Below are 222,669 nucleotides of genomic sequence, written 5' to 3'. Positions count from 1 at the left end.
TCGCCCGGGCCATCCACTCCGGCAGCGCCCGATCGTCCGGGCCGCTGGTTGCCGTCAACTGCGCGGCGCTCAGCGAAACCCTGCTCGAATCGGAGCTTTTCGGCCACGAGAAAGGGGCCTTCACCGGGGCCGAACGCCGCCGCGAAGGCCGGTTCATGGCCGCGGACAAAGGTTCCATCTTCCTTGACGAGATCGGCGAGATCGCCCAGCCCATCCAGGCCAAGCTCCTGCGCGTCATCCAGGAGCGCGAGATCCAGCGTGTGGGCGGCGACAAGCCCATCGGTGTGGACGTGCGCATCCTGGCCGCCACCAACCGCGACCTCAAAAAAGAGGTCGCGGCCGGGCGCTTTCGCGAGGATCTCTATTACCGGCTCAACGTCGTTTCCGTGCCGGTGCCGCCCCTTCGCGAGCGCGCCGAGGACATCCCGCTTCTGGCCCAGTTTTTCCTCGGCCGTTTCGCCGAGAAAAACCGTAAGCGCATCAAGGGGTTCACGCCGGCGGCCATGGACCATCTGGTCCGTTGCGCCTGGCCGGGCAACGTCCGCGAGCTGGAAAACGCCGTGGAACGTGCCGTGATCCTCTCCGTCGGCGAATACGTCACCGAGCGCGAACTGCCCCTGTGCGACCCGCGGCCTGCGACTCCGGCCCTGGCGACCCAGGTGGAAGGGGGCAGCGGGGGGCTGACCGGGCGGCCGCTCGACGACGTCGAGCGCGAGGTCATCCTGGCAACGCTCGATTCCTGCGGCGGCAACAAGAGCGAGGCCGCCCGGGTGCTTGGCATCACACGGGCGACCCTCCATAAAAAGCTCAAGAAGTACGGAGAGGACTGAGGCAGCAACGGCTGTCGCGCCGTGCGTCCCCGGGCGTGGCCGCGTCCGCGTTTTTTTTGCCAGCGGCAAAAAAACGGACTTCGGCTTTTGTTTTTCGGGATACGCTGGTAGATTCTGTCAGACTGGCGGTGTGGCCTTGCGTAGAGCAACCCTTTCTCCCGGATTGTCTCGGGCGGCGACAGAGGACGGACAGCGTCATGGAGCCGATTTCCAAAACCGTGTTTTTAGGACTGGTCAACAACGCCGCCCTGCTCCTCGCTCTGGCGTTTCTCTACGATTCCTTCACGCGGGCGGAAATCGGTCACCCTTCCTGGCGAAAGCGCGTCCTGGCCGGACTGTGCCTCGGCGGCATGGCCATGGCCGTGATGCTCAACCCCTGGGAGCTGCGGGCGGGCCTGTTCTTCGATACCCGATCCATTCTCCTCGGCGTGGCCGGCCTTTTCTTCGGTGTCCTGCCCACGGTCGTGGCCATGGTCATGGCCGCGTCGCTGCGCCTGGTCCAGGGCGGCCTCGGGGTGTACATGGGCCTGGCCACGACGGTCGTTTCCGGTTGTTGCGGCCTGGCCTGGAGGCGTTGGGGCGTCAGGGAGCTGGCCGGGCTTACCCCGTGGAATCTCCTGGCGTTCGGCGTCGTGCTCCACGTCTTCGTGCTGGCCTGCACCTTCCTGTTGCCGTTTCCCGTCGCCCGCGAAACGCTGGAAATGGTGGCCCTGCCGATGCTCGCCCTGTATCCGCCGCTTACGGTCGCGTTGGGACTGTTGCTGGTACGCCGCCTGACGCGCAACCGCCTGCTTTCCCGCCTTGTCGAGAGCGAATCGCGCTATCAGAGCCTTTTCGAGAACAACCATGCCGCCATGCTGTTGATCGATCCCGAAACGGGAGCCATCGCTGACGCCAACCCTTCGGCCTGCGCCTACTACGGCTGGACGCGCGAGGAGATCAGGCAACGGCGCATGGCGGACATCAACACGAGGCCGGCCCATGAGGTCCGCGCGGCCATGGCGGAAGCCCAAAGTGGCCGCAAACGCACCTTCGAGTTCCGGCACAGGCTCGCCGACGGCCGCATGCGCGACGTGAACGTCTATTCCGGCCCGATCCGGCTTGACGACCGCATCCTGCTCTATTCCATCGTCATGGACGTCACCGACCGCCAGGAGGCGCTCCGTCGCTTGGTCGCAAGCGAAAAGCGTTTCCGCCTGTTGGTGGAAAACGCCCCGTTCGGCATCTTCGTGCAGACGCGGGGCGTCTTCGCCTACGTTAATCCCGGGGCGCGAGAACTCTTCGGCGTGCCGGTTCCTGGCGGGTTGCTCGGCACGCCCGTGCTGGAACGGGTCGCGCCGGCGTACCGCGACAAGGTCCTGGCCCGCATCCGTCGTCTCAACGAGGACCGGCTTGCGGTGCCCATGAGCGAGCATACCATGCTGCGCCTGGACGGGGGGCAATTCATCGCCGATGTGGCGGCCGTGCCGGTGGATTGGGACGGAGACGATGGCGCTCTGGTGTTTTTCCGCGACGTCACGGACCGCAGGCGCAAAGAGGAGCAGGTGCGCGCCAGCGAAGCCCGGATGAAGAGCCTTTTCGCGGTGACGCAGATGGAGGCGGCTTCCCTCGATGCCCTGTTCGCCCATGTCGCGGCGCAAGCCGGGCTTTTGACCGAAAGCCGTTACGGCTGCCTGTTCGTGCGCGGCGAGACGGACGGCGGGCTGCAGCTCGCCGCCTCGTGCGGCGAGGCGGCCTGCCGGGGACTTTGGGAAGGCGGGCCCCAGGATCTGGAAGCGCTGGGGCAATGGCTGGAAGCGGTGCGCCTGCGCCGTCCCGTGATCGTGCCGGGAGCAGGTGAGGGCGGAACAGCCGGCCAGGCCTTGTGCGTGCCTGCCGTGGCCGGGGATGCGGTGGCCGCGCTGTTGGTCCTGGTCGGCAAGCCCGAGCCGTACGGCGAATCGGACATTCATTTCGCCGCGCTGCTCATGGACACGGTCTGGCGCATGGTCGCCAGGCGTCGCGACGCGGCCGCGCTGCTTGCGGCCAAGGAGGCGGCGGAAAAGGCCAGCCGGGTGAAAAGCGAGTTTCTGGCCAACATGAGCCACGAACTGCGTACCCCGTTAAACGGCATTCACGGCATGACGCAACTGCTGGTCGCCACGGCGCTGACGGCGGAGCAGCGCCAATACGTGGACGCCTCGCTGGTCTCCTGTCGCCGCCTGACGCATCTTTTAAGCGACATCCTGGACCTGTCGCGGGTGGAGTCGGGCAAACTCGACCTCGAGAACGAGCCGTTTCGGCTCGCCGACCTGCTGGCCGCGGTCACGGCCGCCTTTGAGCCGGCCTGCCTGGAAGCGGGGCTGTCCTGGGATGTCGCCGGCGATGCCGGCGTTCCGGAAATGCTTTGCGGCGACGAGGGCCGTGTGCGGCAGATCCTCTACAATCTCGTCGGCAACGCCGTGAAATTCACGCGCCAGGGCGGGGTGCGCCTTACGGTCTGGGCCGCGCCCACGGACGCCTCGGGCGCGGGGAGCGTGCTGTTCACCGTAGCCGACACCGGGGTCGGCATCCCGGCCGAGGAATTGGAGGCCGTGTTCGAGGCCTTCCACCAGGTGGAGCGCTCCTTTTCACGGCGTTTTCAGGGCGCGGGGCTGGGGCTTGCCATCGTGCGCCGGCTCGTGGGGCTCATGGGCGGGGTCGTGACCATGGAGAGCGAGGTCGGCGCGGGAACGTACTGCATGTGCGCCCTGCCGCTCGTACACGGCAAGAGCCAGCAAGCGAGGCCGGCACAGGTCACGGCGTCCGGGGTGCCCATCGTGGCCGGGCGACGGCTGCTCGTGGCCGAGGACGACGCGATCAGCGCCCTGGCCGTGCGGCGCATCCTGGAAAAAGACGGCCACAGCGTGCTCGTGGCCAAGGATGGCGGGGAGGCCGTGGAGCTGGCCAAGGCCTACCGGCCGGACCTCATCCTGATGGATGTGGGCATGCCGGTGCTCGACGGCGTGGAAGCGGCGCGCACCATCCGCGAGGCCGCGGCCCGGGAGGGACGGCCGCGCATTCCCATCATCGCGCTCACGGCCCATGCCATGGCCGGGGACCGCGAGGCGCTGCTTGCCGCGGGTATGGACGGCTATCTCGCCAAACCCGTGGAACATGAAGCGCTGCTCGCCGCCGTACGGACGCATTTCGCCGGGGCCGTCGCCGCGGAGCAGGCGGCCGCGATGTCCCAGGCGCGCTAGCGTTTTCGCTTGATTGGGATGCGCAGCTCCTGCCCGAGGGACAGGCGGGTCGAGTCCACGCTGGGATTGACCGCGGTCAGGTCGGCCGCGGGCACGCCGAGTTTCCGGGCGATGCCGAGGATGGTGTCGCCTTTTTTTACCGCATAGGTCTTCCGGCTGGGTTTGGCCTTGGAGACGGGCGGTTCCCGGGCCGGTTCCGGCGTTGCCTCGGCCAGGGGGCGCAGGTCCCGGGCGTAAGCGCGCAGTTCGTCCGCGCCGGCGCTCGGGGGCAGTTTCTCGCCGGCGGCCACGGCGGCCAGGGTCACGCCGGCAAGCAACTTCGCGCCGCTTTCGGTCATGTGCACGCCGTCCGGCGTGCGCAACAGCACGGCGTCGCCGGTGGCCGCGTCGCGGCCGTGGCGGGTGAAGCGGCCCGAAGGGTCGGAAAAGGGGGCCTGCGTGTCCACGAAGCGGCAGCCGCCCGTGGCGGCGCACATGCCGGACAGGGCCGCGTTGACCTGTTTGGCCCCGACCGCCAGCGACGCTTCGCCCATGGACGGCACGCCGATCCAGTAGATGCGCACGGCCGGGTTGGCCGCGCGGCAGATCTCCACCAGTTCCCTGGCCTTGGCCGCATACGCCTCGACCCAGGCCGGGTTGTCGAAATAGATGCGTGATCCGTCCGGGCCTTCCACGGGCATGACGTCGTTGGCCCCGAGCATGATGACCACGATGTCCGGGGTTTCCCGGGCCATGTGCTCGCGCAGGCGTGCCGGCCAGTCGAGGAGTTCGGGGCGGGTCAGGCCCGTGGACTTGGTGCCGTCGCGGCTGAAGTCGAGGCCGGGTGTGCCGGTAAGCGCCCGTTCGAGCTGTTCGCCGAGGCTGATGGACAACGAATCGCCGACAACCAGGAGCTTTCGCGCCGTGGCGGTGCGGTGCGGTTTGGGGGCGCGGCGGGAAAAGACGTCTGTGGGCGCGAGGTCGGCGTGCTGCGGGGGGGGCGTTTCGTTGCCGTCGCCGTTGCAGGCGGCCCCGAGCAGGCACAGGCCGCACAGCGCGCAGGCCAGGACGAAACGGCCTGTTCGGGAGCGGGACGGACCGTCCCGGCGGAAGCGGCCGGCAAGCATGGCGCGCCCGTTACGGGGCGCGCAGGGAAGAGGCATGGGACGTATCCGGGGTTTTGGGCCGCAGTTCCATTTCCTTGGCCAGGGTGGCCAGGAAGGACTGGGCCAGGATGTCGCCGCCGGCGACCGTGAAGTGGACCTTGTCGTTGGCGCGGACCTTGATCTTGACGCCCTTGTCGTTGGGCAGAAACGTCGAATAGTTGCCCTGCGCATCGGTCAGCAGCGACCAGGTGTCCAGGAACCGGCTCGTGGCAAACCGCCCGCATTCGGTCTTGACGATGTCGTTCATGACCTCGGCCTGCTTGGCATAGGACGGATCGCCCATGATCGGCAGCCCGATCCAGTAGTTGCGGATGCCGCGTTGCTGCAACGCCTCCAGGAAATCCTCGACGCGCATGGAAAAGACCTCGGGCCAGGTCTTGTTCGTGCTTCCGGGCGGGCGCGGCTTTTCGTTGACGTTGATGTACTTGGCGTCATTGGCGCCCATCATGATGACCACGACGTCGGGCTTGTATTTGTCCAGGAACACGCGCAGGGCCTTGCCCCAGTCGTAGTACTTGGGATTGGCCAGGCCGCTCGAGACCTTGCCTTCCTCGATGAGCTGGACGTTTTCGAATTCGGCCATGCTGCGGCGCAGCGACAGCGACAGGCCGATAGCCAGCGAATCGCCGACAACCAGGAGCTTGCGCGACCCGGTGAGCTTCGCCTGGCCCAGGGCCGGACCGGCCTGGTCAGCGGCGGGAATCGCGGCCGCGTGCGTCTGGTCGGGTGTCGGGAGCACGTCTTCCGCAGCCTGGGACGGCTTGGGCGGGGCCAGGGCGGCGAGCAGGTCGTCGGTGTCCACGGGGATGTCGGGCTTGAGCACCGGCTGGTTGGGGTCCAGGCGGTTTTTGAGCGCCTGGATCTCGGCCTCGGTATTGGGCTCGTCGCGACAGGCCAGGGAGTTCTTGTAGGTTTCGTCGAAATACGGGGCGAGGGCGCAGTCGAGGGACCGCGACGCCGGGCCAAGCCCGGATTCGCGCCAGAGGTTGCGCGCCAGGCGCACCTGCCGGGCCAGTCCCGGAGCCGGGCCGTCGGCCAGATGGTCGTCCACCCACACCGAAACTTTTTCGATGTTGACCATGGCGGCGACGGCCAGGGCGATGACGTATACGAAACAGGCTTTTTTCCAGCTCATGGGCCGTGGCTTTGCTCGCGGGTTGTGGATGCGGATCGGGTCGTGACGGGATCAGCGGGGATCGGCCATGGCCATGACGATGCGGTCCGTCAGCAGGCGGCAGCCGGCGGTCGTGAAATGGACGCCGTCCTTGCCGCGCAGGGAGACGGCCTTGCCGGCCAGGGTTTTCTTGGGACAAAACCGGCCCGAGGCGTCGGCGAACAGGTCCCAGGAATCGATGAAACGGCAGGACCCGGCCGCGCCGCATGCCGTGCGCATGGCCTCGTTGGCGGTCCAGGCGCGCTGGCTGTAAGCCTTTTCGCGCATGGGCGGCAGGCCCACCCAGTAGACCGTCACGCCGTGTCCGGCGGCGATGTCCAGAAACCGTTTGGCCTTGGCCGAGAAGTCCTGGGCCCACTGCGGTGTGCCCCGACCGTTTTTGGCGTCGTTGCCGCCGAGCATGACCAGCAGGACGTCGGGCTTTTCCGCGTCGAGAAACGTCGCCAGTGCCTTTTCCCAGTCGTAGAACTGCGGCGAATTGAGCCCGCTCGAGACCTTGCCGCGGTTGGCCAGGGCGGCCTGGGACTTCTGCCCCAGCGACTGCGGCATGGTCAGGCCCAGGCCCTGGGCGAACGAGTCGCCAACAAGCAGGATCTTGTGCGGCTGCTTGCCCGAGCGCACCAGGAGGTCGGCGGCGGATTCGGCCGGGGCGGCAGCGGAGACCGCCTGCGCGGCCTTGGTCTTCCTGGCTAGGCCGGGCGTGGCCGCGACCAGGACGAAGGCCAGCGCCGCCACGAGGGCGAGGGCGGAAATCGTGCAGGGGAAAGCGCGCCGGAGCGGCAGCGGAACATGTCGCATCCAAGCGACCATAGTCGTGTCAGGCCGGTTTGTCCAGGATGGACGAAGGGGGGAGGTACGTTGCAACCGTCCGGAAATAAAAAAAGAAACCGGACTTGACGTCCGGTTTCCATGGAATTCTTGGTAGCGAGGGAGGGAATTGAACCCCCGACACTGCGGATATGAGCCGCATGCTCTAACCGTCTGAGCTACCTCGCCAGATGTCCCCGTCGGCGGAGAAACGCGTATTTAGACGTTTCTTGGGTTCTTGGCAAGCATTTTTTTGTGCGTCTAGAGTTGCCCCTTGGGCCAGAGCAGGAAAACCGCCGCGGCCAGCGCCAGCCGGTACCAGGCGAAGGGCCGCAAGGACACCCGCTTGACCAGGACGATGAACGTCTTGACCGCGACCAGGGCCGAGAGGAACGAGACCACGAAACCGATGCCGAGGATGCCCATGTCGTCGGCGGAAAAAAGCGCCGCGCTCTTGTAGAAGTCGTAGAGCGTGGCCGCAAACATCAGCGGCACGGCGGCGATGAACGAATATTCGGCGGCCAGGCTCCGCTTGGCCCCGAGCAGCATGCCGCCCATGATCGTCGCGGCCGAGCGCGAAAAACCCGGCCACAGGGCCAGGCACTGGAAGCAGCCGATGCCGAACGCCAGTCCCGGCGTCATTTCGTCGAGGGTGTAGAAACGGTCGCGTTTCTTGCGCGACTCCACCCAGAAGATCATGAGGGCACCGATGGCCAGCGCCAGGGCGACCGTCACCGGGCCGAACAGGTGCGCCTTGATCGTCTTGCGCGCGGCAAAGCCGACCAGCCCCGCCGGCAGCGAGGTGAGAAACAGCAGCCAGATGCCGCGCAATCCCGAAAAGGCGTGCAGCGCCTTGGGCGAGACGAGCCACCAGAAACGTTTCCAATACAGGACGAGCACAGCCAGGATGGCCCCGAGCTGGATGATGACGTCGAAGCTGTCGGCCTTGTCGCCGGTGAACCCGATGAGGTGGCCGACCAGGATGAGGTGGCCGGTGGAGGAAACGGGCAGGAATTCCGTGGCTCCCTCGACGAGGCCGAGGACGGTGGCGGCGATGGATTCGGTCATGACGGGCGCGTTCTCCGGGGACGGTTTGTCCCGGCGGTGCTATCCCACAGGCGGGCAAGTTGCAAGCGGGCGCGGCCTCGTGTATGCTTTGCGCTTGAGCAAGGAGGCCCGATGACCACCATCATGCCCCAGGGCGAGTTGTTGCGCCGCGCTGTCAAATGGATCGACAGCCAGCGCGAGTTGACGGGGGAGTCCGTGCCCGCGCTGATCAACAAGGCGGCCATGAATTTCAACTTGGGCCCCAAGGATGCGGAGTTCCTCGTCGGTTTTTTCAAGGAACGGGAGGAGACTCCCCGGAACTGAAGGCGGCTTCGGCCAGGACCCGGCACAGCGCTTCCCGGCCAAGGCCGGTCTTGCCGGAAAATAGGATCGGCGGGAAGGCGGGTCGCGCCAGCTCCCGCCACTCTTTTTTCCGGGCTTCCCGGTCGCGCTGCTTGCACTTGTCGGCCTTGGTCAACACCAGGATCAGGGGGATGCGCCGGTCGCGCAGCCAGTCGACCAGCTCCAAATCCAGGCGCTGGGGCGGCAGGCGGCAATCGACCAGGGCGGCCACGGCCCGCAACCGGTCGGTCTTGCGCAGGTAGGCCTCGATGAGCTTGGCCCATTTCTCCCGCTCCTCCATGGAACAGCGGGCGTAGCCGTAGCCCGGCAGATCGACCAGGCAATAACCGGTGGTCCGGGACTGGTAGAAGTTGAGGCTGCGGGTCTTGCCGGGCGTGGCGCTGATCTTGGCCAGGCCCTTGCGGCCGGCCAGGCAGTTGACCAGCGTCGATTTGCCGACATTGGAACGGCCGGCCAGGGCGATCTGCGGCGCAGCGGGCGCCGGCAGTTGCTCCGACAGAAAGGCCGTGGTGAGAAGCTCCAGGTCCAGTTCCGTTCTCTGTTGCGCCGTGGTATCCATTGCGGCGTTGTGACCGGCTCCGCGCGCGCCGTCAAGGCCGGCGCTTCCGGGGCCTGACTTCAAGGAAGACAGTATGCGCAAGGTCAGACTGCTTGTGTTAAACGGCCCCAACCTCGGCTTCATCGGCGTGCGCCAGCCCGAGATCTACGGGCGCCGCACCATAGAGGACCTCCCGGACATGGTGGCCGAGATGCTCGGCCCGGACGCCGCGAGCCTCGAACTGCAATTCCACCAGGCCAACAGCGAAGGGCACTGCATCGACCGGCTGGAACAGGCCTGGAAGGACGGCCTCGACGGCGTCGTGCTCAACGCCGGGGCCTACACCCATACGAGCCTGGCCCTGGCCGACTGCCTGGCCTGGATCGGCATCCCCTGCGTCGAGGTCCACATCTCCAATATCTTCGCCCGCACCGACGAGCCGCTTAGGCAAAAAAGCATCATCGGCAGAAACTGCATCGGCTGCATCGCCGGTTTCGGACTCACCGGATACGCCCTGGCCGTCCTGGCCCTGTGGCGGCACATCACCGACAATCCAAACTTCATGTGAAGGAGCGACAATGCTTTCGACCACCGACTTCCGCCGGGGACTGAAAATCGAAATGGACGGCGTGCCCTATGAAATCGTCGATTTCCTGCACGTCAAGCCGGGCAAGGGCGGGGCGTTCATCCGCACCAAGCTCAAGAACATGATCAACGGCCGGGTCGTGGAAAACACGTTCCGGTCCGGCGAAAAGATGGTCAAGCCCGACCTCGAGAGCAAGGAGATGCAGTACCTCTACCGCGAGGGCGAGGAATACGTCTTCATGGACATGGAGAGCTACGAGCAGCTGCATGTGGGCGCGGGGCCGCTCGGCGAGAAAGGCGGCTACCTCAAGGACGGCATGGAGCTCAAGATGCTGCTCTACAAGGGCGCGCCCCTGGACGTGGACCTGCCGGCCTCGGTCGTGCTCGAAATCAAGGACACCGAGCCCGGGGTCAAGGGCGACACGGTCAGCGGCGCGACCAAGCCGGCCGTGGTCGAAACGGGCATCACGGTCCTTGTGCCGCTTTTCATCAACACCGGTGACAAGATCAAGGTGGACACCCGCACGGGCGGCTACATCGGCAGGGAATAGCGTCGCGCCCGCAAGAAACGACCGTGTTTTTTGCCGAGCGCCACGCGAAAGCCTGCTCCCTGAAGCGCAATAATGGGAACTGCCGCACGCACTAATGGCAAGGACGCCGGAAAGGGCGGACAGCCGGGCTTCCGGGTCACCCGGGAGATCGTGGGACTGGCCGCCTTTTTCCTGGCCGTTTTTCTCTGCGTCGCCCTGTACACGTACAATGCGGGCGACCCGGGATTCAACCAATCCGTTTCGGCCCGCCACGGCGTGGCCAACAAGGCCGGGCTGGTCGGGGCCTACCTCGGCGGCCTGCTCGCCGAATCCTTCGGCGTCTGGGCCTACCTCATCCCCTGCTGGATCGTCTGGCGCAGCCTGCGCCTGTTCGCGCCGTGCCTGAAATTGCCGTTCTGGCGCGGGGCCGGGGCCTTTTTCCTGTCCCTGGTCCTGCTCGCCTTTCTCGGATCGTCCTGGGGCCTTTTCGGCCTGGGTCTCGGCAATGTCCGGGGCGGGGGCGGGGTCGGCAGGGCGCTTTTTGAATTCTTCAACCATTACTTGAGCGCTTTCGGGGCCTACTTTTTCCTGGGCTGCGCCATGGTGGCCGCGGTGCAGCTGACCTTCGGCCTGACCTGGAGCAATTTCTGGCAGCCGGTCATGGCCGTCCTCAACGAGCAGTGCTGGCGCTGTCTCGACGCCTGGAGCGCCTGGCGCGAACGCCGCGCCGAGGCCAGGGCGGAGCGGGAAGCGCAGCGTCCGGCCAAGCCCCGCGCCCCCGAGCCGGAACCCGAGCCCGAATTCGAGCTCGACGGTGAGGAGATTGCGCCGGCGGCCAAGCCCAAGGCGCGCCCCGCGCGCGAAAAGGCCAAGGCGGCCAAGGACCCGGAGACGACCGTCGCGCCGGCGGCCAAGCCCGTGCCTGTCGCGGCCCCGGCCAAGGAACCGACCGAGGCCGTGGACCGCTTCCTCGATGCCATCGTGCACCAGGTGCGCACGGACGGGCCCGCGCCAAAGGCCGGCGCGAAACCCGCGCACGAGGACCCCTCGCCCATGCAGAACGTGGCCCCGGCCCCCGCAAAACCGGCCGCGCCGAAACCGGCCAGACCCGCGCCCAGGCCCGCAGCCAAATCCGGCGACATGATACCGACGCTTGACCTGCTCAGCGTGCCGCCCGCGACCGGCAACGCGCCCGTCGATCCCGAGGTCTGCCGCCGGCAGGCCGAGAGCCTCATCACCTGCCTCAATGACTTCGGCATCCAGGGCGAGGTCATGCGCGTGGTGCCCGGGCCGGTCGTCACCATGTTCGAGGTCAAGCCCGCGCCCGGTGTCAAGATCAGCCGCATCGTCGGGCTTTCCGTGGACCTGGCCCTGGCCATGAAGGCTTTGGCCGTGCGCATCGAAGGTCCCATCCCGGGCAAGGACACGGTGGGCGTCGAGATCCCCAACGCCAAGCGCCAGACCGTCTATTTCCGCGAGGTGCTCGACACCGAGGCCTTCCGCGCTTCGCCGTCCAAACTGACGCTCGCCATCGGCAAGGACATCCAGGGCCGGCCGCAGGTGGCGGACCTCGCACGCATGCCGCACCTGCTCGTGGCCGGCGCCACGGGTTCGGGCAAGAGCGTGTGCATCAACGGCATCCTGCTCTCGATCCTCTACAAGGCCACACCCGACGAGGTGAAGCTCCTGCTCGTCGATCCTAAGCGCATCGAGCTTTCCGTCTACAACGACCTGCCCCACCTCGTGCACCCGGTCGTGACCGAGACGGCCATGGCCAAATCCGCCCTGGACTGGGCCGTGGCCGAGATGGACAGGCGCTACGAGGCCATGGCGCTCCTCGGCGTGCGCAACATCGCCGGCTACAACGAAAAGCTCGAGAAAATGGGCGACAAGCGGCCCGACGAACTGGCCGGGCTCGAGCCCTTGCCCTACCTCGTCATCGTCATCGACGAGCTGGCCGACCTCATGATGACCGCGGCCAAGGAAGTGGAAGTCAGCATCGTGCGCCTGGCCCAGCTGGCCCGCGCCGCCGGCATCCACCTGATCCTGGCCACCCAGCGCCCGAGCGTGGACGTGGTCACGGGGCTGATCAAGGCCAACTTCCCCACGCGCATCGCCTTCCAGGTGACGAGCAAGCACGATTCGCGCACCATCCTCGATGCCGTGGGCGCGGAATACCTGCTGGGGCGCGGCGACATGCTCTTTAAACCCAGCGGTGGCAAGACCGTGCGCATGCACGGGGCCTTTGTCTCCGACGAGGAAACCGCCGCTGTGGTCGAACACTGGAAGAGCCACGCCGCGCCGAGCTACCGCCTCGATTTCAGCGAATGGCAGAAGGACGGCAACGGCGGCGGAGGGGAACTCGGCGGCGAAGGCGGCGACGACACCGCTTCCGACGCGGTCTACCCGCAGGCCGTGGAATTCGTCATGGAGCAGGGCAAGGCCTCCATTTCGCTCATCCAGCGGCGCTTCCGCATCGGCTTCAACCGGGCCGCCCGCTTTATCGAACAAATGGAGCGCGACGGCCTCCTCGGCCCCCAGGAAGGCAGCAAGCCCCGGTCGGTTATTCGGAACAAAGAGTAAAGAGTTTAGACCAATGCCTCCGGCGGCCAGGAGGGGCCGAGGGCCCCTCCTGGACCACCCCGAAAGGGGGGAGCGTAACAATAGTGGATAAAGGAACTATGGATAGTTTATCGGAGACGAGACGAGTGATGGAGACTGCATGCCGCGCGCAGGGTGACGCCCCCCGAGAAGGGATTCCAAAGGGCGGAGCCCTTTGGTCGCCGAAGGCATCCCTCCTGCCGCTTTTTATGGCCCTGTGCCTGCTCGCCCTCTGGGCCGCGCCGGCCATGGCCGTGGACGCGACGGAGCTCGCCGGGCGCATCCAGAAGAAGTACGCCACGATCAATGCCTTTTCCGCCAATTTCAGCCAGTCCATCCGCAACGCGGCCAGCGGCGACACGGAAAAGCGTTCCGGCTCCTTTCTATTCAAGAAGCCCGTGCTCGTGCGCTGGGAGACGCTCAAACCCGAAAAGGAACTGCTCATCGTCGGCAAGGATGCCGTCTGGGACTATTTCGAGGAGGACAAGGAGGCCTACCGCTACGCGGTGCAGGAGATCATCGGCTCCAAGACCATGTTGCGCTTCCTCACGGGCAAGGCCAACCTGACCGAGGATTTCCTGGTCGCCGCCGGCAAGCCCGGGGAGGCCGGGCCGGGACAGGCCGTGCTCCAACTCGCCCCGCGCGAACCCGAGCCCGGGCTCGTGCTGGCCAAGGTCTGGGTGGATTTGTCCACGGACATGATCGCCCGCATCTTCATCCAGGATTTCTACGCCAACACCAACGACCTGACCCTCGAAGGCGTGGTGGTCAATCCCAAGCTAGCGGATACGCTCTTCGCCTTCACCCCGCCCAGGGACGCCAAAGTCCACGACAACGTTCCGGTCAAGGGACACGACCTGCCCAAATAGCGCAAGAGACGTCCTGCCTTACCTGCCGCGCCGCACCCGGGACTGGGGTGCGGCGCGGTGTTTTTGTTGCGGCCGCTCCGCAGGGCGCGCGGTGATTTCGCGGACAGTCTGCGGGCGCGTCTCCGACCTTTCTCCATCGAGCCCCACGGCGCGGCGCAGGGCGGTCAATTCGCCGGCCGTGAGTTCCCGGCATTCCCCGGGCGGCAGTTCGCCCAAGGCGAGCGGCCCCTGGGCGACGCGTACGAGCTGCAGCACCGTGAGCTGCAAGTCGCGGCACATGCGCCGGACCTGGCGGTTGACGCCCTGGGAGAGTTCCATTTCCAGCACGAAGCGGTCCGGGCCGAGACGCTTGACGATGCGGGCCGGCACCGGCGCGAGCGCCTCGCCTTCGGCCAGGGTCATGCCCCGCGCCATGGCGTCGAGGGTGTTCTGACCGACCGCGCCGCGCACCGTGACCCGGTAGCGTTTGGCCACGTGCCAGCGCGGATGCGCCAGCCGGAAGGCCAGTTCGCCGTCGGTGGTGAGCAGGAGCAGCCCCTCGGAGAAGTAGTCGAGCCGCCCCACGGAGAAAAGCCGCCGCTTGCGAAAGCGCGCGGGCAGGGCGTCGAACACGGTGGGCCGGCCTTCGGGGTCGCGGGCCGTGGTCACGCAGCCCGGGCGCTTGTGCAGCATGAGCGTCAGGTTTCCGGCGTCGCGGCGCAGAGACACGGACTTGCCGTCCACGGCCAGGGCGTCGCGGCCGGGATCGACCTTGCGGCCCAGTTCCGTGACCACGGTCCCGTTGACCGTCACCCGCCCGGCGGCGATCAACGCGTCGGCCTGTCGCCGCGAGGTCACGCCGGCGTCGGCCAGGGCCTTGTTGAGGCGGATGGAGGCTGCTTCGTCCATGGGAAGGAAGAGGGGCGGCGCTTACGCCGGCAGCGTGATAAAAAAACGGGTGCCGGATTCGGGGGCGCTTTCGAAATCCACGTCGCCGCCCAGGCACTGGCGGGCGAACAGCCGCATGCTGTAGGTGCCGAAGCCCCGGCCCGAGCCCTTGGTGGAATAGCCTTTCTGGAACAGGCGCATTGCCGTTTCCCGGGGCAGCACGGCGTCGTTGTGGACCCACAGGGCCACGCTGCCGTCTCCTTGCCGCTCGCAGCCGAGGGTGACGGCTTCCCCGGGGCGCGAGGCTTCCAGGGCGTTTTTGATCATGTTGACCATCACGCGCTGCAGGATGCGCAGGTCGGTCGAAAAGCGCAGCGCCGGCGACGCAGGGTCGACGCGGATGGTCCGGGAGGCGTCGAAGGTGAATGACTGGCAGTAGGAGGCCAGGTAGGAAAGGACCTCGCGGGTGTCGCAGGAAGAAAAAGCCGGCGTGTATTCCTTCGTTTCGACGGAGAGGAAGTCCTGTTGCGTCTCGATGATGTTCTGGATGTCCTCGATGGCGCGGCGCAGCAGGTCCATGTCGGGCGTGAACCGGTCCGGCAGCTCCGGGGCGATGATTTCGTGGATGCCCTTGATGCCGGAGACGGCGTTCATGACGTCGTGGAAGAAGATGCGTTCAAAGGTGCGCAGGGCTTTTTCGTGGGCGATGTCGAGGATGGAATTGAGTACGAGCCGCTGGTCGCCCCGGTCCATGGGACAGGCCCAGACCTGCAGGTTCAGCGCATCGAGTTCGGTGACGTTTTTGCGGTTGATGGCGCATTCCTGGGTGGCGCGCTGGCCGCCGAGGCTTTTGACGATGGCGTTGGCCGCGCCGCAGTACTGGCAAAAGCGCGTGGTGCCGCACCCGCCTTTGCTCTCGAAGGCATGCAGGCAGCCCAGTGCCTCGCCCGGGCGTTTGCCGAGGACCGCTTCCGGGCTGTCGGCGTTGGCCAATGCCGCGAAGCGGGCGTTGGCGTAAACGATTTGCCGCGTATCATTGACGATGGCTATGGCCAGGGGCACGACGCCGAGGGACCACGCGGCCGGAGACTGCGCAATTTCCCGGGCGATTTCCAGGATGCGTTCCCGGCTGAGCCGTCGGGCCGGCAGATACTCTGTGGTCGGGCTTTCATCCTGCATGCGGCTTTCCACGGCTCCTGCGTCCGGACGTCGCCCGGCAGCGTCCGCGTACCATGAACGGGCGGCGCACAGCGGGCGTCGTGCAAAAGGGAAACGGCCGCCGGGCACCGGCCGTTCGGTTCAAATCTGGATGACCTTGTCCGCGAGAGCGAGGCTGGTGACCACATCGAGCATGTTGGTCGTCTCGCCGACCTCTTTCTTGTCCAGAATGCCGAAAAAGTCCAGACAGGTGCCGCAGACGAGAATGGAGACGCCCGAGGCGGCCAGTTCCTTGAGTTTGGCCAGGACCGGGCTGCCGGTCACGGCCAGCTTCACGCCGCCGTTGACCAGGATGATGCGCCACAGGCCTTCGCCAAGTTCGGGGAGGGTGTTCACGAAGTTGACCATGAGCTTGGCCCCGAGTTCGGGATCGCCCCGGCCCACGGTATCGGCGGTGATGAACACGGCCGTCCTGGGATTTTCCGCTGCCTGGCGCGGCGCGGGGGACGCGGGGGCCGGGACCGGTTGCGGGGCGTCGCCGGAGGCGGTGGCCGTCAGCGTGAAAAGCCCGTCGGCTTCTTGCGCCGCGACGGCGTAGCCGCGCATGCCGAGGAACCGGGTGACGTTTTCCTTGGCCGCCTGGTTGTCCACGGTGACGGTGAGGGTCTTGGGGGCCTCTTTTTCCACGCAATCCTTGCAGCGCAGCACAGGCCCGGGGCAGGCAAGTCCCCGGCAATCCAGCGTCGTGTCCATGGGTACTCCTTTTGCCGGAACATAGTCCCAGGGACGCGGGGGAGGTCAAATCGATTGATTCGATGCGCTCGGGCGCTAACGATAGACAGTGTCGATTGCGGCGTGGCCGTGCGGGCTGCCGGTTGCGGCGCAGGGGCCGCAACCGGCGCAGGGATTAAAACGGGCTCTTGAAGCCGAAGGTCCGGGCCAGCCAGTCCATGTATGACTTGGCCGCGACGCTGGCCTGGCCGCCCTTGAAGGCCACGGCCGCGAGGTCTTCGGCCTCGGCCAGCCGGCCGGCGAGGCACAGCACGAACACGCGCGCCGGGGCGAGGTTGCTTGGGTAGCCCAGGTCCTGGGCGCGCCGGAGCTTGGCTTCGGCCAGCAGGTAATCGCGGTCGGCCAGGGCGCGGATGCCGAGCTGGAACTCCGTCTCCGCCGTGGGGGCCATGCCCGCGGCCAGTGCCTTGGTCACGATAGCCTGCTTCTTGGCGTCGGACTTCATGAGCCAAAGCGGCAACACGCGCAGGTCCGTGCCCGAGAGGACGTAGTTGACCGCCGGCAGGGAAGGCGGCGGCGTGAGCATGTTGTTAAGGTAGGTGTTCATGATCTGCTGCGTCTCGAACCAGGCGTCGGCCTCGGCCCGCACGGCGGGCGGCAGCAGCAGGGCCGCTTCGGCCGACTCGCCGAAACGCGTCTTGGCGGCCATGGCGTCCATGAGCTCGTTGTGTGCGGCCAGAAACTGTTTCTGGACCTCGGGGCTGTCCGGATAGCCGCGCAGGCGCTTGGGATAGTTGTCGGTGAGCGGCTTGGCGTCGCCGAGGTAGCCGGCCAGGGACTTGCCGTCGAGCATAAAAAGCGCGCCGAGTTGGGCCGGTTTCTCCACGGCGATGCGGCGCAGACCCTCCCCGGTGTCCGGCGCATCCCAGGGCTGGGAAAAATCCGCGTCCGGCTTGGGGCCTTTGGGCTTTTTCACCCCGACCATCATCCAGTTGAAATTGTCTCCCATCCACAACGAGGCGTGTTCGAAGGCTTCCGAGAAGGCCTTGAGGATGGCCTTGGCGTCCTGCGAGGAAATCTCGAACACCGGCAGCCAGTAGGTGACCATGCCGCCGTCGGCCAGGCGGTCGCGGATGAGCCGGAAGTATTCCCGGGAATAGAGGTTGGCCACGCCGGCCATCATGGGCGGCGGCGGCTCGGCCGTGATGATGTCGTATTTCTTGCTGGAAGCCAGCAGGAAGAACCGGCCGTCCTCCACGTGCGTGCGGACGCGGGGGTCCTCCAGGGGATTTTTTTCGGGCTTGGGGTAGACAATGGATGCGCCGCTTAAAACGTCCCGGGAGATGTCCACCACGTCGATGGACGTCAGCCGCTTGTCCTCGGTCAGGGCCGTGGCCGTGGAGCCGGTGCCGAAGCAGATGAGCAGGGCGGACTTGGGATTTTGCAGCACGGCCTCGGGGAAATAGGCGAAGAGCTTCATGTAGCGTTTGGCGCTGCGGTCCGTTGAGGACATGGAGTAGCCGTCGGTGACGAGGCGGTAGGCGTAGGGGTGGCCGAGGTAGTCCTGGCGGAGGTATTGCAGGGTGCCGGTAACGCCTTCGATGGTGGCGATGAGCTTTTCGCCGTCCTTGAGGAAGTCGGCGCAGGCGCGCTTGAAATAGCCGTCCATGGAACCGAAGGGGAAGATCGCCAGGCACAGGGTGAAGGCGACGCCGGCGGCCTGGAGCGGGCGGCTTGCGCGCGGCGACGGCCAGGGCGCGGCCTTGCCCAGGCAGAGTATGGTCGGCAGGACGTAGGCGGCGCAGAGCGCGAAAAGGCTCCACTCCATGCCGAAAAGCGGCAGGAGGACGAAACCGGCCGCAAGCGGCCCGAGCATGGCCCCCAGGGTGTTGGCCATGGCCACGAGGCCGGCCGAGCGCGCCCGGTCGCCCACTTCGCGGTGGAAGGCTTCGCCGAGCGTCGTGAAGACCAGGCCCGAAACGAAGGCGGCAGGGAACATCAGGGCCAGGGACAACACGGTCACATAGCGCCAGTCCACACTCTGGTAGACGCCAAGCGACACCCCGGCCGCGGCTTCGAACAGGCGGTAGGAGGCCAGGGCGGCGGCCCCGATGCAAAGGACCAGGGGCGCGGTGACGCGGCGGCCGTCGGCCTCGCGGCGCAGCCACCAGCCCGCGAACGCTCCGCCGAGGCCGATGCCGGCCAGGATCACGGCGAGCATCACGGCGAAGGCCAGGCTCGTGGAGCGCACGAAAAGCTGGAGAAACCGGGTCCAGACGACTTCGAGGCCCAGAAAGGCCGCGCCGGAGAGGAAGCCGGCGGCGAGCAGCCGTCTGGCGCGGGAGGACAGCGGCGGCGGGGCGGCCTTGGTCGCGTCGTCCGCGCGCACGGGCGCCTCGCGGAATTTCGCGGCAACGGCCAGCGCGCCGACGGCGGCCAGCACGTTGAGTCCGGCGGCGAACCAGCCCGTTCCCGAAAGCCCGAGCGGCGCGATGAGCACCGTTTCGCCGAGCAGCGCGCCGAGGCAGGCCCCGAGCGTATTGACGCCGTAAAGCCGGCCGAGAGCGAGGCCGAATTCCCCTGGCCGGCGGGCGAGGGCCTTGACCAGCAGCGGCAAGGTCACGCCCATGGCCGTGGCCGGCAGCAGAAAAAGCAAAAACGAAAACGAAAACCGCAGGGAATTGAGCAGGACAGGCTTGTCCAGGGCCGGGTGCAGCATGGCCCCGAGCCATACCGTGAGCAGGGGAAAGCACAGGACCAGCAACAGGCCCCAGGCCCCGACGAGCAATTCCATGGCGGCGTAGAAACGCACCGGATCGGTCACGTCGCGGCCGAAGCGGGAGATCAGCGCGTTGCCGAGGGCGAGCCCGCCCATGAAGCTCGAAAGGACCAAGGCGCTTGCGTAGACGCCGACGCCGAAGACCAGCCCGGCCAGATGCAGCCACAGGGTTTCAAACAGCAGGGCCGAAGCGCCGGAAAGCAGGAAGACGAAGCCAAGGACCAAGCGGTCGCGTCGGGTGGAAGAAGCGGAGATGGGCACGGCGGTCATGAGACCCTCGGGTGCCGCCGTCTCGGGGGCCGGCAGGGCCGGCCCGGAACGTCACACGGCGGCGCTACGGTTGCAAACCGGAAAACGGGTTGTTGCCTGATGGCGCGCCGCGGCGGCCATGGGCGCGGTCAGAGCCCGCGCCTCGGACAGATGTCGCCGAGCGCGCAGGCGTCGCAACGGGGGGAGCGGGCCTTGCACACGGCCCGGCCGTGCAGGACCAGCAGGTGGTTGATTGCCCCCCAGTCCTTGCGTGCAAAAAGCGGCATCATATCCTTTTCTATGATGATCGGGTTGTCCGAGGACGTCAAGCCCAGGCGGAAGGACAGCCGGCGCACGTGGGTGTCCACGGCGATGCCCTCGTTTTTGCCGAGAGCGTTGGACAGTACGATGTTGGCCGTCTTGCGCGCGACGCCCGGCAGCGCCGTGAGCGCTTCCATGGTGTCGGGTACGGTCCCGCCGTGCAGGGAGACCATGCGCCGGGCCGCGGCCACGAGGTTTTTTGCCTTTTGCCGGAAAAAGCCCGTGGAATGGACGACGTCCTCCACGTCGCCGACGGCGGCATGCGCCAGGGCGGCGGGATCCGGCCAGCGGCGGAAGAATTCGGGTGTGACGGTGTTGACGCGGGCGTCGGTGCACTGGGCGGCCAGGACCGTGGCCACAAGCAACTCATAGGCGCTATGATAGTCGAGCGCCGGCGTAAGGACAGGGTAGAGCGGCCGCAGCCGCTTGACGATTTCCCTGGCCCGGGCGGCCGCGTCCATCAGCCGTGCTCCGGCATGGACGCGGCCGCCGACCCGGGGGCGAAGAGTGCCGCCTGGGACATGGGCTTAGGGAATGAACACCACCGCGGAGATGGTCGTGGTCCACATGCCCGATTCGCCCGTGGTCACGCAGGGCATGGAGGCGGAATCGATGATCTTGCCGCTCATGAGGTAGGTCTGGCGGCGCTCGTCGTAGGCCGTCTCGGGATCGAAATCGATGCCGAGGGTGGTGGCGAGCATGGTGGAAGCGAGGTCCTCGGCGAAGTCGCCGATCTCCTGCTCCTCGGCGCCGAAGGCCGTGTGCTCGGAAATGTAGCCGTAGTTGGACTTGTCGGCCGGGAAGGCCATGCCCACGGCCGAGCCCACGAGGCGGTTCTTTTCGTCGGTGGCGTTTCTGGCCATGACGCAGAAGGTGATCTGGCCGGGGCTCAAGAGGCTCACGCCCTCGGGGATGGTGATCAGCTGGCAATGCGGCGGAAAGATGCTCGACACGTAAACGAGGTTGAGCTTTTCGATGCCGGCTTCGCGCAGGGCCAGCTCGAAGGATTGGAGCTTATTTTTGTGGCGGCCGACACCTTTGGTGAAAAACGCCTTGGTGGGGACGAAAGAGCCTGGGATCATTGGCGGTCCTCTTTATGCATCGATTTTGCCGCGAAAGCGGGCGATCCTTATAAAGGTTTTTTGCCGAGAAGTATAGGGCCTTTTTCGCCTGTCCGCCGCAGCCCGTCGGCGATTTCCGCCTCGGTGCCCTTGAACTGCACCTTGACGCGGAAGACCTTGCGGCTGCCGGCGCTGGCCTCCTGGATGGAGGCGGAGAACCCCTTGCGCGACAGGTTCTTCACCATCGTGTCGGCCTGCTCCTTGGACGGGAACGAGGCGACCTGATAAGTGGCCGCGAACGTGCCGGTCTCCTTCTTTTCAAACGGCGTCTTGGGCTCGACCGCGGCTTTCGCTTTGGGCGCCGGGGCAGCTTGTTTCGCCGGCGCGGGCGCAACGGCGTTCGCCGCCGCGGGCACGGGCGCGGGCCGGGCAGGGATCGCCATGGGGGCCTGGGCGGAGCCCATGGGCGTGGCGCGCGTTTCCGCAGGCTTTTTGCCGTCGGCCGAGGACTTCTGGGTGGAATCGGTCACCACCTCACCGCCCTTGTTGTCGTGCAGGTCCTCCATGAACTGGAGTTCCTCGGGCTTGAGCACGGTGGGCGGCGCGGCCGGGGCCGAGCCCTCGGGCTGCTTGGGCTCGGTGGTCGGCATCATCTGGGCGATCTGCGGCACGGCGGTTTCCGGCTTGTAGCCGCGACCGACCAGGATGCCGAGGATGAAAACCCAGCACATGCCGAGCACGACCACGATGCCGACGGAAATGACGCCGGACATGCTGATTTCAATGGAGAACTTTTTCGGTCCTCCCTTGTCCTGGGATACGTTGAATCGGCTGAGAAGCTTCATGCGGCTCGGTTCCTTGGCCCGAGCATAAGTGCCAAAGGCGCGCGAATGTCAAGCCGCCTACATTTTATCCGGCGCGGAAACGCCAAGCAGGCGCAAGCCGTTTTTGACCACCGCGGCCACGGCGTTCAGCAGGTGCAGCCGCGCCGCGACCAGGGCGTCGTCCCCGGCCGTGAGCACCGGGTTGGCGGTATAATAGCGGTGCAGTTTGCCGGCGAGGTCGCGCAGGTAGAAGCTCACCAGATGGGGCGAGAAGGAGCGCGCGGCCGCGGCGATGGTGTCCGGGTACTGCTCCAGGAGCTTGAGCAGCTCGAGGTCCTCGGAGGTGTCGCAACGCGCAAGCAGTTCCGGCGTGGCCGGAGCCGGGGAAAAGCCGCGTTCGGCGGCCTTGGCGAAAAGCGACTTGACCCGGGCGTGGGCGTACTGGACGTAGTAGACCGGGTTGTCCATGGACTGTTGCTTGACCGCGTCCAGGTCGAAGTCCAGGTGGCTGTCGGACTTGCGCGACAGGAACATGAACCGCGCCGCGTCGGCCCCGACTTCCGCGACCACGTCGGCGAGCGTCTCGAACTTGCCGGCCCGGGTGGACATGGCGATCTGTTCGCCCCCTTTAAGCAAATTGACGAGCTGGACCAGGATGACCTTGAGGCTCGCTTCGGGATCGCGCCCGAGCGCGGCCACGCAGGCCTTCATGCGCGGCACGTAGCCGTGATGGTCCGCGCCCAAGATGTCCACCACGATGTCGAAGCCCCGGCGGAACTTGTCGTCGTGGTAGGCGATGTCGGAAGCGAAATAGGTGAGCTCGCCTCCGGACTTGACCAGCACGCGGTCCTTGTCGTCGCCGAAATTGGTCGTGGCGAACCACAGGGCTCCGTCCTTGTCGTAGGCGAGGTTTTTCGCCTTGAGCTCCGCGAAGGTGCGGTCCACCGCGCCGGCGGCGAAGAGCGTGGATTCCGGGAACCAGACGTCGTGGCGGACCCGGAAATCCTGCAAATCCTTCTTGATGCCGTCGAGGATGCGCTGTTCGCCGTGCAACCGGCACACGTCCGTGGCCTTGCCCTCGGGCAGGTCGAGGAGTGCCATGCCCTCGCGGTCGATGAGCTCCTGGGCCAGTTCCTTGACGTATTCGCCCCGGTAGTAGTCCTCGGGCTCGGTCACGGGCTCCCCGAGCAGCTCGCGGTAGCGGTAGAGGATGGACATGCCGAGGATGCGCATCTGCCGGCCGGCGTCGTTGATATAGTATTCGGTTTCGACGTCGAAACCGGCCGCGCGCAGCACCCGGGCCAGGGTGTCGCCCACGGCCGCGCCGCGACCGTGGCCGATGTGCAGGGGACCGGTCGGGTTGGCCGAGACGAATTCCACCTGGATGCGCGTGCCCGCGCCGATGGAGAGCCTGCCGTAGTCGTCCCCGGCGGCGGCGACCTCGAGCACGGTGCGCTGCCAGAAGGCCGGCGCGAAGGTGACGTTCAAAAAGCCGGGGCCGGCCACGTCCACGGCGGCGATGTCGCCGGCGGCGGCGAGCAGTTCCTCGCGGAGGGCTTCGGCCAGCTGGCGCGGCGGCATCTTGGCCTGTTTGGACGCGACCAGGGCGACGTTGGTGGCCAGGTCGCCGTGGGCCTTGTCGCGGGGCGGTTCGATGGTGGTTTTTTCCGGCCAGGCGAGATCCCGCGCGGCCAGGGCCTTTTCCAGAAGCTCCCGCAAATGGGTCGTTGCGCGCATGCCGCTTACGCCTCCAGGACGGCCGCGCCGGCCGGATCGGCAATGTTTACGGCCGTGCAGTCGTCGCACACGCCCTTGAGGTTGGCCGTGGCGAGCTTGGCCAGCACGCCCTTGGGCCCGAGTTCGACGAAGGTCCGCGCGCCCGCGGCGTGCAGGTTGGCCATGGTGTCGATCCAGCGCACCTGGGAGGTCATCTGGCGGCACATGAAGGCCAGCGCCTTGTCGGCGTCGGGCTCGGCCGCGCCGGTGACGTTGAAAAATACCGGGGCCGCGGCAGGGCTGCGCAGGCCCGCCTTGCGCAGGGCCTTCTCCAGTTCCGCCGCGGGCGCGGCCATGAGCGGGCTGTGGAACGCGCCGCTGACGGCCAGGGGCACGGCACGGCCCTTGCGCTCCTTGGCCAGGACGGCGGCGGCTTCGATGGCCGCCTTGTCGCCGGAAAGCACGAACTGGCCCGGGGAATTGTAGTTGGCGACCACGAGCAGCCGGCCGGCGGCTTCGCCCGCCTCGCGCACGACTTCCTCGATGGCGTCCAGGGAAAGCTTCAGCACGGCGGCCATGGCCCCTTCGCCGCCGGCGGCCTCGGCCATGAGCCGGCCGCGCAGGCTTGTCAGCGCAAGGGTCGCTTCGGCCTCGAGCATGCCGGAAGCGGCCAGGGCGGCGTATTCGCCGAGGCTGTGGCCGGCGAAGCCGACGACGCCGGCGAGCTTTCGGCGCAGGAAGAACCACAGGCCCAGGGTGGCGGCGGTCATGGCCGGTTGCAGGGCGCGGGTGTCGGCCATGGCCGCCTCGTCGCCCTCCCAGTAGATCTCCCGCAGCGGGAGCCCCGAGGCCTTTTCGGCCATGGTCCAGAGTTCGGCCGCCTCGGTCGAAACCTCGGCCAGGGCCCGGCCCATGCCGCGTTCCTGGGAACCCTGGCCCGGAAAGAGCACGGCCTGGTGTTTGGGGGTTGCGCTCACGTTCGCCTCTCCTTAGCTTTGCATGTCTTTTCGGCCGCGATTGGTAGAGCAACGGGCCGAAATGTGCAACGGTCAATTTGATGGAGGAAAATGGCCATGGCCTTACATGCGCCCGCGCCTGACGCCGACGCGGTTTCCGAAAAAGCACTCGCTCTCGGGCGGCGGCTCGCCCCGTCCCAGGCCGCGCTTTTGGCCGGCTATCTCGGGCTGGTGGAGCGGTTTCGCTCCAAGGTCAATCTGGTCGGGCCGGCGGATTGGCCAGGCGTGCTGGAGACGCTGGTCGCCGATTCCTGGCATCTGGCCGATTTCCTGGCCGACGGGCCGGGAGCGTCCGTGCTGCCGCCGGCCGGCGAGCCCATGGTCTGCCTGGACTTCGGGGCCGGGGCGGGACTGCCCGGCGTGCCGCTGCGGGCGTTTTTCGAACGGGGGCCGTATTACCTGCTGGAAGCGCGGCAAAAGCGCTGCGTGTTTCTCGCCGAGGTCGTGGCGCGGCTCGGGCTATCCGGCATGCACGTGGCCGAGGGCGACGTGCGGCGCACCGTGCCGGACATCCTCGCCCGGGAGCGGGGCGCGTTCGTCTTGTGCCTCAGCCGCGCCTTCGCCCCCTGGCGGCAGTTCCTGGCCCTGTGCGGCGAGCTCGCGCCGCCGCCCATGGCCGTGCTGACCATGACGGGCGAGGCCTGCGCGGGGGGCGACGTTGCGGGTTTTGGCTTGAGCGCCGCGGGCTCCTACGCCTGCGGGGGGAAGACGCGCTATTTGTCGCTTTTTTCGCCCGTGACGGCTTCCATATAGGAATCCTTGAAGATGAGCCGCGTGGCCGTGGCATCGGCCAGCTCGGCCAGGTCCATCAGGGATTCCAGGAAGTCGAGGATGTCCCCCTTGGCTTCCTCGGAGGCGTTTTCGAAGTCGAAGGCGAGGTCGCCGGATTCGAAATAGGCGCGCAGCTTGGCGAGATACGCGGCGTCGAGCAGGGGCAGGGGCATACGGACCGCCTTTTGCAACAATTTTAGTGATGATAGGGCGCACCGGCAAGAATGGCCGCTGCGCGGTAAAGCTGTTCGTAGAGTACCACCCGCGCCAGTTCGTGGGGCAGGGTGCCGGGGCAAAGGGACAGGGTCAGGTCCGCGCGATCGAGCACCGCCTGGGAAAGGCCGTACGCGCCGCCGATGACGAAACAGGGGACGCGCCCGGGGTCTTCGATGCACGCGGACACCTTGGCCGCGAGTTCCCGTGACGTGAGCCCCCGGCCATGTTCGTCGAGGACGATGACGGTATCGCGCGGCGAGAGCCGGGCGAGCAGGGCCTTGCCTTCCTCGTCCTTGCGCCGGGCGGCGTCAGCGGCCTTGCCGTCGCGAACCACGATCTCCTCGGCCGGCAGGTGGCGGCGCAATGCCACCAGGTAATGCGCGGCGGCGTCCTTGAAAAACGGCGTCTTGGCCGCGCCGATGACGTAGAGGCGGATGGGTTTCATAAGCGGTGCGTCCGGCGGCGAAGCGCCGTGTCGGGTGTTAGCCGAGGGGCCTTGCGGTTGTCAAAGCGGGCGGCTTGGATTAGGCCCAATACCGCATGATCGGTTTTGCAAACGACAGGAGCGGCATGCTTTTCCCTCTTTCGTTCAAGCGCCGCAGCCTTTGGGCGCTGGCTTTCGCCGCGACTGTGCTTCTTTTGGCGGCGAGGCCGTGTCGTGCCCAGGAGCTGCTGCTCAACAACCTCGTGCTTAATAATTTCGAGGGCAAGATCTGGGTACGCTTCGGGGTCGAACCCACCGGCATCGAACCCATCCGCCAGGCGCTTCTGGCCGGCGAGCAGCTGGCCCTCGTGTGCAAGGCCAGATTATCCCTCAAACGCGATTACGTCTGGAACCACGAAGTGTCCCACGCGCGCTGGGAAAGCCGCTTGCGGCGGCTCAAGGGCGGCGAATACGCCATCGACGTCCCGGGCCAGGGGGCCGTGGCCGACAAGGAACTGCACGCGCTTTTCCGCAAGGCCTGGGGCGAGATCCTCATCGACCTCGGTTCCTGGGACCGTCTGGAGCGGGGGCAGAACTATTCGTTGACCCTGGAACTTGCCCTCACGCGGCCGGACGTTTCACCCTGGCTCAAAAAAAGCTTTTTTTTCTGGCCGTTCGATGCGGCCACGCCTGTTTCCTACCAGCTCGATTTTACCTACTAGCGCGCAGCCCGTTGCCTTTGCCGCCACTTTCCGTATAAGAGTTCCAATATTTCAACGGAGTTTGGCAAGGAGGCGGCCATGAAGGCGGTCATCGCCGGTGGTACGGGATTTATCGGTCGCGCCCTGGTCCGTTCCCTGACGGGCGACGGCCATGAGGTCGTGGTGCTCTCGCGCAGGCCCTCCGGGAATCCTCCCGCGCCCGGCGTGACCTACGCCCCCTTCGACGGCGCGACCGGCGACGGCTGGCTGCGCCATCTCGACGGCGCGGCGGTCCTGGTCAACCTGGTCGGGGAGAACATCGCCGCAGGCTACTGGACTGCGGCCCGCAAGGCGCGACTGCGCCAAAGCCGCCTGGATGCCGGCGCGGCCGTCATGGACGCCCTGAGGCGCGCCGCCGACCCGCCGCCGGTGCTCGTCCAGGGCTCGGCCACGGGGTTTTACGGCGACCGGGGCGAGGCCCTTGTGGACGAAGCCGCGCCCGCGGGCACGGGTTTTCTCGCCGAGCTCGCCCGGAACTGGGAGGCGTCCACCGCCGGGGCCGAAGCCCTGGGCCTGCGCCGGGCCGTGGCGCGCACGGCCGTGGTCCTTGGCGCGGGCGGCGGCGCGCTGCCGCGCATGCTCGCGCCGTACCGTTTTTTCCTCGGCGGGCCGCTCGGCCCGGGCACGCAGTATTTCCCCTGGATTCACCTTGCCGACGAGGTGGCGGCCATCCGCTTGCTCATGGAGCATCCCCAGGCGAGTGGCCCCTTCAACCTGGCCGCGCCGGGCGCGATCACCCAGGACAGCCTCGCCCGCGCCCTCGGCCGGGCTCTTGGCCGGCCGGCGGTCCTGCGCGCGCCGACGTTGCTCCTGCGCCTCGCCCTGGGCGAAATGGCCCAGGAACTCTTCCTCAACGGCGTGCGCGCCGTGCCCGCGAAACTGGCGCAGCTCGGCTTCGTTTTCCGCTTCCCGGACATCGGCACGGCCCTGGCGGACATTCTGCGCGCGGGAGGGCGGTCCCATGGCTGAGGCGTCGCCCCGTCCCCGGGTGCTGGTCGTCGAAGACGAGGCCATCGTCGTCATGGACCTCCGCCGCCGTCTCGAACGGCTGGGCTACGAACTCGCGGCCGTGGCGGACACGGGCGAGGAGGCCGTGCGTCTGGCCGGCGTGGTCGCACCGGACCTCGCGCTCATGGACATCATGCTGGCCGGGCCCATGGACGGCATCGCCGCGGCCGCGCGCATCCGCGAGCGCTTTTCCGTGCCGGTGGTCTTCCTTTCCGCCCACACCGATCCGGAAACCCTGCGCCGGGCCGGCGAGGCCGTGCCGCACGGCTACGTCATTAAGCCGTTCGAGGATCGCGAACTCGGCACGGCCCTGGAAATCGCCCTGTACAGGTCGCGCATGGAGCGTCGGCTGGCCGAAAACGAACGCTGGATGGCCATGACGCTCGCGCATCTCGGCGAGGGCGTCGTGACCACGGGTCCCGACGGCCTGGTCCGCTTCGTCAACCCCATGGCCGAAAAGCTCCTCGCCCGGCCAGGGGACGAGGTGCTCGGCCGGACGCTTGCGGAGGTCTACCAAACGCGCGCCGACGAAGATATGGAGTCGGACGACGGCGACAGCCTGCTGCTGTGCCGCGCCGACGGCGCCTCCCTCCCCGTCGAGCAGCGTTTTTCGGACATCCTCGACGACAGGGGGCAGAGGCTTGGGTCGGTGGTCGTTTTTCGCGACATCAGCCGGCGCCGCGAGGTGGAACAGGCCCTGCGCGAATCCGTCGTCGGCCTGCGGCGCACCCTCAAGGAGACGGTCAATGCCCTGACCGTGACCTCGGAGACGCGCGATCCCTTCACGGCCGGCCATCAGGAGCGGGTTTCCCATTTGGCGTCCGCCCTGGCCGCGCGGCTCGGGTGCGACGCCGACACCTGCGAGGGCATCCGCGTGGCCGGGCTCATCCACGACATCGGCAAGATTCACGTGCCCTCGGAAATTCTGGCCAAGCCGCAGAGCCTCACTCCCCTCGAGATCGGCATCGTGCGCGACCACAGCCGCGTCGGCTACGATATCCTCAAGGACATTCCCTTCCCCTGGCCCGTGGCCCGCATGGTGCTCGAGCACCACGAACGCATGGACGGTTCGGGCTACCCGCACGGACTTTCCGGCGAGGCGCAGCTGCAAGGCTCGCGCATCCTGGCCGTGGCCGACGTGGCCGAGGCCATGACCTCCCACCGTCCCTACCGGGCGGCCTTTCCCTTGGAGGCGATGCTGGACGAACTGCGCGACGGCCGCGGCGTGCGCTACGACGCCGCCGTGGTGGACGCCTGCCTGGAGGTGCTCACCGACGGGACCTTCCAGTTCTAGCAGCCATGGCTAGGCTTCCTTGATCCAGATGAGGCTTGCCTGGCGGGCGGTGGTCCTGTCGCGGCGGTAGGAGAAAAAAAGCGGCAGGCTTTTGGTGCATAGGTCCAGGCTGAAGATGCGGTCGCGGTCAAGGCCGGCCGCGACGAGCTGGTCGCGCGTGAGCCGCCACAGGTCCATGCGGCGGGTCCGGTAGTCGAAATACGGTCGGAACGCCTCGCCGAACTCCGTCTCGAACGCGGTGAATTCCGCTTCCCCCGGTCCGAGGCTCGGGCCGCGCACGGCCAGGAGCTCGCGCGGACCGAAGCCGTAGCGCACGCAAAACGAGCGTACCCCCCGCGCGCAGAAATCCGCCACGTTGCCGCGCCAGCCCACGTGCAGGGCCGCGACGCATTCCCCGGATTCATGGGCGATGAGAATCGGCTGGCAGTCGGCCGTCTTGATGGCCAGCGCATGGCCGGGCCGGCTTTCGGCCATGCCGTCGCCGGCCTCGACGCTCGGGCGCTCGAGCGTATCGAATTCCGGTTCGAAGATCATATGCACGCCGTGCACCTGCTTCAGCGAATGCCAGGTCGAAAAGCCCAAGTCGGCCCGCAGGGCGCGCCGCGTGGCGATGACGGCGGCAGGGTCGGCCGCGCCGGTCAGGGCCATGGTGTCCGGACCGCAGCCGAAGGCGCAGCCGACGCGCGGCAGCCCCGGAAAGGCGAAAGGAATGTAGTTCATGGGTGAGTGAAGAGGGTTTGGTGTTCGGTGACGACCGCATCGACCGGAATGTCCCATGCCTGGGCCGGCAGGCGCGGCAGCACTTGGAAGGCGTAGGCCAGGCCGGCTGTGAAGGCGCCGGCGGCCATGGGCAGGGCAAGCAGCCTGTCGTAATAACCGCCGCCGAAACCCAGCCGGTTTCCCGCCGCGTCGAAGGCCACGGCGGGCACGAGAATGAGGTCCGGGGCGAACGCGTCCGCGCTGCGGCAGGCGTCCTCGCGGGGCTCCAGGATGCCGAAGCGCCCTGCGACCACGTCGCTTAAGCACGTCACACAGCCGATGTCCAGGATGCCCTGCGCGCCCGCGCGGCAGCGCGGCAACAGGAGCCGTATGCCCCGGGCCAGCGCCTCCCGGGCGACGAGCGAGGCGTCGATCTCGTTTTTGACGGGCAGGTAGGCGAGGATTTCCCCGGCCCCTGCCGCCGCCGGCAGTTCCCAGACGCGCGCGGCCACGGCGGCGCTGGCCCGGGCCGCGTCCTGTGGCGACACGGCGGCGCGCCGGGCGAGCATGGCCCGCCTGAGCGTCGGTTTGTCCGTAGCGGAGATGGCATCCGGTTGCATTGTATTCACAATGGCCGCATGGTAGCAGGGCATTACCGTATGGGGAAGCCTCTTCCCGGCGGCGCGACCCAAGGAGGATGCATGAGCGAGGGGCCGTACTGGATCGCCATCGGCGACATCCATGATGATGCGGCGGCTGTGGCGCGCGTGCCCGGCCTCGCTGCTGCGGCGGGCGTCGTCATCACCGGCGATCTGACCGTAAGGGGCGGCGCGGGCGCGGCCAAGGCCGTTGTTGACGCCGTACGGCGGCAAAACGCCGTCATCCTGGCGCAGATCGGCAATATGGATAAAATCGATGTGGACGCCTACCTCACGCGCGAGGGCATCAACATCCACGCCAGCGGCCGGGTGACACCGCAGGGCGTGGGCTTTTTCGGCTGCGGCTATTCCACGCCCACACCCTTCGGCACGCCGAGCGAGGCCGGCGAGGAGCGCATCGCGGCCTGGCTCGATGCCGCGTACGCCACCGTGGCCCATTGCCCGCACCTGGTCATGGTCTGCCATACGCCGCCCTACGGGACGGCGACGGACGTGGTCGGCGGCGGCGCGCATGTGGGGAGCAAGGCGGTACGTGTCTTCATCGAGCGGGTCCGGCCGGCCGTGTGCCTGACCGGGCATATCCACGAGGCCAGGGCCGTGGAGGTTCTCGGCGCGACCACGGTGGTCAATCCCGGCGCGCTTTCCGGCGGGGGCTACGCGCGGGTGTCCTTCACGGACGGCAAGCTGTTGGCCTCTCTGTTGTCCTTCGCGTAAGTCCGGGCGCGGCGCGGGGCCTGCGTCCGGGAGGTGTTGATGTTCGTCGTCAATATCATCGACATCGTCTTCTACCGGGCTTTCCTGTCCAAGGTCTACCTGACGGCCGGGGTGGAGTACGCTTTCGCGTTCCCGGAGGAAGGGCAGGTGGACGTTCCTCTCGGGGAACCCGTGCCGGACGCCGTACTGCTCCAGGACTCGTACATGGGCCTGGAATGCGCGCAGCTTGTCGCGCGCGTTCGCGCCGCGGCCCAGGAGGCGGGACGGACCATTCCCATCCTCTACCTGCTGCCGTTCGAGGAATGCGGCAGCCAGGGCATGGCCGCCGTGCCGGATGGCCGGGACATCCATCCCGTCAACCGCCGCAACCTGGCCGCCGTGTTGCAGGAACTCAAGGAACTGGCGCAGTCCCGCGCCAACCGTCCGGCGGCGCGGGAAATCCTTTTCGTGGACGCGGGCAGGACCCTGCTGCACGTGGTGCGCGCGGCCCTGTCGCCGTCGGGCTTCCGCGTGGTCGCGGCGCGCAATGCCGAGCAGGCCTTGGGCCTGTGCGGCCGCAGGGATTTCGAGCTTGTGCTCACGAGCGTTTTTCTGCCCGGGCTTTCGGGCCTGGACTTGTGCCGGCGGCTCAAGGAGGAAAACCCGGGCCGCTACCTGCCCGTCGTCATCCTCTCGAGCAGCGACGATCCGCTCGACATGGAGACGGCGTTTTCCTGCGGCGCGGACGACTACCTGCTCAAGTCCTTCACCCCGGAGATGCTGGCGTCCAAGGTTTCCGAACACCTGGACCTCGTCGAGCGCAAGCGCCACAACAAGATTCTCGTCGTCGACGACGCCAAGCTCATCCGGGAGCTGTTGCGCCACAGCTTCATCAAAAGCGGCCTGTTCGTGCTCACGGCCCAGAACGGGCGCGAGGCCCTGGAGCTGGCCCGGGAGCACAAGCCCGACGTGGTGGTCACGGACATCGAGATGCCGGAGATGGACGGCTACGCCCTGTGCGAGAAATTGCGCGACGAGCCGGAACTGCGCCACACCCTGGTCGTGATCATGAGCGCGCGGGGGAGGCAAAGCGATATCCTGCGCGGCGAACGCCTGGGCGTGTCGCGCTATTTCGTCAAGCCCTTCGACGTGGAGAAGATGCAGCTCGTGGTGGAGCAGCTCCTTGCCGAAAGCTACCGCCACGTCAAAAAGGAGCACGAGCACGTCCTGGCCAGCATGTCCGCGCTCATTACCGCCCTGGAGGCGCGCGACGAATACACCAAGGGCCATACGGCCCGTGTCTCGCGCATGGTCATGCGCCTGGGCCGGGCCATGGGCCTGGACGACAAGGCGCTGCGCGAGATCGAGATCGGCGCGAACCTGCACGACATCGGCAAGATCGGCGTGCGCGACGCCGTGCTGCTCAAACCCGGCCGGCTCACGCCCGAGGAATACGCCAAGATCCAGGAGCACGCCGTCATCGGCGCGGAGATCCTGCGCCCCATCGTCTCCCTGGTCCCGATCCTGCCCCTGATCCTGCTCCATCACGAACGCTGGGACGGCCGGGGCTATCCCACGGCCATCATGGGCGAGGACATCCCGCTTGGCGCGCGCATGATCGCCATTGCCGACGCCTTCGACGCCATGACCACGGACCGTCCCTACCGGCGGGGCATGCCGCTTGATGCGGCGCTTTCCATCATCGAAGAAGAAGCCGGACGGCAGTTTTGCCCGACCTGCGCCGCGGCCTTTCTGCGCATGCTGCGCGGGGAGACATGCGGCCAGGCGACAGAAGAGGCTGAAAGCATACCATGATTTTGATGAGTTGGAACGTCAACGGCCTGCGGGCCGTGGTGCAGAAAGGCTTCTGGCAGTGGCTTGCCGGCAGCGGCGCGGACGTGGTCGGCGTTCAGGAGTCCAAGATCCAGCCCGGCCACGAAGCCGATTTCGGCCATACGGAGTCCTACAAGACGCTGTGGGCCAGTTCCGTGGTGAAGAAAGGCTATTCCGGCGTGGGCTGCTTCTACCGCATGGAGCCGCGCAGCATCGCCCTGGAACTGCCCGATCCCGCTTACGGCGGCGAAGGGCGGCTCGTCCAGATGGAATTCGACGACTTCTATTTCTTCAACGTCTATTTTCCCAACGGCGGTCGTGGGCCCGAGCGTCTGGCCTACAAGCTCGGCTATTACGACGCCTTCCTCGCCCACGCCGAGGCGCTGCGCCGCGAAAAGCCCATCGTGGTCTGCGGCGACTTCAACACCGCCCACACCGCCCTGGATATCAAAAACGCCAAGGCCAACGAGAAGACCTCCGGTTTCCTGCCCGAGGAGCGGGCCTGGCTCGACAAGTTCGTTGCCGCCGGCTACGTGGACACGTTTCGCCTGTTTACGCAGGAAGGCGGGCATTACACGTGGTGGGACTACCGGTTCAAGGCGCGCGACCGCAACGTGGGCTGGCGTATCGACTATTTCTTCGTGTCCGAGGAACTCAAGTCCAAGGTGCGCCGGGCCTGGATCGATACCGCGGTCATGGGGTCGGACCACTGCCCGGTGGGGCTCGAACTCGACGCTTCGTGACGCATTTCCAACCCTTGCCGACTGCGAATCGGCTTGTGTCGCGGGCTGTAGCCTTGCGGGCATACCCGGTACGCAGAGTGGATAATCGTGGCCTTCCAAGATTTCTTTGACCGCCGCTTCCATTTTATTGTAGGCTCATTGCTCATAACCAGCTGGAGGGAGGAACTGCGATGAAAAGGCTTTTCACGGCAACGACCATGCTGGCGCTGCTTTTGGCATGTTGCGCCCTGGCCCTGGCCTCTTCCGGCGGCCCGGGGCTGACCGCGGACGAGGCCCTGGCCAAGCTCAAGGAAGGCAACATGCGCTACGTGGCCCAGGCCAGCGTCGCGCCGCACCAGGACGCCGCCCGCCGCCATGAAACCGCGACCGACGGGCAGCATCCCTTTGCCACTATTCTGTCCTGTGCCGATTCCCGCGTGCCCCTGGAGATCATCTTCGACCAGGGCGTGGGCGACATCTTCGCCGTGCGCGTGGCCGGCAACGTGGCCGCCGTGGACGAGATCGGCACCATGGAATACGGGGCCGAACACCTGGGCGTGCCGCTCATCGTGGTGCTCGGGCACACCAAATGCGGCGCGGTGACGGCCGTGGTCAAAAACGAGCCCGTGACCGAAAACATCGGCCAGCTGGTCGCGCCCATCGTGCCGGCGGTCAAGTCCGTCAAGTCCCGCTTCGCCTCCGCAAGCCTCGACGAGCTCATCAACAAGTCCATCGAGGCCAACGTCTGGCAGGCCGTCAGCGACATCTATGCCAAGAGCCCGCTCCTCAAGAAGATGGCCGCCGCCGGCAAGGTCAAGGTCGTCGGCGCGCTCTACGACATCGATTCCGGCAAGGTGCAGTGGTTCGGCGAGCATCCGAGCAACGCCAGCCTGCTCGGCAAATAGCGTTTTCGTTTCGCTTGTTCCAAAAAGCGGTCCCCGCGGGGGCCGCTTTTTGTTTTGGCCTTTGCCGGCAAAACTGATAGGCCCGGGGCGTGCGCGCCATCGTCCTGGTAGTCTTCGTGTTCGTGTACGCGGCCATGGCCCTGGGGCGGCTGCCGGGACTGGCCTTGGACCGGGCCGGGGCGGCGCTGCTCGGGGCCATCGTCCTCGTCGCTTCGGGCCTTCTGACCGTGCCTGAGGCTTTGGGCGCGGCCGACGCCCCCACGCTGGCCTTGCTCTTCGGGCTCATGGTCGTTTCGGCGCAGTTGCGCCTGGGCGGGTTCTACACCGCCGTCAGCCGCCGCATCATCGCCGCCACGGCCTCACCCGCGGGACTCTTAGCCCGCGTCATGCTCGCCGCCGCGCTGCTTTCGGCCGTTCTCGCCAACGACATCGTCTGCCTGGCCATGGCCCCGATCCTGGTCGAGGCGACCCTCGCCCGGGGCCTTTCCCCGCTGCCGTACCTCGTCGGGCTGGCGCTCGCCGCCAACATCGGCTCGGCCGCGACCCTGATCGGCAACCCGCAGAACATGCTCATCGGCCAGGTTGCCGGGCTTCCCTTCCTCGGCTACCTCGCGGCAGTCTGGCCCTGTGTGGCCGCGTCCCTGGCGCTGGCCTTCGCGGGCGTGGTCGTGGCCTACCGGGGGCGTTTCGCCGGCCCGCGCCTGACGCTCTCCGTTGCCGCGCCGCCGTTTCACGCCTGGCAGTCGGCCAAGGGGCTGGCGGCTCTTGGCGTGTGCATGGCCTTTTTCTGCTTTGGCGGCGCGCCGCGCGAGAACGTGGCCCTTGGCTGCGCCGGAGCGCTGCTCCTCAGCCGGCGCATGACCTCGCGCGAGACGCTATCGCTTGTGGACTGGCAGTTGTTGCTTCTTTTTCTGGGGCTTTTCGTGGTCAACCGCGAGGTGGCTGCGGCAGGGTTCCTGACCGATCTCCACGACGGCCTGGGCCGCGCCGGCATCGACCTCGCCCGCCCCGGCTGGCTTTTTGCGGCCACGGCCGCCATTTCCAACATCGTCTCCAACGTGCCGGCCGTGATGCTGCTGCTGCCCGGACACGAAAGCCCGCAGCAGGCGACGCTTCTGGCCGTTTCGAGCACCCTGGCCGGCAACCTGCTGCTCCCCGGCAGCCTCGCCAACCTGATCGTGGCCGACCAGGCGGCGGCGCTCGGCGTGCGCCTGGGTTTTCGCGAACACGCCCGGGTCGGCGTGCCCGTGACGCTCGCCACCCTCGTGGTGTCGGGGTTTTGGTTGTTCCGGGGATGACACTGGGCGCTGCCCCGAGGAAGGACGGATCTATGGAACTCGTGCGCAAGGCGCTTGCTGCCGGCATGGTCCGGGAAGACGACACGGCCTTCGTGCTCTACGACCTGGACCTGCTGGAACGCCGGCTCGCGGAGGTGGTCGCGGCTTTCGGGCCGCACGCGCTGGCCGCGGCCGCGGTCAAGGCCAACCCGCTGCCACCGGTCCTGGCCTTTCTCGCCGGGCTCGGCGCCGGGGCCGAGGCCGCGAGCTTGCCGGAAATCCATCTCGCCCTGGAGGCGGGAGTGAAGTCCTCGCACATCGTGTTCGATTCGCCGGCCAAGACCGTGGAGGAGCTGCGCTTGGCGCTTGCGTGCGGCATCCGCGTCAATGCCGACAATTTCGAGGAACTTGCCCGCCTGGGCGATCTGGCGGCTTCGCTCGGCATCGCGCCGCAGGCCGGGCTTCGCGTCAATCCGCAGGTCGGCCTCGGCCGTATCCGGGCCACGAGCGTGGCAGGGGACTATTCCAAATTCGGCGTGCCCCTGGCGCAGCGCGAGGCCATTCTCGCGGCCTTTGCCCGTTTCCCCTGGCTCGACGGGCTGCACGTGCACATAGGGTCCCAGGGCTGCCCGCTGGACCTGCTCGTTGCGGGCGTGGGCGCGGTCTACGACCTGGCCGGGGAAATCGACCGCACGCTGGGAGCGCGGCGGGTGCGCTGCTTCGACTTCGGCGGCGGCCTGCCCGTGGCCTACCGCGACACGGACGCGCCGCCGACTCCCGAAGCCTACGCCGCCGCCCTGGCGGCGCGCTGCCCGGAGCTCTTTTCCGGCCGCTTCCGCCTCGTCACGGAATTCGGGCGTTTTCTCCACGCGCCCAGCGCCGTGGCCGCAAGCCGGGTGGAATACGTCAAGCGCCAGCCCGGACACAGGACGGCCGTGCTGCACCTCGGCGCGGACATGTTCGTGCGCGAGTGCTACAATCCCCGAAACTGGCCCCACCGTACGCGGGCGCTGACCCCGGACGGACGGGACAAGGGCGGCCGCGCGTACCGTTGGCATCTGGCCGGGCCGCTGTGCTTCTCCGGGGATTTTCCGGTCTGGCGGGCGCGGCTGCCGGAACTTGCGCCCGGGGACCTCGTGGTTCTGGAAGACGTGGGTGCCTACACCCTGGCCATGTGGTCGCGCTACAACAGCCGGCAGATGCCCCGGGTGATCGCGGCGCGGGGCGGGCGGTTCACGGTGCTGCGCGAACGGGAGACTCCGGCGGACGTGGTTCGCTTCTGGCGCGGGGCGACCGATACACCGACTGGGAGAGACTGACCCGGCTGGCGGTCACTGGGCGGGCTGGCAGGCGGCATCGGCGAAAGCGTCGCCGCGGCCGAGCAGAAAATCGATTTCCTCGCGGGTCAGGATGCCCACGTGACGTTTGGCCCGGGGCGCGGGCGCGTCGCGCAGCAGGTGGCGAATTTCCTCCTGCAAGGCGGACGCGCGCATGGGCAGCGTGCACACGGCGCTGCACAGGCCCTGCCGCACGGGGAGCGGCAAGGTGTCCCCGCAGGGCTGCCGGAGGAGAGCAACGACCGCGAGGCCGGGGCGCAAGGTCTTCAGATCCTGCACGGTCGCCAGTTCCCCGGCCGCGTCCGCCCCCATTTCGCAGAGCGCCACCCGGCATCCCGGCCTTTCCCGCATCAGGCAGAGCGCTTCTTCCCGGTTCGCGGCCGGCAGCACGGCAAAGGAGCCGCCGAGCGCCCGGGTCAGAAACGCCCGCGCGCTTGCCCGGGGGGAGAGTATGAGCACGCTCTGGGGCAAGGCGACCTCCTTTCCGTCACGCCGCGCGCAAACGGACCGTCGCATGGCGGCAGTGCTTTCGTTGCTGGGCTCGCAATAACGTCAAGCAAATGCCGTGCCGTGTCTGCAATGGCGACGGGTTGGACGCGGTCCGCGTCGAAGGAGGGAAAGTTCTGCCGGCCTACTTGCGGCAATGTCCCTCGGCCTTGAAGCTCTTGTAGAAGTCGCAGTCGCCCAGGTCACACGCCTTTTTGTAGTCGGCGCAAGCCTTGTCCTGGTTACCGAGACGTTCATACGCCAGGCCGCGGTTGGTGTAGGAGGCGGGATCGCCGGCGCGCAGGCCGATGGCCTTGTCGTAGTCGGCCAGGGCTTCGCGGGGCTTGCCCATGTTGCTTAAGATATTGCCCCGGTTGTTGTAGAGGTCGGAATCGTTGGGATCGGCGGCCAGGGCTTCGCCAAGCAGGGTCAGCGCGGTTTTCTCGTCGCCGGCTTTGGCCGCCTTGGCGGCCTGGGCGGACAGGGCGGCGGCGGTGGCCGGATCGCGCTGCGCGGCGGCCGGCGCATTGATCGGCGTTGCAGCGGAAGGAGCCGGGGCGTCGATCGGTGTGCTCTTCGCAACGGCCGGCGCATTGATCGGCGTGCTCTGCGACGCTGTCGGCGCGTTGATCGGGGTTCCGCCCGGGGCAGGCGTCGCGTTGATGGGCGTGCCCTTCGCGGGGCTTGGGGCATTGATCGGTGTTGCGGCGGCGGCAGTCGGGGCGTTGATCGGCGTGCCTTTTGCGGGTGCCGGAACATTGATCGGAATGCCCTGGGGAGCCGACGCCGCGCCGGCGTCGGCGTTCCGGGACGCCGGAAGCTGTGGCTGTGGCGCGGGCGCGGCAACCGGAGCCGGCTGCGGCGCGGTGGGCGTGGCCGCCTGTTTGGCCTGACCTTGGGCAGGCTGTTGCCACAGGCCGCCCTTGGGTTCGGGCGTGGCGGGAGGATGCCGCACCGGATCGGGCATGGTCAGGGGCGCGGTGTCTGGCTTGGGCGCGGGCATGGCCACATCGGCCGCGTTGCGGCGGTTGAGCTCGTCCCGCTCCTGTTCCTCGGTGCGCATGGCGGGCTCGGCCTGCTGCATCTTTTCCAGCCGGCGCTTGAGGATCTCCTCCTGGGTCAGGGCATGGGCCGGCATGGCCGCGCCCGCAAGCAGCACGGCCGCAGCCGCGCAAGCAATCCATCGCATGACGCCTCGTCCTTTCCGTAACCGCATGCCGCGTTGTCGCACCGGGTTAACGCCGGGTTACTGCCGCGCCGGGATGTTGAGCACCTGCCCGTCGCGCAGGGTGTCCGGGTTCATGTTGCCATTGGCCCGGGTGATGTCTTCGACGCTGATGCCGAACTTGTGGGCGATGCGCGAGAGGTGGTCGCCGCGCTGCACCGTGTACTGGGTGGCTTCGCCCTTTTTGGGCGTCTCGGCCTTGCCCTTGGCTTCCTTGGCGTCTTTCTTGCCTTTTTCGGGTTTGCCCTTGGCCGGGGTTTCGCTCCCTGGCGCGGGTATCTCGATGACCTCCTCGCCGCGGTAGGGCACGGCGAGCTGGCCGGGGTCACCCGGCCGGGCCTGGCCCGCAGGCGGCCTCGCGGCCGCCGGGGGAGCTGCCTTGGCCGGCGCGGCGGCTTCGCCTTTGAGAAAGGCCTTGTACTCGGTTTCGGAAAGGCTGCCGTCGCCGTCCGTGTCCATCTGGGCATAGATCTCCGGACGCACGTCCGGAAAGACGAACAGCAGTTCCTCGTAGGAAATCTTGCCGTTTTTATCGTGATCGACATTGCGGAAGGAATCTTTGTCCCCTCCGGAACAGGCGCAAAGCGCGGCAAATAAGCCAAGCGCCGCGCAGACGATGATAGGCCGCATAGGCTCCTCGTTTGGGCATTGGAAGGACGACGCAAACGCCGCATTCGAAGCAGCCGCTTACCATGGGGGTAACGGCCAAGTCACGTGAAAAAAAAGTGTGTTTCGGCCGGACGGCCGTTGCCGGCGGGCTTGCCCCGGGAGGGCGGCGGGGATAGGACGTCGGATGGCCGGACTGCCGGGATGCGGCCCGGGACCGTTCTCACTTTTCGCCACGGGAGGCACGCGATGGATATCAAGGCGCTACGCACGAAGGCCAGGGAGGAACTCAAGGGATTTTGCCGGGTCTGCCCGGTGTGCAACGGCCGGGTCTGCGCCGGCGAGGCCCCGGGCATGGGCGGCATGGGCACGGGCTCTTCCTTCATGGCCAACCTCGCCGCCCTGGACGCCTGGCGGCTCAACATGCGCACCCTGCACGACGTGAAGACCGCGGACACGTCCGTGACGCTTTTCGGGCGCACGCTCTCCATGCCCGTGCTCGCCGCGCCCATGACGGGCGTTCTCTACAACATGGGCGGCAAACTGTCCGAGGACGTCTTCATCCGCATGATCATCGAAGGGGCCGACGCCGCCGGCACCATGGGCATGTGCGGCGACGGGGCCGACCCGGCCATGTACGGCAGCGGCGTGGAGGCCATCAAGGCGCAGGGCGGCTGCGGCATCCCCATCGTCAAGCCCCGCGCCCAGCAAGCGGTCAAGGAAATGCTGGCCAAGGCCGACGCCGCCGGGGCCGCGGCCGTGGGCGTGGACGTGGACGGCGCGGGCCTGCTCGTCATGGCGCTCAAGGGCCAGCCGGTCTCCCCGAAATCGTTTGCCGAACTGGCCGAGCTCGTGGGCGCGACAAGACTGCCCTTTATCGTCAAGGGCGTCATGACCCCGGACGAGGCCGTCATCGCCTTCGACGCCGGCGCGGCGGCCATCGTGGTCTCCAACCACGGCGGCCGGGTACTCGACCACGCTCCGGGCGCGGCCGAGGTGCTGCCCGAGATCGCAAGCGCCGTCCGGGGCCGGGGGGTGATCCTGGCCGACGGCGGGGTGCGCACCGGAGCCGACGTGCTCAAATATCTGGCCCTGGGCGCCGATGCTGTGCTCATCGGCCGTCCCCTGGTGGTCGGGGCCTTCGGCGGCGGGGCCGAGGGCGTGGCGACGCTGCTGCAAAAGCTCAAAAGCGAACTGACGTCCGCCATGCTGTTGACAGGCACGGCCTCGGTGCGCGCGGTTTCCCCGCGCATCCTGCGCCCCGCGCCCGTGCGCTGAACACACACCGGCGCCAATGCAAACGCCCTCCCCGGGTAGCCCGGGGAGGGCGTTTGCATTGGCGGTCGTGCGCGGCAGGTTATTCGCCGGCCGTTTCTTCTTCCTTCCAGGCCAGCTCGATGGAGAGCTTGCGCTTGGACTTGCCGGGTTTGACCTTCTGCTTGAAGCTGATCTCCAACTGGGTCAGAAGCGGCAGGTCGATGCAGACCGGGCCGTCCTCGGTGGTGGCGGCCAGCTTGCGCTGGCGCAGGCCGTCCACGATTTTTTCCAGAACGACGGCGGCGTCGTAGGTCAGCATTTTTTCGTCGCAGTGGAACAGATCGGATTTTTCGCTCATGATGCGCTCCTTTTAGGATGGCATTTGGGTTGCACGGGGAATATTCGACTCTCATAACCATCTTTCCCGCCGTTGTCATGACGACTGCGCGAAAAAACGGCTGCGTCCGGACGACGTGCCTTTCAGGCCGGCAGGAAATCGTAGGCCCCGGGCCCCTGGAGCAAGAGCAGCCGCGCGGGCGTCTCGCCGGCATTGGCCACTTCGTGCACGCGCCCGGGCGGCACGCGCGAGGCGTCCCCGGGCCCAAGGGGCAGGGTTTCCTCGGGATCGTGGAGCGTGACCACGGCCGTGCCGGCGAGGCAGAACGTGTGGTCGGTCACGTGCGTGTGGCGGTGGGGCGGGATGCGCTGGCCGGGCGAGAGCGTCATGATCGTTGCGCGCGCCTCGGGCGTGTCGAGGAGCAGTTCCTTGCCGGCGATGGCGTAGGGGGGCGGGGCTTCCATTCCCATGGCGGTTTCCTGCGGCGCGTCACATCTGGCTGACGATGAGTTTTTTCCAGAGCGAATAGCCATTCTTGGTCAGGTGGATGCCGTCCTCGGTGAAATTGGGGCCGAGCTTGCCGTCGTCGGCGAGAAAGGAGGCGTAGAGGTCGAGGTAGCGGACGAAATGGTTCTGGCGGGCCACCAGTTCCCTGAGGCGGTCGTTGGTGGCGATGACGTCGGCGTTGTCGATGGTATCCGTGCGGGTAGGCAGGATGCTTTGCACGTAGATGAGCGTGTAGGGTGAAAGCTCCTGGATTTTCTTGATGATCTTGTCGTAGTTGTCGATGATGCGCTTTCGCGCGCTGATCTCGTTGATGCCGATCATGAGGAAGAGCTTGTGCGGCTTCTTGCGGGCGATGGGCTCGATGCGCTTTAAGATGTCCGCGCTGGTGCAGGATTCGACGCCATTGATGAACACTTTGCGCGGCTGGTCGAACAGGTTGTAGATTTCCCAACCCTTGGTGATGCTGTCGCCGCAAAAGACGATCTGCATGGCCAGAAGCACGGGCAGGGCGGCATTCACGACCGGCGACCTCCGGGATGGATTCTTGAGGGAAAGCGCCGCACAGTCCGCCGCGCCGCGGGCTGTGCGAATACCTTACGTAATAATGCGCTCCGCTCCGGTCAAGCCGGAAGGCGCTTGACGGCGCAAGGAAAAACGGCCGCGGCGCGCAGGACTGCCTGCAACGCGACGCGGCCGTGAGGGCGTCTCATGTTTTTTCGCCGTGCGGACGCGCAGGCGGCTTCAGCGTTCCAGGGCGACGAGATCCTCGTAGGTCTCGCGGCGGCGGGCCAGGGTGACCTTGTCGCCGTCCACGAGCACCTCGGCCGCGCGCGGCCGTGAGTTGTAGTTCGAGGACATGGTGAAGCCGTAGGCCCCGGCCGAGTACACGGCGAGGAGTTCTCCGGGGGCCATGGCCGGCAGGTCGCGGTCCCGGGCCAGGAAATCGCCGGATTCGCAGATGGGGCCGACCACGTCCACGTTGAGCGTTTCGCGCCCGGCCGGGCGGACTTCGCCGAGGGCATGGTAGGAATCGTAGAGCGAGGGCCGGATAAGGTCGTTCATGGCCGCGTCCACGATGACGAAATCCTTGCTCGGGGTCTTCTTGGTGTAGACGACCTCCGTGACCAGGATGCCGGCGTTGCCGACGATGACGCGGCCGGGCTCGAGGATGAGCGTGAGCGGCAGCTTGCCCAGGGCCTGGGTCAGCGCCTGGCCGAATTCGCGCGGATGGGGCGGCTCCTCCTCGTTGTACTGGATGCCGAGTCCGCCGCCGAGGTCGAGGTAATGCGTCTCGATGCCCATGGCGCAAAGCTTCTCGCGGAAAGCCAGTATCTTCTTGAGGGCCTCCAGGAACGGGTCGATGGAGGTGAGCTGGGAGCCGATGTGACAGTCGATGCCGACGGGCGTCACACCCGGCAGTTCCTTGGCCCGGGCGTAGGCGGCAAGCGACGTTTCGATGTCCAGGCCGAACTTGTTTTTCTTGAGTCCCGTGGAAATGTAGGGATGGGTCTTGGGATCGACGTCGGGGTTGATGCGCAGGCTGACGCTCGCGTTTTTGCCCTGGCGCGCGGCGATGGCGCTGATGCGCTCCAGCTCGCCCATGGACTCGACGTTGAACATGAGGATGCCGGCGGAGAGCGCCTGCTCGATCTCGACGGCGCGTTTGCCCACGCCCGAATAGACGATCTTGGCCGGATCGACGCCGGCGGCCAGCGCCCGGTAAAGCTCCCCGCCCGAGACGATGTCCACGCCCGCGCCCTGTGCGGCCAGGGTTTTGAGTACCGACAGGTTGGAATTGGCCTTGACGGAAAAGCAGGTGAGGTGGGGCAGGGCGGCGAAGGCCGAGTCGAAGGCCGTGAAGTGGCGGCGCAAGGTGGCGGCGCTGTAGATGTAAAGCGGGGTGCCGTAGGCGGCGACCAGGGTGGAAACGGGGACGTCCTCGGCGTAGAGTTCGCCGCCGCGGTACTCGAAATGATGCATGCGTCAGTCTCCTTGGGATGCGGGGCCGCCGAAGCGATTTTTCCAGTCGCACAGTTTCGTCAGGGCCTCGAGCGGCGTCATTCGATCTAGTTCGAGGCGGGAGAGTTCGTCAAGAAGCAGGCTTTCCGCGTGCGGCGGCGCGGTTTCCGCCGGTGCTGCAAGGCCGCCGAGGAGGCCGGGCAGGGCGGGCTGGCCCAGTTCGCGTCCGCTGCTTGCCGCCTTGCCCGGTTCGCGGCTGCGCTCGAGTTCGGTCAGTATCTCCCGGGCGCGTTTCACCACGTTTCGCGGCACGCCGGCGAGCTTGGCCACTTCCACGCCGTAGCTGCGGTCGGCGGGGCCGGGCAGCAGGCGGCGCAGGAACACGATGTCGCCCTTCCATTCCTTGACCGCGATGTTGGCGTTGCGAAGGCCCGGCAGCCGGCCTTCCAGGGCCGTCAGCTCGTGGTAGTGCGTGGCGAAAAGCGTGCGCACGCCAAGGCCGTCGTCGCGGCCGCACAGGTCCTCGACCACGGCCCAGGCCAGGGCCAGTCCGTCGAACGTGGCCGTGCCCCGGCCGATCTCGTCGAGGATGATGAGGCTGCGCCGGCCGGCCTGGCGCAGGATGCGCGCGGTCTCCATCATCTCGACCATGAACGTGGACTGCCCCTGGGCCAGGTTGTCCGAAGCGCCGACGCGGCAGAACACGCGGTCGACGAGGCCGATTTCCGCCCGCGCCGCCGGTACGAAGGAGCCGATCTGCGCCAGGATGGCAATGAGCGCCGTCTGGCGCAGCACGGTCGATTTGCCGGCCATGTTGGGGCCGGTGATGAGCAGCAGCTTGGCGGCGTCGCCAAGCGTCACGTCGTTTGGCACGTAGTTGCCCACGCCCTGCACGGCCTCGACCACGGGATGGCGGCCGGCCTTGATGGCGATGGAGATGTCCTGGCGCAGCACGGGCCGGGTCCAGTCGCCCGCGGCCGCGGCCGTGGCCAGCCCTTGCCAGACGTCCAGGCGCGCCACGCGGGCGGCGGTCTCCATGATGCGGTCGCGCACGGCGGCGATGCGGCCGCGCAGTTCGGTGAAGAGGTTGTATTCGAGGCTCTTGCGCTTATCCCCGGCGGCGGTGAGTTTTTCTTCCAGCTCCTTGAGCGCCGGAGTCACGTAGCGCTCGCAGTTGGCCAGCGTCTGGCGGCGCTCGAAATGCTCGGGCGGGTAGCCGCCGGCCCTGGAGAGCTCGAAATAGTAGCCGAACACCCGGTTGTAGCCGAGTTTGAGCTTGGGCAGGCTGCACGCCTCGCGTTCGCTGGCGAAAAGTTCCTGGATGCGGGCCTCGCCGTGCTCGGTGAGCTCCATGAGCTCGTCGAGTTCGGGATGGTAGCCCGGCCGGAACAGCCCGCCTTCGGTGACGAGGACCGGTGGCGCATCCACCAGCGCCCGGTCAAGCAGCTCGCGGATGTCGTCCAGGTCGTCCCAGCCGGAAAAAAGCTCCCGCGCGGCCCCGGGCGCGGCCTCGCCCGCGTCGGCCCGTTCGCGCAGGGCCGGCAGGACGCGCAGCGACTGGCGCAGGGCGGTGAAGTCGCGCGGTGCGGCGCGGTTTAAAAAAATGCGCGTGGTCAGCCGCTCCAGGTCGTGGACGTCGGCCAGCGCCGCGCCGAGGGCCTCGCGGCGGTCCACGTCCTCCACGAGCCAGGCCACGGCCTCCTGGGTCGCGTTTATGGGCGCGAGGTCGAGCCAGGGTTGGCGCAGCGTGGATTCGAGCAACCGGCCGCCCATGGCCGTGACCGTGCGGTCGAGCACGTGCCAGAGCGTGCCTTTGCCCTTGCGTCCGTCCAGGCGGCGGAAAAGTTCCAGGTTGCGCTCGGTCACCTCGTCGAGGAGCATGTGCCGGCCGAGGTTGACGGGCCTAAACGGGCGCAGGTGCCCGAGGTCGCGCATCTGCGTGGCGGTCAGGTAGGTCAAAAGCGCGCCCATGGCCCGCACGAGCTGCGGCTTGTCGCCCACGTCCAGGGCGTCGAGATCGGCCACGGACTGGGCCTTGAGCACCTTGTCCCGGCCGCCGGCGAAATCGAAGTGGGGCTTTACGGGAAAGCGGCTGATGTGCACGCCCTCGTGCGGGATGTCCCGGGGCGGCTCCAGGCCGTCCGGCAGCAACAGCTCGCGCGGGCCGATCTTGACCATCCACTGCCAGAGGCGGGCGGCATCGCGGGAAAAGAGCCCGGACCATTCGCCGGTGGAGAAATCGACCCAGGCCAGGCCGCCAGCGCGTTCGTCGGCGTCGTAGTAGAGCGCGGCCAGGAAGTTGTGCTCCTTGGCGCGCAGGTTGCCTTCCTCGACGGCCGTACCCGGGGTGAGCACGCGGGTGACGGCCCGCTTGACGAGGCCCTTGGCCTGCTTGGGGTCTTCGATCTGGTCGCACACCGCGACCTTGAAGCCCTTGTCCAGCAGTTCGGCCAGATACCCCTCGATGGCGTGGTGGGGCACGCCGCACATGGGGATGGGCGCCTCGGCGTCGGGATTGCGCGAGGTGAGCGTCAGTTGGAGTTCCCGGGCCGCCGTGACGGCGTCCTCGAAGAACATTTCATAGAAGTCCCCCATGCGGTAGAACAGCAACGCGCCGGGATGCTCTCCCTTGAAGCGCAGATACTGCTCCAGCATGGGGGTCATCTTGATTTCCCCCACGGCGGAAAAGCGCGGCGACGGCTAGGCGTCGGCCTTTTTGTCCGTGGCCGGGGCGGCGGCGGGAGCCGGGGTCGCCGGGGCCGCGGCGGCGTAGCTCGGGGCCACGAGGGGCGAGGCGACCGTGGACTTCTTCTGGGCGGCGAGCTGCTTTTCCATGGCGTTGACCTTGTTTTGCAGGCTGCGCACGCTGGTGGCCAGGCGGACCTTCTCGGCCAGGAAGTACAGGGTGCAGAAAAGCCCGCCCGCCACGAAGGCGATCAGGAGCACCACGTAGAAGGGCACGGCCGGGCTTTGCACCATGTAGCCGAACGCGCCGAGCTTGAGCAGCAGGGGCGTTTCCAGAATGGCGGTATTCTGCACGAAAAAGAGCATGCAGACGAAAAAGAACACGAGCAGGAAAAGCACCTTGATCACGCGCATGGAGGCCTCCTTGTCACGACGTAACGGTTGCGTGGTAACCCTTGAAGAACGGTAACAGCCGGTCATACGTGGAGAGCAGAAGCTGCGGCACGACCCGCGTTTCTCCGAATACGGCCATGAACGAGGAGTCGCCGTTCCAGCGCGGCACCATCTGGAAGTGCAGATGGGCGGCGATGCCGGCTCCGGCCGCCTCGCCGAGATTGAGCCCGATGTTGATGCCCTGGGGCCGCATGGCTTCCTGCATCGCCTTGGTGCAATAGGTGAGGCCGCGGGTCATTTCCAGCGCCTCCCCGGGCGTGAGCTCGGTGAGGCAGCTGGCGTGGCGAAAGGGCGTCACCATCAGGTGCCCGGAATTGTAGGGAAACTTGTTCATGATGACGAACGTGTACCGGCCCCGGGCCAGGACCAGCCGCGCCCTGTCGTCATGGGTGTCCTCGGGCAGGCAGAACACGCAGGCGTCGGGCTTGGGCCCGAGGATGTAATCCATGCGCCAGGGCGCCCACAACACTTCAACCATGCGGATAAAACTCCCAACCGTTACGCGCCGTCGAGCAGGGCGGCGACGGTCTGCGCCGCCTCTTCCGGGCTTGCGGCCGCTTCGACCCCGGGCAGGGTCCCGTAGTGGCCAAGGGCAACCACGGGCCGGCCGAGCTTGAGCGCCAGGCCGATTTCCGACAGGGTGCCGGCCCCGCCGGCCACGGCGACGGCCGCGTCGCCGTTTACTACCACCAAAACATTGCGCGCGATACCCATGCCGGTGGCGATGGCCACTTCGACGTGGGGATTGGCCGCCTCCCGGTCGTTTCCGGGCAGGATGCCGATGGTCCGGCCGCCGGCTTCCCGCGCGCCGAGGCACACGGCCTCCATGACGCCGCCTCCGCCGCCGCAGACGACCTCGAAGCCACGCGCGGCGAGCAGCGCACCCAGCCGTCGGGCCTGCGCGGCCGTGGCCGCGTCGCAGGAGCCCGCGCCGATGACCGAAATCCGCCTGGGTCGCGTCGCTGTCATGTCCGCCTGTTCCTACACGCGTCTTTCTCCAAGAGCAAGGGAGCCTTAGCCCGAAGGCGAAAGGTTGTCATGCTTGGGCTTGAGTCCGCGTCGCCGCCGGGCTATCGTGGGGGGCCATGTTCGTCTTCGAAACACAAAATTATCCAACTTCCCCGGGCGTTTATCTCATGAAAGGCCCGCGCGGGAAAATTCTCTACGTCGGCAAGGCGAAGAACCTGCGCGCCCGCCTCGGTTCCTATTTTCGCGGCGACGCCGGCCATACGGTCAAGACCGCCGCCCTGGTCGCCCGGGTGGAGGCCGTGGAGGTGCTGCTCACCGCCTCGGAAAAGGAGGCGCTGCTCCTCGAGTCGAGCCTGATCAAGAAGTACCGGCCGCGCTACAACGTGGTGCTCAAGGACGACAAGAACTATATTCTTTTCAAGCTCGACAAGCGCTCGCCCTTTCCCAGGCTCGCCTTCACCCGGCGTGTGGTGCGCGACGGCGCGGCCTATTTCGGCCCCTTCACCTCGGCCGCCGCCGCCAGGGCCACCTGGAAGGAACTCGGCCGCGTCTTTCCCCTGCGCAAGTGCGGCGACCGGGCCATGGCCAACCGCGTGCGGCCGTGCCTGTACCATTTCATCGGCCAGTGTCTGGCCCCGTGCGTCAAGGCCGTGGACGCCGAGGCATACATGGCGCTCGTGCGCCGGGTGGAGGCGTTCCTGACGGGCCGTTCGGCCGAGGTCATCAAGAACGTGGAAAAGGAGATGGCCGAGGCGGCCGAGGCGCTCGCCTTCGAGAAGGCGGCCGGGCTGCGCGATCTGCTCAAGGCCATGCGCCGCACCGTCGAGGGCCAGGCGACCGTGCTCACGCGCCTGGTCGACATGGACGTGGCCGGGTTCGCCGCCACGGCGCAGGGTGTGGGGCTTTGCATCCTGTTCGTGCGCCAGGGGCGGTTGCTTGACCGCAAGACCTTCTTTTTCCCGGGTCTGGAGGCCGGCGAGGCCGTCTGGGCGGCAGGCAGCGCGCTGACGCAGTTCTACCGGCCCGAGAGCTTCATCCCGCCCCGCGTGGTGGTGCCCGAAGCCCTGGCTCCGGAGGCCGGCGGCGATGCGGCCGGCGCGGACGAAAGTCCCGACGACGGCGGCGGCGAAGGGCAGGGCGACGCCCAGGCCCTGGCCGAGATCCTGGAGGAGCGCCGGGGCGCGGCCGTGCGCTTTGGCGCGCCGCGCGGCCGCGAGGAACGCAAGCTCCTCGCCCTGGCCGAGGTCAACGCCCGCCGGGCCGCCGAGGAGGCGGCCAAGGCTGCCGAGCGCGACGTGCTGCCTTCGCTTGCGGCCAAGTTCGGCCTGCCGCTGCTTTCGCGCATCGAGGCCGTGGACGTCTCCCACCTGGGTGGGCGCGGCGTGCGCGTGGGCCTTGTCGTCTTCGAGGACGGCGCGCCGAAAAAGCGCGATTACCGCGCCTACGCCTTCCCCGAGCTCGAAGGCACATCCGACGACTATCTGGCGCTGGCGTCCTTTGCGGCCAAACGCGCAGCCACCGGCCCTCCCTGGCCGGAGCTGCTCCTTATCGATGGTGGCAAGGGGCAGCTCGAAGCCGTCGCCCGGGCCCTCGACGCGGCCGGCGCGGGCGGGGCTTTCGCCCTGGCCGCCATTGCCAAGGGCGACACGCGCGCCCAGAACGAGATGCACGACGTGGTGCATGTGCCGGGCCGCAAGAACCCCCTGGCGCTGCGCCCGGGGTCGCCGGAGCTCCTTTTCCTGCAACGCGTGCGCGACGCGGTGCACGAATTTTCCATCGGCCGCCAGCGCCGGGCCCGCAACAAGGCCGGGCTGGCCAGCGACGTGCTGGCCAGCCCGGGCGTGGGGCCAAAGACGGCGAAGCTGTTGTGGGAAGCCTTCGGCTCGGTGGCCGCAATGAAAGCGGCCGGAGCCGCGGAGATCGCTGCCCGGACGGGACTGGGACCGAAACGTGCCGTAAGCATTGCAACGGTGTTATCGCAGTTGCCGGATTGATCTTGCGGACGTTCTGGGGCAATCTTATCCATCCCATTCCCGCGGAGTCCAAATGCCCCCGTTGCAGCAGTTTCTGGATCTGGCCGCCGCCATCGCGCCGGAACACCGTTACCGGACCGTGTACGACACGGATCTTCACGTGCTCATGCCCGGCAAGGAGCCCATCGACGCCGACACCCTCGAGGCCTTTTCCCGCATCGCGTTCACCGGGCGCACCGTTGTCGATCTCGGCTGCAATTTCGGCTTTTTCGCCTTCCAGGCCAGCCGGCGCGGCGCGGCGCACGTGCTCGGCGTGGACTGCGAACCCCGGGTGCTCGAGGGCTGCGAACTGCTCAAGCGCCATTTCGGCCTGCCGCACGTCTCCTTCGAACGCCACGATCTCGATGACGCCGCATCCCCTCTGCTGGCGCGGCGCTTCGATATCGCCATGCTCGTGGAATTTATCGGCAAGACGTTCGTCGCCGAAAATCGCGTCGCCTCGGCGTTGGCGTTTCTGGAACGCCTCTCGAACCGTGAGTTGATTCTTTCGGTGCAGAAGATCTACTGGATCAGGAAGGAGCTCGGCACGACGCCGCGGCGGATGCGGGAGAGGTACGCGCCGCGGTACGTGGACGGCGGCGATTTTCTGCTGCTTGACTACGTGCGCGATTTCTTCGCCCCGCGCTGGCGCATGGAGGCGCTTTCGCCCATGGCCGAAGGCTACGAGAAGCCGCGCAAATTCCTGCGCTTCACGCCGGAGCACAGCCATGCCTGACGGTACGGTGCGCGCCGACATCCGCCCTGGGCTGCGTGTGGCCATCGTGCTCAAAAAGGACCAGCGCACGGGCGCGCTCACCCATGGCGTGGTCAAGGACATCCTGACCAAGGCGCCGCGCCATTCGCGCGGCATCAAGGTGCGCCTGGCCGACGGGCAGATCGGCCGGGTCAGGGAAATCGAGGGCGGGGCGTGATCACTCGGCCTTCCACAGGGTCTGCACGGGCGTGAAGTAGGCGTCGAGGGCGGGGCTCACTTCCACGGCCACTTCCTCGTCCCCGCGCCGCACCCGGATGTTGTCTTCCGGGACAAGGCCCGCCTCGACGGCGATGCCGCGCCAGCGTTCCACATCCTCGGCCACGAGTTCCTCGAATGCCGGCTCGGGCCGGCAGGGCCGGCAAAAACTCGAGACTTCCACCCACGTCGCGTCAGCTTCCTCGGGTTGGCCCATGCCTCCCGTCCTCCCTTCCGCACGCCACGCGCCCAGGAGCGCATGGCCGACGGTCTTTTTCGTTGCAGTCGTGCCCGTGCCGCGTCAGCGCGGCTCCTTGTCGCCGGTAAGGCAGGCCTGGACGAAGTCGGTCCAGGCCGCGGTATGGGGCTCCAGTCGGCCGTCGCCCCGGATATGGACCACTTTCGCGCCCCGGGCGAGCAGCGCCGGGGCGATGCGGTTGGCCCGATGGCAGTTGCGCGGGTCTTCCTCGGCGCAAAAAAGCGCCAGCCGCCGGGCCTGCCGCCAGGCGTCCATGATCCGGTCCACGCCCCGGGCGAAGGAAACCGCGTCCTCGATGCCGCGTCCCGGTGTCAGGCCGCCCAGGTCCCGGCCGAGGAAAAGGTAGCCCACGCCCCAGGAACGCAAGGCCCCTGCCAGGGCGTCCTTGGAAAAGTGCGGCTGGTAACGCGAAACAGGGTGGCTGCGTACGTCCACCAGCATGTTGACGCCCTGGCAGGCGAGCAGGCTCAGGAACGCCACGCGCTCGAGACTGCCGTGGCCGATGGTGTAGATCGGCCCGCGCGCCAGGGGTTCGCGGAACACTACCGCGCCCCGGCGAGCTCCCGGAAGCGGAAGCAGCCCTGCAAGTGGTCGTTGACGAGCCCCGCCGCCTGCATGAAGGCGTAGGCGATGGTCGGGCCGACGAAGCCGAAGCCGCGGGATTTCAGGTCGCGGCTGAGCGTCTCGGCCAGGGGCGTGGTCGGCGGCACCTCGCCCAGGGCGGCGAAATTGCCGACAATGGGGGTCCCGTCCACGAAGCGCCAGAGATAGGCGTCGAAGGAGCCGAAGGCTTCCCGCACGGCCAGAAACGCCTTGGCATTGGCCACCGAAGCCGCGATCTTGGCGCGGTTTCGCACGATGCGCGCGTCCGCGGCCAGGGCGGCCAGCTTGTCCGGGCCGTACCCGGCAACGACCTCGGGAACGAAGCCGTCGTAGGCCGCGCGGTAGCCCTCGCGGCGCTTGAGGATGGTGTACCAGGACAGCCCCGCCTGCGCGCCTTCGAGGAGGAGCAGCTCGAAAAGCGCCCGGTCGTCGTGCAGCGGCACGCCCCATTCCGCGTCGTGGTAGTGCACGTACAGCGGATCGCTCCCGCACCAGGGACAGCGCACGGGTTCGGCGGACATGGTTTACAGTCCCAGCTCGCCCCACAGGGCGTCGATGCGGGCCTTGACGTCCGCGGACATGGTCAGGGAGTCGGGCCAGTCGCGCATGTGGCCGTCCTCGGGACCCTTTTTCGTGGCGTCGATGCCCATCTTGCCGCCGTAGCAGGGCAGGGGCGCGGCATGGTCGAGCACGTCGAGGGGGCCGTCCACGATGACCACGTCGCGGCGGGGATCGACGTTGTTGCCGAGCCGCCACAGCACCTCGGCCGTGTTGTGCACGTTGACGTTCGCGTCCACGACCACGATGAACTTGGTGAACATCATCTGCCCGAGGCCCCAGATGGCGTACATGATCTTGCGCGTGTGTCCGGGATAGCGTTTGTCGATGGAGACGAAGCAGAAGTTGTGGAAGACGCCTTCGAGCGGCAGGCTCATGTCCACGACTTCGGGCAGCTGCTTCTTGATCAGCGGCAGGAACAGGCGCTCGGTGGCCTTGCCGATGTAGCTGTCCTCCATGGGCGGCGGCCCGACCAGGGTGGCCGGATAGATGGCGTCGCTGCGGTGGGTCAGCGCGGTCACGTGAAAGACCGGGTAGTCGTCGGCCAGGGAATAGTAGCCCGTGTGGTCGCCGAAGGGGCCTTCCCAGCGCAGTTCGCCGGGCTCCACGTAGCCTTCGAGCACGAACTGGCTGGACGCCGGCACCTCGAGGTCCACGGTCTTGCAGCGCACGAGCTCGACCGGAGCCTGGCGCAGGAAGCCGGCGAAAAGGAATTCGTCGATGTCGTCGGGCAGGGGGGCGGTTGCGGCATAGGTGCAGGCCGGGTCCGGCCCCAGGGCCACGGCCACGGGCAGGCGTTCGCCGGATTTTTTCGACAGCGCATGGTGGTGTGCGCCGCCCTTGTGGCGGTGCCAGTGCATGCCGGTGGTGTTCTTGTCGTAGACCTGCATGCGGTACATGCCCACATTGCGCTTGCCCGTGACCGGGTCCTTGGTGATGACTACGGGCAGGGTGATGAAAGGCCCGGCGTCGCCGGGCCAGGTGGTCAACACGGGCAGGATGGAGAGGTCCACGGCGTCGCCGGTCAGCACCACGTCCTGACAGCGGCCGGTCGATACGGTCTTGGGAAAGATGCCGGCCATCTTGGCGAGCTTGGGCAGCAGTTTGAGCTTGTCGATGAGGCCTTCCGGCTTTTCCATCTCGAGCACGGCGTCAATGCGCCGGCCGAGCGCGTCGAGGTCGTCGCACTCGAGCGCGAGGTGCATGCGCGGGTAGGAGCCGTACATGTTGGTGAGCACGGGAAAGCGTGCGTCCTTGGGCTTTTCGAAGAGAAGCGCCGGCCCCACGGCCTTGGAGACCCGGTCCGTGACTTCGGCGATCTCCAGGTAGGGGGCAAGGGGAGCGGCAATGCGTTTCAGTTCCCCTTTCTTCTCCAGCAGCTTCAAAAAATCCTGCAAGTCCTTGTATGCCATCGAGAATGCTCCAGAGCTGTCGGTCTTGGTCCGGCACAGGCCGATCCGAATCATTATACCCGAAGCCGCAGCCCCGTAAAGGGCCGGGTCGTGGCGGCCAGCAGCCGGGAACGGATCGCGTTGATGAAGGAATGATGAGCCTTCGATATAGTATGTCTCGAAAAAAAACCAGACACCATTGTATTGTTGAAGAAGTGCAATACGATATGACTGTTGGCAAGTACGGCTGCCAATGCTCTGTGGATAAATAGATTAAGGAGTGTGCCGGTATCGATACAGATGCGCGGCAAGACAAGCATGAGCGCATAGCCTATCTCTCTTGTGGACACAAGAGAGTGACACAAAATAGATAACGGTTTGGTAATAACGCAGTGACTTCATAAAAGCGTGTAAGGGCAATAATAAATAAAAAAATACTCTTCAATGGAGACTAGATGCTTGTATCGCTTTGGTCAAAAAAATAAAGTTTTCTGTTTCTTGATGCCTCGTCGAGGTAAATGCGTCTTTTTGGCATAGAATAATATCCCTTATTGTAATAGTTCTCAATAAACATTTCTTTAAACGCTGTTCTGTAAAGCGGGTGTATGTGTTCAAAGAAATTAATAATTGAAGAAAACACCTTTCCTTCTTCGCTTGTCCAGGTTCTAATGCTGTCTACATGATTGAGAAAGAACATTTCATCTTTTAATGAAACTTTTATGATAGAACATGATGCGGTTTCGCAATACTTATTTGCGAGCCATTCGAGGGGGCCTCCGATATAAGAATGATATGTTCCTCTAAATTTTTTTGTGTTGTTTATGTCAAGTATATTGTTTTTAACAACAAGCCCACAATACCAAGGAATCGATTTGAAGCTATCTTTAAAGTATTCAACAGGAGAGGAGTAAAAAACTATTTTGTCATTTTCAGGACCGCATCTTGTTATTACTTTGAATACTTCGTCAATATAATTATACGTAGCAAAGTTGAATTGGATAAAATCAGGCTCGTGCTGATTGATGATTGCTTTGATATTTCTTATGACATTAGTGTCAATACGATCGTCGTCGGCGAGGAGAATAGTGTAATCATTTGGCATTTCAGAAAAAGTTGTTACTACGGATTCAAAGTTATGGTCAAAACTGTGACCTATCGAGTTTCGATGATAGAATATCCTTCTGTTGGATGCGCAAATCGAAGCCATGTAACAAAGCGTGTTGTCCGTTGAACCATTGTCAAATACAAATATTTCAACATCGCTTTCAAGTCGGTCTAGTGAAGAAATCAATTTTGATAAGTAGTTAAATCTATTGTATGTTGTTATTGCTATACGGATTTTATGTGCCAAAATAGCCTCCGCAAATGTGAAATGTTTTTCTCGCCAAGATGTGTAGGCGGTATTGTGTCTCGTATGAAGAGAGAACTCTGCCGACTTATCTTAATTCTCTCTTTCGTAGTGAGAACAGTCTCTGCTGGTGTGTCAGGAAATGCTTCATACTAGAAAAATGATCACGTTATCCGAACCGTTAAACAATAAAGACAAGTCACGTGAGCTCGCTGGATACCCGCAGCCCTCGGCAATCCCCAGTGCCACGGCCCAGCTAAGAGTTTATACCCGAAGCCGCAGCCCCGTAAAGGGCCGGGCCGTGGCGGCCAGCAGCCGGGCCAGGAAGCCCGAGGCGAGCTCCGTGGGCAGCGGCCCCACGCCCTGGCAGGCCGGGGCGAGCGTCGCCCGGCCGAAGCGGACAGCGCCGAGGCCGGGGAGAAGCGCCTCGGCTTGCTCGCGGCGGTCGCACAGCAGCCGGTACAGCACCTGCCCGGGCCGCACGGAATCGATCGCGGCCACGAGCCCCGCTTCCTCCAGCCTGCCGCAGGCCCGCAGCGACCAGCCAGGGCCGCCGTCTTCGGGGCGCAGGCGTACGCATAAAAGCTCGGATTGGGCCAGCCCGGGAAACATCCAGGGGACGTAATGCGCCGTGCCTGCGTTTTGCGGCAGGAAGCCCCGGGCTTGGGCCAGGAGGTGGCGCGCGGCCGCGTAATCCTCCCCGGCCGCGGCATCTGCGGCGAGAAAGGCGGCAAAGGCGCGGCGCGCGGCGGTCAGGTCCAGGGGCGGCGGCGCGGGCGGGGAAAACCGGGCCAAACGGCGCTCGAAGCGGGAACGGGCTTCGGTCAGGGCGGCCAGAAGCAGGGCCGGGTCCGTGCCGGCCGTGGGCGGCGGCGTGATGTCCTTGAGCACGAGGTCCGGCTCCAGGCGCTCGATGCGAAAGACGAGCTCCCGGCCGGCGACGGGCTCGTGGTCGAGGCTGGCGAGCAGCTTGTGGCCGGCGACGACGATCCAGTAAAGCCCGTCCGGCCCCGGCGCAACCAGCCGGCCGCGCACGATCTGGCCGGGCCGCCGGCCGCGCCGGAAGGCCTCGGGATCGGAACGGTCCCTGCCTTCGCCTGGCGTTTGCGCGCCGCCGCCTCCCTGACCGGATATCCGCATGTTGCCTGTCCGCTACGCTCCGGGAAGTTCCGGGAAAAAGTGTCGCGCTCGGGCGTGCGTCAGCCCTTGTTCTGGGCGAGGATGAGCTCCACCTCGTCCAGGGACAGCCCCGTGGCCTTGGCCAGGGCGAGGGGGCTTTGGCCGCGCCGGGAACCGTTGACGATGATCTGGCGCAGGAAATCCGGAGACCGGCTGAATTCCTGGGCTTTCTTGACGAGCTTTTCCAGTTCCGCCCGCCGCTGCTCGAGCTTTTGGTCCAGTTCGGCCAGTTCGGCCTGCCGACGCGTGAAGCTGCCCACGAGCTCCTGCTCGAGCTTGGCGTTGAAGTCGAGTTTGTTAAGCAGCGCGTCCTGATTTTTTTGGAGCTTGGAGAGCAGGTCCTCGGAGCGGCGCAGGCGCGAGAAAAAGAGCACCACAAGCAGCAGGAGCGCGAGTTCGCACACGGTGAGGAAGATGACGAGGAGGGAATAGCCGTTCATGTTGGATGCCCGCAGCATACGCCGTCCGGGCGTGCCAAGGCAAGAGCGGCGATGGTCTTGCCGCTTGCGACGGGAGTTCCAAAAAGCCGACGCGGAAAAGAGAACGATGCGTTGTAGTTTTTTAACGGAGTCCAGAGGGCGCAGCCCTTTGGACTCCGGAAGCGCCCCTCCTCCCCATTTCCCGCCGGGCCCGTTTCAAATCTTGCGATCGATGATGTGTCCGGCAAAGGGCGAAGGGTTGCTGGCCTGCGTTTCCTCGGGTTCGGGGGCCGCGCGGCGACGGCGTTGCTGCCGCTGTTGGCCCGGGGACTGTCGTTCCCGCTGGTCGCCGACGGACTCCATGGCGTCCTGCTGCTCGATGCGCTGAGGCTGCTTGGCCTGGTCGGCCAGGAGCTGGCGGGCCATCTCCTGGGAGGCGGCCAGGGCGGCCTCGGGCTGGACGAGCTCGGCGTGCGCCACGTTTTGCACGTAGGGCATCGTCTGGAAGATGGTGGTCAAATCGATGGACATCTACTTCACCAGGTAGTCCTCGATAAGCAGGTTATCCAACGGTTGTGCCCCGACAAACTGGTTGATCACGGACAGGACGTCTTTTTTCAGCGCCTCGGCATTGTTCTTATCGGTCAGAAAGGCCAGATTCTTATTCTTGAGATAATAATACACGGCGTCGCGCACGACAATGCGGTTGCGCTTGAATTCGAGTTCCACGGCCGGCTCCTGGGTCACGGCCGTGAAGCGGATGGTCAGGAAGCGGGTGCGGCCGCCCGCGTCGGTCAGCTCCACGAGGAACGGCTCCATGGGCATGACGATTTCCCGTTTGGGCGCGGGCGGTTCCGGGGGCGGCGGCGTCGGGGCGACGGGCGGCGGCGGGGCCTCTTCGGCCGGTGCGGGCGACTCCGGGGGCGGCGGGGGGGGGGGTGGTTTTTTCAGGAACAGGAAATAGGCGGCGACGCCGGCGACGAGGACAAGCGCCACGGCGCCGATGAGGATGAACAGTTTTTTGCGGGAGGGCTTGGCCGGGGCTTCGGGTTCATCGAAGGGACTGGCGGCGGATGCATCGGCCGGCGGCGGGGCTTCCTCTTCTGCCTCGTCCTCGAGAAACGGCGCGTCGTCAAGGTCGAGATCGACCTTTTGCAGGGCCTTGGGCAGGTCATCGGACAGCTCGCTGTCGTCAAGCTTGGCCTTGACCTGGGAATCGAGACTGTCGTCGGCGACCATGGAACCCTCGTAACGGACGCCGGGAAAGATCTTGTCCCGGCCGCGCCGCAGGGAGGCGGCGACGCGTTACGGTTGCGTGAAAAAGCGGAGAAACGACGCCGGACGGCGTGGCGGCGGCGTCGTGCCGTCCGGCCGCCCCGACGTCCGGGGTGCGGCCCCGGGCGGCCGGCTATTTGTCGAAAATCTTGTCGATCTTCTGGCCCAGCGTCTCGGCCGTGAACGGCTTGACGATGTAGTTGGACACCTTGGCCTGGACGGCCTCGATAATGTTTTCCTGTTGCGCTTCCGCCGTGACCATGAGGAAGGGGAGCGTGGCGAACTCCTCGCTGGAACGGACTTTGCGCAGCAGTTCGATGCCAGGCATGTTCGGCATGTTCCAGTCGGAGATGATGAAGTCGATCTTGTCCTTGTTGAGCGTTTCCCAGGCGGTGCTGCCGTCGTCGGCCTCGATGATATTGTTGAAGCCCAGTTGCCTGAGGATATTTTTTATGATCCTGCGCATGGTGGAAAAGTCGTCGACGACCAGGATGCGCATTTCCTTGTTGGCGGCCATGGCTCTTCTCCTGTTGTTCCAATGTGCGCGTCAGCCTGCGCGCCTGGGTCGTGCGTTCTGGTGTCCCCGGCGGCCGCGCGCATCAGTGCTGTTCGATATTGAACTGGGCTTTGAATTTCTGCCGCAGCCGGGACAAGGCCTGGGAATGCAGCTGTGATACGCGTCCCTCGGTGATGCCCATGACCTCGGATGTCTCCCGCATGTTCAGTTCCTCACCGTAATAGAGCGACAATACCAGCTTTTCCCGGGGAGTCAAATCGTCGATGAGGGAGGCGAGCTTGTCGACCAGCTCCTTGAATTCGGCCGATTTGTAGGGCTCGTTTTCCAGCTGGTTCTTCTGATAGGAGGAAATGTTTTCGGTGATGGCGTCGAGGCTCAGGCACAGCTGGTTCTGGAGCGCCTCCAGGCCTTGGGACACTTCGCGCTCGGTGAGCCCCGTGGCTTCGGCCAGCTGTTCCAGGGTGGCGGGCTTGCCCGAGTCGCCCTCGATGCGGCGCGAGGCCTCCTCGAGCGTGCGCACCCGATGGCGCTGGCCGCGGGAGAACCAGTCCATGCGTCGCAGGTCGTCGAGCATGGCACCCTTGATGCGCGACTCGGCATAGGTCTCGAACTTGATGCCGAGCTCGGGACGAAAACGCCCCAACGCCTCGAGCAGCCCCATGGCTCCGGCGCTCAGGAGCTCCCCGAGTTCCACGGACTGCGGCAGCTTGGCCTTGAGCCGGCTGGCCACGATTTTGATCTTGGGCGAGTAATGACGCACGATCTCCTGCCGATCGCGCGCGTCGAACTCCTCCCACCGCGAGGCGCCGGACTCGAGCCTAAGCCAGGGGCTGTTCCTGGAAGAGGAGCTTTTTCCAGAAGAATTTGATGTTTCCATCGAGCTTGGCGTCCACGTCCCAGGAGTCGATCGTTTGGGCCAGCTCCATGAGCTTTTTGCTGGCCGGAGCCTCTGGCGAAAGGAAGCAGAAGGGTTTTTGGCGGATGACCGCGTTTTTCACCGCAGGATCGGCCGGCACGACGCCCGTGAAGTCGAGCGAGATGCCCGACAGGAAATGGTCGCAGGCCGTCGCGAGCTTCTCATAGACCGCCTTGGCAGCCTTGAGGCTCGGGGCCATGTTGACCACCACCCGGAAGCGGTGCACGTCGTGCTGCATGTGCATGACCTTGATCAACGCATAGGCGTCGGTCAGGGACGTGGGCTCGGTGGTGAGCACGAGCAGCCGTTCCCGCGCCGCCAGGTTGAAATAAATCACATTGTCGTTGATTCCGGCCCCGGTGTCCACAATCAAATAATTGATGCGCCCTTCCAGGTAGTCCATGGCCTCGAGCAGGTCGAGCTTCTGGCCCGTGGACAGCGCCAGCATGTCGCTGACCCCGGAGGAGGCCGGCAGGATGGAGAAGCCGAAGGGCGTTTCCATGAGCACCTGTTTGAGGTCCACACCTTCGTGGAACAGGTGGAACAGGTTCATCTTGGGGGTGAGCCCGAGCAGGATGTCCACGTTGGCAAGCCCGAGGTCGGCGTCGAGCAGCACCACCTTGCGCCCCAGGCGGGACAGGCAATAGGCCAGGTTGACCGAGAGGTTTGTCTTGCCCACGCCGCCTTTTCCCGAGGTGACGGAGAGCACCTGGGGGATTTCCGTCACGGGGCGGGCGGTTGCGGGCGTATCGGCGAAACGGCTTGTCATGGTCGTCCTTGGGCTCCGGCGTCGGGCGCGCTATTCGCCGGGCAACTGGTGTTTGAAGAGCAGTTTCCAAACAGCCTTGCCCGAGGCCGGCGTCATGCCCTGGGTCAGCTCCGGCCCGTGGGCCAGGGCCGAGACGGGCAGGGACGAGGCGTGCGCCATAGTGACAAGGCTTCCGTAATTACAGGCTTCGTCGAGCTTCGTCCAGATCAGACTGGAAAGCGCGGGACAGCGGTACACCCGCAGGTAATGCTCCATCTGCGCAGGGGCGAAAAGGGGCGAGAGCACGAGGTGGACGCGAAGGCCGGGACCGGCGGCCAGCCCCATGGACGCGCACCAGGCCTCCATGGCCCCTTCGCCGCGAAGGCTCGGCGTGTCCACGAACACCACGCTCCCGGAGGCGGCTTCGTCAAGAATCCGGCGGAAATCCCCGGGCCCGTCGGCCTCGGCGTATTCGAGGCCCGAGAGCGCGGCGTAGTGGCGCAGGAGCATTCTCCCTTTGGCCCGGCCGCCGTCGGCGTTGACGACGATCACGCGCCCTTCCGGCGTGGCGGCGCGCGCCTCGAGGGCCAGGCGCAGCAGGACCGAGGTCTTGCCCACGCCGCTCGGGCCGGCGAACAGATGGACGGTGTGCGGCCAGTCCGCGGATGTCAGGGGTTTGACGCGCACGATGCGCGAGAGCGCCGGAATGACCGTGTCCTCGCCGCGCTCCACGATGGAGCGGTACAGTGCCAGTACCGAGGCCTCGTCCACACCCTCGCGCTCCAGGTATTCGAGCGCCAGGCGCTGGCGCGGGGACAGGGCGGAAAAATCCATGCGCGGGCGCAAAAGCGCCAGCAGGTGCCCCTTGATCTCGCCCCATTCCCGGTTCCAGTCGCCGGGCTGGGGCGCGGCGGGCCGGGCGGACGCCGCGGCCGGCGCGCTGCCGTTGCCGCCGGCCGGGCGCTTCGCCGCGCCGTTCGGCTGCGGCGGCGTGTCGGGCTGCTCCAGGGCGGCCATGACCTCGCACAGCGACCGGCCGTCTTCGCGGACGCTCTGGCTGCCGAGGATCACGGCCTCTTTTCCGAGCTCCTGGCGGATCTGGCCGAGGCAGGCCGCCATGGACTCGCCGCGAAAGGTCTTAACCCGCATTGCTCAGTCCTATGTTGGCGACGGATTGCAGTTTGATCTCGGCCGGGATCTCGGCCTGGGAGATGACCGGCAGATTGGGGATGAACCGGGCCAGGAGCTGGGCCAGGTGCGGCCGCACGAGCGGGGTGGTCAGCAGCACCGGCTGGCCGTCGCTCAAAAGCGCCTTGTCCATGGCCCGCTGGATGGCCTGGATGATGCGCTGGGCCAGGCCCGGCTCCATGGCCAGGTAGGCTCCGTGGTCGGTCTGGCGCACGCTTTCCTGGATCGCCCCTTCGATCTTCGGCGTGAGGTTCAAAATAGGCAGCGCCCCGTCGGCCGTGAGGTAGGGCTTGACGATGGTGCGGCCCATGCGGGAGCGCACGTATTCGGTCAGCTGGTCGGGATCCTTCACCGAGGCCCCGTAGTCGGCCATGGTCTCGGCCACGGTCAGCAGGTCGCGGATGGACACGCCTTCCTTGACGAGGTTTTGCAGGACCTTCTGCACGCCGCCGAGCGTCATCGCGCCGGGCACAAGGTCTTCCACGGCCTTGGGCGCGCGCTTGGCCAGGTTGTCGAGCAGGGCCTGCACTTCCTGGCGGCCCAGGAACTCGTGCAGGTGGCGCTTGAAGACTTCCGTCAGGTGCGTGGCGATGACCGTCGCCGGATCGACCACGGTGTAGCCGGCGAGCATGGCCTCGTCCTTTTGCAGCTCCGGCACCCACAGGGCGGGCAGGTTGAAGGCGGGCTCGCGGGTTTCCACGCCCTTGATGCGGTGCTTGGCGTCGCCGGGGTCCATGGCCAGATAGTGGTCGATGAGGATTTCCGCCGAGGCCACCTCGTTGCCCTTGATGAGCACCACGTACTGGCCCGGGCGCAACTGGAGGTTGTCGCGCAGGTGCAGGGAGGGGATGACCACGCCCATGTCCAGGGCGAACTGGCGGCGGATGGAGCGGATGCGCGAAAGCAGGTTGCCGTTTTGCTCCTCGTCCACGAGCGGGATGAGGCCGTAGCCCACCTCGAGTTCCAGGGCGTCCAGCGGCAGCAGGGTCTGGACCTCTTCCGGCGTTTCCAGCTCCGGCGCGGGCTTTTTGTCCTTGGCCTCGCCTTCGGCCGCGAGCAGTTCCTGCTGTCTGGCCGACAAGCGGCTGACCACGAACAACAGGGCGGCCATGACCAGGAAGGGCAGGGTCGGCAGGCCCGGCACCAGGCCGAACAGGAGCAGCATGCCCGACACCAGGCGCAGCGCCCGGGGGTGGAAGGTCAGCTGGGCCAGGAATTCCTCGCCCATCTTGGCCTCGGCCGCGGCCCGGGACACGATCATGCCCGCGGACGTGGAGATGATGATCGAGGGGATGATGGAAACCAGGCCGTCGCCGATGGTCAGCAGGGTGTAGGTCTGGGCGGCGTCCTTCCAGTCCATGCCCTTTTGCATGACCCCGATCAGGAAGCCGCCGAGGATGTTGATGGCGGTGATGATGATGGTGGCGGTGACGTCGCCGGAAACGAACTTGCCCGCGCCGTCCATGGCGCCGTAGAAGTCGGCTTCCTTGCGGATGGTCTCGCGGCGTTCCGTGGCCTGCTTCTCGTTGATGAGCCCGGCGTTCAAGTCCGCTTCGATGGCCATCTGCTTGCCCGGCATGGCGTCGAGGGTGAAGCGTGCGGCCACTTCGGCGATGCGGGTGGTGCCGGCCACGATGACTTTTTTGTTGATGGCGAAGAGCACGAGGAAGATGACGCAGCCGACGACGTAGTTGCCGCCGACGACGAACTGGCCGAAGGCCTGGATCACGTGGCCGGCGGCCGAGGGGCCTTCGTCGCCGTGCAGCAGGATCAGGCGGGTCGATGCCACGTTCATGGACAGGCGCAGCATGGTGGTGACGAGCAGCAGGGACGGGTAGATGGAGAATTCCAGCGGCGAACTCATGAACATGCTGGTGATGAGCACCACGAGGCTGATGGAAATGGAGAAGGTGAGCATCAGGTCGATGAACGCCGACGGGATGGGCACGAGCATCACGAACAGGATGACGACCACGCCGGCGGCCAGCATGATGTCGCCCTGCTTGGTGAACTGCTCGTAGTTGAATTTGACCGGATCCGCTTGCTTCGCCATGATTTTGACGCCCTTTCCCGGGGGCCGCCCGATCAGCGGGGTCGTCCGGGACGCTTGAACTTGTCGAGTTGGGCCAGGATCGAAGCCACCGCCTGGTAGAGGTCCTCGGGGATGACCTGGCCGATTTCCACCTGCTTATACAAGGCCTGTGCCAGTGGCTTGTTCTCACGGATGGGAATGCGGTTCTCGCGAGCGATTTCCTTGATCTTCTCGGCCAGGTGGTCGGCGCCCTTGGCCAGCAGCATCGGTGCCGGCGTCTCCTTGGGATCGTAGCGCAGGGCGCAGGCGAAGTGGGTCGGGTTGGTGATGACCACGTCGGCCTTGGGCACGTCCTGGAGCATGCGCCGCTGCATGACCTCCATCATCTTTTGCTTCTGCTTGTTCTTGATGACGGGGTCGCCCAAGGCCTGCTTCGTTTCGTCCTTGATCTCATCCTTGCTCATCTTGAGGTTCTCTTCGTAATCCCAGCGCGTATACCACACGTCGATGATCGCGATGAGCAGCATGGGCCCAAGGGTATAAAGAACAAGTGTGAAACCATTTTCCAGAATAAATGCGATGAATGCATCGGTCGGTTGATAAAAAAGAGGGAGGAATTCATTGAACTTATTTTTCAAAATGAGGTATGGGGCAACGGCAATGGCGGCAGCCATCGCCACCTGCTTGCCGAGTTGTAACAGTGTTCTCGGGTTTATCAGGAGTTTTTGCACGGCTCCCATGGGATTGAACAGTTTACTGAAGTCAGGACTGAAGAGTTGGGAATGCCAGATCTTGCCGACCTGCAACCTCTGGGTGATGTAGGCGACGATAGCCATGACGACAAGCAGCGGCAGGAGCATCATGGCGAGTTTTCCGGACAGCATCCACAGCAGCGCGGTCACTCCGTCGGGTGTGGCTTCGAAGCGCAGATTCTGGCCCAGAAAGGTGATGAATACGCTCTTGAGATCGTCGCCGAGGTCGCCGATGAGGATACGCAGGACGAACAGCCCGGTCATGAGCACGGTCAGTTTGGGCAGTTCCTGGCTGCGGGGCACCGACCCCTTTTCGCGCGCCTTGTCGCGGCGTTTCGGGGTGGCTTTTTCTGTTTTACTCGGGTCTCTGGCCATGGCAGCCGTCCCTTTCCGGCGTTATCCCGACGCCTTGAGCACCAGGGTGTACATGGGGACGAGCTCGTCGAGGAAACGGCCGACATACAGGGCCATGGCGGCGAAGACCAGGGTCATGAACAAAAAGCCCACGCCGATTTTGAGCGGAAAGCCCACGAACAGCACGTTCATCTGCGGCGCGGCCCGGGCGACCAGGGCCAAGGCCAGATCGACCATGAAGATCGAGGCCATGATGGGGGCGGCGATCTTGAGCGCCATGACGAAAATCTGGCTGGAGAAAGCGACGAGGTGTTCGCCGAGGACCGGGTTGATGAGCAGCCCTCCCGGCGGGACCAGCCTGAAGCTCTGCGCCAGCGCGCCGATGAGGACGAGGTGGCCGTTGAGGCTTAAAAAAAGCATCGTGGTCACCTGGTTCATCAGGTGTCCGAGCCCGGATTCCGAGGCGCCGGTCATGGGGTCGATGCTGTTCATGAGCGTAAAGCCCATGGAAAAGCCCATGATCGAGCCGGCGCTTTGCACGGCGGCGAAAAGGAACGAGACGAGGATGTTGAGCAATAGCCCCAGGAGCACTTCGCCGAGGAACATCAGGATAAGCATCCAGGGGTTGGCCGGCATGAGGGTTCCGGGGAAGGAGAGCATGGGGTAGATGGCCAGGGCAATGATGAAGCACAAGGCGGCCTTGACCATGTTGGGCAGCAAGGTGCCCCCGAAAAACGGCAGCAGAAACAGCAGGACGCTCACGCGCATGAGGGTGAGGAAGAAACCGAAAATCTGGTTGGGATCGAAGTGGAACAGGTCCATGCCCGTCGTCAGCAAATTCCGGGCCACGGGCCGGGACGGTTATTCCAGGATGTAGCGCATGGGATTGACGGGCACGCCGCCCAGGCGCGCCTCGTAGTGCAGGTGCGGCCCCGAACCCTGCCCCGAATCGCCCACATGGCCGAGGAGCTGCCCCCGGCCCACGGCCTGGCCCTTGGTCACGGCCACGTCGCGCAGGTGGCCGTAGCTGGTGACGAGCCCGGCCTGGTGGTCGAGGACGACGCCGAAGCCGCCGCCGTCGACCTCTCCGGAAAACGTCGCTACGCCGTCCCCCGGCGCGACCACCGGCGTGCCGACCGGCGCGGCGATGTCCATGCCCTTGTGGAATTCCTTTTTCCCGGTAAACGGCGAGACGCGCTCGCCAAAGGGCGAGGAAATCCAGCCTTCCACGGGCCAGGAGCTGGGCATGGAGGCGAGCCGGGCCTTGCTGTCGGCCAGGACGCCGAGCAGTTCTCCCTGGCGCAGGCGTTCCCGGGCCGCATCCTCGCCGAGTTCGTTCAGGAACTGGTGGAGCTTGCGGGTGAGCATCTCCTGCCGGTACAGCGGCAGGTATTTTTTCTCGAAATCCTGGTCCTCGCCGCCGGAAGGGGCCACGTCGCGCGGGGCCTGGTCGAGCCCCGCCATCAGGCGCAGCTTGGCGTCGAAACCACGCAGCCGCGTCAGGTCCGCCTCCAGGGATTTGACCTTGTCGCCAAGGGCGACGAGCTGGGCGTTCTGGTCCGTAGCCTGCTGCTCGAAGGCGGCGGCTTCGCGCTGCATCCGTTTATAATTGTAATAAAATCGCACCAGATAGGCGTCCGCCGCGACCAGGGCCGCCAGGCTCGCCAGGATGAGCGCGAAAAGCCAGCCGCGAAAGCGCAGCTTGCGGCAGGCACCGTGATGGTCCCGGAAGATGACGATCTGGTAGTGCTTAAACATCGTCGTCCTCCGCCTTCCCGACGGCGTCGCGGTCCAGCTGCCAGCGCCCCAGGGCGTGCTGGAGGTTGACGGCGCGTTTTTTCCCGCCGGCGCAAATGCCCTGGACCCAGGTTTCCGCCTCGTGGCGCATGGATTTTCCGGCCATGGGGCAGGGGTTGGCGAAAACCGGCAGCTCCCAGGCCTTGGCCGCCCGGATGATGGTTTTCTTGTCCACGAGGAGCAGGGGGCGGATGACGGTCAGGCGGCCCTCGAAGAAGGACTCCCGGCAGGACAGGCCGTCCACGCGGCCGTTTTGGAACATGTTGAGGAAAAAGGTCGCGGCCAGGTCGTCGGCATTGTGGCCGAAGGCCAGATGGGTGAGCCCGTAGGCGGCGCAGAGGTCGAACAGCCGCTTGCGGCGCAGCCAGGCGCAGTAGAAGCAGGGGGATTTCTTGCGGTTTTCCTCGGAAAAGGCGCGGGGTCCGAAATCCGTGACCTCGATGTGGGCGGCCAGGCCGAGTTCCGCGGTCAGGGCGGCCAGGGGGGCGTGGTTGTGCGGGTCGAAACCGGGATTTAAGTGCAGCACCATCAGTTCCACGGGAAAGGGCACGATGCGGCGGCGGACGTGCAGCACGGCCAGCATGGCCAGGCTGTCCACGCCGCCGGACACGGCGAGGCCCACACGGGCCCTCGGGGAAAGCTGGCCCGTCTCCATCATGAGCTTGCCGGCCTTGGCCACGCAGATCCGCTGGGCGTAGCCGAGGTCCCTGGCGCGCAGGGGATGCTTCTCGCGCGTCATTGGAAAATCGTCCTTATAGCGTGCTTTCAATGAGGATTTCGCGGACTTCGGCGATCTGTTCCAAAATCGCCTCCATGACCGCCTCCATCTGTTCGGGGCTGATGTCGAGCCGGGTGAACACCGCTTCCGATGGAGTGTACTGCATGCCGTCGATGCCCATGCCGATGCCCGTCATCTTGGCGATGACGTCGCCCACGTGCACGAGGTCGAGCGCGAGGTCGGGTTCGGGACAGTCGTCGGGGCGCAGGCGATAGCGCACCACGTTGACGATGGGGACGGGGATGGACCAGCGTTCGAGCAGGATGGCCCCGAGTTCGGCATGGTTGATGCCGAGGATCTCCTCCTCGGCCTGTTCGAAGGAAATGTGGCGCTCGTGGGCCAGGGAGAGGATGGGGCCGGCGTCCACTTCCAGGAACGAGCCCATGACGGTCTTGCCGATGTTGACGAGCAGCCCCGCGGTGAAGGTGTGGGGCGGGGCGACGCGGCCGAGTTCCTTGGCGAGCGTTTCCGAGGCCGTGGCCACGGCCACGGAATGCTCGAGCAGTTCGCCCGGGCGCAGACCGTAGCCCTTGATCTCGTAGCGCGTCATGGGGGCCACGCCCGAGGCGATGACGAGCTGGTAGACCCGGTTGAGACCCAGGCGCATCAGGGCCTCGCGCACGGTGGTCACCTTGCCGCCGCCGCCGAAAAACGACGAGTTGGCCATGCGCAGCACATTGACCGTCAACCCCGGGTCATACTCGATGATGCGGGAGAGCTGGCGCAGGTCGGCCTCGGGATTGCCGATGTAGGCCAGCACCTTCTGCACGGGCATGGGCATTTGGGGGATGGCGAAGGCCTTTTGGAGAATATCCTCGCGTCTGCTCATAAGTCCCAGGACCTCCCGCAAGATGAAACCACGACCCTGCCCGTTTCGGCGTAAACGCGCATGGTGCGGGGGATGGTGCCTCCGACGTCCTCGGCGGCCAGGCGCATTTCGTTGACCTGCAAGAGCTTCTTGAGTGCGGCGAAATTGTTGGCTCCCGTGTCGAACTGGTTGGAAATGTGCATCATGCGGCCGCAGCCGGCCGCCTTGAGGATGAGGTTCTCGCGCGTGGCCCCACGATTGAACAGGGCGCGCATCATCTGCGGCACGCCGATATTGACGTACATATAGGGATTTTTGGCCGGGCCCCTGTTTTCCCTGGCCAGGGGGAGCAGGCAATGGATGAGCCCGGCCACGCCCGCCACGGGATCGTAGGCGGCAAGCCCCAGGCACGACCCCAGGGCGTGGGTGACAAGCACGTCCTTGGCCCTGTTCGTGACCTTCATGTCGGAGATGCTGACGATGATCTCCATGGGGGTGTGTTCCGTGATGCTTCCCGGCTTGCGGCTTTGGAGGGCGGACGCCGAGGGACGCCCGAAGCGGCAACCTAGCCGGAAATGCGGCACAGGACAAGTTCGACGTCTCCCGGCGGCGTTTGGCTGTGGACAGAAGCCCCGCAAGCGCATACGTTTCCCCGGCTTTCACGCAAGCAAGGATTGCCGGCCGGCGGCCAAAGCGGAGCGGACGATGTCCATCGAATTCCTCAAGCACGTCATCGAGCAGTACGGTTATCTGGCGCTTTTCATAGGCACGTTTCTCGAAGGGGAGACCATTCTGCTCTTGGCGGGATTCGCAGCCCATTCGCCCCAATTCGGCCTGGACCTGCGCTTCGTCATCCTCGCCGCCTTCGCCGGCAGCCTCGCCGGCGACCAGACGGCCTTTTTCATCGGCCGCCACTACGGGCGCAAGCTGGTCGCGCGCAGCGAGAAATGGCGGGAACGCGCCGAACGCGTGCACCGCATGCTCTCAAAATACCATGAAATCCTCATCTTGAGCTTCCGTTTCTTCTACGGCCTGCGCAACCTCACGCCCTTCGTCCTCGGCACGGCCGAGATATCCATCCGCAAGTTCTTCCTCTTAAACGCCCTTGGCGCGTTGATCTGGGCCGTTGTTTTCGCCCTGACGGGCTACGCCTTCGGCAGCCTGCTCGAAAACGTCCTGACCCGCGTGATCGACAACGTCCACAACGCGGAGATGCTTGTTCTCGGCCTTGCCGCCGTCGTCGTCGCGGGGTTCTGGCTGGTCAAGCGTCTGCGGCGTCGCTGATTCTCCATCGCCCCTCCTCGCCCGCTTTTCCCCGTCGCCCGCTGCAAAAGGAAAACCTTTGTCTTTAGCGGGAAAAAGTGTAGTTTCACCATGATCCCGGCATGTCGTCGGGGGCGGGAACGGGGCGCGGTCGCGCGGAGCGCTTCGGCACGCGCCGCGATGGTGCGGCAGGGATGGAGACCAGCATGGCCGAGAGCACCCAACAAACGCACGGGGCGAATGCGGCATTGCGGGAATGTCGCCGGGCGCTCGGCGGCATGGAGCACGGCTTGTCCGTGGTCATGCACGGCCGCGAAAAGGACTTTCTCTCCCTGGGCGAGAGCCTCATGTCCCTTGAGGCCGCCTGCGAGGCCATTTCCCAGGATGCCCGCGAACTGGCGGCATGCACCTCGGGCCAGGGCATGCACGTGGTCCTGGAACGGCTGTCCGGGGAATTGGCCGGGCTCACCGGTGGCGCGACGGCCGCGGCCGGCCAGGAGAGCCTGCACGACATCGACGCCGTGGCCGGCATCGTCGAGGAACTCTCGGGCGTCGTTTCGGCCTTCTCCAAGATCGTCAAGCACCTCTCCATGCTCGGCATCGCCACGCGCATCGAAAGCGCCCGCCTGGGCGCCGACGGCCGCGGCTTTTCCACCCTGGCCGACGACGTGGAAAAACTCGCCCACCTCATCGTGGACCACTGCGCCGGCATCGCCGCCAAGGTCGAATCCCTGCGCGGCCATGTGGCCTCGGCCAGGGAGAGCACCAAGGGCATCATCCGCGGCCAGGAGCAGTGCTTCGATCTCGTTTCCCGGGAGCTCTCTGCCAACATCGCCGGGCTTGCCGCCATGTCCCAATGCTCGGCCGACCTGTCGGGCGAACTGGCGCGAAACGCCGAGGTCATCCGCGCCGATATCGGCCAGGCCGTGCGCTCCCTGCAATCCCACGACATCGTCCGCCAGCAGATCGAACACGCCGAGCATGCCCTGGCCGAGGTGGCGCAGGTGCTCGACGACGACGCGCAGCGGGCCTCCGGCGAGGAAGTCACGGAACTGGCCGCCTTCGTGGCCGACGTGCTGACCCTGCAAGACTCCCAGTTGCGAAGCGCCGATACCCATTTTTCCGAGGCCGCGGGGCACCTGCGCGCCTCGCTGACGTCGCTGGCCACCCGCATCCGCGAGATCGGCGCGGCCATCACCGGCGTCATCGGCGACACGGGAGCGGACAATCCGCTGTCGCGCGTCGAGGCCGGCATCGCCACGGTCAAGGCCGAACTCGGCGATTTCGCCGCCCAGGGCGAGGCGCTGGGCGGCATCATGGACTCCGTGGCCGCCACCATTTCGGGCATGGGCGGCTCCATCGAGGCAATCGAGGAAGTCGGCGCGGAAATCGAACTGATCGCCATCAACGCGAGCATCAAGGCCGCGCATACCGGCGAGGCCGGGGCGGCGCTCGGCGTCCTGGCCCTGGCCATCCAGCGCCTGTCCGTCGACGCCAGGCGGCAGACCGACGCCGTGGCCGCCATCCTCAGGGACATCGCCCAGGCCTCCGAGACGCTGCAAGCCAACGCCGGCCGCCACAACGACCAGTCCGAGGCCTGGCGCGTGGTCGAGGGCCTCGACGGGGTGCTCGCCGAGGCGCGGGAATCCTCGCAGCGCTGCCTGTCGCTTTTCGCGTCCCTGCAATCGGCCAGCGCCTCGGTCGGCGACCGCGCCGCCCAGGTCGGCGCGGGCATCGATTTCGACCGGGACATCGGCCAGCGGCTCGCGGCCATCCGCCGGACCCTGGACGACCAGGTGGCCATGGCAAGGAAATTCGCCCCGGACGGGGGCAGCGGACGCAGTGCCCGGCTGCGCCAGCTCTACGACCGCTACACCATGGAAGCGGAACGGGCCGTGCACGAAGCGGCCTTCGGCCTGGAGGGAGGCGCCGCGCCGGCCACGGCGTCGGCCGGCGGGCCGACGGGCGAAGCATCCGGAGAGTTCGGGGACAATGTCGAACTGTTTTGACGCGAAGCGCCCCGCACGGAGAGGGAGGCCGCCGGTTCGATGAGAAACCAGGAAGACGCCCACCGCGCCGCCTATGTCGAAGAAGCCCGCGACCTGCTGGCCGATCTCGAGGCCTCGCTTCTCGAACTCGAGGATTCGCCGGGGAATGTCGATCTCCTGCACAAGATCTTTCGCGCCCTGCATACGGTCAAGGGCTCGGGCGCGATGTTCGGCTTCGACGACATCGCGGCCTTCACCCACGACGTGGAATCCATTTTCGACCGCGTGCGCAACGGCCAGCTCGGCGTGGACCGCCGTCTGCTCGACCTGTCCTTCCAGGCCTGCGACCACATCCGCGCCCTGCTTGACCCGGGCGGGGAGCAGGAGGCGCAGCTGGCCGCCGCCGGCCGCGTGATCCTGGACGGTTTCCGGGCCGTGAGCGGCGCGGCGCAGCCCGAGGCGGCCCCGCCGGCAAAGGCCGCTCCCGCCCCGGAGGAAACCAGGCCCGGCGTCGCGCGCATCTACCGGCTGCGGTTCAAGCCCCATGCCGGCATGCTCGCCAGCGGCAACAACCCCTTGCATCTTCTGGAAGACGTCCAGGCCCTCGGCGACTGCCGGCTCTACGTCCACACCGAAGCCGTCCCCGGCTTGTCCGAATGCGATCCCGAGGCCTGCCTCGTCTGGTGGGACTGCGTGTTGCGCAGCGAAGCCGACGCCGCGACCATCACCGACGTGTTTCTCTTCGCCGAGGACGACTGCGAACTGCGCCTCGACGTCCTGGACAGCGGTGCCACCGCCAACGGCGAGGCGATTCACAGGAAGCTGGGGGAAATCCTCGTCGCGCGCGGCGATATTTCGGCCGAGGACCTGGAAGCGGCCCTGTCCTCCCAGCGCCGCCTGGGCGACATCCTGTCCGAGAAGGGCCTGGCCTCTCCGGACGCCGTGGCCTCGGCCCTGTGCGAACAGCACGCCGTGCAGGAGTTGGCCCAGAAAGCGACGGAGCGCGGCGAAAAGGCCGCGAGCATCCGCGTGGCGGCCGACAAGCTCGATGCCCTGGTCGACCTCGTGGGTGAACTGGTCATCGTGCAGGCGCAGATCCGTCAGGCCGTGGAGGACCGGGGCGATCCGGCCCTGCGCGGGCTGGCCGAACACCTGGAGCGCCTGGCCGAGAGCCTGCGCGATTCCACGCTCTCCATCCGCATGCTGCCCATCGGCGCCACGTTCGCCAAGTTCCGCCGTCTGGTGCGCGACCTCACCGCCGAACTCGGCAAGGAGATCGAACTCGTCACCCAGGGCGAGGAAACGGAACTGGACAAGACCGTCATCGAGCGCCTGGGCGACCCGCTGGTCCACTTGCTGCGCAACAGCATCGACCACGGCATCGAGGCCCCGGCCGCGCGCCAGGACGCCGGCAAGCCCGCGACGGGCGTCATCCGCTTAAACGCCGCCCATGCCGGCGGCGAGGTGGTCATCACCGTGGCCGACGACGGTGCTGGCCTCGATGCCAAGGCTATCCGGCGGCGGGCCGAGGAGCGGGGCCTTATCGCTCCCGGCATCGAAATGACGGCCAAGGAGCTCTACAACCTCATTTTCCTGCCCGGCTTTTCCACGGCCAAGGCCGTGACGAACATTTCCGGGCGTGGCGTGGGCATGGACGTGGTCAAGCGCGCCATCGACGCCTTGCGCGGCACGGTGGAGATCGACTCCGTGCCCGGCAGCGGCACGACCATCACCGTGCGCCTGCCGCTCACGCTCGCCATCATCGACGGCTTGCAGGTGCAGGTGGGGGCGGAGTATTATGTCGTGCCGCTCGGACTCGTGGAGGAATGCGTGGAGATGACCCGCGGCGGCGACGGGGCGCAGGCCGGCGTGCTCAATATGCGCGGCCAGGCCGTGCCCTGCGTGCGGCTGCGCGAAGCCTTCGCCATAGACGGCCCCCATCCGGCCATCGAGCCCATCGTCATCGTGACCGTGGACGGCGCCAGGGTAGGCCTGGCCGTGGACAGGGTGGTGGGCGAGCATCAGACCGTCATCAAGAGCCTGGGGCCGCTGTACCGCGACATCGAGGAATTTTCCGGGGCCACCATCCGGGGAGACGGCCGCATGGCCCTGATCCTGGACGTGGCCGCGCTCGTGCGTCGGGCGGCCGAGGCGGACGGGCCGCAACCGGCGGCTTTCGTCGGCTAGGGACTCGCCCGCGATACCGGCCTATGCCGGTTTATCGGAAAGCTTTTTTTGACGACACGGCCGTATTTCGAAGGAACACAACACTGCCAAACGCCCGGAACCGGGAGGACGACTGTCATGGCCGAGGCCGCAAGCAGCAACGACAACCAATACCTGACCTTCACCCTGGAACGGGAGCTTTTCGCCCTGGACATCGGCTCGGTGCGCGAAGTCCTCGAGCTCGTCAACATCACGCGCGTGCCCCGCACCCCGGACTACATCCGCGGCGTCATCAACCTGCGCGGCCGCGCCGTGCCCGTGGTGGATCTCAAGCTCAAGTTCGGCATGGGCGCTACCGAGCGCACGGTCAACACCTGCATCATCATCGTCGAAGTGAACCTCGACGGCGAATCCACGGTGCTCGGGGCCCTGGCCGACTCGGTCCAGGAGGTCTACGAGATGGAAAGCGCCCAGATCGAACCCACGCCGCGCATGGGCACCCCGATCAAGGCCGACTTCATCCGGGGCATGGGCAAGTCCGGGGAGCAGTTCATCATCATCCTGGACATCAACAAGGTCTTCACCTCCCTGGAACTGGCCGGCCTGGCCCAAAGCCTGGGTGAAACCGCGCCCGAGAACGCGGAGGCCTGATCCCCATGACGGCGGTCGGCGCAGCGACAATCCGGGCAAGCGGCCTTGCCTCCATGACAGACAAGGAATTCAAGCGGTTAAGCGACTTCATTCACAGCGAGGTCGGCATCAAGCTGCCGTCCTCGAAAAAAGTCATGGTGGAGGCGCGGCTGCAAAAACGCCTGCGCACTCTCGGCATGCCGGGCTACCGCCAGTACTACGAATTCCTGTTCAGCCCCAAGGGCCTGGACGAGGAGCTCGTCCACCTCATCGACGTCATCACCACCAACACCACGGAATTTTTCCGCGAACCGCGCCATTTCGAGGTCCTGACCCAGGACGTCCTGCCGGCCTGGCGCGCCGCCTACGGTCCAGCCCGGCCCTTTCGTCTCTGGAGCGCCGGCTGCTCCACGGGCGAGGAGCCGTACACCCTCTCCATCGTGCTCTCCGAATTCGCCCAGCGCATGCAGGGGTTCCGTTTTACCATCATGGCCACGGACATTTCCACGCGGGTCCTGTCCCTGGCCAAGAACGGCGTCTATCCCGAGGAACGGCTGGCCAAGATGTCCATGGAGCTCAAGCGCCGCTATTTTCTGCGCAGCAAGGACAAGTCGCGCAAACTCGTGCGCCTGGTCCCGGAACTGCGCAGGGCCATCGATTTCAGGCGCCTCAACTTCATGGAGCCCTTCAGCTTTCCTGAGCCCCTCGACACCATCTTCTGTCGTAACGTCATGATCTACTTCGACAGGGCGACCCAGGAGCAACTGTTGCAGAAGTTCTGCATGCAGCTGCGCCCGGGCGGATTCCTTTTCATCGGCCATTCCGAAAGCCTCACGGGGATGGACTTGCCCTTGCGCCAACACGCACCCACGGTATATAAGAAAATTTAACTCGCCGTTCCAATTCCCGCGCAGAGGTCGCTCGTGAGCAATCGCATCAAGGTTCTCGTTGTCGATGATTCCGCCCTGGTCCGCCAGACATTGACCGAAATCCTGGCCTCGGACCCCGAGATCGAGGTCATCGGTTCCGCCGGCGACCCGTACGCGGCGGTCAAGCGCATGGAGGTCGAGGCGCCGGACGTGATCACGCTGGACATCGAGATGCCGCGCATGGACGGGCTGACCTTTCTACGCAAGATCATGACCCAGCATCCCATCCCGGTGGTCGTCTGCTCGACCCTGACCGAGGCCGGCTCGGAGACGCTCTTGCGGGCCATGGAATACGGGGCCACGGACATCATCCTCAAGCCCAAGCTCGGCACGCGGCAGTTCCTGGAGGAGTCGCGCATCCGGGTGGTGGACGCGGTCAAGGCCGCGGCCCGGGCCAAGCTGAAAAAGTTCGCGCCCATCGCGCCCATCAAGGTCGCGCCCAAGCTTTCGGCCGACGCCATGCTGCCCGGTCCCACGGGCAAGGCCATGTTCCAGACCACGGAAAAGGTCGTGGCCGTGGGCGCGTCCACGGGCGGCACCGAGGCGTTGCGCGAATTCCTCGAAGCCATGCCGCAAAACTGCCCTGGCATCGTCATCGTGCAGCACATGCCCGAACAGTTCACCGCCGCCTTTGCCAAGCGCCTCGACGGCATCTGCCGCATCACCGTCAAGGAGGCCCAGGACAACGACACGATCCTGCGCGGCCAGGCGCTCATTGCCCCGGGCAACCGCCACATGCTGCTCAAGCGTAGCGGCGCGCGCTATTTCGTCGAGGTCAAGGACGGCCCGCTGGTGCGCCGCCACCGGCCGAGCGTGGATGTGCTCTTCCGCTCCGCCGCCCGCTACGCCGGCAAAAACGCCGTGGGCGTCATCATGACCGGCATGGGCGACGACGGCGCGGCCGGCATGCAGGAGATGCACGAGACCGGGGCCTACACCATCGCCCAGGACGAGGCTTCCTGCGTGGTCTTCGGCATGCCCCAGGAAGCCATCAAGCTCGGCGGCGTGGACAAGGTCATGTCGCTTGGCCACATCGCCCAGGAAGTGGTGCGGGCCTGCGCCAACTGATTGCGCCCCCCGGGGCAATCCCTCTGGAAACAATCCGCGTTTGGCCCTATAACGGGACTCCGGCATGGGATGCGGCGCGCCGGCCCGGTGGGGCGAGCCGTTGCGGGAGAACCGGCGACGCCGCTTGACGGGGCCGGTCGCGCCTTTTACCCGCCTTGAGGATTTCACAGCATGGACAAGGTGCTTCTCGACTACGGCAGTGGCGGCCGGGCTTCCCACCGCTTCGTCAACGAACTCTTTTTCCGCCATTTCGGCAACGACATCCTGGCGCGCATGGACGACGCCGCCGTGCTTTCGCTCGACGGCCCGGTGGCCATGAGCACGGACAGCTTCGTCGTGGACCCCATTTTTTTTCCGGGCGGGGACATCGGCTCCCTGGCCGTGCACGGCACGGTCAACGACGTGGCCATGATGGGCGCGCGCCCGCTCTACCTCACCTGCGGCTTCATCCTGGAGGAGGGGCTGCCCATGGCGGACCTCGAGCGCGTGGTCGCCTCCATGGGCGAGGCGGCGCGCAAGGCCGGGGTGCGCATCGTCGCCGGCGACACCAAGGTCGTGCCCCGGGGCGCGGCGGACAAGATCTTCATCAACACCACGGGCGTGGGTGAGATCACGGCCGATCCCGCGCCGGCCGGGCACCGGGCGGCAGTGGGCGACGTGGTGCTCGTCAGCGGCTCCATGGGCGACCATGGCCTGGCCATCCTCTCCACGCGCCAGGGGCTTTCCTTCGAGTCCCCGGTCGTCAGTGACAGCGCGGCCCTCGGCGGTCTCGTGGCAAGGCTGCTTGCCGCCGTGCCGGACGTGCACGTGCTGCGCGACCCGACCCGGGGCGGGCTCGCCACCACCATCAACGAGATCGCCGGACAGTCCGGGGTGGGCATCGAGCTGGTCGAGGAGGCCATTCCCGTGAACCCGGCCGTGGCTGGCGGCTGCGCCGTGCTCGGGCTCGATCCGCTGTACCTCGCCAACGAAGGCAAGTGCATCTGCATCGTGCCCGAAGCCTCGAGGGATGCGGCCCTGGCGGCCTTGCGCGCCGATCCCCTCGGCGCGGGCGCGGCGGTCGTCGGCACGGTGGTCGCGGACCATCCGGGCAAGGTGGCCCTGGTCACGCCCCTTGGTGGCAAGCGGCTTCTGGGCATGCTCGAGGGCGAGCAGCTGCCCCGCATCTGCTGACAGGCAGCGGGCGCAAACACTTTTACGACACAGGGAGCGCGAACATGAGCGTATGCGATGTGGTCGTCATGGGCGCCTTGGGGCGCATGGGCGCGACCTTGATCCGGCTGGCCAAGGCCGACCCGGAACACTACCGCCTGGCCGGCGCGCTGGAGCGTAGCGGCTGCACGGACGGGCTTGCGGGGCTCGAGTGCGTCGTCGGCGACGACCTGCCCACGGTGCTGGCCAAATGTCCGGGCGCGGTGGTCATCGACTTCACGGCCCCGGCCAGTTCCGTGGCCTCCGCCGCCGCGGCCGCCGCGGCCGGCAACCCCATTGTCATCGGCACCACGGGCCTTTCCCCGGACCAGATCGCCGCCCTGGGCGCGGCCGCGGCCAAGACCCCGATCTTCTTCGCGCCCAACATGAGCGTGGGCTTAAACGTGCTGCTCACGGTCCTGCCGGACCTCGTGCGCAAACTCGGCCCGGCCTACGACCTCGAGATCATGGAAATCCACCACAATAAAAAAGCCGACGCGCCGAGCGGCACGGCCATCAAGCTCGGCCAGTGCCTGGCCGAGGCCCGGGGCGTGGACTACGACGCGGTCAAGCGCCACGGCCGCGACGGCATCATCGGCCCGCGCACCAGGGAAGAGATCGGCGTGGCCGCGCTTCGCGGCGGCGACGTGGTGGGCGACCACACGGTCTACTTCTTCGGCCCGGGCGAGCGCATCGAGGTGACCCACCGTGTGGGCAACCGTGAGACCTTCGCCCAGGGCGCGTTGCGCGCGGCGGCCTGGATCAGGAAACAACCGGCCGGCAAGCTCTACGCCATGGCCGATATGCTTGCGTAGGTTGGGGGGAAGGACGCCTCCGGCGGCCAGGAGGGGTCGGGGGCCCCTCCTGGACCACCCCATAAGGGGGAGAAAATAGAGGCGGCGCTGGAGAGAAACCAGCGCCGCCTTTTCCGTTGTGATGGAGAGGGGCGCGTCAACGCGCGCAGGGCGTTCCGGCGGTCGCGTCGTTCTCCAGGCGTTCCCGCATGGCCTGCATCACCTCGCGCATGGCCGTTTCCATGGCCTCGAACGCCATCACTTCCAGGGCTGCGTCGTTTTCCTTGGCCGCCCGTTCCAGGTCCAGGCATGCCTGGCGCAAGAACGGCGCGCACATGGTGGCGGCGGCCCCTTTGAGGGTGTGGGCGAGAAAGGCCAGCTGGCCGTGGTCGCTACGGGCCAGGGCCTCGCGGATGATTTCCAGGTTGCCCGGCTGTTCGGCCACGAACGCGGCAAAAAGTTTCATGAGAAAGCCCGTGTTGCCGCGCGCCTTGGTCAGCAGTTCCGCCCAGACGAGAACCTCGGGCGTTTCGTCGCAGGGCGCGGGGGCGCTCCCGGACGGCGAAGCGTCCGTTTCCGCCGACGCCGCTTCGCCCATGGCCCGGGCCAGGGCGGCGGCGAGCGCTTCGGGGCTGACGGGTTTGCTCAGGTATTCGTTCATGCCGGCGCGCAGGAACGCCTCCCGGTCTCCCTTGAGGGCGTGGGCCGTCAGGGCCACGATGGGGATGGCCGGGTCGAAATCGCCGCTCTCGTCGGTCCGGATGGCCCGTGTGGCTTCCAGGCCGTCCATCTCCGGCATCTGGATGTCCATGAGGATCACGTCGAAATGGCGGCGGCGCAGCATTTCCAGCGCCCTGCGCCCGGTATGGGCGGTGACCACCTCGTGGCCGTCGGTTTCCAGGAGTTCCCGGGCGTAGATCTGGTTGATGGGATTGTCTTCGGCCAGAAGCACGGTCAGGGGCCGCGCTTTGGCGACTTCCCCGTCCGCGGCCGCAAGCCCTTGCGCCTCGGCGCGCGCGGCGGGCAGGGCGAAGACGAGGCTGAAGCTGAACACGCTTCCCTGGCCTTCCTCGCTTTCCACGCCGTACGTGCCGCCCTGCATGGCCACGAGATGACGCACGATGGCAAGGCCCAGGCCCGCGCCCTGGTAGCGCCGGGCCGGGGAGACGTCGGCCTGGGTGAAGCTGTCGAAAATCGCCCGGATCTTGTCCCGGGGAATGCCGATGCCCGTGTCGCGCACGGCGAAGCGCAGGCGCACGGTGTCCGGCTGGGACTCGCCCCCGGCCGGGGAGACGGCCAGGATCACGCTGCCGGAGTCGGTGAATTTGACCGCGTTGCCGACCAGATTGATGAGGATCTGGCGCAGCCGGCTGGCGTCGCCGACAAGGGCTTCCGGCACGTCGCCGACGAGCCGGCACTCCAGGGCCAGCCCCTTTTTCACGGCCAGGGGCCGGAAGACGCTGACCGCCTCCTCCAGGGTCGCGCGCAGGTCGAACGGGGTTTTGGCCAGATCCAGCGCACCGACCTCAATGCGGGCGTAGTCCACGATGTCGTTGAGGACGGTGAGAAGCGAGGCCGCCGAATGCCGGGCCATTTCCAGGTATTCCCGCTGCTTGTCCGTCAGCTCCGTGGCGAGCGTCAGCTCGGTCATGCCCAGGATGCCGATCATGGGCGTACGGATCTCGTGGGTGATGTTGGCCAGGAAATGGCTTTTGGCGCGTTCGCCGGCCAGGGCCGCTTTCCTGGCCGCGGCCAGTTCCTCCTGGGCGTCGCGCAGGGCGGTGACGTCGCGCAGGAGCACGCGGGTCAGCGGCAGCCCCTGGTCGCTCAAGCGCTCGAAGCGGGGTGCGACCCTGCGCCCGCTTTGCTCCAGGCGTACTTCGGCGTCGCCAGCGCCGGCCAGGGGAATGCCGCAAACCGTGCCCGTCAGCTGGTTGGGGGGCGTGGCGAAAAGGACGCCGGCCTCGCTCGTGGCGTGCACGATGATGCCGTCGTTGTCCACGAGGAGCAGGGCGTCGCCGGTAAGAGCGGCCAGGGCATCGGTTTCACGGATCAGGCGCGTGAGCATGTGGGTCATCCCTTGATGCAGGCCAGGGGGCGCAGCCTGGCGGTTGTCGTGGCCAGTCCCAGTGCGTGGACGGCGGCGACCACGTCATCGATGTCCTTGTAGGCCCCGGGCGCTTCCTCGCCCAGGCCGCGCAGGTCGTGGGCCCGGATGCTGACGCCTTGTGCGGCGAGGGCGTCGAGCACTCCGCGGCCATTGAAGCGCTTGAGCGCCTGCTTGCGGCTCATGGCCCGGCCGGCCCCGTGGCAGGCCGAGGAAAAGGAAAGCGTTTCGGCGGCGTCCGTGCCGGTCAGGATCGCCGAAGCCGTGCCCATGCTGCCGCCGACGATCACGGGTTGGCCCACGCCGCGAAAGGCGGCCGGCAGGTCGGGGTGGTGCGGCCCCAGGGCGCGGGTCGCGCCCTTGCGGTGCACGAGCAGGGTCTTGTCGCGTCCGCCCACGGTATGGCGTTCCGGCCGGCACAGGTTGTGGGAGACGTCGTAGAGCAGGCGCAGGCGCGCGCCGGGGAAGAAACGGGCGAAGGCCTCGCGGCACAGGTGGGTGATGACCTGCCGGCCGGCCAGGGCGCAGTTGGCCGCGGCGCGCATGGCCCCCAGGTACTGCCGGGCTTCGGCGCAGTCCGCCGGGGCGCAGGCCAGTTCGGGGTCCGGCAGGACAAGGCCGTGCCTTGGCGCGGCGGCGAGCATGGCCGCGATGTGCTCCGTGGCCGTCTGGTGCCCCAGGCCCCTGGAACCGCAGTGGACGGAGAGCGCCACCTGCCCGGGGCGGATCCCCAGGGCCGTGGCCGCGCGGGTGTCGCGGACCTCTTCCACGTACTGGACTTCGAGGTAGTGGTTGCCGGAGCCGAGCGTGCCCAGGGCATCGCGCTGGCGTTCCTTGGCTTTCGGCGAGACCGCGCCGGGGTCGGCCCCGGCCAGGCGGCCGCCGTCCTCGATGCGCGCGAGGTCTTCCTTTTCGCCGAACCCCCGTTCCACGGCCCAGGCCGCGCCGCCGGCGAGCATGCCCTCCATCTCCTTTTCGGAAAGCCGCAGCGCGCCCGGCATGCCGAGCCCCGCCGGCACCAGGGCGAACAGCGCGTCGGCCAGGGCCTCGCGCACGGGTTCCACGTCTTCCCGGTCGCAGTCGCACAAAAGCGTGCGCACGCCGCAGGCGATGTCGAAGCCGACGCCGCCGGCGCTGACCACGCCCCCGGCCTCGGGATCGAAGGCGGCCACGCAACCGATGGGAAAGCCGTAGCCGGCATGGGCGTCAGGCATGGCGACCACGGGGTTTGCGACCCCGGGGAGCGACGCGACGTTTCGCAACTGGGCGAAGACGCCGTCCTCCATGGCCGCCACGGCCGCGGGCGAGCCGAAAATCCTGGCCGGCACGCGCATCGCGCCCGTTCGGGTCATTTCGTAGGAGAACGCCTCACGGCGCGTCAGGTCTTGCCGCCCCATACCCCATCCTTTCGGGCCGGCGACGTTTGAGTCGCACAGCCGGTTCTTCCTATCCCGACATCGTAGCGCAGAAGGGGCGCGCGTTGTCAAGGCGCAGGCGGGGAAGGGGGCGAAAAAACGGCATGTCCCCCGGAGAGCGTGGCCTCGACGGCCTGCGCCACGGCCGCATTGCCGCGCGGGGTCAGGTGGGTGTCCGTGGGCCAGTAGAAACGCCCGGCATCCGGCGAGGACATGAAAAGGGGCTCCATGTCCAGGGTTTCGATGCCCGTTTCCTTGAGCTGCCCGAGCAGCGTCGCGGTCAGGGCGTTGAGGTTGCGCACGGCGTCGGCGGCTTTGCCCGCGAATTCCGAACGCCTGGGCACGGCGTTCCAGTCGATGCGCGGATAAAGGACCTGCAAGGCCGTGGGCAGCACCACGACGAAGAGTCGCAGTTTGGCCTTCTCCGCCAGTTGGCGCAGATCGGCAAGGGCCGCGTAAACGTCGCGCTCCTCGGACGGACCGAACCAGGCCGTGTCGAGGAAGGTGCGGTAGAAGGGATGGAAGGCGAAAGGCAGGCCACGCGCAGTGGGTGTGGTGAGCGGCACCGGGTAATAGCCGTGGGTGTCCACGGCGGGCGTGGGCGCTGCGGCCAGGGCGGCGCCTTCGCCGCGCAGGGCGTCGCGCAGGTAGTGGCAGAGGCGGCGCAGGGAGGTGAGCCGGAAGTGCCGGACGATGCCCAGGCGTTCCTCGGCGACCCTGCCCCGGTAGACGAACAGGTCGGCGGCCATGTCGTTGCCGACGTAGATGAGGACGATGACCGTGCCGCCGGCGAAATGCTCGGGCGAGCCGGCCGGTGCGTCCGCGGTCAGGCGGCGCAGGATGTCGCGGTACTGCGGCAGGCCGTAGCCGTTTTTGCAGGCGGCGTAGACGGGCTGGCCGGTGTGTTTTTCATAGAGCGCCGGAATGCTTTGCGCCGTGCCCGAGCCCGCGCCGTAGCAGAAGGAGTCGCCGATAAAAAGCGTCTGGGCGTCGCGGGGCATCCGGTCGTTCCACCAGCCCAGGGCGTCGGTGCCGGACACGTCCACGGTCGGCGCGTCGGGCAGGTACATGCCGTAGGCGCGGTAGGCGTCGTCGGCCGTGCCCCGGTGCGGCGGCAGGCCGGGCGCGTTGACGTAGCCGCGAAGCCAGGGCCGGTAGCGCGGGTTGGTCGCCGGGTCGTAGACGCCGTAGGAATAGAGCAGCTCGCGGTGTTTCTCGCTGAAAAGGGCAAGCCGGGGCAGGACGCCGTAGACGCAGGCGTCGAGCGCGACCAGCGCCAGATACAGGGTCGCCGCGAAAAGGAGCAGGCAGCGCAGCCGGTGGCGGCGGCAATAGGCCGGATAAAAGGGGAAAGGCGTATGCATGCGTGGTGTGGGCAAGGCGGCCCGGCACCCTGGACGGGGAATCCCGGACAAGGCGCGCGGGAGGCCGGACAAGGCGCTTTGGGCGGCCGTACTCCGGCCGCCCAAAGCGCCTCGGCGTCAGATCTTGTAGAGTTGGTCCCCGGGGATGATGGGGATGTTGTTTTTCTGGAGCAGTTCGATGGCCTGGTCCGTGCGGTCGAAGCGCACGATGATGACCGCCGACCGTTCGCACTGGTGCACGAAGGCGTACATGTATTCGACGTTGATGCCGCCGGCGCACAGCAGGCTCAGGATGGAGTGCAGGCCGCCCGGCACGTCGGGCACCTCCACGGCGACCACGGCGTTGCGCCCGACGGTGAAGCCGTGTTCCTTGAGCGCCGCCTTGGCTTTCTCGTGATCGCTGACGATCAGGCGCAGGATGCCGAAATCCGAGGTGTCGGCCAGGGACAGGGCGCGGATGCTGATGCCGGCCTCGGCCAGGACGCGGGTCACTTCCTCCAGGCGTCCGGCCCGGTTTTCCAGGAAGATGGAAATCTGTTCGGCTTTCATGGCGTTTCCCTCCGGATGGCGTTGGGACAGTTCGTGTCCCGTCCACTTTCGCGATGCGCTATCCTAGCTTCCCGAAACGGGAATGTCATATCTTTTCAAGGGACCGCGATCATGCGTGGCGCATGTCGAGAACGCGCTTGGCCTTGCCCTCGGAGCGTTGGATGGCCCGGGGTTCGACCAGTTTGACCAGGGCGGTGACGCCCAGGAACTCCTTGATGTTCTTCTGGATCTTGCCTTCCAGACGCTGGAGCTTGCGCACTTCGTCGGAGAAGATCTTCTCGTCCACTTCGACCTGCACGGTGAGCGTGTCGAGGTTGCCCTCGCGCTGCACCACGAGCTGGTAGTGGGGGGAGAGGCCTTCGGTCTCGAGCAGGATGCTCTCGATTTGCGACGGGAAGACGTTGACGCCCCGGATGATGAGCATATCGTCGCTTCTGCCCTGGACGCGCACCATGCGCGCCGTGGTGCGGCCGCATTTGCAGGGCGTGGTCACCAGGCGGGTGATGTCGCGCGTGCGGTAGCGGATCATCGGCTGGGCTTCCTTGGTCAGCGTGGTGATGACCAGTTCGCCGGGTTCGCCCGGCTTCACGGGCTCCAGGGTTTCGGGATCGATGACTTCGCACAGGAAATGGTCTTCCTGGAGGTGCGCCCCGTACTGGGCCTCGGCGCACTCGATGCCGACGCCCGGGCCCATGACCTCGGACAGGCCGTAAATGTCGATGGCCTTGATGCCCATCTTGAGTTCGATGTCGCGGCGCATCTCGTCGGTCCAGGGTTCGGCCCCGAACACGCCGATCCTGAGCGGCAATTCCTTGAAATCGATGCCGGCTTCGAGCGCCGTTTCGTAGAGGACCAGGCTGTAGGAGGGCGTGCAGCAAAGGACCGTGGCCCCGAAGTCGCGCAGGAGCATGGCCTGCCGCCGCGTGCCTCCGCCCGAGACCGGAACCGTGGTCGCGCCCAGGCGTTCGGCCCCGTAATGCGCGCCGAGGCCCCCGGTGAAAAGGCCGTAGCCGTAGGCCACGTGGATGATGTCCCGGCGGGAGGCCCCGGCCGCGGTCAGGGAGCGGGCCATCATCGTGGCCCAGTTGCTGACGTCGCGCTGGGTGTAGCCGGTGACGGTGGCCTTGCCCGTGGTGCCGGAGGAGGCGTGGATGCGCACCACGTTGTCCTTGGGCACGGCGAACAGGCCGAAGGGATAGTGGTTGCGCAGGTCCTGCTTCTCGGTAAAAGGCAGGTAGCGCACGTCGGACAGGCTTCTGATGTCGGCGGGCGTAATGCCGCGCTCGTCGAAGGCCTTCCTGTAGAAGGCGACGTTGGCGTACACCCGCTCGCACAGCGACTTGAGGCGTTTGAGTTGCAGGGCCTCGAGTTCTTCCCGGGGCAGGGTTTCGATATCCATATCGAAAATCATGCGGCTTCCTCCCGTGACGCCGTGGCGCGTCCAAAGGCGATTCCTGCCGAAAGGCTGCCGCCGCGTCAAGAGAGGACCGGGAAAAAACGGCTTGATTCACGGCGGCGTTTGCGGGCCGGCCCCAAATCGGATAAAGGTCCGACGTCTTCCCAAGAAGGGAAGCAAAAATTTTCCGGAGAGACGATGCCCTCGAAAAAATCCGACGCGAACCTGTCCCCCGTGGACAAGGCCGTCATTGTGGCCGGCTGGCTGGCCGAAAAAAAGGCAAAAGACATCCTGGCCCTCGACGTGGCCGCCATCAACCCCGTGTGCGAAGCCATGGTCGTGGCCTCGGCCGTGAGCCTGCGTCAGGCCAAGGCCCTGGCCGACCACGTGCTTGCACGCTGCGGTGAGGAAGGCTTTTCCTACCTCGGCATGGAAGGCTACCGCTACGGCCAGTGGGTGCTCCTCGACCTCAACGACGTCATGGTCCACATCTTCCAGGAAGACCTGCGCCCCTTCTACAACGTCGAGGGCCTGTGGTCCGAAGGCGAGCGCATCGCGCTGCCGGCCCGGGCCGCCGCCCCGGCGACGTCCGAACCCGATCCGAGCGACGCATGACGCCCACCTTGCTCCTCATCCTCGACGGCTGGGGTCTGGCCCCGGCCGGCCCGGGCAACGCCGTGACCCTGGCCAGGACCCCGAACCTGGACCGGCTGCTTGCCGCCTACCCGGGCACGACGCTCGCCTGTTCGGGGCGGTCCGTGGGCCTGCCCGACGGCTTCATGGGCAACTCCGAGGTCGGTCACATGAACATCGGCGCGGGACGGGTCGTCTACCAGGACATGACCCGCATCGACATCGCCGTGGAAGAGGGGAAACTGGCTGCCAACCGAGTGCTTGCCGATCTTGCCGCCGCGTCGCGCGCCGCCGGCGGCCGGGTGCATCTCATGGGCCTTGTCTCCGACGGCGGCGTGCACAGCCACCTCAATCATTTGAAAGCCCTGGTCGCGGCCTTCGCCGCCCTGGGCCAGAAGGACGTGTGCATCCACGCCTTTCTCGACGGCCGCGACACGCCGCCCCAGAGCGGGGTGGGCTACGTGGGCGCGCTGGAGAGCTTTCTGCGCGAACTGGGCGCGGGCCGCATCGTTTCGCTGACCGGCCGCTTCTACGCCATGGACCGCGACAAGCGTTTCGAGCGCGTGGCCGAGGCCTATGCCGCCCTGACCGAAGGGACGGGCGAGCCCTTCACCGATCCCGTGGCCGCCGTGGAAGCGGCCTACGCCGCGGGCCAGACGGACGAATTCGTGAAGCCCCGGGTGCTCGCCGGGGGCGAGGGCGTGCTTCGCGACGGCGACGCCGTGTTCTTTTTCAACTTCCGGGCCGACCGCGCCCGGGAGTTGACCGCGGCGCTCACCCGCGACGATTTCGACGGCTTTGCCCGAAACGTTCGCCCGAAGCTCTCGGGCTTCGCCACCATGACCGAATACGACGGCTCCTTCGGCCTGCCCGTGGCCTTTGCCCCGGAAACCGTTTCCGACGTGCTGGGCGAGGTCTATTCCCGGGCCGGCCTGACGCAGCTGCGCCTGGCCGAAACCGAGAAATACGCCCACGTCACCTATTTCATGAACTGCGGCCGCGAGGAGCCCTTTCCCGGCGAGGAGCGCATCCTCATTCCCTCGCCGCGCGATGTGCCCACCTACGACCTCAAGCCCGAGATGAGCGCCCGGGCCGTGACCGACGCATTCATCGGCGCGCTGCCCAAGGGCCATGCCCTGGCCGTGGTCAACCTCGCCAACTGCGACATGGTCGGGCACACCGGCGTGCTGCCGGCGGCGATCACCGCCGTCGAGACCGTGGACGCCTGCGTCGGACGCATCGCCGCGGCGGCTCTCTCGGCCGGCTGGCGCATGTGCGTCACCGCCGACCACGGCAACGCCGAGGAAATGATCGCGCCGGGCGGCGGCCCCATGACCGCGCACACGCTCAATCCCGTGCGCTTCGTGCTCGTGGACGACGCCCGCAAGAACGCCAAGCTCGTCCCGGGCAAGCTCGGCGACATCGCGCCGACCATCCTGCGCCTGGCCGGGCTGCCCGTGCCGGCGGCCATGACCGGCGCGAACCTCGTGGCGGAGTAATCCCGTGAGCAACGAACAGCGCAAGCCCCTGACGCCGGCCAAGCCCGTGGGCGTGGAACTGGTCTTTTTGTATCCCTGCCCCTTTTGCCGGCGCGAAGTGCCCGTGGTCGCACCGGTCAAGCCGACCATGATCGCCTGCGACGCCTGCCGGGGGCGCTTTCCCATCGTGCCCGTGGATGAACGCTCGGTGCGCTTCGTCAAGGTGATGCTGGCCGGCGGCAAAGCGGCCGTGGACCCGGATTTCATCTAGTTGACCGTTTAGCGAGGCGCTCCCATGACGTACGTCGCTGTCGCGTTGCTCCTGGGCCTTGTCATCCTCGTCCACGAACTGGGGCATTTCCTGGCCGCCAAGGCCGTGGGCCTGCCTGTGGTGCGGTTTTCCCTGGGCTTGGGCCCGGTCCTCTGGAGCCGGACGTGGGGCGGCACGCGCTGCTGTCTGTCCGCCGTGCCCTTCGGTGGCTATGTGCTGCTGGCGCTTGCCGGCGAGAAGGACTATCTCGCCGCGCCGCTTTGGCGGCGCATCGCCTTTTCCCTGGCCGGCCCCGTCGCCAACCTCCTGTTCGCCCTGTGCTGCTACGCCGCCGTCTACGCCGTCAGCCCCGGGGAGCATTCCCTGGCCGGCTACTGCGTCAAGCCGCTTGCCTGGACCCTCGGCACGGCGCAGGCCATGCTGGCGGCCATCCCGCGCCTTTTCGGCCATGCGCAGGAGCTTTCGAGCCTGGTCGGCATCGTGGCCGAAGGCGGGCGCTTCGTCGGGGCAAGCGCCTCGCGGCTGCTCATGCTCGGCGGCTACATCTCCGTGAGCCTCGCCGTCTTCAATCTGCTGCCCCTGCCGCCGCTCGACGGCGGCAAGATCGTCTGCGACATCCTCGTGCGCTGCCGCGCCGGACTGGCCCGCTATTACGTGCCGGTATCGGCCTGCGGCTGGCTGGCGCTCATAGCGCTCATGCTCTACGCCACGATCCAGGACGTCTGTCGCTATCTGGCGTAACGCGTTGCGGCCCGCCGGCCCCTGCCATGCCACGCAAAAACGCCCCCATTGCGCCCCGGCGCGACAAGACGGCCGCGCGCGCCCTGGCCGACCTGCTCGCCGCCAGCGGCGCGTCGCTTTCCGCCCTGGAACTCTCAAGCCTTGCCGGTTACGGCGAGAAGGCCGTGCTCGAAGCCCTCGCGCACCTGCGCCGTTCCCTGCGCCGCACGCCGCGTCCGCTGCGGGTCCATGCCGCCCGTTGTCTCGCCTGCGGCTACGTCTTCGCCAAGCGCGACCGGCTGGAAAAACCGGGCAAATGCCCGGTCTGCCGGTCGACGCGCATCGAAGCGCCCCGATTTTCCCTCGAACCGTCGCCGGATGTGGACGCCGCCGTCCCTTTGGGCCACTATACTCCCGGCACTTCCCAAGGAGGACTCCCCATGGCCATCAGCCCCCTGGCCGGCAAGCCGGCGCCCCGGTCCCTGCTCGTCAACGTGCCCCGGCTCGTCGCCGCGTATTATTGCCTCGCGCCCGACCCGGCCGACCCCCTGCAACGCGTCTCCTTCGGCACCTCGGGCCATCGCGGCAGTTCCTTCGACGCCACCTTCAACGAGGCCCACATCCTGGCCACGACGCAAGCCATCTGCGACTACCGCGCCGGGCAGGGCATCGCCGGGCCGCTTTTCCTCGGCATGGACACCCACGCCCTGTCCGAGCCGGCCTTCATTACCGCCCTGGAAGTGCTTGCCGCCAACGGCGTGGCCACGCGCATCCAGACGGGCCGGGGCTATACGCCGACGCCCGTGATCTCCCACGCCATCCTGACATGCAACCGCGACCACAAGGACGCGCGCGCCGACGGCATCGTCATCACGCCCTCCCACAATCCACCGGCCGACGGCGGCTTCAAGTACAACCCGCCCTCGGGCGGCCCGGCCGACACCGACGTCACCCGCGTCGTCCAGGACATGGCCAACGCCTACCTGGAAAAAAAGCTCGCGGGCGTCAGGCGCATGCCCTATGCCGCCGCCCTGCGCGCGGATTGCGTGGAGGAGTACGACTACGTCGCGCCGTACGTCGCGGACCTCGGCAACATGGTGGACATGGCCGCCATCCGCGATGCCGGTATCCGTATCGGCGTCGATCCCCTGGGCGGTTCGGGCATCGCCTTCTGGGAGCCCATGGCCGAACGCTACGGCCTGAACCTTTCGCTTATAAGCGACGTGGTGGACCCGACATTCTCCTTCATGACCGTGGACAAGGACGGCAAGATCCGCATGGACTGCTCCTCGCCCTACGCCATGGCCCGGCTGATCGAGCACAAGGCCTCCTACGACATCGCCTTCGGCAACGACCCGGACTACGACCGCCACGGCATCGTCACCAAGGGCGCGGGCCTGCTCAATCCCAACAACTACCTCGCCGTGGCCATCGAGTATCTTTTCACCACGCGTTCCGGCTGGCGCGCCGACGCGGCCGTGGGCAAAACCGTGGTTTCGAGCGCCATGATCGACCGCGTGGCCGCGTCCCTTGGCCGCAGGCTGTGCGAGGTGCCGGTGGGGTTCAAATGGTTCGTGCCGGGGCTCCTCGACGGTTCCTTCGGCTTCGGCGGCGAGGAGAGCGCCGGGGCGTCCTACCTGCGCACGGACGGCACGGTCTGGACCACGGACAAGGACGGCATCATCATGGACCTGCTCGCCTGCGAGATCACGGCCAAGACCGGCAAGGACCCGGCGGAACACTACGCGGCGCTGACCGCGCGTTTCGGCGAGCCCCTCTACGAACGCCTGGACGCGCCGGCGAGCAAGGCGCAAAAGGCCGCGCTGTCCAGGCTCTCGCCCGAGATGGTCGCGGCCACTTCCCTGGCCGGCGAGGCCATCACCGCCAAGCTCACCCGCGCCCCGGGCAATGACGCGCCCATCGGCGGGCTCAAGGTGGTCACGGAAAACGGCTGGTTCGCCGCGCGCCCCTCGGGCACCGAGGACGTCTATAAAATCTACGCCGAGAGCTTCAACGGCCGCGAACACCTGCAGGCGCTGCAAGCCGAAGCCCGCGAGATCGTGGACGCCGCCTTCGCGGCGGCGGGGGTGTGAGAGGGGAGAAGGGGGATGAAGAAATGCCTCCGGCGGCCAGGAGGGGCCGAGGGCCCCTCCTGGACCACCCCGACGGGGGCTGTTGAGCCGAAGGGGGTTGCGGCGCGGGGAGGCGATGATTATGGAAGACGGTCTGGAGGATGCGGCGCGGCGATTGCTCGTCGCGCTGGCGAAGTCCCCCGAAGCGCCGTTTCCCCGGCGGGTCATGCCGGGGGAAGTGGCCGTGCGCCTGGGGTTTTCGCCGGCGCGGGCCTGGAAGCTCTTCCGGGCGCTTTTCGCTGCGGGATACTACGAATACGACATATCGGCCTACAGCGGCCGGTTGACCGAAGCCGGCCGTGCGGCCGCAAGGAAAGAATCGACGTGAAGCTTGCGCAACATTGTCTGAGCGCCATTCCGCTGGCCGCGGCCGGCTATGCCGCTTCCGGCGGCAGCTGGGCGGGCGCGTTCGCCGCCGGGTTTTCCAGCGTGCTCATCGACCTCGACCATGTCACCGATTACGTGCTCTACAACCGCGGCTGGGGCGGCGTGCAGGATTTTTTCAAAAGCTGCGAGGAAGGCAAACTCGACCGGCTCTATCTGGTCTTCCATTCCTTCGAGTTCGTGATTTTCCTGTGGCTGCTCGTGGGCTTCGGCATTGCCGCGCCCTGGGGCGTGGGGCTGACCATCGGCATTTCGGGCCACATGCTCCTCGACTGGTTCGGCAACCGCCACATCGTGCAGCCGTCGTTCTATTGGCTGTGGTTTCGCGCCGTAAACGGCTTCGACGGCAACAGGCTTTACCGCGTGCCCCCCGGCACCCTCGCCACTGCCCGCGCCCGGGACTAAGCCCTCTTTTTTCCCCCTTCGGGGTGGTCCAGGAGGGGCCCACGGCCCCTCCTGGACGCCGGAGGCATTTCTTTCTCTTCTTTCTCTCTCTTCCCCTTACCCCATTTCCCCTAATGCCGCATATCGCGCGCAGTGGGGCATTGGGATTTGGCCGGGGCATGGAGGGGCAGGCGCAGGTCTTGGTCCAGGCCGAGACCGGTTGTTTCATTTAAAAACAGCGAAGGCGAGCCGTCGAAGACGTCGAGGTCCTTGGTCCGCTCCAGATGGTAGAGCTCGCCCCAGCTCGTGGCGTAGAGCGCGTCCACGCTGGTCGTGCGCCGCTCCTCGCGCGGGGCGAGCAGGTTGACCAAGCACAGGGCCGCGGTGATGCGCTCCCGGGAAAGCCCCAGGGACAGGGGCGGGGCGAAGGTGTCCTTGACCGGAAAAGCCTGGTGCACGGCTTCGAGCACGGCGGCCACGTCGGGCAGGGTCAGGGGCGCGGGCAGGGTCGCGGCCTTGAGGTGCATGCCCGGGTGGTAGATTTCGTTGGCCACGAGCCAGGCGCACAGGCGGGGCAGGGAGGCGTCCTGGCGCACGGTTTCGCGGCGGCGCGCCTTGCGGTCCGCGCCGGCGGGCTCGGCGCGCACCACGAAGCCTTTTTCGCGCGGCGCGATCTCCTCGTAGGCGAATTCCAGCGAAGCGAACAGATCGCGGCCCGGGCGCACGAACGGCATGCGCATGATCTTGCCCACCTTGCGGCCGAAGCTCGCGGAAATACGCCGCGAGAGCATGGTCTGGTCGCGCTCGGTCAGGCCGCCGCCGCTGGCCAGCTCCTTGCTGCGGTCTTTTAAGCGTTCGTAGGCGCGCAGGAAATAGGAGGCGATGGATTCGCCAAGCGCCTGCACCTGGGCGAAACCGTCCTCCTCGGATTGGCTCTCGCGTTTCGGCGGCGGCGGACAGGCTCCGCCGGCCGGCGGGGCGTAGGGGAAATAGTGGTCGAGCAGCGTCTCGCCAGAGCGGCTGGCGTATTCCTCGCAGGGATCGAAGCCGGTTTTTTGCAGGAAGGCCTGGCGCAACAGTTCCACCGCCCCGGCCCGGCCGGTCTCCTGGTAGTGGCGCGTGACCTCGCGAAAGAGCAGGGCGTAGGGGTCGCAGCGCCACAGGCCGCCCTGGTTGGCGAAGAGGTGCGCCTTGAGCGTGTCGCAAAGCGGCGGCGGCTCGCCGGGGTGGGCGGCGTATTTTTCCAGCAGCCCGAACTTGATGATGGACTTGAAGGGGCTGGTCAGGGATTTGACGATCATCCACAGCGACGCCCCGAAATATTCGTCCCCGGCGATGGGCTGCAGGCAGCCGAAGTCCAGGCTGTCGGCCGCGGCTTCCGGCGCGACGCGGGCCATGGCCGAAAGCGCCTTGGCATAGCCTTCCTGGGTGATGCCGGGCGCGACGCACCACCAGGCGGGCTTCTTGCCGCCGACGACCAGGGCCGTGCGGTAGAATTCCTCCTTGAGGAGCCTGCCCTGGGCCGAGCCGTAGCCTTCGTCCTCGGAGTAGCCGAAGACGTTGTCGCGCACGTCCTGTACGCTCATGCAAAAAAAGTGGATTTCAAGCCCGGCCTCGCGCATGGCGGAACGGCTCGCGGCCTCGAGCTTGGCGGCGAAGGCTTCCTTGCCGGGATGGCGTTCCCATCCGGGGCGCAGGCAGACCCAGACGTCAAGGTCGGATTCCGCGCCCTGGGCCACGGTGCCCACGCTGCCGATGGTGTAGACCGCCTCCACGGGCAGGGGGGCTTGCGCGGCGTCGGCCAGGGCGGCCATGGGCCGGCCGAAGTGGCGTTCGAGCAGCCGCATGGTCGGCAGGTCCGGGTGGAATCCCGCCACGCGTGCGGCTGGCGCGCGGGAGGGCTCCCCCGTGGCGTCGCGGGAGAATCCGGCTTCGATCAGCCCGGGGAGCATATCCAGGAAGGCCGCGCCCGCTTCGCCCAGCCGCCTGCGCGCCCAGGCCGCGCGCCGTTTGTTGCCCGCCAGCATGGCGCGGCGGCGGCGGGCCACGTCGCGGGAAAAAAGGGCCGCGTCCAGGCAGGCGGCGACGAGCCTGGGGCCGCCGCCCGTGGTCAGGGCCGGGGGCAGCGGCCGTGCGGCGGCGGCGTCGGCCAGGGCCATGGCGTCGTCTTTGGCCATGGCGCCGAGGATATCCGGCTCGTCGGTTGCGCCGCTGAAGCGCGCGCCGGCGAAATAGCAGCCTTCGGTGCGCACGCCCGCAAGCTGCGCCCGGGGAAAGACGGCCATTTCGAACAGGCAGTCGGAAAAAAGCGCGCCCCGCACGGAAAGATCGTGGAAGGCGGCACGCACAAGGCTGACCGCCCGCAACCGGCAGGCCGCAAGCGCGACCCCCACCATGGCCGCGCCGAAAAAGTCGCTTTCCGCCATCTCGACGCCCGTGAAGGCGACGTCCTCGCCCCGGGCGGATTCGAAGCCGCAGCCGCGCAGTTCGCAGGCTTCGAAGCGCACGTTTTGCAGCACCGTCTCGCTGAAGCGGCAGTTGGCGAAGCGGCAGCCGTGAAAGGCCACGCGCGTGAGCCGCGACGCTTCGAACGCGACGTCCGTGAACTGGCATTCCGTGAACGTCGCGTCCGCAAACGACGCCTGGGACAAGTCCACGGCCCGCAGCACGCAGCGCGTGGCCGTCACGCCGGCCACGGTCGCGCCTTCGAGTTTCGTCCAGAGGATCTGGCGCTTGTGCAGTTCTCCGCCCTGGGCCAGTTCGCGGCGCAGGGCATCGTCGCCGTTCCCGCCTGTTCCGGGCGCGGCGACGAGCGTTCTGACGCGTTTCCACAAGCCTTTCTGCTCCTGGCTTTCCTCGGCCGGCCCCGGCAAGGGGGCGCGGCGCGGAAAGGGGCGCGAGGCAGCCCGGGAGCGCAGGGCAAGATCCTCGGCCATGGCCCGGACCAGCTCGGGCGTGGCCGCGGGAGTCCGGGCCACGGCCTTGGCGGCGACCTCCATGGTGCGCGGGGCGGCCGAAGCCAGCACGGCGTAGACCGCGCCGAGCGCGAGCCTGCGCGGCACAGGAGGCAGGCCGCGCAGGGCCTGGCCGAAGGCGGACAGGGACAGGCCGGCCAGGAAGGGGGCCAGGGCTTCGGCGTGTTCGGGCTTTGCGGCCAGAAGGCCCGCCGCCACCGTGCCCGCGCGGGCTTCGTCGCAGCCACGCAGGGCGGCCAGGGCCGCCGCCGCCAGGGAGGGTTCCTGCGCGCCGCACAGCGCTTCGACCGGGGGGGCGACCGCGTCCGCATCGAGCCCCGGGGTCTCGGCCAGGGCGCGGCATACGGTCTCGGCCGAGATCTCGTCGAGTTCGCCCAGGCGCGCGGCGAGCCGCTCGATCAGCGTGGGTTCGCGCAGCCGGCCGATGACCCGGGCCATGTACCGTGTCTGCTCGGCGGAAAGGTCCATCTGGAGCAAACGGTGCAGCCACATGCCGAGCCGGCCGCGCACCAGGGCGTTGCGCACGGGCAGGGCCGGGTATTCGTGGCGGTTGGCGAGCAGGTCGAGGAGTATGAGCAGTTCGTCGGGCGTGCGCTCGACGATGTCGGCCAGGATCGCGAGTCCCCAGGCGGCGGTTTTGGGCCGCGACGGCCGGGGGCGGCGGAAAAAGGCGTTGACGAAAAGGAGCTTTTCCTCGTCCCCGATGCAGCCGAGCAGGGACAGCGCCTGGTCTTCGGGCATTTTTTCCAGGTGGATGACCGAGAGCACCTCGCCCTCGACGCCGAGGCGGAAGAGCAGCGCGAACGCCTGGCGGGCGAAGGCCTCGTCGCCGGCCTCGAGCAGGGCGGCCAGGAGAAAGGCCAGCTCCGAGGCTTCGCCGGCCGTGGCCGGGTCGTCCACCGCGCCCCGGTCGATGAAGGCGAGCGTCTGCCTGGCCAGGGGCACGAGCGGCGTCAGGTCGGACCCGGGCGGCTGGGACAGCCCCGTGCGCAGGGTCCGCATGATGGCCCGGGCCGGCGAGCCCGGCCGTTTCATGGCCGGCTCCGGGGGGCGGCGCGCGCCGCCAGGGCGAAGGGGCTATCCCTCACGCGCGGAGTGGGCATGCGCCACGCGCTGCATCCCATTGAAAATACGCAAGAACCGGAAAAAGAACGCAGCGCGCTGCGGGCTTCAGGACCGGGGCGCGGCGTCGACATAGTAGGCGACCTGCTTGCCGGGGTTCAGGTACTGGAGGACTTCCGGGGTCAGCTCCGCCGGTTTGAGGGCCTTGACCACGGTTAGCTCCGTTTCGATGCACAGGTCGATGATCAGCGCCTCGCGCCTGGGGATGTCCGGGTGGTAGACCTTGACGCTCGGGCGCATGGAATCGCGCATGTTCGCCGAGACCACGAGGCCCTGCATGCCGTTGGACAGTTCGACCAGGGAGCCCGGCGGATAGACGCCGAGCTTGCGGATGAACATGGTCACGGCCTTGGGGTCGAAGAGACCCCGGCGTTTGTAGAGCGCCTTCATGGCCTCGTGGGGCGTGGGCGTCTCCGTCCCTTCCTTGGGATTGAGGAAGCGATCGTAGAGGTTGGTCACGGCGGCGATGCGCCCGCCCAGGGAAATGGCCTCGCCCTTGAGGTGGGCGGGAAAGCCCGTGCCGTCCGCGTACTCGTGGTGCTGCAACACGAGTTGCAGGGCCGCCGGCGGAAAGCCCGGCACGGCGGAGAGCATGCGCGCGCCGGCCCTGGGGTGCTCCATGTAGTATTCCTTGAGCACCTTGTTCATGGTCACGAGGTTGCCCTTGGTGAAGCGCTGGATGGGCACGCGGCTCTTGCCGACGTCGTGGAAAAGCGCCCCCATGCCGACTTCCTCGATGTCGCTTTTGCCAAGGCCCATCTCCTTGGCCAGCATCATGGCGAGCACGGCGACGTTGAGCGCGTGGTAGTGCCTGGCTTCCTCGCGCATCTTGGCGGTCATGACGCTCACGAGCACGTCGAGGTCGGAGAGGAAGGTTTCGGCCATGGGACCGACCACCTCGCCGGCCGCCTCCAGCACCTCGGGGCTCGGCGAGGACACTTTTTTTATAGCCTCGACCACCTGGCCCATGGCTTTTTCGTAGCGCCGCTCGCAGGCGGCGAAGCGTTCCAGGCGGTCCTTGTTGCGCTCGATGGTTTCGCGCTTGAGCGAGGAGAGCTCGGCCGAGACCGGGGTGCGGGCCGTGCTCCAGGGGCCTTTCTGGCGCTTGCCGGCCATGCCGTCGATCTCTTCCAGGGAGATGGGCAGGCGGTCGGATTTCTCCGGCAGGCACAGCACGTGGGACAGCCCCAACGCGACGACCTTGGCCACGTCGGCGTCGGACTTGAGCTTGAATCCCTTGGCGGGGAAGGAGTGGTTCACTCCCGGCTCGTCGATGCGGATGAAAAGCCCCGGACAGAGCTGTTCCACCAGTATGGGGTATTCGTCGATCTGCATGGGGGCCTTATTCCGGGCTTGCCGCGCGAGGAACGCGCCGCAGGGGACGGCGGGTCTTGCGACGGCACCGGGCAGTATAGGCGTGGGGAAAAAAACCTGTCAACACGCGCCTGGAGCCGGAAGTCTCCGCTTTCTCGCGTTGCCGTCTTGCCCAAAGCCCGGCGCATGGCTATTGTCCGTCCCATAAGATGGTATTCCATGGCGCCACCTGACGCGACACAGCGCAATTCTCTCCCGGGAGCCAAGCCCGTCAAGGGCGTTTTCTCCACGGACGCCCAGCATTTTCTCGGCAGGCACTTCTCCGGCCGCGTCTCCCAACGGATCTTCGTCTATGCCGAAGAACAGGAAGACGGCCGCATCGCCGTGTGGCGCCTCAGCCGCAACTTCATCCCCAGCGGCAACAAACGGCTGTTACACAAGGAGAAACTCCTCAGCGAATACCTGCCCGAGCCGGCGATCTACATCAACAAGGTCGTGCCGCTCATGCGCCGCCTCGACGATACCGTGGCTGCGGCGGACAAGCATCGCGAGCGCAAGGAGCTTTTCGCCGCCGAATTCGAATACAAAAACGCGCTGGTCCTGGACGCGGACCATGTAAAGGCGACGTTCGGCCTCGGCCTGACCTACCTCGAGCGCCAGGAGAAGCAGAACGCGGATATCGTGTTTCGCAAGATCATGCGCATCGAGGCGGCGTTCACGCCGGAACACAAACACCTGTTCAACGACTTCGGCATGCAGATGCGAAAGCTCGGCATGTACGACGAAGCCATGCGCTATTATGCGCGCGCCTACCGCCTCTGCCACACCGACGAGCACCTTCTCTACAACATCGCCAGGACCCAGTATGAAAAGGGCCGGATGAAAAGCGCGCGGACGATGCTGACCCATGCGTTGCGTCTCAATGCGGAATTTTCCGAAGGAAAGGCTTTCATGGTCTACCTGGAATCCCGCTTGCGCGGCGATGAAACGACTGACCTGCCGCCCGAGTAGCATTTGTTGCGGGCATGTCACGATGGCCGCTCCACGCGTGACCCCCGCGCGTATTTCGCTGCTTCTTCTCCCGGATGTGCGCGGTATCGCTGCTGTTTGACAAGCGTCGTTTCCCGGTGAAAAAAGACGCCGCATCCAGTCGTTTTTTGCGCGGCCGTATTTCGGTGGATTTGCCCTTTCGGGCGCAAGCCAAGGAGTCGTTTCATGGCCAGTCTCAAGGTCGGTGTGAAGCTGTTCGCTTCCGTGTGCGTCACGGCGCTCGTCACGGTGTGCATCGCCGTTTTGGGCTACCAGAGCCTGCGCGGCACGAGCGCGGCCGTGTCCGAGGTGGTCGCCACGGTGCTGCCGCGGGTGGCGGGGCTCGGCATGGTCAAGGAAGGGCTCCTCGCCGCGCAGTCGGCCGAGCGCACCATCCTGGTGCCGGAACTGGCCAATTCCAAGGAATTCGACCGGCAGCGGGAAAGCCTGGAAAAGGGCCTGGCCCTGGTGGACCAGGGACGCGCCATGGTGGACGGGCATTTCACCTCCGACGAGGAGGCCGGGCAGTGGCAGAAATTCAACGCCGCCCTGGCGGACTGGCGCAAGACCAACGCCAAGGTCGTGGAGTTCGTGGCCCAGAACAAGCGCAGCAACGCCCTGACGCTCTCCATCGGCACCTCCATGCTCTCCCTGCGCACGGCCGCCGCCGCCCTCAACTTCCTGCTGGAGCAAAGCCGCGTCCAGGCCGACGCCCTGGCGCACACCGCCCGGGAGCAGGCCGACAGGCGGGGACTTATCCTTATCGCCGCCGCCGTGGCCTGCCTCATCGTCTCCCTGGCCCTGGGCACGGTTGTGACCCTTTCCGTCGTGCGGCCCCTGCGCAAGGGCGTGGCTTTCGCCCGCGCCGTGGCCGGCGGGGACATGCAGGCGCGCCTCGACGTCAAGGGGCGCGACGAGCTCGGCGAACTGGCCGATGCGCTGCGGAAAATGCTCGAGGCGCTCAAGGAAAACATCCAGGCCGCGGAAAACCACGGCACGCAGTGCGCCGCCGAGGCGCAAAAGGCCCGCGAGGCCCAGGCCGCGGCCGAAGAGCACCGCCAGGCCGCGGAAACCGCCCGTCAGGAAGGCATGCTCCATGCCGCCACGCGCCTGACCGCCGTGGTCGATGCCCTGACCGGGGCCACCGAGGACCTGGCCGCCCGGGCCGAGCAGGCCACGCGCGGCGCGGCCGAGCAGTCGGCCCGGCTTTCGGAGACCGTGACCTCCATGGGGGAGATGAGCGCCACGGTGCTTGACGTGGCCCAAAGCGCGGCCACGGCTTCGGACACGGCCGCCGCCGCCAGGGAAAAGGCCGTGGCCGGGTCGGACGTGGTGCGCCGGGCCGTCGCCGGCATCGGCCAGGCGCGCGACAAGGCCCTGCGCCTCACCGACGACATGGCCGAACTGGGCCGGCAGGCCGAGGGCATCGGCCGCATCCTCGGCGTCATCACCGACATCGCCGACCAGACGAACCTGCTTGCGCTCAATGCCGCCATCGAGGCGGCGCGTGCCGGCGAGGCCGGGCGCGGCTTCGCGGTCGTGGCCGACGAGGTGCGAAAGCTCGCCGAAAAGACCATGGCCGCGACCTCGGAAGTCGGCCGGGCCATCCGCGACGTCCAGGACGGCACGCAAAAGACCGTCTCCGGCGTGCGCGAGGCCGTGGCCGTCATCGAAGCCGCCACCGGGCTTGCCGACGAGTCGGGCAAGGCCCTGTCCTCCATCGTGTCGCTCATCGAGACGGCGTCCGACCAGGTTCGTTCCATCGCCGCCGCTTCCCAGCAGCAGTCCGCCGCGGCCGAGACCATCGAACGCTCCATCGCCGATGTGAACCGGGTGTCCGAGGATACCGCCCAGGCCATGGTGCGCTCGACGCAGACCGTGGAAGGACTGGCCGAACAGGCCAGGGAGCTCGGCGCGCTCATCGAGGAGCTTGGCGGGTCGTGCAAGGCGGCCCTGCCGGCCTGACGCGCCATGCGGCATGCCGTGATCTTTTCCCTGGGCATCTTGACCGCTGCCCCCGAAGCGTCTACACTGCTGCGTTTACGTTCCAAACGTCGTGAAGACGCGGTACAACGCCGCTTCCGGGATGGGTCCGGCCGCGGCCATACGCAACGGGGGAAGGAAGATGGGGTTACGTACTGACTTTATCTGGATGGATGGCACGCTCACGCCCTGGGATCAGGCCAATGTGCACGTCCTGACCCACGGTCTGCATTACGGGTACGCCGTGTTCGAGGGCATCCGGGCGTACGAGTGCGTTGACGGCTCCTCGGCGGTCTTCCGCCTCAAGGAACATGTGGACCGGCTGTTCGGTTCCGCCAAGATTTTGGGCCTCACCATCCCCTTCACACCAGGGCAGGTCACGGACGCCTGCGTGGAAACGCTTGTCGCCAACAAGATGCGCGCCGGCTACATCCGGCCGCTGGTGTACGTGGGCTCCGGGTCCATGGGCGTCAATCCCGCCGACAACCCCATCCGCGTGGCCATCGCCGTGTGGCCGTGGGGGGCCTACCTCGGGGCGGAAGCGCTGGAAAAGGGCATCAGCATCCGCACCTCGAGCTACACCCGCTTTCATGTCAATTCGATGATGAGCAAGGCCAAGTCGGCCGGCAACTACGTCAACTCCGTGCTGGCCAAGACCGAAGCCCTGGCCGACGGCTACGACGAGGCCATGATGCTCGACGCCTCCGGCTACGTGGCCGAGGGGTCGGGAGAAAACATCTATATCGTGAAAAATGGCGTGATCAAAACACCGCCCCTGACCACGGTGCTCGCCGGCATCACCCGCGACAGCGTCATCGCCTTGGCAAAGGAAATGGGCTATGAGGTGGTGGAGCAGTTTTTCACCCGCGACGAGGTCTATGTGGCCGACGAGGCGTTTTTCACGGGCACGGCCGCCGAGCTGACCCCGATCCGCGCGCTCGACCGCCGCGTCATCGGCGAAGGGCATGCCGGGCCGGTGGCCAAGGCGCTCCAGAAGGCCTTCTTCAAGGTCGTCAAGGGCGAAAACCCGAAATACGCCGGCTGGCTGCACCGCTACAGCCTGTAACACGCCCCGGGCGGCCCCTTCGGCCGAGGGGCCGCCCGGACACCCGCATGAGCACCACCAGCCTTACCGCCAAATACCGGCCCCAGCGCTTTGCCGACGTGGCCGGGCAGGACGCCGTCAAGCGCATCCTGTCCCGGGCCGCCGCCGAGGACAAGATCGCCCCGGCGTATCTTTTCAGCGGCACGCGCGGCGTCGGCAAGACCACCTTGGCGCGCGTCCTGGCCAAGGCGCTCAACTGCGAGACCGCGCCCACGGCCGAGCCCTGCAACGTCTGCGCCCAGTGCCGCCAGATCACGGCCGGCGTCTCGCCCGACGTCATCGAGATCGACGCCGCCACCCACGGCAAGGTCGAGGACGCCCGCCGCCTCAAGGAGGACGTGGGCTACGCGCCCCTAAACAGCCGCTACAAGGTCTTCATCATCGACGAGGCGCACATGCTCTCCACGGCGGCGTTCAACGCGCTGCTCAAGACCCTGGAAGAGCCCCCGGCCCGCGTCACCTTCATCCTGGCCACGACCGAGGCGCACAAGTTTCCGGCCACGATCATCAGCCGCTGCCAGCACTATCTCTTCAAGCGCCTGTCCCAGGGCGAGCTCGAAGCGCATCTGACCCACGTACTTGAAAGCGAGGCCGTTTCCTTCGAGCAAAGCGCGGTCAAGCTCATCGCCCGGCGCGGCGCGGGCAGCGTGCGCGACTCCATGTCGCTTTTAGCCCAGGTCCTGGCGCTTGGCGGCAGCGGCCTGACCGAGGCCGACGCCCGAAACGTGCTCGGGCTGGCCGGCCAGGAAGTCTTTTTCGGCCTCATCGAGGCCATCCATGGCCAGGACGGCCCGGCCGTGGTCGAGGTGCTGCGCCAGATCCTGGACAAGGGCCTGGACATCGGCTTTTTCCTGCGCGAGCTGGCCGGCATGTGGCGCAACCTGTTCCTCCTGCGCCAGGCCGGCGAGAAGGGCCTTGCCGTGGTCGATCTGCCGGACGAGGAGACGGGGCTCTGGCTCGACTGGGCCGGCCGCTTCGATCCGGCCCACATCCACGCCTGCTGGCAGATGACCATCGAAGGCCAGAGGCGGGTGCTGACGAGCCTCGAACCGGCTCTGTCGCTGGAACTGATGCTTTTAAACCTCGCCTATCTGCCGCGCCTGTTGCCCCTGCAAAACCTCGCCACCTGCGCCATGCCGCCGCAGGGCGCGGGGCCTGCTGCGCCCTCGGGCGCGCCCGGTACTTCCGGTCCCTCCGGCCCGTCCGGTTATGCCGCAGGGGCGCGCCGCGTCGTGGCGGGGAGCTCTGGCGGATACGCGCCGCGGACTTCCCCGCAGGCGGCGTCCGGCGTGTCCGAACATGGGCCCGGCCGCGCGGCCGCCACAGCGGGCGCTCCGGGCGCGCCGCGCCCCGGCGGCTGGCAGCCGCCCCGCAAGGAGGCGGCCCCTGCGCCCGCTCCCGCGGCAAAGTCGGCCCAGGCCGCCGGGCAGGTGCCGTCCGGGCCGCGCACCTTCGAGGGCTTCAAGCGTTTCGCCGCGAAAAACGGCGAGATCATGGGACTGAAGGCCGCAAAAGGGGAGTACGCGTCCGAGCCTGAGCCGGGCACCCTGCGTTTCGTCTGCGCCAACGCCTTTCACGTGAACCAGCTGCGCCACCCGGACAAGCTACGCCAGCTCACGACCCTCGCCGCCGAATACTTCGGCAGCCCCGTGGAAATCGTCGTGGAGGCGGGGGAGGGGGGCGGCGGCGAACGTATGTCCCGTGACGAGCTCAACCGCTATATTGACGAACGGCCGGAAGTCCGACAGGCCAAGTCGGTCTTCGATGCCGAAATCATCGACCGCAAACCCCGCTGAACGCGGTTTACGGAGGATACGCGCATGAAGGGAATGAACGAACTGGTGCGCCAAGCCCAGGTTATGCAGAAGAAAATGGCGAAACTTCAAGAAGAGCTTGAAACCCGCACCGTCGAGGGTTCGGCCGGCGGCGGCATGGTTACGGCCGTGGTGACCGGGGCCAACGAGCTCAAGTCCATCGCCATCGACAAGACCGTGATCGACCCCAATGACGTGGACATGCTCCAGGACCTCGTCCTGGCCGCGGTCAACGACGGCCTCAAGAAGGCCAAGGCCATGATGGAAGCCGAGATGGGCCAGCTCACCGGCGGCATCAAGATGCCGGGTTTATTTTAACAGTAAGAGAGAAGATGCCTCCGGCGGCCAGGAGGGGCGACGACCCCTCCTGGACCTCCCGAAAGGGGGGAAGCTGGGGGAAATGGGTAGTGACGGATATGGCGGTGCAGACGGCGTTGCCGGCTCCCCTGGCGGAACTGGTCGAACAATTGGCGAAGCTGCCCGGGCTCGGGCCGAAATCCGCGCTCAAGGTGGCCATGACGCTGCTCGAGTGGCCACGCGGCCGCGCCGAGACCCTGGGCGAGGCCATCCTGCGCCTGCGCGAGCGGCTGTGCCTGTGCTCGCGCTGCGCCGGGCTCTCCGAGACCCCGGTCTGCCCGGTCTGCGCCGACCCCACGCGCGCCCCGGAGCAGTTGTGCGTCGTGGCCCAGTGGGACGCCGTCATGCTTCTGGAAGAGACGGCCCAATTCAAGGGCTACTACCTCGTCCTCGGCGGCCTGCTCGATCCCCTGGAGGGCGTCTCGCCCGGCCAGCTGCGCCTGGACGCCCTGCGCGCCCGACTGGCCGAGGGCGTGGTCACGGAGTGCATCCTGGCCCTTGGCGCGACGCTCGCCGCCGAATCCACGGCCTCGCACATCAAGAACCTGCTGGCCCGGGAATTTCCCCGCGTGCGCCTGACCCGGCTGGCCCAGGGCATTCCGCTCGGGGCCGAGGTCAAGTACGTGGACAAGGAAACCCTCTCGCAATCCCTGCGTTACCGGCAGGACCTCTAGGACGACTTCCCGTCATGGCCGATGCGGCGCAAGCGATCGAGATAACCGCCGAGGTACAGTCCGTCACCTTCTTCAACGAAGGCTCGAACTATCTCATCGCCAAGGTCCGTTCCAAGGACGAGCCCGGGCCGTTTTCCATCGTCGGCTACCTGGACCGGGTCACGCCCGGGGAAATGCTGCGCGTCACCGGCTCCTGGGCCACCCACCCCAAGTACGGCCGCCAGTTCCAGGTGACGACCTTCGCCCGGGAGATGCCGGCCACCATAAACGGCATCCGCCGCTACCTCGCCTCGGGCATGATCAAGGGCGTGGGCGGGGTGCTCGCCACGCGCATGGTGGATGCCTTCGGCGAGAAGGTGCTCGACATCCTGGACAGCGAGCCGGAAAAGCTTCTTGCCGTGGAAGGGCTCGGCAAGAAAAAGCTCAAGGAGATCGTGGCCTCATGGACGGCGCAGCACGAGGTGCGCTCGCTGATGCTTTTCCTGCAGACCCACGAAATCGCCACGACCCATGCGGGCAAGATTTTCAAGCTCTACGGCAACAGCGCCGAGGCGCGCATCCGGGCCAACCCCTACGAGCTGGCCTACGAGATTCGCGGCATTGCGTTCAAGACCGCCGACGCCATGGCCCTGCGCCTGGGATTCGCCCCGGACAGCCCCGAGCGGCTCCAGGCCGCCCTGGTCTACATGCTCTTCACCATGGGCGAGCAGGGGCATCTGTTCGTGCCGCGTGACGTGCTTTTCGAAAAGACCGGGGCCATGATCGAAGGCGTCGCCCCGGAGCGCCTGGACGAAGCCTTGGGCGACCTGGAGACGCTCAAACGTATCAAGGTCGAGGATCTCTCCACACAGGGCATCGCTTCGGCCGTGTACCTGCGCCACAACTACGCCCTGGAAGTGGAGATCGCCCGCCGGCTGCACGATCTGGCCACGCACCCCGGGGCGGACCTGCGCGGCAAGGTGGAAAAGCTGTTGCCGGCGCTCGAGTCCGAAGCGCGGCTCCAGCTTTCGCCCGAACAGCGCCAGGCCGCCGTGGACGCCTGCGCCGAAAAGGTCTTCGTCATCACCGGCGGCCCCGGCACGGGCAAGACCACCATCACGCGCATGGTGGTGGCGGCCCTTGACAAGTCGGGCTTAAAAGTCAAACTTGCCGCGCCGACCGGCCGGGCGGCCAAACGCCTGGCCGAGGCCACGGGCCAGCCGGCCGCGACGCTCCACAGGCTGCTGCAATCCACGCCCGACGGCAGCTTCGCCCTGTGCGAGGACAACAAGCTCAAGACCGACGTGCTGCTCGTGGACGAAGTCAGCATGCTCGACGCCAGGCTTTGCGCCCATATGCTGCGGGCCCTGCCGGCAACGGCCCGGCTCATCCTGGTCGGCGACGCCGACCAGCTACCTTCGGTCGGCGCGGGCAATGTCCTGGCCGACGTCCTGGCCAGCCAGGCCGTGCAGAGCGCTCGCCTGACGCGGATTTTCCGTCAGGCGAAACAGAGCATGATCGTGGTCAACGCCCACCGCGTGAACCAGGGCCAGTTTCCCCAGGCCGCGGACAGCCAGCCTCCCGAGGCGGATTTTTTCTGGGTGGAGCAGGACGACCCGGCCACGGTGCGCGACATGATCGCGACGCTGGTGTGCGAGCGCATTCCCCGGGTCTACGGCCTCGACCCCTTGCGCGACGTGCAGGTGCTCTCCCCCATGCACAAGGGCGAGGCCGGCACGCAGTCGCTAAATGACGCCCTGCGCGCGCGCCTCAATCCCAAAGGGCCGGAAGTCGCACGCGGCATGGCGCGGTTTCGCCTGCATGACCGGGTGTTGCAGACCAAAAACGATTATGAAAAAGACGTCTTCAACGGCGATCTGGGGCACATCGTGGAAGTCGATCCCGAGGAAGGCGAGGTGGTGGTCTCCTTCGACGGCAGAAGCGTCGCCTATGACCGCACCGAACTCGACGAACTGGCCCCGGCCTATGCCGTGAGCATCCACAAATCCCAGGGAAGCGAATATCCGGCCGTGGTCGTCCCCATATTGACACAGCACTACGTCATGTTGCGCCGCAACCTGATCTACACCGCCCTGACCAGGGCCAGGCGACTGGCCGTGATCATCGGCAGCAGGCGGGCGCTCATGCTCGGGCTGCGCAACGCCGGCGGCGACAGGCGCTATACCCACCTCAACCATCGGCTTCGGGAGCTTTTCAATGCGCTGTAGCCGCAAGGCCGGCCCTGTCGTGGCCGCGTACCGGGATGTTCCGACATGCTCATGAAAAAAGCCGCCAGCCTGCTGGCGCGCATCCTCCTTGTGGGCGGTTGCCTGGTCTACGCCTTCTGGGGCATCGACTTCGCCCAGTTGTGGGCCACGCTCGTGCGCTACGACGACATGGCCCTTTTTTGGACCACGGTCTTTTCCTTTGTCGGTTACGCCATCATGGCCCTGCGCCTGAACTTCCTTTCCGGCTTCAAGGCGGGAAACTGGCTGTGCTTCAAGGCGTTCCTCATGTCCATGGCCGTCAATAACATCGTGCCGGCCAAGCTCGGCGAACTGGCCAAGGCCTTCTACCTGCGCCGGGAATGCCATTTTTCGCTCTCGCGCAGCATCACCATGGTCTTTTGGGAGCGTTTCTTCGACCTCAACGCCATCCTGGCCATGGGGCTCGTCGTCGCCTTCCATTTCAAGCTCAAGATGGCCTTCGTGCCACTCGCCGCAGCTGTCGGCGGCATCTGGGTGGCGCTTTGGATCGTGCGTGCATTTCCCGATTTCGTCGGCCGCATCATCGACAAGATGCCGTCCAACCGGCTGGCCGAATTCATGGCCGAACTCAAGTTGCAGGTGCTCCACGGCGTCACCCCCGGCTTCATGGTCGTGCTCGGCCTCTACACGGCCGTGTGTTGGGCCTGCTACGCCAGTTCGACCTTTCTCGTGCTGCTGTGGGTCGCCAAGATGCAGCTGTCCTTCGGCCACGCGGCGGCGGTTTTCGTCATCTCCTCGCTCGGCATGGCCATGCCGTCCTCGCCCGGCGCGCTCGGGGTGTTCGAGGCGGCGGTTGTGTTTTCCCTGGGCCTTTTCGGCGTGGACCGCTCCCAGGCGCTGGCCGCCGGGCTCGTGCTGCACATGGTGCAGTACATCCCCGTGACCTTGGCCGGGCTGCTCGTGCTCGGCAAGAGCGGCCTGAGCCTGCGCAAGATCCGCCACAGCGAAGATGGGTTGGAAGAGGCGCAAGCCTGAGGGAGAAAGCGATGCATCCGCCATGTGTGCTCACCGTGGCCGGGTCCGACAGCGGCGGCGGGGCCGGCATCCAGGCCGATCTCAAGGCCATCATGATGCAGGGCTGCTACGGCCTTTCCGTCATCACCGCCCTGACCGCCCAGAACACCAGGGCCGTCACGGCCATCGAGGCCCCGACCCCGGGCTTCGTGGCCGAGCAGTTGCGCGCGGTCCTTGCCGATTTCCCGATCCGCGCGGCCAAGACGGGCATGCTCTTTTCCGCCCCCATCATCGCGGCAGTGGCCGACGGCCTCGCACAAAAGAATTTCCCGCTCGTCGTCGATCCGGTCTGCGTGGCCCAGTCCGGGGCGAGGCTGCTTTTGCCCGAGGCCATGGAAGCGCTCGTTTCGCGCATGCTGCCCCTGGCCGACCTGCTCACCCCCAACCGCCTGGAGGCCGAGGCCTTGGCCGGCATGGCCATCGCCACGCGCGAGGACGTCTTGCGCGCGGGCGCGCGGTTGCTCGGGCTTGGGGCCGGGGCGGTGCTGATCAAGGGCGGGCATTTCGCGCCGGGCTCGGGAGAGGCGGGGGAGACGGTTGCGGATGTGCTGCTAACGCGCACGGGCATTGTCCGGGACTATGTGCGCCGCCGCGTGGCCACGCGCAACACCCATGGCACGGGCTGCACCCTGTCCGCGGCCATCGCCGCCCATTGGGGCCTGGGCAAGTCCCTGGAAGAGGCTGTCGCGGCCGGGCGCGATTATCTGCAACTGGCGCTCGAAACGGCCTGGGACCTGGGCGGCGGCGATGGGCCGGTCAACCATCTCGCGCCGTATCAGCGACTGTTGTCGCGTTGACGCCGGCCGGCCGACATTCTTTACGAGCGCCGGGAATGTTTCCTGATTGTGGCCGGGCGCTCTTTCGCGTAAGAAAATTCGCCCATCAGCGGTGGGCCGTGCGAGAGTGGCGGAACTGGGAGACGCACCAGACTTAGGATCTGGCACCGAAAGGTATGGGGGTTCGAGCCCCCCCTCTCGCACCAAGTTGATTTCATAGAGAAAATTCTTCTTCTCTCTGTCCTTAATATTTACGCCCGCCTGAAACTGCCCCAACATAGCCCCAAAAAGTGTGCAACTTTTGGGGCTATGTTCGTTTGGGGCAGGCTGATCTTCGCCCATTCCTTCCGTGCCCTCGCCTCGTCGAGGGCCCATTCCCGCCTCGGGCCGGGGAAACGAAAAGCCCCGCCGGAGCGGGGCTTGATCGTGGGCGTGGGCACCTTCCCGATGGTTTCGGGTGTCCAGAGTGTGGCCCAAAGATCACAGAACGGCATCCCGCGCCGCTCTTTCGGCCGCATCCGCTACGAATTCGTTCAGGCTCTTGCCCTTGGCCTTGGCGGCGATGGCCAGAAGCCGATGCACTTCCGGGGACAAACGCAGCCGGAATTGCCCAGAGTAGGGCTTTTCCGGAGTTCTGTCCGCCTGGGCGCACAGATCAAGATAATCCTCCACGGAATCGGCCAGGGCTTGGCGCAGTTCATCGACCGAGCTGCCGGAGAAATGGATCACATCGCGGATGCCTATCACGCGACCATGGAATTCATTGTCATCGGGAATGAATTCAAAAGTCCCCGTATACCCCTTGTATGTCATGGCGTTCATAGCGTCACTCCTGCGTTTTTTAACAATTCCCGGACACTTTCCACCGCGCCTTTCTTGGCGACGGGCCCGGGATGCGGCCGATGGAACGTGGCCGCCACGCCGTTCGGGACGACCCGGACGCGCGATCCCCGGCCTTCGGTGACCACGGCGTCCAGGGCGAGGAACAGTGCCTCGATGTCTTCCCAACGGAGGTCGGATGTGTGGGGCGGGCAAAGATCGCTGCAAGCGTCTTTTGGTTCCGGGTGTTCATGGAAGAAATGGTACCATTAAATGGAACCCTATCAAGAGGAAGGGCTTCTCTCCTGATAACGTTCTGGCCTGTTCCCAGGCTTACATGGCGACTCAACAGACAATAACTCCGGGCCGTCACGCCTGTGGTTAAGGAGGGGGAGCCATGGGGCAGCCTTCCCGGCGCGTGCTAAATGCTTCTCCGGCTACCCTTGAAAACGCCCGTCTGCGGAATTTGCCGCCCCAAAATCTTGATGCCGAACAGGCGGTTTTAGGTGGTGTGCTGCTCAAAATGTCCTTGCTCGACAAACTTGGCGTGGAGCTGCGGCCGATGGATTTCTATTCGCCCGCTCGCAGGAAGATCTGGGAAGCTCTGCTGGATCTGTGGCGAGCCTCAAAGCCCGAGGACCTGATCACCCTGGCTGCGGCGCTGGCAACCGCCGGCCGCCTCGATGCCGTGCTCAAAGACCGTCTCGACGCCTATGGGGAGTCGCCGGAGGAGTTTCTCGACCCGTACACTGCCCGTCAAGAGCGTGCGCTCGCCGCATCCTCGAAAAGGTCGTCCCGGCACTTTCTTTTCTTTTGCCGGTTGACTTCCCGGGCGGCGCTGGCTGAAAATCCGGCGTCCGCGCCAGGCACGGGCCGCGTCGCGGTGGAAAGCCTTGCAGGCGCAAGCGTGAAGGGAGGGCCTTTGCGCATGCCGCGCAGGCAAACACAGGTGGGACGATGGGGCACATGCGGGACAGCAAAGGGACAGGGCAGGGGATGGGGGCTTTGCCAGGGAAAATCGGGGCGGCCTTCGACGCGCTGTTGCCGCGTCTGGCTGCGGCCACGGACTACTGGCTGCTGGCGGACGCGTTTTCCTCCATAGACGGCTTCCTCGATCCCATCGAAGGCTATGCCTTGTTGCTGCTCGCCCAGTGCGGCCCGGGCGTGGGCGGCATTGTCGAGATCGGCAGCTACACCGGCAAATCGACCTGCTACCTTGCCCGTGGCTCAAAGCGGGCGCGTCGCGAGAAAGTAACAGCCGTCGACCACTTCCTGGGCTCCCCGGAACACCAGCGCGGCGGCGCGAACGAATCCGCCTACGTCGTGCGCGGCGACCTTTTTGCCGTGTTTACGGAAAACCTCGCGAAAGCGGAGGTGGACGACTGGGTCCGGCCGCTGCGCATGGGTTCCGCCGAGGCGGCCGCGCAGTGGAGTCATCCCATACGCCTGCTCTTTATCGACGGGGACCACTCCTACGAAGCCTCGCGCAACGATTTCGAGGCCTGGGGCAAATGGCTCATTCCCGAGGGGCTGGCCGTATTTCACGACATCGGCATCTTTGAGGGCGTGACGCGTTATTACGAGGAACTGTTGCGCGGGGGCGTGTGCACGGAAGCGCTCTCGGTGGGGACGTTGCGGGTGGCGGCGCGTAACGACGCTGGTTGAGCCGCTCCTCGCGATCCTTGTCTGTTTTCACCCTTTCGAGAGGGAGGTTGTCGATGCCGGCGAGCGCCAGGAATGCTTTTTTTGGCCAAGTGACGCATGTGCGCAGGGGAACGCTGCTGACGGAAGTTTCCCTGCGCGCCCAGGGCGGGCTTTCCCTGGCGTCCGTCATCACCACGGAGAGTTTCGAGTCTTTGCTGCTCTCCGAAGGGGCTGCCGTGACCGCTCTGATCAAGCCGCCGGAAGTGCTGGTGGGCAGGGAGAACGGGGGGCTGCACACCAGCGCCCGCAACAATTTCAAAGGGCGCGTGACCTCGCTGCGCAGTGACGGCGTGGCTGTGGAAGTCATGGGGAAATTGGACGGCGGCACGCCGATGTGCGCGCTTATCACCGCAAAGTCCCTGACGAGCCTGGAGATCAAGGAAAACGACGAGGTCTCATTTTTCTTCAAAGCCGTAAACGTGATATTGAGCGCGTCCTAGGGCGTCGATCCGGCCAGGCAGGCAAACCCAACCCGCAACACGAGGTGCCCTTGCGATGAAAAAATTGATCAATGCCGTGGAGAACGTGGTCAAGGAACAGCTGGAGGGCATGGCTCTCGCGCACCCCGAGCTTACGGTCGCCTTCGAGCCTACTTTCATCCGCCGGGCCGATGCGCCGGTTGCGGGCAAGGTGGCGCTCATTTCCGGCGGCGGTTCGGGCCACGAGCCCATGCACGGCGGCTTCGTCGGCAAAGGCATGCTCGACGGCGCCTGCCCGGGCGAAGTGTTCACCTCGCCCACCCCGGACCAGATGTACGCCTGCGCCAAGGCCGTGGACGGCGGTGCGGGCGTGCTCTTCATCGTCAAGAACTACACCGGCGACGTGATGAATTTCGAGGCGGCCGCGGAGCTCGTCGCCGCGGACGGCATCAAGGTGCAAAACATCCTCATCGACGACGACGTGGCCGTCAAGGACAGCCTGTACACGGCCGGCCGCCGCGGCGTGGGTACGACGGTGCTGGCCGAAAAGATTGTCGGCGCGGCCGCCGAGGCCGGCTACGACCTCGAAGCCTGCGCCGCCCTCTGCCGCAAGGTGAACCAGTACGGCCGCTCCTTCGGCGTGGCCCTGACCTCCTGCACCGTCCCGGCCGCGGGCAAGCCCACGTTCGACCTGGGCGAGGGCGAGGTGGAGATGGGCATCGGTATCCACGGCGAGCCCGGCACTCACCGCATGCCGATTAGGCCCGTGGACGCACTCACCGCCTATGTCGCCGGGCAGATCATCGACGACCCCGCCTACACCCGCACCGTGCGCGAATGGGACGGCAGCGGCTGGGTGGAGAGCACGCTCACCGACGCGCCGTTCGTCAAGGGCGACAACGTCATCGCGTTCGTCAACAGCATGGGCGGCACGCCGCTCTCCGAACTGTACGCGGTCTACAGAAAGCTCGACGCGGTCTGCAAGGAAAAGGGCCTGGCCATCGTGCGCAACCTGATCGGGCCGTACATCACCTCCTTGGAAATGCAGGGCTTCTCCATCACGCTGCTCAAGGCCGACGACGAGATACTCAAATACTGGGACGCGCCCGTCAAAACGCCGGGTTTGGTGCGGTAGAACGAAAGAAGGGGAAGAAAAAGATACCTCCGGCGGCCAGGAGGGGCGGCGGCCCCTCCTGGACCTCCCGAAAGTGGGAGGCCGGCCAGCGCCAATTGCAAGTTTTGAAACCCGCTCAAGCGGAGGATGCGTATGCCCCTCAGCAAAGCCCAGTTGCTCGCCTGGCTCGGCAAACTGGACGCCGTTTACGCCGCGAAAAAGGACTACCTGACCGACCTCGACGCCGCCATCGGCGATGCCGACCACGGCATCAACATGCACCGGGGTTTCGGCAAGGTCATGGAGAAACTGCCGCCCGTGGCGGACAAGGATATCGGGACCATCCTCAAGACCGTGGGCATGACGCTCATGTCGAGCGTCGGCGGCGCGAGCGGCCCGCTCTACGGGACGTTCTGGATGAAGCCCGGCATGTTCCTTGGCGGCAAGGAGGAGCTTGACGCCGCGGATTTCGCGCGCTTCGTCGAGGCCGGGGTGGACGGCATCCTTCAGCGCGGCCGGCCCGAACGCGGCGACAAGACCATGTACGACGTCTGGGCCCCGGTGCTCGAAGTGGTCAAGGCGCGCGCCGCCGCCGGCGACGATGTGGCGGCCATCGTGGACGCGGCCCTGCCCGTGGGGGAAAAGGCCCTGGCCGACACCATTCCGCTCCAGGCCCGAAAGGGCCGCGCCAGCTACCTGGGCGAACGCTCCGTCGGGCACCAGGACCCCGGGGCGACGTCGTCGTATTATATGCTCGAAACGTTGCGGGATGTGCTGTATGTGTAAACGGGGCGTGCGCCCCTGCCGCATTCTCCCGTCCCGGCTTTTTCGGGATGGGTGCCGGAGTTTTTCGTGATCGGAATCGTCATTGTTTCCCACAGCCGCAAGCTGGCCGAAGGCGTGCTCGAACTCGCCGCGCAGATGACGCGGGGTGCCGTGCCCATGGAAGCCGTCGGCGGCATCGACGACGCGGAAAACCCCATCGGCACGGACCCGATGCAGGTGCTCGCGGCCATCGAATCCGTGGCCGCCCGGGCCGACGCCGGGGTGCTGGTCGTCATGGACCTCGGCAGCGCGCTCATGAGCGCGGAAACGGCCCTCGATTTTCTGGCCGACGACGTCAAGGCGCGGGTCCGGCTCTGCGCCGCGCCTCTGGTGGAAGGCACGGTCGCGGCTGCGGTGCAGGCCGCATCCGGGGCCGACCTGGCCCAGGCAAGCGCCGAGGCGGCCACGGCCATCGAAGTGAAAATCCGCCAGCTTGCGCCCGTCACAGGAGAGGAAGCGGCTGCGTCCGCGCAGGCGCAACAGGAAGCCGCACCGCAGGACGCCCTGCGTCTGGAAATCGTCATCGCCAACACGTTGGGCCTGCACGCCCGCCCGGCGGCCAATCTCGTCGCCACCGCCGGGAAATTCCGCTCGGAAATCCGGCTCGCCAAGGGCGAAGCCTCCGCTTCCGCCAAGAGCATCAACCAGGTGGCCCTGCTTTCCGTCAGGCACGGCGACACAGTCGTCTTCACGGTTTCCGGGCCGGATGCGGCGGAGGCCGTTGCCGCGCTTCGCGCGCTTGCCGCGGACCGGTTCGGCGAGCGCGACGAGGATGTCGCCCTCGCGCCGACAGCGGACGCTGCCGCCTCCGGCAAGCCGGCCGATGCAAACGTCTTTTCCGGAACGCCCGCTTCCGCCGGCTATGCCGTGGGGCCGGCCTGGGTGCTCCGGGCGAAGCTGCCCGAGATCGTGCGTCGCGGCAGCGACGACCCCGAAGCGCAGATCCGCGAACTGGACCAGGCCATTGCCGCGGCGCGTGCGGAGATCGAGGCCATCAAACGGGAGACGGAACGGATTTCCGGCAAGGCCAGCGCCGCCATTTTCGCGGTGCATGACCTCATTCTCGCGGACGCGGCCCTGCGCGATGCGGCCGTGGCGCGCATCAGCGGGGAGAAGGTCAAGGCCGCCTACGCCTGGTCGCAGACCGTCGAGGAGACGGCCGCGGCATACGGCGCGCTCGACGACGCCTATATGCGGGCCAGGGCCGCCGACGTCCGGGACTGCGGCGGCCGGGTGCTGCGCATCCTGCTCGGGGCCGCCGCGCCGCTCCTGCGCCAGGAGCGGGAAGCCATCGTCGTGGCCCACGACCTTGCGCCCTCGGACGTGGCCGGGCTCGACGCGAAGCTCGCGCTTGGCATCGTGACCGAAGCCGGCGGCGCGACCTCCCATGCGGCCATCCTCGCCCGCGCCCTGGGCATCCCGGCGGTCATCGGCGCGCCCGGCTGCCTGGGGCGCATCGCGGACGGGCAGGTCATCGCGCTGGACGGATTTACGGGCACGGTCTGGGCCGCGCCGGAACCTTCCCTGCGCGGGGACATCGCCGCCAGACGCGCATCCTGGCTCGAGGCGCGCCGCGAAGCCAGGGCCAGGGGGAGCGCGCCGGCCGTCACCCGCGACGGCGTGGCCGTGCCGGTATTCTGCAATATCGGCAGCCCTGCCGAGGCGGCCGTGGCCCTGGCCGCCGGGGCCGAGGGCGTGGGGCTTTTCCGCACCGAGTTCCTCTTTCAGGAGCGCGACGCGGCCCCGGGCGAGGAGGAGCAATACGCGGCCTACGTCGCTGCCGCGAGCGCCATGCAGGGCAGGCCCGTGGTCATCCGCACGCTGGATGTCGGCGGCGACAAGCCGATCCGCTATCTGGAGACGCAAAAGGAAGACAACCCGTTTCTCGGCGAACGCGGCGTGCGTTTCTGCCTGGCCCGGCCCGGGCTTTTCCGCACCCAGTTACGCGCGCTGCTGCGGGCGGCTGCCGTGGCGGACATCCGCATCATGTATCCCATGGTGTCGGACGTGGCCGAACTCGTCGGCGTGCTCGCGTTGCAGAGGCAGGAGCGCGACGCACTCGCCGCCGCCGGGCTTGCCGTGCCCGGCGCGGTCAAGACCGGCATCATGATCGAGGTGCCCGCCGCCGTGGCCGTGGCCGACAGGCTGGCCCCGCTGTGCGATTTTTTCAGCATCGGCACCAACGACCTGACGCAGTACGTCATGGCTGCGGACCGGGGCAACGCCGCAGTCGCGACGCTGTGCGACAGCCTCAATCCGGCTGTATTGCGCATGATCGCCATGACCTGCCGTGCGGGCGAGGCAGCGGGCATCCCGGTCGCCATGTGCGGCGAACTGGCCGGGGAGGCGCTCGCCGCGCCGCTGCTTCTGGGGCTCGGGCTCAAGGAACTGAGTATGGCCGGATCGGCCGTGGCGGGGGTCAAGGACGCGATCCGCGCGACGGATGGGGAGGCCTGCCGCGCCCTGGCCGGCAAGGCCCTTGCCGCCGACAGCGCCGCTGCGGTGCGGGAGCTTTTGCGCGCGGGAGACCCTGCGGCATGACGCGGTGAAGAAGCGGCGTGCCGCGACGGCATGCGGCGCATGGGGAAAGCCCCCTTCCTCCGGCTGCGGGCCTGTGGGGAAGGGGGCTTTGCAATGCGGCTAGCCCCTGGGCTTGCTGTGCTTGATCGGGCCCATTTCGATCTTGAGCCCGTCCGCGCCGAGGTTGAGCGAGACGCCCTTGGTGGTGGCGCGCAGCTTCATGATGACGCCGTTTGAATTCTCGAGCCACTGCACGCCCTTGCCCTCGACGGCCGCGTAGCCCGCGTGGGCCTGGAAAAAGACGCCTGGAAAGTCCTCGATGCGGTGCAGGCGGTAGACGTCGCCCACGGCGGTGATTTTCGAGACGCCGATGCCACCGATGCCGAGGCCCCCGACCTTGAACGCGTATTTCCGTCCCTTGAACGTGAGCGTCCCCTTGCCGCCGCTGGCGCTCAGGATGAATCCCCCCTGGCCGAATTCCATGTTGGCGTAGCCGGTGGGCCTGCCCGGGTCCTCGGCGCGCGCAAGACCGGGCGTCATGACGCTTGCGCAGAGGAGGGCGGCCGCGAAGGCGAACGCTACGGCCCAGACACGTGCAAGGGAGCGGAAGTGGCGATGTTGCGACATGCTACAGCCTCGTTTCTTTATTGCGGTTGCAGAAGGGGAAACGGATTGTTCCGTGCGCTTCCTGCGGCCCCAAGCCCCATCCGCCGGGGCGCGCGTCGAGGATAGCCCATGTGCGGGCGCGTGCCTAGGGCCGAGCGCGGTTTGGCGAAGCGGGCACAACCGACAGGTTGCGGGAGCTTCACGAAACAGTGTAAACGCCCTGTCCGGGGCTGTGGCAAGAGATAGTCTGCCAGCCTATCCTGTAAAAATATCAAGAGCTCGACCAGGATCTCCACGGGGTTCCTCAGTCTCCCCGCTTCTCGGCTTCTGCAATAACCGGATATGGGGTCTTGTAGCCGGGTCGAGCGCTTTTTTGGAGAAACATGCACATGGAACCGTCGAAAATAGAAGAAGGCAAGCCGCGTCACGGCAAAGCGCAGGCATTGCTGTGCACGATCATTTGTCTGGTCGTTGTGGTGGCAGGCTTTGTCGTTGCGGAGATTGTTTTCAGGCTGCACAATGGTATCCCCTTGCGCTGGGACATGCCAGGGCTCTACCAGGACGATCCAGTACTTGGCTGGCGTGTGCGCCCCGGCTACAAGGCCATGCGTCAATCCAAGGACTGTGCCGGGCAGCCTGTGACCATAGACATGCATACGGCCGCCATGGGCTTCCGTGATTTCGGTGACCTCACCGCCTCCAGGAAACTTCTGGTCGTCGGTGATTCCTTCACCCTGAACCGTGATGTTTCGGATGGACAGACCTATACGGCAGTGCTCGGGAATCTGCTCGGTTGTGCGGTGTTCGCGGCAGGTGGCGGCGGATACGGCAGTTTACAAGAAGCACTCCTGTTGGAGGAGTCACTGCCCCGGATCGATCCGGATGTCATTCTCGTGCAGTTGCACATAAATGATGTAATTAATAACGACTACGAACTCGAGAGGCAAAGTGTAATCAATAATAACTATCATGCTCGCCCCTATCTCTCCAAAGACGGATCCATTGTCATGGCCACTCCAGCGTATCACTGGACACAAACTTTTCTTGATGGCCTCGGAAGGCTATTCGACAATCATTCACAGATCATACTGGCTATTCAGCACAATTTACAAATGGCGCTGCTGGCTAAATTCAATAAAGTATCCATTGAAAATCATATTGAAAAAGGACAGGATGTGCCGGCCTATCTCCGCTCCTTGGATACCACGAAGCGGGTATTCGAGAGGATTTGTTCCACGGCAAACGGTATTCCGGTTTATGCCTTCATCCTTGGCGGTGGGCGCATCAGCAGGGATATTACGGACATCCTCGATGGCACTTGTGTGAAAATGATCCGCGACGTCGATGCGGCGCTATCCACCAATCTGCCGGGTCAACCCTCGTTCTTTGCCGAGGATTGCGCACACTTGAGTGCTTATGGCAACGCCCGTTTGGCAGAGGAGCTCAAAACCGGTTTGATGGCTGGCCCGGAGGGCGCGTTTGCGCCTCGTGCGCTCCCGTCAAACCCTGGTCTCAGTGCCCGGTGACCCCCCCCGTATCCGCTTCGTGGTTTTGAACAATGGGGTGTCGACTCGGATTTCCGGTCCTGGGGAGCATCATGTCGATGGCGCCGCCCCATGGGGAAAGTTTTTGGGGCTGTATAGCCGAGCGATCGCCGGGATGCGGTAATGCGCACCCCAAAGGGCGATTTTTGACGCACGGAAAGGATGACGAGGGTTCGCCGTGTGGAGGTGTAACTAGTTGATTTTGTTGATTGGCGGAGAGGGTGGGATTCGAACTATTGCGTCAACATGCTGCAATATAATGGCGAGTGCGTGAAGCTATCCAGATTTTGCCCCATTTTTTGCCCCAAACGTGTTTTGAAGGGGGCAGGGGAGGAGGGCGGCGACTCGGTATGTGGGTTCGAATACCACGACGGCCGTCACCCCACAATCACATACCGCCCATCCCTCCCGATCCGCAGCCGTCCCGCCGCCATGAGTTGCTGTACCGTCCAGTTGCAGCCGGAGCAGGGACAGATACCACCGCCCGATCACGCGCCGGATGCGCTCCCGATCCTCCTGGCGGACGAACTGGCCAAAGCGGAGACGCACTTCCCCGGCAGGATCGAGGAAGGCTTCGGTGTCCTTGCTGGCCAGCCAGGCCAAGGGGTCGAAAGGGGAGCGGTGGGGCGGCATGGGGCCGCATAGCGGGGAGAGCGGGAAAAGAAAAGCCTCGACGGAGGGGAGGGCGGCCGGGTCGATATCCATGAGCCACGCCGGCTACTCCCCCATCCTCACATCTATGACGCCCCATTTGCACCCCGTCGTGACGACGTTGGCGGCGGCGAGCAGTCGCCACTGCGTTGACGAGTAGCTGTGCGCCGCCTGGACGCGCATTTCGGGGACGCCGGCAATCGCGTTGAGTGCGTAATTGTATGTTGGTGCATTTACCCATGTAGAGCCATTGTAGTATTGCAAGTTTACTGCGGCGATTGATGATGTAATGCCGGCCGCGTAATTCGCTTGGACAATTGCAAACCAGCGGATTTTTTTTGCTGCGGCAAACGTATAGCCAATCCACGCCTCCCCTGCCACACCAATATCGACTTGCGTGGACAAAAACCACGTGTCGAACCGCCCATCAAATGCGTACCCTTGGGCATACTGTGCGGAGTGATACCCCCCCGCAATCGGAGTCCCCCCGACGCAGGCGTTTGGGCCGATTATTTTGGTGGCGCGGCCAATGCGCGTCATACCAGAAAAGCAAACGTCGTCAGACAGCAAGACAGTCGTGTCTGTCCCATTGTACGACGCATACACGACGGATGCAAAACGACCAGAAAAGTCCTTGACAACAGTACCAATGGCGTAATCCGACGTTGCGTTGCGACCGGCAACAGTGAACGAATTGGGGGAGGCATAAGAAACAGCCTCCCATGTTACAAGCGGCTGCTGCGCTGTTGATGATATGCTATTCCGACGTGCCATGTTCTAGCTCGCTTTGTATCGGTTGACCCATCCAAAAAGGGAGAGTCCAGCGGATGCAGCAAGGGCTGTCAACGTCCCACTGTTAGCGATAGGGATGCCGTCAAAAATACGAGACGGCAAAGAACCCGCCGGGGGTACATCGAAATAGACGGTGACGCCGGCATAGGAGAGTGTCAGCCGGATCGGCGCGGCTGTGGTATTCGTGGCGTGCAACCACATGTCGTCAATATACCCCGCCGTGGACGTCCCGGTGTGTATCGTAGCAGCGGATGTACCGACCGCAATAGGCGCAAACGATGCGGACGCGCCGGAAAAAGGGATTTTCGACATGACGGCCATATAACTACCCCCAAATTTGATTATACAAGATCGGGTTTACGAAATCTCCGTCGCCAAGCAACACACAATTGCCGTCGTCCGCATCGTCCGACGCAACCAGCGGCGCATTGCTAACAATTTGCCCAGGCGCAACGGAAACCAGCGGGGAAGGCAATGCCGCCCCGGTTGTTGTGATCGTCGTCAGCGCCGTTGTGTCGTTGTACGAGGACGTAAGCACCGTTATGCCAGTCGTAGGCGTTCCGTCCGTCGTTTTTGCCAGCACACTACGACGGCGCGTCCAGAAGGGCGTGACGTCGCCGGGGAGCGTGAAACTGTAGTCGCTGACGCGGGTGGGGCCGACGCCTACAGCGGGATATGTCGCCATAATTGTCTCCTAGTTTGCCGGCCAAACGATACCGGCTTCGATTTCCGCCACCTGAGCCTCAGTTGTTACCGTGGGGGCGTTGATCGCGTCTTTGGCCGTCTGCGCGGTTTTGGCCAGGGCGGAAACCCCGGCAGCGGCTTGCGCGCCCATATCGACCGCCTGGGGCGGTAAGAGCGCGTGGTCTGCGTTGTCCGCGTCGCGAAACCAATCCTCCTCGGTAAGCCCCTGCGTGAGCCGAAAAAGTCCCCGGGAAGCCACGCCGTTGATGTTACGCCAATCGCGCTCGTCGCGGGTTTGGATGATGGATTTGGTTCCGTCCGGCCAGTTAATCCAGATATCCGTTTTTTCACGCTCTTGGCGCTTTGCTTCGATCCTCGAGCACGCCGCGTCTTTCAGTTCGGCAAGCGACGGCCCGGCAGGACGGGGACTCCAATCCCCAAACGTCGGGCACCCGGTCGGCGGCTCGTCCAGCACCACCACACCCGTCAGGGACGCCTCGGCGATTTGGTCAAGGACCGCCTCCTCGGCCCGCAGGATGGCGTACTCGCCGGGCCAGTAGACAGCCTCGGTGACGACGATGCCCTCAGCGTCGATCTCGGCCGGCGTCTGAACAACACGGCCGGCGTAGCAAAGCGCATGACCGTGGGAGGCCGTCAGTAGGGTGGTCGCACCAGTCTCGTCCTCAGTCGTCAGACCGTGGGGCGCGAGGGCGGCGATAAGCGCGGCCAGGGAGTTGCATTTGAGGCAGATGTCGTACTGCATGGCAATGACTCCTATATGGTAGACAACGCTGGTAGGTAGGCGTCAGCAAGGCGACGATTGTAGAGCTGCAAAGACCGGATTGTGCTGTTCAGTTGTAGCGCCGAAATCAACGACCCAATTTCCAGTGTCGTGACGGATGGCACCCCACAACTAGAATCAGTTACTACAGCCCCACCATTGCACGATGAAGCCTGATTGTTAACAGCAAACGCAAACGCTATTTTGTATTTTGTATTCGCTACGGGTACTCCGTGGAAAAGGTACGATTCGGCATAGCTATTAACAGTAGATCGGCAAACTAACTGTCCGTTTGCCAAAATACCAATATCGATGCAATTAGACGATGATCCAGAGTGCAGTGATATCGCACGTACATTTGATACCTGTAGACCTACCGTAAAATCGACAACAATCGTCCCCTCCGTCCCGTCCCATAGCGCCTCTCCGCCCGGCCCTACCAACTTCGTCAAATCCACGCTGCACACGTCGGCTGCGCGGACAACAGCTGAAGTTGTCGATTTGCCGTAAGACGACGGATAAACAACCCATTTTTGCAAGTTAGCACCCCATAGGTAGAGGCCGGATGTGCCGTCACCAGTATACATTGAGGAGCCGTTGTATAGCGCGTTATAAACTGTTATTGATGTTGTGGCATTTGTTTGCGCGTAAATGATGCAACGGTAACGGCCATTCCCGCAGTCTTTTATATACGCTTTGTAGTTTGAAAATATCGCCCCTGATCCATCACACGTCGCATCGACAAGGATGGTGCCCGCAGCAAGGTCAAACCGTGCATAGATGACATCAGCTCCAGAATTGAAATTGATCTGTAATACAGATGTCTCCCCTTTCCGCGCGAAAACCGAGTACACAACCCCGTTACCGGTGGCAATTGTAAAAGTACGTGACACGGCATGGAATCCGTTGTCCGTGCTCTCGACAATCTTGTCCATGCTTGTCGTGCCGTCTGGCGCAGTGGAACTGTCAGCAGCGACGCTACAAAGGGATTTTGTCCATACGGCGTTGTCAAATTCATCGGAATACGTGTCCAGATTTGTGGCAGACGATTCCACAAGGAGGCCCTTACATACACCAGTCAGCGGGTCATGGTCGAAGCGTGGGACACCAGAACGCGCGTATCGCAGGATGCCCGAGGAGTCGAAATAGGAGCCGATTGAGGCGCGAGAAAACGCAACGGTTGGATGCGCCAGTTGTTTCGCATTGACAAAATCAAGATTGAGGATGGGGGCTGGATAGCTCATATTGCATTACCTCGCTGCAATGCGCTTGAGGACGGCGACGTAGTAGGTGGCGGACGCAAGATCAACAGCGGTGCCTGTGACGTTGGACAGGTAGAGCGTCACCACGTCCTGGGCCGTGACCTCGCCGCGCAGCCCCAATCCCGATAGAGCCGTACCACAAGAGACTAATGCGTAATCTCCTACGTCCGCCCCGGGAACGGCCACAGTCGTGGATGTTTGCGCCCCGCTGGCGACTGATGGCGCGTTCCATGTCGTCGCGGCATAAAGCCATGTCTGGTCAACCCATGCGGCTGTCCCCAGGTCTCCCGCGCGCACGAGCTGATCGGGGTCGGTTCCGGCAACGTAGCTGGCGGCGAGGGCGGCCGACGCAGCGGCAGCAACCTGGGATGATGCGGCGGCGACCTGCGAGGCGGCGGCGGCGGTTTTGGACGCCAACGCCGTCGCAGCCGATCCGGCAGCAGCCGCAACCGGCGTCTCCAGGTCTACCACGTAGACCATGCGCGACTCGTCGATGGTCGTGATGGATTTCAAATTCGACGTCAGCGCACCGCCGCCAAACCACGAGAAATCGACCGTCGTGACGCCACCGGACTCGCTGGCCCCAGAGACGACGCCGAATTTATACCCGTCCGCTCCGCAGTCTGCCTGGACGTGTGTGCCCACCGTGAGGTTTGTCCCGGTCGTATCGACGGTGCAGCGCGTGGCGTTGACGTATGTGACGGTCCCCATGTTGGCGGCCCAGACTGGCCCCCAGGCTTGCTGGCGGTCGGCGGCGGCGGCGGCGAGAGTGGCTTGCGCGGCCGTTATGATACCAAGCTCGACTAAGTCGGCGCACATGTGGATCCAGTTGACCGCAACGCCGTTGCCATCCATGCCGCCGGGGTTGAGTGTCCCGTTGTATGGCTGGCCGTTGTAGCCGCACAAGCCAGTTCCGGTGCCATTATAGCCAAGGGATAACCTTTCATTGGCGGTGGCGGCAAGAGTTACAGCCATTAGATGGTCTCCTCAATTTTGAATGCCATAGAAGTGAGGCCAAACATCCACCATTCGAGCGGACTCAGTTCAGACAGGCGTCCAACGAATGATCGTTGCTGCATGAGTTGCGCGTCGGAGGGATCAAAAATATACAAGACGTCTTCGGTTATCCCGGCAAGCTGCGTCAAAAGAAGCGCCTTATTGACGCCCTCGACAGGCCGCATGTATTTTAGCTGAAATACTGCCAGTCTGCTTTTTGTCCGCTTTTCAAACCACTTCGTCCCGTCGAGAGCCGAATCAACAATTGAAGGGTCAACCCAGGAGAGGGACGCCCCGTAAATCATGTTGTGTCTAGGGCTCCAATCCTCGGCCATATAAAGGCGTCCAGCCTCCAAATACCCTTTCACATTTTCGCTATCGGAAAGGTATATGCTGGCGTATTGAACGCTTGTGGCATTTGCTGCGAATCCGTTTGAATTGAGCATAAACAGGTATATCCGCTTTACCTGTCCGATTTGCTCATCAGAAACTTGACCGTATAAGAAGTTGTCATCCCCCCAGCGGAGTTGGACCGTGTCGAACCATCGAGGCCAAACGGGCTGCCAGCCGAAGTCCTCTCTTACTGTTGTTTGAGCGGCATCCGCCCAAAGAATAACGCGCGCCTGCGCCCGGCGCGTCAGGTTGTGATTGCAAAGAGCCAGAGCGGACAGGTAGCGCAGCCGGCCGAAATCGACATGGATGACGGCGCTACACTGGTCGCCGTCCGGGAGCGCGACGGCAGGGGAGAACAGGGTGGTTCTCGTGGTCCGGGCGACCTGGCCCAGGAACCGCGTTTGCAAGTTCGTGACAGGGAGCGCCTCGGTCCACCCCTCGCCAGTCAACGTCCCCGAGTCCGCATGGTTGGGGTAGCAAATCAAGCAGTTGGCCATTACCCCAACACCTCCAGGGTCGCCGTGCCGATCTCGTGCGTTTCGGTGATGCCGACCAGGATGAAGTTCTTGCCGGCATCAAGGCCGAAACGCGCATACTGGATGGCGACAACATCCCCGATCACCAACGTAGCGGCCTCGCTCATCGGCACCTTGAACGAAAACCGGTCCAGGCGGTCACTGTAGTAGGCGAGCAGGCGCTTCGCCTCGGCAAGCGCGTCCGTCTGGTTGGTGATGTAAGTCGTGACCTGGATCTCGCAGGCGAGAGGATGGTTCGCCAGGGTCGTAAGATCCTCCGCTCGCACCTCGCGGAAATCCTTCCCGAGCCAATCCACGCGTGTCGGGTTGTCCGTCCAGAGGAATGTGGCCACGGCGCTTTTCTGTTGCGTGGTCCAGTTCTTCACCGCCTGGAGCGCCACGCGGTAGGCCTGCACGCCGTCGTCCGTGTCGTAGGGGGCGCTCCTGTCGAAGGAATCCTGGATGATCTCACAGGCCGTGAACGTGGCCGCCGGCGAGGCTGCGGCCGCGGCCCGGGCCAGTTGCCCCACGATCATTTCTCCGGAGCGGTTGAAGGCCCACCAGACGCCGGCCGACGCTGCCAAAGCGGCCATTACGTCGGCAATGGTCGTCGTGTCCCCGGGGGGAATGAAGTAGCCGACCTCGTAGTCGGCAGAACCCAAGGCGGCCAGGGCCGCGAAGGATGCCTCATTGAGCGCGGGGCCGACCTCGGGGTCGTAGCCGCTGGCCGGGGCCGTGTCCGTGGGGCCGGTGTAAAGCGTGGGTGAGGAATCCGCGTCGATCTGTGCCCCGGCCACGCAGCAGCCGGACACGCCGTCCCCGACATAACTCTCGACGTAGCTCGATGGCGTCCCAGAAAGGAGGACGACCTCCATTTTGAGGGAGGAAAACGTCTCGTCCGGCTGGCCGGCCACCCAGACGCGAGACCAGCCGTCTTCCTCGGCGTAGACTCCGCCGTCAGTGATGAAGCCTGTGGCCTCATACTGCGGCCCCACGGCCGTTCCGTTGGCCTCCTTGACGAGAACGGACCCGGAAGCCAAGTCGATGTCAGCAAGGCAGTTGTTGGCGGCGTTGGCCGGGTTCGAGAGCCGGACGCGGACCAGTTTCCGGTTCACGTCCGGGAGGATGAATATGGACTCGGCATACATGCCCGTAGACAGGTCGAGAATGCGCGAAAGGCCGTGCGTGCCCGTGCTGGTATCCTCGGTGAGGCGCATGGTCCCCATACCGACTCGGGGCGGCGTCGGAGCCGCGGTTCCCTTGACCATGCCCGTGACCACCCAACCGGAGTCCGAGAATGTCTCGCTTTTGGGGCAAAGGTTCGTGCGCTTGCGCCGAACGTAGCTCTCGACGATCCGGCGCAGGATGCCGGCGACCGTGTTCACGTAGACGCCGCCCCGGGCGCAGCCGCGCACGTCGGCCGTGATGCCGGAACTGACGCTGCCGGCGATTTTAAAAATCCCCTTGGCCAGGCACGTCTGAAAAGTGCCCTCGCTGATGTCGGCCGCCGTCAAGGAAGCGATGCTGGCAAAATCGCCAGCCCCGCCGCTGCCGTCGCCGCCATGGGCCGTGTCGAGCGAGAGCGCCACGGCGTCCGTGTAGACCGCGTCCACGGCTTTGATTGGTCCGTTGTGGACCTGATAGAGCATATATGAGGCCGAGACATTGGCCGGCGTCACGTTGAAGCAGCGGCCGAAGGCAAGAGGCTTGGTCTTGCCCATGAGGTCGTCCGTGGTCCCCTCGATGCCGGCCCCTGCGACGTTGTTGCCCAGGTAGACGTATTGGCTCAGGGCCTTGTCGAAATACTTGGAGTAGTCCCTGATCTTGATGTTACAGTAGTTCCAGGTAAATTCCGGCTGGCACATGACGCCGGTCAGGATGACCGCGAACGTCGAATAGGGATTCCCATTCCAACCCAGGAGCAGACGCACCTGCTGGCCGTCAAAGCAGTGCCCCATGAAGTCGTCAAAAAAACCATCATGGTTCATCAGTTGCGCTGTGCCGTACCCGCCGTCGCCGCCGCCGGCGGTGAGCCCATCCGAGAAGACCTTGGATTCCCAATTCAGGGGGATCTTGATCCGGGGCTCATACCACGTGTTGGCAGGGTTATCGGTCGGGTCGGTCACATAGCCGCCGCCGCCCGAAGAGAAGTGCAGAATGGACTGCTCGCGAGTCTTGGGGTTGAGGACCGTCACCTCCATGAGAAAGACCTTGATGAGCTCGATCATTTCGCCCTCTGCCGCTCGGCCACAATCCGCATCTGTCTGTTCTCGGAAATGAGCGCGTCGAATTTGGTCATGAGCGCCGAGAAGCCGGCCCCAAGGACCTGCATGTTCTGCTGCAACGCGGCCACGGTCGCCTTGCTGCCGCCGTCCTTGGCCGCCAGGATCGCTTTCGTCTCGTTGGCGTTGTAGACTCGGGCGTCCTTGCCAAATCGCACGAGTTCGGGGCCGCTCTCGCCCACGTAGGCCCATTCCCCGGCCGCGGGGTCGCCGCCCGTGGCGTAGCCGGTCAGTGAGGAGAGCGACGACCAGTCCGTGCTGGTGAGGGACGACGTGTCCACCGTGGCTGTCGTGGACAGGGAAGCCGTGGTGGCGGCATAGGCGTCGGCGTAGGCCTGCATGGCCGAGGCAACAGAGCTTTCCCATGTGGACTCGTAAGACGAGCCCATGGACGAAAGAATCGCGGAGAGGCCGCTCGAGATGTCCGTGCCGAGCCCATCCAGCCCGGCCCCGAGGATCTGGAGGTTCGTGTTGGCCAGGGTTAACTGGTCGATCTGTGCCTGATTCTGGTTGATGACCGTGTATTGAGCCTGCAATTGCTCGGAGAGGTAATCGAGCTCGGTTTTGGTTGAAGACTGAAGGTTAGTAAGAGTCCCAGTCACTTCATTGTAAATCTTGTAGTATTGTGACGACGCGCCGTAGTACGATTTCGCCGTCTGCAAATACGTCTGGCTGAAGCTCGACAACTTCGAGACGTCCGACGAATAGGTAAGGCTGCTCGAATCTTCGCCCTGTACCTTGGCTTTTAGTTGGTTATAGTAGGCTTGCTGCTGCTTGAATGTCGCCGTAGGCGTGTTCGTGGAAAGCGACGAGCTCCACGTGATCGACTGGACCGAGGACGTCAGCGTGTCGTACAAGTTTTTGTAGGTGGAATAGGCCGAAGATACGGACGTATTCAGCCCGTCCACCATGACCTTGACGTTCTGGACCTCGGTGATTTCTTCCTTGAGCTGGGCAATGCGGACGTTGTTGATCGTCTGCATGAGGTCGAGCGCCTGATACTGCGTGTCCGAGTAGGAGGACATGTAGGAAGCGGCGTTGGCCCAGAGCGCGAACTGGTCGGCGCTCATGTTCCCGGTGTTCATGGCCTCCTGGTACTTGCCCCAGAAGTTCCCCATGTTGACGGAAGCGTCGCCCATCTGTGCGATGGCCGATCCGGCCCCGCCGGCATAGGCGGAAAGGGCGTAATCCACAGCCTGGGTCTTGGAGAGGCCGTATTGGACATAGGTCGAAAAAGCGCTGCTGGCTTGGCTCGTGCCGCCAAGGAGGTCGGCCACGTCGGAGAACCAATCCCCCTGGAAAACCGTGGATACGGTGCCGGACAGCTTCTCCAGGCTGGTGCCGGCGGCAGCCGCCGCGATGGAGCCGGCGTTGTATGCGTCGGAAATGCGCTTGAGCGCGTCTACGTAGACTTCGCCGCTCTTGAGCACATCGTCCACTTCTCCCCGAATCCCTGCCGAATCCAGGATTTGGTAGGCCTGATAGTTGGCCACGGCCTTTGCCGCAAAGCTGGCATTTTCCGAGTCGATGTCGAAGTCGAACGGGAACGAAAAAGACTTGAGCGCCGAGGTCGAAATCCCCATGTTGACCGAGGATCGCCAGTTCTGCGCCGTGTAAGAATCGAGCGCCGACCGGAAGGCCGATTCAAGCTCCGGATCACCTACGGTGTCGTAGCTTTTGGAATGGCTCGTGCTGGTCGAGCCGAACATGCCCGACGTGGTCGTGCGGTAGGTGCTGTAGCCCTGCTGGGAGACGTTGCCGTTGGTGATGTTGACGGTTACGCCCGACCCCGTCTTCTCGGTCGTTTTGGTTTCGCTGCCGCCCAGGACGGACCCGAGCAGGCCACCGACAATGCCGCCAATGGGGCCGCCGATGGTGCTGCCGAGCAGGGCCGAGCCAAGCGCGCCGCCAGCAAGGCCGCCGAGCGTACCGCCCATGGTCCCGGTGCCGTTCGGGTAGATGAGGCTCGAAATGCCAAAGCCCGTGGTCGCCCCGGTTAGGGCGCCCGCGGCGATGGTGCCAAGACCGGCCGTCGATCCGGTCCAGCCTGTGGCGTTCATGCCCTGGAAGGCGGGGACAGAGTTCCCAACCTGCTCGCCGGTGATGCTGCCGATGCCGAGATTTTCAAATCCCCACTGGTTGAGCGAGTCCACCCATGAGCCGCTCCCGGCGTTCTTGAGCAAATCCGAAGCGTTAAAGTTCGTCCCCTGCTGGGCCGTCTGGCTGTTGACGGCCTGGGCAGTCGAGGAGCCGCCGGACGCGCCCGTGACCAGCGTGACCGCCTGATCCGGCGACATGCCCATGGCCACCAGCTTGGCGGCCGTGGTGGCGTCGGTGGACGACAGGCCGGAAAGGGCGCTCGAAGAGGTGGAGACGTCCCACACGTTCGAGCCGGTGGGCGCGGTCCAGAACGAGGAGCCCATGTCGCTGGCCTGTGTGACGTTCGAGGTGTTCCAGGCGTAGGAGGCGCTGTCGCCGGTCAGGGCCGAATAGATGCCGCCCCGCGTGTCGATCTTGGAAAGGATCGACTGCGCGCCAAGCTGGCCGAAGTTGACGCCGAGCAGGCCGTAGGAGGAGGCGGCCGAGGCGACGGCGCGTGTGCCTTCCTCGCCGGCGGGTCCGTAGGGCTGGGAGCCAGCGACAAACGAGCCGTTCCTGATTTCCTCCTGGCGCGAGTATGTTTCTGCGAGTTGCCAATGCCAGGGCTCGGTTTTGGTGCGCCCACGCAAATAATCCAGGCCGTGGGCATCCAGCCTTCCCTGGTTGATGAGGTCAATGACCTGTTTGGCCTGCGCGGAATCGATGTCCACGGCATAGCCGTATTCGTGCATGGAGTAGCCAGGCCGGGCTGCCAGATTGGGCTTGTTCCGGTACGCCTCCTCCTGCTGCGCCCGGGTGCGGAATCCATCCGTGAGGCGGAGCTTTTCGCCCGTGATCTGTTCGAAGTCCTTGGCCATGCTCCCAAGGCTGTCGGCAAAGGTCTGGTTCAGCTTCTCGAGATGATGCCCCGGGAGGGCGGCGACGGAAGAAAGGTCTGCCGCGCCATGGCTCCGGTAAGCCACGGCATCCGCAAAAACTTTTTCGTTGTATTTCCACGTGGAGGACGGGACCGTGCCTGCGTCAACCGCTCCAGGGCCGGCGTTATAAGCAGCAAGAGCCTTGTTCAGGTCGCCCCCATAACGCTCCTTCATCATGGCCAGGAACTTCGTGCCGCCCCAGATATTCTCCACGGGGTTGGCGGCATCCACGCCCATTTCCCGGGCTGTGCCGGGCATGAGCTGCATGAGCCCCATGGCCCCCTTGCCCGAGACGGCATTGGGGTTGCCCCGGCTCTCGTGGTAGACCATCGATTGGATGAGCTGTGGGGGCAGGCCGTACCAGTCGGCCGCCTTTTTGATTTCGGGGAGGTAGGCGGACATGCCGCCGGTTGCCTTGCTGACGGCTCCCGCCGCCTGCTTCGCCGGGGCTGTGATTTCCTCGGCCAACGACGGCGTGTAGGTCGGCACACCCTGGCCGAGCCAGGCCAAAACGGATTCGCTGCTCGGCGCGCTGACGGCCTGGGAGGCGAGCCCGCGGGCCGCACCCTCGACTGTCTTCGTGGCCGTCTCGTTGCTGCTGATGCCGAGCATGCCCCCGAGCGCCGGCTTGAACACGTTCGCCTTGGCCCAATCCATGGCGAGGTCCACGGCGAACTGGATGAACTGCCGCCGCATGTTGGCCAGCATGTTCTTCCAGGCGTCCTCGCCTTTTCCGGTCACAGCCCCGTCAATGAGGTCCACGAGGCCGGACTTCATGGTATCCATCCAGCCCTGGCCGAGCTGCTTCAGGTCGTTGTAGTAGTCCTGCCACTCCTGAAGCTCCCGGCTGTGTGCGCCCTGGTACAGGCCAAGCTCGATGTTGACCTGTCCGCGCAGGAAATCCGTGAAGCTGCCGGCGTAGGCCTGCCGGGTCTGGAGTTCGTCTCGGGCGATGTCCTCGGCTTTCTGGGCTGCGTAGATGCGAAGGGCGGTTTCGTCCGCGCCGGCCTTGCGGAAGTCCTCGACCTCGCGCGAGAGCATGGCTCGGCGGGCGTCGAAGGCGCTGCCGTCGATGGTGGTGAGGCCCTTGTAGGACTCTTGCCACGCTTCCCGGGCCTTGAGCGTGTAGGCCTGATCGACAAGGTCCTGGCTGATGCCCAGGGCCTTGGCCTGATCGGAGGCGTCCTGGTACTGCGCCTTGAGCTTGAACATGGCCCCCTGGTAGGAGGCCTCCGGGGAGCCGGACAGACGGCCAAGGTCGGACATGAGGTCGCCGACCGTGGAGAGGGTGTCTTTCCATCGGTCGAGTTCGATGCGGGCTTCGGAGATGCGAAGTTTTTCTTGAACCCACCGGCGGCCGGATGACTCCAGAGCATCCTTATCCTCGCCCTTGTAGGTGGCCATGCGGTCCGTGAGTTGCGCGAGCTCGTCCCGGTAGGACTGGACAGCCTTGATGCGCTCGGAAAGGTATTTGTCCCCGGCAAGCTCGGCCTGTTCGGCCTGAACAGAGGATGCCATGGACTGAATCGACCGCCGCATGTCCTCGTTGACCTTGAGGAGCTGCCGGCGCGTCTCGATAAGCTTCTGGTCCGCTTCAGCCTGCATCTTCTGGGCGTCGGCGTACATTTGCGAATCGCCCATGGCCTGGGCCAGAGATTGTGCCCGGGAGGCGTTGGCGCGCTCACCGGTCCATGTCTTGGTGGCCTCATCGAGGAGGTCGGACGTTGACTGGTATCCCTTGTTTTTCTCGAGATACCTGGAGATGGTGTCTTTGAGGTCGTAGGCCTCGCGTGTCTGCTGGGCTTGGTAGAGCTTGCCGATTTCGCCGGATTTCGGGATATCGGAGGTGTAGGGAGAATCGCCAGGGGCAGAGGTCTCGCCAGGGACGTAGCCCCAATTGAGGGCAAGCCAGTCACGGCGCTGGGCCTCAAGGCCTTTCTTGGCCTCGTCGACCATCTGTTGCCGTTTCAGGGCGTTATTGTAGCCGCTCCAGCTGTTTTTCCCCGAAAAATCGAGAAGGTCACCGCTGGTAAACTCTTTCCACCAGTCTGTACCAACGCGACCTTCATCAAGAAGTTTTTTCCCTTCAGTAAGCGTGCCGACCTGGGAACGTATTCCAGCCCATTTCGCTATCTCAACCATGGCTTTCGCAACAGTGCCAAGGCTGTCAGCCCACTGCCTCATGCTCTCCTGAAAGGACTTGTCTTTTACAACTACCGTGAAATCCTTCAGAGCTTCTGTTGTTCCCTCGATGAGAGATTTGTAAGCAGGCTGAAACGATTTACCCAGATCGACTTTGAAATTCTCCCAATACCGCTCCAGAGAGAGCGCTTGCTTCCCCGCTGTCCCCATGGCCGAATCATAAGCCCCGGCAATCGCTCTCGTCGCCTCCATGGTCGCGGAAACGCGGGCCTGCATCTTCTGGTTTTCGGTAAGCGCATCCGTGGTGGTGGAAATGGTGCGGGCGTATTTCCGATAGGCTTCGTCAAAATTGACGATGATGCCCATGGTGCGCAGCATTTCCGGCTGCGCCGTCTGGATGGCCGTGGTCATCCGGCCGAAGGCTTCCGAGGAATTGATGTTGCCGATGACGGCGGCGTCCTGGGCGGACCGGGCCAGCTTCGTAGCGGACGAAAGATCCATCTGCGCCTGGATCATCTGCGAGACGGACTGGCGGGAGGCCAGCATGGAAATGCCCGTGCGCTCCAGGGAAGTCTGGTAGGTATTGAGCTCCGAGGCCGCGTAGCCGGCGTTTTCTCCGACCGTGTGCATGACGACGCCGAGCGTGTCATAACGGGCGGCCTGGGTGGTGGACTCAGCGATGAAGGCCGAAGCGCCGCGCAGGGAGACATAAGCCCCAGCCAGGGCCGTGACTTGCGTAACCAGTGTCCCGAAAGACTGTGTCAGGATGCTTGTGCCGGAAGCGGCCTCGCGCATTTGGGCCGCGTTCTGTGCAGCCCGATCGCCAAGGGCCTTGACTTCCTTCTCGGCAACGCCCTGGATTTTTGCGAGGTCTTCGACGGCTTTCCGGTAGACCCCGATAGCCCCAGTGACGCCTTTGATGACGTCTTGCTGGGCCATGCGGACATTCCACTGCGCCTGCTGCTCGGCGGATCGCTTGGTTGCATCCGTCAAGGAGTCCATAGACTGGCGCAGCGAGCCGACCTCGGCGCGCCCCTCGGAAGTCGAAATTGTTACTTTGTAGCCGGCCTCGGGCATGATTCATCCTGGGTTTCCAGGATGCTGCCCGGCCCGCGGGACATGCGCCGCCCCTGCGATGGGAATTTTTCGGCCTGGGCTCGGGTGGGGAGGACGACGACCCGCGCATGAGCGTGCAAAAAGAGGGGGAAGACTGTTGCCGTTTAGCCCGGTCCGCTGGTATCGGTTCTCCGAAAAGGGGAGGGCGGCATGGAGCCTACGATTGTGGCGTCACTTATTACGTTGTTTGTGGCGCTTTTGATTTTTCTTGTCTGTCGCGGGATTGTATGCTGGTATTTCAAAATAAATGAGCATATAGACGACCAGTATCAACAAACACAGGTGTTGAAGAAAATACTATCTATACTGGAGAGCCAACAAAAAGAACGCGCGGCAGACAAGAATGAGGCCAAACTTGGTCGAAGGATTTATTGCAATGCTTGCGGGGAGGACATAACCCATATGCCAAATGTCTGCCCTAACTGTGGAAAAGAACTAAAGTATAAAGCTAATTCTGAATCATAAAGTTGTCTGGAGAGGAAAATGGACCAAGCAAAAATATTCGAGTTGACCAACCGCGTCCGTCAAGTCCAAGGCCAGCAACTCAACGAAGCAATGACAAAGAACTCCCTCGTCATGCCCTTCATCCAAGCATTGGGCTATGATGTCTTCGATCCAAATGAAGTCGTCGCAGAGTTTACGGCAGACGTTGGCACGAAGAAAGGCGAAAAGGTCGATTTTGCCATCATGCGCGATGGCCTTCCCGCCATCATGATAGAGTGCAAGCCGATGGGCATGCCTTTGGATGGCGGGAAGTGCAACCAACTCCACCGATATTTCCCCACGCACACCACGACACGCATCGGCATCCTGACGGATGGCGTCACCTACCTTTTCTTTTCCGATCTGGAACAACAGAATATCATGGACTCCAGGCCGTTCATGAAGGTCGATTTCGGGAATTTCAACGATAGGCTTCTCCCTGAGATTCAGAAGCTCTCGAAGGATATGTGGGACCTTGAGGCGGCACTATCCTCGGCAAGCAGCCTGAAGTATGTGAGCGAGGCAAAAAAGCTGTTCGCTCAAGAATCGGCAAGCCCCTCTGAGGATTTCGTCAAGTATTTTGCTTCTCGCATCTACGACGGACACGTCACGGCCAAGGTGCGTGAGCAATTTTCTTCCATTGTAAAAAGGGCGATTCAAGAACACATAAACGATCTCATTAATTCACGCCTTGAGTCGGCCAAGGTGGATGACATTCCGAAGAAAGACGACGCCACAGAGCAACAAATTGACAGCGATGGAACAGGGATCGAAACAACCGATGACGAAGCGGTTGCTTTTTTAATAATCAAAACGATACTTCGACAGGCAATATCCCCTTCGCGTATATTCATCCGGGATGCGAAGTCTTATTGCGCTATTGTCCTTGATGACAACAACCGCAAGACAATTTGCCGCTTGTATTTTAACGGGAAGAAGAAGTCGGTGGGCATATTTGACGCGGCCAAGAAAGAAGAGCGAGTGGCCATTGAAAACGAAGACGACCTCTTTGCCTGCGGCGACAAGCTGCTTGCAGCCCTGCAGACGTTCTTAACAGGGGAGCAGGGGTAGGGAGAGCGAGCCGTTTTGGGCTAGACTGGAACGAGGACCGAAACTTTTTTGCGCGGGTAGAAATTTTTCTTGCAAAAAGTTTCTACCCGCGCTAATTTTTTCTTGCGGGCGGGGAAATGGCCCGGCCCACAAACCCTGACCGGGGCGAGAATACGCCCCGAACGGAGAAAGAAAATGGAAATCGAAGCCCGCCGCGAAATCGCCGCCCATGCCGCCGCCGCCACCAACGGGAAGACCTGGGAACCTGCCGAACCGAACACCCGCGAAATCATCCGCGTCTACCTGCCCAACTCCTGGGGCTACTGCGAAATTTTGGCCGATGGCCGCGTGAACATGGACAAGGCCAAGCGCGCCGCCTTTGACGCCGGCCTGCGGGGTCAGCTCGAAAGCGCAGGCCTGACCGCCTGCCGCGTGTAGGGAGGAGTGGGGGCCGGCCAAGCCGGCCCCCACCTTGCTCGAAACTCGCCCCGTTCGCCGGGGCGGAAACCGGGGCGCGATGCCGCCCCGAGGAGCGAAATTATGGATAGCCGCAAATGTTGCAACATGATGGCAGCGTATCAGGGATTTGCCGGTCATGAGACCGTGCGGGCCGTGATGGCGCAAGTCCCGGGCGAATTGGCCAGCCGTCTGACCGGAGAGGAGCTGGGCATCGTGATGACGGCCGTGCACAAAGCGTATCACGCTGGCCGTGCGTCGAGCGGCGCGGACGTCTACGACGCCTCTCCCGTGGATGGTGCTGCCTGGATCGACGCCATTGGCCGGTCGGTCTACTGGCGGGAACAAGAGGGCCGGTTGACTTGCTGGACCAGCTAAAAAAAGGGAGGGCAGGACCGTAAGGCTCTGCCCTTTTTGACTCTCTAACAGCAACTGTTTCAACCCACGCCTTGCGGCGACACGAAACAGAAAGCGAACTCATCAGCTTGATTGTTTCAATCCAACGCCTTTCGGCGACAAGAATCTGATAATTAAACGTCGATACACATGCAAGGAAAATTATGCAAGAGCCCTTCGACGTCTTCGTCGCCCAGGAATCCGCCCGCCTAGGCGTCCATCGATCAACCATGGTCGAAGCGATCCAGGCCGGCCGCTGCGGCGGGGAGCATCGCGACGGGTACTGGTACACGTCCACGACGGCGGCCGCCAAATGGTACGCCGAGTACTATCGCCATGCCGGTGCGCTCTACAGCCAGAGCGCGGGCAAGAACTGGGCAAAAGACTTGCCGCGCATGCGGGAAATGCTTGAAGCTGGGAAATCTGTCGAGGAGGTCGCCGCCGCGCTCAAACGAAGTGTAAACGCCATCAAAATCAAGGCGTGTAAGGAGAAGATACGGCCCAAGCAGATCGCGAAAATGGTAAGTGCCCAGAGACAGACGCCGCCTCCCTCGGTCGCTCCATCACCCGGCCGAGTCGCGCAGGTCTGTCCCGCCATCGCCGAGGATGACCGTCCGCAACCGCGGAATAGGTACACGCAACGCCGCCAGGACGACCGCGAGGGGCGGCTGCGCATCCACGTGGCTCCGGAGGTCAAGCGGCGGCTGGCTGCCGGGCTGGCGCGCATCAATGCACGACTGCCGGACGGGGAGCGCGTGAGCATGGCGCAATTTTTGAGCTGGGCCGGGCTGGCGGCGCTGGAGGACGAAGCGGCCTTGAGAAGAGGCAGAGCGCTGGCCGAAAAGCTCTAAAAAACACGGGGGCCGGCGGGAGTCGGCCCCCGTTCAATCTTCCTCTCCCCATGGGCTTCCGCCCCCACCCCCGTCTCCCTGTCGCTCCCTGTTCCGTTCCCATCGCTCCCGGATCAGCGGGTACAGCTCAACCTCAAGCCGCAGCACCCGCTCCAATGTCTCCACGGGCTCCCGATAGGCCTCGCACAGCCTGGCCACGGCCTCGCTCGTGATGAGCAGCGGCACGGCCAGGGATTGCGCGCCGGCCATGGAGACAAGGAACTCGGTCCGCGTCGGCCGGTCGAATTGGTGCGCGGTCTGCCAGATTTTCCACGGGATGACGTTCTGTGGGAACAGTGGGGCCGGCTTCGAGCACTCCGGGGTGCCGCAGGGGGGCTGGAGGTCGTCCGCCTCGTAGACGTCGCGGCACGCCTCGCACGGATCGCCATCCAGCCCCCATATCTGCCAGCGGCCCCAGGCTAGGAGTTTTTTTCGGTGGCCTCGACGACCAGCGCGTCGGCGCGGCGGGAGTCGGTCAGGACCTCGACGATGGTCCCCGTGGCCGTCTCGCAAAGGTCTTCCAGGGCCGCCGTGCTGTACTCCAGGGGCAGCGGGTTGCCCTCGGCGTCGTCCTCGTCGCTCGGGACGTCCTTCCATCCCCGGATGACCTGGAGCGCCCGCGCCTTGAGGTGCCCGATGGTGTCATTCACGACATAGGCTTTGGCGCGCGGGTCGTATTCCTGGAACTTCTTTTCGAGTTCCGTTTCGTCGGTGGCGGTCATAGGCATGACCAACCAGGCAGCCCCGGGCAGCGACAGGATGCGAATCCACTTTTCCTTGGGCTTGCGCGAGAAGCGGTGAATTTTCGAGAGAGCCATGATGTTTTCCCCTTCCCCCGTTGTTGCGGGCCGGAAGCGGCCGGGGATTCCGCTTGTCGGGCGCGCGCCCTATCCGACCCGCGAAAAGGTGAGGTCCTACTTGAAGGTCCAGGTCATGGAGTCTTCGCCGTTGACTTCGAGAGCGGCGAAGTCGCAGGACCAGTCGATGAACGGGCCGTTGTTGGTCAGCTTTGGAACCTGGATGCGGCAGCGGGCCATGTCGTGCTGGAGCTTGTAGCCGTCGGTATTGCCGAAGAGGATGGACACGGCCTGCTCGGTACCCTCGAAGCCGTCGAAGAACCGCTGCACATCGGCCGGGCGCAGGTGCCCCTTGAGCGTGCCTTTGATCGTGCGGCGGTCCTCGCCGTAGGCCTCGGGGAACCCGGAGGTGGTCATCTCGTCGTCCACCATCTGGATCTTGTCCGCGAAGGTCACGTCCAGGGTCATGAGAACCTTGGTCACGCCGCCGATGGTGATGGTGGTCTTGCGGCTCTCGATGGGCTTGCCGATCTTGGTCGGCGCGGGAAGATAGCCACGGATCACGTCACCCGTGGCCCATCCGCCCGAAGCCTTGACGCCGGGCGAAATCGTCAAGACATTGGTGGTCGTGTTGCCGCCCAAATCAAGGCCAAGGGCCAGCCCATCACCATCACCCGCGCCTCGGACGGGACGGGCGAGTTTGATCCGGCCACCGGGGCATACAAGCCGGTCGCTCCCCAAATTTTCCATGGGTACGCCCTGGCCGCAAGCTCAGGCAGTTCGGTTGCCGCAAATTTATTCCAGCACCTCATAGACGGCACGCTCATTAAGCAGGGCGACACGATGTTCACCATCGCCGCGTCGGGCCTTGGCTGCGTGCCGCTGACCACCGACACGTTGACCGACGTCAAAGGCGCCGTCTGGACCCTCATTGCCGTGGACGTGGTGAGCCCGGCCGGCGTTGACCTGCTCTACAAGGCCCAGGGGCGGAAGTAGATGCAAGCCGACCTCACGACTAGCGCAGACGCCTTCGAAAGGGCCCTGCAGGAGATGGTGGACACCATCGGAACGGATTACCGCGCTGTCGTTCGCGCAGCCATTCTTAAGCTCATGGTGACCCTCACGAAGGAGAATCCCAAGGACACCGGCCGCTGCGCTGCGTCATGGATGGTTGGCCCGGATTGGTCGGATTGGAAAGAGCCTCCGGGCGATTACACGGGCGTGGATCTCGCCGCCCGGGTGCAACAGATAGTTGCCGCTCTCCCCGATTCGGACGTCTACGTGCTCTACAACAACATCGAATATCTCATGGCGCTTGAGGATGGGCATTCGGAGCACGCCCCGTCCGGGTTCATCGCCAACACCATGCTGGCCTTTGCCGAATACGTCCAGGGCGAGGCTCAAAAACGGGGGTACGCCTCATGACCCCTGACGCCATCATCCGGGCCGTGCAGACCTATTTCAAGACCAACTGGACGGCCACGCCGGTCGCTTACGACAACCTCGCCTTCACGCCGCCGACTGACGGGAAATGGGTCCGATGCACGGTGCTCCCCGGCAAGGCCTTCTCCGAGGAGGTTGGGCCGGACGCGTCGGGCCATCGCATCGGCGTGGTTAAAGTTCAGGTGTTCACCCCGTCCGGCGTTGGCGTGCAAGTCGGATGGGCCCTGGCGGCACAGGTCGAGGCGCTTTTCAAGGGCAAGGACGTGGGTGAGGTCTTTTTCGCGCCCGGGGATGACCTGAGCCAGGAAGGCCCGTCCACCGTGGACAGCGGCGTCACAAACGGAAACCAGCAGCACACCGTCACCTGCCCGTTTTGGGCCTGGGACGGGGAATAAGAGGAGGCTACCATGGCCATCGCCGAAGACATTGCCCGGGGGAGAGAATTCGGCCTCTTCTGCCCGGCCGAAACCACCCCGGGGCAACTCGTTTTCCCGGCTTCGACCGACGCGGTTCTCGCGGCCGGCTTCCCGGATATGAACCAGAACCCGAGCTACACCGACTCCGAGGAAATCCAGACCGACACCCGCGGTCTAATCGACCAGTTCCAGGACATGACCCCGGCTGGCTCCGTGCCCATCAAGATCTACGCCCGGCCGTCCGGCACCAAGGGCAGCGTGCCCATGGGCGACGCGATCCTGGCCAGCATGTTCGGCAAGAGGACGGTCAACGCGGGAGCCTCCGTCGTCTATTCCCCGGCCGTCCTCAAGCCGGCTTTCTCGACCTGGTACCGTCGTGGCCCGGTCGTCTTCTTCGGGCGCGGCTGCGTCGTGGATCAGGGTAAAATCAGCGCCGTCAACAAGGGCGCGGTCGGCGTCGAGACAAACATCCAGTTCATGGAGATGGGATGGGCCGGCCTGGATGATCTGACAGCCGACGCCGCAGCCGCGGCGACCGCCATCACCGTGACCAACGCCAAGAAATTCCGGAAGGGCGCGAGGATCTACAACAAGACTCAGAACGACTTCGCCACCAACGGCTACGAGGTCACGGACGTCAACTCGGACGGCGGTGGCGACGTAATCCATGGCCTACTCCGGCTCCACGAAATCGCACGGCGGCGTCTCATCGAACCGCACGGCCTTGATGGTGGCGCGTCCTTCGACCAGGGCCCGGGTGATCCGGTGCCAGCCGTCCATGACGAAGCCCTCGGCGTCGAGGATGATGGGGCAGTCCATGTCGGCGGCCATGACCCGCTTCATGTGCGCGGCAAGATCAACGGCCGACTCGATCGGGTTCCAAACGTGCTGGCCGACGAAAAGCGCCGCAAGCGGGAGGTCGCAAGGCTCAAGCGTCTTGGCCCGGTCGATCAAAACGGAGACAAGCCACACCCTGTTCCCGCTACGAAATTTGTTCTCGAAGCCGTGGTAGGACTTGAGGGCGACTGGTTTGTAGGTGGTCATTCTCAGCCCCTCACCAGCTCCACGCTGGCGCTCGATTTCAAAAACGGCCGCAACAACGCCTCAACGGCCAGGAACCGCGTCCCGGCCGGCGCGCCGCTCGCGTACTGCGTCGTGATGACGTCCACCCGCTCCATGACCACCTGGCCGCCGCGCTCCAGGTCCGGCAGCATTTCCGTGCCGGTGAGGTAGCGGAGGGCGGCTTCGCATTGGGCCTGCTTGACGGCTTCAGGGATCTCGTTGGAGGGCCAGTACCCGGTGTAGGTCTGACCCATGATGAATCCGTCTTGGTAGTAGCTCCGGGTACAGCTCTGATTGATCGGGACGCCGACCCGGGGCCAGCAAAGCGGCTGGTTGTATTTGACAGGCGCACCAAGCCAGGAGAGCCCCCAGAGGTAGCCCATGGCGCGAACCAGGGCGGCCTCTTTGGCGGCGTTCTCTCCCGTCCAGTCCGATATTGCGCGGAGCGTGAAATAGGCGTCAGCGTAGGCCGCGTCGGCCAGTGTCTGCGCTCCCGTCACGCCTGCGCCTGTCTCGACAATCAGGGCCATGTTACGCCTTGGCCTCGGCGGCCTGGATCACGGCCAGGACGGCGTCCTTGGTGGTGGCGTCGGCCCCGATGGTGATGCTGTGCTCTTTGGCGTAGGCGCGCATCTGGGCGATGGTCATGTCCACCAATGCCTTGGGCTCCGCTTCGGCGGCCTCGCCGAACTTGGTGTGCTGCTGCGGATCGAAATCGGGCTCGTTGATGAGCATCCCGTCGGGGAAGCCTTCGTGGTCGATGCGGATGGTCTTGATTTCGCTCATGGCGTTTTCCTTTGCGGCGGGCGACCGATGGCGGTGCCCGCCGCTTGGCGGTCAGGTCTAGCCGGCGACGCGGCACGCCAGCTCGGGGCGCACCAGGGCCGCGCCGAACAGGATGTCGTAGGACCAGCGGGTCCGCTTGTGCTGCCGGGAAATCTCCAGGCGCAGGGACAGGCCGGAAACCGGGTCCTGGGCGCTCTGGATGATGTTGCCGAGCCCATCGGCGGAGTCGGCGAGCGGACGGTTGGCGAAGGCGATAGCGTCGCGGTGGAAGGCGAGATTGGCCACGTGGGACGCCTTGACGGTCACGGCCTCGGAGCCGGCCAGGGCTTTCTTGAGCCCGGGTTCGATCTTCACGGTGACGTCCGTGGCGGCGGCGGCCTGGGTGGCGTCCTCGGTCACGACGTAGGTCTGATCGTGGCCGGCGAAGGTAATGACGTCGCCGGTCTTGAGAGCGCAGGCGCCCGTGGACGCGGCAGTGGTGCAGGTGATGGACTTGGCCCCGAGGGCCTGGGCGGTGGCCGCCTTGGCGATCATGCCGGTCGTGATGGAGCCGGCGGCATGCGTCGGCACGTTCTGGTCCATAAACCAGTCGAAGCCGAGTTTGCGGACGATCTTCCCTTCATTGATGGCCTGGGCATCGCCGGTCCAGGAGGCGTCCTGGAAGGCGCGCAAGTTGAGGGCGTTGGCTTCGGCATCGGCATCAAACACAAAACGCCGCATGTCGGGCTTGGCGAGATTGTTGTTCAACACCTTTCGCGCATTGGTAGCGTCTTTGACATCCGATCCGAACGGCGTGGTCCCGGCGGTCCCGACGAAGCCGTAGACGCCCTTGTAGAGCCCGAGCAGGTAGGAATCCACGAAGTTTGCCAGCCCCTTCACGGCTTCGGCGGCCTGCATAGGAATGACGCCGCCCATGGCTTCCATCATATCTTTGTCGGACAAGAAGAAGGGTGCCTCTTGCCATACGTCCATGGGCAACGGGACCGTCCCGGGGGTCACGCCGGCATCGTCAGGCGGGGTGTAACTCGGAGTGACGGGGTTGGTCGCAACAGGGGACGGAACCGGGATGTCGATGGTCGCGCCCTGTTTGGCGGCATCACTCCCGAAGTCGCTGTTGACCAGACGCGGCATGACGCAGTTCTGGCGCAGGGTCAGAAGCCCCTGAGCCAAAATCTGCGGGACAACCTCGACGAGCGTGTTGACGTTGGGCATTTGTCTTATCCTCTACAGTCCGCCGCCGGCCGCTTACTGCTGACGTTGGACCTTGATTTTTCCCGCCGCGATGTCCTCGAGGTTGGCTCCGAAGGCCTTGGTGTCGCTGGCGAGAATGGTTTGCGGGGTGCCCCCGTGCTGTCCGCCCTTGGGCGGCTGCGCCCCGCCGCCGGTCGCGCCGGTTCCGGCATAAAACTTGGGGCGTTCTTCCTTGTAGGTCTTGGCGAAGAAGGCGCTCAGGTCATCAGGGGAGGGCTGGCCATCCTTTCCCAGGACGGTGATCCCCCCGTCTTCTTCCATGCGGAAACGGGGCGAGGTGAGGTGCATGACGTCCTCGACGTCATCGGGCAGCACGCCGGCCTTGAGCGCGGCGTCACGAACCTCGCGGTCAAGATGGAGCTTGCGAAGCAGGGCGTCCTTTTCGGCCAGTTTGGCCTTGAACTCGGCCTCTTTCTTTTCCTGGTCCGCGCGCCACTTCTCGCGGAGTTTGTCGAACTCGCCCTTTTCCTCCATCTGCTTGGTGGCCCGTTCTTCGGCTTCCTTCTTCAGCCGGGCGTATTCCTCGGGGTCCAGGTCCTTGAGCCCTGCCAGCTTCTTCTCGAAGTCGCGGGCGCGGTCGCGCTCCTTTTGCAGGGCCGACTTGAGGCCGGAGGTGTCCTCCAGGCCGTCCACGTCGAGGTGAAACTTCCCGTCTTTCTCGACGTAAAGCGCCTTTTGGCCTTCTTCGAGGCCGTCCAGGGTATCCAGCACGAGTTTCAACGCCATTTTTCGATCCCTCCCGGATCAAGCTGCGGGCATCACGCCGCGCGGCTGCTTTACAGATGCAGCCCACGCTATGAGCCGCCATGGACACGCGCCGCCCCCTGCGTGAGAAAATTTTCAGGGGTAGGGCGGGGGAAAGGCGGGGCCGGGTGGGAGCGGGAGGAATTTTCTTGTGTGGGGAATAAAAAGTTATTGACAAAATATTTTGCAATAACTATTAATAAACCAAGGGCGGCGGGAATGGCCCGCTGGACAAGCAAAGGAGAAAGAGATGGCCACCAGCAAGAGGACCTACAATATTCAGCCGATAACCGGAGACAACCGGCGGCCGGGCGACCCGAAGGAAGGATTTTTTGTGTACTACCGGCCCCACGAAAGCTTCGGCTGGCTCGGGCGCAAGCCTTGCCCCTCGCTGGCCGATGCGGAGGCTTTCGCGGCTTCTCTCGACCCTTCGGGAGAGAGAACGGACCTTGGCAACGAAAAAGCCCCCACCGGCGGCAACCGGTAGGGGCTGAAAGTGAAACCAGGGCTTACCCCGATCTCGAGCAAAGAAGAGGGTAGGCCCGCAACTGCCGAAAGGCAAGAGGTGAACGAAATGACCTACCCTCTGAGCAACGAACAACTTGAGCGGATGGCCCCGGCGATTTTCGCGGAAACCCCATGGGACGAAGTATCCGAGCGGTACGTGTTTGTTCCGACCTCGGCCGTGGTGGAGATGTTGCGCCAGGAAGGCTTCGAGCCCGTGCGCGCAATGCAGTCCCGGACCCGCATCGAGGGCAAGCAGGGTTTCACGAAGCACCTGCTCCGGTTCCGGCACCGCGACATGCTCGAGCGTAGCCTGACCCCGGACGACCTGGGGACGCTCATCCCGGAAATCGTGGTGACCAACAGCCACGACCGGGGGAGCGCGTTCAAGGTGGACCTGGGCATCTTCCGGTTGGTTTGCACCAACGGCATGGTGGTTGGCGACCACCTGTGCCCGCCCGTCTCCATTCGCCACTCGGGCCGACCGGACGACGTGATCGACGCCGCTTTCGAGGTGATCGAACACGCGCCGGCCGCCCTGGACGCTGCCCGCGAAATGCGCGCCCTGGCCCTGACCCCGGGCGAGCAGGCGGCTTTCGCCACAGCGGCCCGGGAACTCCGCTGGCCGACCGAGGAAGCGGCGACAGCCCGCGTGGAACCGGAAAGCCTGCTGCGCCCGCGCCGCTGGGACGACAAGGGCAACGACCTGTGGAACGTGCTCAACCGGGCCCAGGAAAACATTCTCAAGGGCGGCGTTAAGGTGCGAGGGGCCGATGGCAAGCCGCGCCGGGCGGCGGCCGTGAACTCGGTGGACGGTGACCGCAAGCTGAACAAAGCCCTGTGGACCCTGGCCGAGGAAATGCGCCGGATCAAGGCCGCGTAAAGCCCAAAAGGCCGGGGAGGGGGCGACCTCTCCCCGGCCAGGGAGATATAAGCCATGAAAGCACATATCGAAATCGGCACGACGCCATGGTGTGAGTGGACGGGTTGCATGGCCGGTATGAGGATCGCCGAGGAATCTGGCGTTCACGCCTGCGGGTTTGAGACCGTCAAAGCGGCGGAGGAGGCCGCCAGAAAGCTGCGGCCTCACTTTAAGCGAGGGCGCGTCAAGGTTGTGCGCGGGGATTGTCCAACTGCAAAGGCTGTATTCGGGGGGATGTAGCCATGAACGTACCCATGCCGCGCCAAACGCTCCAGGCCCTGGCCGACAATCACGCGACCGTTGCGGCCCTGGTGGAAGAGGGCTTTCGCAAGCTCGGGGAGGCGAAGCGAATTATGAAGGCCGCCCTGGGCCAAAGCCACGACAACCTTTTTCTTGACCGGATCAGCGACTACTGGCTTGAGGAACCGGACAAGCCGACAAGCGCCATGCGCGAATCCTTGACCACGATCCAGGAAAACTTCTGGCGCTACACCCTGGCACAGTCCGGCATTCGCGACATGATGGGGCCGGAGGACCGGGACCGCATGGACAAGATGTTTCGGGACCACACGACCCCGGGCTTCACAGAAAACAACCTCCTGGCCACACTGCAAGGCCTCTACGAAAGCCGCGACGACATCGCCCGGGCGTGCGTCGAAAGCTGTTACCGCCGGCTGCGCCCCTGCCGCTGGGATCGGCAGCACAAGACCAACAGCCCGTGGAAGGTGGGGCCGAAGGTCATCCTCGACCGCGTCTTCGGGGCCTGGAGTTGGGTAGATCGGCAAGACCTTTTGTCCGACATGGACAAGGTCTTTCACATGCTCGACGGGAAGGGGTTCCCGGAATATCCGAACGATTTCGTGACGGCGGTGAAGGAGGCGCTCCGGTCAAAGGAGTCAGCCTTTGAAACCGACTATTTCGACTGCCGGGCCTATTTCAAGACCGGCACGCTTCACATAAAGTTCAAGCGGCCCGACATCGTGGCCCGGTTCAACAGGGTCGGGGCAGGGGAATCGAACAACTTGGGCGGATAATACCCGGAGGGTTGCGGCCCTCCCCGGAGTTGCAGATGGACCAGAAAACGCTTCAAGAGATCGTCTTCAACACCATGGAGCGATACGGCGAAGAGGAGGGCAGGCGCGTCTTGATGGCGCGCCTCGCATCCGATCCGGCCTTTGAGGGTGCGGCCACGCGCTACGGCCTGGAAATCCTCAAAGGCGCGGCCGAAGCTGAATCCGCGCCGAAACAGTAGGGGGACGGATGCAAGACCTTATCGCCTCGATCTTGGGCGGGACATACCTCCCCCCGGACGCCCCCGGCCCTGACGGTCGCCCGGCTGCCTACGCGGTCGCGGAATGGCAGGCCAACGAATGCGCCACGCTCGACGACGCCCGGACCTGTCGCGACTACCTGGCCGGATGGCCGGAAGGCCCCCAGGGCGGCATGCTGCCCGTGGCCCGGGTGGCCGTCATCCTCGACCTGACCCGGGAGGCAATCCAGCAACAAATTGCCCGGGGGTACGTCCACGCGGTCAAAGTCGGCAAGGTGTTCCTGGTTCCTCTGGGCGAGGTGGAACGATGGCGGCCGGTGAAGGCGGGGCGGCCGAGGGTGGTGGGCATTTTTCCGGGTGCGTCCTTTGTCGGTGTGGGGTGTTTCGGGCCAGGGCGAAGTAAAAAATAGTTCTCAAGATGAGAACTTTTGCTTGACCGGACCGGGTTGGATGGTAATATTAAGCCATGGACGGGACGGGAAGAAAGATGCGGGTGATCTCCAGGAAAGCACTTGTGGCTTTCTGGGAAAGATTCCCTGATGCAAAGGGCCCTCTTTCCGCTTGGTATGACACTATAAGTTCCAGAGCCTGGAAGAACTTGACGGAACTTCGCCAGCTTTCCCGTACCGTTGATTATGTTGGTGGCGACAGATTTGTGTTTAATATCGCGGGGAACAATTTTCGCCTCGTTGTTCGGATTGATTTCAATAGTCAATTGGCTTTTGTGCGGTTCGTGGGGACTCACAAAGAATACGATAAGATAGACAAGATCAGCGAGATTTAACACCTCTGCAAAATGAGGGGGTGACCACCATGGAACGCCTGATTAAGACGGAAGCCGATTACGACAACGCCCTGGCCATCATTGACGGACTCATGGGGGCTGGACCGGACACAGAAGACGCCGAGCGCCTGGAGTATTGGGCAAAGCTCGTCGAGATTTACGAAGACGAGCACTACCCCATCCCTAAGCCCACCCCCCTTTCGGCCATCCAGTTTGCCATGGAGCAGCAGGGCTTGACCCGGCGCGACCTGGAGCCGTTCATGGGGAGCAAGGGGGTCGTCTCCGAAGTGCTGGCCGGCAAGCGTCGCCTGACTCTGGACATGATCCATGCCCTTCACGCGGGGCTTGGCATTCCCCTGGACACTCTGGCCCAGGAAATGCCCTTGCAACCCCAAGGCCTGGACGTCTCCACGTTCCCGATCAAGGAAATGAAGGCCCGGGGCTGGATCAAGCCTGCGGGCAAGGGGGAGGTCGAAGCGGCCGTGCGCCAATGGCTCGACGAATGCGGCCTTGGCGACGCTCCGCTTGCCTACGCCGCCCGCAGCTCCATGCGCCTGGGGGCCAGGGGCGACGAAAGCGCCATGCTGGCCTGGGTGTGCGGCGTGAAGGCCATCGCGGCCCGGGAGCCGCTGCCGACAAAGTTCGACCGGGCGGCCCTGGACCATGCCTTTCTTCGCGGCTTGATCGCCTTGAGCCCTAACCCCCGAGGCCCAGCCCTGTCCCGGGACTATTTGGCCAAGGCCGGCATCCACCTCGTTGTTGAGCGGCATTTTGCCAAGACGTACATGGACGGGGCCGCGCTGCTCGAGCCGGACGGCACGGCCGTGGTCGGCATGACCTTGCGATACGACCGGATCGACAATTTCTGGTTTACGCTGCTCCACGAGGTGAGCCACCTTGCCCTTGGGCATGTCGAACCGGGGAGCTTTGTGGTTGACGACCTGGAAGCCCGGAGCCAAGACGCGAGGGAGCGCGAGGCTGACGCGATGGCCATGGAAGCGCTCATCCCGTCCGAGGCATGGGAGCCTGTCCCGGCCCTGGCCCGCACGACGCCGGAGTTCGTCGTCGGCATGGCCGAAAAGCTCGGCATCCACCCGGCCATTGTGGCGGGACGGGTGCGGCATGAGACGCGGAACTTCCGGCTGTTTGCGAAGCTGGTGGGGAGTGGGGAAGTGCGGAAGCTGTTCCCTGAGTGGACGTCGTAAAGGGGCTCGTATGAAGATCGCGCTTATTCCTGTTGTCTTGCTTGTTCTTCTGATGTCATTGATATATTTGTCAACCATTGGTATTATTGGAATAGAGATGAAAAACGTCATTCAGCTTAAAAAAGAAAAGGATGCTGGAGACAAGCCATTTATTGAGTTTTTGGAGAAAAATTTATAGCACTCATAGTGTCAGCATGAACACCCTGGCCGTGGCGTTGCTGGCGGAAGGGATGGGGAGAAAGCCGGCGGGGAGGTAGATAATATGGGCATTCCATTCATGGGTCGAACTGCATCATTTTCCGAATCTTTTCCAGAAGTAGAAAGTATTTCGGTCACATTTACAGAATCAGAGGCTCGCTACGAAAAGGGGCCTGATAGACAAGGGCCTATAACAATAAGCGGACGCGGCGACTTCCCCTCGGCCCTGCCGTGCTGTTGCCATCAATGTGAAAATGGCGGAATCCAAATTGATGGCGATATACGAGCCATGGTGTCCGGCAAAACGGAAAAATCGAAAGGGAGCCGTAATTGCACTGGCCACATCGGGGGAAACGATCCCTGTCTAAATGTTATAGCATATGAAATTTATATAACATACAAATAGGAATAAAACTGAAATGCGAAGGCAACCAGGCCAAACGACGAAGGCTTTCAGGATTCATCGGAGGGCGCTGCGCAGACAGGCTTATCGGATATTTCTTGAAGGTGGCCTTGTTTGTTCAATACTCGGCACTCTCTACGAGGCTGAAGGTTGGGAGCCATGGGAACAGGGGAAGCCGTTTCTTGTGTCCTGGCAAGAAGAAGCACCAGATGAAGACTCTATATCCGAGATGGAGAGACGGTTTCAGAAGGAAATAGCAACGACAACGCAAGAGTTTGGCGAGAAAGGGCTTGCCGATTGGTTTGAAAGCCTAACCATGTCCAAGGGCGTTGACGATCTTTATCATCCGCTGAGGCCGGTGGTAATATCATGAAATTCGGCTTCCGCATCCCCTCTCTGAAGAAGCGAACCGCCGCCCGCACGTCGCCGGCCATTGCCGCCTTCCTCCTCGCGGTCGGCCTCTCTATCCCGGCCCACGCCCAACATGCCAGCGTCTACGGCCCCAGCGGGGCCTACATGGGCTACGTGGTCGTCACCCCGAGCATGCCGCCCGGGGCGATTCCCGAAGCGACAGCGGCCGGCATTTCGACCGACAACGTCCAGTGCCCGAAGGATTTGCCGAAGGACCAGTACCGGCGGTTTATGCCGGCGGGGATGGAGCCGGCACCGGGGTTGGGGATTTGTGAAGGAATGAGGAGGGTGGGAAAGTGAAGGTAGTTTTGTGGGTTCTTGCGCTGGCAGGCATTGCCAGTGGTGGGCTTTATTATGCGGCAAGCCTCAATGCCTTTGGCGGCATTGGTATTGTCCTAAATCATTTGTTCACCCCGGGCTGAATAGCCTTCAGCACACATCCCACAGATGCCATGGTGCAGGCTATCCGCCGAATGTAAAGGAGAGCGAAGGATGAATATAGGTTTTGGCGATGCGACAAAGCTAGCGTCAATGATTGCGAAGTTACTGGAAGACGGCATGACGCTCCCCGCACAAGAAAAGATAGTTGAACTAAGAAAAAAGTTGGTATCGCTTGAAAACGACTACCTTGATCTACAACAGGAAAATAAGCGTCTTTCTACAATGATAGAACGCCGAGAAAAAATAGAGTTCGATAAGGGATTTTATTGGATTGTTGATGGACAGGGGGCAAAGTCGTGGCCAATTTGTCCTGTCTGTCATGATAAAGACGGGAAACTCATAAGAATGAAAGATTTAGGATATGACTTTTATTGCCATGTTTGCCAATTTACACAAGAACACACTAAGCACAGCTCAGACTTTGGAAGTGCCCCTCCGGACAGTCCGTGGGGCAATGGAGCTTGGTAGCTCAACACACCTTCCCTTCCGCCTCCATCCCCGCCAACTCCCGCTTCTGCATCTCTTCCGCCATGGCGGCCATGACCAGCGGAAACACCTTCTCGACTTCTTCCGCCGGCATGACCGCCGCATAGTTCGCTGCCGCCCGGGACACGCCCGACTGACGAAAGAGGCCCACGGCTTGGCGTTCCAGATGGTCGGCCGTGGCGTTGTGGAACGCGGCGATAGTGGCCCGTTTGCGGGCGAGGTTATCGGTAAGCATTTCGTAGTTCCTTAATGGAAGGGGAAAATGTCGGCAGCTTGATGTCGTGATCTTCGATAAAATCAATCATTATTTGAAGTGAGTCTTCCCCTTTGAGTCCGTTCGCTAAATAACGCAATGCTACTTGCGACTCAGCGCCGCCATTTTGTGCAATATATTATTGAGTCTGCCAGCAGCTTGCATCTCATTTGAATTTGCTCATCGGGCATCGGCAAGCGCCTCCAGTTGCTTCAACGTCCTGGGCTGGTAGTCCGGCCCCACAAGATCCTTCATCGAAACCCGGCCGTCCTCGAGCAGCTTCACGCGTCCCGGGCCCAGGCTGGTGGACTGCTTCTCCGACGTAGAGAGGTCGGAAAACCAGTCGTCGGCCGTGGCATAGCGGCCCACGCGCAAGGTCTTGTCCTTGCCACCCTCATGCACGCCCCTGACCAGAATTTCGCCGTCATAGTCCCGCCGACCCCGTATGACCCAGCGGTCAAGCTCCTGCTTCATCTCGTCCATGGGGATGCCGAGCTCGCGCCAGGTGATCGTCTTCGGCAGACGGATGCAGCGGCAACGGGGGTGAATCGGGGTGTCCGGGCCTTCCCCCAGCTTAAACTCGCGGCCATGGAGAGCTAGGCAGATGGGGCAAACGCGGTTGTCGCCTGCGGTCATCCACTTCCAGCCCCGGACCACGTCGGCGTTTTGCCGGTAGACCATGTCCCGGGCTTGGTTGTTGGCCGAGCTCACAAACGTCCTGCACAGCGTCACCGCGTCCTGCCGCGCCATCCCGAACCCGTCTTCCACCCGCCGCACGAGCCCGGGATAACCCTCGCCCCGGAGCACTCCCACGTTGATGGCCTGCCGAATCTGCCCCTGGACGCTGTAGGCAAAGCTCCGGTCCACCCATTCCTGGATCAGCCGGCCGCCCATGGGCGTTTCCTGGAAGAACGTCCGGAGTTGTGCCGGCGACAGCGCCACGTTGTTCACGCCCCTGGCCAGTCCGGCCACGGACAGCGCGCCCACGGTTTCGGTGATCGAGGGCGCGGCCACGGTGACCGACATGGTGGTGTACTGCTGCGTCAGCTCCGAGCGGACACCCGCGGTTAAATCCTCCATCTCGTAGAGCAGGGCTTCCAGCCGGGCCTCCTGCCAGTCGGAGAGGTTCGCGCCGGCGTAGCGGGCCTGGAACTCGCGCATGACCTCGCGCCGGCCCTTGTCGAGCGTGGCCAGGATGGAGAGAAGGGCTTCGGCCTCGAACTGATCGAGATGGTAGCGCCAAGCCACGGCGCGAGCCCATTGGTAGGTCTCATAGAGGTCTTGTCCGCCGATCTTGGCCATGCTACGCCGCTCCCATGGCGAAGGTCACCGATCCGAAGCTGCTGGCCGAGCTCAAGGCCCGGTTCGCGGCCGATCCTCTGGTCATCAAGTGGACACCCAAGCGGCAACGAGACGCCGCCCTCGGCCGGGCGCTCCTGCTCCGCGAACTCACGCAACTTCCCCTTGGCCAGGTTGAGGGGCCCCGGCCGTCTGACCGGTCCCAGGAGCCCGACCCGGATTCAGAAACCGCGTCCCCGCCGACTGAATAGTCCCGTCCCGTGCTTCGGTCATAAGGCGGTCCATTTCGGCCTCGGCGTCGAAATCATCGGACAGCCGCCCCCGGCGCTGCAACTCGGCCCAGATTGTTTGACGCGAGAGCAGGCCGGCCTGATACGCCTGGGTCATCTCGGCCAAGGTCATGTCGGTGATGGACAGGCCGAAATCGCTATTCACGTTCACGCCGCCGCATTCCTCGGGCTTCTTGCCGACCCACGCGCCCATGTACTGCAGCATACGCTCGAGTGAATCTTGGAGCCCCCAAGCCCAGGACTGCAGCGGGCAACTTGCCTTGGCCGTGTCCACGCTGGTGGCGGTGGCCGTCATGTTGCCGGGCCGGGTGACCATGGGATCAAGGGCGGCCTTGGCCATGCGGTCCTCAAGGTCCTTCAGGGACTCGCGGTTTGCCCCGATGGCCGCGCCGCTATGCTCGACAAACCCCAGCCGAGCACTCTCGCTCGTGGACTTGAGCATCTTATTGGGGCCGATTTCCATCACGGCGCCGCTGTCCCCGTCGGTGAACCCGCTCCAGAAGAGAATCGGCACGCTCGCCACGTGCTCGATCTGGTTGGCGTCGGACCACTTCTGCCAGTGCAGGCAGTTCAGGTCCGCCAAGTCGGCCAGGGGCGGCTTGCCGGCCATGAAATCGGTGCGCTTCGTGTAGACTGGGAAAAGCGGGATGAACCCGATGGACATGGTGCCGGAAAGGTCCGAGTTAGGGCGCCAGTCTTCGCCGCCTTTGGCATCCTTCACCGGTTCCCAGACCGTGAAAAAACAGCGGGGTTCACCATCGGCATCGGCCTTCAAGTCCAGCACCCGCACCCGGCAAACGGTCTTCTCGCCCCATTCCCCGTCCGCCTCCACGCTCATTTCGCGGAGGCGGACCTGTGTCAGCGTCTCCCTGGCGATTTGTCGGCACGTTCCCAGCGAATCCCAGTCTTGGCCATATCGTCGGCGATGCAGACACCATTTTCGGCATCGAAAATGGAGCTGTCCGCCGGCCCCGGGAGGACGGTGCGCTTAAACGCCTTTTGGTACTCGGCGATCTTCCGGGCAATTTCCGTGGCGATCATCCGGCAACCCTCGTTCGGCTTGCCGTTCCAGCCGTAATACTCGGACACCCGGAAAAGTGTTCCTCGGGGCCAGCATCTCTTTGTGCCGTCCGGCATTGTGGCCTCGGTGCCGTCCGATTCCGCCCACCAGCCAACAGAGAATGGGTGCGATGACCCCCAGTCGAAAGAGCGGTCCAGCCTCCAGGATGGAGGGATTGGGAAGGGATGCAGCACGTGCTTTGAGGCAAGCCAAACGTCATCAATCGCGCCGCCCGCCGTGATGTCCCAGCATCCTTCGAGCCAGGCCTTACGTTTATTCTCGTCGGTGATGGCTTCCAGGTTTTTGAGGTACTGCGGATCGGCCGCGAGCAGGATCTTGTTCTCGTAGATCGAGCCGTGCAGGCAGACACGCGGCCGCCCGTGTTCATCCTGAATGACCGTTCCCCGTGGAGCAGGGTCGATGAAGCGGGCCTTTACCCAGTTGTGGCCAGGGCCATAGGGGTTGGCCGTGGCCCGGTACTTTCTCGGGACGCCCGAATGCGACGAGCGGCACACGGACATCATGTCCTCGTAAAGCGCCGGGCTTGCCCAGTTCGTCAGTTCTTCCCAGCCGATCCAGGGGTATTCGTGGCCGTGATAGTTCCAGTAGTCGTCCTGGACCTTGGCCGTGCGGAAAAGCAGTTCTTCGCCGCCCTCGAAGCGCCATTTATAGTCGGAGTGGCTTTCCAAGAACCTGGCTCTGGGAAAAATCTGGTGGAACCACTTTTTGGACTTCGTGACGACATCGGCGAGCTCTTTGTACTCGCGCCGGAAGAGGATGCCTTTCCACGCCGGACCAAACCCTTGGCCCACGTGCTGGGCGAAGTCCATGAGTAGGGCGTCGGTTTTACGTCCCCTATGCGTCCATCGAAATGCGGGACGCCCTGGCCCGGGAGCGCGGCGAGGACCCCGACGCGGACCCGAACGCCGGCATCGTGACCTACCCCGACCCGAAGGCCTGGGCCGAAAGCGTGGCCGGGAGGCGGGGGTGAGCGCCGCCGCCTCGCACCGGGCCGTCTGCATCGCCACGAGCCATCCGGCCTTGCTGACCCACCTGTGCGGAAACTGCGGCGAGCGGCTGTGGGGTGCGACCGTGTGCCCGCACTGCCACCACGAAAACGAACCGCCCCGGTGCGGGAACACCGGGGCGGCCAAAAAAATCTCCTGCGCGGATCAAAAACAAGCAAGCTGACCTGTCGGCCGGATGGCCGAAAAAGTCAAGGAGGAACCCATGACCTACGCCGATTTGCAAACCCAGGCCCAGGCCGCCCTCGGGGCGGTGGTGGCCAGCATGCCCCAGGAAGGTAAAGCGCTTTCCGCCTATATCGGAGCGCTCCACAAAAAAAGCATCGTAGCCCTGGGCGAGGACGAAGCTTTCGCCCTGACCGACAAGGCCGGCGAGATCAAAGCCTTCAAGCAGCGCCTGACCCTTTCCGCCGAAAACGGCGGGCTGGTGAAGCCCGGTTTTTCCGACAAAATCCCCTTCGTCGTCTCTGCCCAGGGTTACGAGATGTGGGCAGAGGCCGCCGGGGCCTGTGTGATTTTCCCCAAGTCGGTCACCGTGGACGGCGTGGAACAAACCAATCCCCACGTGATCCGCGACCCGAACAACCGGCGCATCCTCAACATCTACGCCCGCGCCGTGGCCTTCCGGTTTTCGAGCAAGGGCTTACCCATGGTGGCCGACTGGACCACGGCCTACGACGTGCCGAGCTACCGCCTGATCGACTTGGTGGCCAAGGCCAAGCAAACCCCCCAGGCGTTCAAGCTTTTGCCGGCGGACATGGAAAAGCCGAAGGAAGAGGGCACCTGGGGAGCCTACCCCTTCGACGAAACCATGGTGCTTTGGGTCAACAGCAAACACGGCGAGGCCTTGAAGTGGTACGGCGAGATCCTCAACCGCGAAAAGAAGGCCATCGACTTCGCGCAAACTTTCGCCCGCCGCAACGCCTGCAAGCACCTCTCCGGCCTCCAGAAGGCCCCGGGGCCCCGATGGGACCTTTCCATCATCTGCTGGCGGCCGACCGGCGACAGCATCATGAAGTGGGACAACACGCAATACGCCAACGTGCAGCGCCGCATCGAGGGCCTGGGCGAGGGTCAGAACTTCGCCGCCCTGACCGAGGGCGAGAAGCCCATGGCTGTGCAGTACACCACGGGTGTGGACCACATGGATGAGGAAGAAGGCCTCATTAACGCCGAGGACGAGGAGCGGGAACCCGGCGAGGCCCAAGCCGAAGCCGCCGCGCCCCTCGACATGACCCCGGGTGAAAACGGCACCTACGGCCATGAGAACGAGACGCCTCCGGCCGCGCCCACCGACGAGCCCGAGACGGCTCAAGCCAACTTCGCGCATTCCGACGAGGACAAGAAGGCCCTGGCCAATTACGAGGAAGTGCGGGCCAATTTCCCCGACGAAGACCGCAAGGCGCGTCTGCGCATGAGCATCAAGCCCGACGCCGCAGTCACTCCGAAGCAGGCCCGGGAGCTCTACAAGACCATCGGCAGCATGGTTGACGGAGCGGCGCAGTGATTACCGCCGTCACCGCCCACAACTTCAAGGGGGCCACCTTCCAGGCCCCCTTGGGGGGCAAGGTTCTGGTGGTTGGCCCCAACGGCGCGGGCAAGTCCAGCCGTTCCCAGGCTCTGCAACTCGCCGTTCTCGGCTACGTGCCCGGGGCTGGCAAACGCAACGCCGACATCTTGGGGGCATTCCACGACGGGGAGGGCAAGGACCTGCGCGCCGGGGTGGTTCTGGAATCGGGCAAGAAGCTGGAGCGCCGTTTCACGCGTTCCGAGCGCACTGGGGCCGTGTCACAGGAAATGTACGCCGGCGGCATCAAATGCAGCGCTCCCGAGTTCGCCCGGGCCCTGGCCGACGTGGCCGTGGTGGACCTCTCGGTGTTCCTGGGGCTCTCGGACGCCAAGAAGATCGACGAGCTTTTCCGTCTCTTCCCGCCGGAAGGCAATGTGCGCGACATCGCGGCTAAGATCGAGACGCAGGCGAAGCGCATTACGGCCCTGGAGCGTGAGGAACGCGACGCGACGTCCCTGGTCTCCAACGTCACGGCCAAAAAGACGAGCATTCAGCTCCCGGCCGGGACCATGGCCGACAAGCAGGCCGAGATCGACAAGGCCGAGGCCGAACTGGCGCAGGCCCGGGCCGACCTGGAAGCGGAGCGAATCGCGGCGGCCAAGATCGAGGCGCAGGCGGAAGCCGAGGCGCGACAGGCTGAGCAGCCGGCCCCGGGCGCTCCTGCCTTTGGCGGCACTCTGGACGTCCCCGGGCATGTCGTCGGATCGGCAGTCCATGAACAGTCCTCTCCCGAAACCCCGTGCATGGACACGCCGCCTTGCGCCGCCTTCGCCCGTTCGGCCGCGCCCGACGTGACCGCCATCCTCGACCGCATTCTCTCCACCATGGATCGGGTCGGCTGCGACGTGTGCGCCGCCCGCATGGTCATCAAGTCCGAGCTGACCAAGGCCCGCAAGACCCTGGACGGGAGGGCCGCCGCATGAGCGCCGATACCGCTATTCTGGAACAACAGGTTTCTGGCCTGGAAGCCCGCTTGAAGGCCCTGCGCGGGGAACTGGCCCTCTACAACCAGGCCAAGGGCCTGGAAGATGTGATTGAGGCGCAGCGCGCCAAGGCCGCCACGGCTCGCAAGGGGCTGGTGGAGGCAAAAGCCATCCTCGAGGACCTCAGGGGCCAGAAGGCCCGGGCCGTGGCCAAGACGTGCGAGGCCCTGGCCGGCGTCATGGGGCAAATCCTGCCCGAGGGCGAGGCCGTCATGCGCATCGAGGACGACGGCGCCGTGGCCCTGGCCTGGAAGCGGCCGGATGGCCGGGAAATTCCCCACGCCGGCTTGAGCGGCGGCCAGCGCGTGCTCTTCGACGCGGCCCTGGCCCATGCGCTCCTGGGCGACGCTAAGCACAGGGTGCTGATCCTCGAAGCGGCCGAACTGGATGAGGAGCACCTGACGCTGGTCCTGGAGCATATGGCCGCCACCAACCCGGGGACGCAGGTCATTTGCAACAGTTGCCACAAACCGGCGGAAGTCCCGGAAGGGTGGGACGTGGTGGAGGTGGGGAATGCGGCCTAGCCCGTTTCATCCCCATCCGTGCCCGGAGAAAGCGCTTCTCCCAGGGGGCATCCTTTTTCCGTCAATGGTTCATACCGTGGAATTGCCATACGCAAGGTATCACGAGGCCCTCTGTTTCGGGCTGGTGATTCTCAAAGACATCTACGGGGTACGGCATGGCGACACTCTCCATTTTGTGTGCGTCCCATACCTCGGTTCATATGACACAGGCGGACGTTCTTTCTTTGCATATGCCAAACGGTTCCTTTGCCAGGATGGCATCAAAGACGGCTATGTCTTGCTTCTACTTGGCGAGATAGGGCCGCATGAGCCTAAACCTTGGTACACCAAACGTTCACTTGAATTTCCCCTTCTTTCGGAGGTCCATGATGGAAACGCCTAACCCTTCCTGCGCCGCGCGCGCCGCGCTCGACCCGGACCAGCTTGCCGCCGTGACCACCGATGCGCCCCGGGCCCTGGTCCTGGCCGGTGCCGGATCGGGTAAGACCCGCGTGCTCACTGAGCGCATCGCCTACCTCATCGAGGAGTGCCACGCCTCGCCGTCCGAGATCGTGGCCGTGACCTTCACCCGCAAGGCTGCCGCCGAAATGCGGGAACGGCTGGTGAAGCGGATCGGCAACAAAGCCTACGGCGTGACCATGGGGACCATGCACGCCCTGGCTCTGGTGCAGCTTCGCCGGTTCGGGGAGCTGCTGGGCCTGCGGCCGGACAACATCACCGTCTATTCCGAGTGGGAGGAATCGTTCCTCTTGCGCGAGGTCGCCCAGGAGGTTGGATATTTCAGGGGCGGAAAATGGAAAATCCCGAAGCGTGAGATTGATGCCGCCTTCGGCGCTTACTACGCCTCCGGGGCCGAACCGGATGAATCCTTCGCCGTCTACGACCTCTTCCGCGCCTTCATGGCGCGGTGCCGCGAAAACAATGCCCTGACCTATGGCGGGCTGCTCACCAGCTTCATGCTGCTTTTGCCCCAGGTGGTGCAGTATTTGGGCTGGCGGCATGTGCTGGTGGATGAGGTGCAGGACCTGGACCGGCTACAATGGGGGCTCCTGGAGTCCATGGCCGCCGGGTTGCCGGCTACGCTGTTCGCCTGTGGGGATATAGATCAGTCTCTGTACTCCTGGCGCGGAGCCGCCCCGGAATACCTGGTTGAAAACGCCGACACGTTCAAGGTGCTGCGGCTGGAGCGAAATTACCGATCCGGCCGGGGCATCGTCGAAGCGGCAAACAGGCTTATCGGCCACAACATGGCCCGGCTGCCGAAGACCATGAAGGCCTGCCGGGAGGGGTACGGCTTGGTTGTTGCCCAGGGAATGGACAGCAAGGCCATCGCCAACGATGTGGAAGCTGCCATTCCTGCAACCGGCCTCACGTATGGCCTTGCCGTCCTCGCCCGAAAGCACGTCCTGCTCCAGAAAGTGGCCGAAGAGCTCGACGCCCTGGGCGTGCCGTACCTCTATGTGGGCCGGCAGGCGGCCCTGACCAATACCGAGGAGTTCCGGCGGTTCCATGCGTTCCTCAAGCTGATCGTGAACCCCTACGACAACTTCGCGTTCCTGCTCATCCGGGAGGCCTTGGGCGTCACCGATGACGAGTACGCCGCGCTCCGGGGACGGGCTATTCTGGAGGACAGGAGCCACTTTCAGGCGTGGCTGGACTCAAAGCAGAGAGAAGCCGTCGCAGAAGGGGGCATCGCGAGCTTCTACCGGTATTGGGCCGAAGATGACCTCGTTGACGATGCCTGCCGGGTGGTCTTCTTTAACCTGCACCCCGAGGCCGATGCCGGAGAGGCTGAAAGCCCGCTCTTCGACTTCGTCGACGCCTACTGCGCCGGCCGCCCGGCGCACGAGCGCACCGTCTCCGCCTACCTCGAATGGCTCTCCACCTACGACGTCCAGGACGAAATCCCCGCCGCCGACCCCGACGGCCCCGGCGTCGTCACCCTGGCCACAATCCACGGCGCCAAGGGCTTGGAGTGGCCCTACGTGATCTTGGCCGGATGCAATGAAGGCATCCTGCCGAGCAAGCGCGCCGTGGACGCGGGCGACATCGAGGAGGAGCGCCGGCTTGCCTACGTGGCCATTACCCGGGCCCGGGACTGCCTGACGTTGGCCGTGCGTCCGGAGCGCAGCGAGAAGCCGGGCCGGGACGGCAAGGTGCACGTCTACGAGAGCCCGGTGAGCCGGTTCGTGGGCGAGGCCATGGGAGGTGATGCGTGATGGCCTCCAAACGCCACCTCCGCCGCAAAGCCTGCGCCGGGAAAATCCGCCACGAAACCATGGAGCAGGCCCAGGCCATGGCCAGGAACGGGACGCAGCCGTACCGTTGCCCGTTTTGCGGAGGCTACCACTGCGGCCATCCCTGCGGGTTCAAGCAGCAATTCCAGAAGCCCAACGGCCGCCGGTACTGATCGGCGTGGTTTGGTCCCGGCCAGGAGTCCAGGGAGCCCTGGCCGGCATCCAAGCCAAAAACCAGCAAGAGGAGATTCCCCTATGCCCGAACCGAATTTGACCAACCCCGAGCTCCAGGCCCCGCCGTTGCTCGCCGTGCCGCCGAAGACCAAGGCCCGCAAACTGGCGGACGGCGGAGCCGTCACGGCCAAGCCCGAACCGGCCAACGTCGAAGCCGCGGCGACCGATGACAGCCAGGCCGAACCCCTGGACCTGTCTCTGGCCACCTTCGCCGCCGGCGTCCACACCGAGATCCCTTATGAGCCCGACGTGGCCCTGGCCGCCTGGCGCGAGAGCGTGATGGACCGCGCCGACGCAGCCCGCGCCCGGGACGTCCTCAACGCCCGCATTGCCGAGCTTACGGCCGAGGTCACGGCCTATGCCGACGAGATGGGCGAGCTCCTGGACGACCTCAAAAAGGCCAACCTGCCGCCGGATCTGGCCTGCACCGCGAAGAACCTGCTCATGCTCATCGAGATCGACAAAGGCATGACCGTCAAGGCCGTGGCCGAGGCTTTGCAGACCGTGGCCTATGACATGAAGTCCCGGCTCATGGACAAGTACAAGGGCAAAGTGAAGGTGGTTCTCACCTGCTCGCCCGACCCTGCCGACCTCGATTCCATGATCGTACTCGCCGAAGTCTCACCCGAGACGCCGGCCCAGGCGACCGGCGGCAAGCTCACCCTGGCCACGGACGGCACCGTCGTCACCCGGCGTGAGTCCGCCCAGGCGATGCAGCTCAAGATGATCGAGACGGAACCGGACCCGCTGGTGGAGATGTACGGCGAGGCCGAGGGTTCGGCGCTGCGGGACATCATGCGCGCCAAGGGCATCAACGAGATCACCATGGGGACCGGCGTGAACAAGGTCAAAGTGAAGCTGGTCGGCGGCCGGGCGAAGAAGGCGGCGTAGCCATGAGAGACCTGAAATGCACCATCGTCATCAGAGGCGTACAGAACGATGCAGCCGTTTCTGTTGAATTTGAGTTCGACCCGCCGGTGAAAAAAGATGGTCTCTATGACGGCTCCGGGGTTGTGTCCATTGTCCAGAGGATGATGGCGGTGGTGACGTCCTCGGTAAACGATGACGAGGTCGAGGAGGAATAGCCATGGCCAGAAACGACATGATCGACGTGGAGGACCTGGAGTTTCTCCACGAAACCGATTCGGCCATCCTCGTTGAATTCGACGGCGATGAAGTCTGGCTCCCGCTCAGCCAAATCGAATGGGATGGGGACGCGGGGAAGGGCGACACCATCACCGTGTCCATGCCCGAGTGGCTGGCCGAGGACAAAGGGCTCATCTGATGGCCGTCCACACCTAGCTCCCCGGCCCCGTCCCGCGAGGGGCCGGGTTTCTGGCGAGACTGTGGGGTGCGGCGTGGGAGCGCCTTGGTAGAAGACCCTAGAGAACCTTCGGGGGCGAGATCGACCTCCCTGAAAATCTCGCACCGGGTGCCGGGTGGGGAATCCGGCCTCCTCACAGTCTCGGCAGAAGCCAAAAGGAGAAGACCATGGCCATATTCAGCGACCCCAGGTGGGAAAGGCGTGTGGATGATTTGGGCCGACCCGCCAAAGCAGCCAGCGGAATGCAGGGCGGCAAGGTAGCCGTCCATCCGATCCTGGCAAAAAGAATTGAGCATGCCGAGAAGCTGAAAGTGGGAATGGAGACGAAGCGCCAGGAGTACGGAGAGGCCGTCGCCAAATACGTCGAAGCGAAGGCGAATCTCGAAAGGACCGAGGCCTAGCCATGAAAGACCCCGCCAAGAAACCAGCCAAGCGCAAGGACTTCGCCCGCATCAACAGCGTCCGCATGGGCGGCGGCCCTCACGGCGGCAGGATGCGTAAGCACGCGTGCAAGAATTGCGGCACGGTGCATGGGTTCAGGGTGTGTCCGTACTGCGGGGAGAAGTAGGGTCATGAGCCAATTCCGAATCAAGCAATACTTCTCCCCTGCCAACCGATTCCCCTATGTCGTCCAGTGGCGCGGCATCTTTGGCTGGAAGGATTCGCACCGGGGGCACACCACCTACGAAGAGGCCGAGGAGCAGATGCAATGGGATATGGCCTATGATGAAGCCGGCCCCTGGGAAACTGAGCCGACGAAGGCACCGAACATAAATCCACCCACTTGGCCGCTGCCCTGGCTGTGGCCCGTCTTGGCATGGCCGCGCTGCCTGCTCAGTCGGTTCTGCGTCCGGTCCGGCTGGCTGCCAAAATACGACCGCGTCACGGGCGAGAGCCGCGAATCGAAGTGGCGCGCGGCACTGCACGATTGGATGTGGAACGGCAGGCCGCGACGTCTTGCTCGGTTGGTCCAGTGGTTCCTTGAGATGCGGGACGGCTGCCCCCGATGCGGGCACGAATCCTTTTCAGGCTACGGGAACGGCTGGGAATCGCATGTCGAGGTGGTGGAGACGTGGGACCGGGATACGCCTGATGGCACCGACCACATAGCCGCCGGCTGGGAGTTCTGTGCCCGCTGTGGGCACCGTGCATGGTGGGAGGAGGGTAGCCTATGAACATGTCCCGAGCCGTCTGCCGCCAACTCCTCGGTGCCGGCCTCATCCATGGCGTTACCGCTGCCGCCCTGGCCCCGGACGCCTCACCCGAGGTGCGCCAGGCATGCGCCAAACTCGACCGCCTGGCCGATCATGCAACGGATTATGCCCTGGTCGGAAACCGACGCAACGAGCGCGGCCAGTGGGTCCTGGAGCCCAAAGCACAGCGCCAGCGCGAGCGCGCTTTGCAGGCCCTCATGCGCGAGGTCGGCCGGCAGTATGAGGAGACGGTGGACCTCCGGGATTTCGTGACGGCGGCCATGCGCTGGATCGAGGATTTGCGCGACCAACTGCCGGTCAACCCGGTGGACCGCCGGATCACGTGGGCCGACATCGCGGGCGGGCTCCAGGAGCTTTATGACCTCTACGACCCGGAGCGTGAGGCTTTCGACGTGATCGACGCGGGCGGGGACAGGGGCGGGGAATTTCAACGATGCACGGGGGTGTGGTGATGGCTGACAAATCCAAGATCCAGTGGTGCGACGCCACGATCAATCCGGCCTACGGCTGCTCGCCGGCTTCCCCAGGGTGTGCCAACTGCTACGCGGCCAGGATGGCGGGCAGGCTCGGCAAGATGACCGAAGGGACACACCGAGACGGCAAATGGACGGGGCGCATTAATCTGTTCCCAGAGCGCATGGCACAGGCGCTTTCCTGGAAGAAGCCGCGCCGCATTTTCGTGGGGAGCATGACCGATCTGTTTCACCCCGCCGTGCCGTATGATTTCCTGGACAAGGTCTTCGCCTGCATGGCTATGGCCCGGCAGCACGAGTTCATTCTCCTGACCAAGCGGCCGTCACGGATGCGGGAATACCTGCAATCATGTCCGGAGTCTTGGGAAAAAAACAAAGGGGCGGTCGCTTATTGGGCGAATCACCTCGGGGGGGTTGCCTATCTTCTGACTGGCTCCATCAAACAGGATAATCTCGTTGAGGCCTCCATCGAAGGGAGGCTCAACGGTAGCGTCGGCTGGCCCATGCGGCATGTCATGCTCATGGCCACCATCGAGGACCAGCCCCGGGCGGACGAGCGCGTGCCGCACCTGATGGAGCTGGCCGGCATGGGTTGGCGCACGGGAGTGTCGGTAGAGCCGATGTTGGGGCCGGTGGACCTGACCGGCGTGGAGATTCCTCGCGCCTACGGGACCTGTTTGCTCAACGCCCTGACGGGTGAATTACGAGGGCATGGCACCGGCACTTCACTTGGGATGACGGGAAAGATTTCATGGACAATTGTCGGTTGCGAATCAGGCCAACATGCCAGGGCTATGAACATAGAATGGGTGCATAACCTTAAGGACCAGTGCATCTCTGCCGGCGTGCCTTTTTTCTACAAGCAGTCTATGCAAAACGGGAAAATAGTTCACACGCCAAAACTTGACGGCCAGAATTGGACGCAATTCCCGGAGTAGGGCATGGAATCAGAAAATATATTCATCGAGTTAATCCAGTCTGGGGAAATACAGATCGACCACAACGGTGCTTTTTGGAAACAAAATAACCGGGACAAGGTGCGGGCTGAACATAAAACCTCATTGGGATATTTACAGCTTCGCAAAATGATCGATGGGCATCGATATCATGTCGGCGCGCATCGGGTTGTTTGGGCCTATCACAACGGTCAAATCCCTGATGGCCATGTCATCAACCACAAAAACGGCATAAAGGACGACAACCGTCCGGAGAATCTTGAACTCACAACGTCTTCTGAAAATCAAAAACATGCCAACAGGAATGGATTGCGTGACCAACGTGGCCAACGAAACCCTCGGGCAAAATTGACGGATAGGCAAGTTGCTGAAATCCGCCTCGCTTATTCTGAAGGTGGATACACGCAGTCGCAGCTTGCCGAACGATATGGGGTTGCCTTTCAGACAGTTTCCAAAATCGTCCGTGGAGATAGCAGATCAAGCCAACCGGGGAAGACTGGTGACTACTCCGACCGCCGCAATCACCCCATGGGCAGGGACGATAAAGGCCAATTCGTCGGCAAACACAAGGCCGGGCGGGTTCCCGATGGCCAGGAGTGGAACGAGTTCCCGGAGGTATAGCCGTGACAACAGATTGCTCCACCTGCCTCCACGGCCAAGCCTGTTGCCGTCAATTCAAGGTGCCGGTCACAGTTGAAGAGGGCGTTTCGGAATGGTTTGCCCTGTCCCCGGACCGGTCCTTCATGATCCACCTGCGCCGCCGCCAGGATGGCTCCTGCCTCTACCTCGGCGAAAACGGAGCCTGCACGGCTTACGAATGGCGTCCAGAAACCTGCGTCGAGTACGACTGTGCGGGTGATCCCCGCATCGGAGGCCAACAGCATGACAACTCATGAACTGAAAACCGACCCTGTTGTCTTCCAGGCTGTCGCGTCCGGCTTAAAGTCTTACGAAATCAGATTAAACGACCGGAATTTCCGGGTTGGAGACCGGATATTGCTCTGCGAAACATATCACACGGGCGAAGACATGAAGCATGGAGCGCCCCTAAAATACACAGGAAATAAAATCGCTGCGGATATAAGGCACATATTGCATGGCCCTATCTATGGGTTGATGGAAGGGTGGTGCATCCTGTCCATAGGGTTGGTGTTGATTCACATAGAAAGAGTCCAGCCATGCTGACCAACCCCGTCCCCTACCGTGGCCACGCCGTCATCAATGGATCGTATCGCTACCTGCTGACGCGGTCCTGGGGCGGAGATCCGCGCGAGATCTGCTGGATCATGCTCAACCCGAGCGTGGCCGATGCGACCGCCGACGATCCGACAATTCGGCGAGTCCGCGGCTTTTCCGAGGCATGGAGCTTTGGCGGCTTCACAGTGGTCAACCTGTTCGCGGGAATCCAGACCGACCCGACCAAGATCTGCGGAATCTGCGACCCGGTTGGGCCGGAAAATGATGATTATATCGCCCGAGCTGCGCGGGGCGCGCAACGCATTGTCTGCGCCTGGGGAGCGGGGTGCCCGTGGCCGCACAGGCCCAAGGCGGTCATAGGGATGCTCCTCGGCGCGCCTCTGTACTGCCTCGGGACCACAAGGGGTGGGAGCCCCAGGCATCCATTGTATGTGCGTGGGGATCAAGGGCTTGTGCCGTTTGGCCAGGCCGGGAATTTGGGGGGATAAGGGAGATGGACCCGAAATTGATGGACGACGACGACCGGTTGTTGCGCTGTAACGACGCCAGGAAGTTCCTGGCCGACATGCCCATTTCAACATTCTATCTCAACATCGACCGGGGCATCATCCCCAAGCAGCGCTACATCGGCGCCACGCCCGTCTGGCGCTTGGGCGACCTTCGCGAGGTCATCAAGCAGCTTCCAGGCAAGCCCTACAGTGCCGAAGACCTCAGCTCGTCCAGGTAGTCCGCCCATGCCTGCATCAAGACCCTTCGCCTGTCCATATACTGCGCCCGGTTGTAGATGGCGCGGATTTTATCCGCGCCCGTGTGGGCAAGCTGCGCCTCGATCACGTCGGGATCGTGCCCTGCCTCATTCAGGAGCGTAGAAGCCATGGACCGGAAACCATGGGCCGTCATCTGGTCCTTGCTGTACCCCATGATCCTGATGGAAACATTGATGGCATTTTCCGAGAGCGGCTTGTCCACGCCGCGAGGCCCGGGGAAGAGGTAGCGCCCGTGGCCCGTTAGAGGCCGCAGGCTTTCGATGATTTCGATGGCCTGGCGCGAGAGCGGCACACGGTGCTCAACACGCACCTTCATCTTCTCTGCCGGTATCGTCCATTCCTTTTGCTCTAGGTCAATCTCCGTCCACTCCGCCTTCCGAATCTCCCCGGGCCGGCAAAACGTCAGTGCCGAGAACTTTAGCGCCGCCCTGACCACGCCAGAGCCCTTGTACTCATCAATGGCAAGCATGAGGACCCCGACGTCCTTCGGTTTTGTGAGGGCCGCGAATTGGCCCTTCTGACGGGGCACGAGCGCCCCGCGCAAGTCCCGGCAAGGGTCGGACCCCACGGCCCCGATGGCCACGCCATACCGAAAGACGAGGGAGCAAATCCCGAGGACGCGCTTGGCGACCTCATAGGCTCCGCGCTCCTCGATCTTGCGGAGCAAGGCGAGGACATCCTGAGGCGTGACCTCGGCAATTGGGATTTCCCCGATATAGGGGTAGACGTTGCTCGCCAGCCGGCTTTCGACGGTCTCGGCATGGGTTTCGACCCAGACGTTTTTTTGGTTCCGCACCCACTCATCGGCCACCACCTGAAAAGTCGCAATCCCGGCGTGTTGATGGCCAGGCTTGGCCAGGCCCTTTTCCTTTCCTGGGTCAGTCCCTTCCTTGAGCGTCTTTCGGCAGGCATCCCTCTTTTCTCTCGCGTCCTTCAATGAGACGTCTGGCCACGCCCCGAAGCTCAGGCGCTTCTCTTTGCCCTTGAACGAATATTTCCAGCGCCAGTGCTTCCCGCCGGCGGCGCTAAGCTCGAGGTACAGACCGCCGCTGTCGTGGAAGCGCTCGATTCGGCCGCTTTTCTTGATGGCGCGCAGCCTTGCTTCGGTGAGTTGGGGCAAAATCCACCTCGAAAACGCCCTGGGGCAAAATTTTGCCCCATTTTTGCCCCCGACGTGTCATGGCTGTCAATGGAAATGCTTGGAAGCCGTTGGAAGGATGAAGGCCAGAAAAGACAAGCCCCGCGAGGCTTTTTAGAACCTGCGGGGCTTGGTTGGAAACTGTATTGGCGGAGAGGGTGGGATTCGAACCCACGTGCAGGCTATTAACCCGCAACCCGATTTCGAGTCGGGCCCGTTACGACCACTTCGGTACCTCTCCGCACGAGGACAACCAGAAGGAAGGTGGGAGATTACACGCAGATCGCGTTGTTGGCAAGCGTTTTATGCGCATGCATCCGGGGGGCGGTTGCGGCGTTCCCGGAAGAAATCCCGCAACAGCCCACCGCAGGCCGCTTCCAGCACGCCGGACACCACGTCGAAACGGTGGTTGAAAAACGGCAGGTCCGGCCCCGGCAACTGCGATGCGACGGCCCCGGTGCGCGGATCGGACGCGCCGTAGACGAGCAGCCCGACCCGGGCGTGGATCATTGCGCCCAGGCACATGACGCAGGGTTCGAGCGTGACGGCGAGGATCGCCCCGGGGAGCCGGTAGTTGCCGACGGCGGCGGCCGCCTGCCGCAGGGCCAGGATCTCGGCGTGGGCCGTGGGGTCGGCGCTTGCGATGGGTGCGTTGCCGGCCGCGCCAAGGACTACGCCCGCGGGCGAGAGCACCACCGCGCCGACCGGGGCCTCGCCCGAGGCGCCGGCTTCCCGGGCCTTGGCCAGGGCGAGCGCCATGACCGCCTCGAAATCCGCAAATCCCGGCGGCGGCGCGGGCAGGGCGGGATCGCCCGCCATGAAACGTCTTGCCGGCAACAAACCCATTTTTCGTGCAACCCGATGCCCCTCTCCCACAGTCCCCCCTTCGGGAGGTCCAGGAGGGGCCGTCGCCCCTCCTGGCCGCCGGAGGCATCTTCTCTCTTCGTCTTATTAATTCGCCCGCAAGTACGCCACGGCGTTGTCGAACAGCACGGTGCCGAGGGTGGGGCGTTCGCCGCGGGTGTAGCCCGGGTGGTTGGTCGGGTGGTTGAAGGCTTCGGGGTGGGGCATGAGCCCGAGGATGCGGCCCGTGGGGTCGGTCAGGCCGGCGATGGCGTGGGGCGAGCCGTTGGGGTTGGCCGGGTAGTCCATGGTGGCGGTGCCCGAGGCCGGGTCGGCGTAGGTCAGCGCGATGGCCCCGGTGCGCACGATCTCTTCCAGCACCTGCGGCGTCATGGGCACGAGCTTGCCCTCGCCGTGGCGCACGGGCAGGTCCAGGCGCGTGATTCCCTTGGTGAACACGCACGGGCTGTGGGGATTGGCGGCCAGCGTCACCCAGCGGTCCTCGAACCGGGCCGAGTCGTTGTTGGCCAGACTCACCTGGCGGGCGAAATAGTCGCCGCCGAGCGCCGGCAGGAGCCCGAGCTTGACCAGGAGCTGGAAGCCGTTGCAGATGCCGAGGATGAGGCCGCCGGCGGAAAAAAACGTCTTGAGCTGGGCAAGCAGCGCCTCGCCCGCTTCCGTTGCGGCGTGCTTCCAGCGCACGGCCGCGGCCTGTGCCGCGCCAAGGTCGTCGCCGTCGAGGAAGCCGCCCGGAAATACCAGGAAATTGTAGGCGTCGATGCGCGTGCGCCCGGCCACGATGTCGGAAAAAAAGACGATGTCCGTGACGTCCGAACCGGCCTGCCTGGCGGCATGGGCCGATTCCACTTCGCAATTGGTGCCGAATCCGGTGATCACAAGGGTGCGCACCTGGGCCATAGGGGAAATCCTCCCGGGGGTTCCTTGAAAAATTGCGCCCGAAGGCATACGTTGCGCGGCTGAACATAAGGGGCGGTCCCGGTCGCGTCAACACGCACGCGACGGACGCCCGGCCCGCGTCAGCGGCGGCCGCCGGGGCTGCCGACGCGGCATGAACCCGATTCCCGTGAGGACGGCAGCATCATGAAGACCAAGTTTATTTTCGTGACGGGAGGCGTGCTGTCCTCCCTGGGCAAGGGGCTGGCCGCCGCCTCCATCGGCGCACTGCTCCAGGCCAGGGGGCTTAAGGTCACCATCCAGAAACTCGACCCCTACATCAACGTCGACCCCGGCACCATGAACCCCTTTCAGCACGGCGAAGTCTACGTCACCGACGACGGGGCCGAAACCGACCTGGACCTCGGGCACTACGAGCGCTTCCTCGGCGTGCCCATGAGCCAGAACAACAACTACACCTCCGGCCGGGTCTATTTCAGCGTCATCCAGAAAGAGCGGCGCGGCGACTACCTCGGCGGCACGGTGCAGGTGATCCCGCACATCACCGACGAGATCAAGCGCGCCATCCTTGGCCTGCCCACCGACGAGGACGTGGCCATCATCGAGATCGGCGGCACGGTGGGCGACATCGAGGGACAGCCGTTCCTGGAGGCCATCCGCCAGCTGCGCATGGACCTCGGCAAGGAAAACGTCCTCTACATCCATTTGACGCTCGTGCCGTATTTGCGTGTGGCCGGCGAGGTCAAGACCAAGCCCACCCAGCACAGCGTCAAGGAACTGCGCTCCATCGGCATCCAGCCCGACATCATCATCTGCCGCAGCGAGGTGGAGCTCGGGCGCGACCTCAAGGAAAAGATCGCGCTTTTCTGCGACGTGGACGCCGATGCCGTGTTCACGGCCGTCGATGTGAGCAATATCTACGAGCTGCCGCTCAAGCTCTACGCCGAGGGCGTGGACCAGAAGATCGCCATCCTCCTGCGCCTGCCGGCGAAAAACGCCGACCTCGAAGCCTGGCGCTCCATGCTCCACCGCCTGGAGCATCCGGCCGGCACGGTCTCCATCGCCATCGTCGGCAAGTACGTCGACCTCAAGGAGGCCTACAAGAGCCTGCACGAGGCCCTGGTGCACGCCGGGGGCATCTGCGGCGTGTCCATCCGTTTCGTCTACGTCAATTCCGAGGAGGTCACGCGGGAAAACGCCGCCGCCACCTTCACCGGCATCGACGGCATCCTGGTGCCGGGCGGCTTCGGCTCGCGCGGGGTCGAGGGCAAGATCGCGGCCATCGAGCACGCGCGCGTGGCCGGCGTTCCCTTTTTCGGCATCTGCCTCGGCATGCAGTGCGCGGTCATCGAATTCGCCCGCAACGTCCTCGGCCTGGCCGGGGCCAATTCCGAGGAATTCGACCTGACCACGCCGCATCCCGTCATCTACCTCATGCGCGAGTGGCTCGATTTCCGCACGAAAAAGCTCGAACGCCGCGACCCGTCCTGCGACAAGGGCGGCACCATGCGCCTGGGAGCCTATCCCTGCGTGGTCAAGCCCGACACCCAGGCGGAACGCGCCTACGGCCCGGGGGAGATCTCCGAACGCCACCGTCACCGCTACGAGTTCAACAAGGCCTATGCCGGGCAGTTCGAGGAGGCGGGGCTGGTCCTAAGCGGCCTGTCCCCGGACGGCGAACTCGTGGAAATGGTCGAATTGCCTGACCATCCGTGGTTCCTCGGCTGCCAGTTCCACCCCGAGTTCAAATCCAGCCCCATGCATCCGCACCCGCTTTTCCGGGAATTCGTGGCCGCGGCCAAGCGGGCCAAGGGCTAGGCGCGGCCGTTTTCCCAGGCAGGGCGGGGCGAAACGCCGCCGTGGTTGCCACGACAACGGACAATCTGGCGGATTGCCACAATCCTTCAATTGTGGCATGCTTTTTGTTGGGCGGGGCCGGCGACACCGGCCCCGCAACGTCTCGACGAACCTGCAAAAGCGCGCACGGCGGTAGAAATGGCTCTCGAACTGCGACAGCAGCTCAAACTTTCCCAGCAGTTGGTGATGACCCCCCAACTGCAGCAAGCCATCAAGCTCCTGCAGCTTTCCCGGCTGGAGCTCCTGGAAAGCGTGCAGCAGGAGCTTCTGGAAAACCCCCTTCTCGAGGAATCCGCCGAGGAGGAGCGCCAGCCGGAACGCACCATGGCCGAGGACAACCTTGGCCCCACGGGCGATTCCAGCGACGCGGCCATGGAAAAGGAACTTCTCAAGAACGCCGAGTGGGAGGACTACATCGGCGATTTCGCCAGCACCAGCCGCCAATCCCTGGCCCGGGAAACCGAGCTTCCCGAGGAGGGCATGGCCTTCGACGCCAGACTCGCCTCCAAACCGTCCCTGGAAGGGCACCTCGGCTGGCAGATGCGGCTTTCCAACTTCACGGAAAAAGAGCTCGAAATCGGCGAAACCATCCTCGGCAGCCTCAATTCATCGGGCTACCTGCGCGCCTCCGTGGAAGAGCTGGCGCAGATGACCGGCTCCACGAACGAAGATGTGGAAAGGGTGTTGTACCGCCTCCAGCGTTTCGATCCGGTGGGCGTGGCCGCGCGTACGCCCAGCGAATGCCTGCTGACCCAGATCGAGGTCTACGGCTGGGACGACCCGATCCTCATCGAGCTCGTGCGCGACCACCTCGAAGACCTGGAAAAAAAACGCTACAAGCCCCTGGCCAAGAAATTCCGTCTGACCATGGAGAAGCTCAAGGAATACCTGGAGCTGCTCCAGACGCTCAATCCCATGCCCGGGGCGAGCTACGGCTCGGGCGACCCCATCTACGTGAGCCCGGACGCCTTCGTGTACAAGTACGGCGACGATTTCGTCATCCTTTTGAATGAAGAGGGCATGCCGCGGCTCAACCTCAACGCCTCCTACATGGACGGCGTCACCCCCAAGACGGACAAGGACAAGGACTACCTGCAAGACAAGATGCGCTCGGCGATGTGGCTCATGAAAAGCCTCTACCAGCGCCAGCGTACGCTTTACAAGGTGCTGGAAAGCATCGTCAAGTTCCAGCGGGAGTTCTTCGAGCACGGCGTGACGCGCCTGCGGCCGCTCATCCTCAAGGACGTGGCCGACGACATCAGCATGCACGAATCCACCGTCAGCCGCATCACCTCGAACAAATACGTGGCCACGCCCCATGGCATTTTCGAATTGAAGTTCTTCTTCAACAGTTCCCTGGATCTCGACGACGGCGGCACGGTGGGTTCCGAGTCGGTCAAGGCCATGATCAAGCGCATCATCGCCGGCGAAAACGCCAAACGTCCGATCAGCGACGAAGCCATCGCCGACATGCTCAAGGATGAATTGCAGATCAACATCGCCCGGCGCACCGTGGCCAAGTACCGCACGGCCATGGGGATCGAATCCTCGTCCAAACGCAAGGAAGTTTTCTGATGCTTCGGGTCGGGACTCCCGGCCCAATACACGCCACCCCCGGAGGACTCCATGAACATCACCTTTAATTTCAAGAATTTCGAACCGTCGGATCATTTGCGTGACTACGCCCGCAAGCGTTTCGACAAGCTCGCCAAATATACCGTCGCCACCGATGCTTCCGAACTGCAAGTCAACCTCGCCGTGGAAAAGACCCGACAGATGGCCGACGTCATTTTTCTGGCCGACAACATGCACATCTCGGCCCACGAAGTGTCCGAGGACATGTACTCCACCATCGACATGATCCTGGACAAGGTCGAGGCGCAGGCCAAGAAGTTCCGCGAAAAGCAGAAGGACCGCCGCCGCCAGGCCGCCGAGACCGTGCGTACGCAGGTCATCAGCATCAGCGAGGACGCCCAGGGCGGGCGCACCCCGACCATCGTGCAGACCGACGCCTACGAGCCCAAGCCCATGGCCGTCGAAGAGGCCGCCGAGCAGCTCGTGACTCTCAAAACGGAATTCCTGGTGTTCCTCAACTCCGAAACCGAACGGCCCAATGTCATCTACCGTCTGCGCAACGGCGACTTCGGCCTGATCGATCCCGGAACGGGCGCGTAAATGAAGCTCGAGGATTATCTCCAGCCCGAGTTCGTCATCGGGGACCTTGCCGCCGAGTCCAAGGCCGACGTGCTGGCCGAGCTGGTCGCGCCGATCAAGCAACGCTGGCCCGAGTTCGACGACACCCGGGCCCGGCAAGTGCTGCTCGACCGCGAAAGCCTCGGCACCACCGGCATCGGCGACGCCGTGGCCATCCCCCACGGCAAGATGGAGAGCCTCCAGCAGATCGTCATCGTCGTCGGCAGAAGCCTCAAGGGCGTGAACTTCGATGCGCTGGATTTGAAACCCTGCCGCATCTTCTTTCTCGTCCTTGCGCCGGAACATGTTGCGGGCCTGCACCTGCGCATCCTGGCCCACATCTCCAGGCTACTGTCCGACGAATCGTTCCGGCGCGCTTTTCTCGGCGCCGAGGACGACGCGGCCCTGTGGCGCGTGCTTACCGCCGCGGCCTGAAAAAGACCCGATCCACCCCCTGTCCGCGCGGCGGCCGTCATGCAACCGCGACGGACAGGGGGTATTGTTTGCGGGGTGTCCGGCCCGCGTGGCGCGCGGCCGGACATTTTTGCGACGCCGCCGGGCGGGAAGGGCCTTCCCCGGGACGGCGGCGGGGCAGGCAGGGGCGGCGTACGCCGGTTTCATGAGGGCCCTGTTTTCACGTCGTGTCGGAAAAATGTATCCTCGCTTCCCGCGTGTGCGGCACGAACGGTGCGACGCAAGCGGCCGGAGGGCGAAAAGGCATGGAAGACGCGCCTGCGGAATTGACGATCGTCATTTTGACCGGCCTGTCCGGGTCCGGCAAGAGCACGGCCTTGCGGGTGTTCGAGGACCTGGGCTTTTTCTGCGTGGACGGGCTGCCGGTCAGCCTCGTGCCCAAGCTCATCGGGCTTTTCGACGCAAAGGGCGGCCAGCGCTACAAGGGGCTGGCCCTCGGCATGGACGTGCGCCAGGCCGACCTCGACCGGGATTGGGGCGCGACGCTGGCCCAGGTCACGAGCCGGGACGTGGGCCTGCAAATCATCTTCTTCGAGGCCGACACCCAGGAGATCATCCGCCGCTACGCCACCACCCGCCGGCCCCATCCCCTGGAAAGCCCGACCATGGGCCTGGAACAGGCCGTGGCCGCCGAGCGCGAACGCATGAGGCCGCTTCGCGACGCCGCGGACATGGTTATCGACACCACGGATTTCTCCATCCACGACCTGCGTCGCAAGCTCCAGGAGAAGTGGGCCTCCATCCGTCCGGCCAAGGGCACGCTCAAGGTCCACGTCATGAGCTTCGGCTTCAAGTACGGGCCGCCGTCCGAAGCGGACATCATCTTCGACCTGCGGTTCCTGCCCAATCCCTTCTTCGACAAGGCGCTGCGGGAAATGACCGGCAAGGACGCTCCCGTGCGCGACTACGTCCTGGCCGCGGACCCGGGCCGCGAGTTCCTGGCGCGGCTGACGGACTTCCTGCTCTACCTGCTGCCCCTTTACGCCCGGGAGGGACGCTACCGCCTGACCGTGGCTTTTGGTTGCACGGGCGGTCGCCACCGCTCCGTGGCCGTGGCCGAGTCCGTCTTTGACACGCTGTCCAAGGCTGGCTACAATATTTCGCTGGAACATCGCCATATCGAACGCGGTTAGCGGCGCGCCGCAACTGCGCTTCGGGAACATGACACCAGGGCCTCAAGCCCGGCAAGAGGATGCATGAGCGGACAAACCCAGTCCGATGCGCCTGTGGGCGTGGTCGTCGTCACCCATACCGAATACGGAAGCTGGCTGCTCAAGGCGGCGGAATTCATCCTGGGCGCCCAGGAGCATTGCCGTTGCGTCAGCGTGGACATGACCCATCCCGTGGGCGCGACGCTCGCGACGCTCAAGGCCGCCATCAAGGAGACCGACCAGGGCGCGGGCGTGCTGATCCTCACCGACATGTTCGGCGGCACGCCGACCAACCTCAGCCTGTCGCTTCTGGGCACGGGACGCCTGGAGGTGCTGACGGGCGTGAACCTGCCCATGTTGATCAAGATCCTCGGTTCCCGGACCAAGGCCCTGGAGGCTCTGGCCGTGGAAGCCAAGCAGGCCGGCTGCCAGGGCATCGTCGTGGCGGGCGAGGTGCTGCGCAAAAAGGTGGCCGAGGGCTAGACCATGGCGTTCGTTCGGGTGGACAACCGGCTCGTGCACGGCCAGATCATCGAGACCTGGCTGCCGTTCACCCATGCCCGGGCGATCCTTGTGGTCAACGACGCCCTGGCCGGAGATTTTCTCCGCCAGGAGATCATGTCCCTGGCCATCCCCGCAGGCGTACGCATCGAGTTTCTACCCGTGGCCGAACTGATGCCGTTTCTCGCGCGCAATCCCCTGGAATCCGACGACGCCCTGATCCTGTTCGCCACGTGCCGCGACGCCCGCGCGGCCTACGAAGAAGGTTTCGGTTTCGGCAACCTCAATCTCGGCAACCTGCACTACGCCCCGGGCAAGAAGCAGGTCTGCCCCCATGTGGCCCTGTCCAAGGAAGACGAATCCTGCCTGGATTTTTTCCGCGACAAGGGCGTACGGCTGGATTACCGTTGCGTGCCCGGCGACCCGCAACAGCTGCGCACCATGTAGCGGGGCCTGCGTCCGCCACGCCGCCGGCGGGGATTCCCAATCCTTGTGGTGACGACTTTTTGGAGCGAATGACGACATGACCCACCAGGCCGATATCCTGCTGCACGTGTTTGGCGTCGCTTTTTTTTTGTCCTGTTCTCGTCGTTCCGCTTCTTCGTAAACGCCGCGCTTCTCGAACGGCCGCTGATCATCGGCTTTGCCTGGGCGGCGTTCTACGGCGACCTCGACCTCACCCTCAAGCTGTGCCTGTTTTATGAGCTCTTCTGGCTCGACGGCATCCCCGCCGGCACCCACATTCCGCCGAACGCCGCCGCCTCCACCCTGGCCGGGCTTTCGCTCGTGCACGTCTTCCGACTGACCTCGCCGGCAGAGGCCTTGTTCGTGGCCGCGACCACGGCCATGCTCGGCCGCCTGTTCGCCGCCCTTGAGGGAGTGCAGCGGCTGGTGGAGAACATCGTGCTGTCCCGCTATACTGCGGCCCGCGAACGGACCAGGGCTTTTTTCTCCCCCGGCAAGCTGATCCGCCGCGCCTTTTGCGACATGGTCCTGCTTAACGGCGTGGCCTTCAGCGTGGCCCTTGCCGGACTCATCGCCCTGTACGCCGGTCTGTTGCCCCGGGTGTGGCCGTTTCTCGCCTCGTCGGGCGCGACCTGGAGCCAGCTGTGGATCCTGGGGAGCCTCGGCGGCGTGCTGTCCCTGCGCTACCGGCCGGCCTACATGGTCCTGGCCGGCGGCATGGGACTGGCCATGGTCTGGTTTCTCTTGTAACGCCGGGGGCACGCATTCGGTTTCGCGGAGCGGGGCGGGGAAAAAAGCATTGCCCGTCCAGGGAATTTGACTTGGCAAGAATTGCCTTTTGGGATATTCTTCACAAGTTCCGACAAGAGGTTGCCAACCCGTCAGGGTTTCGGAAAAAACACCAGGAGGACATTGCTATGGCCGTGTATGTCGTTGGTCACAAAAATCCGGACACCGATTCCGTCGCCGCCGCCATTTCCGTGGCTGATCTGATGAGCAAAAAGGGCGTGGAAGCCAAGCCCGCCGCCCAGGGCGCGCTCAACCCCGAAAGCGCTTTCGTGCTGGAGAAGTTCGGCGTGGCCGCTCCGGAGATCGTCACCGACGCCACCGACAAAAAGATCATCCTGGTCGACCACTCCGACCTGGCCCAGAGCCTGGACAACCTGGCTGCGGGCGAGATCATCGGCATCTACGACCACCACAAGCTCGGTGACGTGACCACGCCCAATCCCCTGGACATCCTGGTCAAGCCCGTGGGTTGCTCCTGCACCGTGGTCAAGATGATGTACGACTGCGCCAAGATCGAGATTTCCAAGCCCATGGCCGGCATCATGATGTGCGCCATCCTGTCCGACACCGTCATGTTCAAGTCGCCGACCTGCACCCCCGACGACAAGGCCGCCGTCGAGGCCCTGGCCAAAATCGCGGGTGTGTCCGACTTCATGTCCCTTGGCGTCGAGATGTTCAAGGTCAAGTCGGCCGTCGGCGGTACCCCGGCCAAGGACCTTGTCTTCCGCGATTACAAGGACTTCAACATGGGCGGCAAAAAGATCGGCATCGGCCAGCTGGAAGTGGTCGACCTGTCCATTCTCGAGCCGGTCAAGGCCGCGCTGCTCGAAGAGTGCAAGAAGGTCAAGGCCGAAGGCCGCCACAGCGTGTTCCTGCTCCTGACCGACATCATGAAGGAAGGCTCCGAGATGCTGATCGTCTCCGACGATCCGAGCTACGTGGCCAAGGCCTTCGGCGTCGAGGTCAAGGGCGACTCCGTGTGGCTCGACGGCGTGCTGTCCCGCAAAAAGCAGGTCGTGCCGCCCTTCGAGAAGGCTTTCGCCTAGTTTCCACTGCGCTTCAGCAAAGAGGGGAGCGGCCTTCGGGCCGCTCCTTTTTTTTGAAAACAACTGCGGTGTGCACAGCCCTGTTCCGTGTCCGGGCACCAGGGGTTGTGCGGCAGCCTCTCTGTAAGCGATGGACAAAAGTGGGGAGAAGCTGCTCCTCCTCGGTTATTACATGGCTCCGTCATTGGCTCCGTCTAACGCCACCCGCGGCCACCCCATCCCCGGGAGTCGGTTTGGCTCGGCCGTGGCTAGGTATTTTTTACCAGGAAAAATATTTTGGCGTTTGAGTTATTTCGCTTGTTTTGATATTTGTGTTGGAAAATATTTCAACGAGATATCGCAATTGAGTCTAGCGACTGTTGTATATTTTGTAATACTTTATCTAGCTCTTCGAGATTGCTTGATACTTGCGAGGATTTGTCTGTTATGGAGATGTCGAAATCCTTTAATAAATCTTCAGTTTGTTTTTGAGCGTTTTTAATATCATCTGTTCCTTGAAGTGCATCATTTTCTATTGTGACGTCGTTTGGCTGGTTTGGTCTGCTTAAGGTTCGTAATAAGTTGATTTTTGATTTTATATCTGTTGCTATTTTTTTTACTTGAGCAAGTTCCTCTTCTAAATCATTTCTTGCATACTTTGTTGTATTAAGTGCAGCATTGAGGTTGATCTTGGCATTTGCTATCTCAATTGATACTGATGAAGATCGATATGCTATAAACACTATGCCACATGTTGCAATTAACATACACAGGCTTAGGGATATCCAGAAGAACTTGGGGATGCCGCTGACTTCCATTTGAAACTCTTTTGAATTTGAAATTCTCTAAATTGCAAGGAAAGTCAAAAATACCTACCTTCTATAGTAATCATGTCGCTGTTATATTGGCAAAAAATTAAATAGAGTATGGAATATTTTTCAACATGCAAGATCAACTGACATTATAGCACATCTCCATGCCAGCAGCAGCTTGAAATAGCCGCTAAAATGCCTAAATAATAGTAGCGAAATCCTTGGGGACAAAACTTATCCGATACTTATCTGCAACAGCAAAAAGGGTCACAGTTTTCACCGTAACCCTTTGGGATCTTATGGTGGGCAATACAGGATTCGAACCTGTGGCCTTTGGCTCCGGAGTTCGGGAAAGCGTGAAAACAGTGGGGCACAGCTGGCCCTAACTAGCCACGATCTTTCAGGAATTTTTCGGGCTGAAAAAACAGTTCACCCCACATTTTCACAACAGCAAGCTATCCCTCTGCTACCCCTTGGCGGCCTTTGGCCCCGTAGGATTTCCGAGGCCAACGGCCCAAAACAAGAAACGCCCGGAGCTGGTGACTCCGAGCGATTCTCGCGGATGCCGCTTTTACGGTCTTGGTATGCGGGCCAGATAGCACAGTTTGAAAACCTTGTCAAGGGGGTTGCCGCATGAACCCCTTAACTATCCGTAAGGACTACGAATCAGACCGCGAAACCGACGACATCAAGTCGGCCATCAACTACGAGTCCTTCTTCCACCAGGAGTTGCCCGACCTTAAAGGTCACGGTGACAACCTTCATTGCAATTGCCCCTTGTGCGGTGACAAGGGCGGTCACTTCTACGTCAACAAAAAGACGGGTCTTTGGGATTGCAAAAAGTGCGAAGAGAAAGGCGACGTCTTTACGTTCGTTATGATGAACGATGGCGTCGATTTTCCAGAAGCAAAAAAGACCCTAGTTGATTATATCGGCGTGTCGGGAAAGCTGAAAGATGCACCGACCATCGAAGAGAATATCGAGGCCCGTTATCACTATACAAGCGAAACGGGGAAACTTCTTTTCGACGTGATCCGGTTCGAGAAGATTGGCTTCAAAAAGACGTTTCGTCAATGGCAGTGGAGCGAGACGACGAAGAGCTTCATTCAAAACCTGAATGGTGCCCGTCTCGTACCTTACCGCCTGCCGGAAGTCCTACGCGCCGAAACGGTCTATCTGGTCGAAGGCGAGAAGGACGTGGAGTCGCTGCGGGCCATGGACGCGGCCTTGGCCTTTACCGAGGTCGGGAAGCTGGCCGTGGCCTACTCCTGCAACCCCATGGGCGCGGGGAAGTGGCGCGACGAATATACGCCTCACTTCAAGGGCCGGCACGTCGTCATCCTGCCCGACAATGACACCAAGGGCCGGGACCACGGCCAGAAGGTCGCCAAGGCCCTGCATGGGGCCGCTGCGTCGGTGAAGGTGGTCAACCTGCCCGGCCTATCCGAGAAGGGCGACGTCACCGACTGGCTTGATGCAGGCGGGACGCTGGACCAGTTAGAGCAACTGGTCGGGAAGGCCCCGGCCTGGACCCCGGGCACGACGGCAGACGGGAAGAACCCGGCCGCCGGCATAGTCTCCGCATCTGACCTCCTGCGCATGGATATTCCTGAGCTACGTTGGGCCGTCCCCGGCTTCCTGCCGGAAGGTCTGACCGTCCTTGCCGGCAATCCGAAGGTGAAGAAGTCGTGGCTTGCGTTGGGGGCCATGCTCGCCATTGGTGCCGGCCTGCCCGTCCTCGGCAAATTCGAGACGACGCCGGCCCGGTGTCTCTATCTGGCGTTGGAAGACTCCCGACGCCGGCTTCAAGACCGCATTCATAAAATCATGGACCCCCAGCCGGACCTCGCGGTCGGCCTAGACAACGTGATGGCCGTCACCGAATGGCCCACAATGGATGAAGGCGGCCTGGAAGCTCTCGACGCCTATGCTGAGGCCAATCCTGACTTGAAGCTCATCGTCATAGACACTTTGGTCAAGATGAGGCCCAAGACCCGCCCCAAAGGCTTCAACGCCTATGAGGTGGACTCTATGCACCTTGCCGAGATCAAGAAGCTTGCCGACCGCCGGCACCTGGGGGTGGTGGTCATTACCCATTTGAACAAGGGCAAGACCACGGACAAGGGCGACCCCTTCGACCGGATCACGGGCAGCAACGGTATCTTCGGAGTGGCGGACACGGCCATGCTGTTGACAGGCGAGAGAGACGCCAAGACGGCAGAACTGAGGATCACAGGGCGCGACGTTGAAAGTCAGGACTACGCCGTCGAGTGGGCGGACTTCATCTGTTCGTGGTCGATCACAGGCAAGGCCATCGAGGTGAAGCTGACCGGCGAACGTCAGAGCATCATGGAGATGATGAAGGCGGCCGACCGCCCGGTGAAGACTGCCGAAGTCGCCAGATATTTGAAGAAAACATCGGCTAGTGTCTCGTATTTGCTGGGGAAAATGCTCAAGGACGGCTGTGTCGAGTCACCCGGCTACGGCCTCTACTCTCTTATAGACAACCCCTAGAAGTCCTTGAAGTACACAAAGTCCTTGAAGTCCTTGAAGTCCTTGAAGTGGAGAGTTCAAGGGGGACTTCAAGGGGACTTCAAGGGGTATGGATGAAGGCAGGTATCTGAAATTTATGACTAAGCGATCCAGTTCAAGGACTTCAAGGACTTTGTGGGGTTTTAACGATGAGCGATGACCCGAGATACCGATCCAGCCGATGGCAGAAGCTCCGAGCGGCCGTCCTTCGCCGTGATCCCCTGTGCGCCTACTGCCGGGCCAGGGGCAGGGCTGAGGCCGCCACGACTGTTGACCACATTGTCCCCACGGCCAGGGGCGGGCGCTTTTGGGACCGCGACAATCTGGCCCCGGCTTGCGCGTCCTGCAACTACAGCAAGGCCGACACGCCGCTGGACGAGTGGCTGGCCGGAGGTTGCGGCACGGATGGCTTCGGCTCCTTCTGGGACGAGAAAAATCAGACCAGCCTGAGCGCCAAAGACCGTATGCGCCCCTCATTACACACGAACCTTGATTCCTAAGGAGGGTGACATGCCCAAAGTGATCGAAGTCCCCAGGGGCAAACAGGCTTGCGCCCCCCTCAAGAGAAACCCGCGCCACCTCAAGGGGGAGGCGAAGAGGAAGTGGAACGACATCCTGGCCGTTCTCGCTCCCGAGGTGGCGACCGAAAGGCAATTCGACGTCGTGACCCGCTATTGCATCGCCTGGGCGGCCTACATGGAGGCCGTGACAGCCCTGGAAACCGAGCCGGCGATCCTCGTCAACATGAAGACCGGAGCGGCCCAGCCGAGCCCGTGGACGAAAATCAGGATCGAGATGGACAAGACCCTTTTCAGCCTGGGCTTGAAGCTGGGCCTCATCCCCAACGGCCGCGACATCCCGGCCACGGACACGACGCCGCCGGCATCCAAGTTCGGGGGGCTGGTCCGATGACGCTTGCCGACGACGTGCTGGCCTTCGCCTCCCGCCTGACCGTCACGTCCGGCCGGAAAGCGGGTGTCCCGATGATCGTGCTTCCTCATATCGAGGCTGCGATCCGGGGAAGCCTCGCTCCGGGAAAGAGGACGTGCTGTATCTCCTGGCCCCGGAAGCAGAGCAAGAGCACAGGCTATGCCGCCGTGCTTATCCTGGCCGGGCTCATCGGTCCCTTGGCCGTCCCCCGGGGCCAATTGGCCACGGCGTCGGCCAGCCGCGAACAGGCTTCGCTTATATACGATGAAGTGGCCGCATTCATCCTAGCTGAACCTGAGCTTTACGGACTTGTCAATCTTTCGTCCAGTAGAAAAACCATCACGTCCCTGACGAACGGCTCCACGTTCAAAGCCCTGTCCGCCGACGCGACCACGGCCCACGGCCTGGGACTTGATTTGTTCATCATGGACGAAGCAGCGCAACAGCGAAATTCCGAGCTTTGGGACGTCCTCTTCACCTCGCAGTCGGCCAGGGCGAACCCCCGCGCCATTGCCATCGGAACGCGGTCACAGGACCCCAAGCACTTCTTTTCGGAAATGATCGAGTACGGCCAGCGAGTGAATGCTGGCGAGATCGAGGACGGCTCTTTCTTCTGCCACGTTCTGGCCGCGCCCGATGACGCGGATTGGCAAGACGAAAAGGTATGGCGCGCCGTCAACCCCTGCCTTGATGCAGGAGTGCAGGACATTGACAGCCTGCGGGAACTGGCGACCCAGGCCAAGCGCATCCCGAGCAAGGAAAACGTCTTCCGCGCCCTGCATTTGAACCAGGCCGTGGACGCGGACGGACGCTTCATTTCGTCGGAAGACTGGAAGGCTTGCTCCGGTCCCGTGGACATCCAGGACGGGGAAACCTGCTACGGCGGCTTGGACCTGGGCAGCACACAGGACTTGACGTCCCTGGCCCTCTACTTCCCCAGGACGGGCTCTGTCCTCTCCTGGTGCTGGCTTCCTGCCGAGCCCTCTCTATTCGAGCGGGAGAAGCTGGACCGCGCCCCCTATCCCGTCTGGAGACAGCAAGGCTTTATCGAGACCTTCCCCGGCCGCTCCACCGACCGCTTGGCCGTCGCCGTCAAGCTGGCCGAGATATGCGCACGCTACGACGTCCAGGGCATCGCCTTCGACAGGTGGGGGATGCCGGTCCTTGAGAAGCTCATGGCCGACAACGGCATCAAGGCCCCCCTGGTGCCGCACGGCCAAGGCTACAAGGACTTCTCCCCTACCGTGGATGCCTTCGAGACTGAGGTCATCGAGCATCGCCTACGTCATGGAGGGAACCCTGTTCTTACGTGGGCCGTTGGCAACGTAAAACTCTCCACCGATCCAGCGGGCAACCGCAAATTCGATAAGGCCAAGGCGTCACAGCGCATTGACCCGGCTGTTGCTTTGGCCATGGCCATCGGTTTGGCCGCAAGACAGCCCGTTACCGGGCCGTCAAAATATAACGCATCAGGTTTTTTTGAACTTTAAGAGGAGATCACAGTGGAAAAACAGTCAAGAGCATTTGAGATCGGGGAAATTCAAGAGACAGGCGAGCGCACCATTGCCGCCTCCCTGTCTTCCGAGTTCCCGGTCCAGCGATCCCGAGGAAAGGAGGTGCTTGTCCACGACCAGAACGCCGTGGACCTCTCCCGCGCCCCCCTGCCTTTGATCGTCGGCCACGATCCTGCCGAGCTTCCGGTCGGCGTCGTCGAAGGGCTCCGCGTCGAAGGTGGCCGGCTCCGGGGTTCCCTCAGATTCTCTGAGGGTATTCGCGGCCAGGAAATCCTGGCCGACGTCAAGGCCGGCATCCTCCGCAACCTGTCCGTTGGCTACGTCGTCCAGGCGACCGAGCGCGGCCAGGGCGACAGCTACCGCGTGACCAAGTGGCAACCATACGAGTGCTCCCTGGTCGCCTGTCCCGCCGATCCCTCCGTGGGCATTGGCCGTTCCTTCAACCCCAACACTCCCCAGGAGGGAAAGACCATGGACATGAATGACATCAAGCGCGAGCAGACCCGTTGCATGAAGGAACTGGAGGCTCTGGCCGCCAGCGGAGACGATACCGAATCCCTGGCCGCCAAGCGCGCCGAGCTTGCCGACCTCGACACGCGGCTGGCCGTCCTCGACGACCTGGCCAAACGCCGCGGCCCCGCGGACAAGGTGCCCGGCATCGGTGCCCCGGCCGGCGCGCCTGCGATCCGTGAAGGCGAGGTGCGCGTCCTGGCTCCTGGCGACAAGCTGGCCGACACCTGCCGCCGCGACCTTGTGGACGGCATCAAGCCCGAGGAACTGAGCCTGGGGCGCGTCCTGCGCGGTCTGGTCACTGGCGACTGGTCGGGCGCCGAAGCGGAAAAGCGGTCGGTCATGTCCGAAGGCACTTCCAGCCTGGGAGGCGTGCTCATCCCTGCCCCCATGGCCGCTCAGGTGATCGACTTGGCGCGCAACCAGGCCGTGGTCTTCCGGGCCGGCGCGTCCACGGTGCCGATGACCGCGAACACGCTCAAGATGTGCAAGGTCACGGGCGACATGTCGGCTTCCTGGCGTGAAGAAAACGCCGCGATCACGGCTTCGGAAATGTCTTTCGACAGCCTGAGCTTTACCGCCAAGGCCCTGGCCGCGATTTGCTCGATCAGCATCGAACTGTTGGAAGACGCCGGCAACGTCAACGGCTTGATCGAAAACAGCATTGCCCAGGCCCTGGCCCTGGAACTTGACCGGGCGGCCCTGTTTGGCTCCGGTGTCGCTCCTGAGCCCCTGGGCTTGAACGGCGTCGTCGGCGTCCAGTCGATCAGCATGGGCGACAATGGCGCGGCCCTGACCGGCTACTCGCCCTTCACCCTGGCCATGCAGAAGCTCTATGAGAAGAACGCCATCCCCGGCAGCTTCGTTTTCAGCCCGCGCACCTGGGCCGCCATGGAAGGACTGGTGGACACGACCGGCCAGCCCCTCGCCGCCCCGGCCTCTTTCGCCTCCGCGCCCAAGCTGGTGAGCAACCAGATTCCGAACACGTTGCACCAGGGAACCGCGACCAACGCGAGCAGCATCTTCACCGGGGCGTGGTCGAACCTCATGGTCGGCATGAGAACTTCCTTGACCCTTGAGGCCAGCCGCGTTGCCGGCGCGGATGCCTTCTCGAAGATGCAGGTCATGATCCGCGCCTACCTCCGCTGCGACGTGCAGGTGGCCCGGCCCGATCACTTCGTCAAGATCGTCGGCGTGATCCCGGCCTAAACCGTCGCAAGTTGCGCCAGTTTCCCAGGTGTGGCGAGTTGCCGCACCTGGGAGGCGGGAGTTTCTGAACAATTTGATCAGAAACTCCCCCGGGGGTTTTGGTGCAACTTGAACCAAAACCTGGGCAACTTGACCACCTTTCTGAGCTGAAGCCGGCTTCAGATCAGAACTAAGGAGCTAAATATTATGAGTTTTTTCGATTTTTTCCGCCCTAAAAAGCGCAGCTTCGACACTCTTTCCGAGTTTGGGCTTGGCCTGCCCACGGCCACGGGCCAGACGGTGACGGTGGACGGCTCTCTGGCCTTGCCTGCGGTTTTTGTGTGCGTTCGCGTCCTGGCCGAAAGCATCGGCTCCATGCCGTTGCATATCTACCGCCGGGCCAGCAACGGCGACCGTCAGGCGGCAACCGACCATCCGCTTCATAAACTGTTCCGGTTCGCGCCCAACAGCTACCAGACCTCACTGGAGGCCCGCGAGTTTTTGACCGCGTGTGTCGCCATGCGGGGGAACGCCTACGCCTACATCGACCGCCAGGACGGCATGGTGGCCGGGGTCTGGCCCCTTCACCCCGCCAGGGTCCAGGTCATCGTGGACGGGACCGTGATCCAGTACCGCTATTCCGACGAAAAGGGCCAGACCTTCCTCTATGACCAGGAGGAAGTCCTTCATCTGAAAGGCTTGTCCACCGATGGCATTATGGGCCTGAGCCCCATTTCCACGCTCAAGGAAACCATCGGCGCGTCCCAGGCTTTGGAGCAGTACCAAAACAAGTTCTTCGCCAATGCTGCCCGGCCCTCCGGTGTCTTGACTCATCCGGGCCAGTTGACCCCCGATGCAGGGACACGACTCCGAGAACAATGGGATGGACTCTACAGCGGTTCCGCGAATCGGGGCAAGACCATCGTGCTTGAGGAAGGCATGACTTGGCAGGCCATTGGCTTGACCAATGAAGACGCGCAATTGCTGGAGTCCCGCCGCTTCAATCTGCAAGACATCCTCCGCGTCTACCGAATCCCTGGCCACATTGCCGGCGACCTTTCAAAGGCGAGCTACAACAACATAGAAACGCTTGGCAGTGAGTTCCTTAATCTGACGCTTTCCCCTTGGCTTAAACGAATTGAAGAACGCATGAATTTGCAGCTTCTTACAGAGGGGGAGCGGGAGGCCGGCTACTATTTCGAGCACGACGCATCGGGGTTGCTCAAGGGCGGGGTCAAGGAAAGGTACGAGTCCTACCAGGTGGGCCTGGCCGCCGGATTCCTTTCGGTGGATGAGGTCAGGCAATGGGAGAACCTGCCGGCCATGCCTGCCGACGTCAGCAAGGGTGTGTCACCGACCGACGCCCCCTAGGCCAGCCACGGCCGGGATAGGGTGGATCACAAGTAGCTGAAATTGTTCAAACCCGTTGGATTAACGGGGTACGAGAACGCCCAGCATCTATAAAATTTCGGGGCGTTCCCGGAAGTCCATCTAGGGATGGACAGGCGCGCCCCCGGCTGGGGATGGTCCTTGGCCGGGGGCATTTTACAGGAGGTTGATATGGAACCGATCACGCTGGCGGAAGCCAAGCTCCATGCCCGCGTCGATAACGACGTCGAGGATTCCCTGATTTCGGCCATGATCGTGTCGGCCCGGCAGGCGGCCGAAGCCAGATGCCGGCGAGGCATGGCGGTCGAAGATTGGCCAGACGGCTACCCGGAGCAGGTCAAAATATGGATGCTCATTCGGGTGTCCACTTTGTACGAGAACCGAGAAGCCTACACAGGAGCCAGGGTTTTCAAGCTGGATCACGTGGACCGGCTCCTCGATCCCTACGTGCTCCCGGGGCTGGCGTAAAAAATAGTTGCGGGCCGTCCTTGACAGGGTTCGATAACTTTGTTACTCTTCAAACCGTGGCCGGGATTTCCCGGCCCATTTTTGGCAAACACTGGATAACATTGACCTTCTGGGGTAGAGTATATGAATCCGAAAGAACCACGCTACACAAGGGGCGACTTGTCCAATGCAGTGACAAACCTTCGCCCTCTTATGTTGGGCATGTGGATACGTCGCGGCGTTCTTGACGTAAACGACACTGCCCCTGGAAGGGGAGTCCGACGCCTGTACAGCTTTTCAGAAGCTCTTGTCATAGACATCATGGCGTATTTGACACTGCAAGACGTAAGTTCTTCACAAGCGGCGGCCGTAGGTAAAGCCGCTTCTCTTGAAGTCGAGAAGATTATTTCCAAGTCCGGTGGACTTGACTACACGAAGATTGACGAAGCGGAAGTCGAAGATATTGTTTGGTCATATAACAGCATTGGCAAGCTAGACTATAAGCTGGTTCACAGGTCTGCCCTGTCTGGCTATACGAAAGATTATTTCCAAGTGCTTAACTACATTAGCTTCGCCATCCGTTTGTATGAAGCCCTTGAAACGGTGCGCGAGATTCGCGCCCGTTCTGGGAAATAAAACAGCCGTGGAACGTGCTGTAACACGCCCCACGGCCTAACCACAACCGCCCTAAGATGGAGGACGACCATGGACACGAAGGAATTAGTCAAGAAGTGGTGCGAAGGCAAGGACCTGACCAACGAAGAGATTTCGATTCTCTGTAAGGAAGTGACTTCCTTGTGCCGCGATTTGATCCCTAAAACGGTTTTGGACGTGACCGTGCAGGATAATGAGTTCACGTACATCCCTATTAAGGTAGAGGCGCTAGCCTTTCTCAGCGAATCTTATAATCGGATCGACAGCTTCATTGATGCGATGAAGTAACTAGGGCTGGCGAGGATTAACTAAGCCGCTAGCCTGTTCCCTTCTGTTACAGGCTAGCGGCAAAAACTAGGAGGATGCGTTATTATGGCTATTCCAGCTTACTACATTGAGCCCGGAGAAATTATAACGATAGACCTGCCATTGCCGCAAAAATTATCTTCTATCAGTAATAGGATGGCTATGTTTATAAGTTATAAATATGCCGGAGCCATCCAAAACGAATGGCTCAATCCACCTATAATGTCTATCCTTGAAATTCAAATTCAGGTCAAGGTTGCGATACCAAAAAGTGGGTTCAAAAATTTCCACGCCACCGATATGATCGATGGAGAATTTAGGCCACACAATATGGAACTTTTTGAATATTACTGTGAGATGTTGCTATATACAATGAACGGGATCGTTTTTTATGACAGAGAGCAAATAAAAAAATGTCTCTTAAATACCTTTACAGTGAGACCCCTGGGATAACCTTTCGCGCCAAACAGTACATCGAGAGATAACCTATAACTTTAACCGGCCGTCGTGGACCTCGCGTCCCTGGCCAATACAAGGATGCGAGGTCTATTATGAAAATTCGTTGCAAGGACTGTGAAGCGTTTGCCAAGGATAGAACTAGCGAGCGTTTCGGCTGGTGCCGTCGTCGTCCTCCTGTAGCTGACACGAATTGCCAAGATATGGCGGCGTTTCCAAGGTTGCCAAGTGATGCGTGGTGCATGTGCGGAGTTAAAAAGAAAGAACAAACGCCTGTTGCCTTTTCATTTGTTGAAGCGCCGAATGGTGATGTGATGTGCGTTGACAAGATGGGAGAAGCGCAATGATTACAGCTTGCCGCGATTGTGCTGCCTGGGATCAGCTTGCAGGCAATGACGTCCTTGGTATTTGCCGACGCCACGCTCTTACTGTTGACCAGGACAGGTTTGGTGGGAAGTCAGATCGTTTTCCCCTCAGCCGTCAGTGGGATTACTGTTTTGAGTCCCTTCCGTTGAAGGACCATTTCGGCCCTCCCCGCGTATAAAAAATAAATATTCGTGCGAAAAGGGGGCAAAATGTGGAAATCGTCCCGGTTCTTATTGCCTTCTGGCCATTTTGGGGAAGTCCAGGCTCACTTGGCCCTTTGTGCTACAGTCCGGCCCGAGCTTGAACAGGAGGAAGGCAAATGCCCCATGACAGCACACTTGAGCACCGGAAGTTTCTCCGCCCCAAAGAGGTGGCCGACGTCTATGGCCTGCCCGTCCGTACCCTTGAACTGTGGCGACAGGAGGCACGCGGTCCCCGCTATACAAAAGCGGGGAAGTACGTTCTCTACGGCGTCACTGATCTTGAATCTTGGCTTTCGGAACGACAAGTCGCAACGGCGGGGTAGGCTCTTTTTGTTTGGCCTTTGCAAAAGCCTCGATCTTGCTTCGGACCGATCCAGGTATCAAGTGGGCATATCTCATTGTTGTTTCGATGCGATTGTGTCGGGCGGCTTCCTTGAGTTCCAGCAAGGTAAAGTCGCCCGACTGCGCCCACCTCGATATAGCCGTGTGCCGCGCCGTGTGAAACCAGACCCTTTGCCGCTTGTCGGTGATGCCCTCATTGAGGCCCACGGCGTTACAGGCGCGGGTGAAAACATCATAAATCGCTTTAAGTCTTTGCCCGTCATCCTGGCGAAAGATGAGTTCGTCAGGCCGGCGGCGGTAGCCGGTCAGGGTGGCCAGCACTTCATCGTCCACGAAGACGGATTGCCGAGCGCCGCCTTTGGCATTCAGAAAAAGCGTGTTGGTGGCCACGTCCACGTCGCGGCCACGGATGCCGAAAATCTCCGTGGCCCGGAGTCCGGTTCTCAGCGCCAAGAGAAACATATCCCGCACCATAGGCGACCGCTTTTCAAGTTCGTCCAGGAGCGCGGCTTCCTCCTCCTCGGTCAGGAACCGCTCGCCCGAGTTCTGGACGGACGGCATCTTGAAGTCCGAGGTCGGGCCGATGGGATTGGAACCAGCCCACATTTTCTTGCGGAGTCCGAAGTTGATGACGCGCCGGAGCAACGCGAAGACGCCCTTGACCGAAGCCGGGGCCATGATCTTCATGCAGGCGGCCTTGTGGCGCGTCAGGGCCTCCTCTGTGAGGTCGGCCAGGGTGGCGGTCCCGAACTGCGGCTTGAGATGCTTGCCGTACCGGCTGCGCTCGACGGCGATGTGCTTGCCCTCAAGCTCGCCCATTTCGGCGTACTTCTCGAAGACCTCATCGAGTACGGCCTGGGAGGACTTTTTCTTGACCGCCGGGTTCTCGCCCAAGTGGATCAAGTTCATGCGCTCGGTGCGCTTCTGGTGGGCGAAGGCTTCGGTGATGCCTTGAGAGGCCGGGCCGATCCTCTCCCACTTGAACTTGCCCCGGGCATCCCGGTAGCTGATCCAGAAGATTTTATCGGGCCGTCCCTGGTGGCGCACTTCTTCGGATTCGCGCCAGTAGACGCCCACGAATTTGCGGCTTTTTGTTTTGGGCTTGCCCATGAACCCCGTCATGCCCGAGGAGGCCATTCGATGCAAGCAAGCTACCCCTCAGCTACCCCTCAACGAAAAAGGGGTCACGATTTTCATCGTAACCCCTTGAATTCGTTTGGTGGGCAATGTAGGATTCGAACCTACGGCCTTTGGCTCCGGAGGCCAACGCTCTATCCAACTGAGCTAATTGCCCGAGGGAGCGAATCTATACGCGCTCCGTTTCCGGGCGTCAAGGGCTATGTGCGCTTCGCCATCTCAGCCGGCGCTGGCCGCGCCAAGCGAAGCGTCTTCGCTGCGCGTGACCGGACCCTGGGAGGTGCAGACCTGGTTGCGCCCGAGCTTCTTGGCCTGATAGAGCGCCTTGTCCGCCTTGTCCACGAGATCCCGGCGCTTGAGCAGCGCCCCGGGCGTCAAGGCCGCCGTGCCGATGGACACCGTTATGCCGAACGGCTTGCCTTCGCTCGTGAACCGCGTTTCCGCAATGGCTTGTCGCAGCCGCTCGGCCAGCACCTGGGATTGCTCTTCCGTGGTCAGGGGCAGGATCACCACGAATTCCTCGCCGCCGTAGCGGGCCGTGAAATCCGTGCTGCGCAGCTGCTCGGAAATGATCTTTCCGACCTCGCGCAGGACGTGGTCGCCCATGAGATGGCCGTAGCTGTCGTTGATGTTCTTGAAATGGTCGATATCGAGCATGAGCAGGCTCATGGAATGGCCGTAACGCTGGTGGCGGCGCAGTTCTTCCACCAGGCGTTCGTCAAAGGCCCGGCGGTTGTGGATGCGCGTGAGCCCGTCGTGGTCTGCCCGGACCTTGACCTGACTGAACAGCGCGGCGTTGCGCAGTGCCAGGGCCAGGTGGCCGACCGAGGCGTAGAGCGTCTGCACCTGGTCCTTGCCCAGGGCGCGGCCCTTGGCCCGGTACAGGGTCAGGCAGCCGAACGTCTGGCCGCCGGCGCGCAAGGGCAGCGCGAGGCTCTCCTCGGCCGATTGCGGGATGTCCACGGGCGTCCTGCCGGCCGCGCCGTCGAGAAACGTGCTCCGGTAGCTCTGCATGGGCTTGCCGGCGAGCTTGGCCCCCTGGCGCAGCAGCGCTTCGGTCCAGTGCCGCTCGGCGTCGTGGTCCATCTCCGGCTCGAGGAACAGCTCGGCCTCCAGCTCGCCGGATTCGCCCGGCTGCCAGAGGATGGCCATGAGCCCACGCATGGGCAATAGCAGTTCCAGGTCCTCTCGGGCGTTGTCCAGGATGACCGTGGGATCGAGGGATTCCGTGGCCCGGGTGAGGAAGCGGTTGAGGAACAGGACAAGGTCGGTCTTGCGCGCGAGCAGCTCGCGCTCCAGCATGATCTCGCGGGTCATGCGAAAAATGTCGTCGTAAAGGCTTTTCACTTCCTGGGCCCGGAAGATGACGTCGCGCACCTTCTTGTCGGTGAGCGGCTCGGACACGGCCGAAAGGAAGCCGTTTTCCAGCAGTTCGTCGAAATCCGACAAGGATTGGGATTCCGTAAGCACGAGCACCCGTTGCGCCACCTCCCATTCCTCCAGCCGCTTGCGGCTGGAGGGAGCCAGCGCGTCCCAGGCCTCCTTGACCGCGAAAATCACGAGCGGCGTGGCCCTGCCGAGGTCGCGCTCGCCGGGATGCTGCCCGGCCGGCCAGTTGCGCAACGTATACCCACTGCCCAGGGCGGCAGAAATTGCCGCCGCGGCATCGTCGGTAAGGCCGAGGCCCCATACTTGCTCAGGTCGCATGCCATGCGTCATTGCTGGCCTCCTTTGATCCCGGGAACGCGCACGGGGCGCGGTCCCGCCGTTTTATTTGCAAATATGGGGCCAGACAAAAAGTCCCGCCGCGTTTGACATCGCGCCCGAGCTGTGGCTCCGTCCCCCCATGCACGCGCCGCGCCTGTGGGCGACCCTCGATCCCTTTCTCGAATCCGGCGCCGTCATGGGCCGCAAAGTGGCCAATGCCGGCTTTCTCGACGCCCTCGTGCGCGCCGATCCCTTCGACGCCTACCATTTCTTCATGCTCTCGCCGCGCGAGCGCGACGTGCAACGCGAACTGCTCGCGGCGCGCTATCCCGAGGCCGCCTGCCGCGGGAAATTCAAAATATTGACACGGCTCGACCTGCCCGAGGCCCTGGCCGGCACGGACTACGCCGTGTTCCACCTCTCGGACTGCATCACATCCCAGCCGCGCCTGGCCGCCGCGCGAAACGCCCTGGCGCGAAACATCTTTCCCGTAACCGGCACCACCCATTCCCTGAGCTACGCCACCTACGGCCGGGAGTTCCTGGCCCACCTCTGGCCCGGGACCACCGGGCGCGATGCCATCGTCGCCACCTCGCGCGCCGGGGAGGCGGTGGTGTCGCGCATCTTCGACGGCTTGCGCCGGGGCTACGGCCTTTCCCCCGAGGCCTATCCCGCCCCAGGAATCGCGCGCATCCCCCTGGGCGTCGATCCCGGGGATTGGCGCGCCTTTTCCGGCCAGGAGCGGGAGGCGGCCCGGGCCGCGTGCGGCATTCCCGGCGACGCGGTCGCGCTGCTCGTTTTCGGGCGCATTTCCCACAGCTCCAAGATGGACCCGCTGCCGCTTTTTCGCGCGGTGCAGCGCCTGGCCGCGGGCGGCCTCGCGCCGGCCTCCCTGTGTCTCGTCATGGCCGGCTGGGTCGACGAGGACGGACAGGCGTTCCTCGAGACGCTGCGCGCCCTTGCCGCCAATATCGGCCTGCCCCTGGTTCTGGTTACGCGGCCGGACGACGCCCGCAAACGCCAGCTCTTCGGCGCGGCCGATATCTTCGTCTCCCTGGCGGACAATCCCCAGGAGACCTTCGGCCTCACGCTCCTCGAAGCCATGGCCGCGTCGCTTCCCGTCGTGGCCTCGGACTACGACGGCTACCGCGACATCGTCGTGCCGGGGCGCACCGGGTTCCTCGCGCCGACGCTCGGGCTGCCCGAGTCCGGCCTCCGCGACGTGCTTGCGCCTCTTTGCTACGACAACCATACCCATCTGCGCCTGGCCCAGGGCCTGGCCGTGGACGTGGCCGCCGTGGCCGCCGCCCTGGGCCGGCTCGTGCGCGACACGGGGCTTCGCCGCGAAATGGGCGCGGCCGGGCGCGCGCGGGTTGCGGAGCGCTTCACCTGGGACGCCGTGGTCGCGGCGCACCTTGGCCTGTGGGAGCGTCTTGCCGCCGCGCCTGTGCCGGACGTGGCTGGGTTGCGCGCCCTGGCGCATCCGGGGGCGCTCGCCTATGGCGGCGTCTTTGCCGGCTATCCCAGCGAGGCGCTTTCCGACGCCGTGCGCCTGACCTGGAGCCGCGCCGGCCAGGCCGTGTACCGCAACCGGGATTACCCGATAGTCTATGCGGGTCTGGGAGGGGAGATTTCCCCGGCTGCCGTGCGCACGCTGTTGTTTCTGTCCCGGGGCGGCTGTCCGGGGCTGACGCTGGCTGCACGTCTGGCCGCGGCCGAACCGTCGCTCGATACCCGGGCCGCCCGCTTCCACGTGGTCTGGGCCCTCAAACAGGATCTGCTCGAAAAGGAGACGTCATGAGGCGGGAGCGCCGGACAGCAGGGGGGGGCGGCGCTCCCGCCTCGCCGCAGGAAGCCCGGGAGGGAAGCGAGGCGTACGCCCGGCCCAAACGCAGCCTGGGGCAGAATTTTTTAAGCGATCCCAACACGGCGGCCAAGATCGTGGCCGCGCTCGGCATCGCGCCCGGCGACGTGGTGCTGGAGATCGGGCCGGGCAGGGGGGCGCTGACGCCCTTCATCCTGGACGCGGGCCCGGCGGCCTACCTGGCCCTGGAAAAGGACCGCGACCTGGCCGTGCGTCTTGCCCGGGAACACCCCGGCGCGGCGGTCGCCATGACGGACGCGCTGCGCATGGACTGGAGCCGGCTCGACAGGTTGCCCGGCGTGCGCGTCATCGGCAACCTGCCGTACAACATCGCCTCGCCGCTGTTGTGGGACCTCTGCGCCGGGTCGGTCGCGTACGCGCGCGGGGTTTTCATGGTGCAGCACGAGGTGGCGCGGCGGCTGGCCGCAGTGCCGGGCAACCGGGAGTACGGGGCGCTTTCGGCCTGGGTGGGGGCGTTTGCGCGGGTGGCGTACTGCTTCAAGGTGCCGCCCACGGTCTTTCGTCCGCGGCCCAAGGTGGATTCGGCCGTGGTCGCCCTTACGCCGCGCCCGGCGGCGGAGCGTCCGGCCGAACCCGTCGCTCTGTCGCGCTTGCTCAAGCTCCTTTTTTCCTTGCGCCGCAAGCAGTTGGGAGGAATCCTCAAACCCCATGGCGATCTCGCGACCGGGGCGTGGCTGGCGGATGCGGGCATCGACCCGCGCGACCGGCCCGAAAATCTGTCTCCGGAGCAGCTGTCGCAGCTGGCCATATTGCTCAAAACGCGCCTGGGCTCTTGACTTTGGGCCTGAAATCGATTTTCTTTTGGCCACTCGTCGCGCAAGCGCTCAAGGCGCACGACGACGCATACGGGATCGGGCTGGTCGTCCTCGTCACGGGGAGGCGAGCGGGGGGCCTTTCCGTTTGCAGTGTTTTTCGGAGAGAATACGGGAGAGGATCGGGAGCATTGCGTCGCCGCGATGCGGTGGGCGTTTTAACCGAGGAGGAGAGGACTGATGACCAAGGCTGATCTGGTAGGAAAAATTGCCGACAAGACGGGGCTGACCAAGGCCAATGCCGAGCGCGCGCTTAACGCCTTCATCGAAGCCGTCGAGGCCACGCTGGTGGGCGACGGGAAGATCACCCTGACCGGTTTCGGCACGTTTCTGGTGGACGAGCGCAAGGCCCGCACCGGCCGCAACCCGCGCACCGGCGCCGAGATCGAAATTCCGGCGTCCAAGGTGGTCAAGTTCCGGCCGGGCAAGCTGCTCAAGGACGCCATTCAATAATCACTCCCGGGAGATTTTCACATGTTGCACGGCGAAACCGTTCACAGCCCCCTGCCGCAGGATCTGCCCTGGTGGCAACCCGACCATTTCGTTTTCTTCAGCGTGCTTTACCTCGTGCTTTTCATCATCGCCTCAGGCATGGGCTACTGCATCTTCAAGGCCTACCTGGATACGAAAAACGCCGACGCCCACGGGCATCACTAAGCCGCGAGGCCGCAGCTTTCGCTGATCCGCCCGGTTTCGGCCGGGCGGATTTTTCGTCCCGGGCATCTGCCCCCCTTGACGCGGGTGGAATGCTGGGATAAGTATCTTTTTTTGCCGCTAGGGAATTTCCCAAAGAGGGGGTGAGGTCAATGCCCGGAGTCTTCCTTGACGAGTCCGACAACTTCGATGTGGCCCTGCGCCGCTTCAAGAAGCAGGTCGAAAAATCCGGGATTCTCTCTGAGTTGAAGAAACGCCAACACTTTGAGAAACCCAGCGTCATGCGCAAGAAGAAAAAGGCCGCCGCCCGCAAGCGGCTGCTCAAGAAAATGCGCAAAATCAACATGATGTAATGAACCTGACAGCCCGTATAGATTCCGACTTCCTGGCCGCCATGCGGGCTCGCGATGAGCTCGTCGTCGGGGTGCTGCGCATGCTCAAGGCCGCCGCCAAGATGCGGCAGGTGGAGCTCAAGCGTCCGCTCGCCGACGACGAGCTTTTCGATGTCCTGGCCAAGCAGGCCAAGCAGCGCAAAGAGTCCATCGAACAGTTCGCCAAGGCGAACAGGACCGATCTCGTCGACAAGGAGGAACGGGAACTGGCCGTGCTTCTGGCCTACATGCCCGCCCCCCTGAGCGATGCGGAACTCGCCGCCGCCGTGGACGCGGCCGTGGCCGAACTGGATGCCCGAAGCATGAAGGACATGGGCCGGGTGGTGCAGGCGGTGCTGGCCGCCCACAAGGGGCGGGTCGAGGGCAAACGGGTCAGCGACGCCGTCAAGGCGCGCCTCGCCTCCTAAACGCCTTTTCCCTTTTTTCTTATGGAATCCAGAACTCTCTCGTTGCTGGAGTTTCCTAAGGTTTTGGAACGGCTGGCCCAGCTCGCCGTTTCCGAGCCGGCGGCGGCTGCCTGCAAGGCTCTTGCGCCCCTGGGCGATCCGGCAACGCTCGCCAGGGAACAGCGCAAGCTGGCCGAGGCCATCGAACTGCGCCGCGACGCCGCGTTCGCCTTTACGCCGTTTCCCGACATCGAGCCGCTGTTCCCCATCCTCGACAGCGAGCGCCGCACCTTCGACCTCGACGCCCTGGTCGCCCTGGACCATGTGCTTTCCCGCGTGGCCGCCCTGCGCCAGGCGCTCGGCGCGGGCGAGCCCGGGCAGTCGCTTCTGCGCGACGAGGTCGCGGCCACGCCCTGGCCCAAAAAGACCCAGGCCGCCCTGGCCCGCTGCATTTCCCCGGACGGCAGGCTGCGCGACGAAAGCTCGCCCGAGCTGTTTTCCGTGCGCCAGGAGATCCGCACCATCCACCAGACCATCATGACGCGGGTCAAGGAATACGTCGGCGAGAAGGAACTCGGGCCGCTGCTGCAGGACGACTACGTCACCATCTCGTCCGACCGCTACGTCCTGCCGCTTCGGGCCAATTTCAAGGGACGCCTGCCCGGCATCATCCACGACTACTCCCAGACCGGTGAAACGGTCTATGTGGAGCCCTTTTTCCTGGTCGAGGTCAACAACCGCCTTCAGGAGCTCAAAAACGAGGAACGCGAGGCCGAAGCCCGCGTCATGGCTTTCCTCACCGGGCTGGCCCGCGACGAGCGCCGTGAAGTTGCCGCCGCGTACCGCCTGCTCGTGGCCTGCGACGTGCTCTGGGCCAAGGCCGCCCTGGCCGAGCGCCTTGGCGGCACGCTGCCCGAGGTCGCGCCCGAGCACGCCGTGCATCTGCGCGCCGCGCGCCATCCGCTGCTCGTCCTCGCCGCCGGCGACGACGCCGCGACCCGCGTCATGCCGCAGGACCTGATCCTCGCCGAGGACCAGCGCGCGCTCATCGTCACCGGTGCCAACGCCGGCGGCAAGACCGTGTGCCTCAAAACCCTGGGCCTGCTCGCGATCATGGCCCTTTCCGCCCTGCCCGTGCCGGCCGGGGAGGGCAGCCGGCTGCCGTTTTTCGCCAAGACCTTCGTTTTCCTCGGCGACGAGCAGAGCCTTGAGGATCATCTTTCCACGTTCACGGCGCAAATCCGCCACCTCTCGCGCGTCTGGCCGGAAATCGACGCCGCCACGCTCGTGCTCCTTGACGAATTCGGCGCGGGCACCGATCCCTCCCAGGGCGCGGCCCTGGCCCAGGCCGTGGTGGACGGCCTGCTCGACCGCGGCGCGTATCTCGCCGCGGCCACGCATTTTCCCGCGCTCAAGGCCTACGGCCTGTCGCGCCCCGGCGTGCGCGCCGCCTGCATGCTCTTCGACCCGGCTACCAAAAAACCCGTCTACCGCCTGGCCTACGACCAGGTCGGCGCGTCCATCGCCCTGGACGTGGCCCGGGAACACGGCCTGCCCGAGGACATCCTGGAGCGGGCCAGCCGCTACCTGCTTCTCGACGGCGGCGACGCCGGACAGGTGTTCGAACGCTTGAACGACCTGGCGCTTCGCCGTGAGCGCGAGATCGAGCAGTTGGCCGCCGAACGCCTGGACGAGAAAAAACGCGTGGCAAAGCTCAAGGAGAACCTCAAAAAGGCCCAGGAAAGCCTTGTCGAGGAGATCCGGGACCTCTCGCGCGACATCGTCCGCCGCCACGAAGCCGGACGCCTGGAACGCAAGGAAGCCCAGCGCGCCCTTGCCGCGGCGAAAAAAAGACTTATTGAAGAAACCGACGCCATAACCGGTACGAAAACCGATTCCGTCCCTGCCGGCGGCGGGGTGGATCTTGCCGCCCTGGCGCCCGGCGCGAGCGTGCGCATCGTCAGTTGGGGCAAAAACGCCGTCGTGCGCGAAATCGACCTCAAGCGGAAGGCGGCCAAGGTCGATATAGGCGGGGTGAGCCTGTGGACGCCGGCGGCGGATATTGCTCCGGCCGATGCCCCGGTGAAACCGGGCGGCGGGGTGACGGTCGCCCCGGCCAGGCGCGAGGTCGCGGGCCTTGGCCTCACCCTCGACCTGCGCGGCATGCGCGCCGACGCCGCCGAGGCGGAACTGGCCTCTTTTCTCGACAATGCGCTTTTGCGCGGACACGGGGAGCTGGAGATCATCCACGGAAAGGGCACCGGGGCGCTGCGGCGCGAAGTCCACCGGTTGCTCAAGGAGCACCCGCAAGTCGCTTCCTTCTCCCTGGCCCCCGAAGACCGCGGCGGCGACGGCATGACGATGGTGGTGTTGAAGTAGAGCGTGCATGAAATTTTGAGAATGCCTCCGGCGGCCGGGAAGGGCCGAGGGCCCGACCGGACCCACCCCGATGGGGGGGAGAATCTCCAGCTGGATGCTTGTTTTTTCGGGAGCGGCTGGAAACGTGGCGGCTTGATTGGAATACGGCACTGCAACCAAGGGCGCGCGGCACCATGGACCTGATTCCCTTTCCCCCTTTGAAAGTTTTCCGGGGAAAGGGGCGCGGGGGAAACCCCTTTTGCTCAAAAAAGGGGTTTCCCCCGCATCTTCACTCCCTTCTCCCATGAAACGTGACGCGGGGACCGTAGCGGCGGTGAAGGCCAGGGCGAACATCGCCGAGATCGTGGGCCGGTACGTGGACCTGAAGCCCGTGGGCGGCAGGCTGGTCGGGCCGTGTCCCTTCCACCAGGAAACCAAGGGATCGTTCAACGTCCATCCCGACAAGGGCTTTTTTCATTGCTTCGGCTGCCAGGCCTCGGGGGACGTCATTGATTTTTATTGCCGCATCAACGGGCTGGAGTTCCGGGAAGGTCTCGAGCGGCTGGCCGCCGAGGTGGGCGTGGACGTGGGCCAGGCCCGGCGCGACCCCCGCACGGCCCAAAGACGGCAGGAGCGCGACGCCTGCCTGGCCATGCACGAGCTGGCGGACCGTTATTTCCGGCATGTGCTTGGCACGACCGCCGGGGCTCCCGCCCGGGAGTACCTGGGTCGGCGCAAGGTCAACCCGGAGATGGTCGAGGCGTTCGCCCTGGGCGTGAGCCCCGCCGGCTGGCAGGGGCTGGCCGACGTGCTGCGCTCGCGGGGGTTCGCCGAGGACCAGGGCGTTTTGGCGGGGCTTCTGAGCGCCGGGAAAAACGGCCGTGTCTGGGACCGCTTCCGCGACCGGCTCATGTTTCCCATCCGCGACGGCGGCGGACGGGTGATCGCCTTTGGCGGGCGCACCATGGGCGACGGCGAGCCGAAATATTTAAACAGCGCCGAGACGCCGATTTACACCAAGGGCCAGCACCTCTACGGACTCTACGAGGCGCGGCCGCACATGGCCAAGTCGCGCCGGGCGCTGTTGACCGAGGGCTATCTCGACGTCATCACGCTGCACCAGTTCGGCTACGGCGACGCCTGCGGCGTGCTTGGCACGGCGCTGACCCCGGAGCAGGCCAAGCGTCTGTCCGGATTCGCTTCGCGCGTGGACCTGGTGTTCGACGGCGACCCGCCCGGGCGCAAGGCGGCGCTGCGCGCGGCGCAGATGTTTCTGTCCCTGGGCGACGGCTGCCGGGTGGTGCCGCTTCCCGACGGCGAGGACGTGGACAGCCTGCTCCACGCCGCCGGCCGCGAAGGCTTCGACGCCTGCCTCGAACGCGCCGAGGACGGGCTGGCGTTTTGCTTGCGCGTGGTGCGCGAGACCTACGCGCCCAAGGAGATCGCGGCCTGGGCCGTGGAATTTCTCACGGGCCTCGGGGATGCGGCCCTGCAATCGGTCTTCATTCCCCGGGTGTCCTCGGGGTTGGGATTGGCCGAGCGGGAGTTGCGCCAGTCCCTCGGCGAGGCGGCGCAGCGGGGTCGGCGGCAGCCTGCGGCTGTTGCGGCGCGACCGCGACCGCAAAGCCTCGATATCGCGCCGCGCGACGCCGAACTGCTCGCCTTCGCCATCCGCCGCGCCGACTACCGCGCGGCCCTGGCCGAGGCCGGCGCGGCCGCGGCGCTTGCGGGCGAAGGCGCCAGGGAATTTTTCGCCAAGCTCGTCGGCGACGCCGCCGACGATCCGGCGGCGCGATTGGATACGGCGCAGGCGGCCTTCTGGGCCAAGGCGCTGTTGGAACCGGTGGAAAACGACGACCAGGCCGCCGCCGTGTTTGATGGTATTTGCCGCTTTCTCCGCGATGCCAGGGAGGACGTCCGACGGCGGGCCTTGACCGAGGCCATTCGTCGGGCGCAGGCGCAGGGCGCGTACGAGGAAGTGTTACGGCTTCTAGGGGAACTGCAAGCCCTTTCCGGGAGGGGAGATGAGTAATCTCAAGGAAATTCAACAGATCAAGAGCCTCATCGTCAAGGGAAAGCAGAAAGGCTTTCTCACGTTCGACGAGGTCAACAAGGCCCTGCCGTCCGAGGTGAACAACCCCGAGCAGCTCGAAGAGGTCATCGCCATCTTCGACCAGCTCGATATCAACCTCGTGGACACCGACAAGGATGGGCGCAAGATCGAAGTGGCCAGCGCCGAGCCGGAAGATGCCCCGGACTCCGACCTGGAGCTGACCGAAAGCGAGGACACCCTCGATTATTCCTCGCGAAGCACCGATCCGGTGCGCATGTACCTGCGCGAAATGGGCGCGGTGCCGCTGCTCGACCGCGAGGGCGAGGTGGTCATCGCCAAGAAGATCGAGAACGGCGAGATGGACGTGCTCTACGCCCTGGTCGAGGTGCCCGTGGCCGTGGAGGAGCTCATCCAGGTGGGCGAGGACCTGAAAATCGGCCGCATCAAGCTCAAGGACGTGGTCAAGACCATCGAGGAGGACGATCCTTCCGAGGACGAGATGAACCAGCGTCAGCGGGTCATCTTCCTGCTCGACGAGGTCAAGGCCGCCTTCCGCAAGAAACGCAAGATCTACTCCAAGCTGGACCAGTGCGCGTGCCTCGACCGCCGCGTCGCCGGCATCCAGAAGGAGATCATGGTCTTCAAGGACGAGATCGTCGTGCGGCTGCGTGACATCAAGCTCGAAAAGACGCTGATCGACCGCATCATCGAGATCGTCGAGGACTATGTGCGGCAGATGCACAACTGCCAGCGCGACCTCTCGGCCTACATCCTGTCCGTGGGCAAGTCCCAGTCGGAAATCCAGGAAATGTTCGCCCAGCTCGACGCGCGCGAAGTCAACCCCGTCGTGGCTTCCGAATCCCTGGGGCTGACCGTGGAGGAGCTTTTTTCGTTCAAGGAGATGCTCTCGGCCAAGATGGAGATCCTGGACCGGTTGCAGGAGAAATGCTGCCACCACGTGGGCGAGCTGGAAGAGGTGCTCTGGCGCATCAAGCGTGGCAATTCCGCCGCGCAGCGGGCCAAGCAGGAACTCATCCGCGCCAACCTGCGTCTGGTCGTCTCCATCGCGAAAAAGTACACCAACCGCGGCTTGCAGTTCCTGGACCTCATCCAGGAAGGCAACATCGGCCTTATGAAGGCCGTGGACAAGTTCGAGTACCAGCGCGGCTACAAGTTCTCGACCTACGCCACCTGGTGGATCCGGCAGGCGATCACGCGCGCCATCGCCGACCAGGCGCGCACCATCCGCATCCCGGTGCACATGATCGAGACGATCAACAAACTGATCCGCACCTCGCGTTACCTCGTACAGGAGCTCGGCCGCGATCCCACGCCGGAAGAAATCGCCGAGCGCATGGATTACCCCCTGGAGAAGGTCAAGAAGGTGCTCAAGATCGCCAAGGAGCCCATTTCCCTGGAAACGCCCATCGGTGACGAAGAGGATTCGAGCCTGGGCGATTTCATCGAGGACAAGAAGGCCCTGGCCCCGGCCGAGGAGGTGGTCAACACCAAGCTCGGCGAGCAGATCGGCAAGGTGCTTTCCGATCTCACCCCGCGCGAGGAGCAGGTGCTGCGCAAGCGCTTCGGGCTCGGCGAGAAGTCCGACCACACCCTGGAAGAGGTGGGCAAGCTGTTCAACGTCACCCGCGAGCGCATCCGCCAGATCGAGGCCAAGGCCCTGCGCAAGCTGCGCCATCCCGTGCGCAGCCAGCATCTGCGCTCGTACTACGAGGGCTAAGCGCACGGAAATTCCGTAATGTCAAAGGGCGGCCCTGGGCCGCCCTTTTTTATTGGCAGGGACGCATGCGGCTTACGCGCCGTGGAAATAGCGCATGTACGCGGCCTGCCAGTCCTCTGCCGGGGATTGGAGCCGCGGCAGGGCGGGCTGCCTGGTCTGCGCCGCAGGCAGGGCCAGGACGTTGATGTCCCCCAGGTTTCCGAAGATATTGTCGGCGCTGTTCCGGAAATTGTGTTCGTTATAGAAGCGCGTGAAGTGCCAGAAGCAATGCCAGCCGTGTTCAAGGAGCCATTCGAGGCAGGCGACGGTGCTCGGGCGCGGGAACGCTTCCAGATAGAGCGCCGGCTGATGGCGCAGGAGCGTTTCCCGCGCGCCTTGCAAGACCTCCCATTCCATGCCTTCCACATCGATCTTGAGCAGTGCGCAGGCCTCCACGGCGAGGTCGTCGAGGCGCAGCACGGGGATGGGCAGCCCTGTTTCCGCCAGGGTGACGCCGCCGAAATTCCCGCCGTCGTCGATGCGCTTCGCCGGGATTTTGCCCCAACCGGAGTGGCGTCCTGCCGCCGCGGTCAGCAGGGTGACGTGGAAGAGCTCGTTGAGCGTCAAGGTTGTTTGCAGGCATTGCGCCATGAGCGGCTGCGGCTCGAAAGCGATGACGCGCCCCTGATCCCCGACGGCCCTGGCCAGCGGCAGCACCGTCGTTCCGAGATTGGCGCCCACGTCGATGACCGTGTCGCCGCACGAAACGTATCGCCGCATCAACGAATTTTCCTCTTCGGAAAACTCGCCGTAAAGGGCCAAGGACCTGCCAATAGTATCGTCTGCACGCGGCCATGTCATGATGCCGTGACGGCACTGGTCAATGGCAATCTGTTGGAGATTCAGATTGAGCATGCCACACGCTGCAAGCAAGAAAGAATAATCCGCTTGCGACCAGTCGCAAGCGCGCAAAAGAACATGGAGTGGTAAGGAGCTTTTTTTGTGTGCACCCGAGAACAACTCTCCCCTGTATTCCAGGATGTCGCATTAACACTCCGACCCTCAAGAGGCAACCCTCGACTGACGGGGAGCATTTGTCGCCGGGGCAGGTGCATCGCGAAAAAAAAGCCGGGAACACGAGGTCCCCGGCCATGAGCTTGACTTGGTAAAAGCCGTTGCTACGCGCCCGCTTCGGCGAAACCGCCTTCGATTTCCTTGTGCTTCTTCCAGGAAATCTCCAGGGCGAACTTTTCCTTGTCCTTCTTCTGCGAGGCTTTCATCTCCACGTTGACCAGCACCGAAGGGGCCAGCGTCAATGCTTCGTCGCCGGCGGCGAGGGTGACCACGCCGGATTTCATGTCGGACACGAGCTTTTCCAGGTTGGCGATCACTTCGGTGAGCTGCATCACCCCTTCAATACGGATCTTGTTCTTTTCCTTTTCCATGGCGCGCTCCTTTGGCTGGCGATAGGATTCGTGTATGCTTAAAAAATACGGTCGTATTTCTTAAGATGCGGCATTAGCCGATGATTTCGAACTCGATGCAACGCCCCTGCTTCAGGCAGATGGAGCCGCTGCGCTTGCCGACGAACAACAGCAGGGGCCGCAGGGCCTCCATGTCGAGCCGTGGTTCCGGCAGGTAGCTGCGGAAAAACAGCCCATTATCGAAAACGCGCAAACTGTGCCGTGCGTTCCCGATCCGCGCAAGCCGCACCGTCAGGCCGGCTACCGGACCGCGCTTGTCGCCGGGCCTGCGCCAGGCCTCGCCGGGGTGTTCCAGCGGCGCGACCAGGAGTTGCAGCACGTGGCTGAAATAGAAAAGTTTTTCCACGGGCAGCGCATACGTCTCGGGATCGACTTCCACGTGCAGCGTCAGGTTGCCGGCCGGGGTGAGCCCTTCCAGCACACCGCGCAGGAACACCTCGGCGGGATGCGGTCCCTCGGGCGGCGGCGGCGACGCTGCCGCGACGAGATTGTGCGCCTCGCCCACGGCGCGGGCATTGGCGCTGGCCGCCGGGGGAATGGCCGCCGTGCGCACGGGATCGGCGGCTGCCGGGCAGGGCGCGGGCGCAGCCGGCGCGACGTCCTGCGGCTGCGGCGATGCCGCGGCCGGTTCCTTCCCGGACATCTCTCCGGCAGGCGCCGGCTCCCCAGGTGCGAGGCCCTCCGGCGCAGGCGTAATCGCTTCTGTCGGCGCACTTTGTGGAAGGGGGCCGATCTGCTCCGGCTCCTCGGGAAGGGGCGCGAATGCGGTCGGTTCGGGCGTCACCTCCGGCGCGTCCGGGTGCAGGGCGACGCTTGCCGGGATGGGGCCGACGGGCTCCGGGTCCGTGGAGACAGGGGCAGTCGCGACCGGAAGGGGGGCTGCGGCCGGTTGTTCCGGTATGAAATCCGTCGCTGCGACGGCAGTGGGGTGTTCCGCAACTGCCGCCTCGATCGGCTGGTGCGCCAGGGAGGCGTTTTCCGCCGGGGAGACAAGATTTGCGGCAGCGGTTTTCGCGCCGGCCTTGCCGGAAGCGCCTTTCGAGGTTTTGGGCGTAGCCTTGGCCGGAGACGCCTTTTTTGCGGATGCGCCGGCAGCAGCGGTTGTCTTGCCGGTAAGGGGATCCCGGCCGAGTCGTGAGCGGGTTGCCATGGTGGGCTCCTCAACGCCGCGCCCGGCCGGCGAGTCCGAGCCGATCGGCGGTTTCCCGGCACAGCGCGGCGAAATCCTTGGCGCCGGCGCTGGCCGGTGCGTAACGGAAAATATCCTGGCCATGGCTCGGGGCCTCGGCCAGGGCGACGTTTTCGCGGATGCAGGTCTCAAAGGGCACGCCGGGAAAATGCTCGTGCACGGCCGCGCCCACCTCCCGGTGCAGGCGTTTCCTGTCGCTGAAGCGGCCGAGCACGATGCCGAGCACCGAGGGGCCCGCCATTTCGTGCAAGGTTTCCAGAAGCCAGGCCAGACTTTGCAGGGACAGGAAATCGGGCGTCATGGGCACGATCACGGCCTGCGCCGCGCCAAGCGCCTGCCGCGTCAGCGGCCCGAGGTGCGGCGGGCAGTCGAAAAGCGCCACGTCAAACGCCCCACAGGCGTCAAGGGCCCTGGCGAGCAGGTCGCCCGATGCCTCCTCCCGGGAAAGCGCCGTCTCGGTTGCGGCCAGTTCCGCCGACGCCGGCAGCACGGACAGCCCCTCGAGCCCCTCCGGGCGCGCAAGTTCCGGGACCGCGCCGCCGAACAGGGCCGCGAGGCCCTGGCCTGCCTGCGCCGCCAGCCCGAACGAAGCCGTCAGGTGCGCCTGCGGATCGGCGTCCACCGCCAGCACGCGCCAGCCCATCCCGGCCAGTCCGGCGGCCAGGTTCACGGCGCACGTCGTCTTGCCGACGCCGCCCTTGTGGTTGAGGCAGGCGATGCGGATGCCGGCCGAGGCTCCGGGATACATTGCGGCAATATGCCCGGCCTGCGTTACAATTTGACGACAATGTTCTTGCAACTGGAGCATCCGCGGTACTCGAAACGGCGTCACACGATCGTAACACATTCGACAAGCGCCGCATCCGCAGGGGCGGCTATGCCGACGAAACGCCGGGAATCCCTCGCAGACGGCAGAAGGATGCATTTTCAAAGGAGCACTATGGCCCTAGTACGTATATTGCAACGGCGGGGCAGGCCGCGCCAGGTGGTCATGCAGCTGACGGACCGCTGCAATGCCCGTTGCGCCCAATGCGGCATGAACGTGACGGCCGGCGGCACACGCGGCGACATGGACCCGGATACGGCGAGGCGCGTCATCGACCGCTGCGCGGCCCTTGGCGTCGAGGCGCTGTCCTTCACCGGCGGCGAGCCCTTCCTGACCGGAACGCTCCTTTTCGACCTGCTGCGCCATGCGGGCCAGGCGGGCATCGCCTATCTGCGCACCGGCACCAACGGCTACCAGTTCGCCCACCCCGACGCGCCGGATTTCACGGACAGGGTGACGCGGCTGGCCGAAAACCTCGCCGCCACGCCCGTGCGCAATTTCTGGGTGAGCCTCGATTCCGCCGATCCCGCCACGCACGAGGCCAATCGGGGCCATCCCGGCATGGTCGCGGGCGTTTCGCGCGCGCTGCCTATCCTGCACGCCCACGGCATCTTCCCCACGGCCAATGTCGCGCTCAACCGCCACATGGGCGGCCCGGAGGCCCTTGCCGGCCAGGGTGCGGCGTTTGCCGCGGCCGCGCGGGAGCAAATGACCCGGTTTTTCGAGACCGCCGCCGCCCTGGGCTTCACCATCGCCAACTGCTGTTATCCCATGAGCGACGCCGACCGGGAGAAGGGGGCGCAGGCGGTCTACGCGGCCACGGCCGCCGATGCCCGGGTGACGTTTTCCGATGCGGAAAAGCTCGAACTCTTCAAGGCGCTTGCCGACGTCGTGCCGCGCCAGCGCAGCCGGCTGCGCGTGTTCACGCCCCTTTGCGCCGTACACGCGCTGATCGGCCAGTATTCCAGGCCCGCCGTGCCCGGGCGGCCGTGCCTGGGCGGTGTGAGCTTTTTCTATGTGGACCGCAGGGGCGACTGCTACCCCTGCGGCTACCGCGCCAGGGAGAACATGGGGCCGTTCTGGAAGCTCTCCGAGGCGCGTCTTGGCGGGCAGCCCCATTGCCGCGCCTGCGACTGGGAATGCTTCCGCGACCCGAGCGAGCTGCTCGCCCCTCTCGGCGACCTGGCCGGTGGCCCTGTCGGCTGGCGGCGGCTGCTGCGGGCCGACCGGCGGCAGTTGCGGCTTTGGTTTACGGACCTGCGCTATTTCGCCGCCTGCGGCCGCTTCGACGGCCGCAAACCGCCCGAACCGGAGAAACTGCGCCGTTTCGCCGTGGCCTAATCCGCTCGAACGCTGCTCGAAAAAAGAGGGACGCGGCCCGAACGCCGCGTCCCTTTTGCGTGTGCCGGAGGGAATGCTCCCGATTGGGGGCCGGGCGGCCTCCCGCTTTACGCCGCCACGACCATGCGCTGGGGCTTTTCCGCTTGCGCCTCGGGCTGCGTTTCCACCGGCCCGGCCGGAGCGTCTCCGTCGTACATGTCCCAATAGTCCTCGAAGGCCTGTTCGATGGTGCGTTCCTCGGCGTAGACCCGGCCGGCGCGGCCCATGGCGCGCATGCGCTGCGGGTCGTCGAGCAGGGTTTCGATGGCCGCTTGCAGGGCGCTCGCGTCGCCGGCCGGCACCACGAGGCCGGTTTCGCCGGGCAGGATGTTCTCCATGGGGCCGCCCTGGTCGGTGACGATGATGGGCAGGCCCGAGGCCTGCGCCTCCAGCACCACATTGCCGAAGGTGTCCGTGGCGCTCGGGAAGACGAACAAGTCGCTCGCGGCGAAAAGCGCGGTGAGCTCCTCGCCTTCGCGGTAGCCGGTGAAGGTGGTGGGCGTGCCGGCGAGGAGGCCGCGCAGGTCGTCGAGGAAGGGGCCATCGCCGACGACGGTGAGTGTCACGTCCTTGCGGTCGGCGCTTATGGCGCGAAAGGCCTGGGCGAGCAGGTGCAGGTCTTTTTCGCGCGACACCCGGCCGGCATAGAGCAGGCGCGCGCCGCCGCCCATGCCGAAGCGCGCCGCCGTTTCGTCCGAACGCTTGCCGGGATGGAAGCGCCCGACGTCCACGCCCCTGGGGAAAAGCCGCAGCTTGGCCGGATCGAGCCCTTTTTCCGTGAGCTCCCGCCCGGTCTCCTTCGAGGGAATGTATACGAGGTCCATCTGGTTGTAATACCAGATGATGAATTTCCAGGTGAGGTCTTCCATGGCCTCGTCGCCGGTGAGGATCTGCGCGTACTGGGGCAGGGCGGTGTGGTAGGTGCCGTAGATGGGCAGGCGCAGCGTCTTGGCGATGCAAAGCGCCGCCAGGCCGATGGGGCCGGGTGTCGCCGAGTGGATGCGGGTGAAGCCGCCGGCGTAGACGTAGTGGAGCATTTCCAGAAGCGGCGGATAGAAGAGCTTCTGGTCCGGGTATTCGTCGAGGTGGTAGACGCCGATGGGCTTGAAGTTCTGCACGCCCGGCTCGAAGACACGCTGGCCGTGGTCGCAGGTGACGATGCTTAAGGCCTTGCCGGTGCGGATGGCCAGTTCCGCCTGCTGGCGCAGGGTGCCGGAGACGCCGTTTATTTCGTGGAAGGTGTCGGTGAAATGGGCCACGCGCACTTCGCCGCCCTTGCCGTTATTGCCGGTCAGCGCCTTGCGCACCTCGGTGCTGAACTGCCGGTCCTTGGTGAAGATGGAATAGGCCAGGAAGTAGGGGGCGAGCATGGTGTAGAGCGCCCCGGCCGAGCCCAGGGTGCCGAAGATGTCGAAGACGTTGGCGCCGCTGACGTGGTCGAGCAGCGTGTGGGCGAAGTGGGAGGCCATGCGGTTGGTGGCGCGGTTGACGAAGGAGAACCAGCCGTTTTCCAGGTTCTCGCCGTTGAGCACGCCCGCCTGGGCGAACTCCATGAGCGTGGCGTCGGAACGGATAAGGTTTTCGGTCTCGGTGCGGATGAGGTCCTTAAGCGGCGTGTTGGCCCGGGGACGGCGGCGGGTGAGCGTGCGCACGATCTTGGTGCGCAGCTTGAAGGCAAATCCCGCGCTGCCTTGGGCCTCGGGTTCGAGAAAGCGGTCGATGACCTTGAGGCTCACGTCCTTGTCCAGGAAGCGGTCGATGCTGAAACGGTGTTTGTAGTACTGGTAGGCGATGCTGTAGAGAGTGCGTGCCATCGTGCGCGGCGTGGACGACGCGCCTATGGCGCGCGCCGCGCCGTTTTCCAGGCCGTCGAGGAACTCCCGCAGGTTGGTCGCGCCGTCCACATGGGTGTAGGTGGAGGCAATATAGAGCGCGCTGTGGTCGTCGGAGCCACCGATGAGGTTCTTGCGCCAGGGCTGGGTGTAGCCAGGGTCGATGTTGTATTTCTCGGCCAACCGCCAGATGGTTTCCTCGCCGAGGCTCGGGATGATCTCGCGCAGGCAGTCGTTTTGCCAGGCGTCGCGCGCGCCGTTGATCTCGAAGTTGCGGAAGAGCAACAGCAGCTTCTCGAAATTGGGCACCGTGATCCGGTCGTTGACCCCGAACAGGGGGTGGGCCACGGCGTGGTGCAGGTTCTCCTGGCGCAGGTAGTCCACCAGGTCGTAGACGTTTTCGCGCAGTCGTTGGAGTTCCTTGTGGATTGCCTCGTCGATGTCGTAGACGAGCACGTGGACCTTGCAGCGGTCTTCCGGGAAATACGAAGTCACTTCCTCGCTGATGAAGGTATCGGGCAGGTGGGCGATGGACAGGGCGCCTTCGATGCGGTTGTGGTCGGAGATGGTGACAAGGCCCATGCCCTTGCGCTTGGCTTCCTCATAGATGCGCATGGGCTCGGTGAAGCTTTCCGGGCAGTTGAGCTTTTGCAGCACCCATTGCGAAGGCCGGGTCGAGTACTTGGAATGCACGTGCAGGTCGATCTTCATGGTCTCTCCTTTGAAGGAAAAAACCGGCGGGACGACCGGCGGCATGGCACAGCGCGGCGGCGTCGGGCGGCGTTTGGGCCTTTTAACGTCGCCCCGTTGCGGCGGGGTTGCGGTTGCCCGCCCTTTTGTTGACGCGACAGGGCCGTTTGTCACGCAAATGACGCTTGTCCCCGCATGCCCCCGGGGCGCATGAAACGGGCATGAACCAGGATGCGCCGTGCTCGTGGGACGTCGAAACCGCCGTGGAAGGGTTGCGTCGCCAGGGTTGCGCCGTGCTGCGCGCCCTGGGGGAGCGCAGGCTGGCCCGGGAGTTTTCCCGGCACGCCCGGGCGACGACGGATCGCGAAGTCCTTGCCGTGCTGCTGCTCGATTTCCTGCTGCGGCGCAGGTCGTCTTGAGGCGTCCTGCGCGGGCGTTTGGTGCGGTGGTCTTGCGTTGCGTCTTTGTCACCTGTTCGCCACAAAGCCATGGCGCGATCGTCATGGGTGTTTGTCAGTGATTCCATGGCATGCCGGCTCGACCGACATGGATAACGGACCGCGATATCCTCTATGGAGCAATGCCGCGCAAGGGTCGCCGCCACGACGGTTTGCCGTTGACGGCGCGGCGCGTCGCCTCCTTTTACAGTCAAACCAGCCCTGGAGGCAGGGCGTCGGGAGCAGGAACGGTATGGAAACCAGATCGCATTTCCACGCGGAATTGGATGCCCTCAAGGCGCGCGTCACCGCTTTGTTCGAGCGCGTCGAGACTTCCAGGCAGGGGGCCGTCACAGCCTATATCGAGCAGGACGCGGGAGTGGCGCGCCAGGTCATCGAGGCGGACCGCGGCATTAACCAGCAGGCCTGCGACCTCGACGAGGCCTGCCTGCGCATGCTGGCCCTGGAGCAGCCCGTGGCCCTCGACCTGCGGCGCATCGTGGGCTACGCTCGCGCCGGCATCAACCTGGAACGGCTGGCCGACGAGGCCGTGGGCGTGGCCGAAAGCGCCCTCAACGGTCCCGGGCTTCCCGGCGACTGCGACAAGTTCCTCGAGACCCTGGCCGCCCATGCGCAGCGCATGTACGCCCTGGCCACCCAGGCCTTCGTCGAGGACGACACGGACAAGGCCCTGGAGGTCTGCCGCCTGGACGAAAAGGCGGGGGAACTCGCCATGTCCGTCATGCGCTGCATCTCCGAGGCGCTTTCGAATTGCCACGCCCAGCCGGAAGCCTCGGTACGGGCGATTCTGGCGGCCCGGTGCTTCGAGCGCATGGCCGGCTATGCCTCCAACTTGGCGGAAGTGGTCGTTTTTATCCTCAAGGGGGCGACGCTCAGCCAGCAGTGCCAGCCCCGGTAGTGTCGGACCCTGAAAAATACGTCAGTATTTTTCAGAAAAACAACTCTTCAAGCGTGTTGTCCTCGAAAAGCATATCTGCTTTCTTCGAGGCCGTGACACGCGTTGCGAAGGAAGAGAGCATGGAGCAAGGACCGGCCACCTGCCGCGACGTCGCCGTCGCGTATGCCCGCGGGGCCACGGCCCCCCTGGTCCTCGACGTGCGCCTGGGGCGGACCGCCGTGCGCGTGCGTTCCAACGCCGCGAAGGTCATGGACGCCCTGGCCGCGCACTATACCGACTTCCCGGGCGACGCGGGCGCGCCGGACATCGAGGTGACGGTGCTCGACCGCGGCCCCGTGCCCCTGGCGCTGCCGTTCGCCACGGGAGACGGCGCGGACGACGACGCCAAGGAAGAATTCGTCGACCTCGCGGACGGCCGGGTGGTGCGCAAACGGCGCACCGGGCTGTGGCTCGTGTTCGGCCGCGGCGGCCATTACGTGCTCGGGCCGTGCGGTGACAACGTGGATCAGGTCGTCAACTGCATCAACGCCCGCGCGGCCGATCGCGAGCTCAAGGACGGCGCGCTGCTCCTGCACGCCGCGGGCGTGGCCGTGGGCGGCGTCGGGCTGGCCATTTCCGGTTTCGCCGGGGCGGGCAAGTCCACGCTCGCGCTCGAAATCATGCGCCACGGCGCGTCGTTTACTTCCAACGACCGCCTGCTCGTCGGACCGGCCGCGTCCGGGGACGGCCTTGCCATGACCGGCGTCGCACGCATGCCCCGCGTCAATCCGGGAACGCTTTTGCACAACGACAATCTGGTCGCGCTGCTGACGGAAGAGGAACGCGCCGGATACGCGCGGCTTGCGGCCGACGCGTTGTGGGCGCTCGAGCGCAAGTACGACGTGCCCATCCGCGACTGCTTCGGCCCCGGCCGCTTCCGGCTGCGCGCGGCGCTGGCGGCGCTTATCGTGCTGCGCTGGCGGCCCGGACAGGGCGGCATGGCGACGCGTTGGGTCGAAGGCGACGCCCGCGCGGAGCTGCTCCCCGCCTTCACGAAGGACCTGGGCGTCTTTTTCGAGGCCGGGCCGCGCCGGGCCGCGCCCGAGGAGTATTTGCGGCTGCTCGGCGCATGCCCCGTGCTCCTCGTCCACGGGGGTACGGACTTCCCCCGGGCCGCCGCCCTGTGCCTCGACCTTCTGACGCGGCAGGCTGTCGCGACATCCGTCGCCTGAGTCCCGACATCACGTCTTAACCCCAGTGCGACAAGGAACGGCCGTGCCCGACAAGAAATCCACCGCGCGCGTGACAATAGCCCGAAACATCAACCTGCCCGACGCCCACAAGGCGACCCTTTACCGCCGTGCGCCGGAACTCGGGCCGAAACTGCTTTTTTTCAGTGGCGGCACGGCGCTGCGGCATCTGAGCGAAACCCTCATCGAGTACACCGCCAATTCCATCCACCTCATCACGCCCTTCGATTCCGGCGGCTCCTCGGCCGTGCTGCGCCGCCATTTCGCCATGCCGGCCGTGGGCGACCTGCGCAACCGCATCATGGCCCTGGCGGACCGTTCCATCACCGGCAACCCGGCCGTGTTCGAGCTTTTCGCCTACCGCCTGCCCAAGGACGCCTCCCAGGAGGAGCTCGTCAAGCGGCTGCAAAGGATGATCGCCGGCGAAGACCCCCTCGTGCGCCACGTTCCCGATCCCATGCGCAAGATCATCCGCACCCACCTGCGGTTTTTCGAGCAGCGCCGGCCCGAATCTTTCGACCTGCGCGGGGCCAGCATCGGCAACTGCATCCTGACCGGCGGCTATTTCAACTACAACCGCATGCTCGATCCGGTCATCTACCTGTTCATGAAGCTGGTCGAGGCGCGCGGTGTGGTGCGTCCGGTAGTCAACGCCGACCTGCACCTGGCCTGCGAGCTGGAAAACGGCCGCGTGCTCATCGGCCAGCACCGCATGACCGGCAAGGAAACCGCGCCCATCGACGCGCCCATCAAAAAGATGTGGCTCACGGCCAGCCTCGACGACCCGACCCCGGCCGCGGTGCATATCCGGGAAAAAACGGAACGGCTCATCCGCCAGGCCGACGTGATCTGCTACCCCTACGGCAGCTTCTATTCGAGCCTGCTGGCCAACCTCCTGCCCCAGGGCGTGGGCGACGCCGTGGCCGCCAATGCCTGTCCCAAGGTCTACATTCCAAACCTCGGCCACGACCCGGAGCAGTGCGGCATGACCGTGGCCGGGCAGGTGGCGCGGCTGCTCGAAACCCTGGAAGCGGGCTGCGTCAGACCGTGTGCCAGGCAGGACCTGCTGCGCTTCGTGCTGGTGGATGCCGCGCGCGGCGCGTACGAGGCGCCGCTCGATCTCGCCGCCATCCGCCGCCTTGGCGTGGAAGTGCTCGATGTGCCGCTTGTCCGTGAGGACAACCCCGGCCAGGCCGACAGCCGCAAGGTGGCGGAACTGCTCGTCTCGTTCGCCTGAGGCCGGCTGTCGAGGGAGTATGCCGCTTCGCGCCTGAGCGCGGAGCGGGGCTGTGCGGCACCCTGGCAGGATTGTCGGACGGGGCTCGCGGACGATGCGCCGTGAACAGCGCTTACGCTTCGTCGCTGCCGTGCAGATACGCGTGGAAGGCCCTGTCCTGGCCGGCGAGGTGGTCTTCGAACCATCCCGCGAGGAAGGCCAGAATCTCGTCGAGCAACTGGCTGGTCGCCAAGCCGAATTCCTTTTCGATCTCCAGGAAAATCACCTGATTGATGAAAAGTTCGTGGTCCTGCGTATGGGGCTTGCGCTGCGGGAACTGCGAGGTGCGCATGTACATCTCTTCGAGGGGGAAGTGGCTGTCGCTGAAGTTGCGTAAAAAGCGCAACGCCTCGGCGACGACGGCCGGGTCTTCGCAGCCGCGTTTTTCCTCGAGCGCGTTGGCCAGGGCGATGAGCGCCCGGTGTTGGGCGTCGAGTTCCTCAATGCCCAGGGACAGGGACGCATCCCAACAGATCATCCGCGTGCTCCTTAAGCATCGGCGATGGCGTTCCGATCCGGGCGCCGGAACATGGGCCGGGCGTGCCCGGATCGTATTCGATCATCATAGCGATTTTCCAGGTCCGGGCAAGATGCGTCGCGGCGGAAAACGCCGCGGCGTCGGCACGCTCCGGAAAATGGATATTGGCTGGCCACGGGCCGCGAAAAAGGTGTAAGGATGCCGGGACACGGCAATCTTGCAGCCAGACACCGGAGATTCCCATGCGCCGTAAAACCCTGCCTTTGTCCGCCATGCTTTTCTGTCTTGCCGCCGCCCTTGCGTCCTGCCAGCCGGCCCCGAAGCGGCTCACGGCAACAGTCCCGGCCGTTGCCGCCGCGCCGCGGACGATCGCTTCGCCCCTGGCCGGGGCCCGGCAGATGCTGCTGGTGGTGTCCGAGGATTTTACGGCCAACCAGGCCCGGATGCGCCGGTTCGAGCGCGACGGCGACGGCCCCTGGCGGCCGGTCGGCGACGACGTGGCCGTGACGCTCGGGAAAAACGGCCTGGCCTGGGGCCGGGGCATCTCCGGCGAACCGCCGGCCGGCGGCCCGGTCAAGGTCGAGGGCGACGGCCGTTCGCCGGCCGGCGTCTTCACCTTTTCCACGGCCTTTGCTTATCGCCCCGAAGACCTGTGGCAGCCGTCCAAGATGCCCATGCACCGGGTCACGAGCGAGACGATCTGCGTGGAATCCATCAATTCCAAGGAATACAACCGCATACTGGACGAGAACACCATGGCCGTGCACGACTGGGACAGCCCGGACCGCATGCTGCGCCCCGATGGCCTCTACCGCTACGGGCTCATGGTCAACCACAACGCGCCGGACACCAAACCCGGGTCGGGCTCGTGCATCTTCATGCACCTGTGGCGTCGCCCGGGCGCGCCCACGGTCGGCTGCACGGCCATGAACGAACCGGCCATGCTCGCGGTCCAGGCCTGGATCGACACCTCGAAAAAACCGGTCCTGGTCCAGTTGCCGCGGGCGGAGCTCAAGCGGCTGGCCCCGCTGTGGGGCGCGCCGGAAATCGTGGCGGCCATGGAAACGAAAGGGTAGAGCCGGCCGAGCGGACACGCGAAATGTTTCGGGCGGGGGGAGAGCCCCCGCCCTTTATTGTGGCGTTACAACGAAGAGAAGAACCGTTGGCCACGGGCAGGACGGCAGCGAAAAGGCGTGACGGAATCCAGACAAAACAGAGGCCCGCGGCCTGCTCGCGGCGGTGGCAATCAGGCGGCGGGAGCGGGTTCGGGGTCCTTGCCCTGTTTCTTCAGGGCGAAGTTGAGGAGCTTTCGCGCCTCGACGAACGCGGGGGACAGGCGCAGGGCCAGGCGCGAAGCGCGTTCGGCCTTGTCCCAGCGCTGCCAGTCCAGGTAGACCCGGCCCAGGTTGAAATAAAGGTTGGGGTCGGATTTGGCGTATTCCACCGCGCGCATGAAGTACTTTTCCGCGATGTCGTACTTGTGGAGCTTGCGCAGCACGATGCCGATGCGGTTGTAGTGGTGGATCTGGTCCGGGGAAAGGGCGATCGCCTCGTCGAGGTACTTGAAGGCTTCCTCGAAGAGTTCGCCGCTGATGAACAATTCCGCGATCTGGGCGCGCAGGTCGCCGTCGTTGGGGAATTCCCTGGCCAGCTTCTCGAGGACATGCCTGGCCTCGTCGAAGCGCTTTTCCTCGATGAGCAGCTTGCCTTCGGCCAGGCCGTTGGCGACGCGCTGCTCCATGTCGGCCATGATGTCCTTGGCCTCCTCCACGGCCGTGGCCTGGAGCTCCGTGAGGAGATTGAGCAGCGTCTCGACGAGTTCTCTTTCGCCGCCCGGGGCGTAATTGAGGATGAGCGGATAGACCTTGCGCAGATTGCGGTCGCCGTTGAGGAGCAGCACGGCGTCGGTGATGAGCTTGGAAAACTCTTCTTTCTCCGCCTTCATCAGCGGCGTGCGCAAAACGGCGTTGATGGCCTCGTACAAGGCCGAGACGGCAGGCAGGGGTTTGGCCTGCTTGAGGAACGTCCCGACCTTGTTGATCTGGGCCCGGGCCTTGGTCAGTTCCGCGGACATGCGGGTTCTCCGCAGGGCGGCGCCTGGGGGTTCATTTGCCCGTCTCCCGGCGCACGATGTTGCGGAAACGAGCGAAGAAATACCGGCTGTCGTGTGGCCCTGGCGCCGCCTCCGGGTGGTACTGGATGGCGATGACGGGTTTTTTCTTGTGTGCGAACCCTTCGAGCGTGCCGTCGTTCAAGTTCACGTGCGTCAACTCTACGTCGGACAGGCTTTCGATGTCCACGCAAAATCCGTGGTTCTGCGAGGAGATTTCGATGCGGCCCGTTTCCAGGTCCTTGACCGGATGGTTGAGGCCGTGGTGGCCGAACTTGAGCTTGTAGGTCCGTCCGCCGAGCGCGAGCCCGAGCAGCTGATGCCCGAGGCAGATGCCGGCCAGGGGATAGGCGTCGGCCAGTTCCGCCGTGGTCGCGACGAGGTCCGTCAGCGCGGCCGGGTCGCCCGGGCCGGGGGAAAGGAACACGGCGTCCGGGGCCAGGCGCTTGGCCTGGGCCGCGGTGGTGGTATGGGGCACCATCAGCAGATCGAAGCCCTGCGCCGACAGCAGCCGCATGATGTTCCACTTGATGCCCATGTCGAAGACGAGCAGGCGCGGGCCGCCGCCGGGCCAGGCGTAGCGGCCGTCCTCGATCTTCGCCGGGGCGATGCCGTTTCCGGTCCAGACGAAGGGCGCGTCGCACGACACCCTGTCGGCCAGCCCCAGGCCCTCCATGGAAGGCAGGCCCTTGGCCGCCTCCACGATCTTGCGCGGGTCGGCGACGTCCGTGGAAATATAGCCGCGCATGGCCCCGTGCAGGCGCAGGTGGCGGGTGAGCGCCCGGGTGTCGATGCCCTCGATGCCCGTGACGCCCTGGCCCGTGAGGTATTCGGGCAGGGGCATGGTGGAGCGCCAGTTGGAGGGCTGCTTGCAGCATTCCTTGACGATGAACCCGGCCACGCGGATGGCGGCCGACTCCACGTCCTCGGGATTGATGCCGTAATTGCCCACGTGGGGGTAGGTCATGCAGACCATCTGCCCGGTGTAGGACGGATCGGTCAGCACTTCCTGGTAGCCGGTCATGCCGGTGTTGAAGATGACCTCGCCGCCGGCGCTGCCCTGGCCGGTAAAGGTTTGGCCGTGAAAAAGGGTCCCGTCTTCAAGGGCCAGAATGGCTTTCATGCATGGTCTCCGCGGATATTGGGCCTTGGCCGCAAAAAACGGCCGCAGGCAGCGTATAAGGGAACGGGGCCGGCGTAAAGCCCGGCGGTCTCGCCGGCAGCGCTCAATTAAGGCCTCTTGGCCCGGCGCGCAAGCCCCAGTTCGATGAGCCGGGCGATAAGCGCCGCGAAATCCATGCCCGCGGCCCGGGCCGAACGGGGGAGCAGGCTCGTTTGCGTCATGCCCGGCAGGGTGTTGACCTCGAGGAGCAGGAGGCGCTCGCCGTCGAACATGAAGTCCCCACGGCTGTAGCCGTCGAGGCCCAGGGCCGCGTGGGCGGCGAGCATCATGCGTCCGATTTCCGCGGTGAGCGCGGCCGGGATCGGGGCCGGGCAGATTTCCTCGGCGGCGTCGGGCTCGTACTTGCTGGCGTAGTCGAAAAATTCCCCGGCCTTGGGCCGAATGAGGATGGGCGGCAGGGCTTCGCCGCCAAGCACCGCGCAGGTCAGTTCCGTGCCGTCGATGCCTTCCTCGACGAGCGCCGCGTCGCCCGTGGCGAAAATCTTGTCGAGCGCCGCCGGCAGCCCGGCCGGGTCGCGCACCAGGGACATGTAGACGCTCGAGCCGCCGCTGTTGGGCTTGACGAACCAGGGCGGGGCGAAATCCGGGACGAATCCCGCTGGCGGCGGGGTGGGCAGGAAGATCCAGCGCGGCGTGGCCAAGCCGGCGGCGGCGAAAAGCTGCTTGGAAGCGGCCTTGGAGAGCGCCAGAAACGACCCCGCCGGGCCCGAGCCCTGGTAGGGCACGCCGGCGGCGTCGAGCAGGGCTTGTGGCAGGCCGTCCTCGCCGGGCGCGCCGTGCAGGCTCAGGAAGACGAAGTCGCAGGCTTTCGCCGCGTCGATGAAACCGGGAAAATTCTCGGAAAAGTCCCAAGGGACGACGGTGTGTCCGAGCGATTCCAGGGCGCTTGCGATCTGTTTCGCCCCGGACAGGGAAACTTCGCGTTCACTCGACCAGCCCCCCGCAACCAAAAGTACTTTCATGGAGTTTCATGCCCAGGGTTTGGGCCAGGGCGCGTTCGATGGCCTCGGCCTGTTGAAAGGATTCGTGGATGCGCTCGCGTATGTACGCCGTCTTGCCGTAGCGTACGAGGAGGTCGTCGAAGCGGGCCTCCAGGGTCACGAGGCGGTTGTGTTTGACCCGCTTGTCGCTGTAGATGATCGCAAGCGGCAGAAAATGGCTGCGCAGGTCGATGGGGTCGGGCCAGGAGACGTGGCAGGCCACGCCCTGCGCCAGCGCGGGGTTGCCCGTGATCTCCTGCACCCAGGCCCCGCCGAGCTGGCAGTGGTTGCCACCGTGGCGGATGGTGTAGGTTTTGGCCAGGTCGTGCAGCAGCGCCGCCGCCCGCACCTCGGCCACGTTGACGGGCAGGCCCGCGGCCGCGGCGGCCGTGGCCAGGGCCGTGGCCACGCAGGCCACGAGCTCGCTGTGCTCGCGGATGTTCGGCAACATGCCGTAGGCGTCCCAGAGCATGCGGCACTGGGCGTCGTCGGGCACGGCGTCGACGCGGGGCGGCTTGGCCGGGAGCGGCTGCTCCTGCGGCAGGGTGACCCCGGGCGGGCCGGACGGGCGGAAAAGGTCTTCGGACATGACAAACGCCGGTTGGAAGCGGTACACTGCGTTCTCGCCGCAAGCCCCATTGATAGCAACCCCTCGGGAAAAAGCAAAGGCCGGCGTGGGGGCTTCCCGCGAACCGGCCGGGACGTGCCATGAAAACCTACCGTGTGCTTTACGAAACCAAGCTCATGCGCGACCAGGAAGGCGTCGAAATCGTCGCCGCCTCGGGCAAGGGACAGGCCATGCTCGCGGCCCAGGCCCGCATCCATCCGGGCGAGCGTGCCGACGAGCCGTATTTCCATTTCGAGCCCCTGACCATCCGCCTGCTCGAGGACGGGAATTACGAGGTGGCCTACCGGACCAAGGTCGAGGAGCCGGCTGCCGGCGCGATCGAAGTGGCGGCCGAAAACGCCGAAAAGGCGGCGGCCAAGGCGCGCTTCGCCGTGCACAAGGAACTCATTCCGCCCAAGTGCTTCAAGGTAATATCTCTGAAAGAAATTCCGGATCAAAAATAGGCGTGGCGTATTGCGGGGACTAATGAGGCAATTTACCATGGGCAATTTTAATTTCATTGATTCGTGCAATAGACAACGCTAGGGCATCTTGGGAAAAACCATCTACAAACTCGCAAAACGCATTTGAGTAGGCGACACACAGGGAGATAACCGTTGGAATGTTATGAAAATAACTATTGCAGTCAGAAATATTGTTTAAAACAACTGAAATAATCTCGATCATGCGTTGGAAACGTAATTTGAGAAAGTCTCGTAAGGCAACCACAGAACTCCTCGATTCTATAGGGAGTGTGAAATGCGCGCGGGCGTATTGGACTATTAATGCTGTCGTAAAAAATAATACGGCTCCTATAATACAGTGAAATCTAGGATCATGGTTGAATTTAAAAAAAGCTTGTGCGGCAGTATTGCAGTTCCACAGCCCTTGAAAGGCAAGATAATCTGCGGATAATTCATCGCTAGAAGAGTCAATCTTTAGCCTGCTATCGAGTAGGTGGCCGACCTCATGCGCAATGGCGAATGCTACAGACATCTGTGCAAGCCATAATTGATTTTCGTTGTTAGAAGAGTCTGGATAGAGTGGTGTTTCATTGAAGCAGTGTAGCGTATTTGTTATTTTTTCAGCATATTCTGGCCAATAAAACTCCTCTTGCCGTCCTTTATTGTTACCTATTATGGCTCGGATCAATATCGCTCTCCAAAAAGGATGAGCATGAGAAAAATCATTGATTATCGGTTGCTGCCTGGTTTTTTTCTCATTGAGAATGGCCACCAGATCAATGCTGCCTAAGAGACCAGCGGCAACAAAATTTGCCGCATCGTCCCAGCCGTACGGAATGATTACAAACTTGAGCAGGTCGTGTCGCACCACACGCGGCAATGCCCTTTGAAGGCCCCATACCGTCGTTTCGCGAGCACAGACATTGTCAAAACAAGGTTCAATTTCTTTAATTCCCTTATACTGGATCCAGTTTCCCAACAATGTGTCAAGGATGCTTATTTGATAATACGGTTCAGGCATAAACCCATATGAAGCACGATCAGTTGCCCAGGCATAATCATGCCCCTCGTAAAAATCTTGATAACAAAAAAAATGTTTCTCAATGTGACACTTTAACTTTGAGAAATGCTCATCGTTCCAACTTGAATTTTCATAATAGTCTTTGAAGCGTGGGAAACACAAATTATAGTCAAAATCGTTGGCAACTTTTTTCCATGCTGCTTGTATAACATCGGACGTTATCATCTTTTCTTCCATTTTTCACATGAATCGAGGATTTTTAATCTTATAATGAGAACACTGAGTGTTACTATATCAAAAAAGAAAGAATTCTGCGCTGATAAAACTCTTGCGACAAGAATGGCCGCATCTACAGATTTGCTTGCGATAGGATCCGACACCAACGTTTGTATTTCAGTAGAATTGCAAACATAATCAAGAATCTGATTTTTTCTTCTTTCAAAACAATCCTTGGCTGCTTGAATGCGATCAATGCCTGTCGCTGCCTCGCCACAGCTTTCACCATAAATATCCCACAACTCGTCAACGGATAAATCGCGAGCAAACAAATTCCGAATCATTTGTTCATCTTTCTGTTCCAATCCCATGACGATTTCCTTGGCTATTAGTTTTGCAAAATATAGAAATTAATTTATATTATAACAACCAATAGCCGAATGCAAGCCTCTTTTCTTTACGTTGAGGGGCTTTTGACAAACCCGTGTACCATGCGCATAGTCTAAAAAGCGTTTGGACGCGCCGTCCACCGCCAAGCCCCCTGCGGGAGGAACCTGCCCTATGTGCCTTGCCGTGCCCATGGAAGTCACCGCCATCAACGAAAAAGTGGCGGATGTCGAGATCGGCGGCGTCACCCGCCAGGTGCGCCTGGACCTCATCGACGCCGCGCCGGCCATCGGCGACTTCGTCATCGTCCACGCCGGGTTCGCCATCCGCCGCCTGGACCGCGAGGACGCCCTGGAGACCATCAAGCTGTTCCAGGAAGGCCTGAACCTTGAACTCATTTGACGCCTTCAAGGATCCGGCCCTGTGCCGGGCGCTCCTTGCGCGCCTGACCGGGGAAGCCGACACGCCGTTGCGGTTCATGGAAGTCTGCGGCACGCACACCGTGGCCATCTTTCAGTCCGGCCTACGTGCGCTCCTGCCGCCGACCATCACGCACCTGACCGGCCCCGGCTGTCCGGTCTGCGTCACCCACGAATCCGAAGTCGCCTGCTTCCTCGATCTTGCCGGCCGCGACGACGTGGTGCTCGCCACCTTCGGCGACCTCATGCGCGTGCCCGGCCCCAAGGGCCGCAACCTCAAGACGGCCAAGGCCGACGGCGCGCGCGTGGAAGTGGTTTACTCGCCCGTGGATGCCCTGGCCGTGGCCGAGGCCAATCCCGGGCGCACGGTGGTCTTTCTCGGCGTCGGTTTCGAGACCACGGCCCCGGCCGTGGCCGCGACGATCAAGCTCGCCAGGGAGAAGAACCTGCGCAACTTCCGGGTGCTCTGCTTTCACAAGCTCGTGCCCCCGGCGCTCGAAGCCCTGCTTTCCGATCCCGACATCAACGTGGACGCCTTCATCCTGCCCGGCCACGTCTCGGCCATCATCGGCGCGGCGCCATACGCCTTCGTGGCGGAAAAATACCGCGTTCCGGCCGTGATCACCGGCTTCGAGCCCCTGGACATCCTCGCGGCGCTGCTGGACATCGTGGCCATGCGCAAGACCAATGCCCCGGCCGTCAAGAACGACTACACCCGCGTCGTCGCCGACGCCGGCAACCCCGTGGCCATGGCCGTCATGGACGAGGTGTTCGCCACCTCCGATGCACTGTGGCGGGGCCTGGGCGCGATTCCCCAAAGCGGGCTGGTCATTCGGGAAGCATTCGCGGATTTCGACGCCATGCGCCTGCCGGGGGTATCGCTCGTGGAAACGCCGCCCCTGGCGGGCTGCCGCTGCGGCGAGGTGCTCAAGGGCAAGCTGTCCCCGGACGGCTGTCCGCTGTTCGCCAAGGCCTGCACCCCGGCCACGCCCGTGGGACCGTGCATGGTGTCCACCGAAGGCGGCTGCGCCGCGTATTACAAATACAGGCTCGATCTGTAATCAAAAAGAAAGCGGGGCTGCATAAACACCGCTCGAGATTTCGGGCGCTCGCACCAAGCAATTATTTTTTCCACTTTCGGGGTGGTCCAGGAGGGGCCCTCGGCCCCTCCTGGCCGCCGGAGGCATTCTCTTTTCTCCCCCTCCCTTCCCCATCCTCATCCAAGGAGTCCCCGTGTCCGACGCCGCCGAGATCGAATCGAAGTTCCCCGTGACCGGCTTCGACGCCGTGCGCGAGGCTTTGGCTGCCGCGGGCGGGGAGTTGCGCGCGCGCGGCTTCGAGGAAAACGTGGTCCTGGATACGCCCGAAGGCACGCTTCGCGGCAGGGACATGCTGCTGCGCCTGCGTCGGGACGCGGCCGGGCGGGTGACCTTCAAGCTGCCGGCAAAGACGCCCGGAGACCCGGCCATCAAGGTGCGCCGGGAAATCGAGACCGAGGTGGCCGACCTCGCCGCTTTGGAGGCCATTTTCGCCGAGCTCGGCTACACGCCGCGGCTGCGCTACGAAAAGGTCCGGGAGACCTGGCGGCTCGGGCCCGTGCTCGTGTGCTGCGACCGGCTGCCTTTCGGCTCCTTTGTCGAGATCGAGGGCGCGGTGGAGGCCATCGTCGAGGCGGCCGCCGCCTTGGGGCTCTCCATGGCCCAGGCCACGTCCAAGACCTATCATGCGCTCTACCAGGACTATCTGGCCGCGCACGGCCTGCCGCCGGCCGACAGTTTCGTCTTTACGCCCGAAGAGCGCCGCACGCTGCTCTCCGGGCTCGCCCACGCCTAGCCAAAACCAAGCAATATCAGTCCGCTGCAACGCCTGTTGTCAGTGTGCGCGATTTTTCGTACCCCTTGTCATGGAGCGCAAGGCGGCCGGCCCGTGGCGGCTGTCCTGCGTCCCGCCCCTCGACAGTTTCGGGCGGCGACTTATATTGTGTCGGAACGTGGAAAAGGGGCGTTCGGCCCCGATACGGCCGACAACGGGGAGAGGTGACGGCAAGCCATGAGCCATCCCATGGAACAGGAACAACCGGAACTTGGCGTCAGCGTCGAAGAAGAAGTGCGTGAGCCGCGACGCTACAAAGTGTTGTTGCACAACGACGATTATACGACCATGGAGTTCGTGGTGCAGATTCTCGTTGGCGTGTTTCATAAAAACGAAAACGAGGCCACGCAAATCATGCTGAACGTCCACAACAATGGCGTGGGCGTGTGTGGCGAGTACACGGCAGAAGTGGCCGAGCTGAAGGTTTCCCTGGTGCACAGGCTGGCCAGGGAAAGCGGCTACCCGCTTAAATGCAGCATGGAAGAGGTCTGAATGCTGAGCAAGAAACTCGAAAAGGTGTTGACCAGCGCCGTCAAGGAAGTCAAGCGCCGCAACCATGAATACCTGACCCTGGAGCATCTGCTGTACGCCATGCTCCTGGAGGAAACGGGACGGGACATTCTCGTCCATTGCGGAGCAAATGTGGTGCGCCTGAAGCACCAGCTTGAACGGTTCTTCTCCGACCACATGGAAACGCTGCCTCAGGACAACAATGCCGAGGTGGTGCAGACCATCAGCGTCCAGCGCGTGCTCCAGAGGGCGATCATGCAGATGCAGTCCTCGGGCAAGCAGCAGGTGGAAGTCGGGGACGTCCTGGCCGCCATTTTCGACGAAGAAGATTCCTACGCCGTGTACTATTTGAAGTCCCACGGCGTGTCGCGCCTCGACGTGCTGGAGTACATCTCCCACGGCGGCGGCAGCGAACAGACGCAGACCGAAGGCGCGACCGGCGAGGACCAGCCGGCCGGCAAATCCGGCTCGGCCTTGGAGCAGTATACGGTCGATCTCGTGGCCAAGGCGAAAAAGGGCGAGATCGATCCGCTGATCGGTCGCGACCAGGAACTGACGCGCACCATCCACGTGCTGCTGCGCCGGCGCAAGAACAACCCCATTTTCGTGGGCGACCCGGGCGTCGGCAAGACCGCCCTGGCCGAGGGGCTGGCACTGCGCATCGTCAAGGGCGACGTGCCGGACAGCTTCCGCGACACGCTCATTTTCGCCCTGGACATGGGTGCGCTGCTGGCCGGCACCAAGTACCGCGGCGATTTCGAGGCGCGGCTCAAGGGCGTGCTGTCCGAACTCGAACAGAAGCCCGGCGCGATTTTGTTCGTGGACGAGATCCACACCATCGTCGGCGCGGGCGCGACCAGCGGCGGCACCCTGGATGCGTCGAACATCCTCAAGCCCGTGCTCGGCTCGGGCAAGCTGCGCTGCATCGGCTCCACGACCTACGAGGAGTACAAGAACCATTTCGAGAAGGACCGCGCGCTTTCCCGCCGCTTCCAGAAGATCGACGTGGGCGAGCCCACCATCGACGAGGCGGTCGAGATCCTGAAGGGCCTGCGCACCTACTACGAGGCGCACCATGGCGTGCGCTACACCCCGGCGGCGCTGCGCGCGGCCGTGGAGCTCTCCTCGCGCCACATCAACGACCGCTTTCTGCCGGACAAGGCCATCGACGTCATCGACGAGGCCGGCGCCGTACGCAAGCTGGCCGGCACCGCTGCCAAGGGAGCCATCGGCGTGGCCGAGATGGAACGTGTCGTGGCCTCCATGGCCAAGATTCCGGCCGCGCGCGTCACGTCCTCGGACAAGGTGCGCCTGGAGAACCTGGAAGGGGAGCTCAAGAACCTTATCTTCGGCCAGGACCAGGCCGTGGAAGCCATCGCCAAGGCCATCCTGCGCTCCCGCGCCGGCCTGGCCAACGCCGGCAAGCCCACGGGTTCGTTCCTGCTCGCCGGCCCCACGGGCGTGGGCAAGACCGAGATGGCCAAGCAGCTCGCCGCCGTGCTCGGCATCCACTTCGTGCGCTTCGATATGAGCGAATACATGGAAAAGCACGCCGTGGCACGGCTGATCGGTTCGCCCCCGGGCTACGTCGGCTTCGAGCAGGGCGGGCTTCTCACCGACGCCATCCGAAAGCATCCGTATTCGGTGCTCCTCCTCGACGAGATCGAGAAGGCGCACCCGGACATGTTCAACATCCTGCTTCAGGTGATGGACTATGCCACGCTCACCGACAACAACGGCCGCAAGGCCGACTTCGGCCACGTGGTGCTGCTCATGACCACCAACGCCGGAGCGCGGGAAATGGCCTCCAAGAGCATCGGCTTCGGCTCGGGCAAGGCCGAGGATGCCTCGGAGAAGGGGCTCAAGGCCGTCAAAAGGCTCTTCAGCCCCGAGTTCCGCAACCGCCTGGACGGCATCGTGACCTTCAAGTCGCTGACGCCGGAAATCATGGACCGTATCGTCCACAAGTACCTGCGCGAGCTCAACGCGCAGATGGCCGAGAAGCGGGTGTTCGTGCGCCTGACCCCGGCGGCGGTCAAGGTGCTGGCCGAAAAGGGCTTCGACGCCGACTACGGCGCACGGCCCCTGGCCCGGGTCATCCAGGAAGATATCAAGGACGCCCTGGCCCAGGAAATGCTCTTCGGCAAGCTGCAAAAGGGCGGCGAGGCGCAGATCGACGCCGCGCCGGCCGGCGCTCCGGAACTGTTCGCCTTCACCTTCACCAGCCGCGCCCCGCGCAAGGCCGTGGCCGAGCCGGCGGTGGAGGAGACGGAGGCGTCGTAGCAGAGTAGAAGAGAAGAATGCCTCCGGCGGCCGGGAGGGGCTAAGCCCCTCCCGGACCCTCCTTGATGGCAGCGGGCGGCTGGACGCGGCAGGGAAGCC

226 protein-coding genes and 4 tRNA genes (1 of these 230 only partly in view) are annotated in these 222,669 nt (G+C 64.5%); 131 read left to right on the top strand and 99 right to left on the bottom strand.

From position 1 onward, the window contains the following. Positions 1-830, top strand: the 3' portion of a protein-coding gene (locus Q368_RS0107050; RefSeq protein WP_029458447.1) for a sigma-54-dependent transcriptional regulator. It extends 538 nt beyond the left edge of the window; only the last 830 of its 1,368 coding nucleotides appear in the window; the start codon falls outside the window, past its left edge; it ends in the stop codon at positions 828-830. 197 nt (positions 831-1,027) lie between these two features. Next, positions 1,028-4,051, top strand: coding sequence for a PAS domain S-box protein (locus tag Q368_RS23015; protein ID WP_084158705.1), 3,024 nt, complete (start codon positions 1,028-1,030; stop codon positions 4,049-4,051). Here Q368_RS23015 and Q368_RS0107040 read toward each other — a convergent pair. The 5 genes from Q368_RS0107040 to Q368_RS0107020 all read right to left on the bottom strand — a co-directional run bounded on the left by Q368_RS0107040 (position 4,048) and on the right by Q368_RS0107020 (position 8,245). After that, positions 4,048-5,193, bottom strand: a complete 1,146-nt coding sequence (locus Q368_RS0107040) for a DUF459 domain-containing protein (RefSeq protein ID WP_029458444.1) — start codon at positions 5,191-5,193, stop codon at positions 4,048-4,050. The two genes, Q368_RS23015 and Q368_RS0107040, sit on opposite strands and share 4 nt — an antisense overlap. After that, positions 5,168-6,331, bottom strand: coding sequence for an SGNH/GDSL hydrolase family protein (locus tag Q368_RS0107035; protein WP_029458443.1), 1,164 nt, complete (start codon positions 6,329-6,331; stop codon positions 5,168-5,170). The genes Q368_RS0107040 and Q368_RS0107035 overlap by 26 nt, the downstream gene beginning before the upstream one ends. A gap of 51 nt (positions 6,332-6,382) precedes the next feature. Next, positions 6,383-7,168: an SGNH/GDSL hydrolase family protein gene (locus tag Q368_RS0107030; protein WP_043785319.1), complete on the bottom strand. Its 786-nt coding sequence runs from the start codon at positions 7,166-7,168 to the stop codon at positions 6,383-6,385. 121 nt (positions 7,169-7,289) lie between these two features. Continuing rightward, positions 7,290-7,366: transfer RNA gene (locus tag Q368_RS0107025), tRNA-Met, on the bottom strand. 72 nt (positions 7,367-7,438) lie between these two features. Further along, positions 7,439-8,245 (bottom strand): undecaprenyl-diphosphate phosphatase, encoded by an 807-nt coding sequence (locus tag Q368_RS0107020; RefSeq protein ID WP_029458441.1) that lies wholly within the window; start codon positions 8,243-8,245, stop codon positions 7,439-7,441. A 111-nt stretch (positions 8,246-8,356) separates the two neighbouring features. Here Q368_RS0107020 and Q368_RS0107015 point away from each other — a divergent pair, with 111 nt between their 5' ends. Beyond that, on the top strand, positions 8,357-8,548 hold the full coding sequence (locus Q368_RS0107015) for a hypothetical protein (protein ID WP_029458440.1): 192 nt from the start codon (positions 8,357-8,359) through the stop codon (positions 8,546-8,548). Here the strand turns inward: Q368_RS0107015 and yihA are convergent. Continuing rightward, entirely contained in the window at positions 8,517-9,146 is a 630-nt protein-coding gene (gene yihA / locus Q368_RS0107010; RefSeq protein WP_029458439.1) for a ribosome biogenesis GTP-binding protein YihA/YsxC, read from the bottom strand. The genes Q368_RS0107015 and yihA overlap by 32 nt on opposite strands. 73 nt (positions 9,147-9,219) lie before the next feature. Between yihA and Q368_RS0107005 the strand changes: the two genes are divergently transcribed. From Q368_RS0107005 to lolA, 4 genes are all read left to right on the top strand, one after another. Beyond that, on the top strand, positions 9,220-9,693 hold the full coding sequence (locus tag Q368_RS0107005) for a type II 3-dehydroquinate dehydratase (protein WP_029458438.1): 474 nt from the start codon (positions 9,220-9,222) through the stop codon (positions 9,691-9,693). Positions 9,694-9,703: 10 nt separating this feature from the next. Continuing rightward, on the top strand, positions 9,704-10,261 hold the full coding sequence (efp, locus tag Q368_RS0107000; protein WP_029458437.1) for an elongation factor P: 558 nt from the start codon (positions 9,704-9,706) through the stop codon (positions 10,259-10,261). Between the two features lie 72 nt (positions 10,262-10,333). Then, the gene (locus Q368_RS0106995; protein ID WP_029458436.1) at positions 10,334-12,823 is read left to right on the top strand and encodes a DNA translocase FtsK; all 2,490 of its coding nucleotides are present in this window, start codon (positions 10,334-10,336) and stop codon (positions 12,821-12,823) included. A 227-nt stretch (positions 12,824-13,050) separates the two neighbouring features. Beyond that, positions 13,051-13,710, top strand: coding sequence for an outer membrane lipoprotein periplasmic chaperone LolA (gene lolA, locus Q368_RS0106990; RefSeq protein WP_029458435.1), 660 nt, complete (start codon positions 13,051-13,053; stop codon positions 13,708-13,710). Positions 13,711-13,728: 18 nt separating this feature from the next. On the opposite strand, the gene Q368_RS0106985 is transcribed toward lolA, so the two are convergent. From Q368_RS0106985 to Q368_RS0106945, 9 genes are all read right to left on the bottom strand, one after another. Next, positions 13,729-14,598, bottom strand: a complete 870-nt coding sequence (locus Q368_RS0106985) for a pseudouridine synthase (RefSeq protein ID WP_052360068.1) — start codon at positions 14,596-14,598, stop codon at positions 13,729-13,731. 21 nt (positions 14,599-14,619) lie between these two features. After that, entirely contained in the window at positions 14,620-15,756 is a 1,137-nt protein-coding gene (locus Q368_RS0106980; RefSeq protein WP_029458433.1) for a sensor histidine kinase, read from the bottom strand. 120 nt (positions 15,757-15,876) lie between these two features. Beyond that, positions 15,877-16,488, bottom strand: a complete 612-nt coding sequence (gene yedF, locus Q368_RS0106975; protein WP_029458432.1) for a sulfurtransferase-like selenium metabolism protein YedF — start codon at positions 16,486-16,488, stop codon at positions 15,877-15,879. Between the two features lie 154 nt (positions 16,489-16,642). Beyond that, a complete protein-coding gene (locus Q368_RS0106970) occupies positions 16,643-19,516 on the bottom strand; it encodes a fused MFS/spermidine synthase (protein ID WP_029458431.1) in 2,874 nt (957 codons plus the stop codon). 128 nt (positions 19,517-19,644) lie between these two features. Further along, entirely contained in the window at positions 19,645-20,277 is a 633-nt protein-coding gene (gene nth / locus Q368_RS0106965) for an endonuclease III (RefSeq protein ID WP_029458429.1), read from the bottom strand. Positions 20,278-20,343: 66 nt separating this feature from the next. After that, complete coding sequence (locus Q368_RS0106960) at positions 20,344-20,898, bottom strand: pyruvoyl-dependent arginine decarboxylase (protein WP_029458427.1); 555 nt, start codon at positions 20,896-20,898, stop codon at positions 20,344-20,346. 47 nt (positions 20,899-20,945) lie between these two features. Continuing rightward, the gene (locus Q368_RS0106955; protein ID WP_029458426.1) at positions 20,946-21,722 is read right to left on the bottom strand and encodes an SPOR domain-containing protein; all 777 of its coding nucleotides are present in this window, start codon (positions 21,720-21,722) and stop codon (positions 20,946-20,948) included. A gap of 57 nt (positions 21,723-21,779) precedes the next feature. Then, entirely contained in the window at positions 21,780-23,438 is a 1,659-nt protein-coding gene (gene argS, locus Q368_RS0106950) for an arginine--tRNA ligase (protein ID WP_029458424.1), read from the bottom strand. Between the two features lie 5 nt (positions 23,439-23,443). After that, complete coding sequence (locus Q368_RS0106945; protein ID WP_029458422.1) at positions 23,444-24,394, bottom strand: ACP S-malonyltransferase; 951 nt, start codon at positions 24,392-24,394, stop codon at positions 23,444-23,446. A 96-nt stretch (positions 24,395-24,490) separates the two neighbouring features. On the opposite strand from Q368_RS0106945, the gene Q368_RS0106940 reads away from it, so the two are divergent. Further along, positions 24,491-25,186, top strand: coding sequence for a 16S rRNA (guanine(527)-N(7))-methyltransferase RsmG (locus Q368_RS0106940; protein ID WP_052360075.1), 696 nt, complete (start codon positions 24,491-24,493; stop codon positions 25,184-25,186). Here the strand turns inward: Q368_RS0106940 and Q368_RS0106935 are convergent. After that, positions 25,147-25,377 (bottom strand): hypothetical protein, encoded by a 231-nt coding sequence (locus Q368_RS0106935; RefSeq protein WP_029458419.1) that lies wholly within the window; start codon positions 25,375-25,377, stop codon positions 25,147-25,149. The two genes, Q368_RS0106940 and Q368_RS0106935, sit on opposite strands and share 40 nt — an antisense overlap. A 23-nt stretch (positions 25,378-25,400) precedes the next feature. After that, positions 25,401-25,865 (bottom strand): 23S rRNA (pseudouridine(1915)-N(3))-methyltransferase RlmH, encoded by a 465-nt coding sequence (locus tag Q368_RS0106930; protein WP_029458416.1) that lies wholly within the window; start codon positions 25,863-25,865, stop codon positions 25,401-25,403. Positions 25,866-25,990: 125 nt separating this feature from the next. Between Q368_RS0106930 and Q368_RS0106925 the strand changes: the two genes are divergently transcribed. From Q368_RS0106925 to Q368_RS0106915, 3 genes are all read left to right on the top strand, one after another. Continuing rightward, positions 25,991-26,566: a DUF4390 domain-containing protein gene (locus Q368_RS0106925; RefSeq protein ID WP_029458414.1), complete on the top strand. Its 576-nt coding sequence runs from the start codon at positions 25,991-25,993 to the stop codon at positions 26,564-26,566. A 78-nt stretch (positions 26,567-26,644) separates the two neighbouring features. Next, positions 26,645-27,574 (top strand): TIGR01777 family oxidoreductase, encoded by a 930-nt coding sequence (locus Q368_RS0106920; protein WP_029458412.1) that lies wholly within the window; start codon positions 26,645-26,647, stop codon positions 27,572-27,574. Continuing rightward, complete coding sequence (locus tag Q368_RS0106915) at positions 27,567-28,907, top strand: HD domain-containing phosphohydrolase (protein WP_029458410.1); 1,341 nt, start codon at positions 27,567-27,569, stop codon at positions 28,905-28,907. Before Q368_RS0106920 ends, Q368_RS0106915 begins: the two co-directional genes overlap by 8 nt. 9 nt (positions 28,908-28,916) lie before the next feature. Here Q368_RS0106915 and Q368_RS0106910 read toward each other — a convergent pair whose 3' ends face one another. Together Q368_RS0106910 and Q368_RS0106905 are read right to left on the bottom strand one after the other, a co-directional pair. Next, positions 28,917-29,627: a purine nucleoside phosphorylase YfiH/LACC1 family protein gene (locus Q368_RS0106910; RefSeq protein ID WP_029458408.1), complete on the bottom strand. Its 711-nt coding sequence runs from the start codon at positions 29,625-29,627 to the stop codon at positions 28,917-28,919. Next, on the bottom strand, positions 29,624-30,226 hold the full coding sequence (locus Q368_RS0106905) for a 5-formyltetrahydrofolate cyclo-ligase (RefSeq protein WP_029458407.1): 603 nt from the start codon (positions 30,224-30,226) through the stop codon (positions 29,624-29,626). Before Q368_RS0106905 ends, Q368_RS0106910 begins: the two co-directional genes overlap by 4 nt. Positions 30,227-30,307: 81 nt before the next feature. Between Q368_RS0106905 and Q368_RS0106900 the strand changes: the two genes are divergently transcribed. The 6 genes from Q368_RS0106900 to Q368_RS0106875 all read left to right on the top strand — a co-directional run bounded on the left by Q368_RS0106900 (position 30,308) and on the right by Q368_RS0106875 (position 37,014). Continuing rightward, entirely contained in the window at positions 30,308-30,979 is a 672-nt protein-coding gene (locus Q368_RS0106900) for a metallophosphoesterase family protein (RefSeq protein ID WP_029458406.1), read from the top strand. Positions 30,980-31,018: 39 nt separating this feature from the next. After that, on the top strand, positions 31,019-32,773 hold the full coding sequence (locus Q368_RS0106895; protein WP_029458404.1) for a response regulator: 1,755 nt from the start codon (positions 31,019-31,021) through the stop codon (positions 32,771-32,773). Next, positions 32,770-33,534 (top strand): exodeoxyribonuclease III, encoded by a 765-nt coding sequence (locus tag Q368_RS0106890; RefSeq protein WP_029458403.1) that lies wholly within the window; start codon positions 32,770-32,772, stop codon positions 33,532-33,534. Before Q368_RS0106895 ends, Q368_RS0106890 begins: the two co-directional genes overlap by 4 nt. A gap of 170 nt (positions 33,535-33,704) precedes the next feature. Continuing rightward, positions 33,705-34,418, top strand: a complete 714-nt coding sequence (locus Q368_RS0106885) for a carbonic anhydrase (protein ID WP_029458402.1) — start codon at positions 33,705-33,707, stop codon at positions 34,416-34,418. An 89-nt stretch (positions 34,419-34,507) separates the two neighbouring features. Then, positions 34,508-35,716, top strand: coding sequence for an SLC13 family permease (locus tag Q368_RS0106880; protein WP_029458401.1), 1,209 nt, complete (start codon positions 34,508-34,510; stop codon positions 35,714-35,716). A gap of 32 nt (positions 35,717-35,748) precedes the next feature. Continuing rightward, entirely contained in the window at positions 35,749-37,014 is a 1,266-nt protein-coding gene (locus tag Q368_RS0106875; protein WP_029458399.1) for a type III PLP-dependent enzyme domain-containing protein, read from the top strand. 12 nt (positions 37,015-37,026) lie between these two features. Here the strand turns inward: Q368_RS0106875 and Q368_RS0106870 are convergent, their stop codons facing one another. From Q368_RS0106870 to Q368_RS0106860, 3 genes are all read right to left on the bottom strand, one after another. Continuing rightward, positions 37,027-37,503: a hypothetical protein gene (locus tag Q368_RS0106870; RefSeq protein WP_052360067.1), complete on the bottom strand. Its 477-nt coding sequence runs from the start codon at positions 37,501-37,503 to the stop codon at positions 37,027-37,029. A 160-nt stretch (positions 37,504-37,663) separates the two neighbouring features. Then, a complete protein-coding gene (locus tag Q368_RS0106865) occupies positions 37,664-38,707 on the bottom strand; it encodes a tetratricopeptide repeat protein (protein WP_029458395.1) in 1,044 nt (347 codons plus the stop codon). A gap of 57 nt (positions 38,708-38,764) precedes the next feature. After that, complete coding sequence (locus Q368_RS0106860; RefSeq protein ID WP_029458388.1) at positions 38,765-39,373, bottom strand: LysM peptidoglycan-binding domain-containing protein; 609 nt, start codon at positions 39,371-39,373, stop codon at positions 38,765-38,767. 225 nt (positions 39,374-39,598) lie between these two features. On the opposite strand from Q368_RS0106860, the gene Q368_RS0106855 reads away from it, so the two are divergent. Beyond that, positions 39,599-40,627, top strand: coding sequence for an alpha-hydroxy-acid oxidizing protein (locus Q368_RS0106855; protein ID WP_029458386.1), 1,029 nt, complete (start codon positions 39,599-39,601; stop codon positions 40,625-40,627). A 79-nt stretch (positions 40,628-40,706) separates the two neighbouring features. Here the strand turns inward: Q368_RS0106855 and Q368_RS0106850 are convergent, their stop codons facing one another. From Q368_RS0106850 to Q368_RS0106815, 8 genes are all read right to left on the bottom strand, one after another. Next, positions 40,707-40,964 carry an amphi-Trp domain-containing protein gene (locus Q368_RS0106850; RefSeq protein WP_029458380.1) on the bottom strand — a complete coding sequence of 86 codons (258 nt, stop codon included), beginning with the start codon at positions 40,962-40,964 and terminating at the stop codon, positions 40,707-40,709. 122 nt (positions 40,965-41,086) lie between these two features. Beyond that, entirely contained in the window at positions 41,087-41,413 is a 327-nt protein-coding gene (locus Q368_RS23805; protein ID WP_052360066.1) for a cupin domain-containing protein, read from the bottom strand. A gap of 19 nt (positions 41,414-41,432) precedes the next feature. Then, entirely contained in the window at positions 41,433-41,969 is a 537-nt protein-coding gene (locus tag Q368_RS0106840; protein WP_029458376.1) for a GDSL-type esterase/lipase family protein, read from the bottom strand. A gap of 222 nt (positions 41,970-42,191) precedes the next feature. Beyond that, a complete protein-coding gene (lysA, locus tag Q368_RS0106835) occupies positions 42,192-43,430 on the bottom strand; it encodes a diaminopimelate decarboxylase (RefSeq protein ID WP_029458374.1) in 1,239 nt (412 codons plus the stop codon). Between the two features lie 3 nt (positions 43,431-43,433). Then, positions 43,434-46,073 (bottom strand): DNA mismatch repair protein MutS, encoded by a 2,640-nt coding sequence (gene mutS, locus Q368_RS0106830; RefSeq protein WP_029458372.1) that lies wholly within the window; start codon positions 46,071-46,073, stop codon positions 43,434-43,436. A gap of 36 nt (positions 46,074-46,109) precedes the next feature. Then, a complete protein-coding gene (locus Q368_RS0106825) occupies positions 46,110-46,508 on the bottom strand; it encodes a lipopolysaccharide assembly protein LapA domain-containing protein (RefSeq protein WP_029458370.1) in 399 nt (132 codons plus the stop codon). A 13-nt stretch (positions 46,509-46,521) separates the two neighbouring features. Further along, positions 46,522-47,025, bottom strand: coding sequence for an HIT family protein (locus tag Q368_RS0106820; RefSeq protein ID WP_029458368.1), 504 nt, complete (start codon positions 47,023-47,025; stop codon positions 46,522-46,524). 20 nt (positions 47,026-47,045) lie between these two features. After that, a complete protein-coding gene (locus Q368_RS0106815; protein ID WP_029458366.1) occupies positions 47,046-47,516 on the bottom strand; it encodes a TIGR00725 family protein in 471 nt (156 codons plus the stop codon). 116 nt (positions 47,517-47,632) lie between these two features. On the opposite strand from Q368_RS0106815, the gene uvrC reads away from it, so the two are divergent. The 3 genes from uvrC to Q368_RS0106800 are packed head-to-tail and all read left to right on the top strand — an operon-like array spanning position 47,633 to position 50,460. Next, positions 47,633-49,510, top strand: a complete 1,878-nt coding sequence (gene uvrC, locus Q368_RS0106810; RefSeq protein ID WP_029458365.1) for an excinuclease ABC subunit UvrC — start codon at positions 47,633-47,635, stop codon at positions 49,508-49,510. 52 nt (positions 49,511-49,562) lie between these two features. After that, the gene (locus Q368_RS0106805; protein WP_029458363.1) at positions 49,563-50,264 is read left to right on the top strand and encodes a class I SAM-dependent methyltransferase; all 702 of its coding nucleotides are present in this window, start codon (positions 49,563-49,565) and stop codon (positions 50,262-50,264) included. Continuing rightward, positions 50,257-50,460, top strand: coding sequence for a YwbE family protein (locus tag Q368_RS0106800; protein WP_029458361.1), 204 nt, complete (start codon positions 50,257-50,259; stop codon positions 50,458-50,460). Before Q368_RS0106805 ends, Q368_RS0106800 begins: the two co-directional genes overlap by 8 nt. Here the strand turns inward: Q368_RS0106800 and Q368_RS0106795 are convergent, their stop codons facing one another. The 20 genes from Q368_RS0106795 to Q368_RS0106705 form a co-directional block, all read right to left on the bottom strand. Continuing rightward, the gene (locus tag Q368_RS0106795) at positions 50,461-50,715 is read right to left on the bottom strand and encodes a hypothetical protein (RefSeq protein WP_029458360.1); all 255 of its coding nucleotides are present in this window, start codon (positions 50,713-50,715) and stop codon (positions 50,461-50,463) included. An 84-nt stretch (positions 50,716-50,799) separates the two neighbouring features. Continuing rightward, entirely contained in the window at positions 50,800-51,300 is a 501-nt protein-coding gene (locus Q368_RS0106790) for a DUF488 domain-containing protein (RefSeq protein ID WP_029458358.1), read from the bottom strand. Next, positions 51,300-51,881: a DNA-3-methyladenine glycosylase I gene (locus Q368_RS0106785; RefSeq protein ID WP_029458357.1), complete on the bottom strand. Its 582-nt coding sequence runs from the start codon at positions 51,879-51,881 to the stop codon at positions 51,300-51,302. The genes Q368_RS0106790 and Q368_RS0106785 overlap by 1 nt, the downstream gene beginning before the upstream one ends. A 3-nt stretch (positions 51,882-51,884) precedes the next feature. Further along, a complete protein-coding gene (locus Q368_RS0106780) occupies positions 51,885-53,330 on the bottom strand; it encodes a menaquinone biosynthesis decarboxylase (RefSeq protein WP_029458356.1) in 1,446 nt (481 codons plus the stop codon). 430 nt (positions 53,331-53,760) lie between these two features. After that, positions 53,761-54,660: a glycosyltransferase family 2 protein gene (locus Q368_RS24445; protein WP_162179632.1), complete on the bottom strand. Its 900-nt coding sequence runs from the start codon at positions 54,658-54,660 to the stop codon at positions 53,761-53,763. Between the two features lie 261 nt (positions 54,661-54,921). Next, on the bottom strand, positions 54,922-55,797 hold the full coding sequence (locus Q368_RS0106775; RefSeq protein ID WP_029458355.1) for a hypothetical protein: 876 nt from the start codon (positions 55,795-55,797) through the stop codon (positions 54,922-54,924). A 59-nt stretch (positions 55,798-55,856) separates the two neighbouring features. Continuing rightward, the gene (locus Q368_RS0106770; RefSeq protein WP_029458354.1) at positions 55,857-56,276 is read right to left on the bottom strand and encodes a hypothetical protein; all 420 of its coding nucleotides are present in this window, start codon (positions 56,274-56,276) and stop codon (positions 55,857-55,859) included. 195 nt (positions 56,277-56,471) lie between these two features. After that, complete coding sequence (locus Q368_RS0106765) at positions 56,472-56,786, bottom strand: hypothetical protein (protein ID WP_029458352.1); 315 nt, start codon at positions 56,784-56,786, stop codon at positions 56,472-56,474. Further along, positions 56,787-57,494 (bottom strand): flagellar basal body-associated FliL family protein, encoded by a 708-nt coding sequence (locus Q368_RS0106760; RefSeq protein ID WP_029458351.1) that lies wholly within the window; start codon positions 57,492-57,494, stop codon positions 56,787-56,789. Positions 57,495-57,663: 169 nt separating this feature from the next. Then, positions 57,664-58,047 carry a chemotaxis response regulator CheY gene (locus tag Q368_RS0106755; RefSeq protein ID WP_029458349.1) on the bottom strand — a complete coding sequence of 128 codons (384 nt, stop codon included), beginning with the start codon at positions 58,045-58,047 and terminating at the stop codon, positions 57,664-57,666. Positions 58,048-58,129: 82 nt separating this feature from the next. Next, on the bottom strand, positions 58,130-58,924 hold the full coding sequence (locus tag Q368_RS0106750; RefSeq protein WP_029458348.1) for a FliA/WhiG family RNA polymerase sigma factor: 795 nt from the start codon (positions 58,922-58,924) through the stop codon (positions 58,130-58,132). After that, a complete protein-coding gene (locus tag Q368_RS0106745) occupies positions 58,866-59,732 on the bottom strand; it encodes a MinD/ParA family protein (protein ID WP_052360065.1) in 867 nt (288 codons plus the stop codon). The genes Q368_RS0106750 and Q368_RS0106745 overlap by 59 nt, the downstream gene beginning before the upstream one ends. Positions 59,733-59,762: 30 nt before the next feature. Further along, on the bottom strand, positions 59,763-60,860 hold the full coding sequence (locus Q368_RS0106740) for a flagellar biosynthesis protein FlhF (protein WP_029458346.1): 1,098 nt from the start codon (positions 60,858-60,860) through the stop codon (positions 59,763-59,765). Next, on the bottom strand, positions 60,850-62,952 hold the full coding sequence (gene flhA / locus Q368_RS0106735) for a flagellar biosynthesis protein FlhA (RefSeq protein WP_029458342.1): 2,103 nt from the start codon (positions 62,950-62,952) through the stop codon (positions 60,850-60,852). The genes Q368_RS0106740 and flhA overlap by 11 nt, the downstream gene beginning before the upstream one ends. A 32-nt stretch (positions 62,953-62,984) precedes the next feature. Further along, a complete protein-coding gene (flhB, locus tag Q368_RS0106730; protein WP_029458341.1) occupies positions 62,985-64,058 on the bottom strand; it encodes a flagellar type III secretion system protein FlhB in 1,074 nt (357 codons plus the stop codon). A 21-nt stretch (positions 64,059-64,079) separates the two neighbouring features. Further along, on the bottom strand, positions 64,080-64,859 hold the full coding sequence (fliR, locus tag Q368_RS0106725; protein ID WP_029458340.1) for a flagellar biosynthetic protein FliR: 780 nt from the start codon (positions 64,857-64,859) through the stop codon (positions 64,080-64,082). Positions 64,860-64,898: 39 nt separating this feature from the next. Further along, positions 64,899-65,795 (bottom strand): M23 family metallopeptidase, encoded by an 897-nt coding sequence (locus tag Q368_RS0106720; RefSeq protein WP_029458339.1) that lies wholly within the window; start codon positions 65,793-65,795, stop codon positions 64,899-64,901. After that, positions 65,788-66,573 (bottom strand): tRNA lysidine(34) synthetase, encoded by a 786-nt coding sequence (locus Q368_RS0106715; RefSeq protein ID WP_029458338.1) that lies wholly within the window; start codon positions 66,571-66,573, stop codon positions 65,788-65,790. Before Q368_RS0106715 ends, Q368_RS0106720 begins: the two co-directional genes overlap by 8 nt. Positions 66,574-66,586: 13 nt before the next feature. Next, a complete protein-coding gene (locus tag Q368_RS0106710; RefSeq protein WP_029458337.1) occupies positions 66,587-67,441 on the bottom strand; it encodes an HDOD domain-containing protein in 855 nt (284 codons plus the stop codon). Further along, a complete protein-coding gene (locus Q368_RS0106705) occupies positions 67,438-67,911 on the bottom strand; it encodes a chemotaxis protein CheD (protein WP_029458336.1) in 474 nt (157 codons plus the stop codon). The genes Q368_RS0106710 and Q368_RS0106705 overlap by 4 nt, the downstream gene beginning before the upstream one ends. A gap of 214 nt (positions 67,912-68,125) precedes the next feature. On the opposite strand from Q368_RS0106705, the gene Q368_RS0106700 reads away from it, so the two are divergent. The 8 genes from Q368_RS0106700 to dapB all read left to right on the top strand — a co-directional run bounded on the left by Q368_RS0106700 (position 68,126) and on the right by dapB (position 77,470). Then, positions 68,126-68,704 carry a DedA family protein gene (locus tag Q368_RS0106700; RefSeq protein WP_029458335.1) on the top strand — a complete coding sequence of 193 codons (579 nt, stop codon included), beginning with the start codon at positions 68,126-68,128 and terminating at the stop codon, positions 68,702-68,704. Positions 68,705-68,889: 185 nt separating this feature from the next. Beyond that, positions 68,890-70,692: a coiled-coil domain-containing protein gene (locus Q368_RS0106695; RefSeq protein ID WP_029458334.1), complete on the top strand. Its 1,803-nt coding sequence runs from the start codon at positions 68,890-68,892 to the stop codon at positions 70,690-70,692. Positions 70,693-70,731: 39 nt separating this feature from the next. Next, on the top strand, positions 70,732-72,858 hold the full coding sequence (locus tag Q368_RS0106690) for a chemotaxis protein CheA (RefSeq protein ID WP_029458333.1): 2,127 nt from the start codon (positions 70,732-70,734) through the stop codon (positions 72,856-72,858). Positions 72,859-72,975: 117 nt separating this feature from the next. Continuing rightward, a complete protein-coding gene (locus tag Q368_RS0106685) occupies positions 72,976-73,488 on the top strand; it encodes a chemotaxis protein CheW (protein ID WP_029458332.1) in 513 nt (170 codons plus the stop codon). Between the two features lie 5 nt (positions 73,489-73,493). Then, positions 73,494-74,357, top strand: coding sequence for a CheR family methyltransferase (locus Q368_RS0106680; protein WP_029458331.1), 864 nt, complete (start codon positions 73,494-73,496; stop codon positions 74,355-74,357). 33 nt (positions 74,358-74,390) lie between these two features. Continuing rightward, positions 74,391-75,464: a protein-glutamate methylesterase/protein-glutamine glutaminase gene (locus Q368_RS0106675; RefSeq protein WP_029458330.1), complete on the top strand. Its 1,074-nt coding sequence runs from the start codon at positions 74,391-74,393 to the stop codon at positions 75,462-75,464. A gap of 171 nt (positions 75,465-75,635) precedes the next feature. Next, positions 75,636-76,637 carry a hydrogenase expression/formation protein HypE gene (hypE, locus tag Q368_RS0106670; protein ID WP_029458329.1) on the top strand — a complete coding sequence of 334 codons (1,002 nt, stop codon included), beginning with the start codon at positions 75,636-75,638 and terminating at the stop codon, positions 76,635-76,637. Between the two features lie 44 nt (positions 76,638-76,681). Further along, entirely contained in the window at positions 76,682-77,470 is a 789-nt protein-coding gene (gene dapB / locus Q368_RS0106665; protein ID WP_029458328.1) for a 4-hydroxy-tetrahydrodipicolinate reductase, read from the top strand. A gap of 136 nt (positions 77,471-77,606) precedes the next feature. Here dapB and Q368_RS0106660 read toward each other — a convergent pair whose 3' ends face one another. From Q368_RS0106660 to Q368_RS0106640, 5 genes are all read right to left on the bottom strand, one after another. Next, positions 77,607-79,517 carry a response regulator gene (locus Q368_RS0106660; RefSeq protein WP_043785302.1) on the bottom strand — a complete coding sequence of 637 codons (1,911 nt, stop codon included), beginning with the start codon at positions 79,515-79,517 and terminating at the stop codon, positions 77,607-77,609. Between the two features lie 5 nt (positions 79,518-79,522). Continuing rightward, positions 79,523-80,953 (bottom strand): RtcB family protein, encoded by a 1,431-nt coding sequence (locus tag Q368_RS0106655; RefSeq protein ID WP_029458326.1) that lies wholly within the window; start codon positions 80,951-80,953, stop codon positions 79,523-79,525. Positions 80,954-81,039: 86 nt separating this feature from the next. After that, positions 81,040-82,350, bottom strand: a complete 1,311-nt coding sequence (locus tag Q368_RS0106650; RefSeq protein ID WP_245611297.1) for an alginate O-acetyltransferase AlgX-related protein — start codon at positions 82,348-82,350, stop codon at positions 81,040-81,042. Between the two features lie 102 nt (positions 82,351-82,452). Beyond that, positions 82,453-82,884, bottom strand: coding sequence for an ACT domain-containing protein (locus Q368_RS0106645; protein WP_029458319.1), 432 nt, complete (start codon positions 82,882-82,884; stop codon positions 82,453-82,455). Between the two features lie 109 nt (positions 82,885-82,993). Then, positions 82,994-84,295: a phenylacetate--CoA ligase family protein gene (locus Q368_RS0106640; protein WP_029458317.1), complete on the bottom strand. Its 1,302-nt coding sequence runs from the start codon at positions 84,293-84,295 to the stop codon at positions 82,994-82,996. A gap of 183 nt (positions 84,296-84,478) precedes the next feature. Here Q368_RS0106640 and rsfS point away from each other — a divergent pair, with 183 nt between their 5' ends. From rsfS to Q368_RS0106605, 7 genes are all read left to right on the top strand, one after another. Beyond that, positions 84,479-84,895 carry a ribosome silencing factor gene (gene rsfS, locus Q368_RS0106635; protein ID WP_029458315.1) on the top strand — a complete coding sequence of 139 codons (417 nt, stop codon included), beginning with the start codon at positions 84,479-84,481 and terminating at the stop codon, positions 84,893-84,895. After that, positions 84,892-86,412, top strand: a complete 1,521-nt coding sequence (gene gpmI / locus Q368_RS0106630; RefSeq protein WP_029458314.1) for a 2,3-bisphosphoglycerate-independent phosphoglycerate mutase — start codon at positions 84,892-84,894, stop codon at positions 86,410-86,412. The genes rsfS and gpmI overlap by 4 nt, the downstream gene beginning before the upstream one ends. Before the next feature lie 4 nt (positions 86,413-86,416). Next, entirely contained in the window at positions 86,417-86,662 is a 246-nt protein-coding gene (locus tag Q368_RS0106625) for a hypothetical protein (RefSeq protein WP_029458311.1), read from the top strand. A gap of 24 nt (positions 86,663-86,686) precedes the next feature. Beyond that, positions 86,687-87,403 carry a site-2 protease family protein gene (locus Q368_RS0106620; protein WP_029458306.1) on the top strand — a complete coding sequence of 239 codons (717 nt, stop codon included), beginning with the start codon at positions 86,687-86,689 and terminating at the stop codon, positions 87,401-87,403. Between the two features lie 26 nt (positions 87,404-87,429). Then, positions 87,430-89,475, top strand: a complete 2,046-nt coding sequence (pgm, locus tag Q368_RS0106615) for a phosphoglucomutase (alpha-D-glucose-1,6-bisphosphate-dependent) (RefSeq protein WP_425423676.1) — start codon at positions 87,430-87,432, stop codon at positions 89,473-89,475. Positions 89,476-89,596: 121 nt separating this feature from the next. Beyond that, positions 89,597-89,842, top strand: a complete 246-nt coding sequence (locus Q368_RS0106610; protein WP_043785295.1) for a helix-turn-helix domain-containing protein — start codon at positions 89,597-89,599, stop codon at positions 89,840-89,842. Beyond that, entirely contained in the window at positions 89,839-90,303 is a 465-nt protein-coding gene (locus tag Q368_RS0106605; protein ID WP_029458301.1) for a hypothetical protein, read from the top strand. Before Q368_RS0106610 ends, Q368_RS0106605 begins: the two co-directional genes overlap by 4 nt. A 110-nt stretch (positions 90,304-90,413) precedes the next feature. Here the strand turns inward: Q368_RS0106605 and Q368_RS0106600 are convergent, their stop codons facing one another. Next, positions 90,414-94,292: a class I adenylate cyclase gene (locus Q368_RS0106600; RefSeq protein ID WP_029458300.1), complete on the bottom strand. Its 3,879-nt coding sequence runs from the start codon at positions 94,290-94,292 to the stop codon at positions 90,414-90,416. A gap of 135 nt (positions 94,293-94,427) precedes the next feature. Next, positions 94,428-95,714: a cyclic di-GMP phosphodiesterase gene (locus Q368_RS0106595; RefSeq protein WP_029458298.1), complete on the bottom strand. Its 1,287-nt coding sequence runs from the start codon at positions 95,712-95,714 to the stop codon at positions 94,428-94,430. Between the two features lie 198 nt (positions 95,715-95,912). Here Q368_RS0106595 and Q368_RS0106590 point away from each other — a divergent pair, with 198 nt between their 5' ends. From Q368_RS0106590 to Q368_RS0106545, 10 genes are all read left to right on the top strand, one after another. Beyond that, positions 95,913-96,704, top strand: a complete 792-nt coding sequence (locus tag Q368_RS0106590) for a tetratricopeptide repeat protein (protein WP_043785290.1) — start codon at positions 95,913-95,915, stop codon at positions 96,702-96,704. 204 nt (positions 96,705-96,908) lie between these two features. Beyond that, positions 96,909-98,687 carry a methyl-accepting chemotaxis protein gene (locus tag Q368_RS0106585; protein ID WP_029458291.1) on the top strand — a complete coding sequence of 593 codons (1,779 nt, stop codon included), beginning with the start codon at positions 96,909-96,911 and terminating at the stop codon, positions 98,685-98,687. A gap of 160 nt (positions 98,688-98,847) precedes the next feature. Further along, the gene (locus tag Q368_RS0106580) at positions 98,848-99,771 is read left to right on the top strand and encodes a branched-chain amino acid transaminase (RefSeq protein WP_029458290.1); all 924 of its coding nucleotides are present in this window, start codon (positions 98,848-98,850) and stop codon (positions 99,769-99,771) included. 47 nt (positions 99,772-99,818) lie between these two features. Continuing rightward, entirely contained in the window at positions 99,819-101,606 is a 1,788-nt protein-coding gene (gene dnaX / locus Q368_RS0106575) for a DNA polymerase III subunit gamma/tau (RefSeq protein WP_029458289.1), read from the top strand. 24 nt (positions 101,607-101,630) lie between these two features. After that, the gene (locus Q368_RS0106570; RefSeq protein WP_029458288.1) at positions 101,631-101,942 is read left to right on the top strand and encodes a YbaB/EbfC family nucleoid-associated protein; all 312 of its coding nucleotides are present in this window, start codon (positions 101,631-101,633) and stop codon (positions 101,940-101,942) included. A 98-nt stretch (positions 101,943-102,040) separates the two neighbouring features. After that, positions 102,041-102,655 carry a recombination mediator RecR gene (gene recR / locus Q368_RS0106565; RefSeq protein WP_029458286.1) on the top strand — a complete coding sequence of 205 codons (615 nt, stop codon included), beginning with the start codon at positions 102,041-102,043 and terminating at the stop codon, positions 102,653-102,655. Positions 102,656-102,669: 14 nt separating this feature from the next. After that, positions 102,670-104,862, top strand: a complete 2,193-nt coding sequence (gene recD2, locus Q368_RS0106560; protein ID WP_029458285.1) for an SF1B family DNA helicase RecD2 — start codon at positions 102,670-102,672, stop codon at positions 104,860-104,862. A 45-nt stretch (positions 104,863-104,907) separates the two neighbouring features. Further along, positions 104,908-105,876 (top strand): lysylphosphatidylglycerol synthase transmembrane domain-containing protein, encoded by a 969-nt coding sequence (locus Q368_RS0106555; RefSeq protein ID WP_029458284.1) that lies wholly within the window; start codon positions 104,908-104,910, stop codon positions 105,874-105,876. Between the two features lie 11 nt (positions 105,877-105,887). Continuing rightward, positions 105,888-106,712 carry a bifunctional hydroxymethylpyrimidine kinase/phosphomethylpyrimidine kinase gene (gene thiD / locus Q368_RS0106550; RefSeq protein WP_029458283.1) on the top strand — a complete coding sequence of 275 codons (825 nt, stop codon included), beginning with the start codon at positions 105,888-105,890 and terminating at the stop codon, positions 106,710-106,712. A gap of 100 nt (positions 106,713-106,812) precedes the next feature. Further along, positions 106,813-106,897, top strand: a tRNA-Leu gene (locus Q368_RS0106545). A 274-nt stretch (positions 106,898-107,171) separates the two neighbouring features. On the opposite strand, the gene Q368_RS0106540 is transcribed toward Q368_RS0106545, so the two are convergent. Next, entirely contained in the window at positions 107,172-107,513 is a 342-nt protein-coding gene (locus Q368_RS0106540; RefSeq protein ID WP_029458282.1) for a type II toxin-antitoxin system HicB family antitoxin, read from the bottom strand. Beyond that, positions 107,510-107,659, bottom strand: a complete 150-nt coding sequence (locus tag Q368_RS26935; protein WP_245611296.1) for a type II toxin-antitoxin system HicA family toxin — start codon at positions 107,657-107,659, stop codon at positions 107,510-107,512. Before Q368_RS26935 ends, Q368_RS0106540 begins: the two co-directional genes overlap by 4 nt. 248 nt (positions 107,660-107,907) lie before the next feature. On the opposite strand from Q368_RS26935, the gene Q368_RS26930 reads away from it, so the two are divergent. From Q368_RS26930 to ptsP, 6 genes are all read left to right on the top strand, one after another. Further along, positions 107,908-108,612, top strand: a complete 705-nt coding sequence (locus Q368_RS26930) for a DnaB-like helicase N-terminal domain-containing protein (protein ID WP_281174617.1) — start codon at positions 107,908-107,910, stop codon at positions 108,610-108,612. After that, the gene (locus Q368_RS0106535; RefSeq protein WP_162179631.1) at positions 108,516-109,175 is read left to right on the top strand and encodes a class I SAM-dependent methyltransferase; all 660 of its coding nucleotides are present in this window, start codon (positions 108,516-108,518) and stop codon (positions 109,173-109,175) included. The genes Q368_RS26930 and Q368_RS0106535 overlap by 97 nt, the downstream gene beginning before the upstream one ends. Positions 109,176-109,228: 53 nt before the next feature. Continuing rightward, positions 109,229-109,654 (top strand): TOBE domain-containing protein, encoded by a 426-nt coding sequence (locus tag Q368_RS0106530; protein ID WP_052360062.1) that lies wholly within the window; start codon positions 109,229-109,231, stop codon positions 109,652-109,654. A 55-nt stretch (positions 109,655-109,709) separates the two neighbouring features. Continuing rightward, positions 109,710-110,768 (top strand): dihydroxyacetone kinase subunit DhaK, encoded by a 1,059-nt coding sequence (gene dhaK / locus Q368_RS0106525; RefSeq protein WP_029458279.1) that lies wholly within the window; start codon positions 109,710-109,712, stop codon positions 110,766-110,768. A gap of 132 nt (positions 110,769-110,900) precedes the next feature. Then, entirely contained in the window at positions 110,901-111,533 is a 633-nt protein-coding gene (gene dhaL, locus Q368_RS0106520) for a dihydroxyacetone kinase subunit DhaL (protein WP_029458277.1), read from the top strand. Positions 111,534-111,599: 66 nt separating this feature from the next. After that, positions 111,600-114,113 (top strand): phosphoenolpyruvate--protein phosphotransferase, encoded by a 2,514-nt coding sequence (ptsP, locus tag Q368_RS0106515; RefSeq protein WP_029458275.1) that lies wholly within the window; start codon positions 111,600-111,602, stop codon positions 114,111-114,113. A 99-nt stretch (positions 114,114-114,212) separates the two neighbouring features. Here the strand turns inward: ptsP and Q368_RS23800 are convergent, their stop codons facing one another. Next, positions 114,213-114,719 (bottom strand): hypothetical protein, encoded by a 507-nt coding sequence (locus Q368_RS23800; protein ID WP_211249768.1) that lies wholly within the window; start codon positions 114,717-114,719, stop codon positions 114,213-114,215. A gap of 368 nt (positions 114,720-115,087) precedes the next feature. Between Q368_RS23800 and Q368_RS0106505 the strand changes: the two genes are divergently transcribed. Then, positions 115,088-116,224 (top strand): SGNH/GDSL hydrolase family protein, encoded by a 1,137-nt coding sequence (locus tag Q368_RS0106505; protein WP_156955665.1) that lies wholly within the window; start codon positions 115,088-115,090, stop codon positions 116,222-116,224. A gap of 294 nt (positions 116,225-116,518) precedes the next feature. Here the strand turns inward: Q368_RS0106505 and Q368_RS0106500 are convergent, their stop codons facing one another. From Q368_RS0106500 to Q368_RS26440, 9 genes are all read right to left on the bottom strand, one after another. Continuing rightward, positions 116,519-116,947 carry a hypothetical protein gene (locus tag Q368_RS0106500; RefSeq protein WP_029458271.1) on the bottom strand — a complete coding sequence of 143 codons (429 nt, stop codon included), beginning with the start codon at positions 116,945-116,947 and terminating at the stop codon, positions 116,519-116,521. Positions 116,948-116,959: 12 nt separating this feature from the next. Further along, positions 116,960-117,667: a hypothetical protein gene (locus Q368_RS23795; RefSeq protein ID WP_156955664.1), complete on the bottom strand. Its 708-nt coding sequence runs from the start codon at positions 117,665-117,667 to the stop codon at positions 116,960-116,962. Between the two features lie 343 nt (positions 117,668-118,010). Beyond that, complete coding sequence (locus Q368_RS0106485) at positions 118,011-118,370, bottom strand: hypothetical protein (protein ID WP_029458269.1); 360 nt, start codon at positions 118,368-118,370, stop codon at positions 118,011-118,013. Positions 118,371-118,379: 9 nt separating this feature from the next. Then, complete coding sequence (locus tag Q368_RS0106480; RefSeq protein WP_029458268.1) at positions 118,380-119,132, bottom strand: DUF4376 domain-containing protein; 753 nt, start codon at positions 119,130-119,132, stop codon at positions 118,380-118,382. An 11-nt stretch (positions 119,133-119,143) separates the two neighbouring features. Continuing rightward, positions 119,144-120,394, bottom strand: a complete 1,251-nt coding sequence (locus Q368_RS25595) for a phage head spike fiber domain-containing protein (RefSeq protein ID WP_156955663.1) — start codon at positions 120,392-120,394, stop codon at positions 119,144-119,146. Positions 120,395-120,400: 6 nt separating this feature from the next. Next, a complete protein-coding gene (locus tag Q368_RS0106475) occupies positions 120,401-121,387 on the bottom strand; it encodes a hypothetical protein (protein WP_029458267.1) in 987 nt (328 codons plus the stop codon). Next, complete coding sequence (locus Q368_RS0106470) at positions 121,387-122,298, bottom strand: hypothetical protein (RefSeq protein ID WP_029458265.1); 912 nt, start codon at positions 122,296-122,298, stop codon at positions 121,387-121,389. The genes Q368_RS0106475 and Q368_RS0106470 overlap by 1 nt, the downstream gene beginning before the upstream one ends. Beyond that, positions 122,298-124,544 (bottom strand): phage head spike fiber domain-containing protein, encoded by a 2,247-nt coding sequence (locus Q368_RS0106465; protein WP_029458263.1) that lies wholly within the window; start codon positions 124,542-124,544, stop codon positions 122,298-122,300. Before Q368_RS0106465 ends, Q368_RS0106470 begins: the two co-directional genes overlap by 1 nt. Further along, a complete protein-coding gene (locus Q368_RS26440) occupies positions 124,541-130,834 on the bottom strand; it encodes a transglycosylase SLT domain-containing protein (RefSeq protein ID WP_052360060.1) in 6,294 nt (2,097 codons plus the stop codon). Before Q368_RS26440 ends, Q368_RS0106465 begins: the two co-directional genes overlap by 4 nt. Before the next feature lie 189 nt (positions 130,835-131,023). Here Q368_RS26440 and Q368_RS25585 point away from each other — a divergent pair, with 189 nt between their 5' ends. The 5 genes from Q368_RS25585 (at position 131,024) to Q368_RS0106440 (ending at position 134,109) form a co-directional block, all read left to right on the top strand. Then, positions 131,024-131,338 (top strand): hypothetical protein, encoded by a 315-nt coding sequence (locus Q368_RS25585; protein ID WP_156955662.1) that lies wholly within the window; start codon positions 131,024-131,026, stop codon positions 131,336-131,338. A gap of 18 nt (positions 131,339-131,356) precedes the next feature. Further along, complete coding sequence (locus tag Q368_RS0106455) at positions 131,357-132,427, top strand: type I restriction endonuclease (protein WP_029458260.1); 1,071 nt, start codon at positions 131,357-131,359, stop codon at positions 132,425-132,427. Between the two features lie 174 nt (positions 132,428-132,601). Beyond that, positions 132,602-132,844, top strand: a complete 243-nt coding sequence (locus tag Q368_RS0106450) for a hypothetical protein (protein ID WP_029458258.1) — start codon at positions 132,602-132,604, stop codon at positions 132,842-132,844. 102 nt (positions 132,845-132,946) lie between these two features. Then, positions 132,947-133,240 (top strand): hypothetical protein, encoded by a 294-nt coding sequence (locus tag Q368_RS0106445; protein WP_029458257.1) that lies wholly within the window; start codon positions 132,947-132,949, stop codon positions 133,238-133,240. A 182-nt stretch (positions 133,241-133,422) separates the two neighbouring features. Beyond that, positions 133,423-134,109 (top strand): hypothetical protein, encoded by a 687-nt coding sequence (locus Q368_RS0106440; RefSeq protein WP_029458255.1) that lies wholly within the window; start codon positions 133,423-133,425, stop codon positions 134,107-134,109. Positions 134,110-134,567: 458 nt separating this feature from the next. Here the strand turns inward: Q368_RS0106440 and Q368_RS0106430 are convergent, their stop codons facing one another. Together Q368_RS0106430 and Q368_RS0106425 are read right to left on the bottom strand one after the other, a co-directional pair. Next, positions 134,568-134,966, bottom strand: coding sequence for a hypothetical protein (locus tag Q368_RS0106430; RefSeq protein WP_029458252.1), 399 nt, complete (start codon positions 134,964-134,966; stop codon positions 134,568-134,570). A 96-nt stretch (positions 134,967-135,062) separates the two neighbouring features. Then, complete coding sequence (locus tag Q368_RS0106425; protein ID WP_156955661.1) at positions 135,063-135,560, bottom strand: hypothetical protein; 498 nt, start codon at positions 135,558-135,560, stop codon at positions 135,063-135,065. Positions 135,561-135,788: 228 nt separating this feature from the next. Here Q368_RS0106425 and Q368_RS25580 point away from each other — a divergent pair, with 228 nt between their 5' ends. From Q368_RS25580 to Q368_RS22990, 3 genes are read left to right on the top strand one after another with little or no spacing between them, the layout of a single operon-like run. Further along, entirely contained in the window at positions 135,789-135,941 is a 153-nt protein-coding gene (locus tag Q368_RS25580; protein ID WP_156955660.1) for a hypothetical protein, read from the top strand. Then, positions 135,942-136,370, top strand: a complete 429-nt coding sequence (locus Q368_RS0106415) for a hypothetical protein (RefSeq protein WP_029458249.1) — start codon at positions 135,942-135,944, stop codon at positions 136,368-136,370. Further along, positions 136,367-136,783, top strand: a complete 417-nt coding sequence (locus tag Q368_RS22990) for a phage tail terminator-like protein (protein ID WP_043785269.1) — start codon at positions 136,367-136,369, stop codon at positions 136,781-136,783. The genes Q368_RS0106415 and Q368_RS22990 overlap by 4 nt, the downstream gene beginning before the upstream one ends. Before the next feature lie 1,067 nt (positions 136,784-137,850). Here Q368_RS22990 and Q368_RS27395 read toward each other — a convergent pair. From Q368_RS27395 to Q368_RS0106380, 4 genes are read right to left on the bottom strand one after another with little or no spacing between them, the layout of a single operon-like run. Continuing rightward, positions 137,851-138,396, bottom strand: coding sequence for a DnaT-like ssDNA-binding protein (locus Q368_RS27395; RefSeq protein WP_029458245.1), 546 nt, complete (start codon positions 138,394-138,396; stop codon positions 137,851-137,853). A 1-nt stretch (position 138,397) separates the two neighbouring features. Next, a complete protein-coding gene (locus Q368_RS0106390) occupies positions 138,398-138,652 on the bottom strand; it encodes a hypothetical protein (RefSeq protein WP_029458244.1) in 255 nt (84 codons plus the stop codon). 57 nt (positions 138,653-138,709) lie between these two features. After that, positions 138,710-139,864, bottom strand: coding sequence for a major capsid protein (locus Q368_RS0106385; protein ID WP_029458242.1), 1,155 nt, complete (start codon positions 139,862-139,864; stop codon positions 138,710-138,712). A 33-nt stretch (positions 139,865-139,897) separates the two neighbouring features. Next, on the bottom strand, positions 139,898-140,629 hold the full coding sequence (locus Q368_RS0106380) for a hypothetical protein (protein ID WP_029458240.1): 732 nt from the start codon (positions 140,627-140,629) through the stop codon (positions 139,898-139,900). A 268-nt stretch (positions 140,630-140,897) separates the two neighbouring features. Between Q368_RS0106380 and Q368_RS0106375 the strand changes: the two genes are divergently transcribed. The 11 genes from Q368_RS0106375 to Q368_RS25565 all read left to right on the top strand — a co-directional run bounded on the left by Q368_RS0106375 (position 140,898) and on the right by Q368_RS25565 (position 147,253). Further along, positions 140,898-141,134: a hypothetical protein gene (locus Q368_RS0106375; protein WP_029458239.1), complete on the top strand. Its 237-nt coding sequence runs from the start codon at positions 140,898-140,900 to the stop codon at positions 141,132-141,134. Positions 141,135-141,221: 87 nt separating this feature from the next. Then, positions 141,222-142,034 (top strand): DUF932 domain-containing protein, encoded by an 813-nt coding sequence (locus tag Q368_RS0106370; protein WP_156955658.1) that lies wholly within the window; start codon positions 141,222-141,224, stop codon positions 142,032-142,034. 281 nt (positions 142,035-142,315) lie between these two features. Further along, positions 142,316-143,107 (top strand): DUF4942 domain-containing protein, encoded by a 792-nt coding sequence (locus tag Q368_RS0106360; protein WP_029458234.1) that lies wholly within the window; start codon positions 142,316-142,318, stop codon positions 143,105-143,107. 35 nt (positions 143,108-143,142) lie between these two features. After that, on the top strand, positions 143,143-143,325 hold the full coding sequence (locus Q368_RS0106355; RefSeq protein ID WP_029458233.1) for a hypothetical protein: 183 nt from the start codon (positions 143,143-143,145) through the stop codon (positions 143,323-143,325). 8 nt (positions 143,326-143,333) lie between these two features. Then, positions 143,334-143,753, top strand: a complete 420-nt coding sequence (locus tag Q368_RS0106350; protein ID WP_029458231.1) for a MerR family transcriptional regulator — start codon at positions 143,334-143,336, stop codon at positions 143,751-143,753. A gap of 77 nt (positions 143,754-143,830) precedes the next feature. Further along, positions 143,831-144,127 (top strand): type II toxin-antitoxin system HigB family toxin, encoded by a 297-nt coding sequence (locus tag Q368_RS0106345; RefSeq protein WP_029458229.1) that lies wholly within the window; start codon positions 143,831-143,833, stop codon positions 144,125-144,127. A 29-nt stretch (positions 144,128-144,156) separates the two neighbouring features. Then, positions 144,157-145,332 carry an ImmA/IrrE family metallo-endopeptidase gene (locus Q368_RS0106340; protein ID WP_029458227.1) on the top strand — a complete coding sequence of 392 codons (1,176 nt, stop codon included), beginning with the start codon at positions 144,157-144,159 and terminating at the stop codon, positions 145,330-145,332. A 10-nt stretch (positions 145,333-145,342) separates the two neighbouring features. Further along, positions 145,343-145,510 (top strand): hypothetical protein, encoded by a 168-nt coding sequence (locus Q368_RS25570; RefSeq protein WP_156955657.1) that lies wholly within the window; start codon positions 145,343-145,345, stop codon positions 145,508-145,510. A gap of 792 nt (positions 145,511-146,302) precedes the next feature. Beyond that, positions 146,303-146,644 (top strand): hypothetical protein, encoded by a 342-nt coding sequence (locus Q368_RS0106330; RefSeq protein WP_029458225.1) that lies wholly within the window; start codon positions 146,303-146,305, stop codon positions 146,642-146,644. Then, positions 146,641-146,766 (top strand): hypothetical protein, encoded by a 126-nt coding sequence (locus Q368_RS27260; RefSeq protein ID WP_281174613.1) that lies wholly within the window; start codon positions 146,641-146,643, stop codon positions 146,764-146,766. The genes Q368_RS0106330 and Q368_RS27260 overlap by 4 nt, the downstream gene beginning before the upstream one ends. A 70-nt stretch (positions 146,767-146,836) precedes the next feature. Continuing rightward, the gene (locus Q368_RS25565) at positions 146,837-147,253 is read left to right on the top strand and encodes a hypothetical protein (protein WP_156955656.1); all 417 of its coding nucleotides are present in this window, start codon (positions 146,837-146,839) and stop codon (positions 147,251-147,253) included. A gap of 1 nt (position 147,254) precedes the next feature. On the opposite strand, the gene Q368_RS0106325 is transcribed toward Q368_RS25565, so the two are convergent. The 4 genes from Q368_RS0106325 to Q368_RS0106310 all read right to left on the bottom strand — a co-directional run bounded on the left by Q368_RS0106325 (position 147,255) and on the right by Q368_RS0106310 (position 151,003). Then, on the bottom strand, positions 147,255-147,506 hold the full coding sequence (locus Q368_RS0106325) for a hypothetical protein (protein ID WP_029458223.1): 252 nt from the start codon (positions 147,504-147,506) through the stop codon (positions 147,255-147,257). A 198-nt stretch (positions 147,507-147,704) separates the two neighbouring features. Then, positions 147,705-148,826, bottom strand: coding sequence for a minor capsid protein (locus Q368_RS0106320; protein WP_029458221.1), 1,122 nt, complete (start codon positions 148,824-148,826; stop codon positions 147,705-147,707). Between the two features lie 147 nt (positions 148,827-148,973). Continuing rightward, complete coding sequence (locus tag Q368_RS0106315) at positions 148,974-149,951, bottom strand: DUF4055 domain-containing protein (RefSeq protein WP_052360058.1); 978 nt, start codon at positions 149,949-149,951, stop codon at positions 148,974-148,976. Between the two features lie 20 nt (positions 149,952-149,971). Further along, on the bottom strand, positions 149,972-151,003 hold the full coding sequence (locus tag Q368_RS0106310; RefSeq protein WP_052360057.1) for a hypothetical protein: 1,032 nt from the start codon (positions 151,001-151,003) through the stop codon (positions 149,972-149,974). Between the two features lie 157 nt (positions 151,004-151,160). Here Q368_RS0106310 and Q368_RS26435 point away from each other — a divergent pair, with 157 nt between their 5' ends. The 18 genes from Q368_RS26435 to Q368_RS0106230 all read left to right on the top strand — a co-directional run bounded on the left by Q368_RS26435 (position 151,161) and on the right by Q368_RS0106230 (position 162,637). After that, positions 151,161-151,364: a hypothetical protein gene (locus tag Q368_RS26435; RefSeq protein ID WP_052360056.1), complete on the top strand. Its 204-nt coding sequence runs from the start codon at positions 151,161-151,163 to the stop codon at positions 151,362-151,364. A 39-nt stretch (positions 151,365-151,403) separates the two neighbouring features. Next, a complete protein-coding gene (locus Q368_RS0106305) occupies positions 151,404-152,705 on the top strand; it encodes a hypothetical protein (RefSeq protein ID WP_156955654.1) in 1,302 nt (433 codons plus the stop codon). Next, positions 152,702-153,691 carry a hypothetical protein gene (locus tag Q368_RS0106300; RefSeq protein WP_029458216.1) on the top strand — a complete coding sequence of 330 codons (990 nt, stop codon included), beginning with the start codon at positions 152,702-152,704 and terminating at the stop codon, positions 153,689-153,691. The genes Q368_RS0106305 and Q368_RS0106300 overlap by 4 nt, the downstream gene beginning before the upstream one ends. Continuing rightward, positions 153,688-154,275, top strand: a complete 588-nt coding sequence (locus tag Q368_RS0106295; RefSeq protein WP_029458215.1) for a hypothetical protein — start codon at positions 153,688-153,690, stop codon at positions 154,273-154,275. The genes Q368_RS0106300 and Q368_RS0106295 overlap by 4 nt, the downstream gene beginning before the upstream one ends. Before the next feature lie 365 nt (positions 154,276-154,640). Further along, positions 154,641-156,494 carry an ATP-dependent helicase gene (locus Q368_RS0106290; protein ID WP_029458213.1) on the top strand — a complete coding sequence of 618 codons (1,854 nt, stop codon included), beginning with the start codon at positions 154,641-154,643 and terminating at the stop codon, positions 156,492-156,494. Beyond that, complete coding sequence (locus Q368_RS0106285) at positions 156,494-156,685, top strand: hypothetical protein (RefSeq protein ID WP_029458211.1); 192 nt, start codon at positions 156,494-156,496, stop codon at positions 156,683-156,685. Before Q368_RS0106290 ends, Q368_RS0106285 begins: the two co-directional genes overlap by 1 nt. Before the next feature lie 82 nt (positions 156,686-156,767). Further along, complete coding sequence (locus tag Q368_RS0106280) at positions 156,768-157,637, top strand: hypothetical protein (protein WP_029458210.1); 870 nt, start codon at positions 156,768-156,770, stop codon at positions 157,635-157,637. Positions 157,638-157,639: 2 nt separating this feature from the next. Continuing rightward, a complete protein-coding gene (locus Q368_RS0106275; RefSeq protein ID WP_029458209.1) occupies positions 157,640-157,831 on the top strand; it encodes a hypothetical protein in 192 nt (63 codons plus the stop codon). A gap of 2 nt (positions 157,832-157,833) precedes the next feature. Then, on the top strand, positions 157,834-158,031 hold the full coding sequence (locus tag Q368_RS0106270) for a hypothetical protein (RefSeq protein WP_029458207.1): 198 nt from the start codon (positions 157,834-157,836) through the stop codon (positions 158,029-158,031). 206 nt (positions 158,032-158,237) lie between these two features. After that, complete coding sequence (locus Q368_RS0106265) at positions 158,238-158,471, top strand: hypothetical protein (protein ID WP_029458205.1); 234 nt, start codon at positions 158,238-158,240, stop codon at positions 158,469-158,471. A 171-nt stretch (positions 158,472-158,642) separates the two neighbouring features. Next, positions 158,643-159,245 carry a hypothetical protein gene (locus Q368_RS0106260; protein ID WP_029458204.1) on the top strand — a complete coding sequence of 201 codons (603 nt, stop codon included), beginning with the start codon at positions 158,643-158,645 and terminating at the stop codon, positions 159,243-159,245. Continuing rightward, the gene (locus Q368_RS0106255; RefSeq protein WP_029458202.1) at positions 159,242-159,736 is read left to right on the top strand and encodes a hypothetical protein; all 495 of its coding nucleotides are present in this window, start codon (positions 159,242-159,244) and stop codon (positions 159,734-159,736) included. Before Q368_RS0106260 ends, Q368_RS0106255 begins: the two co-directional genes overlap by 4 nt. After that, positions 159,736-160,695 (top strand): DUF5131 family protein, encoded by a 960-nt coding sequence (locus Q368_RS0106250; RefSeq protein WP_029458200.1) that lies wholly within the window; start codon positions 159,736-159,738, stop codon positions 160,693-160,695. The genes Q368_RS0106255 and Q368_RS0106250 overlap by 1 nt, the downstream gene beginning before the upstream one ends. A 3-nt stretch (positions 160,696-160,698) precedes the next feature. Continuing rightward, positions 160,699-161,334 carry an HNH endonuclease gene (locus Q368_RS24430; RefSeq protein WP_084158700.1) on the top strand — a complete coding sequence of 212 codons (636 nt, stop codon included), beginning with the start codon at positions 160,699-160,701 and terminating at the stop codon, positions 161,332-161,334. Further along, positions 161,310-161,609 (top strand): YkgJ family cysteine cluster protein, encoded by a 300-nt coding sequence (locus Q368_RS27390; RefSeq protein ID WP_425423675.1) that lies wholly within the window; start codon positions 161,310-161,312, stop codon positions 161,607-161,609. Before Q368_RS24430 ends, Q368_RS27390 begins: the two co-directional genes overlap by 25 nt. Continuing rightward, complete coding sequence (locus Q368_RS24420) at positions 161,596-161,898, top strand: DUF3850 domain-containing protein (RefSeq protein ID WP_029458197.1); 303 nt, start codon at positions 161,596-161,598, stop codon at positions 161,896-161,898. The genes Q368_RS27390 and Q368_RS24420 overlap by 14 nt, the downstream gene beginning before the upstream one ends. Continuing rightward, entirely contained in the window at positions 161,892-162,398 is a 507-nt protein-coding gene (locus Q368_RS0106235; RefSeq protein WP_029458196.1) for a DUF1643 domain-containing protein, read from the top strand. Before Q368_RS24420 ends, Q368_RS0106235 begins: the two co-directional genes overlap by 7 nt. Positions 162,399-162,403: 5 nt before the next feature. Further along, complete coding sequence (locus Q368_RS0106230) at positions 162,404-162,637, top strand: helix-turn-helix transcriptional regulator (RefSeq protein ID WP_156955653.1); 234 nt, start codon at positions 162,404-162,406, stop codon at positions 162,635-162,637. On the opposite strand, the gene Q368_RS0106225 is transcribed toward Q368_RS0106230, so the two are convergent. The 4 genes from Q368_RS0106225 to Q368_RS0106210 form a co-directional block, all read right to left on the bottom strand. Continuing rightward, on the bottom strand, positions 162,604-163,797 hold the full coding sequence (locus tag Q368_RS0106225; RefSeq protein ID WP_029458193.1) for a tyrosine-type recombinase/integrase: 1,194 nt from the start codon (positions 163,795-163,797) through the stop codon (positions 162,604-162,606). The genes Q368_RS0106230 and Q368_RS0106225 overlap by 34 nt on opposite strands. 165 nt (positions 163,798-163,962) lie before the next feature. Then, positions 163,963-164,056: transfer RNA gene (locus Q368_RS0106220), tRNA-Ser, on the bottom strand. Positions 164,057-164,118: 62 nt separating this feature from the next. Then, on the bottom strand, positions 164,119-164,634 hold the full coding sequence (gene tadA / locus Q368_RS0106215) for a tRNA adenosine(34) deaminase TadA (protein ID WP_029458191.1): 516 nt from the start codon (positions 164,632-164,634) through the stop codon (positions 164,119-164,121). Positions 164,635-164,766: 132 nt separating this feature from the next. Beyond that, positions 164,767-165,576 carry a phosphoribosylformylglycinamidine synthase subunit PurQ gene (locus tag Q368_RS0106210; RefSeq protein ID WP_029458190.1) on the bottom strand — a complete coding sequence of 270 codons (810 nt, stop codon included), beginning with the start codon at positions 165,574-165,576 and terminating at the stop codon, positions 164,767-164,769. Positions 165,577-165,759: 183 nt separating this feature from the next. Between Q368_RS0106210 and Q368_RS0106205 the strand changes: the two genes are divergently transcribed. From Q368_RS0106205 to Q368_RS0106165, 9 genes are all read left to right on the top strand, one after another. Next, the gene (locus tag Q368_RS0106205) at positions 165,760-167,391 is read left to right on the top strand and encodes a CTP synthase (RefSeq protein WP_029458188.1); all 1,632 of its coding nucleotides are present in this window, start codon (positions 165,760-165,762) and stop codon (positions 167,389-167,391) included. Positions 167,392-167,568: 177 nt separating this feature from the next. Then, a complete protein-coding gene (gene rpoN / locus Q368_RS0106200) occupies positions 167,569-169,005 on the top strand; it encodes an RNA polymerase factor sigma-54 (protein WP_029458187.1) in 1,437 nt (478 codons plus the stop codon). 51 nt (positions 169,006-169,056) lie between these two features. Further along, positions 169,057-169,605, top strand: coding sequence for a ribosome hibernation-promoting factor, HPF/YfiA family (gene hpf, locus Q368_RS0106195; RefSeq protein WP_029458185.1), 549 nt, complete (start codon positions 169,057-169,059; stop codon positions 169,603-169,605). Further along, on the top strand, positions 169,606-170,058 hold the full coding sequence (locus Q368_RS0106190) for a PTS sugar transporter subunit IIA (protein ID WP_029458183.1): 453 nt from the start codon (positions 169,606-169,608) through the stop codon (positions 170,056-170,058). A gap of 284 nt (positions 170,059-170,342) precedes the next feature. Continuing rightward, positions 170,343-171,230, top strand: a complete 888-nt coding sequence (gene rapZ / locus Q368_RS0106185) for an RNase adapter RapZ (RefSeq protein ID WP_029458182.1) — start codon at positions 170,343-170,345, stop codon at positions 171,228-171,230. A 63-nt stretch (positions 171,231-171,293) separates the two neighbouring features. Then, positions 171,294-171,731 carry a PTS sugar transporter subunit IIA gene (locus Q368_RS0106180; protein ID WP_029458181.1) on the top strand — a complete coding sequence of 146 codons (438 nt, stop codon included), beginning with the start codon at positions 171,294-171,296 and terminating at the stop codon, positions 171,729-171,731. A 3-nt stretch (positions 171,732-171,734) separates the two neighbouring features. Further along, positions 171,735-172,196: a PTS sugar transporter subunit IIB gene (locus Q368_RS0106175; RefSeq protein ID WP_029458179.1), complete on the top strand. Its 462-nt coding sequence runs from the start codon at positions 171,735-171,737 to the stop codon at positions 172,194-172,196. A 132-nt stretch (positions 172,197-172,328) separates the two neighbouring features. Then, positions 172,329-172,964, top strand: a complete 636-nt coding sequence (locus Q368_RS0106170; protein WP_084158697.1) for a PTS sugar transporter subunit IIC — start codon at positions 172,329-172,331, stop codon at positions 172,962-172,964. A gap of 167 nt (positions 172,965-173,131) precedes the next feature. Then, positions 173,132-174,049 (top strand): manganese-dependent inorganic pyrophosphatase, encoded by a 918-nt coding sequence (locus tag Q368_RS0106165; RefSeq protein WP_029458176.1) that lies wholly within the window; start codon positions 173,132-173,134, stop codon positions 174,047-174,049. Between the two features lie 326 nt (positions 174,050-174,375). On the opposite strand, the gene Q368_RS25560 is transcribed toward Q368_RS0106165, so the two are convergent. Continuing rightward, positions 174,376-174,846 carry a hypothetical protein gene (locus Q368_RS25560; RefSeq protein ID WP_156955652.1) on the bottom strand — a complete coding sequence of 157 codons (471 nt, stop codon included), beginning with the start codon at positions 174,844-174,846 and terminating at the stop codon, positions 174,376-174,378. A gap of 627 nt (positions 174,847-175,473) precedes the next feature. Between Q368_RS25560 and Q368_RS23775 the strand changes: the two genes are divergently transcribed. From Q368_RS23775 to Q368_RS25550, 11 genes are all read left to right on the top strand, one after another. Next, positions 175,474-177,354, top strand: coding sequence for an AAA family ATPase (locus Q368_RS23775; RefSeq protein WP_052360053.1), 1,881 nt, complete (start codon positions 175,474-175,476; stop codon positions 177,352-177,354). A 167-nt stretch (positions 177,355-177,521) separates the two neighbouring features. Then, complete coding sequence (locus Q368_RS27385; protein ID WP_052360052.1) at positions 177,522-177,872, top strand: HNH endonuclease; 351 nt, start codon at positions 177,522-177,524, stop codon at positions 177,870-177,872. A 10-nt stretch (positions 177,873-177,882) separates the two neighbouring features. Next, positions 177,883-178,284: a P27 family phage terminase small subunit gene (locus Q368_RS0106150; RefSeq protein WP_029458171.1), complete on the top strand. Its 402-nt coding sequence runs from the start codon at positions 177,883-177,885 to the stop codon at positions 178,282-178,284. After that, positions 178,281-179,792, top strand: coding sequence for a terminase large subunit (locus tag Q368_RS0106145; protein WP_029458169.1), 1,512 nt, complete (start codon positions 178,281-178,283; stop codon positions 179,790-179,792). Before Q368_RS0106150 ends, Q368_RS0106145 begins: the two co-directional genes overlap by 4 nt. A 126-nt stretch (positions 179,793-179,918) precedes the next feature. Continuing rightward, positions 179,919-181,535: a phage major capsid protein gene (locus Q368_RS0106140; RefSeq protein WP_052360051.1), complete on the top strand. Its 1,617-nt coding sequence runs from the start codon at positions 179,919-179,921 to the stop codon at positions 181,533-181,535. Positions 181,536-181,721: 186 nt separating this feature from the next. Continuing rightward, complete coding sequence (locus Q368_RS0106135; protein WP_052360050.1) at positions 181,722-182,885, top strand: phage portal protein; 1,164 nt, start codon at positions 181,722-181,724, stop codon at positions 182,883-182,885. Positions 182,886-183,074: 189 nt separating this feature from the next. Next, on the top strand, positions 183,075-183,371 hold the full coding sequence (locus Q368_RS0106130) for a head-tail connector protein (protein WP_052360049.1): 297 nt from the start codon (positions 183,075-183,077) through the stop codon (positions 183,369-183,371). A 123-nt stretch (positions 183,372-183,494) separates the two neighbouring features. Further along, positions 183,495-183,986, top strand: a complete 492-nt coding sequence (locus Q368_RS0106125; RefSeq protein ID WP_156955651.1) for a hypothetical protein — start codon at positions 183,495-183,497, stop codon at positions 183,984-183,986. A 69-nt stretch (positions 183,987-184,055) separates the two neighbouring features. Beyond that, complete coding sequence (locus tag Q368_RS0106120) at positions 184,056-184,292, top strand: hypothetical protein (protein ID WP_029458161.1); 237 nt, start codon at positions 184,056-184,058, stop codon at positions 184,290-184,292. Between the two features lie 84 nt (positions 184,293-184,376). After that, entirely contained in the window at positions 184,377-184,763 is a 387-nt protein-coding gene (locus Q368_RS25555) for a hypothetical protein (RefSeq protein ID WP_156955650.1), read from the top strand. A gap of 98 nt (positions 184,764-184,861) precedes the next feature. Further along, a complete protein-coding gene (locus tag Q368_RS25550) occupies positions 184,862-185,113 on the top strand; it encodes a hypothetical protein (protein WP_156955649.1) in 252 nt (83 codons plus the stop codon). Between the two features lie 492 nt (positions 185,114-185,605). Here the strand turns inward: Q368_RS25550 and Q368_RS0106110 are convergent, their stop codons facing one another. The 3 genes from Q368_RS0106110 to Q368_RS0106100 all read right to left on the bottom strand — a co-directional run bounded on the left by Q368_RS0106110 (position 185,606) and on the right by Q368_RS0106100 (position 188,533). Next, on the bottom strand, positions 185,606-186,787 hold the full coding sequence (locus tag Q368_RS0106110) for a tyrosine-type recombinase/integrase (protein WP_162179629.1): 1,182 nt from the start codon (positions 186,785-186,787) through the stop codon (positions 185,606-185,608). 107 nt (positions 186,788-186,894) lie between these two features. After that, a tRNA-Arg gene (locus Q368_RS0106105) sits at positions 186,895-186,971 on the bottom strand. A gap of 62 nt (positions 186,972-187,033) precedes the next feature. Then, on the bottom strand, positions 187,034-188,533 hold the full coding sequence (locus tag Q368_RS0106100; RefSeq protein WP_029458156.1) for a GGDEF domain-containing protein: 1,500 nt from the start codon (positions 188,531-188,533) through the stop codon (positions 187,034-187,036). A gap of 127 nt (positions 188,534-188,660) precedes the next feature. On the opposite strand from Q368_RS0106100, the gene Q368_RS0106095 reads away from it, so the two are divergent. From Q368_RS0106095 to rpoD, 9 genes are all read left to right on the top strand, one after another. Beyond that, positions 188,661-190,322: a glycosyltransferase family 4 protein gene (locus Q368_RS0106095; RefSeq protein WP_029458154.1), complete on the top strand. Its 1,662-nt coding sequence runs from the start codon at positions 188,661-188,663 to the stop codon at positions 190,320-190,322. Then, positions 190,319-191,182 carry a 16S rRNA (adenine(1518)-N(6)/adenine(1519)-N(6))-dimethyltransferase RsmA gene (rsmA, locus tag Q368_RS0106090; protein WP_052360048.1) on the top strand — a complete coding sequence of 288 codons (864 nt, stop codon included), beginning with the start codon at positions 190,319-190,321 and terminating at the stop codon, positions 191,180-191,182. The genes Q368_RS0106095 and rsmA overlap by 4 nt, the downstream gene beginning before the upstream one ends. A gap of 216 nt (positions 191,183-191,398) precedes the next feature. Beyond that, a complete protein-coding gene (locus Q368_RS0106085) occupies positions 191,399-191,671 on the top strand; it encodes an HU family DNA-binding protein (protein WP_029458150.1) in 273 nt (90 codons plus the stop codon). Positions 191,672-191,692: 21 nt separating this feature from the next. Continuing rightward, on the top strand, positions 191,693-191,875 hold the full coding sequence (locus Q368_RS0106080; RefSeq protein WP_029458149.1) for a hypothetical protein: 183 nt from the start codon (positions 191,693-191,695) through the stop codon (positions 191,873-191,875). Between the two features lie 149 nt (positions 191,876-192,024). Then, positions 192,025-192,225 (top strand): 30S ribosomal protein S21, encoded by a 201-nt coding sequence (rpsU, locus tag Q368_RS0106075; RefSeq protein WP_029458147.1) that lies wholly within the window; start codon positions 192,025-192,027, stop codon positions 192,223-192,225. After that, on the top strand, positions 192,225-192,671 hold the full coding sequence (locus Q368_RS0106070; RefSeq protein ID WP_029458145.1) for a GatB/YqeY domain-containing protein: 447 nt from the start codon (positions 192,225-192,227) through the stop codon (positions 192,669-192,671). Before rpsU ends, Q368_RS0106070 begins: the two co-directional genes overlap by 1 nt. 21 nt (positions 192,672-192,692) lie before the next feature. Next, a complete protein-coding gene (locus Q368_RS0106065) occupies positions 192,693-195,029 on the top strand; it encodes an endonuclease MutS2 (RefSeq protein ID WP_029458143.1) in 2,337 nt (778 codons plus the stop codon). Between the two features lie 313 nt (positions 195,030-195,342). Further along, entirely contained in the window at positions 195,343-197,040 is a 1,698-nt protein-coding gene (dnaG, locus tag Q368_RS0106060; protein ID WP_245611295.1) for a DNA primase, read from the top strand. Continuing rightward, positions 197,033-198,799 (top strand): RNA polymerase sigma factor RpoD, encoded by a 1,767-nt coding sequence (rpoD, locus tag Q368_RS0106055; protein ID WP_029458139.1) that lies wholly within the window; start codon positions 197,033-197,035, stop codon positions 198,797-198,799. Before dnaG ends, rpoD begins: the two co-directional genes overlap by 8 nt. A gap of 72 nt (positions 198,800-198,871) precedes the next feature. On the opposite strand, the gene Q368_RS0106050 is transcribed toward rpoD, so the two are convergent. From Q368_RS0106050 to Q368_RS0106035, 4 genes are all read right to left on the bottom strand, one after another. After that, positions 198,872-199,558, bottom strand: coding sequence for an FkbM family methyltransferase (locus tag Q368_RS0106050; protein ID WP_162179628.1), 687 nt, complete (start codon positions 199,556-199,558; stop codon positions 198,872-198,874). Positions 199,559-199,956: 398 nt separating this feature from the next. Continuing rightward, positions 199,957-200,223 carry an amphi-Trp domain-containing protein gene (locus Q368_RS0106045; protein WP_029458136.1) on the bottom strand — a complete coding sequence of 89 codons (267 nt, stop codon included), beginning with the start codon at positions 200,221-200,223 and terminating at the stop codon, positions 199,957-199,959. A 73-nt stretch (positions 200,224-200,296) separates the two neighbouring features. Then, positions 200,297-201,412 (bottom strand): hypothetical protein, encoded by a 1,116-nt coding sequence (locus Q368_RS25545; protein WP_029458134.1) that lies wholly within the window; start codon positions 201,410-201,412, stop codon positions 200,297-200,299. Between the two features lie 10 nt (positions 201,413-201,422). Continuing rightward, positions 201,423-202,199: a ParA family protein gene (locus Q368_RS0106035; RefSeq protein WP_029458133.1), complete on the bottom strand. Its 777-nt coding sequence runs from the start codon at positions 202,197-202,199 to the stop codon at positions 201,423-201,425. Between the two features lie 192 nt (positions 202,200-202,391). On the opposite strand from Q368_RS0106035, the gene Q368_RS0106030 reads away from it, so the two are divergent. Then, complete coding sequence (locus tag Q368_RS0106030) at positions 202,392-203,618, top strand: radical SAM protein (RefSeq protein WP_029458131.1); 1,227 nt, start codon at positions 202,392-202,394, stop codon at positions 203,616-203,618. Positions 203,619-203,725: 107 nt separating this feature from the next. Here Q368_RS0106030 and Q368_RS0106025 read toward each other — a convergent pair whose 3' ends face one another. Continuing rightward, complete coding sequence (locus tag Q368_RS0106025) at positions 203,726-206,200, bottom strand: glycosyltransferase (RefSeq protein WP_029458129.1); 2,475 nt, start codon at positions 206,198-206,200, stop codon at positions 203,726-203,728. Positions 206,201-206,400: 200 nt separating this feature from the next. Between Q368_RS0106025 and Q368_RS0106020 the strand changes: the two genes are divergently transcribed. From Q368_RS0106020 to Q368_RS0106000, 4 genes are all read left to right on the top strand, one after another. Beyond that, positions 206,401-206,598: a hypothetical protein gene (locus Q368_RS0106020; protein WP_029458128.1), complete on the top strand. Its 198-nt coding sequence runs from the start codon at positions 206,401-206,403 to the stop codon at positions 206,596-206,598. Between the two features lie 271 nt (positions 206,599-206,869). Further along, a complete protein-coding gene (gene phoU / locus Q368_RS0106015; protein ID WP_029458127.1) occupies positions 206,870-207,535 on the top strand; it encodes a phosphate signaling complex protein PhoU in 666 nt (221 codons plus the stop codon). A 119-nt stretch (positions 207,536-207,654) separates the two neighbouring features. Next, on the top strand, positions 207,655-208,746 hold the full coding sequence (locus tag Q368_RS0106005) for an HprK-related kinase B (protein WP_043785235.1): 1,092 nt from the start codon (positions 207,655-207,657) through the stop codon (positions 208,744-208,746). Between the two features lie 43 nt (positions 208,747-208,789). After that, complete coding sequence (locus tag Q368_RS0106000) at positions 208,790-210,001, top strand: GAK system CofD-like protein (protein WP_029458125.1); 1,212 nt, start codon at positions 208,790-208,792, stop codon at positions 209,999-210,001. A gap of 112 nt (positions 210,002-210,113) precedes the next feature. Here Q368_RS0106000 and Q368_RS0105995 read toward each other — a convergent pair whose 3' ends face one another. Continuing rightward, entirely contained in the window at positions 210,114-210,518 is a 405-nt protein-coding gene (locus Q368_RS0105995; protein ID WP_029458124.1) for a bacteriohemerythrin, read from the bottom strand. 242 nt (positions 210,519-210,760) lie between these two features. On the opposite strand from Q368_RS0105995, the gene Q368_RS0105990 reads away from it, so the two are divergent. After that, entirely contained in the window at positions 210,761-211,594 is an 834-nt protein-coding gene (locus Q368_RS0105990; RefSeq protein ID WP_043785231.1) for a L,D-transpeptidase family protein, read from the top strand. Between the two features lie 170 nt (positions 211,595-211,764). Here the strand turns inward: Q368_RS0105990 and Q368_RS0105985 are convergent, their stop codons facing one another. The 4 genes from Q368_RS0105985 to Q368_RS0105970 form a co-directional block, all read right to left on the bottom strand. Continuing rightward, the gene (locus Q368_RS0105985) at positions 211,765-212,592 is read right to left on the bottom strand and encodes a tetratricopeptide repeat protein (RefSeq protein WP_029458120.1); all 828 of its coding nucleotides are present in this window, start codon (positions 212,590-212,592) and stop codon (positions 211,765-211,767) included. A 31-nt stretch (positions 212,593-212,623) separates the two neighbouring features. Beyond that, on the bottom strand, positions 212,624-213,751 hold the full coding sequence (gene carA, locus Q368_RS0105980) for a glutamine-hydrolyzing carbamoyl-phosphate synthase small subunit (RefSeq protein WP_029458119.1): 1,128 nt from the start codon (positions 213,749-213,751) through the stop codon (positions 212,624-212,626). A gap of 107 nt (positions 213,752-213,858) precedes the next feature. After that, entirely contained in the window at positions 213,859-214,773 is a 915-nt protein-coding gene (locus Q368_RS0105975; protein WP_029458117.1) for a D-alanine--D-alanine ligase family protein, read from the bottom strand. Continuing rightward, positions 214,736-215,380 carry an HDIG domain-containing metalloprotein gene (locus tag Q368_RS0105970; protein ID WP_029458115.1) on the bottom strand — a complete coding sequence of 215 codons (645 nt, stop codon included), beginning with the start codon at positions 215,378-215,380 and terminating at the stop codon, positions 214,736-214,738. The genes Q368_RS0105975 and Q368_RS0105970 overlap by 38 nt, the downstream gene beginning before the upstream one ends. Positions 215,381-215,499: 119 nt before the next feature. Here Q368_RS0105970 and Q368_RS0105965 point away from each other — a divergent pair, with 119 nt between their 5' ends. Next, the gene (locus Q368_RS0105965) at positions 215,500-215,862 is read left to right on the top strand and encodes a hypothetical protein (RefSeq protein ID WP_029458114.1); all 363 of its coding nucleotides are present in this window, start codon (positions 215,500-215,502) and stop codon (positions 215,860-215,862) included. 19 nt (positions 215,863-215,881) lie between these two features. Here Q368_RS0105965 and Q368_RS25540 read toward each other — a convergent pair whose 3' ends face one another. Both Q368_RS25540 and Q368_RS25535 read right to left on the bottom strand, forming a co-directional pair. Further along, positions 215,882-217,108, bottom strand: a complete 1,227-nt coding sequence (locus tag Q368_RS25540) for a hypothetical protein (protein WP_156955648.1) — start codon at positions 217,106-217,108, stop codon at positions 215,882-215,884. Further along, on the bottom strand, positions 217,105-217,470 hold the full coding sequence (locus tag Q368_RS25535) for a hypothetical protein (protein ID WP_156955647.1): 366 nt from the start codon (positions 217,468-217,470) through the stop codon (positions 217,105-217,107). The genes Q368_RS25540 and Q368_RS25535 overlap by 4 nt, the downstream gene beginning before the upstream one ends. 190 nt (positions 217,471-217,660) lie before the next feature. On the opposite strand from Q368_RS25535, the gene Q368_RS0105960 reads away from it, so the two are divergent. The 5 genes from Q368_RS0105960 (at position 217,661) to clpA (ending at position 222,570) form a co-directional block, all read left to right on the top strand. After that, entirely contained in the window at positions 217,661-217,888 is a 228-nt protein-coding gene (locus tag Q368_RS0105960; RefSeq protein WP_029458112.1) for a HypC/HybG/HupF family hydrogenase formation chaperone, read from the top strand. After that, the gene (gene hypD / locus Q368_RS0105955) at positions 217,875-218,966 is read left to right on the top strand and encodes a hydrogenase formation protein HypD (RefSeq protein WP_029458111.1); all 1,092 of its coding nucleotides are present in this window, start codon (positions 217,875-217,877) and stop codon (positions 218,964-218,966) included. The genes Q368_RS0105960 and hypD overlap by 14 nt, the downstream gene beginning before the upstream one ends. Positions 218,967-219,138: 172 nt before the next feature. Next, the gene (locus tag Q368_RS0105950; RefSeq protein WP_029458109.1) at positions 219,139-219,738 is read left to right on the top strand and encodes a class IV adenylate cyclase; all 600 of its coding nucleotides are present in this window, start codon (positions 219,139-219,141) and stop codon (positions 219,736-219,738) included. A gap of 228 nt (positions 219,739-219,966) precedes the next feature. Then, positions 219,967-220,269: an ATP-dependent Clp protease adapter ClpS gene (gene clpS, locus Q368_RS0105945; RefSeq protein WP_043785342.1), complete on the top strand. Its 303-nt coding sequence runs from the start codon at positions 219,967-219,969 to the stop codon at positions 220,267-220,269. Further along, positions 220,270-222,570, top strand: a complete 2,301-nt coding sequence (gene clpA / locus Q368_RS0105940; protein ID WP_029458102.1) for an ATP-dependent Clp protease ATP-binding subunit ClpA — start codon at positions 220,270-220,272, stop codon at positions 222,568-222,570. It begins immediately after the preceding gene. Positions 222,571-222,669 lie beyond the last annotated feature (99 nt).

The organism is Solidesulfovibrio alcoholivorans DSM 5433 (assembly GCF_000702665.1).
In the GTDB taxonomy this organism is placed as follows: Bacteria; Desulfobacterota; Desulfovibrionia; order Desulfovibrionales; family Desulfovibrionaceae; genus Solidesulfovibrio; species Solidesulfovibrio alcoholivorans.
This window is presented reverse-complemented; position numbering and strand designations above follow the sequence as displayed.

Excerpts from the sequence above, each read along its gene's own strand:
- Q368_RS0106235 (WP_029458196.1), top strand. The coding sequence starts at position 161,892 with ATGCTGACCAACCCCGTCCCCTACCGTGGCCACGCCGTCATCAATGGA.
- Q368_RS0106085 (WP_029458150.1), top strand. The coding sequence starts at position 191,399 with ATGACCAAGGCTGATCTGGTAGGAAAAATTGCCGACAAGACGGGGCTG.
- Q368_RS25580 (WP_156955660.1), top strand. The coding sequence starts at position 135,789 with ATGTTCACCATCGCCGCGTCGGGCCTTGGCTGCGTGCCGCTGACCACC.
- Q368_RS0106740 (WP_029458346.1), bottom strand. The coding sequence starts at position 60,860 with ATGCGGGTTAAGACCTTTCGCGGCGAGTCCATGGCGGCCTGCCTCGGC.
- Q368_RS0106690 (WP_029458333.1), top strand. The coding sequence starts at position 70,732 with ATGAGAAACCAGGAAGACGCCCACCGCGCCGCCTATGTCGAAGAAGCC.
- Q368_RS25540 (WP_156955648.1), bottom strand. The coding sequence starts at position 217,108 with ATGATAACGTCCGATGTTATACAAGCAGCATGGAAAAAAGTTGCCAAC.
- Q368_RS23015 (WP_084158705.1), top strand. The coding sequence starts at position 1,028 with ATGGAGCCGATTTCCAAAACCGTGTTTTTAGGACTGGTCAACAACGCC.
- Q368_RS0106580 (WP_029458290.1), top strand. The coding sequence starts at position 98,848 with ATGGGGTTACGTACTGACTTTATCTGGATGGATGGCACGCTCACGCCC.
- Q368_RS0106450 (WP_029458258.1), top strand. The coding sequence starts at position 132,602 with ATGGAAATCGAAGCCCGCCGCGAAATCGCCGCCCATGCCGCCGCCGCC.
- Q368_RS0106265 (WP_029458205.1), top strand. The coding sequence starts at position 158,238 with ATGGCCATATTCAGCGACCCCAGGTGGGAAAGGCGTGTGGATGATTTG.
- Q368_RS0106350 (WP_029458231.1), top strand. The coding sequence starts at position 143,334 with ATGCAAGACCTTATCGCCTCGATCTTGGGCGGGACATACCTCCCCCCG.
- Q368_RS0106745 (WP_052360065.1), bottom strand. The coding sequence starts at position 59,732 with ATGACAAGCCGTTTCGCCGATACGCCCGCAACCGCCCGCCCCGTGACG.
- Q368_RS0106540 (WP_029458282.1), bottom strand. The coding sequence starts at position 107,513 with ATGAACGCCATGACATACAAGGGGTATACGGGGACTTTTGAATTCATT.
- Q368_RS25565 (WP_156955656.1), top strand. The coding sequence starts at position 146,837 with ATGAATATAGGTTTTGGCGATGCGACAAAGCTAGCGTCAATGATTGCG.
- Q368_RS0107030 (WP_043785319.1), bottom strand. The coding sequence starts at position 7,168 with ATGCGACATGTTCCGCTGCCGCTCCGGCGCGCTTTCCCCTGCACGATT.
- Q368_RS0106275 (WP_029458209.1), top strand. The coding sequence starts at position 157,640 with ATGAGAGACCTGAAATGCACCATCGTCATCAGAGGCGTACAGAACGAT.
- Q368_RS0106750 (WP_029458348.1), bottom strand. The coding sequence starts at position 58,924 with ATGGAAACATCAAATTCTTCTGGAAAAAGCTCCTCTTCCAGGAACAGC.
- Q368_RS0106940 (WP_052360075.1), top strand. The coding sequence starts at position 24,491 with ATGGCCTTACATGCGCCCGCGCCTGACGCCGACGCGGTTTCCGAAAAA.
- Q368_RS0105985 (WP_029458120.1), bottom strand. The coding sequence starts at position 212,592 with ATGTCCGCGGAACTGACCAAGGCCCGGGCCCAGATCAACAAGGTCGGG.
- Q368_RS0106855 (WP_029458386.1), top strand. The coding sequence starts at position 39,599 with ATGGATATCAAGGCGCTACGCACGAAGGCCAGGGAGGAACTCAAGGGA.
- Q368_RS0106930 (WP_029458416.1), bottom strand. The coding sequence starts at position 25,865 with ATGAAACCCATCCGCCTCTACGTCATCGGCGCGGCCAAGACGCCGTTT.
- Q368_RS0106640 (WP_029458317.1), bottom strand. The coding sequence starts at position 84,295 with ATGATTTTCGATATGGATATCGAAACCCTGCCCCGGGAAGAACTCGAG.
- Q368_RS23775 (WP_052360053.1), top strand. The coding sequence starts at position 175,474 with ATGAACCCCTTAACTATCCGTAAGGACTACGAATCAGACCGCGAAACC.
- Q368_RS0106445 (WP_029458257.1), top strand. The coding sequence starts at position 132,947 with ATGGATAGCCGCAAATGTTGCAACATGATGGCAGCGTATCAGGGATTT.
- Q368_RS0106770 (WP_029458354.1), bottom strand. The coding sequence starts at position 56,276 with ATGAACGGCTATTCCCTCCTCGTCATCTTCCTCACCGTGTGCGAACTC.
- Q368_RS25535 (WP_156955647.1), bottom strand. The coding sequence starts at position 217,470 with ATGGGATTGGAACAGAAAGATGAACAAATGATTCGGAATTTGTTTGCT.
- Q368_RS0106020 (WP_029458128.1), top strand. The coding sequence starts at position 206,401 with ATGAACCAGGATGCGCCGTGCTCGTGGGACGTCGAAACCGCCGTGGAA.
- Q368_RS25585 (WP_156955662.1), top strand. The coding sequence starts at position 131,024 with ATGGAGCCTACGATTGTGGCGTCACTTATTACGTTGTTTGTGGCGCTT.
- Q368_RS0106920 (WP_029458412.1), top strand. The coding sequence starts at position 26,645 with ATGAAGGCGGTCATCGCCGGTGGTACGGGATTTATCGGTCGCGCCCTG.
- Q368_RS0106370 (WP_156955658.1), top strand. The coding sequence starts at position 141,222 with ATGACCTACCCTCTGAGCAACGAACAACTTGAGCGGATGGCCCCGGCG.
- Q368_RS0106780 (WP_029458356.1), bottom strand. The coding sequence starts at position 53,330 with ATGGCATACAAGGACTTGCAGGATTTTTTGAAGCTGCTGGAGAAGAAA.
- Q368_RS0106720 (WP_029458339.1), bottom strand. The coding sequence starts at position 65,795 with ATGTTTAAGCACTACCAGATCGTCATCTTCCGGGACCATCACGGTGCC.
- Q368_RS0106270 (WP_029458207.1), top strand. The coding sequence starts at position 157,834 with ATGGCCAGAAACGACATGATCGACGTGGAGGACCTGGAGTTTCTCCAC.
- Q368_RS0106910 (WP_029458408.1), bottom strand. The coding sequence starts at position 29,627 with ATGAACTACATTCCTTTCGCCTTTCCGGGGCTGCCGCGCGTCGGCTGC.
- Q368_RS0106865 (WP_029458395.1), bottom strand. The coding sequence starts at position 38,707 with ATGCGATGGATTGCTTGCGCGGCTGCGGCCGTGCTGCTTGCGGGCGCG.
- Q368_RS0106455 (WP_029458260.1), top strand. The coding sequence starts at position 131,357 with ATGGACCAAGCAAAAATATTCGAGTTGACCAACCGCGTCCGTCAAGTC.
- Q368_RS0106100 (WP_029458156.1), bottom strand. The coding sequence starts at position 188,533 with ATGACGCATGGCATGCGACCTGAGCAAGTATGGGGCCTCGGCCTTACC.
- rsfS (WP_029458315.1), top strand. The coding sequence starts at position 84,479 with ATGCCCTCGAAAAAATCCGACGCGAACCTGTCCCCCGTGGACAAGGCC.
- Q368_RS0106310 (WP_052360057.1), bottom strand. The coding sequence starts at position 151,003 with ATGGACTTCGCCCAGCACGTGGGCCAAGGGTTTGGTCCGGCGTGGAAA.
- Q368_RS0106985 (WP_052360068.1), bottom strand. The coding sequence starts at position 14,598 with ATGGACGAAGCAGCCTCCATCCGCCTCAACAAGGCCCTGGCCGACGCC.
- carA (WP_029458119.1), bottom strand. The coding sequence starts at position 213,751 with ATGAAAGCCATTCTGGCCCTTGAAGACGGGACCCTTTTTCACGGCCAA.
- Q368_RS0106710 (WP_029458337.1), bottom strand. The coding sequence starts at position 67,441 with ATGAGCAGACGCGAGGATATTCTCCAAAAGGCCTTCGCCATCCCCCAA.
- Q368_RS0106530 (WP_052360062.1), top strand. The coding sequence starts at position 109,229 with ATGCCGGCGAGCGCCAGGAATGCTTTTTTTGGCCAAGTGACGCATGTG.
- Q368_RS0106885 (WP_029458402.1), top strand. The coding sequence starts at position 33,705 with ATGAAAAGGCTTTTCACGGCAACGACCATGCTGGCGCTGCTTTTGGCA.
- Q368_RS26930 (WP_281174617.1), top strand. The coding sequence starts at position 107,908 with ATGGGGCAGCCTTCCCGGCGCGTGCTAAATGCTTCTCCGGCTACCCTT.
- Q368_RS0105970 (WP_029458115.1), bottom strand. The coding sequence starts at position 215,380 with ATGTCCGAAGACCTTTTCCGCCCGTCCGGCCCGCCCGGGGTCACCCTG.
- Q368_RS0106970 (WP_029458431.1), bottom strand. The coding sequence starts at position 19,516 with ATGACCGCCGTGCCCATCTCCGCTTCTTCCACCCGACGCGACCGCTTG.
- Q368_RS0106760 (WP_029458351.1), bottom strand. The coding sequence starts at position 57,494 with ATGGTCGCCGACGACAGTCTCGATTCCCAGGTCAAGGCCAAGCTTGAC.
- Q368_RS0106500 (WP_029458271.1), bottom strand. The coding sequence starts at position 116,947 with ATGGATATCGACCCGGCCGCCCTCCCCTCCGTCGAGGCTTTTCTTTTC.
- dhaL (WP_029458277.1), top strand. The coding sequence starts at position 110,901 with ATGCCCCTCAGCAAAGCCCAGTTGCTCGCCTGGCTCGGCAAACTGGAC.
- Q368_RS0106590 (WP_043785290.1), top strand. The coding sequence starts at position 95,913 with ATGGCGCCACCTGACGCGACACAGCGCAATTCTCTCCCGGGAGCCAAG.
- Q368_RS0107040 (WP_029458444.1), bottom strand. The coding sequence starts at position 5,193 with ATGCCTCTTCCCTGCGCGCCCCGTAACGGGCGCGCCATGCTTGCCGGC.
- Q368_RS0106255 (WP_029458202.1), top strand. The coding sequence starts at position 159,242 with ATGAACATGTCCCGAGCCGTCTGCCGCCAACTCCTCGGTGCCGGCCTC.
- Q368_RS0106150 (WP_029458171.1), top strand. The coding sequence starts at position 177,883 with ATGCCCAAAGTGATCGAAGTCCCCAGGGGCAAACAGGCTTGCGCCCCC.
- pgm (WP_425423676.1), top strand. The coding sequence starts at position 87,430 with ATGCCACGCAAAAACGCCCCCATTGCGCCCCGGCGCGACAAGACGGCC.
- Q368_RS0106110 (WP_162179629.1), bottom strand. The coding sequence starts at position 186,787 with ATGGGCAAGCCCAAAACAAAAAGCCGCAAATTCGTGGGCGTCTACTGG.
- Q368_RS0106065 (WP_029458143.1), top strand. The coding sequence starts at position 192,693 with ATGGAATCCAGAACTCTCTCGTTGCTGGAGTTTCCTAAGGTTTTGGAA.
- rapZ (WP_029458182.1), top strand. The coding sequence starts at position 170,343 with ATGGAAGACGCGCCTGCGGAATTGACGATCGTCATTTTGACCGGCCTG.
- dhaK (WP_029458279.1), top strand. The coding sequence starts at position 109,710 with ATGAAAAAATTGATCAATGCCGTGGAGAACGTGGTCAAGGAACAGCTG.
- Q368_RS0106875 (WP_029458399.1), top strand. The coding sequence starts at position 35,749 with ATGGAACTCGTGCGCAAGGCGCTTGCTGCCGGCATGGTCCGGGAAGAC.
- Q368_RS0106595 (WP_029458298.1), bottom strand. The coding sequence starts at position 95,714 with ATGCAGATCGACGAATACCCCATACTGGTGGAACAGCTCTGTCCGGGG.
- Q368_RS0106030 (WP_029458131.1), top strand. The coding sequence starts at position 202,392 with ATGGCCCTAGTACGTATATTGCAACGGCGGGGCAGGCCGCGCCAGGTG.
- Q368_RS0106305 (WP_156955654.1), top strand. The coding sequence starts at position 151,404 with ATGACCTACGCCGATTTGCAAACCCAGGCCCAGGCCGCCCTCGGGGCG.
- Q368_RS0106555 (WP_029458284.1), top strand. The coding sequence starts at position 104,908 with ATGCTCATGAAAAAAGCCGCCAGCCTGCTGGCGCGCATCCTCCTTGTG.
- Q368_RS0106785 (WP_029458357.1), bottom strand. The coding sequence starts at position 51,881 with ATGTCCGCCGAACCCGTGCGCTGTCCCTGGTGCGGGAGCGATCCGCTG.
- Q368_RS0106120 (WP_029458161.1), top strand. The coding sequence starts at position 184,056 with ATGGACACGAAGGAATTAGTCAAGAAGTGGTGCGAAGGCAAGGACCTG.
- Q368_RS0106005 (WP_043785235.1), top strand. The coding sequence starts at position 207,655 with ATGGAGCAAGGACCGGCCACCTGCCGCGACGTCGCCGTCGCGTATGCC.
- yihA (WP_029458439.1), bottom strand. The coding sequence starts at position 9,146 with ATGGATACCACGGCGCAACAGAGAACGGAACTGGACCTGGAGCTTCTC.
- Q368_RS0106480 (WP_029458268.1), bottom strand. The coding sequence starts at position 119,132 with ATGCAGTACGACATCTGCCTCAAATGCAACTCCCTGGCCGCGCTTATC.
- lysA (WP_029458374.1), bottom strand. The coding sequence starts at position 43,430 with ATGCATCATTTCGAGTACCGCGGCGGCGAACTCTACGCCGAGGACGTC.
- Q368_RS0106800 (WP_029458361.1), top strand. The coding sequence starts at position 50,257 with ATGCCTGACGGTACGGTGCGCGCCGACATCCGCCCTGGGCTGCGTGTG.
- hypE (WP_029458329.1), top strand. The coding sequence starts at position 75,636 with ATGGACAAGGTGCTTCTCGACTACGGCAGTGGCGGCCGGGCTTCCCAC.
- Q368_RS0106285 (WP_029458211.1), top strand. The coding sequence starts at position 156,494 with ATGGCCTCCAAACGCCACCTCCGCCGCAAAGCCTGCGCCGGGAAAATC.
- Q368_RS25545 (WP_029458134.1), bottom strand. The coding sequence starts at position 201,412 with ATGGCAACCCGCTCACGACTCGGCCGGGATCCCCTTACCGGCAAGACA.
- recR (WP_029458286.1), top strand. The coding sequence starts at position 102,041 with ATGGCGGTGCAGACGGCGTTGCCGGCTCCCCTGGCGGAACTGGTCGAA.
- Q368_RS0105965 (WP_029458114.1), top strand. The coding sequence starts at position 215,500 with ATGAAAACCTACCGTGTGCTTTACGAAACCAAGCTCATGCGCGACCAG.
- Q368_RS24430 (WP_084158700.1), top strand. The coding sequence starts at position 160,699 with ATGGAATCAGAAAATATATTCATCGAGTTAATCCAGTCTGGGGAAATA.
- Q368_RS0106205 (WP_029458188.1), top strand. The coding sequence starts at position 165,760 with ATGAAGACCAAGTTTATTTTCGTGACGGGAGGCGTGCTGTCCTCCCTG.
- Q368_RS0106360 (WP_029458234.1), top strand. The coding sequence starts at position 142,316 with ATGAACGTACCCATGCCGCGCCAAACGCTCCAGGCCCTGGCCGACAAT.
- Q368_RS0106935 (WP_029458419.1), bottom strand. The coding sequence starts at position 25,377 with ATGCCCCTGCCCCTGCTCGACGCCGCGTATCTCGCCAAGCTGCGCGCC.
- yedF (WP_029458432.1), bottom strand. The coding sequence starts at position 16,488 with ATGGACACGACGCTGGATTGCCGGGGACTTGCCTGCCCCGGGCCTGTG.
- Q368_RS0106035 (WP_029458133.1), bottom strand. The coding sequence starts at position 202,199 with ATGTATCCCGGAGCCTCGGCCGGCATCCGCATCGCCTGCCTCAACCAC.
- Q368_RS25570 (WP_156955657.1), top strand. The coding sequence starts at position 145,343 with ATGAAGATCGCGCTTATTCCTGTTGTCTTGCTTGTTCTTCTGATGTCA.
- Q368_RS25595 (WP_156955663.1), bottom strand. The coding sequence starts at position 120,394 with ATGAGCTATCCAGCCCCCATCCTCAATCTTGATTTTGTCAATGCGAAA.
- rpoN (WP_029458187.1), top strand. The coding sequence starts at position 167,569 with ATGGCTCTCGAACTGCGACAGCAGCTCAAACTTTCCCAGCAGTTGGTG.
- clpA (WP_029458102.1), top strand. The coding sequence starts at position 220,270 with ATGCTGAGCAAGAAACTCGAAAAGGTGTTGACCAGCGCCGTCAAGGAA.
- Q368_RS0106390 (WP_029458244.1), bottom strand. The coding sequence starts at position 138,652 with ATGAGCGAAATCAAGACCATCCGCATCGACCACGAAGGCTTCCCCGAC.
- Q368_RS0106175 (WP_029458179.1), top strand. The coding sequence starts at position 171,735 with ATGGCGTTCGTTCGGGTGGACAACCGGCTCGTGCACGGCCAGATCATC.
- Q368_RS24420 (WP_029458197.1), top strand. The coding sequence starts at position 161,596 with ATGACAACTCATGAACTGAAAACCGACCCTGTTGTCTTCCAGGCTGTC.
- Q368_RS0106700 (WP_029458335.1), top strand. The coding sequence starts at position 68,126 with ATGTCCATCGAATTCCTCAAGCACGTCATCGAGCAGTACGGTTATCTG.
- Q368_RS0106860 (WP_029458388.1), bottom strand. The coding sequence starts at position 39,373 with ATGCGGCCTATCATCGTCTGCGCGGCGCTTGGCTTATTTGCCGCGCTT.
- Q368_RS0106180 (WP_029458181.1), top strand. The coding sequence starts at position 171,294 with ATGAGCGGACAAACCCAGTCCGATGCGCCTGTGGGCGTGGTCGTCGTC.
- Q368_RS0106505 (WP_156955665.1), top strand. The coding sequence starts at position 115,088 with ATGGAACCGTCGAAAATAGAAGAAGGCAAGCCGCGTCACGGCAAAGCG.
- Q368_RS0106890 (WP_029458403.1), top strand. The coding sequence starts at position 32,770 with ATGATTTTGATGAGTTGGAACGTCAACGGCCTGCGGGCCGTGGTGCAG.
- Q368_RS0106980 (WP_029458433.1), bottom strand. The coding sequence starts at position 15,756 with ATGCAGGATGAAAGCCCGACCACAGAGTATCTGCCGGCCCGACGGCTC.
- Q368_RS0106080 (WP_029458149.1), top strand. The coding sequence starts at position 191,693 with ATGTTGCACGGCGAAACCGTTCACAGCCCCCTGCCGCAGGATCTGCCC.
- Q368_RS0106345 (WP_029458229.1), top strand. The coding sequence starts at position 143,831 with ATGCGGGTGATCTCCAGGAAAGCACTTGTGGCTTTCTGGGAAAGATTC.
- Q368_RS0106925 (WP_029458414.1), top strand. The coding sequence starts at position 25,991 with ATGCTTTTCCCTCTTTCGTTCAAGCGCCGCAGCCTTTGGGCGCTGGCT.
- phoU (WP_029458127.1), top strand. The coding sequence starts at position 206,870 with ATGGAAACCAGATCGCATTTCCACGCGGAATTGGATGCCCTCAAGGCG.
- Q368_RS0107035 (WP_029458443.1), bottom strand. The coding sequence starts at position 6,331 with ATGAGCTGGAAAAAAGCCTGTTTCGTATACGTCATCGCCCTGGCCGTC.
- Q368_RS25550 (WP_156955649.1), top strand. The coding sequence starts at position 184,862 with ATGAAAATTCGTTGCAAGGACTGTGAAGCGTTTGCCAAGGATAGAACT.
- Q368_RS0106250 (WP_029458200.1), top strand. The coding sequence starts at position 159,736 with ATGGCTGACAAATCCAAGATCCAGTGGTGCGACGCCACGATCAATCCG.
- Q368_RS22990 (WP_043785269.1), top strand. The coding sequence starts at position 136,367 with ATGACCCCTGACGCCATCATCCGGGCCGTGCAGACCTATTTCAAGACC.
- lolA (WP_029458435.1), top strand. The coding sequence starts at position 13,051 with ATGGCCCTGTGCCTGCTCGCCCTCTGGGCCGCGCCGGCCATGGCCGTG.
- Q368_RS0106045 (WP_029458136.1), bottom strand. The coding sequence starts at position 200,223 with ATGGAAAAGGAAAAGAACAAGATCCGTATTGAAGGGGTGATGCAGCTC.
- Q368_RS0106705 (WP_029458336.1), bottom strand. The coding sequence starts at position 67,911 with ATGGAGATCATCGTCAGCATCTCCGACATGAAGGTCACGAACAGGGCC.
- Q368_RS0106290 (WP_029458213.1), top strand. The coding sequence starts at position 154,641 with ATGATGGAAACGCCTAACCCTTCCTGCGCCGCGCGCGCCGCGCTCGAC.
- thiD (WP_029458283.1), top strand. The coding sequence starts at position 105,888 with ATGCATCCGCCATGTGTGCTCACCGTGGCCGGGTCCGACAGCGGCGGC.
- Q368_RS0106025 (WP_029458129.1), bottom strand. The coding sequence starts at position 206,200 with ATGAAGATCGACCTGCACGTGCATTCCAAGTACTCGACCCGGCCTTCG.
- Q368_RS26440 (WP_052360060.1), bottom strand. The coding sequence starts at position 130,834 with ATGCCCGAGGCCGGCTACAAAGTAACAATTTCGACTTCCGAGGGGCGC.
- Q368_RS0106440 (WP_029458255.1), top strand. The coding sequence starts at position 133,423 with ATGCAAGAGCCCTTCGACGTCTTCGTCGCCCAGGAATCCGCCCGCCTA.
- Q368_RS0106340 (WP_029458227.1), top strand. The coding sequence starts at position 144,157 with ATGGAACGCCTGATTAAGACGGAAGCCGATTACGACAACGCCCTGGCC.
- clpS (WP_043785342.1), top strand. The coding sequence starts at position 219,967 with ATGGAACAGGAACAACCGGAACTTGGCGTCAGCGTCGAAGAAGAAGTG.
- Q368_RS23795 (WP_156955664.1), bottom strand. The coding sequence starts at position 117,667 with ATGGCACGTCGGAATAGCATATCATCAACAGCGCAGCAGCCGCTTGTA.
- rsmA (WP_052360048.1), top strand. The coding sequence starts at position 190,319 with ATGAGGCGGGAGCGCCGGACAGCAGGGGGGGGCGGCGCTCCCGCCTCG.
- Q368_RS0106900 (WP_029458406.1), top strand. The coding sequence starts at position 30,308 with ATGAGCGAGGGGCCGTACTGGATCGCCATCGGCGACATCCATGATGAT.
- fliR (WP_029458340.1), bottom strand. The coding sequence starts at position 64,859 with ATGGACCTGTTCCACTTCGATCCCAACCAGATTTTCGGTTTCTTCCTC.
- Q368_RS0106955 (WP_029458426.1), bottom strand. The coding sequence starts at position 21,722 with ATGAAGCTTCTCAGCCGATTCAACGTATCCCAGGACAAGGGAGGACCG.
- Q368_RS0106385 (WP_029458242.1), bottom strand. The coding sequence starts at position 139,864 with ATGCCCAACGTCAACACGCTCGTCGAGGTTGTCCCGCAGATTTTGGCT.
- Q368_RS0106210 (WP_029458190.1), bottom strand. The coding sequence starts at position 165,576 with ATGGCCCAGGTGCGCACCCTTGTGATCACCGGATTCGGCACCAATTGC.
- Q368_RS0106715 (WP_029458338.1), bottom strand. The coding sequence starts at position 66,573 with ATGACGCGCGAGAAGCATCCCCTGCGCGCCAGGGACCTCGGCTACGCC.
- Q368_RS0106325 (WP_029458223.1), bottom strand. The coding sequence starts at position 147,506 with ATGCTTACCGATAACCTCGCCCGCAAACGGGCCACTATCGCCGCGTTC.
- recD2 (WP_029458285.1), top strand. The coding sequence starts at position 102,670 with ATGGCCGATGCGGCGCAAGCGATCGAGATAACCGCCGAGGTACAGTCC.
- Q368_RS0106320 (WP_029458221.1), bottom strand. The coding sequence starts at position 148,826 with ATGGCCAAGATCGGCGGACAAGACCTCTATGAGACCTACCAATGGGCT.
- Q368_RS0106680 (WP_029458331.1), top strand. The coding sequence starts at position 73,494 with ATGACGGCGGTCGGCGCAGCGACAATCCGGGCAAGCGGCCTTGCCTCC.
- Q368_RS0106375 (WP_029458239.1), top strand. The coding sequence starts at position 140,898 with ATGGCCACCAGCAAGAGGACCTACAATATTCAGCCGATAACCGGAGAC.
- Q368_RS0106960 (WP_029458427.1), bottom strand. The coding sequence starts at position 20,898 with ATGATCCCAGGCTCTTTCGTCCCCACCAAGGCGTTTTTCACCAAAGGT.
- Q368_RS0106135 (WP_052360050.1), top strand. The coding sequence starts at position 181,722 with ATGAGTTTTTTCGATTTTTTCCGCCCTAAAAAGCGCAGCTTCGACACT.
- Q368_RS0106125 (WP_156955651.1), top strand. The coding sequence starts at position 183,495 with ATGAATCCGAAAGAACCACGCTACACAAGGGGCGACTTGTCCAATGCA.
- Q368_RS25555 (WP_156955650.1), top strand. The coding sequence starts at position 184,377 with ATGGCTATTCCAGCTTACTACATTGAGCCCGGAGAAATTATAACGATA.
- Q368_RS25560 (WP_156955652.1), bottom strand. The coding sequence starts at position 174,846 with ATGGAAGTCAGCGGCATCCCCAAGTTCTTCTGGATATCCCTAAGCCTG.
- Q368_RS0106850 (WP_029458380.1), bottom strand. The coding sequence starts at position 40,964 with ATGAGCGAAAAATCCGATCTGTTCCACTGCGACGAAAAAATGCTGACC.
- gpmI (WP_029458314.1), top strand. The coding sequence starts at position 84,892 with ATGACGCCCACCTTGCTCCTCATCCTCGACGGCTGGGGTCTGGCCCCG.
- Q368_RS0106475 (WP_029458267.1), bottom strand. The coding sequence starts at position 121,387 with ATGGCTGTAACTCTTGCCGCCACCGCCAATGAAAGGTTATCCCTTGGC.
- nth (WP_029458429.1), bottom strand. The coding sequence starts at position 20,277 with ATGGACGCGGCCGCCCGGGCCAGGGAAATCGTCAAGCGGCTGCGGCCG.
- Q368_RS0106380 (WP_029458240.1), bottom strand. The coding sequence starts at position 140,629 with ATGGCGTTGAAACTCGTGCTGGATACCCTGGACGGCCTCGAAGAAGGC.
- Q368_RS0106230 (WP_156955653.1), top strand. The coding sequence starts at position 162,404 with ATGGACCCGAAATTGATGGACGACGACGACCGGTTGTTGCGCTGTAAC.
- Q368_RS0106825 (WP_029458370.1), bottom strand. The coding sequence starts at position 46,508 with ATGCGCGTGATCAAGGTGCTTTTCCTGCTCGTGTTCTTTTTCGTCTGC.
- Q368_RS0106465 (WP_029458263.1), bottom strand. The coding sequence starts at position 124,544 with ATGATCGAGCTCATCAAGGTCTTTCTCATGGAGGTGACGGTCCTCAAC.
- Q368_RS0106070 (WP_029458145.1), top strand. The coding sequence starts at position 192,225 with ATGAACCTGACAGCCCGTATAGATTCCGACTTCCTGGCCGCCATGCGG.
- Q368_RS0106815 (WP_029458366.1), bottom strand. The coding sequence starts at position 47,516 with ATGACAGCGACGCGACCCAGGCGGATTTCGGTCATCGGCGCGGGCTCC.
- Q368_RS0106765 (WP_029458352.1), bottom strand. The coding sequence starts at position 56,786 with ATGTCCATCGATTTGACCACCATCTTCCAGACGATGCCCTACGTGCAA.
- Q368_RS0105995 (WP_029458124.1), bottom strand. The coding sequence starts at position 210,518 with ATGATCTGTTGGGATGCGTCCCTGTCCCTGGGCATTGAGGAACTCGAC.
- Q368_RS0106470 (WP_029458265.1), bottom strand. The coding sequence starts at position 122,298 with ATGGCCAACTGCTTGATTTGCTACCCCAACCATGCGGACTCGGGGACG.
- rpoD (WP_029458139.1), top strand. The coding sequence starts at position 197,033 with ATGAGTAATCTCAAGGAAATTCAACAGATCAAGAGCCTCATCGTCAAG.
- Q368_RS0106295 (WP_029458215.1), top strand. The coding sequence starts at position 153,688 with ATGAGCGCCGATACCGCTATTCTGGAACAACAGGTTTCTGGCCTGGAA.
- Q368_RS0106260 (WP_029458204.1), top strand. The coding sequence starts at position 158,643 with ATGAGCCAATTCCGAATCAAGCAATACTTCTCCCCTGCCAACCGATTC.
- Q368_RS0106095 (WP_029458154.1), top strand. The coding sequence starts at position 188,661 with ATGCACGCGCCGCGCCTGTGGGCGACCCTCGATCCCTTTCTCGAATCC.
- Q368_RS0106165 (WP_029458176.1), top strand. The coding sequence starts at position 173,132 with ATGGCCGTGTATGTCGTTGGTCACAAAAATCCGGACACCGATTCCGTC.
- Q368_RS0105975 (WP_029458117.1), bottom strand. The coding sequence starts at position 214,773 with ATGAAAGTACTTTTGGTTGCGGGGGGCTGGTCGAGTGAACGCGAAGTT.
- mutS (WP_029458372.1), bottom strand. The coding sequence starts at position 46,073 with ATGACCCCCATGCTGGAGCAGTATCTGCGCTTCAAGGGAGAGCATCCC.
- flhB (WP_029458341.1), bottom strand. The coding sequence starts at position 64,058 with ATGGCCAGAGACCCGAGTAAAACAGAAAAAGCCACCCCGAAACGCCGC.
- rpsU (WP_029458147.1), top strand. The coding sequence starts at position 192,025 with ATGCCCGGAGTCTTCCTTGACGAGTCCGACAACTTCGATGTGGCCCTG.
- Q368_RS0106485 (WP_029458269.1), bottom strand. The coding sequence starts at position 118,370 with ATGGCGACATATCCCGCTGTAGGCGTCGGCCCCACCCGCGTCAGCGAC.
- Q368_RS0106895 (WP_029458404.1), top strand. The coding sequence starts at position 31,019 with ATGTTCGTCGTCAATATCATCGACATCGTCTTCTACCGGGCTTTCCTG.
- uvrC (WP_029458365.1), top strand. The coding sequence starts at position 47,633 with ATGTTCGTCTTCGAAACACAAAATTATCCAACTTCCCCGGGCGTTTAT.
- Q368_RS23800 (WP_211249768.1), bottom strand. The coding sequence starts at position 114,719 with ATGTCGCAACATCGCCACTTCCGCTCCCTTGCACGTGTCTGGGCCGTA.
- Q368_RS0106660 (WP_043785302.1), bottom strand. The coding sequence starts at position 79,517 with ATGCTCACGCGCCTGATCCGTGAAACCGATGCCCTGGCCGCTCTTACC.
- Q368_RS0106050 (WP_162179628.1), bottom strand. The coding sequence starts at position 199,558 with ATGCGGCGATACGTTTCGTGCGGCGACACGGTCATCGACGTGGGCGCC.
- Q368_RS0106655 (WP_029458326.1), bottom strand. The coding sequence starts at position 80,953 with ATGGGGCGGCAAGACCTGACGCGCCGTGAGGCGTTCTCCTACGAAATG.
- Q368_RS0106915 (WP_029458410.1), top strand. The coding sequence starts at position 27,567 with ATGGCTGAGGCGTCGCCCCGTCCCCGGGTGCTGGTCGTCGAAGACGAG.
- efp (WP_029458437.1), top strand. The coding sequence starts at position 9,704 with ATGCTTTCGACCACCGACTTCCGCCGGGGACTGAAAATCGAAATGGAC.
- Q368_RS0107015 (WP_029458440.1), top strand. The coding sequence starts at position 8,357 with ATGACCACCATCATGCCCCAGGGCGAGTTGTTGCGCCGCGCTGTCAAA.
- Q368_RS0106190 (WP_029458183.1), top strand. The coding sequence starts at position 169,606 with ATGAAGCTCGAGGATTATCTCCAGCCCGAGTTCGTCATCGGGGACCTT.
- Q368_RS0105990 (WP_043785231.1), top strand. The coding sequence starts at position 210,761 with ATGCGCCGTAAAACCCTGCCTTTGTCCGCCATGCTTTTCTGTCTTGCC.
- Q368_RS0106415 (WP_029458249.1), top strand. The coding sequence starts at position 135,942 with ATGCAAGCCGACCTCACGACTAGCGCAGACGCCTTCGAAAGGGCCCTG.
- Q368_RS0106130 (WP_052360049.1), top strand. The coding sequence starts at position 183,075 with ATGGAACCGATCACGCTGGCGGAAGCCAAGCTCCATGCCCGCGTCGAT.
- Q368_RS0106995 (WP_029458436.1), top strand. The coding sequence starts at position 10,334 with ATGGGAACTGCCGCACGCACTAATGGCAAGGACGCCGGAAAGGGCGGA.
- Q368_RS0106315 (WP_052360058.1), bottom strand. The coding sequence starts at position 149,951 with ATGAGCGTGGAGGCGGACGGGGAATGGGGCGAGAAGACCGTTTGCCGG.
- Q368_RS27395 (WP_029458245.1), bottom strand. The coding sequence starts at position 138,396 with ATGGCCCTGATTGTCGAGACAGGCGCAGGCGTGACGGGAGCGCAGACA.
- tadA (WP_029458191.1), bottom strand. The coding sequence starts at position 164,634 with ATGGCGGGCGATCCCGCCCTGCCCGCGCCGCCGCCGGGATTTGCGGAT.
- Q368_RS0106775 (WP_029458355.1), bottom strand. The coding sequence starts at position 55,797 with ATGCGGATATCCGGTCAGGGAGGCGGCGGCGCGCAAACGCCAGGCGAA.
- Q368_RS0106685 (WP_029458332.1), top strand. The coding sequence starts at position 72,976 with ATGGCCGAGGCCGCAAGCAGCAACGACAACCAATACCTGACCTTCACC.
- hpf (WP_029458185.1), top strand. The coding sequence starts at position 169,057 with ATGAACATCACCTTTAATTTCAAGAATTTCGAACCGTCGGATCATTTG.
- argS (WP_029458424.1), bottom strand. The coding sequence starts at position 23,438 with ATGCGCGCAACGACCCATTTGCGGGAGCTTCTGGAAAAGGCCCTGGCC.
- Q368_RS0106905 (WP_029458407.1), bottom strand. The coding sequence starts at position 30,226 with ATGCAACCGGATGCCATCTCCGCTACGGACAAACCGACGCTCAGGCGG.
- Q368_RS0107020 (WP_029458441.1), bottom strand. The coding sequence starts at position 8,245 with ATGACCGAATCCATCGCCGCCACCGTCCTCGGCCTCGTCGAGGGAGCC.
- Q368_RS0106645 (WP_029458319.1), bottom strand. The coding sequence starts at position 82,884 with ATGAAAGCCGAACAGATTTCCATCTTCCTGGAAAACCGGGCCGGACGC.
- Q368_RS0106820 (WP_029458368.1), bottom strand. The coding sequence starts at position 47,025 with ATGGTTGAAGTGTTGTGGGCGCCCTGGCGCATGGATTACATCCTCGGG.
- Q368_RS0106610 (WP_043785295.1), top strand. The coding sequence starts at position 89,597 with ATGGAAGACGGTCTGGAGGATGCGGCGCGGCGATTGCTCGTCGCGCTG.
- Q368_RS23805 (WP_052360066.1), bottom strand. The coding sequence starts at position 41,413 with ATGGGAATGGAAGCCCCGCCCCCCTACGCCATCGCCGGCAAGGAACTG.
- Q368_RS0106795 (WP_029458360.1), bottom strand. The coding sequence starts at position 50,715 with ATGGGCCAACCCGAGGAAGCTGACGCGACGTGGGTGGAAGTCTCGAGT.
- Q368_RS0107005 (WP_029458438.1), top strand. The coding sequence starts at position 9,220 with ATGCGCAAGGTCAGACTGCTTGTGTTAAACGGCCCCAACCTCGGCTTC.
- flhA (WP_029458342.1), bottom strand. The coding sequence starts at position 62,952 with ATGGCGAAGCAAGCGGATCCGGTCAAATTCAACTACGAGCAGTTCACC.
- dnaX (WP_029458289.1), top strand. The coding sequence starts at position 99,819 with ATGAGCACCACCAGCCTTACCGCCAAATACCGGCCCCAGCGCTTTGCC.
- Q368_RS0106330 (WP_029458225.1), top strand. The coding sequence starts at position 146,303 with ATGAAATTCGGCTTCCGCATCCCCTCTCTGAAGAAGCGAACCGCCGCC.
- Q368_RS27385 (WP_052360052.1), top strand. The coding sequence starts at position 177,522 with ATGAGCGATGACCCGAGATACCGATCCAGCCGATGGCAGAAGCTCCGA.
- Q368_RS0106600 (WP_029458300.1), bottom strand. The coding sequence starts at position 94,292 with ATGAAACGGCCGGGCTCGCCGGCCCGGGCCATCATGCGGACCCTGCGC.
- Q368_RS0106755 (WP_029458349.1), bottom strand. The coding sequence starts at position 58,047 with ATGGCCGCCAACAAGGAAATGCGCATCCTGGTCGTCGACGACTTTTCC.
- Q368_RS0106620 (WP_029458306.1), top strand. The coding sequence starts at position 86,687 with ATGACGTACGTCGCTGTCGCGTTGCTCCTGGGCCTTGTCATCCTCGTC.
- dapB (WP_029458328.1), top strand. The coding sequence starts at position 76,682 with ATGAGCGTATGCGATGTGGTCGTCATGGGCGCCTTGGGGCGCATGGGC.
- Q368_RS0106355 (WP_029458233.1), top strand. The coding sequence starts at position 143,143 with ATGGACCAGAAAACGCTTCAAGAGATCGTCTTCAACACCATGGAGCGA.
- Q368_RS0106430 (WP_029458252.1), bottom strand. The coding sequence starts at position 134,966 with ATGGCTCTCTCGAAAATTCACCGCTTCTCGCGCAAGCCCAAGGAAAAG.
- Q368_RS0106145 (WP_029458169.1), top strand. The coding sequence starts at position 178,281 with ATGACGCTTGCCGACGACGTGCTGGCCTTCGCCTCCCGCCTGACCGTC.
- Q368_RS0106280 (WP_029458210.1), top strand. The coding sequence starts at position 156,768 with ATGCCCGAACCGAATTTGACCAACCCCGAGCTCCAGGCCCCGCCGTTG.
- Q368_RS0106695 (WP_029458334.1), top strand. The coding sequence starts at position 68,890 with ATGGCCGAGAGCACCCAACAAACGCACGGGGCGAATGCGGCATTGCGG.
- Q368_RS0106570 (WP_029458288.1), top strand. The coding sequence starts at position 101,631 with ATGAAGGGAATGAACGAACTGGTGCGCCAAGCCCAGGTTATGCAGAAG.
- Q368_RS0106805 (WP_029458363.1), top strand. The coding sequence starts at position 49,563 with ATGCCCCCGTTGCAGCAGTTTCTGGATCTGGCCGCCGCCATCGCGCCG.
- Q368_RS0105960 (WP_029458112.1), top strand. The coding sequence starts at position 217,661 with ATGTGCCTTGCCGTGCCCATGGAAGTCACCGCCATCAACGAAAAAGTG.
- Q368_RS0106585 (WP_029458291.1), top strand. The coding sequence starts at position 96,909 with ATGGCCAGTCTCAAGGTCGGTGTGAAGCTGTTCGCTTCCGTGTGCGTC.